Source organism: Duganella paludis (assembly GCF_054461335.1).
In genome coordinates this window covers 2,544,412-2,775,097 of the sequence record NZ_CM136922.1, presented here as the reverse complement: position 1 = coordinate 2,775,097, position 230,686 = coordinate 2,544,412, and the positions used below count along the sequence as shown (strand labels likewise).

Genomic DNA, 230,686 nt, shown 5'->3' with positions numbered 1-230,686 from the left:
CCGAGCCGCGCGGCGAAGTGCGCATCACCTGCTCGCACCACTTCGGCAGCAAGCGCATCATGCCGGCGCTGCTGGAGTTCCGCCGCCGCTATCCGGCCATCCGTTTGCACGTGGCGATGAACGATTCGAATGTCGACCTGGTGCAGCACGGCATTGAGCTGGCGGTGCGCGCCGGGCCGCTGGCCGATTCGTCGCTGGTGGCGCGACGCTTGGTGCGCGAGCCGACCATGCTGTGCGCGGCGCCGGCCTATCTGCGGCGTTACCGCGCGCCGCTGACGGCGGCCGAGCTGGAGCAGCATCGCTGGGTGCTGTACCCGCCGACGCAGCGCGCGGCCACGGTACGGGTCGACGGCAAGGAAATGCAGATCGCCGTCAAAGGCGACGTGGCGACCGACAGCGCTGCCTCGCGCCTGGCCTTCGTGCTGGCCGGCGAAGGCATCGCCCGCCTGCCCGCCTACGACGCCGGCGCGCTGCTGGCCTCCGGCGACCTGGTGCGCGTGCTGCCCGAAGTGGAAACCGCGCCGCTGGAAATTTTCCTGGTCCACTCCCAACGCATCGGCCCCAGCGCCCGCCTGCTGCGTGATTTTCTGCTGGATGAAACGATTCCAGCGAGCTGAGCCAGTGCAGCTTTACATCAATTTACGCGGTTTTAAGTGGTTCTTGGCTGGCTGCCAATGTATTTCCACACGGGAATTTGCTAGCATCTCTCATGCCTTCCCACCGCCTCCGAGAGATCGCCATGCCCTATTTTTCGCGTCGCCTGCTGGCGCTGCCGCTCACTTGCATCGCCGCGCTGTTGAGCGCTTGCGGCGCCAGCAGCGATAGCACGTCCGACACCCCAACCGCCGCTCCGCTGGCGACCGCCGCCACCATTCTGCAACTCGACGATGGCACCTTGCCGGCAGCCGATGCGCAGCAGTTCGCGCTGCCATCGTTCCACATGGCGCCGCTGCTGCTCGATGCGCCGGCCGATGCCGCCGCCGGCGATGCCGCGCCGGCCGCGGTGCACACGCAAACGGTGCCATCGGCGTTCCGCCGTCTCGATTCCCGCCGACTGACGGTGGATGCGCTGCGCCAGGTACAAGCCAACCGCAGCCCCGGCGCGGACACCGACACGTCCTCGGCCACGCCGCTGGCCACCGCCACCACGGTGGCGACCTACACCCCGGCACAGATCCGCGCCGCCTATGGCTTGCCGACGCTGCCAACCAGCTATACCGGCCTGAGCGCAACCCAAGCCGCACAACTCGGCGCCGGCCAGACCATCTACATCGTCGACGCCCAGCACAACCCCAACGTGGCGGCCGAGCTGTCGGCCTTCAACACCAAGTTCGGCCTGCCGGCCTGCACCACCAAGGCCATCGCCAGCAACGCCAGCCTGCCGCTGGCCACCGCCTCAAGCACCAGCTGCGAACTGGCTATTGTCTACAGCACCTCGACCGGCGGCATGACCAGCACCGCACCCGCCTACGATGCCGGCTGGGCCACCGAAATCGCGCTCGACGTCCAATGGGCGCACGCCACCGCACCGCTGGCGCGCATCGTGCTGATCGAAGCCAACAGCGCCAGTTACGACAATCTGCTAGGCGGCGTGCGCTTGGCCAACAACATGGGACCGGGCATCGTCTCGATGAGTTTTGGCGGCAGCGAGAGCAGCGGCACCAGTGCCGCCGACAGCGTGTTCTCGGGTGCCAACATGACCTATCTCGCCGCCACCGGCGACTCCGGCGCCGGCGTCGCCTGGCCATCGGTCTCGGCCAAGGTGTTGGCGGTGGGCGGCACCACGCTGACCTACAGCGGCGGCGCGCGCTCCGAAGTGGTGTGGTCCAGCACCGGCGGCGGCGTCAGCCAATATGTGGCGACGCCAGCCTACCAAAGCACGGCCGTTCCCGGCATGGGCACCGCCACCCGCCGCACGGTGGCGGACGTGGCCTTCAACGCCGATCCGAACAGCGGCCAGTACGTAGCGGTCATCGCGTCCGGCAGCAGCACCGTGAAATGGACCAGCGTCGGCGGCACCAGCCTGTCGACACCGCAGTGGGCCGGCCTGATCGCCATCGCCAACGCCCTGCGCACGGTCAACGGCAAGGCCTCGTTGGCCGCGCCGCACGCCGCGCTGTACACCAACGTCGCTACGGTGGCGGGCACCTACGCCAGCACCTTCGCCGACATCACCAAGGGCAGCCACGGCACCTGCGCGGCGTGCGGCGGTGAAACCGGTTACGACCAGGCCACCGGCCTCGGCACGCCGAACGCCAGTGCGTTGCTGTCGACGCTGTCCGGCATGACCGTGCAGACGGCGCCGGTGGTTACGGCCGCCACCATCAGCGGCAAGGCTGGCACGGCGCTTAGTTTCACGGCTTCGGTCACGGCCAGCAATGCGGTCACATATGCGTTGTCCGGTGCGCCGTCGGGCATGGGCATCAGCAGCGCCGGCGTGGTGAGCTGGGCCGCGCCGGTGGCCGGCACCTATAGCGTGACGGTCACCGCCAAGGACAGCGTCAACGGCTTGAGCGGGCAGGGCGTGTACAGCGTGGTGATCGCGGCGGCAGGCAGCACCAGCACGACCACCACCAAGACATCGTCGACGCCGCCGGTGATTACCGCCACCGCGTTGACCGGCGTGGCGGGCAAGGCGCTGAGCGGCACCGTTGGCATCAAGATCAGCAACAGCGGCACTGTGAACATCAGCATCACCGGCGCACCGCTGGGCATGATGTTCGCCGCCAGTGGCATGAATGTGGTGGTGTCCTGGGCCACACCGGTGGCCGGCAGCTACCAGCTGAAACTGACCGCCACCGACAGCACAGGGGCCAGCGCCAGCGCAGTGATTCCGGTGACCATCAGCAAGCGTTAGTGCAGGGAGTTGTGATCGGCATCCCCATCCATGTCGGTCGGAAAATATGGTTGGGGAAAACAGGTCATTTCAACTCGATGATGTGTTTGCCAGGCTTAAGGTCAACAATGCTTTCCATTGGCGGATTTGACTGGTCCTGTGAGCGCCAGCGTAGCCAGAATCCGCCGCCAGCACTGTTGAATTCAACAACTCGCGATTCGTGGGCAGGGACTTCGATGGTTTTCACAATGATTTTAAGATCGTCTGAGAACGCAAGCGGTCGAGTACCGTTGAAGCCTTCGGAATGAAACTGGGCGAGCTCAATCTTTGCGGGAACATCACGCGTATTTCTAACTTCGACTTCGAATGAAACGATCAACGCGAAGGCAAGTGGCACTACAAATGTGAGTAGTGCAACGAGCAAGGCGAAGCGGTTGATATTTTTTCTCATCAAATGGTTAGGGCAGGAGCACATAGACATAACCCGAAAAAAAAGCCGTAGCACAAATGGCCGCCCCACCCCACAATAAGACAAGCGCTACCGGCACACGGAGAATCGCCAGAATGCCAAGCGAACAAGACACCAGTGCGAGGACGCCAGCGGCAACGTAACTGCTGCGGTGGACGAAAAAGAGAACCCACGTGCTTGTTACGTAGCCCACCAATCCCAGTCCAACGATCAGAGATCCAAGCCAAAGCCAGGTATCCCACGAAAGTAACGAGTCGACGAAATTACTCAGGCGCTCACCAATAGTTTGCTTGTTGTTGACGTTTGATAGGGGGCCAAGTCGCATGGAAATCTAACGCGCGCGACCAGCGGCGCCGTTGGGCGTCCGCTGGATTTTATGGTTGGGCATAAAGTGAGCCATCATTTGCTACAGCCTCGATACATGCGCGCATGTATTGTTGGAAAACTGTCGTCAAAATACTTGGATCTGCTTTGGCAACTTTGCATTGATCGTACGCAAAAGTTCAGCGCCCACCGTCCCAGGCGGTGGCCAAATACCTGTATGCAAACATTCGCGACTCGCAAATCTAGCACCTATCTTCACGGTCAATCTCCCGCTAGTTCCGTCCGAGACTTTTTCACAATCAGTCATTCGGTCTTCGGCGACAGCTTTCTTCGCCAACTCATAGAGCCTTGCCGCCTCAGCAGAACTTAGTTTCACTTTTACTGTATTTGAATGCCCGTCCTTTTTAACGACAACCTTTAGCAGGGCATCTTCTTGGATCGATACTTCAAAGCTCTTTTCCCAAGGCGCTCCCCACGTCTCAAGATAAACAAGAGGATCATGACCTCGCGCAACCGCGATGCAGGACATGAGTAGCAAACATAGAGCAGTCCAAATCCTGGAAATCAATGCCGCTCCTTAGCCGCCTAACGTTCAAAGGTATCACTACCCGCAAAACACGCAAGTTTTCATGTAGCCTTCTGCGGCCCGATTTTGTGCAAGAACCGTAAGCGCAGCAATGAGTTCTGGACTGAACATGTGAATGGAAAATCCTAAGGTGTAGCTTAGCGGCTGGCCGCCGCAGGATTAAACAACACTCGCGCCGCTTCCAGTCGGTCCGTCTTGAGCGCCATGTTAGAGCGCGCCTGAATCTGCAACGACCTTCCTGACTGTAGCCGGTGACTTGCGAGTTGCCAACGGCAGGCGAATGTCTTCTTGATGGGAGAGTCAGAGGTCGGCCTTTTCAGCCCCCCTACAAGCAACACACTTCTTTTCTTTGATCGGTGGGAAGATCGCATTACCGACAAAGAGAAATGTCATTGCCAAGACGATGGAAGACCATCGCAGTGTGGCATAAAATTCGGTGGACCCACAAACCGAACATACCGCTGCGTTGAACGGGACTTGCTCAAGCAGGACCGCTTCGAACTCGCCACTGTTTCGCCGTTCGAGAACCGCGAGCGCTTCCGAAACGTACTGGATTGGAACCTGAAGCTTGACACCCCCAAGCGCTAACGAGATCGGCCAGCTTGCCCAGATGTGGTGCTCTCCGGCAAGGAATGCCGGAATGCCTTCGGACTCGACCAAGCCGCGACTTACATGCGCCTCCCACGGACTCGTGTGGACTTCAATCGTGGCTAGGTGAGAGTTATTCTGCATTGCGCGCTAACGGTTGGAATGTCTGGTTAGCCTTGGCCGCAGAACGGCACTTAGCCAGGTTGGCTTCAAATTTGGGGAAGAATGTCTTGGGTTCGCAGAGTGAGCCCGGTGGCGAAATCCGACATTGGCCCACAATCAGAAAATCGGAGACTGCTTCAGTACAGGGTGGGAACTTATCCAGATCAGCCCAATGATCATTCACGAAGATCTTCACCCGCTCGAACCCAGAGGCGAAGTAAGTACGATCCTTTGCAGCCACCGCAGCTTCCATCTTCGGTAGTTCAACGGAGAGAAATGCGTCTGAGGCGATGACAAAATCGCTCGGCGTGGCGTAAACGTTGGCACTGAACGAAGTCAAAGCAAGTAGCAATAAGCGTAATTTCATAGGCTAAAAAAAATCAAACACCCTAAATGTCGCGCATGATTGTTGTCAATAAGTCACATCAATTTAGCACACCATAAAGACGCAACGCAAATTCCTTTTCAGACTCGCCATGGATTGGACAGCTAACTCCCCTGACTTCAAGAAATCACCAGGGCCAAACCCTCGCAGCGCGATTCCTGTACGGCACCGGCATGCACATCATCATGAAAGGTCTGCGGCTGGCTCGAAAATATCCAAATTAACCCACCTGATCAGCCTTCGTCGGAAGAACAGCAAGGCAAGCGCTGTTATGCGTTTTCCACTTTTGTGAAGTTGTTTTTATTCGTTCTGTTTCGTTTTGACCAACCGTATGCTGGGGTCTATCGCCATCAATGCATAAAGGTTAGTCATGTCGGAAGCCGTTCTCGATTTGCCGGAACAACTGGCAGCAATTAAATCCCACGCTGAATCCACGGCTCTGCCGTATGCGGGCGGTGTGCCGCCGGCGCTGGCCTGGGAGCTGTTTTCCAGCGGCCAGGCGCTGCTGGTGGATGTGCGTACCGCCGAGGAGCGCAAGTTCGTCGGCCACGTGCCGGACAGCCTGCACGTGCCTTGGGCCACCGGCACCGCGCTGACCCGCAATCCGCGCTTCGCCCGCGAGCTGGAAGCCAAGATCGGCGGCAAGGAGTCGGTGGCCCTGCTGCTGTGCCGCAGCGGCAAGCGTTCCGTCCTGGCGGCGGAGGTGGCGACCAAGGCTGGCCTGGTCAATGTCTTCAATGTGCTGGAAGGCTTTGAAGGTGAGATCGACGCCGGCCAGCAGCGCGGCAAGGACGACGGCTGGCGCTTCCACGGCCTGCCTTGGATACAGGACTGACGCCATGGCCACCTTCGACATCCCCGGCGTGGTACAGGCGCTGCACGATGCGCGTCACAGCTGGCGCCTGACACAGAGCCGCAACAGCGAAGCCGGCAACCGCGAATTCCCGTCGCGCGACGCGCTCTCCTCCATTCTCGACTGCCTCAAGGGCGTGCTGTTCCCGATGCGCCTCGGTCCGCCCGACCTGCGCCAGGAAAGCGAAAACTTCCACGTCGCCCACGCGCTGGATGCTTCGCTGCACGCACTGCTGCATCAGGTCAAACGCGAGCTGGCCTATAACGCCAGCCTGCACGGCGAGACCGGCCGACCGGTCGAGGAAGAAGCGCTGGCAGCCGTGCGCAGTTTCGCCGCCGCCCTGCCCGCTATCCGCAGCCTGCTCGACAGCGATGTGCTGGCCGCCTACCAGGGCGATCCGGCCGCGCGTAGCGTCGACGAGGTGCTGCTCTGCTATCCCGGCGTGCTGGCGATGATTCATTACCGCCTGGCGCACCAGCTGTACGTGCTGGGCCTGCCGCTGCTGGCGCGCATCGTGGCCGAGCTGGCGCACAGCGCCACCGGCATCGACATCCATCCGGGCGCGCAGATCGGCGCCGGCTTCTTCATCGACCACGGCACCGGCGTGGTGATCGGCGAGACCGCCGTCATCGGCGAGCGCGTGCGCGTGTACCAGGCCGTCACGCTGGGCGCCAAGCGCTTCCCGACCGACGCCGAAGGCAATCTGCAAAAAGGCTGGCCGCGCCATCCGGTGGTGGAGGACGACGTGGTGATCTACGCCGGCGCCACCATCCTCGGCCGCATCACGCTGGGCAAGGGCGCTGTCATCGGCGGCAATGTCTGGCTCACGCACGATGTGCCGGCCGGCGGCCGCGTGGCGCAGGCCGAATCGCGCGAGGGCGCGTTCGCCAACGGCATCGGTGCCTCATGAGTCCGCTGGTGCAGAACTTCGGCCTGGGCGTGCGCCAGTTGAGGGAAGCGCAGGGCTGGTCGCAGGAGCGGCTGGCCGAGCACTCCAACCTGAACCGCTCCTACGTCGGCGAGATCGAGCGCGGCGTGGTGATCGCGTCGCTGGTGACCGTGGAGAAGCTGGCGGCCGCCTTGCAACTGACGCCATCCGAACTGCTCACGCATGGTGAAGCGCAACGGCCGCCCGCGTGATGGCGATAGCCTGTTGAACAAACGTTATGCAAACAGCAAACTAGCTTATTCGTTTTTCTTATTAACCAATCTGGATCGGAGTCACGATGTCGGCAACTGTAGGTGGTACCACGGCGCTGGGCGATAACGCCGCACGGCAATTAGCAAATGCAACCAAGACCGCTCCCCAGCTGTCGACCATCAGCCCGCGCTGGCTGACGCACCTGCTGCAATGGGTGCCGGTGGAAGCCGGTATCTACCGCCTGAACCAGGTGAAGAATCCGGAATCGATCAAGGTCACCTGCACCGCGCGCGAAGAAGAGAACCAGCTGCCGCGCACCTATGTCGACTACGAAGAAAATCCGCGCGAGTATTTCCTCAACGCGGTCTCCACCGTGCTCGACGTGCACACCCGCGTGTCCGATCTGTACAGCAGCCCGCACGACCAGATCAAGGAACAGTTGCGCCTGACCATCGAGACCATCAAGGAAAACCAGGAATCCGAGCTGATCAACAACCCGGATTACGGCCTGCTGGCGCAAGTCACCGATGAGCAACGCATTTTCCCGCTGACCGGCGCACCGACCCCGGACGATCTGGACGAGCTGCTGACCAAGGTGTGGAAAGAACCGGCCTTCTTCCTGACCCACCCGCTGGCGATTGCCGCCTTCGGCCGCGAAGCGACGCGTCGCGGCACGCCGCCGCCGACCATCAGCCTGTTCGGTTCGCAATTCATCACCTGGCGCGGCATTCCACTGATCCCGTCGGACAAGGTGCCGGTGGCTGATGGCAAATCGAAGATCATCCTGCTGCGCGTGGGTGACAAGCGCCAGGGCGTGGTCGGCCTGTTCCAGCCGGGCCTGCCGGGTGAGCAAAGCCCTGGGCTGTCGGTGCGCTTCATGGGCATCAACAACCACGCGATCTCGTCGTATCTGATTTCGCTCTACTGCTCGCTGGCGGTGCTGACCCCGGATGCGCTGGCGGTGCTCGATGATGTTGAAATCGGCAAATACCACGACTATCCAGATACTTACAAATAAGGACGCGCCGTGAGCCTTCCATCTCCCTCGCTGCCGCTGGCAGAGCCGCAGGGCGCACCGTTCGATCCGGCTGCGCTGGCGCGGCTGGCCAACGAGTTCTTCAGCGCGAAGCCCGGCGCGGGGCCGGCAACGCCTCCCGCTGCGCCGTTCAGCACGCCGCTGGGCGTACACGGCGTGCAAGCGCCCGGCAACATCGCACCGCCCGGTTCGCCGCTGGTGAGTCCTGCAGGCTTTGGTCCCGGCGTGCCGGGGACGCCGATTCCGCAAGGCCAGGTTCCAGGCACCAACCTGATTCCGGCCTCGCCGACGCAAGTGCTGTCGCTGGGTAACCGCGCGCCGGCCTTGGCGCCGGTGGTGCCGGCCGGCAACGGCGTGCCGGATAAAATCTACTCTGCCGTACCCGCCTACGAGCCGCGCAGCGGCGGCGCGGTGCTGGGCGTGCCGCAGGCGGCGGGCGCAGGATCGTCGGCGCCGTCGGCCGACGCTTCGCCTTATTATTTCTTGAGTGAACGTTACGGCCAGCCTGGCAATGGCGTACCAAGTTCGGACTTCCAGGTGCCGGAAGCCAGCTTGTTCCCGGGCGCCGCGCCGGTATCGGCAGCGCGCAGCCTGAGCGCACCGCCGCCCGCTCCCGGTTCGCCCGCAGCACCATCGACCTCCGATCGTCCGCAATACTATTTTGTAGACTCCGTGGTGCTGCCAAGCGGCTACGTCACGCCAGCCAAGCCGCAGCCGCATGGCGCGGTGCCACTGGCCGGCGGCGACCGCCATCCACCGTTTGACGTGCACGCCGTGCGGCGCGACTTCCCGATATTGCAGGAGCGCGTCAACGGCCGCCAGCTGGTATGGTTCGACAACGCCGCCACCACGCACAAGCCGCAGGCGGTGATCGACCGTATCGCCTACTTCTACGAGCACGAAAACTCCAACATCCACCGCGCCGCGCATGAACTGGCGGCGCGCGCCACCGACGCCTACGAAGGCGCGCGCGAACGCGTCAAGCGCTTCATCAACGCGCCGGACGTCAACGAAGTCATCTTCGTGCGTGGCACTACCGAGGCGATCAACCTGGTGGCGAAAAGCTGGGGCGCGCAGCACATCGGCGAGGGCGACGAAATCATCGTCTCCAACCTGGAGCATCACGCCAACATCGTGCCTTGGCAGCAGCTGGCCGCCGCCAAGGGCGCCAAGTTGCGCGTGATCCCGGTCGACGACAGCGGCCAGATCCTGCTCGACGAATACCGCAAGCTGCTCAACGACCACACCAAGCTGGTGGCCGTCACGCAGGTATCGAACGCGCTGGGCACGGTTACGCCGATCAAGGAAATCGTCGAACTGGCGCACCGCGCCGGCGCCAAGGCCTTGGTGGACGGCGCGCAATCGATCTCGCACATGCGCATCGACGTGCAGGATTTGGACGCGGATTTCTTCGTCTTCTCCGGCCACAAGGTGTTCGGGCCGACCGGCATCGGCGTCGTCTGGGGCAAGCGCGCGGTGCTGGAAGACATGCCGCCATGGCAAGGCGGCGGCAACATGATCGCCGACGTCACGTTCGAGAAAACCGTGTTCCAGCCGATCCCCAACAAGTTCGAAGCCGGCACCGGCAACATCGCGGATGCGGTGGGCCTGGGCGCGGCGATCGACTACGTCAACCGCATCGGTATCGAAAACATCGCGCGCTACGAGCACGATCTGCTGGTGTACGGCACGGCCAAGCTGAGGGAAATCAAAGGCGTGCGCCTGATCGGCACGGCGGCGGACAAAGCCAGCGTGATGTCCTTCGTACTGGACGGCTACAGCACCGAAGAAGTAGGCAAGGCGCTCAACGAAGAAGGCATCGCCGTGCGCACGGGCCACCACTGCGCGCAACCGATCCTGCGCCGCTTCGGCGTCGAAACCACGGTGCGGCCGTCACTGGCGTTCTACAACACCTACGATGAAATCGACCGCTTGATCGAAGTGGTACGTCGCCTGTCCAGCCAGCGCCGATAAATCCGGGGTCAGGTCCTCCATTGCTACACGGCCCCAGCCGTAGGCGCGCCTACGGCTGGGGCCGTGTAGCAATGGAGGACCTGACCCCGGATCTATTGCGGATGGCGGTGAGTTGCTTGAGTTCCTTGTCGCTGGCGTTGGCCAGCAGGGCTTCATGGGCTTTGCCCAGTTCGACGTAGTGGGCTTGCTCGGGCGTGAGGGCGTTGCCGCGCATCGCCCAACTGGTGAGCCAGCCGGTGAACAGGCAGCACAGCAATACCAGCACCGTGTAGACGGCGATCCAGCCGCCGGTCTTGAATTGCAGCAGGTTCAGCGACAGGCTGGTCTTGCGCGCCGCGTCGGTCGCTTCGTTGAGCTTGCCCACCATCTCGTTGACGGCGGCGGCGGTGGCCACCGTGGCCGCCGCGCTGGCTTGCGTGCCGGCGTTATCGGCGATCTGTTGCGCCTCGGCGCTGATGCGGATCGCTTCGACGATCTTGCCGTCGATCTGGCTCAGGCCTGCATTCGCCAGCCGCACCAGCTTGTCGCAGTTGGCGATCTGTCGCGTGACGTTCGCCACCTCTCCATGAAAGCGTTCGACCTCCTTGGCGTGGGCGTCGAGCTTGTCGTTGAAGAGATCGAGTTCAGCTTGATTCATGGCGCGGTCGGCAAGTGGACGATGCCTCCATCATACATCTTGCCGCCGCGCTTGCGTCCGCCTAGCCGAGGGTCAGCGTCAGCGTCGTGCCGCTATAGGTAGGCGTCACGTTGCTGAAGCCATCCACCGTGACGGTGTTGAACTTACCCTTCAAGCCGCCGGCCGTGATCACGTTTAGCACATCGCCCGCCTTCGGCTTGTAGCCGCTGGCGAACTTGATGCGCAGCGTGCCGCCGCCGATGGTGGCCAGGCCGCTTACGTTCAAGCTGCCGGCGCTACCCGCCGCCGCGCCGCCGAGGTCCAGTTCCAGCGTGGTGCTGCCGCTCAGCTGGGTGTAGCGCGCGCCGAGTTTCAGCGCCGACGGTGCGCTGGCCACCAGCGTGCCGCCGCTCACATACACGTCGCCACCGCCCAAGGCAGCCACCGAGTCGGCCTGCAGCGTGCCGGCCGTCAGCTCGGTGCCGCCGGTCCAGCTGTTGGCGCCGGCCAGGGCCAGCGTGCCCGTGCCTTGCTTGACCAGCTTGCCCGCACCGCCGATGTCGTTGCGCCAGCGGTCGAAGGCGTGGAAGCCGCCCTTGGCCGCGTCCATGACGATGGCGACGTTGCCGCTGAAGGCGCCGTAGCCGTCGGCCGCCGCGAACAGGTTGAGGCGGCCCCAGCCTTCAGGATCGTCCATCACCGGGTAGCCCGAGGCCAGCGCGGTGGTTTTCAGCACCACACGGCGCTGCGCTTCGTCCAGGTAGGGCAGGCGCGTCTCCAGCAGCACCTCGGCGCCCTTCGGCACGGCGGCCGCGACGTTGGTGGCGGCGATCGGCGCGAAGCCGTAGGTGCTGCGGCGCAGGTAGTTGGCCTTGTTGGTGGCGTAGTCGGCGAAGCGGTCGTTGGCCGCCGTGCCCGATTGGGCGTAGGCGGCGAAGTTGACGGCCGTGGTGCCGGTGGCGGCCATCAGCGCGGTGTGCGCTTGCGTGACGGCGGCGGCCTTCTTAGCGGCGTTGGCCGGATCGGCCAGGTTGGCGGCGGCGCTGGCCTGGCCGAGGATGCGGCCGCTCAGCACGTCCAGCGGCGAGTGCATGCCCGCCAGGATGCGCGATTCACCCAGTTCCAGCCCACGGCTGAGGATTTCCTGGAAGCGTTCCGGCAGGGCGTAGGCCATGGCGACGGCGTCGCGCGTGGCTTCGGCCGAGTGGCCGCTGGTGAAGCCGCCGTCGGTGGCCGGCGTGGTGCTCTTGGCCGGCACCAGTGTCGGCAGCAGCACCACGCTGCTGCTCCAACGGTAGGGACGCGCGTATTTGTAGAAGCGCTTGGCCGGTTCGGTGGAGGCGTTGTTGCCGACCAGGTTGACCAGGTCGACCACGCTGCCGAAGCTGGCGTTGGCGCTGCCACCCACGCCGGTGTTGTTGCCGCTGTCGTTGTACAGCACAGTGGTGGCGTCGGCCGCCACGCTGTTGATGCTGGTGGTCTGCTGCGCGGCGCTGCGCCAGGCGGCGGTCAGCGGACCCAGGCCTTCGGTGACGCTGTAGCCTTTGCCGCGACGGTCGTCCAGGTAGGCTTGCACGGCCTGCTCGGCGCTGCGGCCGGTGGTGGCTTTGACCACGTAGTCGATATTGGCCTGGTGCACGGCGGCGTTGACCACCTTGCCGTCCGGCGTGCCGTCGCCGGGTACGCCGGTCCAGGTCGAGGCCACCACGGCCGGGAAGCCGTCCACCGCCGGCGCGGTCACGCCGGCGTCGACGATCTCGGTCAGCGGTTTCCATACGTTGAGGAAGCCGCCCAGGATGCGCACGGCGGCATTGGTGTTCAGGGTGGCGTAGCGGGCGTCGCCGCGCTGGTTGGTGGCGACGGTGTCGACGAAGGCGGTAGCCGACGGCACGGCCACGGTTTCCGCCGCGCCCTGATCGGCCGGCGCCGCCGGGATCACCAGCGGTGCTTCGGAGTTGGAGCCGCCGCAGGCGCTCAGCGCCAGGGCGATACTCAGGGCCATCATCAGGGGGCGGGCGGGAAGAAGATGCATGTCAGGGTCCGTGGTCAGTTGGAAAAAGGCCACAGGGTAAGGAGCGCATATGACAGCCCGGTGACGCAATTTGCGTGGCAGCGCTTCCAGACGAAAATATTATGCTGCTATGCCAAATTGGTATTGCTCAACCATCGTGGAGGATTTGCAACTATCAGTTGTTTCTGTATCCCTATTGGCTAGTGTCACCTAGCGTACATATATGGCTATAGTGGCGTTTTGTCCACGGAGACCGCTCATGATCAAGCTCACCATCAATGGAAAGCCGCGCCAGTTCGAAGTGCCTGGCGATATGCCCCTGCTGTGGGTGCTGCGCGACGAGGCGCACATGACCGGCACCAAGTTCGGCTGCGGCATGGCGCTGTGCGGCGCCTGCACCGTGCACGTCGACGGCGAGGCCACCCGCTCGTGCGTGCTGCCGGTGTCGGCGGTGGCGGGCAAGAAGGTCACCACCATCGAGGGCATCGGCGCCACGCCGGCCGGCAAGGCGACCCAGGCCGCCTGGCTGAAGGTGGAGGTGGTGCAGTGCGGCTACTGTCAATCCGGCCAGATCATGTCGGCCGCCGCCCTGCTGGCCAAGAACCAGAAGCCGACCGATGCCGAGATCGACGATGCCATGGCCGGCAATATCTGCCGCTGCGGCACCTATAGCCGCATCCGCGAGGCGATCAAGGATGCCGCCGCGTCGCCAGTGCTGAAAGGAGCATGAGCATGAATACCCCTTACGCTCCGGGCGCCGTGTCGCGCCGCAGTTTCCTGAAAGTGGCCGCCGCCGCCGGCGGTGGCTTGATGGTGGGCTTCTGGCCGGGCGCGGGTGAGGCGGCTACCGCTGCTGCCGTCACCGCGCCGGCCGACCTGAACGCCTTCATCGCCATCGGCGCCGACGACAGCATCGTGCTCACCATGCCCAAGGTCGAGATGGGCCAGGGCACCTACACTTCGATCCCGATGCTGATCGCAGAAGAGCTGGAAGTGGACATGGACAAGATCCAGCTGCGCCACGCACCGGCCGACGCCAAGGTCTACGGCGCTCCCTTCGGCGACCAGTTCACCGGCGGCTCGCTGACCATCCGCACCATGTTCGAGCCGATGCGCCAGACCGGCGCCGCCGCGCGCATGGTGCTGATCCAGGCCGCCGCCAACGAATGGCAGGTGGCGCCGGACAGCTGCCGCGCCGAACACGGCGAGGTACTGCATGCGGCCAGCGGCCGTCGCCTCAAGTACGGCAAGCTGGCGGCCGCCGCATCCAAGCTGCCGGCGCCGCAGAAGGTGGCGCTCAAGGACGCGAAAGATTTCAAGTTGATCGGCAAGCCGCTCAAGCGCCTGGACGCCAAAGGAAAAACCGACGGCACGGCGCAATTCGGCATCGACGCCCAGGTCAAGGGCATGAAGGTGGCGGTGGTCGCGGCCAGCCCGGTCCTCGGCGGCAAGCTCAAATCGGTCAACGACGCTAAGGCGCGCAAGCTGCGCGGCGTGCGCCAGATCGTCAAGCTCGATAACGCGGTGGCCGTGGTGGCCGACAACTACTGGTACGCCAAGCAGGGCCTGGCCGCCCTCGAGATCAAGTGGGACGACGGCGCCAACGCCAAGCTGACCACCGACGACGTGCGCAAGACCATGGTGGCGGCGCTGCAAAAGCCCGGTCACGTCGCCCGCAACGACGGCAACGCCTTGAAGGCGCTGGCCGCCGACGGCAAGCGCGTCGAGGCGCTGTACATCAATCCCATGCTGGCCCACGCCACCATGGAGCCGATGAACTGCACCGTGCACGTGAAGGGCGACGGCACGGCCGAAATCTGGACCGGCTCGCAAGTGCCGGCACGCGCGCGCGACGATGCGGCCAAGGCGCTGGGCCTGGCGCCGGAGAAGGTCACGCTGCACAACCACCTGATCGGCGGCGGCTTCGGTCGCAGGCTGTACACGGACTACGTGGTGCAGGCGGCGCAGGTGGCCAAGCAGGTCAAGGCGCCGGTCAAGCTGGTGTGGAGCCGCGAGGAGGATATCCAGCACTGCCTGTTCCGTGGCCTGTACGCGCACACGGTATCGGCCTCGCTCGACGCGGCCGGCAAGCCGGTGGCGTTCTCGCACAAGATCGCCGGACCATCCAACCTGGCGGCGTTCGCGCCGGGCTGGCTTAAGGACGGTCTCGATATCGACAACGTCGAAGGTTCGGATATCTTCTCCTACGATATCCCCAACATGCGCAGCGAATACACGCAGGAGGACGGCCCGGTGCCGACCGCCTTCTGGCGCGGCGTCGGCCCGACCCGCAACATGACGGTGCTGGAAAGCTTCATGGACGAACTGGCGCTCAAGGCCGGGCAAGACCCGCTGGCCTATCGCCTGGCGCTGCTGGGCAAGGAGCCGCGCGCGGCCCACGTGCTGAAAGTGGCGGCGCAGAAGGCCGGCTGGGGCGAGCCGTTGCCGGCCCGCAGTGGACGCGGCATCGCCCTGATGCGCGCCTGGGGCACCTACCTGGCGCAGGTGGTCGATGTCACGGTCAGCGATGAGGGCGAAGTGGCCGTCAAGCGCGTGGTGTGCGCGGTCGATTGCGGCCAGGTGGTCAATCCGGACACGGTGGTGGCGCAGATCCAGAGCGGCATCAACTACGGCCTGACGGCTGGCCTGTTCGGCGCCATCACGGTGAAGGATGGCCGCGTGGAGCAGAGCAATTTCCACGACTACCCGATCCTGCGCATGAGCCAAGCGCCGAAGATCGATGTGGAACTGGTGCGCAGCAGCGAGGCGCCCGGCGGCATCGGCGAGCCGGGAACGGCCGGCGTCGGCGCGGCGCTGACCAATGCGGTGTTCGCCGCCACCGGCGTGCGCGTGCGCGAACTGCCGCTGCGCGCGGAACTGCTGAAGAAGGCTTAGGAGCATAGTCGGCGGCAGGCTGCTACAATAGCTTGGTGAAAAAGCTATTGCTCATCCTGCTGCTGACCATCCTGCCGATCCAGTATTCCTGGTCGATGGCGGCCGTCTATTGCCAGCACGAGGACAGCAAGGTCACCCACTTCGGCCACCACGGCCACGATCATCAGGCGCAGGCCGATGATGATGCGGGCAAGAGCAAAACCGGCAAGCCGCATGGCGACTGCGAAGTCTGTCATCACGCGGTGCAGCTCTCGGTGCCAGGCGCCGATGCTTTGCTGGCGGTGGCGCCGGCTCCCTCCTATGCGTCGCCGGGCGCGCTGCACTACTACTCCTTTATCGCCGACGGGCCGCCACGGCCCAACTGGATGCTCGTCGCCTGAGCGCGACGAGGCCTGACTTACATTCCAATTCACGTCTCGTCGAATATCCATTCATTCGGAGTATTCGATGGTCAAATTTATTTTGCCGCTATGTTTAGCGGCGTGGTCTGCGTGCGCGCAGGCCGGTATCGAGCCGTCCACGCCACTGACGCTGCCCGCAGCGCTGGCGCTGGCCGACGGCGCCAACGCCGATCTGGCGGCGGCGCGGCATGAACTGTTGGCGGAGGACGGCGCGGTGCAGCAGGCCGGCCTGCTGCCCAATCCCTCGCTGTCCATGGAGCGCGTCGGCCGGCGGCGCGACGGTGGCGATGATCGCCGCGAAACCACACTGTTATTGAGTCAACCGCTGGAGTTGGGCGGCAAGCGCGCTGCGCGCGTGCAGGCGGCGCAACGCGGACGCGAAGGCGCTGCAGCGGCGCTGGCGCAGCGTCGCGCTGAAGTGCGGGCGGAAACGGCGGCCGCATGGTTCGCCGTGCTGGCGGCACAGGAGCAGTTGCGCCTGGCGCAGCAGGCGTCCGAACTGGCGCGGCGCGTGGCGTCGGCCACCGGCAGGCGCGTGGTGGCGGGCAAGGTGTCGCCGGTGGAGGAGACGCGCGCGCAGGTGGCCGCGTCCACGGTGGGGCTGGAGTTGATCCGCGCGCAAAGCACTCTGGCGACTGCGCGTGCGCGGCTGGCGGCATTGTGGGGCAATCCTTCGCCGCGTTTCGAACAGGTTGTGGGCGAGTTCGAGGGCTTGCCCGAATTGCCGGCACTGGCGGCGCAGCGCGCCTTGCTGGCGCAGGCGCCGGCCATGCAGGTGGCGCAGGTGGAGCTGGAGCGGCGTCAGGCCCTGACGCAGGTCGAGCGCTCGCGTCGCGCGCCGGACGTGGCACTCACGGTCGGCAGCAGGCGTTCGGAGGAATTGGGACGCTCGCAGGCAGTGATTGGTTTGTCGGTGCCGTTGCCGCTGTTCGATCGCAACCAGGGCGCGCTGCTGGAGGCGGCACGTCGCACCGACAAGGCGCGCGATGGTCTGGCGGCGACGGCGGCGCTGCTGGAGACGGAGCTGGTGCAGGCGCGTGAAGACTATGCGTCGGCCCGCGCGCAGGCGCGGACATTGCGCGACGAAATCCTGCCGGGTGCGCGCAGCGCGTACGAGGCCACCAGCACGGGCTTCGACTACGGCAAGTTCGGCTTCCTCGACGTGCTCGATGCACAGCGCACGCTGCTGCAGGCGCAATCTCACTACCTCACCACGCTGGCCGAAGCGCATCGCGCGCAGGCAGCCATTTCGCGCATACTCGGAGCGGAACATGAATAAGTACTTGAACAAAAAACAGGCGATCACCATTGTGGCGATGGCGATGGCGATGGCGATGGTGGCGTTGGCGCTGCTTCTGGCGGCGCTCATCCTCAAGCCGCGCGGCGGCGACGAGCATGGCGAGGAGGGGCACGGCGAAGCCGGGCATACGGACGCTGCACCGACCGCGCCGGCAGGCAAGCTGGAGGCCATCGCGCTGACGGCGGCGCAGATCAAAGCCGCCGACATCGTGTTGGCGACAGCCGCGCCGGCGCAGATCAGCACCATCCTCACCCTGCCGGGTGAGATCCGCTTCAACGACGACCGCACCGCCCACGTGGTGCCCAAGCTGCCCGGTGTGGTCAGCGCGGTGCATGTGCAGTTGGGCCAGAGCGTGGAGCGCGGCCAACTGCTGGCGGTGTTGGCCAGCAGCGCCCTGTCCGAACAACGCAGCGAACTGCTCTCCGCGCAAAAGCGCCTGACGCTGGCCGCCACCACGCTAGAACGCGAACGCAAGCTGTGGCAAGACAAGATCTCCGCTGAACAGGACTACCTGCAAGCACGCCAGGCGCACAGCGAAGCCGAGCTGGCGCTGCTGAACGCGCGCCAGAAACTCAGCGTGTTAGGAGCCGGCGCCGCCGCCGGCGCGCAACTGAACCAGCTGGAACTGCGCGCACCATTCGCCGGCGTGGTGATGGAAAAGCACCTGGCCCTCGGTGAAGCCATCAAGGAAGACGCCAACGTCTTCACGATCTCCGACTTGTCCACCGTGTGGGCAGACTTCGCCGTGCCGCCGCAAGACCTGAACCGTGTGCGAGTGGGCGACACCGTCACCGTGCGCGCCACCGCCTTCGCCGCACAAGCCAGCGGCAAGATCACCTACGTCGGCGCGCTGCTGGGCGAACAGACCCGCACCGCCAACGCCCGCGTGGCGTTGGTTAATCCCGAACGCGCCTGGCGTCCCGGCCTGTTCGTCAATGTCGATGTGCAGTCCGGCCTGAGCGCGGCCGCCGTCACGGTGGCGGCGGAAGCCGTGCAAACCGTGGACGGCCAACCCGCTGTCTTCGTGCGCACCGCCACCGGCTTTGAAGTGCATCCGGTGACGTTGGGCCGCAGCGACGGCAAGCTCACCGAAATCCTGCAAGGCCTGCCCGCCGGCGCGCAATACGCCGCCGCCAACAGCTACGTGCTGAAGGCGGAGCTGGGCAAGGGCAGCGCAGAACATGCACATTGAAGCGGGAGACGACCATGTTTGAACGTATCATCCGCTACGCCATCGCGCAGCGCTGGCTGGTCATGCTGCTGGTGGCCGCCATGGCCGCACTGGGCGTGTACAGCTACCAGAAGCTGCCGATCGACGCCGTGCCCGACATCACCAACGTCCAGGTGCAGATCAACACCTCCGCGCCGGGCTATTCGCCGCTGGAAACCGAGCAGCGCGTCACCCTGCCGCTGGAGACCGTGCTGGCCGGCCTGCCGCGCCTTGAGCAAACACGTTCGCTGTCGCGCTACGGCCTGTCGCAGATCACCGTGGTGTTCAAGGACGGCACCGACATCTACTTCGCGCGCCAGATGGTCAGCGAACGCCTGCAGGAGGCGCGTGCGCGGCTGACGGACGGGATCACGCCGTCGATGGGGCCGATCTCCACCGGCCTCGGTGAAATCTACCTGTGGACCGTGGAAGCGCTGCCCGGCGCACTGAAAGCCGACGGCACGCCCTACACGCCGACCGACCTGCGCGAAATCCAGGACTGGATCGTCAAGCCGCAATTGCGCAATGTGGCCGGCGTCACCGAGATCAATTCCATCGGCGGCTACGCCAAGGAATATCACGTGGCGCCCCAGCCGCAACGCCTGGCCTCCTACGGCCTGACCCTGCGCGATGTTGTGGCGGCGCTGGAGCGCAACAATGGCAACGCCGGCGCCGGCTACATCGAAAGGCGCGGTGAGCAGCTGCTGGTGCGTGCGCCGGGACAAGTGCGTTCGCTGGACGACATCCGCAACATCATCCTCCGTAGCGTGGACGGCGTGCCGGTGCGGGTGCGCGACGTCGCCGACGTCGACATCGGCCGCGAACTGCGCACCGGCGCCGCCACCGAGAACGGCCGCGAAGTCGTGCTGGGCACCGTGTTCATGCTGATCGGCCAAAACAGCCGTGCCGTGGCGCAGGCGGTGGACAAGCAGATGGCCGCCATCAACCGCAGCCTGCCGAAAGGCGTGGTGGCGATCACCGTCTACGACCGCACGGCGCTGGTGGACAAGGCGATCCGCACGGTCAAGCGCAACCTGCTGGAAGGCGCGGTGCTGGTGATCGCGGTGTTGTTCCTCTTCCTCGGCAACCTGCGCGCGGCGCTGATCACGGCCATGGTGATTCCGCTGGCGATGCTCTTCACCTTCAGCGGCATGGTGGCGTACAAGGTCAGCGCCAACCTGCTCAGCCTCGGCGCGCTCGATTTCGGCATCATCGTCGATGGCGCGGTGGTGATCGTGGAAAGCTGCGTGCGGCGCCTGGCGCATGCGCAGGCCACACTGGGACGGCCGCTCACGCGCGCGGAAAAATTCGAGGAAGTCTTCGGCGCGGCCAAGGAAGCCCGCAGGCCGCTGCTGTTCGGTCAACTGATCATCATGGTGGTCTACCTGCCGATCTTCGCGCTGAGCGGCGTGGAGGGACGCATGTTCCATCCGATGGCGCTGACGGTGGTGATGGCGCTGGCCGGCGCCATGCTGCTGTCGGTCACCTTCATCCCGGCGGCGGTGGCGCTGTTTATCGGCGACAGCGTGGTGGAGAAGCACACGCCGCGTCTCAGCAACTGGTATGGCGCGCTGCTGGAACGCGCGCTGGCCAATGCGCCGGTGGTGCTGAGCTTTGCCGGCATCGCGGTGGCGCTGGCGGTGCTGCTGGCAACGCGCATGGGCAGCGAGTTCGTGCCGTCGCTGAACGAAGGCGACATCGCCATGCAAGCCTTGCGCATCCCCGGCACCAGCCTGACGCAATCAGTGGAGATGCAGAAGCAGATCGAAGTCACGCTGATGCGCAAGTTCCCCGAGATCGAGCGCGTGTTTGCACGCACCGGCACGGCGGAAATCGCTTCCGACCCGATGCCGCCGAATATCTCGGACGGCTACATCATGCTCAAGCCGGAAGCGCAGTGGCCCAAGCCGAAGAAGTCGCGCGCCGAGTTGTTGGCGGCGATACAGGAGACGGTGGCGCAGTTGCCGGGCAATGCCTACGAGTTTTCGCAGCCGATCCAGCTGCGTTTCAATGAATTGATTTCGGGCGTGCGCAGTGATGTGGCGGTCAAGCTGTTCGGCGATGATGCGGAGGTGCTCAATGCGACCTCCGCGCGCATTGCGGCGGCGCTGGAAAAAATCGACGGCGTGCAGGAGGTCAAGGTGGAGCAGACCGATGGCCTCCCGGTGCTGACGGTGGATATCGACCGCGAGAAGACGTCGCGCTATGGCCTGAATGTCGGCGACGTGCAGGATGTGATTGCGACTGCGATTGGAGGCAAGGAGGCGGGTGCCATGTTCGAAGGCGACCGCCGTTTCGGCATCGTGGTGCGTCTGCCGGAAGCGCTGCGCAGCGATCTGGATCAGATGAAGCGCCTGCCTTTGCCGCTGCCGGGCGGCGGCAACTTCATTCCGCTGGGTGAGGTGGCGACGTTCAGCATTGTGCCGGGGCCGAACCAGGTCAGCCGAGAGAACGGCAAGCGGCGCGTGGTCATCAGCGCCAATGTGCGCGGACGCGATATCGGTTCGTTCGTGGCGGAGGCGGAGCAGCGTCTGCGGGAGGTGAAGATCCCGGCCGGGTACTGGACCACGTGGGGCGGGCAGTTCGAACAGCTGCAATCGGCCACACAGCGTTTACAGATCGTGGTGCCGGCGGCGCTGGGCTTGGTGATGCTGCTGCTATTCGCCATGTTCGGTAATTTGAAGGATGGGCTGCTGGTGTTCAGCGGCATACCGTTTGCGTTGACGGGCGGACTGGCGGCACTGGCCTTGTGTGGCATACCGTTGTCGATATCGGCGGCGGTGGGCTTTATCGCCTTGTCGGGTGTGGCGGTGCTGAATGGGCTGGTGCTGATCACGGCCATCCGCAAGTTGCGAGAGGAGGGCCGCAGCGTGGATCAGGCGGTGAGGGAAGGCGCGCTGGCGCGACTGCGGCCGGTGTTGATGACGGCGCTGGTGGCGTCGCTGGGGTTCATCCCCATGGCGATCGCCACCGGCACCGGTGCCGAAGTTCAGCGCCCGCTGGCGACGGTGGTCATCGGAGGCATCCTGTCTTCGACTGCGTTGACGTTGCTGATGCTGCCGCTACTCTACCGTCTTGTCCACCGAGTCAGCCGGCAGGACTGAAACGGATCGCCTGGCCGCCGCCAGGCGCCAGCTTGAGTTGCAGGACCGTCTTGGCGGTGACGGTCTTCTTCTCGATAACGATATCGAACCGCCGCACGGTACGATAATCCGCCTTGTCGCCATCACGGTAAATCTCCGCCACATAGCGCTTGCCCGGATCGAGGAAGGTCAAGGGCAGCGCCAGCGTACGCGCGTTGCCGTCGGTGACCGAACCAAGATACCAATCATCCGACTTGCGATCCTTGCGCGCGATGGTCGCATACTCGCCCAACTCCCCATGCAGCACGCGCGTATCGCTCCAATCGGTCGGCACATCCTTGATGAACTTGAACGGACCCGGATACTTCTCATAGTTCTCGATCAAATCGGCCGCCATCACCACCGGCGAATAAATCACCACAAAGCTCGCCAGCTGCTTGGCCTGCGTCGAATTGATCGGCCGTCCCTTCACACCCTCCAGGCTCAGAATGCCCGGCGTATAGTCCATCGGCCCGCTCAACATGCGCGTGAAGACCAGGTTCACCTCATGGTCCACACTATTGATCGGCGAGCCCCACGCATTGAACTCCATGCCCCGCGCACCCTCACGCGAAATCCAGTTCGGGTAGGTGCGGCGCAAGCCCGTGTCCTTGATCGGTTCATGCGTATCGATCGCCAGTTTGTAGCGCGCCGCTTCGGTCACCGCCTTCAGGAAATGGCGCGCGCCTTCCTGCGAATCGGTATAACCAAAATGGGTTCCGCCATCCGCATCCGCAAACAACGCCGCACCCGCATCTGTCACATAACCGGACTTGATGCTGTCCACACCCACCTTGGCATACAGCTGATAACCCGCATCCATCTGCTGCTCATAGCGCGCGATATTGCCGCCGGTCTCGTGATGGCCGATCAGCCGCACACCCTTTTGCTGCGCATAGCTGCTCACCGCCGCCAGATCGAAATCCGGATACGATTTCGTAAAGCTGAAGGTCGAACCGCTGCCCGACCAGTTGCCATCCCATCCCTGGTTCCAGCCCTCCACCAGCACACCACGGAAGCCGTTGGCCGCCGCAAAATCGATATAGCGCTTGGTGTTGGCCGTGGTGGCGCCATGCTTGGCGCCCGAACCCCAGGTGCTTTTCTCCAGATGCATCTCCCACCACACGCCAACAAACTTGGATGGATGAACCCACGACACATCGCCCAGCTTATTCGGCTCGTTCAAATTCAGCACCAGGTCCGACATATACAGACCGGCCGCGTTGTCGGCGATCTGCATGGTGCGCCACGGCGTGGTGAAAGCGCCGCGCCGCTGCACCGCCGGCCCGAACGCCGACGGCGTCAAATGCGCGCGCAGCTTCTGGCCATCGACCTTGCGCAACCACATCGACGCATAATCAACCAGCGCCGCTTCGTGAAACGCGATGTGCGTACCATCCTTGGTGCGGATGGTCAGCGGCGTGTTCGCCATGCCGACTTCACTCAACGGCGACTTCTGGATTGCGTACTCCAACGCCGCCTGCTCGCCGGCCTGCTGCCACCACGCCCACGCCTGCGGCGCCACCACGAACTCGGTCAGCTCGTCGCTGATGCGCGTTTCCGGCAACTGCGCCTGCTCCGGGAATTCATAGCGGAAGCCGACGCCATCGTCGAACACGCGGAACACCAGCGCCATGCGGCGGTTGTCCAGCGCCTTCTGCACCAGCTCCAGTCGCAGTTCCTTGTAGTGATTGCGCACGTAGCGGCGTTCGCCCCACGGCTGTTCCCAGGTGTCGTCATGCTCGCTGACGGCTTGCGAGGCCAGCGAAAAGCCGTTGTCCATCTGCGGCGCATTGGCCAGCAAGAAGCCCAGCCGCGAGGCGGCGATCAGCGGCTTGCCGTTGCGCTGCACCTCGTAGTTCAGGCGACCGCCTTCGGCCAGTTGCACCGCCACGCTGATGGCGCGGTTCGGCGACGACACGGTGGCCAGCACTTCGGCCGCCGCGCTGGCGTACACGCCCAGCATCATGCAGGCGGCGGAGATCCAGCGGACTTGCAGGGAATTGATATGATGCACAGCTACTCCTTGAATACTATCTGGCCGCGCAGTTGGCCTTGATGAAGGCCTCGTGCGTCGGCATCTGATCTACACACTTGCCGATCACCGAGGCGATGTCGCCCAGGTAGTCGGTTATCTCTTGTTCGTCCATCAGGTCGGCCATCGGATGATGTCCCGCCACCGGCACGCGCTGGCCGTGCAGCACCTGCAGCCAGCCCACTTCCGCAAACAGCTCGTTGTCGACGCGGACGATGCGCCCGCGCGAACGCCACAAATCCATCTTGGCGCGCAGCGTGTCCGGTATCTCCATGGTGCGCACGTAGTCCCAGAACGGCGTGTCGTTACGTTCCGTGGCGTGGTAGTGCAGGATGATGAAGTCGCGAATGCGCTCGACCTCGAAATCGCACTGGCGATTGAACTCGGCGATATCGGGCGCGCTGAAGCCTTTGTCCGGGAAGAAGGTGATCAGGCGCGCGATGGTGGACTGGATCATGTGGATGCTAGTCGACTCCAGCGGCTCCAGGAAGCCGGAAGACAGTCCCACCGCCACCACGTTCTTGTTCCACACCTGCTTGCGCTTGCCGGCCGTGAAGCGCAGCTGCTTGGGCTCCGCCAGCGCGCGGCCATCGAGGTTGGCCATCAGGATGGACGCCGCTTCGTCGTCGCTCATGAATTTGGACGCATACACGTGGCCATTGCCGGTGCGGTGCTGCAGGCCGATGCGCCACTGCCAGCCGGCCGGACGCGCCGTGGCGCGCGTGTACGGCGTCAAACCGCCACCGAGTTCGCACGGTACCGCATAAGCGCGGTCGCACGGCAGCCAGTGCGACCAGTCCTCGAAACCGGTGTGCAGCGCCTGCTCGATCAACAGGCCACGGAAGCCGGAGCAGTCGATGAACAATTCGCCGCCGATCAAGTCGCCGTTTTCCATGCGCACAGCGTCCACATGGCCGTCGGAGGCGCGGGTCAGCACGTCGGCCACCTTGCCTTCGACGCGGCGCACGCCGCGTTCCTCGCTGTACTTGCGCAGGTAGCGCGCATACAGGCCGGCGTCGAAATGGAAGGCGTGCACGATGTCGCCCAGCGGCGAGTTGCCGTGCGAGCGGTCGGCGCGCATGAATTTGCCGGCCTTGGCGGCCATGCGGTTGATCGAATACTGCTCCAGGTCCGGCGCTTCGCCCGCCTGGTGCATGCGCAGCCAGTACTGGTAAAACGGCAGCGTCGCCAGGTCCTGGCCGAAGATGCCGAAGCCGTGCATGTACTCGTCGCCGATGCGGCCCCAGTCCTTGAACTCGATGGCCAGCTTGAAGGTGGCCTGGGTGTCGCGCACGAATTCGTTCTCGTCGATGCCCAGCACCGCGTTGAACAATTTGATCATCGGGATGGTCGATTCGCCCACGCCCACGGTGCCGATGTCTTCCGACTCCACCAGCGTGATTTTTACCTTATCGCCCAATACGCGCGCCAGCGCCGCCGCCGTCATCCAGCCGGCGGTGCCGCCGCCGACGATCACTACGTTCTTGATGGTCTCCATCTATTCTGCCTTTATCAGTATCCTGTAGCTCCACGGCGCCATCTGGAACTGCGTCGCGCTGTCCACGCGCACGGTCTCGCCGGTGCTGAAATCGCGGTAGCTGCCGACGTGCAGATCGTCGCGGAAGCCGACTTGCACCGGCTGCGCGCTCAGGTTGAACACTGCGAACACCTTGTCCTTCGCGTTCTGCCGCACAAAGCTGAATACCTGCTTCGGCGCGTTGTTCGGCACCTGTTCCATGGTGGCGCCCCATTCTCCATTCCACAGCGCGCTGTTCTGCTTTTTGAGTGCCAGCAGCTTGGTGTACAGCGCGGTGTAGGGCGACGCCTGCCACTGTATCGCATCGCGCTCGAAGAAGGCCAGCCGTTTGCGGTTGCCCGCTTCCTGGCCGTTGTAAATCATCGGCATGCCTTCGCTGACGAAGGAGAACACGATGGCCGCATCCACCGCCGGCCCGAAGATTTCGAACTCGGTGCCGTCCCACGCGTTCTTGTCATGATTGGTGGTGTACAGCATGCGGTAGGCCTGCTTGGGATAGAACTTCTGGTTCCAGGCGTAGTAGGTGTAGAGCGAGGTGGGGTCGGCCTTGCCTTCGGCCACGGCGCGCAGGCCTTCCCACCAGGTCCAGGCGTAGCTGGCGTCGAAGGCCTTGGCGTGCAGGTCGCGGCTTTCCCATTCGGCCAGCAGGAACACCGGCTTGACGGCGCGCAGCTCGGCCGCCACGTGTTCCCAGAAGTCGAGCGGCGTCAGGCCGGCGGCATCGACGCGGTAGCCGTCCACGCCGATGTCGCGCACCCAGTAGCGCATGGCGTCGGTCATGTAGCGGCGCAGGCCGGGCTGGTTGTAATCGAGGTCGATGATGTCGTCCCAGTCGTACCACGGCGTGGGATGCGGCTGGCCCTTGCGGTCCTTCTCGTACCACTCCGGGTGGCTGGTGCGCAGCACGTTGTCCCACGAGGTGTGGTTGCCGACCCAGTCGAGGATCACGTGCAGGCCTTGCGCGTGCGCGGCCTCCACGAAGTGCTTGAAATCGGCCAGCGTGCCGAATTCCGGATTGACGGCCAGGTAGTCGCGCACGGCGTAGGGGCTGCCCAAGGCGCCCTTGCGTTTGACCTGGCCGATGGGATGGATGGGCATCAGCCAGAGGATGTCGACGCCGAGCGCCTTCAGGCGCGGCAGCTCGCGTTCGGCGGCGCGGAACGTGCCCTCCGGCGTGAACTGGCGGGTGTTGATCTGGTAGATGCTGGCGTTCTTGGTCCACTCGGCGTGATGGAACTGGACATAAGGTTTCGGCTGGTAGGCGTCGGGAGCGGCGGTGGCGGGCGCCAACACCGCTCCTGACAGCAGCAATGCCATCAGGAGCGTCTTCATCAGAACTTGTAGGTCAGGCCGAAGGTGTAGGTACGGCCGTACACCACCTTGTTGGTGATCTGCTTCGGATCGCTGGTGAATTCCTGGAACGGTTCATTGGTCCAGTTATGCCCCTGCACGAACACCGAGGTGCCTTTCAGCCAACCGCTCTGGAACTCGTAGGACGCCTGCAGGTCGACGATGGTTTCACCCTTGATGAAGGTGAACTGCGAATCGCTGCGGTAGTCCAGGATCTGGCCAACGAAGTCGGAACGGCGGTGCGCGGCCCAGGCCAGTTGCAGGCCGTGGTTCTCGTAGTAGACGCGCACGCTGCTGACGTTCTTCGACAGGCCAGGCAGGCCGATCTCGGCGACGGCGTTGTTGAACACCGGGCTGTTCGACGGCGACACGAAGCCGCTGGTCGGCAGCCGCACCGAGCTGTCGGTGAACGAATAGTTGGCGGCCACGCCGAAGCCGTCCAGCCAGTCGGTGGCCAGCGCGAACGGCACGTTCACGGCCAGCTCGTAGCCATGCATATTGCCGCCCGTGCCGTTTTGCGGCATGGTCAGGAAGCCGATGGTGGAGCCGGCGTAGGGACCGGTCGTCGGCAGCGGCGTGCTGGCACTGGTGTAAGGCTTGAAGTCGAACTGCATCGGCGCGTTGATGATGTAGTTGTCCAGCTTCTTGACGAAGGCGGCGGCGCTGACGTAGCCCTTCTTGCCGAAGTACTTCTCATACGACAGGTCGAGCGAACGCGCCTGGTACGGCTTCAGCTGCGGGTTGCCGGCGAAGCCGGACAGCGCCGGGGCCAGCGATGTAGCGTTCTGCACCGAGAAGTCGAGGCCGGCCTTCATGTTGTCGAGATTGGCGCGGGAGATCTGCTTGCCGGCGCCGAGGCGCAGCTTCTGCTCGTAGCCGAGGTCGAAGGCCACGTTCAGCGACGGCAACACGTTGGTGTAGCTGGTGCCGTCGCTGCGCACTTTGTACGGGCAGGTCTCGACCGTGATGCCCTTGCAATTGGCCAGATCGACCTGGTTGCCGGTGGATTCCTGCTTGGTGTTGACGATCTGCAGGCCGAAGTTGCCGGTGTAGGGCAGCGACCACAGGTTGCCGTCGAGGTCGGCCATGGCGTAGGCGGTGGCCACCTTCTCGCCGACAGTCCAGTCGCGCGCCAGCACGGTCGAATCGACCCAGCGGTTCAGTTCATAGATCGTGCCCAGCGTGCCGGTCGGATCGAACGAAGCGACAGGGATGCCGGAGGCGCCGGCCATTTCGGTGGCCGTGCCCGGGATGGCGGCGCTGGCGTAGCCGTCGCCGCCCTTGATCGACAGGCGGCCTTCCTGGCCGACGCGCGATTTGTCGCGCTTGGTGAAGTTGAGGCCGAAATGGGCGTTGGTCAGCGGACCCCAATCCAGTTCGCGGTGCGCACTCAGGCGGGCGGCCTTGACCGTGTCGTCGATGGTCGGCAGGGCCACGTAGCCGGCCTGCGGCGTCAGCGGTCCGCCGCCCCAGCCGTCGACGTCGGTCAGCAGCGCCACTTTGCGGTCGGCGTAGCTGATGCTCGGCGTGTACTTCACATCGGAGAAGTTCTTGCCGTCGAAGCCGGTGTACGACACCGAGGCCAGCTGACTGGCCGGCGTGTTGCCCGGCTGGCCGGCCGTGGTCTCGTAGTTGGAGATGCGCTTGACACCGTGCGAGTACGACAGGTCGCCTTCCACGCGCCATTGGTCGTCGAGCTTCAGTTCGTTGTTCCAGCCGATCGAGGTCAGCTTGTCCTTGGCGCGGTACAGGTGGTTGCGCACGTCGGCCTTGTAATTGCTGATGGTGCCGCTGGTGGCGATGCCGTTGGCCACCACCGCGTTGCTCAGCACGCCGTTCGGATCGTACAGGCCGGTGCTGCCGGCCACCGCGCCTTCGATGCCGGTTTTCTTGGTGCTCTCGTCGCCACGGGAGTAGAACACGTCCAGGGTCGAGCGGAATTTCTGGTTGGGCCTGTATTGCAGGGTCAGCGCCGCGCCGTCGCGGTCGCTCTTGCGGCGCGCGGTTTCGGCCAGGAAGCCGGATGGCGCCTTGGCGGTGCCGCCGTTGTAGGCCATGTCGGTGGTGCCGCCGCCCCAGCTGTCGAATTTCAGTTCGCCGCCGTTATCCTGCTTGAACGAGGTCAGGCCGATCGACAGGCCGATCGTGCGGTTGGCGAACTGGTCCACGTAACTGAAGGTGGTGCGGTGGCCGGAACCGAGGTCGGAACCGGAATCGAAGCCGATGCGCTCCTTGCGCGCCGAGGCCGCCAGCACGCGCTGGCCGAAGTCGAGCGGACGCAGGGTGCGCAGGTCGATGGTCGAGGCCAGGCCCTGGCCCATCAGGCTGGCGTCCGGCGTCTTGTACACCAGTACCGAACCGGTCAGCTCGGACGGGAACAGGTCGAACTCGGGGCTGCGGGCGTCGCTGGTGGATGCTTGCTCGCGGCCGTTGAGCAGGGCGCCGTTGAAGCTTGGCGACAGGCCGCGCACCGACACTTCGGTGGCCTTGCCGTTGGTCTTGTTGCGCTGGGTGGTCACGCCGGACAGGCGCGAGATCGACTCGGCCACGGTGTTGTCGGGCAGCTTGCCGATGTCTTCGGCGGAGATCGCCTCGACGATGGAGCTGGCGTTCTTCTTGATCGAGATGGCTTGCTCGATGCCGCGGCGGATGCCGGCCACGGTCACGGTGGCCAGTTCGCCGTCGGCCGAGGCCGGCGTGGCCTTGGCGTCCTTCTGCTCGTCGGCGGATTGGGCGGTCTGGGCGTGGGCGGCAGCGCCCAGCAGCATCAGTGCGCAGGCGGCAGCCAGCGGGCTGAGCCGGAATGAGGTCATGGTGGTCATACGTCTCCTAAGAATTATTGTGATTGCAGGACGCATGTTGTAACAGCACTAAAACATGGTCAACGACGGCGTGGCCTCCGGCTAAAGGAAGCGTGAAGGTTGATCGCCAAGTCCCTGATTTCGCGGCAGATCCTGCCTTGTGGCGTTTTGCAGACGTCGCCGTAATTTAACTACAAAGCTTGCTACACTTTCAGCATGAAAATACTAATGATAGAAGACGACCTGGCCATCGGTCGCGCCTTGCTGGCGGTGTTCCAGGACGAGGGTCACGCGGTGGTGTGGCTGCGCCTGGCGGACGGCGTGCTGGCGCGCCTGCAAGCCGAAACTTTCGACGCCGTGCTGCTCGATCTCGGCCTGCCCGACGGCGACGGCGCGCAACTGCTGCGGCAACTGCGCGCTCTGGGCTTGAGCCTGCCGGTATTGATCATGACCGCGCGCGACAGCCTGGAAGACCGCCTCAACGGTTTTAACACGGGCGCGGACGATTACCTCATCAAACCGTTTGAAATTCCCGAACTGCTGGTGCGGCTGCGCGCGGTGGTGCGGCGCGCCAACGGCAACGCCAACGGCGGCTGGAGTTTCGGCGAACTGGTGCTGGACGAAGGCCGCATGCTGGTCACGCGCGCAGGCGCACCGGTCGCCTTGTCGCGCACCGAGTTCGCGCTGCTGCTGGCCCTGGTGAAGGAATCGGGCCGGGTGCTCACGCGCGCCGAGCTGGAGCAAGGCGTGCTGCCGCACAGCGAAGGGCAGACGCTGGACGTGCACATCTCCAACCTGCGCAAGAAAATCGGCGAGCGCTTGATCCGCACCGTGCGCGGGGTCGGCTACATGGCGCAGCGTCCGCATGAATAAGCTGCCCTCGTCGCTGTTCCGCCGGCTGATGCTGGGCTTCTCGGCCGTGATCGCCCTGGTGGCGCTGGCCGGCTTCACCTATGTGGCGGTGGAAGCCAAGATCACGCAGCGCACCCGCACCGCCAGCGAGAACGCCGCGCACACGCGCGAAGTGCTGCTGCACCTGAGCGAAATCGCCGGCGACCGCGAGCGCGTGCAGCGCGCGGCGGCCACGCTGGAAGCGGTGCGGCGCGACATGTTCCGCGAGCTGGACTACCACTCGCGCGTGCGGTTGCGCGTGTGGCAGCACGGCGCGCTGGTGTACAACTCGCTGCCGGCGCTGCCCGATGTGTTGCCGACGGCCGGCACGGCGGCGGCCGGCAGGGCCAACGCCTGGGTCAGCGCGGTCGAACGCGACGCGGTCAGCGGGCTGGTGGTCGAGCGCAGCCATGAGGTGGATGATGAATGGATGCTGAGTTTTTCCGGTGTCAGTTTTTTGCTGTCGTCGACCATATTCAGTTTGCCCTTGCTGCTGTTGCCGGCGTGGCTGATCGTCGGCATCGGGCTGCGGCCGTTGCGTTCGATCGCCGAGCAGATCGAAGCGCGCGCGGTGTCGGACCTGACGGCGCTGCCGGCTTCGCCGTACCGGGAATTGTCGCCGCTGGTGGATGCTATCAATCGCTTGATGATGCGGCTGAGCCAGCGCATCGAGCGCGAGCATGAGTTCCTGACCGACGCGGCGCATGAGTTGAAGACGCCGCTGGCGGCGATCCAGATCAATGCGCATCTGTTGTTGAGCCGCAGCGTGGCCGAGCACGCCGAGCGTCATGCCGAAGCGGGGCAGGGCTTGCGTGAGGGTGTGGCGCGGGCCACGCACATGGTGCATCAGTTGCTGGCGTATGAGCGGGCGCGGGCGGAGCCGAACGCGGAACCGCCGCCGCATACGGAGCTGGGCGGGTTTGTGCGTAGCCGGCTGGCATCGGCGGTGCCGCTGGCCATGCAGCGCGGGATCGACATCGAGTTTCAGTCGGAGGCCGAGTGCGGCATGGCCTTGCACGTGGAGAGCATGGCGGCGTTGCTGGATAATCTGATCAGCAATGCGATCAAGTATTCGCCGGAGAATGGGCGGATTGTGGTGGGCTTGCGGGCCGAGGGCGATGGATGCCGGCTGACCATTGCCGATCAGGGGCCGGGGATCGCGGCGGAATTGCAGCAAAAGGTGTTCGAGCGGTTTTACCGGGTGCCGGGGCAGGAGCAGTTGGGGAGCGGCTTGGGCTTGGCGATCGCCGAGCGTGCGGCCGAGCGCAATGGCGGGACGATCACCCTGTCCCGCGCGGAAGGCGGGATCGGCCTGCTGGTAAGCGTATTCCTCCCGCGCGCGCTTTAGGGTTGTTGGCAAATATGTCATAGAATATGGATTCCATTGCTCTAAAGAATTGCTGATGAAATCCAAACTGATGATTGCCGCCGTGGTGGCTGCGTTGGCGGCCGGCGGCGCGTATCTGGCGCTGCGCGGCACACCTTCGGCCGCGCCAGCCGCCACGGCTCCCGTCGCCGTGCCTGCCGTACAGCCCGAATTGCAGGCACTGCTGGCCAACTACCGCAAGATCATCGTGCTGCTGGCCGACGAAAAGACGCTCAGCGACACCGAACGCAAGGCGGCCAATCAGGTCGGCCAGTCGCTATTCCACGAAAACCTGGAACGGCAGTCGCGCCTGCAGCCACTGCTGGCGCAAACCCACGCCCTGCCGCCGCAACAGCGCGAGCCGGCGCTCGATGCGTTGCTGTCGTACATCGAATCGGCGCCGGACTTGTACGATGCGGACCGGCTGGCGTTCCGCGAAGTGCTGCTGGCGATGCAGAAGCTGGCTGCAGCCGATCAGACGCTGCCGGCCATCAAGCTGCACAAGCGCGTCAGCGAAGACCTGGTGGCGCTGGAAGACATCGAAAAGCAGTACGACAAGGAGATCAGCGACATCTTCTCGCGCTTCGAAGCGCGCGCCATTACGCCCAAGCGTGAAAAGTGGGACGACTATGTGGCCCATCTGCGCAAGCTGTACAGCCGCGAGCAGATACTCAAGGACTATGGCGTCATCACGCCGTATCCGCAGCCTGCGGCCAGCGCGGCCCCCGCCACGCCATCCACGCCGTCCAACAAGGAAATCTTCGGCTACGGGCTGCCGCCGAAAACCGTGGTGCTCACCTTCGACGACGGTCCGCACGGCACCTATACCGAGGAAGTCGCCGCCATCCTCAAGCAATACAATGTGCCGGGCGTGTTCTTCGAGGTCGGCCAGAACGTCGGCCGCTACAAGGCCCAGAGCAAGCGCCTGATCGATGCCGGCCATACCGTCGGCAACCACAGTTACAGCCATGCGTTGCTGTCCAAGCAGAGCGGCGACAAGCTGTACGGCGAAATCGCCAATGCCGACAGCGCGCTCAAGGCCGCCGATGAACGGCGCTCGCCGCTGTTCCGTTTCCCCTACGGCGCCCACAATGCCGAAGGCCTGGAGGTGCTGTCCAAGCTGGGCCTGCGCTCGGTGATGTGGAATGTGGACTCGATGGACTGGGCCGATCCGGTGCCGAGCTCGATCGCCAACCGCGTGCTGACCACGCTGGGCAAGGAGCAGCGCGGCATCATCTTGTTCCATGACATCCACGAGCGCAGCGTCAAGGCCTTGCCGATGGTGCTCGATAAATTGATCGCGGACGGTTACAGCTTTGCCACCTGGGACGGCCAGGACTTCAAGGTGACCAAGGGCGGGGCGCAGCCCGAGCCGGAGAAGATCGCGGTCAGCACCGGCTATGCCAACAGCTATGCGGTGGTGATCGGCATCAACGATTATCAGAAGTGGCCCAAGTTGCAGTACGCAGTGCAGGACGCCAAGGCGATCCGCGAAACGCTGGTGTCCCGCTTCGGCTTCGCCAGCGAGCGCGTGTTCACGCTGACCAATGGCGAGGCGACCCGCAACAATATTCTGGCGGTGTTCCACGACAAGTTGGCCGAGGCCAAGCTGAAGAAGGATGACCGCATCTTCGTGTTCTTCGCCGGCCACGGCGCCACGCGGCAGCTGTCCTCCGGCCGCAACCTCGGCTACATCATTCCGGCCGATTCCGATCCGCAGCAAGTGAGCGTCGATGCGATTCCGATGACCGATCTGCAGAACATCGCCGAGAGCCTCAACGCCAAGCACGTGCTGTTCGTGATGGATGCCTGCTACAGCGGCCTGGGCTTGACGCGCGGCGGCGGCAGCAACGCCTTCCTGCGCGACAACGCGCGCCGCATCGGCCGCCAGATGCTGACCGCCGGCGGCGCCGACCAGATGGTGGCCGATGGCGGCCCGGGCGGCCACTCGGTGTTCACCTGGACCTTGCTGCAGGCGTTGAACGGCAAGGCCGATCTCAACGGCGACGGCCTGATCACCGGCACCGAGCTGGCCGCGTATGTGGCGCCGGCAGTGGCCAGCGTGTCGCAGCAGACGCCGGCGTTCGGCAGTTTGCCCGGCTCCGAGGGCGGCGAGTTCGTATTCCAGTTGCCGGTCGAGGCCGAGTTCCTCAGCGCGCAATCGACGCAACTGGCGCCGGACGCGATCGCCATGAACAGCAAGCTGGACAGCGGCCGCAGCCAGCAGACCGAGGGCAACACGGTCGTCATCAAGAATTTGACCGGCGGGGAACAGACGATCGTGGCGGCCAAGCCGGTGGAAGCGTCGGCACGCCAGCTGGCGCAGCGCGCCAACGACAAGGGCCTGCAGCTGTACAAGGAGAAGCAGTACGCGCAGGCGGAAGCCGCATTCACCGAAGCGTTGAAGTACCGTCCCGACTTCGGGCTGGCGGCGAACAACCTGGGCTTCGTCTACTACAAGCAGGAAAAGTATGCGGAAGCGGCGCGCTGGTTCGAGAACACCGTGCAGATCGACGCCTCGCGCGCGATCGCCTACCTGAATCTGGGCGACGCCCGCATGCGGCAGAACGACCAGGAAAAGGCGCGCAAGGCCTACACCAGTTTCCTGGAACTCGCCCCCTCCCACCCGAGCGCGGCGTATGCCCGCGAGCAGTTGAAAAAGCTGTAGCGTCTCGCTGCACCTAGTCGCTGCCGGCCCGCTCGATCACCAGGATGCGCGCCTGGCCGCGCGGGTGGGCGCAGTGCGCGTCGCCCTCGGCCGCGAAGAAGATGTCGCCGGCTTGCAGGGGCGCCACGTGTTCGACGCCATCGACGCGATAGTGCATGTCCACCACACCATCCATCACGGCAAACACCTCATCGCCGTCGTTGATGTGCCAGCGGTAGGGCTGGTCGGTCCAGTGCAGGCGCACGGTGGCGTCGGGGATGGCGGCGATCTGTTCGGCGCCCCAGGCGCGCGTGGCCGTGAACTCCGTGCTGCGCACCAGCTTCATGCTTCGTTCCAGTCGTATTCCATCTGGCGCGCGGTGCGCACGGCCAGGTCGCGGCCGGCCAGCCGCGCCACCAGGTGCAGCGACATGTCGATGCCGGCCGAGATGCCGCCCGAGGTCACCACGCGGCCGTTGTCGACCCAGCGGCGCTCGCTGCGCACCTCGACTTGCGGCCAGCCCTGGCGCAGCTCGTCCAAGTCTTCCCAGTGGGTGGTGGCTGGCTGGCCGTCCAGCAGGCCGGCTTCGGCCAGCAGCAGGGCGCCGGTGCAGACCGAAGCCGTCAGTTCGCTGGCGCGCGCCATGCCGGCGATCCAGGCGATCACCTCCGGCCGCGCCAGCTCGGCGCCGACCACGCCGCCGGGGATGATCAGGACGTCGATGGCGCCGCAATCGCCGAAGTCGGATTCCGGCCGCAGTTCCAGCCCGGCGCGGGCGATCACCGGCGCGCGGCTGGCGCCGATGGTGCGGACGCGGAACGGCGCCTCGCCGCCCGGCGCCAGCTTGCCAGCCACGCGCGTGGCGCAGGTGAAGACTTCGTAAGGTCCGGAAAAGTCCAGAACTTCAACGTTGTCGAATATGTAAATGCCTATGGTGCGTGTCATGTGCGGCCTCCGGTTGTGAGGTCCCATGGTGCCATCGCCGTGCTTGACACAAATGACATTCATGGTTGAATATCTGCCACATGACAACCACTATCTGGCTGCTGGTCTATCCGGGCTTCGTGCTGCTGGACGCCACCGGCCCCGCCCAGGTGTTCTGCACCGCCAACGATGACGCGCGCGACGCCGGCCGTCCCGAGCCGTATCGCATCCGCATGGTGTCGCCGGCCGGCGGCGCCGTCGCCTCGACCGCCGGCGTCACCGTCCTGACCGAAGCGCTGCCGCCGGCGGACCAACTGGCCGGCGCCACCCTGCTCGTGTCCGGCGGGCGCGGCCTGGAAAACGGCGACAGCCCGGTGCTGGCCCCGGCCGTGCTGGACTGGGTGAGGGCGGGCGCCACCTGCCTCGCCCGCTGCTGTGCGGTCTGCACCGGCGCTTTCGTGCTGGCGCGCGCCGGCCTGCTGGACGGCCGCCGCGCCGTCACCCACTGGCTGGACGCCGCCGCCCTGCAGGCCCAGCATCCAGCCATCACGGTGCAGGACGACGCTATATATATGCGCGACGGCGCCTTCTACACCTCGGCCGGCATCGCCGCCGGCATGGATCTGGCGCTGGCCCTGGTGGAAGAGGACCAGGGCCGCGCCGCCGGGCTGGCGGCGGCCAAGCGGCTGGTGATCTTCTTCAAGCGTCCCGGCGGCCAGCGCCAGTTCAGCTCGGAGTTGCTGGCGCAGGCCGATCCGCAGGGCTTGCATGGCCGGCTGACCGACTGGCTGCGCGCGCGCCTGCAGCAGCAGCCGGACGTGGAACAGATGGCGGCCGCTTGCGCCCTGTCGGTGCGCACCCTGCACCGGCGCCTGCAGCAGGAGGCTGGCATTTCTCCGGCCCAGCTGCTGCAGCGGCTGCGCATGGAGGCGGCTTGCGCGCTGCTTGAACGGCCCGGCATGACGGTCAAGCGGGCCGCCCACCAGAGCGGCTTCGGCAGCGAGTACAATCTGCGGCGCGCATTTGCCGCGCAACTGGGCGTCGCGCCCAGCGACTACCAGGCCCGCTTTGGCTGAAGGGAAATATATGCGTGAATTCGAGACATGGCTGGCCCGGGTTTTACTGCTGAACAGCGCGCTGGCGCTGGGCGTGTGCCTTGGCCTGCTCGGCGCGCCGCTGGCCGACGCCGATCGCTATGTGGTGTTCGGCGCCGCTTTGCTGGGCTTCCTGGCGGCCGTGGCGTCGCTCAAGCGCTGGCGTCTGGGCGCGTGGGGCGGCGGGTTGTACTACGCCCTGCAACTGGCCAGCTATTTCCCCGCCGACGGCAGCTGGCAGTTCAGCGTCAAAGCCGGCCTCAGTATCGGGCTGGTGTTGCACCTGGCCAACGGCGTGCTGGTCTTCAACCTGGTGGCCGCCGCCCTGCTGGCCGCCACCGCCATCCTGCTGCGCTGGCGCCCGCCGGCGAGCGTCATCCGCTTGTCATAGTCGCGCGCTACAATTAAAAATTGCTAAGTGGCAATTTTATTGTGTATTTGCGCTCGAAAATTGCATGCGTGATCACACCATAATCACTGATTAATCATGTTGTTACGACAGGTTGCGTAGGTACGACATCACGCAATAAAAATTCCACTGGGCAATTACTCAATATATAATGAATGGTTGGAATTGCCTGCTCAGCGTGCGTCACCCGCGCGATTGTTCTGGAATGCGGGATGTTTCATTGCTGAAAAAAAGTTTACTTAATGAAAGTCCGAAAACCGTCGTTATATACAGAACGGAATGGAGTTTGCACTCCGCTCGGCATAAATTGCTTTTGAGAAATACCTGCTCTGGGATGCTCTGACGATGCTGGTCTGGCCCGGTGGCATAGAGATAAAAACCGATTTTTTAGATCATCGACAAACCAAAACAGGGCTTGAGTCGCGGGCTGCAGACCGCGGGTCGAGTGCGCTCTGAGTATGGCCGTACCCTCCAGGAGAAATTAGAATGAGCAGCATTTTCGTCAACTTTAGCACCGCGCAAATCGCGGCTGCCTCGACTTCTCAAATCACGTCCTTGGGGACGGAGGACATCGCGGGGCTCAATTCTGATCAATTCCAAGCGTTCACGACCAACCAAATCCAGGCCCTGACGACCACGGCCCTCGCCGGCGGCTTGACCAGCGCCCAAGCGCCGTACATGACCGCCAACCAGGCCGGCGCCCTGTTGTCGAACCAGTTGGCGGTGCTCACCACCTCCAGCGTGGCCACGCTAGCCACCGCCGGCATCGCGGCGCTATCGACCAACAGTATTGCCGGTCTGTCCGTCAACCAGACCAAAGCCCTGACCACCGACCAGATCGTCGCCTTGTCGGCCAACGTCGCCGGCGCCCTCGGCACGGCCCAGGTTGCTGCCCTGAGCTCCACCCAGGTCGCCGTGCTGGAAACTGCCGACCTCGGCGCCATCAAGACCGCGGCCATCGCCGCGCTGAGCACCAGCCAGGTCGCTGCACTGACCACCCTGCAATTGTCGACCCTGGCGACCGCCTCGCTGAGCGCTCTGAGCACCAGCGGCATCGCCGCGCTGGACACCGAACAAGTCGTGGCGCTGACCGGCGCCCAACTGGGCAGCCTGACGAACGCCCAGTTCGCAGCCCTGAGCAGCAACGCCATCGGCGCGATCGAGACCGCCGACCTGTCGGGCCTGACCACCAACGAAATCGCCGTACTGCGCACCGCCCAGCTGGCTGGCCTGACGGCCGCCCAACTGGCACTGCTGTCGACCAATCAGATCGTGGCATTGAGCACCGGTTCTGCCGCCGTTCTGAGCACCGCGCAAGTGGCCGCGCTGACCGCTGCCCAAGCCGGCGTGCTGAGCGCCGCACAAGTGGTCGCGTTGTCGACCAACGCCACCGCTGCACTGGAGACGGCCGACTTCGCCGCCCTGAGCACCGCCGCCGTCGCCGCGCTGACCGCTGCGCAAGTGAAAGCGCTGACCACCCAACAAATCGTAGCGCTGACCGCCAATCAGGCCGGCGCGCTGAGCACCGCCCAAGTGGCCGGCCTGTCGACCGACGATGTGGCTGCATTGGAAACGGCTGACCTGGGCGCGATCAAGACCGCCGCCATCGCCGCCCTGAGCACCGCCCAGGTTGCCGCGCTGAGCACCCTGCAACTGTCGACCCTGGCAACCGCCTCGCTGACGGCCCTGACCACCGGCGGCATCGCCGCGCTGGGCACCAGCCAAGTGGCAGCCCTGACCGGCGGCCAACTGGGCAGCCTGACCACCGCGCAATTTGCCGCGCTGAGCAGCAACGCCATCGGCGCGATTGAAACCGCCGACCTGGCCAGCCTGACCACCAGTGAGATCGCCGTGCTGCGCACGGCCCAGCTGGCCGGCCTGACCGCCGCCCAACTGGCGCTGCTGTCGACCAACCAGATCGTTGCCCTGAGCACTGCTGCCACCGCCGCGCTGAGCACCGCCCAAGTGGTGGCGCTCACCGCCGCCCAAGCCGGCGTGCTGAGCGCCGCGCAAGTGGTCAGCCTGTCGACCAATTCGGTCGCCGCGCTGGAAACGGCCGACTTCGCCGCATTGAGCACCAACGCGATTGCCGCGCTGACCGCCGCACAAGTCAAAGCACTGACCACCCTGCAGATCGTTGCGCTGACCGCTGGTCAAGCCGGCGCACTGAGCACCGCGCAAGTAGCCGGCCTGTCGACCGACGACGTAGCGGCACTGGAAACCGCCGACCTCGGCGCGATCAAGACCGCCGCCATCGCCATCCTGGGGACCTCGCAAGTCGCAGCCCTGAGCACCCTGCAGCTGTCGACCCTGGCGACCGCTTCGCTGACCGCCCTGAGCACCGGCGGCATCGCCGCATTGGACACCGAGCAAGTCGTCGCCCTGACCGGCGCCCAACTGGGCAGCCTGACCACCGCCCAATTTGCCGCACTGAGCAGCAACGCCATCGGCGCCATCGAAACCGCCGACCTGGCCAGCCTGACCACCAATGAAATCGCTGTGCTGCGCACGGCGCAGGTGGCCGGCCTGACCGCCGCCCAAGTGGCGCTGCTGTCGACCAACCAGATCGTTGCCCTGAGCACCGCTGCCACCGCCTCCCTGAGCACTGCCCAAGTGGTGGCACTGACCGCCGCCCAAGCCGGCGTGCTGAGCACCGCGCAAGTGGCCAGCCTGTCGACCAACGCGATCGCCGCGCTGGAAACGGCCGACTTCGCCGCCCTGAGCACTAACGCCATCATCTCGCTGACCCCGGCGCAGATGAAAGCCCTGACCACCCAGCAGATCGTTGCGCTGACCGTCGGCGAAGCTGCCGCGCTGAGCACCGCGCAAGTGGCCGGCCTGTCGACCACCAACGTGGTGGCACTGGAAACCGCCGACCTGGGCGCGATCAAGACCGCCGCCATCGCCGCCTTGGGTACCGTCCAGGTCGCCGCGCTGACGACCCTGCAACTGTCGACCCTGGCAACCGCTTCGCTGACCGCCCTGAGCACCGGCGGCATCGCCGCGCTGGACACCGAACAAGTTGTCGCCCTGACCGGCGGCCAACTGGGTAGCCTGACCACCGCGCAATTTGCCGCGCTGAGCAGCAACGCCATCGGCGCGATTGAAACCGCCGACCTGGCCAGCCTGACCACCAGCGAGATCGCCGCACTGCGCACGGCCCAGCTGGCCGGCCTGACCGCCGCCCAACTGGCGCTGCTGTCGACCAACCAGATCGTTGCCCTGAGCACCGCTGCCACTGCCGCACTGAGCACCGCCCAAGTGGTGGCGCTGACCGCCGCGCAAGCCGGCGTGCTGAGCGCCGCACAAGTGGTCAGCCTGTCGACCAACTCGATCGCCGCGCTGGAAACGGCTGACTTCGCCGCACTGAGCACCAACGCGATTGCCGCGCTGACCGCCGCGCAAGTCAAAGCACTGACCACCCTGCAGATCGTTGCGCTGACCGCTGGTCAAGCCGGCGCACTGAGCACCGCGCAAGTGGCTGGCCTGTCGACCGACGACGTGGTGGCACTGGAAACCGCCGACCTCGGCGCGATCAAGACCGCCGCCATCGCCATCCTGGGGACCTCGCAAGTCGCAGCCCTGAGCACCCTGCAGCTGTCGACCCTGGCGACCGCTTCGCTGGCCGCCCTGAGCACCGGCAGCATCGCCGTGCTGGACACCGAGCAAGTCGTAGCACTGACCGGCGCCCAGCTGGGCAGCCTGACCACGGCCCAGTTCGCAGCCTTGAGCAGCAACGCCATCGGCGCCATCGAAACCGCCGACCTGGCCAGCCTGACCACCAATGAAATCGCCGCGCTGCGCACCAGCCAGCTGGCCGGCTTGACCGCCGCCCAGGTGGCCCTGCTGTCGACCAACCAGATCGTTGCGCTGAGCACCGCTGCTACCGCCTCCCTGAGCACTGCTCAGGTAGTCGCGTTGACCGCCGCCCAAGCCGGCGTGCTGAGCACCGCGCAAGTGGCCAGCCTGTCGACCAACGCGATTGCCGCGCTGGAAACGGCCGACTTCGCCGCCCTGAGCACCAATGCCATCATCTCGCTGACCCCGGCGCAGATGAAGGCGCTGACCACCCAGCAGATCGTTGCGCTGACCGTGGGCGAAGCTGCCGCGCTGAGCACCGCGCAAGTGGCCGGCCTGTCGACCACCAACGTGGTGGCTCTGGAAACCGCCGATCTGGGCGCGATCAAGACCGCCGCCATCGCCGCCTTGGGCACCGCCCAGGTCGCCGCGCTGACGACCCTGCAACTGTCGACCCTGGCAACTGCCTCGCTGGCAGCCCTGAGCACCGGCGGTATCGCCGCGCTGGACACCGAGCAAGTCGTCGCGCTGACCGGCGCCCAGCTGGGCAGTCTGACCACGGCCCAGTTCGCAGCCTTGAGCAGCAACGCCATCGGCGCCATCGAAACCGCCGACCTGGCCAGCTTGACCACCAATGAAATCGCCGCGCTGCGCACCGCCCAACTGGCCGGCCTGACCGCCGCCCAAGTGGCCTTGCTGTCGACCAACCAGATCGTTGCCCTGAGCACCGCCGCCGCCGCCGCACTGAGCACCGCGCAAGTGGTGGCGCTGACCGCTGCCCAAGCCGGCGTGCTGAGCACCGCGCAGGTGGCCAGCCTGTCGACCAACGCGATCGCCGCGCTGGAAACGGCCGACTTCGCCGCCCTGAGCACCAATGCCATCATCTCGCTGACCCCGGCGCAGATGAAAGCGCTGACCACCCAACAGATCGTTGCACTGACCGTCGGTGAAGCTGCTGCGCTGAGCACCGCGCAAGTGGCCGGCCTGTCGACCACCAACGTGGTTGCACTGGAAACCGCCGATCTGGGCGCGATCAAGACCGCCGCCATCGCCGCCTTGGGTACCGCCCAGGTTGCGTCGCTGACGACCCTGCAACTGTCGACCCTGGCAACGGCTTCGCTGGCAGCCCTGACCACCGGCGGCATCGCAGCCTTCGGCACCGACCAGGTTGTTGCCCTGACCGGCGGCCAACTGGGTAGCCTGACCACGGCCCAATTTGCCGCGCTGAGCAGCAACGCCATCGCCGCCATCGAAACCGCCGACCTGGCCAGCCTGACTACTAATGAAATCGCTGTGCTGCGCACGGCGCAGGTAGCCGGCCTGACCGCCGCCCAAGTGGCGCTGCTGTCGACCAACCAGATCGTTGCCCTGAGCACCGCTGCCACCGCTTCCCTGAGCACCGCTCAAGTAGTTGCGTTGACCGCTGCCCAAGCTGGTGTGCTGAGCACCGCGCAAGTTGCCAGCCTGTCGACCAACGCGATCGCCGCGCTGGAAACGGCCGACTTCGCCGCCCTGAGCACCAACGCCATCATCTCGCTGACCCCGGCGCAGATGAAAGCGCTGACCACCCAACAGATCGTTGCACTGACCGTCGGTGAAGCTGCCGCGCTGAGCACCGCGCAAGTGGCCGGCCTGTCGACCACCAACGTGGTTGCGCTGGAAACCGCCGATCTGGGCGCGATCAAGACCGCCGCCATCGCCGCTCTGGGCACCGCCCAGGTTGCCGCGCTGACGACCCTGCAACTGTCGACTCTGGCGACCGCCTCGCTGGCGGCCCTGACCACCGGCGGCATCGCAGCCTTCGGCACCGAGCAGGTCGTCGCCCTGACCGGCGGCCAACTGGGCAGCCTGACCACCGCGCAATTTGCCGCGCTGAGCAGCAACGCCATCGGCGCGATTGAAACCGCCGACCTGGCCAGCCTGACCACCAATGAAATCGCCGCGCTGCGCACCAGTCAGCTGGCCGGCCTGACCGCAGCCCAATTGGCGCTGCTGTCGACCAACCAGATCGTTGCGTTGAGCACCGCTGCCACCGCTTCCCTGAGCACTGCTCAAGTAGTCGCGCTGACCGCCGCCCAAGCCGGCGTGCTGAGCACCGCGCAAGTTGCCAGCCTGTCGACCAACGCGATTGCCGCGCTGGAAACGGCTGACTTCGCCGCCCTGAGCACTAACGCCATCATCTCGCTGACCCCGGCGCAGATGAAGGCGCTGACCACCCAGCAGATCGTTGCGCTGACCGTCGGCGAAGCCGCTGCGCTGAGCACCGCGCAAGTGGCCGGCCTGTCGACCACCAACGTGGCTGCGCTGGAAACCGCCGATCTGGGCGCGATCAAGACCGCCGCCATCGCAGCACTGGGTACTGCCCAGGTTGCGTCGCTGACGACCCTGCAACTGTCGACCCTGGCGACCGCCTCGCTGGCGGCCCTGACCACCGGCGGCATCGCAGCCTTCGGCACCGAGCAAGTCGTCGCCCTGACCGGCGGCCAACTGGGCAGCCTGACCACCGCGCAATTTGCCGCGCTGAGCAGCAACGCCATCGGCGCCATCGAAACCGCCGACCTGGCCAGCCTGACCACCAGTGAGATCGCCGTGCTGCGCACGGCCCAGCTGGCCGGCCTGACCGCCGCCCAACTGGCGCTGCTGTCGACCAACCAGATCGTTGCCCTGAGCACCGCTGCCACCGCCGCACTGAGCACCGCCCAAGTGGCCGCACTGACCGCCGCGCAAGCCGGCGTGCTGAGCGCCGCACAAGTGGTCAGCCTGTCGACCACTTCGGTCGCCGCGCTGGAAACGGCTGACTTCGCCGCACTGAGCACCAACGCGATTGCCGCGCTGACCGCCGCGCAAGTCAAAGCGCTGACCACCCAACAGATCGTTGCACTGACCGCAGGTCAAGCCGGCGCGCTGAGCACTGCGCAAGTGGCCGGCCTGTCGACCGACGACGTGGTGGCACTGGAAACCGCCGACCTCGGCGCGATCAAGACCGCCGCCATCGCCATCCTGGGGACCTCGCAAGTCGCAGCCCTGAGCACTCTGCAGCTGTCGACCCTGGCGACCGCTTCGCTGGCCGCTCTGAGCACAGGCAGCATCGCCGTGCTGGACACCGAGCAAGTCGTAGCGCTGACCGGCGCACAACTGGGCAGCCTGACCACGGCTCAGTTCGCAGCCTTGAGCAGCAACGCCATCGGCGCGATCGAAACCGCCGACCTGGCCAGCCTGACCACCAATGAAATCGCTGCGCTGCGCACCAGCCAGCTGGCCGGCCTGACCGCCGCCCAAGTGGCGCTGCTGTCGACCAACCAGATCGTTGCCCTGAGCACCGCTGCCGCCGCCGCACTGAGCACCGCCCAAGTGGTGGCGCTGACCGCTGCCCAAGCCGGCGTGCTGAGCACCGCGCAAGTGGCCAGCCTGTCGACCAACGCGATTGCCGCGCTGGAAACGGCCGACTTCGCCGCCCTGAGCACCAACGCCATCATCTCGCTGACCCCGGCGCAGATGAAAGCGCTGACCACTCAACAGATCGTCGCACTGACCGTCGGTGAAGCTGCCGCGCTGAGTACCGCGCAAGTAGCCGGCCTGTCGACCACCAATGTGGTTGCACTGGAAACTGCCGATCTGGGCGCGATCAAGACCGCCGCCATCGCTGCCTTGGGCACCGCCCAGGTTGCCGCGCTGACGACCCTGCAACTGTCGACCCTGGCAACCGCTTCGTTGGCAGCCCTGACCACCGGCGGTATCGCAGCCTTCGGCACCGAGCAAGTCGTCGCCCTGACCGGCGGCCAACTGGGTAGCCTGACCACCGCGCAATTTGCCGCGCTGAGCAGCAACGCCATCGGCGCGATTGAAACCGCCGACCTGGCCAGCCTGACCACCAATGAAATCGCTGCGCTGCGCACCAGCCAGCTGGCCGGCTTGACTGCCGCCCAAGTGGCGCTGCTGTCGACCAATCAGATCGTTGCCCTGAGCACCGCTGCCACCGCCTCCCTGAGCACTGCCCAAGTGGTGGCACTGACCGCCGCCCAAGCCGGCGTGCTGAGCACCGCGCAAGTGGCGAGCCTGTCGACCAACGCGATTGCCGCGCTGGAAACGGCCGACTTCGCCGCCCTGAGCACCAACGCCATCATCTCGCTGACCCCGGCGCAGATGAAAGCGCTGACCACTCAACAGATCGTTGCACTGACCGTCGGTGAAGCTGCCGCACTGAGCACCGCGCAAGTGGCCGGCCTGTCGACCACCAACGTGGTTGCACTGGAAACCGCCGATCTGGGCGCGATCAAGACCGCCGCCATCGCCGCCTTGGGTACCGCCCAAGTCGCCGCGCTGACGACCCTGCAACTGTCGACCCTGGCAACCGCCTCGCTGGCGGCCCTGACCACCGGTGGCATCGCAGCCTTCGGTACCGACCAGGTTGTCGCGCTGACCGGCGGCCAACTGGGTAGCCTGACCACGACGCAGTTTGCCGCGCTGAGCAGCAACGCCATCGGCGCCATCGAAACCGCCGACCTGGCCAGCCTGACCACCAATGAAATCGCTGCGCTGCGCACCAGCCAGCTGGCCGGCCTGACCGCCGCTCAACTGGCGCTGCTGTCGACCAACCAGATCGTTGCCCTGAGCACCGCTGCCACCGCTTCCCTGAGCACTGCTCAAGTAGTCGCGCTGACCGCTGCCCAAGCCGGCGTGCTGAGCACCGCGCAAGTGGCCAGCCTGTCGACCAATGCGATCGCCGCGCTGGAAACGGCCGACTTCGCCGCACTGAGCACCAACGCCATCATCTCGCTGACCCCGGCGCAGATGAAAGCACTGACCACCCAGCAGATCGTTGCGCTGACCGTCGGTGAAGCTGCCGCGCTGAGCACCGCGCAAGTGGCCGGCCTGTCGACCACCAACGTGGTTGCTCTGGAAACCGCCGATCTGGGCGCGATCAAGACCGCCGCCATCGCCGCTCTGGGCACCGCCCAGGTCGCCGCGCTGACGACTCTGCAACTGTCGACCCTGGCAACTGCCTCGCTGGCGGCCCTGACCACCGGCGGTATCGCAGCCTTCAGTACTGACCAGGTTGTCGCGCTGACCGGCGGCCAATTGGGCAGCCTGACCACGGCTCAGTTCGCAGCCTTGAGCAGCAACGCCATCGGCGCCATCGAAACCGCCGACCTGGCCAGCCTGACTACCAATGAAATCGCCGTGCTGCGCACGGCCCAGCTGGCCGGCCTGAGCGCCGCTCAATTGGCGCTGCTGTCGACCAACCAGATCGTTGCCCTGAGCACCGCTGCCACCGCTTCCCTGAGCACTGCTCAAGTAGTCGCGCTGACCGCTGCCCAAGCCGGCGTGCTGAGCACCGCGCAAGTGGCCAGCCTGTCGACCAACGCGATCGCCGCGCTGGAAACGGCCGACTTCGCCGCCCTGAGCACTAACGCCATCATCTCGCTGACCCCGGCGCAGATGAAGGCGCTGACCACCCAGCAGATCGTTGCGCTGACCGTCGGCGAAGCTGCCGCGTTGAGCACCGCGCAAGTGGCCGGCCTGTCGACCACCAATGTGGTTGCACTGGAAACCGCCGATCTGGGCGCGATCAAGACCGCCGCCATCGCCGCCTTGGGCACCGCCCAGGTTGCGTCGCTGACGACCCTGCAACTGTCGACGCTGGCGACCGCCTCGCTGGCGGCCCTGACCACCGGCGGCATCGCAGCCTTCGGTACCGACCAGGTTGTTGCTCTGACCGGCGGCCAACTGGGCAGCCTGACCACGACGCAGTTTGCCGCGCTGAGCAGCAACGCCATCGGCGCCATCGAAACCGCCGACCTGGCCAGCCTGACCACCAGTGAAATTGCCGCGCTGCGCACCAGCCAGCTGGCCGGCCTGACCGCCGCTCAACTGGCGCTGCTGTCGACCAACCAGATCGTTGCCCTGAGCACCGCTGCCACTGCCGCACTGAGCACCGCCCAAGTGGTGGCGCTGACCGCCGCGCAAGCCGGAGTGCTGAGCACCGCGCAAGTGGCCAGCCTGTCGACCAACGCGATCGCCGCGCTGGAAACGGCCGACTTCGCCGCCCTGAGCACTAACGCCATCATCTCGCTGACCCCGGCGCAGATGAAGGCGCTGACCACTCAGCAGATCGTTGCACTGACCGTCGGTGAAGCCGCTGCGCTGAGCACCGCGCAAGTCGCCGGCCTGTCGACCACCAACGTGGTTGCTCTGGAAACCGCCGACCTGGGCGCGATCAAGACCGCCGCCATCGCCGCCTTGGGCACCGCCCAGGTTGCATCGCTGACGACCCTGCAACTGTCGACCCTGGCAACGGCTTCGCTGGCGGCCCTGACCACCGGCGGCATCGCAGCCTTCGGTACCGACCAGGTTGTTGCCCTGACCGGCGGCCAACTGGGCAGCCTGACCACGACGCAGTTTGCCGCGCTGAGCAGCAACGCCATCGGCGCCATCGAAACCGCCGACCTGGCCAGCCTGACCACCAGTGAAATCGCCGCGCTGCGCACCAGCCAGCTGGCCGGCCTGACCGCAGCCCAATTGGCGCTGCTGTCGACCAACCAGATCGTTGCCCTGAGCACCGCTGCCACTGCCGCACTGAGCACCGCCCAAGTGGTGGCGCTGACCGCCGCGCAAGCCGGCGTGCTGAGCACCGCGCAGGTGGCCAGCCTGTCGACCAACGCGATCGCCGCGCTGGAAACGGCCGACTTCGCCGCCCTGAGCACCAACGCCATCATCTCGCTGACCCCGGCGCAGATGAAAGCGCTGACTACCCAGCAGATCGCTGCACTGACCGTCGGTGAAGCTGCCGCGCTGAGCACCGCGCAAGTGGCCGGCCTGTCGACCACCAACGTGGTTGCTCTGGAAACCGCCGATCTGGGCGCGATCAAGACTGCCGCGATCGCCGCTCTGGGTACCGCCCAGGTTGCGTCGCTGACGACCCTGCAACTGTCGACTCTGGCAACTGCCTCGCTGGCAGCCCTGAGCACCGGCGGTATCGCAGCGTTCGGCACCGACCAGGTTGTCGCCCTGACCGGCGGCCAACTGGGCAGCCTGACCGCCGCCCAGTTCGCAGCCTTGAGCAGCAACGCCATCGGCGCCATCGAAACCGCCGACCTGGCCAGCCTGACCACCAGCGAAATCGCCGTGCTGCGCACGGCCCAGCTGGCCGGCCTGACCGCCGCCCAACTGGCGCTGCTGTCGACCAACCAGATCGTTGCCCTGAGCACCGCTGCCACCGCCACGCTGAGCACCGCTCAAGTGGCTGCGCTGACCGCCGCGCAAGCCGGTGTGCTGAGCACCGCGCAAGTGGTCAGCCTGTCGACCAACTCGATCGCCGCGCTGGAAACGGCCGACTTCGCCGCCCTGAGCAGCAACGCCATCGGTTCGCTGACGGCAGCGCAGATGAAGGCGCTGACCACCCAGCAGATCGTGGCGTTGAGCGCTGGCCAAGCCGGCGCGCTGAGCACCGCGCAAGTGGCTGGTCTGTCGACCAACAACGTGGTGGCACTGGAAACCGCCGATCTGGGCGCGATCAAGACCGCCGCCATCGCCGCCTTGGGCACCGCCCAGGTCGCCGCGCTGACGACCCTGCAACTGTCGACGTTGGCAACCGCCTCGCTGGCAGCGCTGACCACCGGCGGCATCGCCGCGCTGGACACCGAGCAGGTCGTGGCACTGACCGGCGCTCAACTGGGTAGCCTGACCACCACGCAGTTCGCCGCGCTGAGCAGCAACGCCATCGGCGCCATCGAAACCGCCGACCTGGCCAGCCTGACCACCAGTGAGATCGCCGTGCTGCGCACGGCCCAGCTGGCCGGCCTGACCGCCGCCCAACTGGCGCTGCTGTCGACCAACCAGATCGTTGCCCTGAGCACCGCTTCCACCGCCGCGCTGAGCACCGCGCAAGTGGTGGCGCTGACCGCCGCCCAAGCCGGCGTGCTGAGCGCTGCGCAAGTGGTCAGCCTGTCGACCAACGCGGTTGCCGCGCTGGAAACGGCCGACTTCGCCGCGCTGAGCACCAACGCCATCGGTTCGCTGACGGCAGCGCAGATGAAGGCGCTGACCACCCAGCAGATCGTTGCGCTGACCAACGGCGAAGCCGCCGCGCTGAGCACCGCGCAAGTGGCGAACTTGTCGACCAACAATATCGCTGCACTGGAAACCGGCGACCTGGGCGCGCTCAAAACCGCCGTGCTGGCGACCTTGTCCACCAACCAGGTCCAGGCGCTGACCACCGCGCAGGTGAACACCCTGGCCACCGCCACCCTGGCGGCACTGAGCACCGGCAGCATTGCGGCGCTGACCACCGCCCAGGTGGTGGCCTTGACCGCGGCCCAGCTTGGCAGCCTGGCCACGGCGCAAATCACCGCGCTGTCCACCAGCAGTGTGGCGGCGATTGAAACCGCTGACCTGTCGGGCCTGACCACCAACGCGATGGGCGTGCTGCGCACCGCGCAGGTCGCCGCCCTGAGCACCACCCAGGTGGCCAACCTGTCGGCCAACCAAGTGGCGGCGCTGGGTACCAGCAGCGTGGTGTCGCTGAGCACCGACCAGATTGTGGCGCTGACCACCAGCCAGGTCTCGTCGCTGGGCACCACGCAACTGAGCGTGCTGAAAACGGCGCAGTTGGCGGCGATCGAAACGGCCGACATCGGTGTCATCAGCACCGCCGGCTTGACGGTGCTGACCAGCGCCCAGCTCGGCGCGTTGAGCGCCAGCCAGGCTGCCGCGCTGACCGCCAACCAGGTTGCCGCGCTGAGCTCGCGCCAGATCGTCGGCCTGAGCACGGCGGCGATCAACGGACTGGAAACGGCCGACCTGGCGGCGATGTCGACCAACGCCGTGGCCGGCCTGACGACGCGCCAGATTGCTGCGATCTCGACCCAAGGCATCGCCGGCATGACGACCAACCAGATCCACGCGCTGTCCACGCAGCAGATCCACGCGCTGAACTCGGCCCAGTTCCACGCCATGACCCCGAGCCAGACTTCGGCGCTGATCTCGCTGACGCCGATCGTGCTGGACCTGAACGGCGACGGCATCCAGACCGTCGGCATGGAGCAGGGCGTCGAATTCGACCTGCTGGCCAATGGCAGCCAAGTCAAGACCGGCTGGGTCAGCGGTGGCGACGGCTTGCTGGTCCTCGATCGCAACCATGATGGCGTGATCAACGATGGTCGCGAGCTGTTCGGTTCGGGCACCACGCTGGCCAACGGCACCAAGGCCGCCAACGGCTACGAAGCGATGGCCGAGCTCGACACCAACGGCGATGGCGTCATCGACAGTTCGGACAGCGCCTTCAGCAGCCTGCAGGTGTGGGTGGATGGCAACGGCGACGGCATCAGCCAGGCCGCTGAACTGCAATCCCTGGCGGACCTGGGCATCACCAAGCTGAATCTGGATGTCAAACAGACGCTGGAGGCCAGCGGCAACGGCAACTTCATCGGCGCCAAGTCGACCTTCGAGACCAGCGACGGCAAGACCCACCAGGCGGCCGACGTCTGGTTCCAGGTCGGCGCCGCCTCGCAGGCCCTGACCAGCAACGTCAGCGGCATGACCCAGGCCATGGCGACGTTTGCCGCCGGCAGCGGCGCCAGCGCACCGGCGGGCGGACAGCTGGATGTACGCGGTAGCGGCGTCAACGCCAATGCCGCCCAGCTGGCCGACGCGCTGAAACGCTACGGCGCCGACGGCAAGCCAGCCAGCCTCGATAGCACCGTGGTCGACAGCGAGCTGCGCCTCAAAGCGCTGCAAGGTGGCGCCCAAGGTTACCTCGCGGTACCGCACAAATAAGGCCTGCGGCAGCGTAGCAAGCTAAAAACGGCAAGGCGCAAGCCTTGCCGTTTTCATTTGTACAACAGATGCGCTGGCCCGCTTTTTGCCTTTCCACACATAAACAAAAACAGCTTAATGCGCTGCGGAAAAAAGTCGCTTTACGCTAAGCAGGCGTCGGGACGAACGGGAAGGCATGGTTGTGGTTTTTTTGCGCCGAACTTCGTTGTCTCCTGGAAAAAATAACGCAGTGCATCCTAAAGTTGTTATGGTAGTTGACGTTAAGAACTTAAGTAGCCTACCGGCAGTAAAACCATCGCCAGCAGTCCTCGACATACGCAGTCCCCCATAAAGAATCGGAGCCCACGGAAACCCCCCGTCGGCTCCGATGTTTGTCCCCATAGAACGTGTAGTGCCCTAGGAGAATGGAAATGAGCCTCATCACCAGCATGGAAACCCATCAGATCGCCGCACTGGCGACCTCCACCGTCGCCACCATGGCGACCAGTGATATAGCTGCGCTCAATACCCGACAATTCCAGGCCTTCACGACCGACCAGATTGGCGTCATGACGGCGGCCCACATTGTGGCCATGACCACCACCACCCTGGCCTATGGCTTGACCACTGACCAGATCGTGGCGCTGACCAGCAACCAGGTCGCGGCCCTGAGCTCGCGCCAAGTCGCGGCACTGTCGACCGACTCCATCGTGGCGCTGGAAACCAACGACTTGCAGGCGCTGAAAGCCACGGCGATCGTCGGCCTCACCACCAATCAGGTCAACACCCTGTCGACCAACCAAATCGTCGCGCTGCAAAGCGCCCAGGTGGCCGCCTTGGGCAGCAACCAGGTCGCCGCGCTGGGCACGTCGGCGCTCGCCGCACTGGAAACGGCCGACCTGCTGGCCCTGAAAACCGGCAACATTGCCATCCTCAATACCGACCAGATCGGCGCCCTGACCACCGACCAGGTCGGCGTGCTGACCAGCGGCCAGATCGCCGCGTTGAGCACCAACAGCCTGGCCTACGGCCTGAGCACCGACCAGTTGGTGGCCCTGAGTTCGAGCCAGTTGGCCGGCCTGAGCACGCTGCAATTCGGCGCGCTGTCGACCAACAATGTGGCCGCCATCGAGACGGCCGACCTGATCGCCCTGAAAACCAGCGTCATTGCGACCCTGAAATCGTCCCAGCTGGCCGCCTTGACCACCGACCAGATCGGCAACCTGACCAGCGGCCAAGTGGTCGCCCTGAGCAGCGCCAGCATCGGCGCGCTGAGCACCAACCAGGTCGTGGCCCTGACCAGCAGCCAGGCCGCCGTATTGAGCTCGGCCCAGTTCGCCGCACTGAGCACCGACAGCATCGTCGCCCTGCAAACCGACGACTTGCAAGCCCTCAAGGCCAGCACCTTCGCCGCCCTGTCGACCGCGCAAGCGGCCAACCTGTCGACCGACCAGATCGTCGCTCTGACCAGCGCCCAAGTCGGCGTGCTGACCAGCAAGCACGTTGCCGCCCTCGGCACCTCGGCCATCGCCGCCATCGAGACGGCCGACCTGGCCGCCCTGAAAACCGGCGGCATCGCCGTGCTGAGCACCGACCAGGTCGGCGCCCTGACGACCGACCAGGTCGGCGTGCTGAGCAGCGCCCAGATCGCTGCCCTGAGCACCACCAGCCTGGCCTACGGCCTGACCACCAACCAGGTTGTGGCGATGAGCTCGTCCCAACTGGCGGGCCTGACCACCACCCAATTCGGCGCGTTGTCGACCGACGCGGTAGCCGCCATCGAGACGGCCGACCTGATCGCCCTCAAAACCAGCGTCATCGCGACCCTGAAGTCGTCCCAGCTGGCCGCCCTGACCACCGACCAGATCGGTAATCTGACCAACGGCCAAGTGGCCGCCCTGAGCAGCGCCAGCGTTGCCGCACTGAGCACCAACCAGGTCGTGGCGCTGACCAGCAACCAGGCCGCCGTGCTGAGCTCCGGCCAGTTCGCCGCGCTGAGCACCGACGCCATCGTCGCCCTGCAAACCGACGACCTGCAAGCCATCAAGGCCAGCACCTTCGCCGCGCTGACCACCGCCCAGGCGGCCAACCTGTCGACCGACCAGATCGTTGCCCTGAGCAGCGCCCAGGTCGGCGTCCTGACCAGCAAGCATGTCGCCGCGCTGGGCACCTCGGCCATCGCCGCGATCGAAACGGCGGATCTGGCTGCGCTGAAAACCGGCGGCATCGCGGTCCTCAGCACCGACCAGGTCGGCGCCTTGACGACCGACCAGGTCGGCGTGCTGACCAGCGCCCAGATCGGCGCGCTGAGCACCAACAGCCTGGCCTACGGCCTGACCACCAACCAGGTCGTGGCGATGAGCTCGGCCCAGCTGGCCGGCCTGACCACCACCCAGTTCGGCGCGCTGTCGACCGACGCCATTGCCGCCATCGAGACGGCCGACATCATCGGCCTGAAAACCAGCGTCATCGCGACCCTGAAATCGTCCCAGCTGGCCGCCCTGACCACCGACCAGGTCGGTAACCTGACCACCAGCCAGGTCACCGCGCTGAGCACCGCCAGCATCGGCGCGCTGAGCACCAACCAGGTCGTGGCGCTGACCAGCAGCCAGGCCGCCGTGCTGAGCTCCGGCCAGTTCGCCGCGCTGAGCACCGACGCCATCGTCGCCCTGCAAACCGACGACCTGCAAGCCCTCAAGGCCACCACCTTCGCCGCGCTGACCACCGCCCAAGCGGCCAACCTGTCGACCGACCAGATCGTCGCCCTGAGCAGCGCCCAGGTCGGCGTGCTGACCAGCAAGCATGTCGTCGCGCTGGGCACCTCGGCCATCGCCGCGATTGAAACGGCGGATCTGGCCGCGCTGAAAACCGGCGGCATCGCCGTCCTCAGCACCGACCAGGTCGGCGCCCTGACGACCGACCAGGTCGGCGTGCTGACCAGCGCCCAGATCGGCGCGCTGAGCACCAACAGCCTGGCCTACGGCCTGACCACCAACCAGGTCGTGGCGATGAGCTCGGCCCAGCTGGCCGGCCTGACCACCACCCAGTTCGGCGCGCTGTCGACCGACGCCATTGCCGCCATCGAGACGGCCGACATCATCGGCCTGAAAACCAGCGTCATCGCGACCCTGAAGTCGGCCCAGCTGGCTGCCCTGACCACCGACCAGGTCGGCAACCTGACCAGCGGCCAAGTCGCCGCGCTGAGCACCGCCAGCATCGGCGCGCTGAGCACCAATCAAGTGGTGGCGCTGACCAGCAGCCAAGCCGGCGTGCTGAGCTCCGGCCAGTTCGCCGCGCTGAGCACCGACGGCCTGGTGGCCCTGCAAACCGACGACCTGCAAGCCCTCAAGGCCAGCACCTTCGCCGCGCTGACCACCGCCCAGGCGGCCAACCTGTCGACCGACCAGATCGTTGCCCTGAGCAGCGCCCAGGTCGGCGTGCTGACCAGCAAGCATGTCGTCGCGCTCGGTACCTCGGCCATCGCCGCGATTGAAACGGCGGATCTGGCCGCGCTGAAAACCGGCGGCATCGCCGTCCTCAGCACCGACCAGGTCGGCGCCTTGACGACCGACCAGGTCGGCGTGCTGACCAGCGCCCAGATCGGCGCGCTGAGCACCAACAGCCTGGCCTACGGCTTGACCACCAACCAGGTCGTGGCGATGAGCTCGGCCCAGCTGGCCGGCCTGACCACCACCCAGTTCGGCGCGCTGTCGACCGACGCCATTGCCGCCATCGAGACGGCCGACATCATCGGCCTGAAAACCAGCGTCATTGCGACCCTGAAGTCGGCCCAGCTGGCTGCCCTGACCACCGACCAGATCGGCAACCTGACCAGCGGCCAAGTCGCCGCGCTGAGCACCGCCAGCATCGGCGCGCTGAGCACCAACCAGGTCGTGGCGCTGACCAGCAGCCAGGCCGCCGTGCTGAGCTCCGGCCAGTTCGCCGCGCTGAGCACCGACGCCATCGTCGCCCTGCAAACCGACGACCTGCAAGCCCTCAAGGCCACCACCTTCGCCGCGCTGACCACCGCCCAAGCGGCCAACCTGTCGACCGACCAGATCGTCGCCCTGAGCAGCGCCCAGGTCGGCGTGCTGACCAGCAAGCATGTCGTCGCGCTGGGCACCTCGGCCATCGCCGCGATTGAAACGGCTGATCTGGCTGCGCTGAAAACCGGCGGCATCGCCGTCCTCAGCACCGACCAGGTCGGCGCCTTGACGACCGACCAGGTCGGCGTGCTGACCAGCGCCCAGATCGGCGCGCTGAGCACCAACAGCCTGGCCTACGGCTTGACCACCAACCAGGTCGTGGCGATGAGCTCGGCCCAGCTGGCCGGCCTGACCACCACCCAGTTCGGCGCGCTGTCGACCGACGCCATTGCCGCCATCGAGACGGCCGACATCATCGGCCTGAAAACTAGCGTCATCGCGACCCTGAAGTCGTCCCAGCTGGCCGCCCTGACCACCGACCAGGTGGGCAACCTGACCAGCGGCCAGATCGCCGCGCTGAGCACCGCCAGCATCGGCGCGCTGAGCACCAACCAGGTGGTGGCGCTGACCACCAGCCAAGCCGGCGTGCTGAGCTCCGGCCAGTTCGCAGCGCTGAGCACCGACGGCTTGGTGGCCCTGCAAACCGACGACCTGCAAGCCCTCAAGGCCAGCACCTTCGCCGCGCTGACCACCGCCCAGGCGGCCAACCTGTCGACCGACCAGATCGTCGCCCTGAGCAGCGCCCAGATCGGCGTGCTGACCAGCAAGCATGTCGTCGCGCTGGGCACCTCGGCCATCGCCGCGATTGAAACGGCGGATCTGGCCGCGCTGAAAACCGGCGGCATCGCCGTCCTCAGCACCGACCAGGTCGGCGCCCTGACGACCGACCAGGTCGGCGTGCTGACCAGCGCCCAGATCGGCGCGCTGAGCACCAACAGCCTGGCCTACGGCCTGACCACCAACCAAGTCGTGGCGATGAGCTCGGCCCAGCTGGCCGGCCTGACCACCACCCAGTTCGGCGCGCTGTCGACCGACGCCATTGCCGCCATCGAGACGGCCGACATCATCGGCCTGAAAACCAGCGTCATCGCGACCCTGAAGTCGGCCCAGCTGGCTGCCCTGACCACCGACCAGGTCGGCAACCTGACCAGCGGCCAAGTCGCCGCGCTGAGCACCGCCAGCATCGGCGCGCTGAGCACCAATCAAGTGGTGGCGCTGACCAGCAGCCAAGCCGGCGTGCTGAGCTCCGGCCAGTTCGCCGCGCTGAGCACCGACGGCCTGGTGGCCCTGCAAACCGACGACCTGCAAGCCCTCAAGGCCAGCACCTTCGCCGCGCTGACCACCGCCCAGGCGGCCAACCTGTCGACCGACCAGATCGTTGCCCTGAGCAGCGCCCAGGTCGGCGTGCTGACCAGCAAGCATGTCGTCGCGCTCGGTACCTCGGCCATCGCCGCGATTGAAACGGCGGATCTGGCCGCGCTGAAAACCGGCGGCATCGCCGTCCTCAGCACCGACCAGGTCGGCGCCTTGACGACCGACCAGGTCGGCGTGCTGACCAGCGCCCAGATCGGCGCGCTGAGCACCAACAGCCTGGCCTACGGCTTGACCACCAACCAGGTCGTGGCGATGAGCTCGGCCCAGCTGGCCGGCCTGACCACCACCCAGTTCGGCGCGCTGTCGACCGACGCCATTGCCGCCATCGAGACGGCCGACATCATCGGCCTGAAAACCAGCGTCATTGCGACCCTGAAGTCGGCCCAGCTGGCTGCCCTGACCACCGACCAGATCGGCAACCTGACCAGCGGCCAAGTCGCCGCGCTGAGCACCGCCAGCATCGGCGCGCTGAGCACCAACCAGGTGGTGGCGCTGACCACCAGCCAAGCCGGCGTGCTGAGCTCCGGCCAGTTCGCCGCGCTGAGCACCGACGGCCTGGTGGCCCTGCAAACCGAAGACCTGCAAGCCCTCAAGGCCAGCACCTTCGCCGCGCTGACCACCGCCCAGGCGGCCAACCTGTCGACCGACCAGATCGTCGCCCTGAGCAGCGCCCAAGTCGGCGTGCTGACCAGCAAGCACGTCACGGCGCTCGGCACCTCGGCCATCGCCGCGATTGAAACGGCGGATCTGGCCGCGCTGAAAACCGGCGGCATCGCGGTCCTCAGCACCGACCAGGTCGGCGCCCTGACGACCGACCAGGTCGGCGTGTTGACCAGCGCCCAGATCGGCGCGCTGAGCACCACCAGCCTGGCCTACGGCCTGACCACCAACCAGGTCGTGGCGCTGAGCTCGGGCCAGTTGGCCGGCCTGACCACCACCCAGTTCGTCGCACTGTCGACCGACAGCATCGCCGCCATCGAGACGGCCGACATCGTGGGCTTGAAAACCAGCGTCATCGCCAGCCTGAAAACGGCCCAGCTGACCGCGCTGACCACCGACCAGATCGGCAACCTGACCACCAGCCAGGTCGCCGCGCTGAGCTCGTCCAGCATCGTCGCCCTGAGCACCAACCAGGTGGTGGCGCTGACCACCAGCCAGGCCGGCGCGCTGGGCTCGGGCCAAGTGGTCCTGCTGAGCACCGACAACATCGCCGCCTTGCAAACGGACGACCTGCAAGCACTGAAGACCAGCGCGGTTGCCGCCCTGACCACCAGCCAGGTGGCCAACCTGACGACCGACCAGATCGTTGCCCTGACCAGCACCCAGGTCGGCGTACTGACCAGCAAGCAAGTCACGGCGCTGGGCACCTCGGCCATCGCCGCGATCGAAACGGCCGACCTGGCCGCGCTGAAAACCGGCGGCATCGCGGTCCTCAGCTCCGACCAGCTGGGCGCCTTGACGACCGACCAGGTTGGCGTGCTGACCACCGGCCAGATCGGTGCACTGGCGACCACCACCCTGTCGGCCGGCCTGACCACCAACCAGGTGGTGGCGCTGAACTCGGCGCAATTCAATGCGCTGAGCACCACGCAATTCGGCGCGCTGTCGACCGACGGCATCGCCGCCATCGAGACGGCCGACCTGTCGGTGCTGCGCACCGGCCTGATCGCCGCGCTGAAGACCGCGCAACTGACCGCGCTGACCACCGACCAGATCGGCAACCTGAGCGCGACCCAGGTGGTGGCGCTGAGCACCGCCAGCCTGTCCTTCCTGAGCACCAACCAGGCGGTGGCGCTGACCAGCACCCAGGCAGCATTGCTGAGCTCCGGCCAAGTGGCCGCGCTGAGCAGCGATGCGGTCGGCGCGCTGGGTACCGAAGACGTGGCCGCGCTCAAGACCGGCGCCTTCGTCGGCCTGAAAACCAGCCAGGTCCAGGCCCTGACCACCGATCAGATCGTTGGCTTGGGCAGCGCCCAGGTCGCCGTCCTGAGCACCGCCCAGGTCCGCGCACTGAGCACCGACCAGCTGCGCGCGCTGGAAACGGCCGACATGGTGGCGCTGCGCACCGCTGCCATCGCGTCCTTGACCACCGACCAGATCGGCAGCCTGACGACCGACCAGATCCACTCGCTGACCAGCAGCCAGGTGTGCGCCATCACCAGCGCCCAGGTACCGGGCCTGACCAGCGACCAGATCGCCGCGCTGCCTTCGCCGCTGGGCACGCCGATCGTGCTGGACCTGGACGGTAACGGCATCGCGACGCTGAACATCTCGGCCGGCGTGCAGTTCGACCTGCAGGCGACCGGCCAGAAAGGCGCCACCGGCTGGGTCGGCGGCGGCGACGGCCTGCTGGTCCTGGATCGCAACGGCGACGGCGTGATCAACGATGGTAGCGAGCTGTTCGGTTCCGGCACCACGCTGGCCACCGGCCAGAAAGCGGCCACCGGCTACCAGGCGATGGACGAGCTCGACACCAACCGCGATGGCGTGATCGACAGCGCGGACCAGGCCTACGGCAAGCTGCAGGTGTGGATCGATGGCAACGCCGACGGCATCAGCCAGGCCGACGAGCTGAAATCGCTGGGCGACCTCGGCATCACCAAGCTGAACCTGGACGCCAAGCAGAACGCCTCGCTCAACAACGGCAACATCGTCGGCATCACCTCGACCTACGAGACCAGCGACGGCAACACCCATCAGGCGGCCGACGTGTGGTTCCAGATGGCGGCCCCGGGCGCCTCGCTGACCACCTCGGTGAGCAGCCTGACGCAAGCCCTGTCCGGTTACACCGCGGCGGCGGCGGCGGCCGGCACGGCCAAGCTGGAAGTGCCTGGCAGCGTCGGCAACAACGCCGCTGCCTTGGCCAGCGCCATCGGCCAGTACAGCGCGGCCCAGCTGGGCGCGGCCAGCACCGCCGTCGCCACCGAGGACGCGCTGCGACTGAAGGCGCTGCAAAGCGCCGCCAGCCACGGCATCCTGGCTGTCAAGTAAGCGCTGAGCGCCACGCCGGAGTCCGCTCCGGCGCCAAGGCGGCAAGACCTCGCGGTCTTGCCGCTTTTTTTTTGCTAGTCGGGAAGCCCGGAAACGGTTGTGGCGGTGCCGCGAACAGGACGGGGAAACGGCCGTTGTTCCGCAGCAGAAAATGCGCCGGGAAACAGCGCGCTAGGGTAGAATCCTCAGACGGCGTAATAGTGCGCTGTTGCAAGTTTTACCCAGGTCAACCAACAAGGTGGTCATCGATGTTGCCATGTACGACCATGCATCCGTCCCGTCACAATGCACGATAAATTTCCCCACACCGCGATCCAGTGCCTGACTGCGATCGCCCAGCACCACGGCTTGCAAATCAATCCCGAACGCCTGATTGACGACTACGCCCTGCGGGCGGAAGAACCGGGAAATGGCGAGCTGATGCGGATTGCCACCGATATCGGCCTGAAGGCCAAGATCGACAAGCTCGACTGGTCGCGCCTGATGGCGCAGGATGGCGTGTTCCCGCTGATGGCGCGCCTGAACGACGGCAATATGGTGATCGTGGTGGGCGTGCGCGCGGCCGAGGGCGAGGGCGAAGAGCAGGCCGCCGTGCTCAACCCGGCCAGCGCCAACGCCACCGTGGTGATGGTGGCGCGCAGCGAGTTCGAGCGGCGCTGGAGCGGCGACGTGGTGTTCATCAAGCGCCAACACAAGCTCAGCGACCCGAACCAGCCGTTCGGCCTGCGCTGGTTCATTCCCGAGATCCTCAAGCAAAAGGCGGCCTTCCGCGACATCTTCATCGCCGCCGTCGCCATGCAGCTGCTGGCGCTGGCCTCGCCGATCTTCTTCCAGCTGGTGATCGACAAGGTGCTGACCCACCAGAGCGTCACCACGCTGTGGGTGCTGGCGGTGGGCATCGTGCTGGCCCTGCTGTTCGACGCCAGCTTCGGCTTCCTGCGCCAGACGCTGACGCTGGCCGCCTCCAACAAGATCGACATGCGGCTGACGCGCCGCACCTTCAGCCACCTGCTGTCGTTGCCGATCGACTTTTTTGAAACCACCAGCGCCGGCGTGGTCACGCGCCACATGCAGCAGTTGGAAAAAATCCGCAGCTTCCTCACCGGCCGCCTGTTCTTCACCGCGCTGGACCTGATCTCGCTGCTGGTGTTCATCCCCATCCTGTTCACCTACTCGTTCCAGCTGACCCTGATCGTGCTGTTGTTCACGGCCCTGATCGCGATCGTGGTGGTGTCGATGATTCCGACCTTCCAGCGCCGCCTCAACGCGCTGTACGCGGCCGAAGGCCAGCGCCAGGCCATGCTGGTCGAAGCGATCCACGGCATGCGCACGGTCAAGGCGCTGGCGATCGAACCGAGCCAGCGCCGCATCTGGGACCAGCGCTCGGCCGAAGCCATCACCATGCACTTCCGGGTCGGCCAGATCTCCATCGCCGGCAACGCCATCACCGACTTCCTCGGCAAGCTGATGCCGGTGACGCTGATCGTGATCGGCGCCCAGGCGGTGTTCGACAATTCGCTCTCGGTCGGTGCGCTGATCGCCTTCCAGATGCTGGCCGGGCGCGTCACCGGGCCGCTGATCTCGATCGTCGGCCTGGTCAACGAGTACCAGGAAACCGCGCTGTCGGTGAAGATGCTGGGCGAGGTGATGAACCGCGCGCCCGAGGGCCGCGCCGGCGCCAACGGCCTGCGTCCGCAGCTGCGCGGCGATATCCATTTCGACGAGGTGACCTTCCGCTACCCGGGCGCGCAGGCGATGGCGCTGAACAAGGCCAGCTTCACCATCGAGCAGGGCACCGTGGTCGGCATCGTCGGCCGCAGCGGTTCCGGCAAGACCACCTTGACCAAGCTGATCCAGGGCCTCTACCCGGTGGTCGAAGGCATCGTCCGTTTCGACGGCATCGATGCGCGCGAGATCGAGCTGTCGCACCTGCGGCGCCAGATCGGCGTGGTGCTGCAGGAGAACTTCCTGTTCCGCGGCACGGTGCGCGAGAACCTGTCCATCACCAAGCCCGACGCCACCTTTGAAGAGCTGGTGGAAGCGGCGGCCGCCGCCGGCGCCGACGAGTTCATCGAACGCCTGCCGATGGGCTACGACACCATGCTGGAAGAAAACGCCGCCAACCTGTCGGGCGGCCAGAAGCAGCGCCTGTCGATCGCCCGCACCCTGGTGGCCAAGCCGCGCATCCTGATCCTGGACGAAGCGGCCAGCGCGCTCGACCCCGAAAGCGAAGCCATCTTTATCAACAACCTGTCGCGCATCGCGGTGGGCCGCACGGTGGTGATGATTTCGCACCGCCTGTCGACCCTGGTCAACGCCGACAAGATCATGGTCATGCAGCAGGGCCGCCTGATGGATGCCGGCCGCCATGAAGAACTGCTCACCCGTAGCGAAACTTACCTGCACTTATGGAACCAGCAAACAAGCCACCTGTGACCAAGCCCGGCAAAGACAAGACCGAGATCGCCTTCCTGCCGGACGCCGATGCCATCGAGCGCGGCCCGTTGCCGCGCTTCGTGCGTATCACCCTGCACGTGCTGCTCGGCGCGCTGGTCACCTTCATCCTGTGGGCCAGCCTGTCGAGCGTGGAAAAAGTGGTGGTGGCGCGCGGCCGGCTGGTCAACCCGCTGCCGAACATCGTGGTGCAGCCGCTGGAAACCTCGGTGATCCAGCGCATCGAAGTGCGGGTCGGCCAGGTGGTCAAGAAGGGCCAGCTGCTGGCGACGCTGGATCCGACCTTCACCCAGGCCGACGAGACCCAGCTGCGCACCCGCCTGCAAAGCATGGATACCCAGGCCGCCGGCCTGCGCGCCGAGCTGGAAGGCCGGCGCGTGCCGGAGGGCGGGCGCAAGGACGCCGACAGCCTGCTGCAATCGCAACTGTCGTCCGAGCGCCAGGCCAATTTCGAGGCGCAGAAGTCGAAGATGGACCAGAACATCGCGCGCCTGCAGGCCGGGCTGGAAACCAACCAGCGCGACCAGGTGATCCTGGCCCAGCGCGTCAAGTCGCTGCGCGAAGTGGAAGCCATGCAGGAGCAGCTGATGGCCGAGCAGTTCGGCGCCAAGATGCACCTGCTGGAAGCGCGCGACCGCCGCCTGTCGGTCGAGCGCGACATGATCATGCAGCAAAACAAATTGCTGGAAATGGGACGCGAGCTGGCCTCGGCCCAGGCCGAGCGGGCCGCCTTCGGCAAGAGCTGGCGTCAGAAGACCATGGAAGACCTGCTGTCGGCCACGCGCGAGCGCGACGGCATCAGCGAACAATTGACCAAGGCCGACATGCGCCACCGCATGGTGCACATGGTGGCGCCGGCCGACGGCGTGGTGCTGGAGATCGCCAAGCTGTCGGTGGGCTCCATCGTGCGCGAGGCCGAGCCGCTGTTCACCCTGGTGCCGCTGGGCGCCGAGCTGGAAGCGGAAGTGCAGATCGATTCGCTCGACATCGGCTACATCAAGGCCGGCGACATCGCCCACGTCAAGGTCGACGCCTTCTCGTTCCAGAAGCACGGCATGTTGGACGGCAAGGTGCGCACCATCAGCCAGGACGCCTTCAAGCGCGACGCCGCCTCGGCCGGCGAGGGCCTGGACGCCTACTACCTGAGCCGCGTGTCGCTGGGCAGCGTGAAACTGAAAAAGATGGCGCCCGGCGCCGGCCTGTTGCCGGGCATGACCTTGTCGGCCGAGATCGTCGTGGGCCACCGCACCGTCATGTCCTATCTGTTGTGGCCGTTGACCAAGGCGGTCGACGAGTCGATCCGCGAACCCTGAGCATCCCGTCCGCCCACCCCATACCAACTAGCCCTATCTGGAGACTTCCATGTTTTTGAGTATTGACAACGCCTTTATCGACCGCAAGGTCGAAGCGGACCCGCGCATCGTCGAGCGCGTCATGACGGCGTACAACAAATCCAAGGAAGTGCAGAAAGACGCTGCGGAAGAGTACCAGGTCAGCCATATGTGGTTGCCGATCTACCAGGGCTTCATGGGCGGCCTGATGGACGTGATGGCGCGCCGCGACGCCGCCGAGCTGGGCCGCATGTACGCCAACTTCTTCCGCGAGCGCTTCACGGTGGGCATCCACGGCATGCCGGTGGACATGGAGTCGAGCTACTTCGCCGGCAACATCACGCCGGAAAACGCCGGCGCCTACACCGCCGACATCATGCACCGCATGCAGATCTGGATCGACTCGATCGGCAAGACCGAGCCGCTGTCGGCGCTCAAGACGCCGGTGGTGGGCAATCCCTACGGCTTCTATGTCGATGGCGAGTTCTACCGCGCCGGCGTCGATTACCAGCACTACTACGCCAGCATCATCCACCGCCTGACGCGCAGCAAGCAGCGTCGCGTGGTGCTGGAGCTGGGCGGCGGCTTCGGCGGCCTGGGAGATTTCCTGGTGCGCGACCACGCCGACCTGACCTATATCGACGTCGACCTGCCGGAAAACATGGCGCTGACCGCGTTCTACCTGCTCAGCGCCCATCCGGACAAGAAGATCGCGCTGTTCGGCGAGGTGGACCTGAAGACGGTCGACGTGCGCGACTACGACGCCCTGGTGCTGCCGAACTTCGCGATCGCCGACCTGAAGGACAATTCGGTCGACCTGTCGTTCAATTCCTACAGCCTGGCCGAGATGTCGCTCAGCAATGTCGCCAACTACATTGCGCAGTTCAACCGCGTCACCACCAAGTTCATCTACCACATCAACCACACCCGCATCCCGCCGGTGAAGGCCGACGAGTTCGGCATCGACTACAGCAAGTTCGAACTGGTCTCGCGCGCGCCGGCGCTGTGGAACCTGGCCCGCAACAAGGATATGGACGAGTACGAATACCTGTACAAGGCCATCGACAAGTCCTTCGACTAACTTCTTCGACTAAATCCCCCGGCGCCGCCGGGGGATTCCCGCCTCAGCGCATCAGCGCGGCGATGATGGCGTCGGCGTTCTCCAGCGTGATCGGCTGGTACAGGATGTCGCGGCTGGCCAGGATGGCCTGGTCGCTGACGCGCCCGTAGTCGAGCTTGAGCATCTTCTCCACCACCGCCGCCTCGAAGCGGTGCTTCAGCAGCTTGGCCGGATTGCCGCCGACGATGGCGTAGGGCGGCACGTCCTTGGTGACCACGCTGCCGGCCGCCACCACCGCGCCCTGGCCGATCGTCACCCCCGACAGGATGGTGCTGTTGTAGCCGATCCAGACATCGTCGCCGACCGTGATCGCGCCCTTGCTGGTGGCTTCCAGCTGGCCGAAGTACTTGGTCAGGAAGGGGAAGGTCGAGACGCCCTCATGCGGGTGATTGCCGCCCAGCAGGAACTTGACGTCGTCCGCGATCGAGCAGAAGTGGCCGATGCTGAGCTTCTCGCCCGGATCGCCGAAGGTCCACAAGGTGATGCCGCCGTAGGTGCGGCGTCCGACCGACAGCTTGCCGAAATTGAACAGGCCGTAGGCCGCCTGCAGGATGGTTTCATTGTGCGGGTTGAGCGCGCGCCATTGCACGGCCAGCGCCGCGTTGTAGGCCGCCCGCTGCGCCTCCGGCGAGGGCGCCGGCTCGGGGGCAGGGACGGGCGCCGGCGCCGGCGCGCTCAGGGCGGGCGGCACGTCGGTTGGCAGGTGGGCGATGGCCTGGTAGAAATAGTCGTCGCCCACGTAGTCCTGCATGAACGGGAAGAAACCGGTCTTGGCGAAGTGGTTGGTCTGGTCGAAATAGTAGGGAATGATGTGGCGCAGCAGGATCAGTTTTTTCTCGGCCTGGAACACCTCTTCGCTCAGCTTGCCCGTCTCGCGGTACCACTTCAAAATGGTCAGGTAGTTTTGGCCGAACACCTCGGCGATGTTGTAGCCGCCCTTGCGCGGCACGGCCTGGCCGATGAAGTAGACCTCGTACAGCACGATGGCGCGCTTGCCCATGTTCAGCAGGCGGAACAGCACGTCGGTCTGCACCAGCTTGAGCGCCACGTGGCGGCCGACGTCGCCCATGGCGTGGAACTCGTCGCGCCACATGCCGAAACCGCCGATCCAGGTCGAGAAATACGACACCCGGCGCACGAAGTCGTCCATGCTGGTGAGCGCCTCGATCGGCTGGCCCTGGCTCATATTGCCGTTGGTGAAAAACACGATGGGTTTTTCGACCGCCGTGGCCTGGAACACCTTGACCATTTCCAGCAGCGTGCCTTCGCGCAGCAGCAGGTTGTCGTTGTGCAGCTTGAGGTAATTGCCGCGCCCCTTGGACAGGACGAACTCGAAATTGGCGTCCGCCTGCATGGCTTGCGCGTGGCGGAAATACTGCACCCGGTCCGGATAGCTGGCGGCCAGCTGGCGGCCCAGCGCCTCGGTGCCGTCGTCCGAGCAATTGTCGGAGATGACGATTTCGACCAGGCCGTCGGCGAAGCCGGCCTGGCTGGTGATACTGTCCAGTGTCGGGCCCAGCAGCTCGGCGCGGTTGTAGGTGGGGATGCAGATGGTGAGGGCAAAACCAGGTGGAGTCATTGCGGGAACCTATCGTGGAACGGGGCGCGGCAAGCCGGCAGAGCAGGGTGCGTGAACCTTATCATACCTCGGGCCACGCCCGGGGAAGAACTTTTATTGCGGGGCGATGACCCCGCTTTTCCATGGATAAATAGGCCAGCGGAGCGGCTTGCTTCTGGTTTAAAATATCCCATCACCATCACCGATCAAGTTAGGCCTGAGCATGAGCGAGCAGTACACCCAGCAGGAACTCCGTGAACAAATTCGCGCCCTGGTGGCGCGCTACGGTGCGTTGGCCAGTGCGCCGCGCGCCTTCGAGCCGGGCGTGACCCTGGTGCCGCCCGCCGGCAAGGTGGTCGGCGCACCGGAAATGGAGCTGATGGTCGAGGCCTCGCTGGACGCCTGGCTGACCACCGGCCGCTTCAACGACCAGTTCGAAGCCAAGCTGGCCAAGTTCATCGGCGTGCAGCACCTGATCACCGTCAACTCGGGCTCGTCGGCCAACCTGGTGGCGTTTTCGACCCTGACCTCGCCGCGCCTGGGCGCGCGCGCCATCCAGCCCGGCGATGAAGTGATCGGCGTGGCGGCCGGCTTCCCGACCACCGTCAATCCTATTTTGCAATTCGGCGCGGTGCCGGTCTTCGTCGACGTCGAGTTGGGTACTTACAACATCGACGCCAGCCTGATCGAAGCGGCCATCAGCCCGAAAACCAAGGCCATCATGCTGGCCCACACGCTGGGCAACCCGTACAACCTGGACGTGATCGTCGCCCTGTGCAAGAAGTACAACTTGTGGCTGATCGAGGATTGCTGCGACGCGCTCGGCGCCACCTACAACGGCAAGATGGTCGGCACCTTTGGCGACATCGGCACCATGAGCTTCTACCCGGCCCACCACATCACCATGGGCGAGGGCGGCGCGGTGTTCACCAACAACCCCGAGCTGAAGATGATCGCCGAGTCGTTCCGCGACTGGGGCCGCGACTGCTACTGCGGCCCGGGCAAGGACAACACCTGCGGCAAGCGCTTCTGCTGGAAGCTGGGCCAGCTGCCGGAAGGCTACGACCACAAGTACATCTACAGCCACCTCGGCTACAACCTCAAGATCACCGACATGCAAGCCGCTTGCGGCCTGGCGCAGATCGACCGCGCCGAAGGCTTCGTGCAGGCGCGCAAGGACAACTTCGCCTACCTGTCGGCCGGCCTGCAGGACTGCGCCGAATTCCTGGTGCTGCCGCACGCCACCGAGCATTCCGAGCCGTCGTGGTTCGGCTTCCCGCTGACCGTGAAGCCGGAAGCGAACGTCGGCCGCGTGGAACTGCTGACCTACCTGGACGAGCACAAGATCGGCACCCGCCTGCTGTTCGCCGGCAACCTGACCAAGCAGCCTTACATGACCGGCCGCAACTACCGTGTCTCCGGCGAACTGACCAACACCGACCGCGTCATGCACGACACCTTCTGGATCGGCCTCTACCCTGGCCTGACCAAGGAAATGCTGGACTTCACCATACAGAAAATCCGCACCTTCTTCGCACTCGACTTCTAACGAGGTAAGCACATGAGAGAGATTTCGGCCAACGCGCTCAAGATTGAAGGGCAGCCGATGTTCAAGGTGCTCGACCGTGCCCGCCGCCTGGAGGCGGCCGGCCGCAGCATCATCCACCTGGAAATCGGCGATCCCGACTTCTCCACTCCGGACAACATCGTGGCCGCCGCCAAGAAGGCGCTGGACGCCGGCGAACACCACTACACCAGCAGCTGGGGCATCCCGGAATTCCGCCAGGAGATCCGCAAGGTCACCCACCATTCGCGCGGCTTCCTGCCGGACGAGAACCAGGTGCTGGTGGTGCCGGGTGCGAACATCGGCATCTTCTACGCCATCTTCTGCCTGGCCAACGCCGGCCAGGAAGTGCTGGTGCCGGATCCGGGCTTCCCGACCTATCTGTCGTCGATCAAGATGTGCGGCGCCACGGCGGTGCCGTATCCGCTGCACGACAAGAACCAGTTCCGCATCCGCGCGGCCGACATCGAACCGTTGATCACGCCGCGCACGCGCCTGCTGATCCTGAATTCGCCGCAGAACCCGACCGGCGCCATCACCGAGCGCTGGGCGCTGGAAGAGATCTACGAACTGGCCGTCAAGCACGACCTGTACATCTATTCCGACGAAATCTACGCGCGCATGGTGTACGGCGATTCCGATTTCTTCTCGATCGCCAGCCTGGACCAGTGCCGCGAGCGCGTCATCCTGTCGAACGGCTTCAGCAAGGCGTTCGCCATGACCGGCTGGCGCCTCGGCGTGCTGGTGGCGCCGGAGGTGGTGGCCGAACGCATGATGATGCTGTTGCAGACCACCTCGTCCTGCGTGTCGCCGTTCCTGCAGCGCGCCGGCCTGGAAGCGATCACCGGCGACCAGTCGCAGGTGCGCGTGATGATGGACGAATACCGCGCCCGCCGCGACCTGCTGGTGGACGGCCTGCGCGCCATTCCCGGCCTGAAGTGCCACACGCCGGGCGGCGCGTTCTACGCCTTCCCCGACATCCGCGCCTACGGCATGAGCTCCGAGGCGTTTGCCGAATACATGCTCGACGAGGCCGGCGTGGCGCTGCTGCCCGGCTCTAACTTTGGCGACCAGGGCGAGGGCTTCGTGCGCATCTGCTACGCCTCCTCGCGCGAGAACATCAGCGAGGCGCTGCGCCGCATCGCCGCCGCTTGCGCCAAGCTGACCATTACCGCAGGAGCATGACCCCATGAATCGCGTTGCCGACTATATCGCCACTTTTGTTTCCGATCACCTGCAGGTCAAGGACGTGTTCATGTTGACCGGCGCCGGCATCATGCACCTGACCGACGCCGTGGCCTGCAACCCCAAGCTGCGCGGCGTCTGCGTGCACCACGAGCAGAGCGCCTCGATGGCGCTGGAAGCGTATGCGCGCACCAACGAAAACATGGGCGTGGGCTACTTCACCACCGGCCCCGGCGCCACCAACGCCATCACCGGCCTGGCCGGCGCCTGGCAGGATTCGGTGGCCTGCATGTTCATCTCGGGCCAGTCCAAGCGCGCCGAGGCCTCGCACACGGCCGGCGTGCCGGGCCTGCGCCAGTTCGGCGTGCAGGAACTGGACGTGCTGCCGCTGGTGTCGTCGATTTCGAAATACGCGGTGCAGATCCAAGACCCGATGCAAATCCGCTACGAGCTGGAAAAAGCCGCGTGGATCGCCAAGTCCGGCCGTCCGGGCCCGGTGTGGATCGACGTGCCGATGGATGTGCAGGCGGCCCGCATCGACGCCTCGGCCCTGGTCGGCTTCACGCCGGAGCCGGCCGACACCGTGCTGCCGACCGCCACCGACGCTGAAATCGTTGAAATCGCCGCCTGGCTGCAAAGCGCCGAGCGGCCGGTGATCATCGCCGGCCGCGGCGTGCGCCTGGCCGGCGCGCGCGACCTGCTGCAAACCCTGGCCACGCGCTGGAACATCCCGGTGGTCACGCCTTACCTGGGCATCGACAACCTGCGCCACGACCTCGACGTCTACATCGGCAAGACCGGCGTCAAGGGCGACCGGCCGGCCAACTTCGCCATGCAAAACGCCGACCTGGTGCTGGCCGTGGGCAGCAGCCTGCACGTGTCGGTGATCGGTTACGACTACGGGCAGTTCGGCCGCAGCGCGCGCAAGGTGGTGGTCGATATCGACCTGACCTCGCACCGCAAGAAGACCATCGCCATCGACCGCCTGCTGCAATCGGATGCCAAGGATTTCCTGACGCGCCTGATCGCCGCGCTGGAGCAGGCGTCCTTCGCCGGCGCCCCGGCCGCCTGGCTGGCGCGCTGCGTCGAGTGGAAGCGCCGTTATCCGGTGCTGCTGCCGGAGTATGTCGATACGCCGGGCGCGATCAATATTTATTCCTTCATCGATACGCTGTCGCGCATGTCGGGCGAGGGCGACGTGTTCGTGTCCGATGCCGGTTCGGCCTTCTACGCCACTTCGCAGGCGGTGCAGCTGACCAAGGACAACCAGCGTTACCTGCCGTCGAGCGCGATGGCGACCATGGGCTATTCGCTGCCGGCCGCCATGGGCGTGTCGGCCGCCACCAACGACGGCCGCGTGCTGGCCGTGACCGGCGACGGCTCGTTCCAGCAGAACCTGCAGGAGCTGGCGATGGTGGCGCACTACAACTTCCCGATCAAGCTGTTCGTGTTGAACAACAACGGCTACCTGTCGATCCGCGCCTCGCAGAAGAATTACTTCGAGCGCCGCTTCATCGGCGAGAGCCCGGAATCGGGCGTGCCGATTCCCGATACGCTGAAGATCTGCGGCGCCTATGGCGTGGCGTGCGAACGCGTGTCGGACCTGAGCCAGCTGGAAGCGGTGATCGCGCGCGCGCTGGCGCACGACGGCCCGTATGTGGTGGATGTGGTGACGCCGCCGGAGCAGCTGATTATTCCGACCGTGTCCTCGCGCGTGAATGCGGACGGCAGCATGTCGTCGCGTCCGCTGGAAGACATGTTCCCCTTCCTCGAACGCGAGGAGTACCTGGGCAATCTGCTGATCGACGAAGTGTAAGTATCAGGCCGGCGGCAGGGAACGCAGCAGCGCTTCCGCTTCCGCCAGCACGCCTTCCAGCGACGACCATGCGGGCGCATAGCCCAGCGCTGCGGCATCGCGCCGCAGCGAGTAGTAGTGCGGCTTGGCGCCGGTGGCGTTGACCGCCGCCGCCGCGCCGCTCAATGCCGCCACCACCTCGAACGACAGGCCGAAGCGCGCCTGCATCGCCTCCAGCAACTCCAGCTTGTCCACCGGCGCCTGCGAGTAGTAGTCCAGCACGCGGTTGCCGGGCGGCGCCGCCAGCACGCATTCGATCATCTGGTAAAAGTCCTGCGGATGCAGGTAGTCGCGCCGCATGGCGTCGGCCGTGGTGCGCAGCGTCGTGCCCTCGCGCACGGCGCGCAGGATGTCGCAGATGAAGAAGCGCGCCGACAGGTCCTGGTGGCGGCCGAAGTAGTTGAACACGCGCAGGTCGGTGATGTCGTACTGCGGCAGGGCGCGGTGGCCGCACTCGGCCACCAGCTTGGCGATGGCGTAGAAATCCTGCGGCCCCAGCGCGTTGACCGGGAAGGTGGCCGGCGTGGCGGCGGCGGCCGGCTGCTGGAAGCTGTGGCCGTAGACCGCGCCGCTGGACAGGAACAGGTAGCGCCGCTGCGGGTGCCGGCGCAGGCCGTCGAGCACCAGCTGGTCGTAGTGGCGGGTGACCTCGAAGATGCTGGCGCCCATGTCGGCCACGCGCTGCGGCGTGCCGGCGCCGACGAAGTTGATCACCGCGTCATGCGGCACGCTGCCGTACTGCTCGTAGCTGTGCAGCGCGCAGCGGTGCTGCAGGCCGTGGCGTTCCAGCCAGCGTTCGGCGCCGGCGCGGTCGCGCACATACAGTTGCAGGCTGGCGGCGCCGGTGGCGGCCAGCGACAGCGTCAGGTCGCGCGCGATGGCGCTGCTGGCGCCCAGCAGCGCCAGGCTGCCGCCGAACGCCGGACGCGGCACCGCCGGGGTGTTCATGCCGCCGCCGGCTGGCTGTGCTGGTAGGCGTCGATCTGCGCCAGCGTGAAGGCGCGCATCTCGGCGCCCTGCGCGTGGGCGCGGTGCCAGGCGACGATCTGGTCGATGGTGTGGCCCAGGTGCCAGCGCGGCTGCCATTGCAGGCGCGCGCGGGCCTTGGAGCAGTCGAGCTTCAGGTAGTGGGCCTCGTGCGGCTGCGGCGCGCTGTCGAGCTCCCAGCTGGCGCCGTCGCCCCAGCTGTCGCACAGGCGGCCGATGATCCATTCCACCGGGCGCGCATCGATGTCGTGCGGGCCGAAGTTGAAGCCCTCGGCGAACGCCGGGCCTTGCTGGTACAGCTGCTGGGCCAGCGTCAGGTAGCCCGACAGCGGCTCCAGCACGTGCTGCCACGGGCGGATCGCGTGCGGGCTGCGGATGCGCACCGGCCGGCCGGCCGCGATGGCGCGCACCATGTCGGGAATCAGGCGGTCCTCGGCCCAGTCGCCGCCGCCGATGACGTTGCCGGCGCGGCCCGAGGCCAGCGCCACGCCGTGTTCGGCGTAGGCCTCGGGATTGAAGAAGGAGGAGCGGTAGCCGGCCGTCACCAGCTCGGCGCAGGCCTTGCTGTTGCTGTACGGGTCGTAGCCGCCGAAGGCTTCGTTTTCACGATAGCCCCAGGCCCATTCCTTGTTCTCGTAGCACTTGTCGCTGGTGACGTTGAGCACGGCCTTGATGCCGGGCGTGGCGCGCACCGCCTCGAACAGGTTGACCAGGCCCATGACGTTGGTCGAATAGGTTTCCACCGGATGCGCGTAGGAGTAGCGCACCAGCGCCTGCGCCGCCATGTGGATGACGATTTCCGGTTGCGCCGCGCGCATGGCCGCCGCCAGCGCGGCGCCGTCGCGGATGTCGCCGACGATGGATGTCATGCCGCCGCCCACATCGGCGGTGGCGAACAGGCTGGGCGCGCCCGGCGGCGCCAGCGCGTAGCCGGTGACCTCGGCGCCCATCTGCTGCAGCCACAGGCTCAGCCAACTGCCCTTGAAGCCGGTGTGGCCGGTCAGGAACACCCGCTTGCCCTGCCAGAACGTGGCGTCCATTACCACGCCTTCCACGGCGCCTTGCCGCTTTGCCACAGGTCTTCCAGGTACATCTTGTCGCGCAGGGTGTCCATCGGCTGCCAGAAGCCGGGGTGGCGGAAGGCGTCGATCTGGCCTTCGGCGGCCAGCCGCTCCATCGGTTCCTTTTCCCAGGTGGTGCTGTCGTCGGTGATGTAGTCGATCACCTTGGGCGAGAGCACGAAGTAGCCGCCGTTGACCCAGGCGCCGTCGCCCTGCGGTTTTTCCTTGAAGCTGGTGATGCGCTGGCCGTCGATGTCGATGGCGCCGAAGCGGCCCGGCGGCTGCACCGCCGTCATGGTGGCCAGCTTGCCGTGCGCCTTGTGGAAGGCCAGCGTGGCGCCGATGTCGAGGTCGGAGACGCCGTCGCCGTAGGTGAAGCAGAAGGCTTCGTCGTGCTCGACGTACTGGCGCACGCGCTTGAGGCGGCCGCCGGTCAGGGTGTCGGCGCCGGTGTCGACCAGCGTGACCTTCCACGGTTCGGCGTAGCGCTGGTGCACTTCCATGCTGTTCTGCTGCAGGTCGAACGTGACGTCCGAGGTGTGCAGGAAATAGTTGGCGAAGAATTCCTTGATCACATAGCCGCGGTAGCCGCAGCAGATCACGAAGTCGTTGATGCCGTGGGCCGAGTAGCTTTTCAGGATGTGCCACAGCACGGGCTTGCCGCCCACCTCGATCATGGGCTTGGGTTTGACCGTGGTTTCCTCGCTCAAGCGCGTGCCCAGGCCACCGGCCAATATGACTGCCTTCATGCTCTCTCCGAATGTGATGTGTGACTGCATTATCAGTCGTCCGCTTGGTATTCTAAACGAAAAGCAAGACCGTTTTGACCCTTGTTTCCGGGGCGCGACGCCCCTGCCCGGCGGCAGGTCGGTTTGCTATACTCTGTTCACTTTATCTTGGGAGTAACGGTGATGGCGATTGAAAAAGTCCTGCTGATGCACGGCCCGGCAGATTTGGAGGCGCGGCCGCCGTATCCGGATGAGTTGTTCTACCCGCACGTGGCGTATGACGCCCGTCCCGGCATCCGCCTGATGGCGATCGCCTTCCGCGCGCTCGGCTTCAAGATCGCCTACAGCGGCTGGGAGGAAGACGGCCCGTGGCTGCGTGAGAACGCCGCCCTGTTCGATTTCCTGGTGGTGTCCGACCAGCACCGCCTGAATACCGACAGCAACTTCTTCGGCAAGGTCATCGGCAACAACAAGGAAAAGCTCTACTACGCCACGCTGGCCGGCATCCGCGCCGTGCGCGCCGGCCTCGGCGACGACGTCGTGGTCTACCGCGTGCGCGCCGACGTCACCGTGCACCAGGGCGTGATCGACCAGCACGTGGCGCAGATCCGCCGCCATTCGGGCGACATCATGGTCGAGTACTGCGATGTGAAGAATATGTTTTCGACGCCGGACTTCATGCTGCTGGGCGAAGTGGGCGTGCTGGACGCCATCTATACCGGGCTGTACGAACGCAGCCGCGCCGGCGAGGCCTACCATGTGTCGTCGCATATCGACCACACCATGGCCTTCTTCGCGCTGCAGGAGCAGGGCGTGGTGGGCAACATCATGTGCATGAACCGCCAGGTGCACGACACGGTGATCTGGCGCGGCCTGCCGCGCCATTTCCAGGAGATCAATCCGACCTTGCAGGCCACCCGCGCCTTCGCCACCGTGATGACCATGGGGCCGGGCCTGACGGTGGCCCAGCTGCTGGCCCAGATCGCGCCCGGCGCCTCCGGCAGGAACGAGCGCGTCAAGCCGCCGACGGCGCTCTAGACCCGCCTCAGGCCAGCGCCCGGCCCAGCGGATGGGCCAGGAAGTAGTCGAGGTCTTCCGGCACGCCCAGGCCGTACATGCCGGCGCGGTCGCTGCCGATGTTGTAGTAGCCGAGCCGGCTGCCCTGGGCGATCATGGCGTTGTAGGCCGGCGCCACGTAGAACTCGCCGTTGACGCGCTCGTTGGCGGCGATCATGGCGTCGGCGGCGGCGACGAAATCGCTGCCGCGCGCGTAGTTGTAGATGCCCACCGTGGCCTCGTCCGAGACCACCTGCTTTTCCACCACTTCCACGATGGCGCCGTCGGCGCCGAAGCGCACGTAGGACCATTTCGGATGGTCGGCGCTCATCGTCATGATCAGGCCGTCGAGCTGCTGGGCGCTCATCTGCGCCAGGTAGTCGTCGATCTTGATGTCGATGTACTGGTCGCAGTTGGCGATCATCAGCGGCGTGGCGTTGTCGATCAGCGCGCGCGTCAGCAGCACGGTGCAGGCCGCGCCCTCGGTCACCTGGGTCACCGGCACGATGGCGCAGCCGGGCGCGATGGCCTGCAGCCGCTCGCCCAGGCCGTACTGCTCCAGGTGGGCCTGCTGGCAGACGAAGATGAAGCGGTGCGGCTGGCTCGGGCGCAGGTTGTCGATCACCACTTCGATCATGGGCCGGCCGCCGATCGGGATCAGCGGCTTGGGATCGGTGTAGCCGGCGTTGGCGAAACGGCTGCCGTGGCCGGCCATCGGCACGACGATGTTGATCATGGCGCTTCCCCCAGGTATTTGTCGTCGACCGCGCCGGGCACCTTGACCACCACGGTGACGGTGTCTTCCAGCACCACGAAGTCGGTCGACTCCAGCGGGTTGATGACGATGATGTCGCCGCTGGCGTACTCGACGCCGTTCATCTGCACGCGGCCGCTCTGGATCACGGTGATTTCCTGGGCGATCTTGTGGTAGTGGCGGGCCTCGCGGTCGCCGGCGCGGTAGTGCTTGATGCCGACTTCGGCGGCGCGGGTGGCCAGCACGGTCGGCGTGAAGTCGCCGACGAACCAGCCGCGCGTCATGTCCTCCAGTTTGTAGCGTTCCATGGTCAGCCTTTGGGAATGTCGAGGTAGGCGCGCAGCGCATGCATGCGGTCGCCGCGCCATTCGATGATGTCGACCCCTTCCAGGTGGGTGGCGTCGAGGTCGAGCGTGAATTCGATCACGCTGGTGGCGCCGTCCACATAGATGTTTTTGGCGCGGAAGGACAGCGCCTTGCAGCCTTCGAACATGCCCTGCATCATGGCCAGCGCGGCGTCCTTGCCGTCGATGCGCTTGACCACCGGGTCTTCCAGCGAAAAATCGTCGGTCAGCAGGGCGCCCACGGCGTCCAGGTCGCGCGCGTCGAAGGCGCGGATATAGGCTTCGGTCAATACTTTGCTCATGGCGTGTTTCGGTGAGGTTGGCGGTGCAGCGCGGCTTCGTATTCCTCGATCTTTTTCGGCGAATAGAAGGTGTGGTAGGACGCGTTCGGCACTTGCAGCGCGGTCAGCTTGCGGTTCAGCAGGATCAGCTCGTTGAGCACGGGGGCGATGTAGAACACCTCGTCCACGCTGGTGTTCTTGCGGATCGAATGCTGGGCCGCCAGCACGAAGTCGGCGCCGCGCGCGAAGTAGTAGAAGCCGGCGATGGCGTGGCGGCTGACCGGGTGCTTCTCGGCCGTCTCGATGATGTCGTCGCCGTTTTCCAGGCGCGCGTAGGACCAGCGCGGGTGCACCGAATCGAAGGTCAGGGTGCCGGCGTCGCTGCCGCGCGCGCGGAACTGCGCCAGGTAGTCGTTCAGGTCGAGGTCGAACACCTGGTCGCCGTTGACGATCAGCAGCGGCTGGTCGGCGCCGATGTAGTCGATCGCCAGCAGCGCGCTGCAGGCGGCGCCCTGGGTCGGATGCATCAGGCGGATGATGACGGTGTCGGCGCCGGCCAGCAGGCGCACCGTGCTGTCGAGGTGGTAGCGGCTGCAGTCCTCGTCGCGCAGGATGAAGATGAAGCGCTTGTCCTCGCGGATGCCGCCGAGGTTTTCGATCAGGTACTGGATCATCGGCTTGCCGGCGATCTCGATCAGCGGTTTCGGGAACGGGAAGTCGGCGCCCTCGAAGAACATCGACGGCACGCTGAGCGGAACGATAATGTTAAGCATGCTGCGCCTCCAGGCCGGCGATGGTTTGCGTGATGTTGGCGTAGTTCACTTCACGCACGTCGTGCACGCACAGCACGTGGGCGCCCGAGTCGCGCGCGGCCTTGATGCCGTTCGGGTTGTCCTCGACGATCAGGCACTGGTCCGGGCGCAGGCCCATGCGCTCGATGGCCTTGATATACATGTCCGGCGCCGGCTTGGGCGCGACCACGTCTTCGTTGGACAGGAAGAAATCGAGGAAGGGCAGCAGCTCGGCGCGCTCGAGCATCATGGCGATGGTGTTGCGGATCGAGTTCGAGCACACCGCCATGCGGTAGCCCTCGGCCTTCAGGCGCGACAGCGCGAACTGGTGCTGGAACACCGGCTTGCACTTGGCGTAGATCACTTCCATGGTGTAGATCTGCTTCATCTCGTTGATGAAGCCGTGCAGCGCCTCGGGCAGGCCGCGTTCCATCGACAGCATGCGCAGCTTGGTCTTGGTCGGCAGGCCGTCGTAGGTGACCAGGTGGTCGTAGCGGCTGATGGCCATGCCGAACAGCGTCAAGGCGCGGTTGAGCGCCTCGAAGTGCCATTCCTTGGCGTCGATCAGCACGCCATCCATATCGAAGATGATGGCTTTAATCTGGGTCACGGAAAAAATCCTTTGCGGCTTGGGGGAAATCGGTGCACAGGCTGAGCGCCGGATGGCGCTGCAGGCCGGCGTCGCGCAGGCGCTGCCACAACGCCAGGTGCGGGCGGCGGTGCAGCTCGGGCGAAACGATGCAGACCTGCTTGCCCTGTTCCAGCCAGTGGCGGATGTGGCCGGCGTCGTACCATTCGCCGTGGAAGGCGTCGAGCCAGACGCCGGCGGCGCGCTCGATGAAGGACGGCGCGGTTTCGTATTCGCTGTGGCGGGTGTAGGCCGGCAGGCCGCGCTGCAGGTAGCCGAGGGCGTCCGGCACGGCCATGTCGAACACGAAGGCGTCGGCGGTGCCGTGCGCGGCCAGCGCCGCCGCCACCGGCGCCTGCAGGCCGTCGGCCTTGATGTTGAGCGCCAGCGGCCGCCCGGCCGGATAGCGCGCGCACAGCGCCAGGAAAGCGTCCAGCGTCATTTCGCCGCCGCCCGGCATGTCGTGCGAGATGACCACGCCGCGGCCGGCGTCGCGCAGATCGGTCTCGATGCCGAAACCGCCTTCCAGCGCGCGCTGAAACGCCGCCAGCGTGTTTTTTTCCTGATCCTGTAGCCAGTATCCCCGGTGCGCGACTATTTTCATGCTTGCGTGTTGGAGCAGAAGAAGAGCTTGTGATTGTACCCGGTTTGCTGCCCTACGGCACTACTCGAGCAGCAGGTGGTAGCCCTGGCGCAGCGCCTGCTGCAGGGCTTCGCGGCGGGCCGGCGCGGCGGCCGCCAGCGCGCCGTGGTGGGCCGTGGCCAGCGCGGCCAGGGCTTGCAAGCGCGCGGCCAGCAGCGCCTTGTAGCGGCCGTCGTCGGCCAGGTAGTGCTGGCGCGTGTGGGCCTCGTACAACAGGTAGAGCCGCTCCAGCGCCAGCTCGAGTTCGCCGTCCAGGCCGGCCGTCGCACTCTGCGTCGGCGCCGCCGCCGGCGCGTAGTCCGACAGCGGGGCGGCGATGTAGGCGCAGTCGCGGCCGTTGAGGGTGGCCAGCAGGGTGGCGATGCCGGGCAGGCTGGTGTAGCGGCGGCCCTGGTAGTGGCCGAAGCCGGCGCCGAGGTCGGCGCGCCGCAGCAGCAGCGCGGCCGGCTCGCACAGCGCGCCGCCGGTGCCCTGCTGGTCGGCCAGCAACAACGCCGCCAGCGAGGCGCCGCCCAGCGCGGTGTCGCCCGGCAGCAAGGGCAGGGCCGGCAGCGCCGCGCCGGCGGCGTCGCGCGGCTGGCGCCAGCAGGCCACCAGGCCGAGCGCGGGGTAGTCGCGGTAGTAGCCCATCATGCGGCTGAGCTTGTCGGCGCCGAGCTGTTCGCCGGGCGGGGCGACCGCGATGTACTGGCCCAGCGCCAGCGCCAGGCTGTGGTCGAGGTTGTCGGCCGGCGCCAGGCCGGGCGCGCGGTGGTAGCGCAGCTGCGGATGGCGGCGCAGCAGCGGCGCCAGGCGGCGCCGGCAGGCATCGTCGGCGCCGCTATCGCTGACGATGATTTCGTAGTGGCCGTAATCCTGTTCCAGCGCGCTGCGCACGGTGCGTGCGACCGCCGCCGCCGCCTCGGCGCCGGCGCCGTCGGCCGCCACCAGCAGGCTGATCAGCGGCAGGCCTGGATCGCGCCGGCCGCGCGGGGCCGCATCGTTGGCCGCCGCGCCGGCCGCAGGCATCAGGCCGGCCGCCGCCTGCAGGTACAGCTGTTCCAGCGCACGCACCTGGGCCGGGACGTCGAACAGGGGGGAGCTGTTGCGTTTGCGCGACAGGCGCTTGCGCAGCCGGGCCAGCTCCTTGGGCCGGGCGGCCAGGCGCACCGCCCGGTCCTCATAGCTGCGCGCGCTGTGGGCCACCAGTTCCGGCAGGCCGGCCGCGTGCAGCAGGCTGCCGGCGCCACGGCTGGCGTAGCTGCGGCCGGCGTGGGTCAGCACCGGCAGGCCGGCCCACAGCGCGTCGCTGGCGCCGACCACGCCGCTGCGCGGCGCGCTGTCGAGGTAGAGGTCGGCCAGGCGGCAACGCGCCAGCGTGACGGCGGCCGTGGCCGGCGCGGCAAACACCAGCGCGGCGCTGGAGACGCCGTGGCGCAGCGCCGCCAGGCGCAGGTTGTCGCGCACCGGTTCGCTGTCGGCGCCCAGCCACAGCACGCTGCCCGGCGCACGCTGCAGGATGCGCATCCAGCTGCCGAACTGCTGCGGCGTGATCTGGTGCTGCGGATTGAAGCAGCAGAACACCATGGCGTCCGGCGGCAGGCCGCAATCGGCGCGCGTGAGCGGCGCGACGGCGTCGGGCGCGGGGTCGAGGCGGGCGTGCAGGTGGGCGCTGTGCGGCAGGTACAGCGGGGTTTCGGTGAAGTGCGGCGCCAGCGCCGGCGGCAGCACGAAGGCGTCCGCCAGCACGTGGTCGACGGCGGCCATGGCGCTGCTGGCGGGCAGGCCCGGCCAGGCGATCTGCAGCGGCGCCGGGCGCTGGGCGACGATGCCGGGACGGCCTTCGTCGTCCAGGCCGTGCAGGTCGACCAGGATGTCGATGTCGTGCGCGCGCAGCGTTTGCGCGGCCTGCACGTCGCCCATGCCGGCCAGGTCGATGTGGTGGTCGAGGCCGGCCAACGCGTGCGGCGCCGCCTGGGGATTGGCCGGCGGCGCGCCCGGCGGCGGCGCGGCGCGCCAGCTGAAGCCGTAGACCTCGAAGCGGGCGCGGTCGTGCAGGCGGTACAGGCCGGCGCGCAGGCGCGCCATGCCGTCGGCGCCGAAGTCGGCGCACAGATAGCCGATGCGCAGGCGCCGGTGGCCGTAGCCGTGGGCGCCGGCCAGCGCGGGGGCGGGCGGCCCCTGGTTGACGCTGTGGCGGCGCGCGGCCGCCAAGTGTTGCTGCGGATCGTCGCTGGCATCCAGCGCGGCCGCCGGCGCGGCGGCGTCGGCCAGGTCGGCCTCGCGCAGGCCCGGCGGCGGCGCATACACGGGCCAGGCGCATTGCTGCTGGCGCAGGCGCACCCACTGCGCCATCACCGGCGGCTGGCGCGGATCGAGCAGCAGGCTGCGCGCCAGCGCTTCCTCCGCTTCGCCATACAGGTGGCGGGCGGCCGCCAGCCGGCCCAGGTGGTTGAGCACCTGCAGCTGTTGCGGCCGGCTGGCCGGCAATTCGGGATCGATTTGCGCCAGGGCCGCGCGCCAGGTGGCCAGCGCGGCGTCGGGCTGTTGCAGGCGTTCCTGCAGCGCGCCCAGCGCCAGGCGGGCGTCCAGGAAATCGGGTTTGATGGCCAGCGCCGCGCGCAGCGCCGGTTCGGCTTCGCGCTCGTCGCCGTTTTGCATCTGCAGCACGGCCAGGTTGTACCAGCCGGCGTACAGCAGCGGGGTGTCGGTGCAGCGCAGCCACAGGTGGTAGAGCTCGGCGGCGCGGGCCGCCGCGCCCGACTGGCCCAGCAGGCCGGCCAGGCCGAACAGTTCAAGGATGGGCAGCTCGCCGCTGCGCGCCAGCGTGAACGCCAGCGCGCTGGCGCGCGCCAGCTCGTTGGCGGCCAGGGCGCGGTTCAGTTCCTGCAGGGGCGATGGTTCGCTGGGGACGCTGTGGCTCATGCGCCTATTGTGGGCGCATTTCGCCGTGGAGACAACCGCTCAGTGCAACCTTGGTGGCAGCCTAGTAGACCTTCAGGCCGGCTTCCTTGGCGGCGGCCAGCTGGCGCTCGTTGGCGTGCGCCAGCTCGCGGCGGTAGCGCACCTCGGCCAGGCGGTTCTCGTTGGCGTAGGAACGCTGGCCCTTGCGGAACACCTCGGCCGGGAAGTCGCGCACCCACGAACGCGGGGTGCAGATCTTGAGCAGGCATTCCCAGTGCTCCGGGTAGTTCCACTGGCCGCGGAACACGTGGTCGCGGCGGTTGCACAGGTAGGCGGCGGCGCCCGGCTTGAGCACCGAGTCGAACCAGTTCAGGTAGTAGTCGACGTGGTGCTGGTCCATCTCCTGCATGCTCTGGACATTGATGCCGAGGTCGAACTGGCCGGCGCCGGCGGTCTCGAAGTGCCAGATCGGGCAGATGTAGATGTCGAACTGTTCGAGGTCGTAGGCGTCGCCCTGGTAGAAGGAGCCGATGCGCAGGTCCGGGCGGGCGCGCGTCAGGTACTCGTAGGCGAAGATCAGGCTGGCCGGGACGGCGTCGATCATGACGAACTTGAGCTGGCCGTTGTCGTAGACGTTGAACATGGCTTCGGCCAGGCGGCCGTAGCCGCCGCCCACTTCGATCACGCGCAGCGGCTGCTGGCGCGGGCCCTGCGGCAGGTAGGGGGCGATCAGGTTGATGTCGATCATGGTGCCGAGGTCGGCGATCAGCAACTCGCGCGCCGCCGGCTTGAGCTCGGTCGGGCCGGTGAAATAGGTGTCGGCGATGCCCAGCGTGTCGATGTCCTTGATGAACGGGTAGTACCAGGACAGCGATTCCGGCGAGACATGGGTCTTGCCGAAGCCCAACCACGGGAAGATCAGGCTCTTGGCATCGAATTCGCCGGCCGCCGTGCCGTCGCCGCCGCCGGCCTTGAGCCAGACGTCGGCCGGCACGTGGTTGCCGGCGTGTTTCAGCAAATCGTCCTGGACGCGGTTGAACAGGGCTTCGTCCAGGTCCAGGCTTTCCAGTTCGACGATTTGCTTACGGATGCGGGAGTCGGTCGCTTGCATAGGGTTCCATTCAGTAAAAGAGAGGGGGGCGGGGAGGACCCGGTTAGAAACGGCCGTGGGTGGCCACGAAATCATGCCAGGCCGCCAGGTAGGCGGCGTCGGCGCCGGGCGTGCCGGCCATCAGCGCCGGCAGGACGTCGCGGATGGCCTGGGTGTCGGCTTCGTCGCGGTAGTGCCACAGCACATTGCTGCCGACGGCGTTGAAGCAGAACTGCGCATGCTCTTCGTTGATCAAGCCGCGCCGCAGGCCGATCAGCGCCAGCCCGAAGTAGCTCATGATGGCGCACTTCATGGCGGACGAGGTGCCGACCGCCGAGTTCTGGTTGGCGCTCTGGCGGAAATAGCCGAGGTGTTCGTTGATGAAGCAGATCGGGTGCGCGCGCGCGCCGCAGACGAAGGCGCCCAGGTCTTCCAGGCCGTTGATGGCGATGCCGTCGACCTGGCGCTGGACGATCAGCTCGGCCACCTCGGCCCGCATCACGGTGTTCGAGACTTCGCCCAGCCAGTTGGCGGCGCGCCCGACGGTGCTGACGAACAGCGCGTTGGCGTCCAGCGACAGCAGGCGCTGCGGGTGGTGGTCGACCGCCTCCGGCAGGTTCAGGCTGTGGCGCACCGGCTGGCCGGCCTCGTTGGCGTACCAGCGGCGGCTGACGGTGGAACTGAAATGGCCGGAGATATGGGCCTGGCGGTGGCGCGCGTAGAAATGCGGGTAGATGATGTCGTCGTCGCACAGGATGTGCAGCAGCTCGGTGTCGCCGCCCCAGGCCTTGATGGCGTGCGCCCAGTTGGCGTGGGCGCCGCTGCGCGGGCCGGCGATGGTGCTGACGTTCAGGTGGGCGATCAGCGACTTGACCGGCTCCGACTCCAGGGTGGCGATGAAGGCCTGGTCCGGGCTGTCGTCCGAGAAGATGATGCGCTCGGGCGGCTCGGTCTGCTGGGCCAGCGCGGCCAGCAGCTCCATCAGGTACTTGGGCTTGTACGCGGGTATGACGGTGGTAATTTTCATCGGGGGCTGGGCTGGTTGCGTGGTTGCGCGATTATTGCACGCCGGCGGCGTCCCAACCAGCGACCACGTCGGCCGGGTAGCCGCGGTGGAAGTGGCTGGTCCATGGATAGGCCGGATTGTCGCTGCCGTCCTTGAGCCGGATCTGGTCGGCGTCGCACAGGTAGCGCGCCGGATTGCCGGCCACCACGGTGTGCGGCGCGACGTCGCGGTGGACCTTGCTGTGGGCCGCCACCAGCGCCCGTTCGCCGACCGTGACGCCGGGCAGGATCACCGACATGGCGGCGATCGCCGCGTAGTCGCCGATGGTGGCGCCGAGCAGCACGTTGCTGGGCGGGTGCGGGTCGTTGGTCAGCACCACGTAGGGCAGCAGCCAGACGAAGTTGCCGACCTTGGAGGCCTTGCCGATGAACACGTTCGACTGGCAGCGCACATAGTCGCCGATCTCGCAGTCGCCCTGGATATCGTTCATGGTGCCGATCTGGAACGCCACGCCGGCCACGGTTTTCTCGCGCACCACCACGCGGTGGCCGGTCACCAGCCGCTCGCCGAAGCGCGAGCCCTGGTAGAACACCGAATGCGAGCGGATCCGCGCGCCGGCGCCGATCACCAGCGGCAGGCCGTCGGCCAGCGGGGTCGGGTAGCCGATCTCGCAATAGCCGTCGATCACCGCGCCGGCGCCGATCTCGACCTGGTCGTGGATGATGGTGAACGGGCCGATGCTGACGTTTTCGCCCAGCCGCGCGTGCGGCGAGACGATGGCGCTCGGATGGATCATGGGCGCTCCTCAGGCGGTGCAGAACTGGCGCACGGCGGCGGCCACCTGCAGCGCCTGGGCGTCGCTCATGGTCGGTCCCATCGGCAGGCTCAGCACTTCGCGGTGGATGGCCTCGGCCAGCGGGAAGTCGCCGTCCTTGTAGCCCAGTTCGGCATACGCCGGCTGCAGGTGCGGCGGCACCGGATAGTGGACGATGGTGCCGATGCCCTGCCCGGCCAGGGCCTGGGCCAGGGCGTCGCGGCGGGCGTGGCGGACCACGTACACATGCCACACCGGCTCGGCCCAGTCCGGCACCAGCGGCAGCGCCAGGCCGGGCGTGCCGGCCAGTTCGCGCGCATAGATGGCGGCGATGGCGCGGCGGCGCGCGTTGTCGGCGTCGAGCTTGGGCAGCTTGACGTTGAGCAGCGCCGACTGCACTTCGTCGAGGCGCGAGTTGTAGCCGGGCACCTCGTTGTAGTACTTGACCTTGGAGCCGTAGTTGCGCAGCGTGCGCAGGCGTTCGGCCAGCGCGGCGTCGTTGGTGGTGACGGCGCCGCCGTCGCCCAGCGCGCCCAGGTTCTTGCCCGGGTAGAAGCTGAAGGCGGCGGCGTCGCCCAGCTGGCCGGCGACGCCGCCGCGGTAGCGCGCGCCGTGGGCCTGGGCCGCATCCTCGATCAGCTTGAGGCCGTGTTGCGCGGCCAGCGCCTTGAGCGGCGCCATGTCGGCCGGCTGGCCGTACAGGTGCACCGCCAGGATGGCCTTGGTGCGCGGCGTGATGGCGGCGGCGATGCGGGCCGGGTCGATATTGAAGCTGTCGGGCGCCGGTTCCACCGGGATCGGCGTGGCGCCGCAGTCGCTGACCGCCAGCCAGGTGGCGATGAAGGTGTTGGACGGCACGATCACTTCGTCGCCGGGGCCGATGCCGTAGGCTTTCAGGATCAGGAAGATGGCGTCCAGGCCGTTGGCCACGCCGATCGCGTGGCCGCTGTCGCAATAGGCGGCGAAATTGGCCTCGAAGGCGGCGGTCTCCGCGCCGAGGATGTACCAGCCCGAGTGCAGCACGCGCTTGAAGGCGGCCTCCAGCTCGTCGGCTTGCGACAGGTTGATGGCTTTCAGGTCGAGGAAGGGTACGCTCATGAAAAACTCACTTAGGTTGCGGATTGCGTGGCGATGTCGGTTGGTGGGCGGCCGCCACGAACTCGGCGTAGTCGTGGTAGTAGTCGTCCGGGTCGTACTTGGTCGAGGCCAGCACCAGGCACACGCCGCCGGACGAGAAGTTCTCGACCTCGCGCCACATCATGCCCGGCACGTACAGGCCGTAGTAGGAGCGGTTCAGGTGGAACTTCTTGCGCTCATAGCCGTCGTCGACGATCACGTCGAAGCTGCCGGACATGGCGATGAACAGTTGCTGCAGCTCGATGTGGCCGTGGCCGGCGCGCGAGGAGCCGCCCGGCACGTCGTACAGGTAGTAAACGCGGGCGATGTCGAACGGCACCTGCACGCCGCCCTCGATCACCGACAGGTTGCCGCGGGGGTCGTGGTGCTTGGGCAGGTCGATCAGCCGGCATTGGTCCATCATGATGCGCGCTCCCCGGGTTAGGCGGCCACGGCCGTGACGATGTATTGCCAGGGCAGCGCGTCCTCCACCGCCACCACCGGATCGACGCCGCTGGCGCCGGCCATCAGGCGGATCGCCGGCAGGTATTTCTCGCGCGCCGGCTCGTCGGTGATGCGGGCGCTGCCGCCGCTGATCTGGAAGCCGGCCTGCTGCAGCAGTTCGAGCAGGGCGCCGCGGGTGAACACGCGCTTGCGCGACTTGTCGAGCGCGCCGCCGTAGCGCAGGTCGCCGGCGTTCAGGCGGGCCTGGATGCTCCAGTGCTGGAAGTTGCGGATGGTGATCACCAGCTTGCCGCCGGGGGCGATGCTGGTGCGGATCTTGCCCAGCACGCTCCACGGGTCGTCCAGCTGCTCCAGGGCCTCGTCCAGCACCCAGCAGTCGGCGCCGCGCACGTGGTCCCACAGGTCCGGGCCGGCGTGCGCGATGTCGGCGTTGAACACGAAGTCGCAATGCGGGCGGGCGGCCTGGGCCGGCGCCGGGTCGGCTTCGACGCCGGTGTAGTTGACGATCGCGTTGCGCGCCTTGTAGGCCTTGGCGAAGGCGCCGTCGCGGCAATGGACCTCGACGATCTTGCGCGCTTCGAGCGGCACGAACTGCAGCAGGTCGGTGTTGACGGTGCTGGTGGCGCTCGGCAGGTCGTAGTGGTAGCCGCCGGTGCGGATCACCGTGCCCTGCCAGTCGTGCTTGATGTAGTTGCGCTTGGGCGGCTTGGGCGCGAAGTCTTCCTTGACCCAGTCGACGCTGTCGATCAGTTCATGGGCGCCGGCCTGGTGGATGGCCAGCATGGTGGCGATCAGCGGCGCGCCGTGCTTGATCGGCATCGGCCACTGGCGCACCACCTCGATATTGGTCAGCATGCAGGCCGGGTGCAGGTAGCGCACGGCGCCGTCGGGGCGGTCGTAGCCGGCCTCGTTGACCGGCTGGATGCTGCCGACCCCGTACATGCCCGGGCGCAGCGCGCCGTGCAGCGATTCGAGGAAGCCGCCCTGGATGATTTCGACGTCGGAATCGAGGAACAGCACCTCGCCCGACAGCCCCAGGTGGTTGATGGCCCAGGCCAGGCCGGGGCCGTGGTGGATGTTGTAGCCGAAGGGGATGAACTCGACGTTGTCGTGGCCGTCGGTGATGGCGCGGATCTGCTCGGCCACGTCCGGATTGGAGCCGTCGATCACGTACACGCGGTTGCTGTAGAACTGGCGGAAGGTGCGCAGCAGCGCCTCGATCAGGTCGGGCGAGTTGTACGACACGGTGACCACCGGGATCTGGTCGATGCGCACCGGCTCGGCCGCCGGCTGTTCCGACGGATGGACCGCGTGCGCCGGCGCCGCCAGGCGCGGCGCGGCCGGCTTGGCCACCTGCTGCAGCACGCTTTCCAGGTTGCGCACGAAGCGCGGGCTGTCGAACAGGGCGCAGGTCAGGCGGTTGGCCACCAGCTGGCGCTTCATGGCGGCGATGCGGTGCGGCTGGTTGGCCAGCTCCACGGCTTTTTCCTCGTAGGCGGCGAAATCGTCGGTGATCAGCTGCGCCAGGTCGACCGCGCGCAGCAGGCTGCCGGCCATGCGCGAGGAGAAGGTCTGGCCGGCGCAGGTCAGCAGCGGCAGGCCGGCCCACAGGGCGTCGCTGGCGGTGGTGCCGGCGTTGAACGGGTAGGTGTCGAGGAACAGGTCGGCCAGCTGGTAGCGCGCCAGGTACTCGGCCGGCACGGCGCGGGTGTTGAAGATCAGGCGCTGGCGGTCGATGCCGGCCTGCTCGGCGTGGCGCCACAGGTTCTCGCGCACTTCCGGATAGTCGGCCACCAGCCACAGCACGCTGTTGGGCACGCGGCGCAGGATGTTCATCCACACCGCGAACAGCTCGGGCGTGAACTTGAAGTTGTTGTTGAACGAGCAGAACACGAAGGCGTCGTCGGGCAGGCTGACGCTGGCGCGGGTCGGCTTGGGCGCGATGGCGCGCTGGCGGTCGTTGATCTGGAAGCAGTCGAGATACAGCGGCTTCTCGGTGAAGTGCGCGGTCATTTCCGGCGTGATCAGGAATTCGTCGGCCAGCACGTAATCGACGCCGGGCAGCGCGGTGCTGCCGGGGAAGCCGAGGTAGGTCAGCTGCACCGGGGCCGGGCGGAACGCCAGGATGTTGGGGCGCGCGCCCAGCGTCAGGCCGTGCAGGTCGACCAGGATGTCGATCTCGTGGGCGCGGATGGTGCGCGCGGCCTGCTCGTCGGTGAGGGCGTCGATGCGGATGTAGTGGTCCATGGCCTTGACCACGCGGGCGCGGATCGGCGAACCGTCCTCGCGGCTCCAGCTGAAGGCGTAGACCTCGAACTTGCTGCGGTCGTGCAGCTCGTACAGCTCGGCGGTCAGGATCGATACCGCGTGCGAGCAAAAGTCCGACGACAGGTAGCCGATGCGCAGGCGGCTGTGGCCGTAGCCGTGGGCGCCGGTCAGCGGCGCCACGGCGGCGTTGACCTTTTCATGGACGAAGCGGCGCGCGGCGGCCAGCTGCTGGGCCGGATCGGCCGAGGCGCTCAGCATGGCCAGCGCCGAGGTGCCTTCCAGCATGGTGGCCATCGAGATGTGTTCCAGGCCGCTGTACACCGGCCAGGCGCACTGCTTCTGGCGCAGGTGCACCCAGTGCGTCATCACATGCGACTGTTGCGGATCGACGTGCAGGCTGCGCGCCAGCATCGCTTCGGCCTCCGGATAGCGCTTGCGGATTTCCAGCAGGCGGCCGATGTTGTTGAGCGTTTGCACATGCAGCGCCGGGTTGGTCTTGATGTCCGGTTCGATGCCGGGGCCGAGGATGCTCTGCCACATGGCCAGCGCCTCTTCCGGGCGGCCGCCGCGTTCCAGCAGCGTGCCCAGGTTCAGGCGCGCCTCGATGAAATGCGGGTTGAGCGCGATGGCCTTGAGCAGCACCTGCTCGGCGGCGGGATCGTTGCCCGCCTGCGACAGCATCACGGCCAGGTTGAAGCAGGCCGCGTACACCAGCGGCGACGGCGTGTGCGTGATCCAGGCTTCGTACAGGGCGATGGCGGCCGGCAACTGGCCCGACTCCTGCAGCACGCCGGCGGCACTGAACAAGTCGCCGATGGAAAGCGCGCCCTGGACGGCCAGCGCCATGACGGTGCCCAAGGGGCTGTTATCGGTGGGGAGGGTGGCGGCAGATGCTTGTACGGTCATAGCGGGGCTTGGGGTGCACAAAAGGTAGGCCCTATCATACCTTTTGTTGCCCATGGCGGGGCAACTTTTGGCTCAGGAGCAAGACTGTAAATCCCCCCTTGCTCGACATTTAGCATTCGGCCGGCCGCATGGGCGGGGCGGGGCCGGATCGGCGACCCGGCCCCGCCGCCGGCTAGCGGTTGGGCACGGCGAACCAGTTGTTGCCGTGCTCCGCCGCAGGGGCCTTGCCGGTGAGGGCGGCGGTGTAGCCTTGCAGGCCTTGGGCGGCGCGGTATTGGCCGATGGCCTCGGCCAGCACGCCGGCGTGCGCGTCCGGCGGCGCGACTTGCGGCAGCGGCAGCGGCGCGGTGGTGGTTGCCGCCACGCCGGCGGCGTGCGCGTAGCCGGCGATGGCGTTGCTGAGGCCGCTCACCTGTTGTTGCAACGTAGCAACCGAACTTGCCGCCGTGGTTGCGGCTGAGCTTGCCGGGGCGCGCGGCGCCAGGAACCAGACGTCGGCGCTGTCGTGGCTGCTGCCGTCGCTGCTGGTGTAGTGCGAGGTCAGGCCGATCAGGTTGCCGTTCTGCTGCACCTGGGCGGCGCTGGCGCCGGTGCCGATGGCGGCGATCCGCAGCTGCTCCAGCGTGTTGAGCTCGCCTTCCTGGCTGATGCCGTCCGAGTTGGCGTCCACCCATACCCGCAGGGCGCAGTAGGCGCGGTCGGCGCTGCTGATCTGGCCGTCGCCGTTGTCGTCCAGCGCTTGCAGGGCGGCGTAGCCGTCGGCCGCCTTGGCGCCGCCGGCCAGCGTGGTGGCGCTGCCGAACAGCTCGCCGCCGTCGTTGATGATGCCGTCGCCGTTGCGGTCCAGGGCCAGCAGGCCGTCGTGACGATCGACCCAGCCGGTGCGCACGGCTTGGCCGTCGGCGCGGACGTCGAAGCGCACGCCGGCCTCCAGGCCCAGCGTTTGCACGCCGTTGCCGTCGAGGTCGAGGATCAGCGGCGTCGCATAGTTGCTCGAAGCGCCGTTGAACGCCATGGTCTGGGCCACCGACATCACCGCCACCTGGGCCAGGCTGAAGGCGTTGGCTTGCGCCAGCGTCAGCGCGCTCAGGCCGGCAACCGACAGGGCCGGCGTCTGGTCGGTGGTGAAGGCTTGCAGCTGGGCGTCGGTGAACACCACCAGCTGGCTGGTTTTCAGCCCGGCCACCTGGGTGGTCGTCAGGCCGGCGATCTGGTCGGTCGACAGGTAGCCGATCTGGGCGTTGGTCAGCGCGCCGAGCTGGCTGGTGCTGAGGGCGCCCAGCTGGACCGTGCTGAAGCCGTAGATCTGGGTGGCGTCCAGCGCGCCGAGCTGGGCGTTCTTCAAGGCCGCCATCTGGAGCGTGCTCAGGTAGCCCGCTTGCGGCGTGCTCAGCGCGGTCAACTGGGTGATCGACAGGGTCTGGATCTGCGCCGTGGTCAGCGCCTGCAGCTGGGCCGCGTCCAGCACGCCCATCTGGTCGACGGTGAGCGCGGTGATCTGGCTCAGCTTGATCGAGGCGATCTGGTCGGTGGTCAGCGCCTGCACCTGGGTGTTGGACAGGGCCGCCAGCTGGGTGGTGCTCAGGTAGCCGATCTGGGTGGTGCGCAGGGCGGCGATCTGGCTGGTGCTGAAGGCGTACAGCTGGTCGGCCGTCATGGCGCCGAGCTGGACGCTGGTGAGCGCCTGGACCTGGCTGGTGTTCAGGCCCGGCAGCTGGCTGACGTCCATGCTCGACAGCGGCAAGGTGCCGAGCGCGGCCACGGCGGCCGTGGTCAGCACCGTGATCTGCGCGGTCGACAGGCCCTGCACGGCGGCGACGCTGAGCGCGGCCGCCTGCTGGGTGCTGAGCGCCTGCAACTGGTCGCTGCCGAAGGCGCCGATCTGGACGCCGTCGATGGCGTTGATTTGCGCCGTCTTCAGGCCGCGCACCTGGGCCGTGGTCAGCGCCATGGTCTGGTCGGTGCTGAGGCCAATGAACTGGCCGGCCGTCAGCGCCGCCATGTCCTGGGTGTCGATGGCGGCGATCTGGGCGGTGCTCAGGGTGGCCAGCTGGTCGGCGGTCAGCACCGCCATCTGCGCCGTGTTGAGGCCGGTCATCTGGGCCACGCTCAGGGCGGCGATCTGGTCGGTGCTCAGGCCGCTGGCCTGGAGCGTGCCCAGGGCGGCGATCTGCGCCGTGCGCAGCGCCTGGACCTGGTCGCTGGTGAGGGCGTTGAGCTGGTCGACGCTGAAGCCGTAGGCCAGCTGCTGGGTGCCGAGCGCGGCGATGTGGTCGGTGTCGAGCGCCGCCACCTGCGCCGTGGCCAGGCCGTTGAGCAACTGGCTGGTGCCGAAGGCCAGCAACTGGCCGGTGCTCAGGGCGTTGAGCTGGTCGCTGCCGAGCGCGCCCACTTGCGGCGCCTGCAGGGCGGCGATCTGGCGCGTGACCAGGGCGTTGAGGTCGGCCGTTTCCAGCGCCACGATCTGGTCGACGGTCAGGGCGGCGATCTGCTGGGTCGACAGGGTGGCGGCCTGCAGCGTGCTCAGGGCCACGATCTGGTCGGTGCCGAGCGCCTGCACCTGCAGCGTGGTCAGGGCCACGGTCTGCGCGCTGCGCAGCGCGCCGATCTGGTCGGTGGTGAGGGCGCCGATGCCGGCCACGCCGACCCCGTAGGCCAGCTGGCTGGTGGTGAGCGCGGCGATGTGGATGCCGTCCAGCGCCGCCAGCTGGTCGGTGGTCAGGCCGAGGCTGATCTGGCTGGTGGTCAGCGCCGCCAGTTCGGCCGTGGTCAGGCTGTTCAGCTGGTCGCTGCCGAGGACGGCGATCTGGTCGCTGGTGAGCGCCACCAGCTGGCGCGTGGTGAAGGCCGACAGGTCGGCCGTTTCCAGCGCCACCACCTGGTCGGTGCCGAGGTTGGCCACTTGCTGGGTGCTCAAGGCGGCGGCCTGCTGGGTGCTCAGGGCCACGATCTGGTCGGTGGTCATGGCCAGCAGCTGCGCCGTGGCCAGGCTGGCCAGCTGCGCGGTGCGCAGGCTGGCCACCTGGTCGGTGGTGAGCGCGGCGATGGCGTCGCTGCCGAGGCCGTAGACCAGCTGGTTGGTGGTCAGCGCGTTGAGCTGGGCGGTGCTCAGCGCCGTCAGCTGGACGGTGCCGAGACCGCCGATCAGCTGGCTGGTGGTCAGCGCGCTCAGGCCGCTGGTGCTCAGGTGGTTCAGCTGATCGCTGCCGAGCGCGGCGATCTGGTCGCTGGTCAGCGCCACCAGCTGGCGCGTGGTGAAGGCGGCCAGGTCGGCCGTCTCCAGCGCGACGATCTGGTCGGTGGTCAGGGCGGCGACCTGGCGGGTGGCCAGGGTGGCCGCCTGCAGCGTGCTCAGGGCCACGATCTGGTCGGTGCTGAGGCCGGCGCTGATCTGGTCGGTGCTCAGGGTGCTGAGCTGCGCGGTCGATAGCGTGGCGAACTGGTCGGTCAGCAACGCCTGCAGCTGGTCGGTGTTGAACAGCGTGAACTGGGCGGTGGTGAAGGCCGCCAGGTCGCGCGTTTCCAGCGCCGTCACCTGGCCGGTGCTGAGGCCGGCCAGCTGCACGCTGTGCAGCGCGCGCACTTGCTGGGTCGACAGGGCCACGATCTGGTCGGTGGTCAGGGCGCCGAACTGGTCCGATTGCAGGCTGCGCAGGGCGTTGGTGCTGAGCACGGCGAACTGGTCGGTGGTCAGCGAGCTGAGCTGATCGGTGTTCAGCGACACGGCCTGGGCCGTGGTCAGGGCGCCGATCTGGGCCGTGCGCAGCTGCGACAGCTGGGTGGTGGTCAGCGCGCTGAGCACGGCCGTGCTCAGCGCGGTGAAGGCGCTGGTGGACAGGGCGTTCAACTGGTCGCTGGTCAGGGCCGCGAACTGGTCGCTGTTGAAGGCGGCCAGCTGGGCGCTGCGCAGGGCCAGGAAGTCTTCGGTGGCCAGGGCGCCGATCTGGTCGGTGCTGAGGGCGCCGATCTGGGCCGAATTGAGCGTCGCCACCTGGGCCGTGGTCAACGCCACGATGTGGTCGGTTTGCAGGGCGGCCACCTGGTCGCTGCCCAGGCTGGCGAACTGCGCCGTGGTCATCACGCTGACCAGGTCGGTGGTCAGGGCCGCCATGTTGGCGGTGCCGATGGCGGCGATCTGCGTGGTTTTCAGCACCACGAAGTCGGCCGTCTCCAGCGCGTCGAGCTGGTCGCTGCTGAGGGCGGCGATTTGCGCGCTGCTCAGGCCGACGGCCTGGGCGCTGCTCAGGGCCACCATCTGGTCGGTGGTGATGGCGCCGAACTGGGTGGCGTTGAGCGCGCCGATCTGGCTGCCCGACAGGGTGCCGAAGTTGGCGGTGCTGATGGCGGCGATCTGGGCGCTGTTGAGGGCGGCCAGCTGGCGCGTGCCCAGGTTGTCGACCTGGGTCAGCGTCAGCGCGGCGATCTGGTCGGTGGTCAGCGCGGACGCTTGCGCCGAGCCCAGGGCGTCGATCTGGCTGGTGCTCAGGGCTTGCAGCTGGTCCATGGTCAGGTTGACCAGCTGGTTGGTGGTCAGCGCGCCGATCTGGGTGCTGCCGAGCGCCACCAGGTTGTCGGTGCTGAGCGCCTGGAACTGGCTGGTCGACAGCGCCACCAGCTGGGCCGTGGCCAGCGCGGCGGCTTGCGCCGTGACCAGCGCGCCCACGTGGGCCAGGTCGAGCTGGCCGATTTGCACGGTGGTCAGCGCCTGGATCTGGCTGCTGGTCAGCGCGGCCAGGTCTTCCAGCTCCAGCGCGGCCAGTTGGTCCGAGCTGAGTACGGCGATCTGGGCGGTGGCCAGCTGCGACGCCTGGGCGCTGCTGAGGGCGATGATCTGGTCGCTGCCGAGGGCGCGGAACTGCGCGCTGGTGAGCCCGTTGAGCTGGCTGCTGCCCAGGCTCTGCACCTGGTCGTACAGCAGCGCGTTGAGCTGGTCGCTGCCCAGCGCCTGCAGCTGGGCGATTTTGAGCGCGGCCAGGTCGGCCGTTTCCAGCGCCTGGATCTGCGCGCTGCCCAGGGCCGCCAGCTGGACGCCGGTCAGCGCCTGCGCCTGCGCGGTGGTCAGGGCGGCGATGCGGTCCGGCGCCAGCGCCTGGATCTGGTGGGTGCCGAGGAGGGCCACTTGCGCGGTTTTCAGCGCGGCCAGGTCTTCCTGTTCTATCACGCTCAGCTGCGCGGTGGTCAGCGCCGTCACTTGCGCCGAGCCGAGCGCCGCGTATTGGCGGGTGCTCAGCGCCACGATCTGGCTGGTGCCCAGCGCCTGGACTTGCAGGCTGCCGAGGGCGTTCAGCTGGGTGCCGGACAGCGCCTGCAGCTGGGCGTCGGACAGCACGGCCAGCTGGTCGCTGCGCAGCACGCCGACCTGGGCCGCTTTCAGCGCCACCATGTCGTCGAGCGACAGCGCTTGCACCTGCGCCGTGCCGAGCGCCATCACCTGCGAGGTCAGCAGGTTGCCGAATTGCAGGGTGGTCAGGGCGGCGATCTGGTCGGTGCTCAGCAGCGCCACCTGGGCCGTGGCCAGGGCGGCGATTTGCGCGGTTTTCATCGCGGCCAGGTCTTCCAGCTCGAGCGCCAGCAACTGGTCGCTGCTCAGGATGGCGACGCCGGCGTTGCTGACGGCGCCGATCTGGCGCGTGGTCAGGGCGACGATTTGCGCGGTGTTCAGCGCGGCGATCTGGTCGGTGCTCAGGCCGGCGATCTGGGCCGTGGTGAGGGCCTGGATCTGGTCGGTGCTGAGGTTGCCCAGCGAGCCCAGCGCGCTCAGCTGCGCCACGCTGAGGGCGGCGAAGTCCTCGGTGCCGAAGGCGGCCACCTGGTCGGAGTTGAGGGCCGACAGCTGGCTGGTGCTCAGCGCCGCCACCTGGTTGCTGGTCAGGGCGAATACCTGGTCGGTGCTCAGCAGCGCCACATGCGCGGTGCGCAGCGCCTGCACTTGCGCGCTCTTCAGCGCGGCCATCTCGTCGGTGGTGAGCGCGGCCAGCTGGCCGTTGGCCAGGCTGGCGATCTGGTTGGTGGCCAAGGTGCTGAGCTGTTGCGTGGTGAGCGCGGCGATTTGCGTGCTCAGCAGCGCGCGGAATTGCGTGGTGCTCAGCGACGCGAGCTGGGCCGTGCCCATCGCCTGCAGCTGGGCGGTGGTGATGGCGTCGAGCTGGTCGCTGCCCAGCACTTGCAATTGCGCGGTGCGCAGGGCCGCCAGGTCCTGGGTTTCCAGCGCCTGGATTTGCGCCGTGCCCAGCGCCGCCACTTGATGGGTTTGCAGGAACGTCACCTGCTGGGTGCTCAGGCTGGCGATCTGGCTGCTGTTGAGCAGGGCGATCTGGTTGGTCTGCAAGCTGCTCACTTGCCAGGTCTTCATGGCCGCCAGGTCTTCGGTTTCCAGCGCCGCCAACTGGGCGGCGGTCAGCGTGCGCAACTGCTGGATGGACAGGGCGCTCGCTTGCAGCGTGGTGAGGGCGGCGATGTAGGCGGTGTCGAGCGAGAGGAAATGTTCGGTGCCCAGGGCGTTCAACTGGAGCGAACTGAGCGCGCGGAACTGCTCGGTCAGCAGGCTGTTCAGCTGGTCGGTGCTGAACGCGGTGATTTGCGCGGTGCGCAGCGCCGCGATGTCGGCGTTGTCCAAGGCTTGCAGCTGGCCGGCGCCGAGGGCCTGCAGCTGTGCATTGCTGAGGTTGCTGATCTGCAGCGTGCTCAGGGCGGCGATCTGCGTCGTGCCGAGGCCGGCGATCTGGCTGCTGGCCAGGGCCGCGATCTGGGCGGTGCGCAAGGCCCGCAGGTCCTGCGTTTCCAGCGCGTTGAGCTGGCTGGTGGACAGCGCCGCCAGCTGGTGCGAGCCGAGATTGCTGACTTGCAGGGTGCTCAGGGCCGCCAGTTGCGCCGCGTCGAGGGCGGCGATCTGGCTGGTTTTCAGGGCGGCGATCTGCTGGGTTTTCAGCACGGCCAGGGTGTCGGTGCCGAGCGCCGCCAGCTGGTCGCTGCCGAGCAGCTGGATTTGCGCGGTGCCGAGCGTGCTGGCCTGGGCGGTGCTCAGCAGCGCGACCTGCGCCGTGGCCAGCGCCTGCAGCTGCACGCTGTTGAGCGCGTTCAACTGGGCGCTGTTGAGGGCGCCGATCTGGGCGCTGCCGAGGGTATTCAGATTATCAGTGCCGAGGCCGATCATCTGGGCGCTGCCCAGCGCGGCCAGGTCGCGCGTTTCCAGCGCCACGGTCTGCGCGGTGGTCAGCGCGGCCAACTGGCGCGTGCTCAGGCTGGCGACTTGCTGGGTGGTCAGCGCCACCATCTGCGCGCTGCTCAGCAGCTGGATCTGGCTGGTGGACAGCACGGCCAGTTGCGCGGTGCGCAGCGCGGCCACGTCGGCGGCTTCCAGCGCCTGCAGCTGGTCGCTGCTCAAGGCCGCCAGGTGCATGGTGCTCAGGCTGGCCGCTTGCAGCGTGCTCAGCGCCGCGATCTGGGCGGTCTCCAGCGCGCGCAACTGGTTGGTGCCCAGTGCGGCGATCTGCGCCGTGCCCAGCGCCTGCACCTGGCTGGTGGTGAGCGTGGCCAGCAGGCCGGTGCCGAGCGCGCTCATTTGCGCCGTGCCCAGCGCGACCAGGTCGCGCGTTTCGATGACGACGATCTGGTCGCTGGTCAGGGCGTTCAACTGGCGGCTGCCGAGGGCGGCCACCTGGTGCGAGCCGAGGGCGACGATCTGATCGGTGGTGAGCAGGGCCAGCTGGTCGCTGCCGAGGGCGGCGATCTGGGCGGTCTTCAGCGCGCCGAGGTCGGCCGTTTCCAGGGCCTGCAACTGGTCGCTGGTCAGGGCGGTGATTTGCGCCGTGGTCAGGGTCGAGGCTTGCAGCGTGCTCAGGGCGGCGATTTGCGCCGTGCCCAGCGCCTGCAACTGGTCGCTGGTGAGGGCTGCGGTTTGCTGGGTTTTCAGCACCGCCAGCAGCGACAGGTCGAGCGCGGCGATGGCGGCGGTGCTCAGGCTGGCGATCTGTTGCGACGTCAGCGCGCCGAGGTCGGCCGTTTCCATGGCGTTCAGCTGGCTGGTCGAGAAGGCGGCCAGCTGGCGCGTGGCTAGCGCGGCCGCTTGTTGCGGGCTCAGCGCGACGATCTGCGCGGTGGTCACGGCGGCGATCTGGTTGCTGTTCAGCGCGTTGAGCTGGCTGGTTTTCAGCACGGCCCAGTCGGCCGTGGTCAGCATCGCCACCTGGCTGGTCAGCAGATAGCCGATCTGGGCGGTGGTCAGCGCACTGGCCTGCGCGGTGGTCAGCGCGGCCAGCTGGGCGCTGCTCAGCACCTGGATCTGGTCCGAGTTCAGCTGGCTGAGCTGGTTGGTGGTGAGCGCGGCCAGTTGCGCCGGCGACAGCGTGGCGATGCCCTTGGTGCCCAGGCCCAGCAATTGGCTGGTCTTGAGCGCGGCGAAGTCCTGGGTTTCCATCGCGGCCAGCTGCTCGGTGGAGAGGGCGTTCAGTTGCGCCAGCGTCAGCGCGGCGGCCTGGCCGGTGGTGAGGGCGACGATCAGCTCGGTGCGCAGCGCGCCGATCTGGTCCGAGTTCAGGGCCACCAGCTGGCTGGTTTTCAGGGCCGCGAAGTCGCGGCTTTCCAGCGCGTTGACCTGGTCGGTCGACAGCGCCGCCAGGTTGGCCGTGCCCAGCGCGCCGATGTGCGCGGTGCTCAGGGCGACGATCTGGTCGGTGGTCAGCGCGGCGGCCTGGCTGGTGCCGAAGGCCGCCAAGACGCCCAGGCTCAGCCCGGCCACCTGGCCGGTGGTCAGGGCGGCGATGGCGCCGGTGCCCAGCGCGGTGACGTGTTTGGTTTGCAGGGCGGCCAGGTCGGCGCCGGACATGACCACGATCTGGTCGGCGCTCAGCGCGGCCAGCTGTTGCGAGCCGAGGGCCGCGACCTGTTGCGAACTGAGCGCGGCGACCTGGTCGGTGCCGAGGGCGGCGATGTGGGCGCTGCCGAGGGCGGCGATCTGGGCGGTCTTGAGCGCGGCCAGATCCTGGGTTTCCAGCGCGGCCAACTGGTTGGTGGACAGCGCGGCGATCTGGCGCGTGGTCAGCACGCTGCTTTGGGCGCTGCCCAGGGCGACGATCTGGTCGGTGGTCAGGGCGGCGATCTGGGCGGTGGCGAACGCGGTCAGCACCGACGAGCTCAGGGCGGCGATTTGCGTGGTGGTCAGGGCGGCCACGGCGTCGCTGCCCAGGGCCAGCACCTGCACCGAGCGCAGGGCGGCCAGGTCCTGGGTTTCCAGCGCGGTCAGTTGCTCGGTGCTCAGGCTGGCCACTTGCGCGGTGCTCAGCGCGCCCACTTGCTGCGAGCGCAGGCCGGCGATGTGCGCGGTGCCGAGGGCGGCGATCTGCTTGCTGTTCAGGGCGGCGATCTGGGCCGTGCTGAAGGCGGCCAGGTCCTGGGTTTCCAGGGCGCCGAGCTGGTCGGTGGTCAGCGCGCCGACCTGGCGCGTGGTCAGGGCGGCGCTCTGCAGCGTGGTCAGCGCGACGATCTGGTCGGTGCCCAGCAGGATCACCTGGCTGGTGCTCAGCGCGCTCAGCACGGCGGTGCTGAGGGCGGCGATTTGCGCGGTGCTGAGGGCGGCGATGGCATTGCCGTTGAGCGCGACCACTTGCTGCGACTGCAGCGCGGCCAGGGCCGAGGCCTGCATCGCCAGGATCTGGTCGGTCGACAGCACGGCCACCTGGCGGGTGGTCAGGGCCGCGACCTGCTGCGAGCTCAGGCCGACGATCTGGTCGGTGCCGAGCGCCATCAGCTGGGCGGTGCCGAGGGCGGCGATCTGCGCCGTGCGCAGCGCCGCCAGGTCGGCGGTTTCCAGGGCGGCGACCTGGTCGGTCAGCAGGCCGGCGATTTGCTGGGTGGTCAGCGAGGCCGCCTGGGCCGTGGTCAGGCCGGCGATCTGGTCGCTGTTGAGCGCGACCAGCTGGCGGGTGCTGAGCGCGGCGACCTGCGCCGTGCCGAGGGCGGCCACCTGCGCGGTGGCGAGGGCGGCGATGCTGGCGGTGCCCAGGCCGCCCAACTGGTTGGTGCGCAGGGCGGCCAGGTCGCTGTTTTCCAGCGCGGCCAGCTGGTCGAGCGACAGCGCCGCCAGTTGTTGCGAGCCCAGCGCATTGGCCTGGGCCGTGCCCAGGGCCACGATCTGATCGGTGGTCAGGGCGGCCACGGCGGCGCTGCCCAGCGCGCTGATTTGCTGCGAGCCGAGGCTGGCCAGGGTGGCGGTTTTCAGCGCCTGCGCTTGCGGCGCCGTCAGCGCGGCAATCTGGCGGGTGCTCAGGCCCAGCGCCTGCGCGCTGCTGAGGACGGCGATCTGGTCGCTGCCGAGCGCGGCTTGCTGCGCCGCTTGCAGGGCGCGGATCTGGGCCGAACCCAGGGCGGCGATCTGGTCGGTGCTCAGCGCGGCGATGCCGGCGGTGGCGAGCGCCGCCACCTGCTGGGTGCGCAGGGCGGCCAGGTCCTGGGTTTCCATGGCGGCCAGTTGCGCGGTGCTGAGCGCGGCGATGTGCTGCGTGCCGAGGTTGGCCGCTTGCGCCGTGGTCAGGGCCGCGATGTGGTCGGCGTCGAGCGCGCCCAACTGGGCGCTGCTCAAGGCCAGCAACTGGGTGCTGCGCATGACGGCCAGGTCGGCCGTTTCGATGGCGGCCAGCTGGTTGGTGCTCAGGGCCTGGACTTGCGCCGTCGTCAGCGCGGCGATCTGGGCCGTGCTGAGGGCGACGATGAGGTCGGTGCTCAGCGCGCGCACCTGGGCGGTCGGCATGGCGGCGATCTGCGCGGTGCTGAGCGCGGCCAGCTGGCTGTTGCTGAGCAAGGCGGTGGCGGCGGTGCCGAGCGCCGCCAGCTGCTGGCTCTTGAGCACGCCGAAGTCCTGGGTTTCCATCGCGGCCAGCTGGGCCGCGCTCATCTGGCTCAGTTGCTGGGTGGTCAGCGCCAGCACTTGCTGGGTGCTCAGGGCCACGATCTGGTCGGTACCGAGGGTGGCGAACTGGCGGGTGGTCAGGGCGGCGATTTGCTGGGTGCCGAGGCCGGCGATCTGGTCGGTGCCGAGCGCCGCCACCTGGGCGGTGGTCAGGGCGCTGATCTGGGCGGTCTTGAGCGCGCGCAAGTCGCGGGTTTCCATGGCGGCGATCTGGTCGCTGCCGAGGCTGGCGATTTGCGCGGTGCCGAGCGCGGCCGCCTGGGCCGTGCCCAGAGCTGCGATCTGGTCGCTGTTCAGGGCCGACAGCTGGTTGCTGCCGAGCGCGGCCACTTGGGCGGTGCTCAGGGCGGCCACCTGGTCGGTAGACAGCGCGGCGATGCCGGCGCTGCCCAAGCCGTTGATCTGGCTGGTGCGCAAGGCGGCCAAGTCCTGGGTTTCCAGCGCCGCCACCTGGGCGCTGTTCAGCGCCGCCAGTTGTTGCGAGCTCAGCGCGGCCGCTTGCGCGGTTTTCAGGGCGACCAGCTGGTCGGTGCCCAGGGCGGCCACGGCGGCCGTGGTGAGGGCGGCGATCTGCTGGGTTTTCAGCGCGGCCAGGTCCTGGGTTTCCAGGGCGGCCAGCTGCGCGGTGCCGAGGGCGGCGATGTGGGCGGTGGCCAGGCTGGCGGCCTGGGCGGTGGTCAGCGCGGCGATCTGGTCGGTGCCGAGGGCGTTCAGCTGGGTGCTGCTGAGGGCGTTGAGCTGCGTGCTTTTCAGCGCGGCGACGTCGGCCGTTTCAATGGCGGCCAGCTGGCTGTTGCTCAGCGCTTGCACTTGGAGGGTGGTCAGCGCGGCCGCCTGGGCGGTGGTCAGGGCGCCGATCAGGTCGGTGCCGAGGCTGCGGATTTGCGCGGTCCCCAGGCTGGCGACCTGGGCGGTGGTCATCGAGGCCAGCTGGTCGGTGCCTAGGGCGGCGAGGGCATCGGTGCGCAGCACGCCCAGTTGATGGCTCTTGAGCACGGCCAGGTCCTGGGTTTCCATCGCGGCCAGCTGGGTCGCGCTGAGCTGGCTCAGTTGCTGCGTGGTCAGGGCCAGCGCCTGGGCCGTTTCCAGGGCGACGATCTGGTCGCTGTTGAGCGCGGCGAACTGGGTGGTGCCGAGCGCGGCGATCTGGCGCGTCTTCAGCGTGGCCAGGCCGCTGGTGCCGATGGCGGCCAGCTGCGCCGTGCTGAGGGCGTTGATCTGGGCCGTACCCAGGTTGGCGGTCTGCCAGCTTGCCAGCGCCGCGAAGTGGGCGGTGCCCAGCGCATTGAGCTGGCCGACGGCCAGCGCGTTCAGCTGCCGCGTGCCGAGCACGCTGAAATCGTCGACCTCGATGGCGGCCACCTGCGCCGTGGTCAGCGCGGCCAGCTGCGCCGTTTGCAGCGCCACGAACTGGTCCGAGGTGAGGGCCACGACCTGGCTGCTGGTCAGCGTGCGCAGCAGGGTGGTGCCGATGGCGGCCACTTGCGCGCTGCGCAGGGCGGCGATGTCGTCGGTGGTGATCAGGGCGAACTGGGTGGCCGTCAGGGCGTTCAGTTGGGCGGTGGTCAGGGCGGAGAATTGGTCGCTGGAGAGCCCGGCGGTCAGCTGGGCCGTGGTCAGGTTGCTGATCTGGGTGCTGGTCAGGGCCTGCACCTGGCGCGTGTTGAAGCCGTAGCCGAGCTGGTTGGTGCTGAGCGCCTGCAGGTTCAGCACCGACAGGGCCCGGATTTGCCGGCTGCTGAAGACGCCCAGTTGGTCCGTGGTGAATGCCGTCATCTGCGCAGTCGAGAGCAAGCCGACGTCCGTCGTCGTCATCGAGGCGATCAAGGAAGTCTGCAGGCTGGCGATTTGGTCGGTATTTAAACCGGGGATGGTAAGCGGCATGTTTAATATTCTCCTGACGGAAATATATAGTACCGCCAAACAGGCTTATCCAGAGAGAAAAGGGGCAAAAATCCCTTAAATCTTGGTCTGAAAACAATGACTTAGCGTTGATTCCAGCACCGTATTTCCACCGCATTTTTGCTTGGAAAATAAGTAATCAGGAAACACTGTAAGATATTGTTCCGCGCTAATCCTTATATTCCCCGGCCATGCTGCACACTCCCGTCACATTTACCCCGCTTATTCGTCCGCAAAACCATGACAATGCGATCACGTTCGTGTTCCATCGCGGAGAGTTGCTGCTGCGCAACACGGTTCTGGGCTTGCCGCAGGCCTCCGAGCTGGCGGCGCTGGCATTGGCGCCGGAACGCATCCATCCGCTGGGGCTGTGGGAAGGGCGCTACTACCAGGCGGCCTGGGTCGATACGCCGGTGCTGCCGGGGCCCGAGTTCGGCTATCACGGCTTGCGCGCGCTGTTCGGCACCTTGGACGAAGGCTTCCTCGGCCTGGCCGGACGCGCTTTCCAGCTGACCGAATGGGCGCGCACGCACCGTTATTGCGGCGTGTGCGCAACGGCCATGCAATTGATCGAGGGCGAGCGCTGCTACAAGTGCCCGAACTGCGGCCACAGCGCCTATCCGCGCATCTCGCCGGCGATGATGGTCCTGATCCGCAAGGGCGACCAGGTGCTGCTGGCCATGCACACCAATTCGCCGTACAAGCGTTACACCGCGCTGGCCGGTTTCGTCGAGGCCGGCGAATCGGTGGAGGAGGCCATCCATCGCGAAGTGTTCGAGGAGGTCGGCCTGCGCGTGCACAACGTGCAGTACTTCGGCAGCCAGTCGTGGCCGTTCCCGCATTCGCTGATGATCGCCTACACGGCCGACTACCTGGACGGCGAAATCCGCATCGACCCGAGTGAAATCGCCGACGCGCGCTGGTTCGGGCCGGGCGATGAATGGCCGGATTTGCCGGTCAAGGTATCGATCGCTGCGCGCCTGGTGGATGCCCACCGGCCGGCGCCATAGCGGGTCAAGTCGCGGCGTTTTCTATATACTGTCGGGCAATTCAAAACAAAGGTGTTTCATCATGTCTCAAGAATTTACGGAAAACGACTGGCGCCGCCTGATCGCCAGCATCGGCGAGGACCCGGATCGTCCTGGCCTGCTGGAAACGCCGGCGCGCGTGACCAAGGCGTGGAAGCACTGGACCTCGGGCTACGATCAGAATCCGGTCGACCTGCTGAAGGCGTTTGAAGACGGCGCCGAGCAGTACAACGAATTCATCGTGGTGCGCAACATTCCGGTGTACAGCCACTGCGAACACCATCTGGCGCCGTTCTTCGGCAAGGCCACCATCGGCTACATCCCGAACGGCAAGATCGTCGGCCTGTCCAAGCTGACGCGCCTGGTCGACTGCTTCTCCAAGCGCCTGCAAGTGCAGGAACGCATGACCATGCAAATCGCCAACGCGCTGATGGAAGTGCTGGAGCCGAAGGCCGTGGGCGTGGTGGTGAAATGCCGTCACCTGTGCATGGAAAGCCGCGGCATCCGCACGCCGGGCGAAGAAACCGTCACCTCGGCCATGCTGGGCGAGCTGCAGCCCAACCTGGCGATGCGCACCGAGTTCCTGGCGCTGGCAAGGGACTAAGCGCATGGCGGCAATGGCATGGCTGGGGGGCAGCCTGGCCGACGCGCAGGCGTTGGCGCGGGCGCAGCAGCGGCCGCTGTTCCTGTACTGGGGCGCGGTATGGTGCCCACCGTGCAACCGCGTGAAATCCGAGATCTTCGCGCGTGACGAATTCGTGGCGCGCACCGCGTCCTTGCTGTGCTACCACCTGGACGGCGACACGCCGGGCGCGCAAGCCCTGGCCGCGCAATACCAGCTGCGCAGCTACCCGACGCTGGTGCTGTTCGCGCCCGATGGCGGCGAAATCACGCGCCTGCCGTGCGAGCTCGATGGCGAACTTTTCGTCGCCGCGCTGGACGTGGCGCTGGCCGTGCATCAAGCCGGCTCATCTGCAAGCGCAGCGCTGGATGCAGCCCTGTCGGGCACGCGCGCGCTCAGCGCCGACGAATGGTCGCTGCTGAGCCACTACTCCTGGGATACCGACGAAGGCAAGCTGCTGGGTTCGCGCGCACTGGCGCCGACCCTGTCCGCATTGGCCGCAGCCAGCACCGACCGCGCCGCCGCCGCCGCACGCCTGAGCCTGCATGCCCAACTGGCAAACGGCACGGGCGAAGCAACGGCCCTGCTGGCGCTGCTGGCCGACGCGCAACAGGCGCGCGCCAACATGGACATCTTCAACAACAGCGGCATCAACCTGATCAAGATCGCCAGCCGGCGCGAAGAGCTGGCTGCGGCGCTGGGCGCCGTCGCTGCGCAATGGGCCGACGACTTCTGGCTGAGCGCGCCGGACCGGCTGATGGCGGTACGCCTGCAAATGCGCCTGGCCCGTCTGCTGGCGCCGACGCAGGGCTTGCAGGCACTGGTGCGCGAGCGTGTGGAATCGGCGCTGGCCGAATCGACCGATCCCTACGAACGGCACACCCTGGTCAACACGGCGGTGAGCGCGCTGAACGACGCCGGCCTGCCTGAGCAGGCCGAGCAAGTGCTGCTGGCCGAGCTGCCGCGTTCGCATTCACCGTACTACTTCATGCTGAGTCTGGCAGCCAGCGCCAAGCGCCGCAGCGAGGTGACCGGCGTGCTGTCGTGGTACGGCAAGGCGTGGCAGGCCTCGACGGGCCTGGCGACGCGCCTGCAATGGGGCGTCACTTATTTGAGCACTCTGATCGACCTCGCACCGCAGGACGCGGAAGCGATCGAGCAAGCGGCGCAAACGCTGCTGGCCGACATCCACAACGCCGGCGCCGACGCCCACCAACAGCGCAACCTGAGCCAGCTGCAAAAGCTGGCCGCCAAACTGGCCACCATCCTCGCCGGCCCCCAAACCGCCGCCCTCGCCGCCGCCCTCTAAAAACCAGGGTCAGCTCTGTCATTTGGACATTGCGGAACTTTTTAGCAAACCAAAAGTTCCGCAATGTCCAAATGACAGAGCTGACCCCGAAGTTAGCGGCGCTGGAACTCTGCGCCGGCTTTCCAGTTCGGATGGTCTTTGGCTTGCGCGGCCTGGTAGCCGGCCTGGAATAACAGGCTGATGTCTTCCAGCGCGCCGGCCGTGTTCCAGTTCGCTTGCACTACGTCGTTGACCGTGTGGTATTGGTGCGCCGTGTAGTTGAGCAGCTTGCCCGCGCTGCTGCGCAGGTAGATCGTCGGCACGCCGGCGCGCGCGAATTCCAGTTGGTCGCCACGGTAGTAGCTGCCGTAGCTGACGTTGCTGTCGGGCTTGACCACGCGTCCCTGCTTGGCCGCGATCCGGGCGACAAGGTCGTCCGCCGTCGATTTGCCCATGCCGCTGAGTTCCACATCCCGCGTGCGGCCCCACAGGTTGAGGCCGTCGATGTTGATGTTGAGTATGGTCTTGCCGACCGGGTAGAGCGGGTGTCGCAGGTAGTATTGCGCGCCCAGCTGTCCGCGCTCTTCCGCCGTGGTGGCGACGAAGACGATGCTGCGCTTGGGCGCCGTCGGCAGGTCGTGGTAGGCCTTGGCGATTTGCAGCAGCGCCGCTACGCCGCTGGCGTTGTCCACCGCGCCGTGGAAGATCTGCTGGGTGCGCGGCCCCGGCAGGCTTTCGTCGATGCCGAAGTGGTCCCAGTGCGCGGTGTAGACGATGACTTCGTCCTTCAGCTGTGGATCGGAGCCCGGAATGCGACCGACCACGTTGTGCGAGTCCACCTCGCGCGTGGCATTCACCGCGCTGAGCTTGAGCTTGATGCCCAACGGCAGCGGCTTGAAGTCGCGCGCGGCCGCTTTCTGCTTGAGTTCCTTGAAGTCCAGCCCGGCCGCCTTGAACAGGTCGCAGGCGCGTTCCTGTTGCAGCCAGCCCGCCATCGGCGGCAGCGTCGGTTCCGGCGTTTTGCTGCGTAGCGCGAAATTCTCGCGGCCCCAGCCGTTGACCACGACTTCGTAAGGGTAGCCGGCCGCTTTCGTCTCGTGCACGATCAGCGCCGCCGACGCGCCCAGCTTGGCCGCCATTTCCAGCTTGTAGTTCAAGCGCCCGTACCAAGTGACCGTGTTGCCGCCGAAGACGGCGGCGTCCAGCTGGCGCGGCCGCTTGGGATCGGGCACGGGCGGGTCGTTGATCAGCATGACCAGCGTTTTGCCCTTCAGGTCCGCGCCCCTGTAGTCGTCCCATTTGAATTCCGGCGCCTGCACGCCGTAGCCGACGAACACCAGTTCCGACTCGCCGATGTCCAGGTTGGGCACGGCGCGCGCGGTCCAGGCCACGTAGTCGTCGCCGAATTTGAGTTGCTTGTCGCCATAGCTCAGCGTCGGGTGGCTGGAGATGCCGACCAGCGGCACCGCCTGCAGATAGGTGCCGTCCGGGTTGCCCGGCTGTAGCCCGAGCTTTTTGAATTGCTGCTGCAGATACTCGATGGTGAGTTTTTCGCCCTGCGTGCCGGGCGCGCGTCCTTCGAACTCGTCCGAGGCGAGGGTGCCGATCTGTTCCAGCAGCGCCGCGCCGTCGAGCTTGGGCGGTGTCGCCGCATGGGCCGCGCAGGCGCAAAACGCCAGCAGCACTGTCGACAAGGGGAGTTTCATAGGGGCGAAGAATTGTTAATAATAGACCACCATTCTGACACATTTTATTGCTTATGGACACTGCCGAGCACGCACCGCCGTTGCCGAGTCCGCCGCTGTTTTGACGCGGAAACCACAGTCCCTCACTTCATGCGAGACGCTCCCGGGCTTTGCGGGTATGCTGATTTCCATAAGACAATAGGAGACTTCCAGCATGAATAAATTGTCGTTCCAGCAGAAGCTGTGGGTGCCGCTGATTTGCAGCCTGGTGTGCATCACCGCGATTTTTCTTTTCGAAACCATCCAGACGCGCAATGTGCGGATGGAAGAACGCCAGGCCGATCTGCGCAACATGGATGACATGGCGATCAGCGTGGTCAAGCAGTTCGGCGACCGCGCCGCGTCCGGCGCCCTGACCAAGGACGAGGCGCAAAAGCAGGCCATGGACCTGATCCGCGGCCTGCGCTACGGCAAGGACGGCTACTTCACCATCAGCCGCGGCACGCTGTCGGTGATGCATCCGATCAAGCCCGAGAACAACGGCAAGGACCTGGTCGACCTGAAGGATCCGAAAGGCACCTACGTCTACCGCGCCATCGCCGCAACCGGCGCCCTGCCCGAAGGCGGCGGTTTCGTCAGCTATTACTGGTCGCGCCCCGGCTCGACCGAACCGGTGCCCAAGCTCAGCCGCGTGATGCATTACGAGCCGTGGAACTGGGACTTGACCACCGGCGTGTACACCGACGATATCGACATCGCCTTCCGCGCCTCGCTGCTGAAATCGGCGGGGATGCTGGCCGTGGTGTGCGTGCTGCTGTCGGTGATCGTCAGCGTCGTCAACAAGAGCCTGCGCCACACCATCGGCGGTGATCCGGAGTATGTTGGCGAGATTACGCAGCAGATCGCTGATGGCGACCTCAGCGTTGAAGTGAAGACCCACGCCTCCGACCGCAGCAGCATCCTGCATTCGGTGAAGGCGATGCAGCAGCGCCTGGCCGAGACCATCGGCGAGATCCGCAACAGCGCCGAGACCATCGCCACCGCCTCGGGCGAGATCGCTTCCGGCAATATGGACTTGTCGGCGCGCACCGAGTCGCAGGCCAGCTCGCTGGAGGAAACGGCGGCGTCGATGGAGGAATTGACCTCGACCGTGAACCAGAACGCGGACAACGCGGTGCAGGCCAACCAGCTGGTGCAATCAGCATCGCAGGTGGCCGAGCGCGGCGGCAAGGTGGTGTCGCAGGTGGTGCAGACCATGGAGACCATCAACGCCTCGGCCACGCGGATTGTGGACATCATCAGCGTGATCGACGGCATCGCCTTCCAAACCAATATCCTGGCGCTGAACGCGGCGGTGGAAGCGGCGCGCGCGGGCGAGCAGGGACGTGGTTTCGCGGTGGTGGCGTCCGAAGTGCGCAACCTGGCGCAACGTTCGGCGGCCGCGGCCAAGGAAATCAAGGAGCTGATCAACGCCTCGGTCGACAGCATCAGCGCCGGCAGCGCGCTGGTGGCGGAGGCGGGCACGACGATGGATCAGGTGGTGACCAGCGTCTCGCGCGTGACGCAGATCATGGCCTCGATCACGGAAGCATCGAGCGAGCAGAGCACGGGCATCGGCCACGTCAACATGGCGATCACGGAGATGGATTCGGTGACGCAGCAGAATGCCGCGCTGGTGGAGCAAGCGGCGGCGGCGGCCGGCAGCATGCAGGAGCAGGCGGCGATGCTGGCTTCGCTGGTGGCGCGCTTCAAGCTGGGCCACGAACAAGGGGCGGCGCCCAAGGCCCGACCAACCGCGCGCTCGGCCAGCCGCCAAGTGGCGCTGGCGCGCTAAAACTAATCCGGGGTCAGGTCCTCCATTGCTACACGGTCTCTACCGTAGGCGTGCCTACGGTAGAGACCGTGTAGCAATGGAGGACCTGACCCCGGATTATGATCCCGGATTATTTGTCAGCGGGGACGGTTTCCACGACGGCGGCTTCGTAGACGAATTTGTCGCCGTCGGCGCGGAATACGCCCATCAGCTCGCCGCCGTCGCCCTTGACGTCCGGGTAGACCGTGCAGGTCTGCGTTTCGACCTGCCACATTTCCTGCCCCGCGCGCAAAGTCCAGACGTTGTCGCCGCCCGAGAGCAGTTCGATTTCCACCTCGTCCGCCGGCATTTCCGTCAGCTCGATGCGACGTATGCATTCGGGCAGGCGCTGCATGATGAGCTCGACCCGACTTTCCTTGCTCCAGAAGTGCTTCTGCGCCCGATGGATGGTCAGCGCGTGATTGCCTACCGGACCGTCCGCATAGTACGACGCGGAGTCGTCCACGCAGGCGGTCAGCAGCAGGGGCATCAGGGCTATCAGGATCTTGCGCATGGAGTTTCCAGTTCGTTGCTGTCGATTTGGAAACGATTATAGCGCCTCAGAAGCGGTAGCCCACCCCAACCGCCAGCATCAGCGGGTCGATCTTGACGCGGCTGGCCTTGGCGCCGCCGATCAGCACGTCGCTGCGGATCTGCGCTTTTTTCAGGTCGATGTTGAACGACCACCGCTTGTCGAGGGCGATGTCGGCGCCTGCCTGCAGCGCCAGGCCGATGCTGTCGTGCTCCAGGCTGGCCGCGCCGCCCAGCATGTGGTTCTTGGAGAAGGTGGTGTAGTTCACGCCGGCGCCCACGTAGGGACGGAAGCTCCCCTCAGGCAGGAAGTGGTACTGCACCAGCAGCGTCGGCGGCAGGTGCTTGACGGTGCCGATGTTGGCGCCGTCCAGCGCCACGTCGTGCTTTTGCGGATAGGTCAGCACCAGCTCGGCCGCGATGTTCTTGGTGAAGAAATAGGAGATGTCGAATTCGGGGATGGTCTCGTTGCTGACGCTGATACGGTCGCGCGCGCCGACGCCACCCACCGGCTCGGCTTTGTCCGCCGGGTTCAGGTGCACCGCGCGCACGCGCACCAGCCATGGGGTTTCCTGCGCAAAGGCGCCGCCGCTGATCAGGGCTGCGATGACCATCAATGCTGCTACTGGCTTACTCATTTCACTTCCTCTTTGTCGTTTAGTAATGGGAGGAAGTGTAGGGATCTCGCGATGTAAAAACCTTGATACAAGTCAAAATTTACCGACTAGTAAATGATGGTAGTATGACCAGCGGTCGGTTTTGGCAAACTACAATCAGGAGATCGCACATGGGCAAGCTGAACGTCAATGGTACCGTCAGGGAATATGAGGCGGAGGACGATACGCCGCTGCTGTGGGTGATCCGCGAGCAGCTCGGCATGACCGGCACCAAGTACGGTTGTGGCGTGGCCCAATGCGGCGCCTGCACCGTGCATATCGATGGCCAGCCTGTGCGTAGCTGCGTGTATCCGGCCGCCGCCGTCACCGCCAGTCAGAAGATCACCACCATCGAGGGCTTGTCCAAGGACGGCTCCCATCCCATCCAAAAAGCCTGGGCCGCGCTCGACGTGCCGCAGTGCGGCTTCTGCCAGTCCGGCATGATCATGGCCGCCGCCGCGCTGATTCGCGACAAGCCCAAATGTACCGACGCCGATATCGATGCGGCCATGACCAACATCTGTCGATGCGGCACCTACAACCGCGTGCGCAAAGCCATCCACGTGGCGGTGCGCGGTGGCGATCCCGCAACGGCGGGCCTGGCGATCGAGCGCATTGAAGGGAGCAAGGCATGAACTCCCGTCGCGGTTTCCTCAAGATAGCCGGCGGCCTGGTGGTCGCCTTCCACATTCCCTTCGATGCCGCAGCGGCGGGCCAAGCGCCTATCGCCAAGGGGGCTTCCGAGGCCACGCCCGAAGTCAACGCCTGGGTGGTGATCAAGCCCGATGACACGATCGTGATCCGCATCGCCCGTTCCGAGATGGGACAGGGCACGCTGACCGGCTTGGCGCAGCTGGTGGCCGAGGAACTGGATGCCGACTGGAGCAAGGTGATTACCGAGTATCCGTCGCCCGGCCAGAACCTGGCGCGCAAGCGCGTGTGGGGCAGCTTCTCCACCGGCGGTAGCCGTGGCGTGCGCGAGTCGCACGAGTATGTGCGCAAGGGTGGCGCGATTGCGCGCACCATGCTGGTCCAGGCGGCGGCCGATGCGTGGAAGGTGCCGGCCTCCGAGTGCGCGGCCGCAGCGAGCGTGATCACGCACAAGCCGTCGGGCCGCACCATCAGCTATGGCAAGGTGGCCGACGCCGCCGCCAAGCTGACGCCGCCCACCGAAGTGGCGCTGAAGGATCCGAAGGACTGGAAGCTGGCCGGCAAGCGCCTGGCGCGTCTGGATACGGTGGACAAGACCACCGGCGCGCAAATCTACGGCATGGATATCCAGATGCCCGGCCTGCTGAACGCGGCCATCAAGGATTGCCCGGTGTTCGGCGGCACGGTGAAGAGTTTCGACGCATCGGCCATCGAGAAGCGGCCCGGCATCAAGAAGGTGTTCAAGCTGGGTGACAGCGCCGTGGTGGTGGTGGCCGATACCTGGTGGCGCGCCAAGTCCGCTCTGGAGGCCATGCCCATCGAGTGGGACAAGGGGCCGAATGCCAAGCTGTCCAGCAAGGACATCGCCGCCACGCTGAAGGCCGCGCTGGATGCGCCGGATGCGGTGGTGGGCAATTCGAACGGCGACGCCAAGGCGGCTATCAAGGCCTCCGCGCGCAAGATCGAGGCGGTGTATTCGTATCCGTGGCAGAACCACGCCACCATGGAAACCATGAACGCCACCGCGATCTGGACTGCGGAGCGTTGCGAGGTCTGGACGCCGACCCAGAACGGCGAGGCCGCGCTGGCGGCGACGGCGGAAGCGGCCGGACTGCCTGCGGCCAAGTGCGATGTCTACAAGATGCACCTGGGCGGCGGCTTTGGCCGTCGCGGCGCCACGCACGATTGGGTGACGCAGGTGGTGAAGATCGCCAAGGAGATGCCTGGCACGCCGGTCAAGTTGATCTGGTCGCGCGAGGAGGATATGCAGCATGGCCGCTACCATCCGATCACGCAGTGCAAGCTGACGGCGGGTCTGGACGCCAAGGGCAATGTGACGGCGCTGCATATGCGCATTGCCGGGCAGTCCATCCTGGCGTCGCTGGGATCGACGCTGAAGGATGGCAAGGACCCGGTGGTGTTCCAGGGCTTGAACGCGCCGGGACCGGAGGCGTCCATCGGCTACAGCTTCCCGAACCTGCTGGTGGACCATGCGATGCGCAATCCGCCAGTGCCTGCGGGTTTCTGGCGTGGCGTGAATTTGAACCAGAACGCGATTTACCTGGAGTGCTTCCTGGACGAGGTGGCGCATGCGACCAAGCACGACCCGCTGGCCTTCCGCCGCAAGCTGATGGCGGAGCATCCTAAACATCTGGCGGTGCTGAACGCGGTGGCGGAGAAGGCCGGCTGGGGCAAGCCTGCGCCGAAGGGCGTGTATCGCGGCCTGGCGCAGACCATGGGCTTCGGCAGCTACGTCGCCGCCTGCGCCGAGGTGTCGGTGGACCGGAAGACCGGCAAGGTGAAGATCCATCGCATCATCGCGGCGACCGATCCGGGTTATGCGGTGAATCCGCAGCAGATCGAGGCGCAGGTAGAGGGCTCCTTCGTCTACGGCCTGTCGGCCGCGCTGTATGGCGAGTGCACGCTCAAGGATGGCGAGATCGAGCAGCGTAACTTCGATACCTATCAGGTGATGAAGCTTGATGAGATGCCGAAGGTGGAGTCGATCATCATGCCGTCCGGCGGATTCTGGGGCGGTGTGGGCGAGCCGACCATCGCGGTGGCCGCACCGGCGGTGCTGAACGCGATCTTCGCCGCTACCGGCAAACGCGTGCGCGATCTGCCGCTGAAGAATCACAGCCTGGTGAAGAAGGCCTAGCCATGGCAGGGCGCTGGCGTTGGCGCGGCAGGACGGCGGCAGCGCTGGTCTTCGCCGCGCTGCTGCCAGCCGTCGCGCCGCCAGCCATAGCCGCCGCGCCGCCGGCGATAGCTGGCGACGGCATCGCCGCGCCGCTGCCCGGCGCAGCCCCGGGCGACGCAGCGCGCGGCCGCGCCATCGTGGCCAATCGCCAGCTCAGCCTCTGCCTGTTGTGCCACACCGGCCCCATTCCTGAAGAACGCTTCCAAGGCAACCTCGCCCCCGACCTGCAAGGCGCCGGCCAACGCTGGACCGCCGCACAACTACGCCTGCGTATCGTGGACGCCAGCCACTTCAACTCAGCCACCATCATGCCCGCCTACTACAAGACCGAAGGCCTGACCCGCGTGGCTGCCGCCTACAAAGACAAAACCATCCTCACTGCGCAGCAGATCGAAGACGTGATCGCATGGCTGCAAACACTGAAGGAGCCCGCCCAGTGAAGCGCCGCGCCCTCCTCGCAGCCAGCGCGGGCATGGCGATGCTGGCGCTGGTCCGCCCCGCATCGGCCACGCCTGCCGAAATGGCCGCCGCCATCAACACCTTCACCGGCGGCGCCAAGCCGCAGCCCGGCAAAGTCAAATTCGACATCGCCCAACTGATCGACAACGGCAACGCCGTTCCCGTCACCGTATCGGTGGACGGCGCGGCGGAAAACGTGCGCGCCATCGCCATCGCCATCTTCGCCGAGCGCAATCCGCAAACCGAGGTGGCGGTGTTCACGCTCAGCCCCCGCAGCGGCAAGGCCGAAGTCTCGACCCGCATTCGCCTGGCGACATCGCAACGCCTGATCGCCGTCGCCCGCATGAGCGACGACAGCTACTGGTCGCACGGCGTGGACGTCATCGTCGCACTGGCGGCATGCATAGAAGGCGAGGCGCCCTGATGGCCCGCGCCCTGATTCACATGCCGGCCACCGCAAAGCGCGGCGAAGTGATCGAAATCCGCGCGCTGATCGGCCACCCGATGGAAACCGGCTACCGCGTCGGCGCGGACGGCAAGCTGCTGGCGCGCGACATCATCCGCAGCTTTGTTTGCCGCTACAACGGCGAGCAAATCTTCGGCGCGGAGCTGCACCAGGCAATATCCGCCAACCCCTACATCGCCTTCTTCACGCAGGCGACGGAAAGCGGCACGCTGGAATTCAAATGGGACGGCGACAACGGCTTTACCCACACCGAAACGATGAAGTTGACGGTGAGCGCATCATGAAGCGCCTGCTGCTTGGCTGCCTGTTGATTGCCGGCGTAGCGCTGGCGGCGGATGAACGCCGCTCCGGTGCGGAGTTCATGAGCCCAGCCACGCAAGCCATGCAGCGCGACGATGCGCAGAACCCGGCCATGCTGTGGACCGCCGCAGGGGAAGCGCAATGGAACGCCGTCGCAGGAAGCAGCGCCAAATCCTGCGCCAGCTGCCACGGCGATGCGCGCACCAGCATGCGCGGCGTGGCGGCGCGTTACCCGGCGTTGGATGCGGGCAGCGGGCAGGCGGTCAACCTGGGCCAGCGTATCAACATCTGCCGCGAGCGCAAGCAGCAGGCGGCTCCGTGGAAGCTGGAGAGCGAAGAGCTGCTCGCCATGGAAGCGTATGTAGCGATGCAGTCGCGCGGCATGCCGCTCACCCCACCGCAAGACGCGATCACGCAAGCGGCGGCTGCACGCGGCAAGCAGCAATACTTCCAGCGCATAGGGCAACTGAACCTATCGTGCGCGCAGTGTCATGATCAACAATGGGGAAAACGCCTGGCGGGCAGCACCATCCCGCAAGCCCACGCCAGCGCGTATCCGATCTACCGGCTGGAATGGCAAGGCATGGGATCACTGCAGCGACGCCTGCGCAACTGCATGAGCGGCGTGCGCGCCGAAGTACCCCATTTCGGCGCAAAGGAACTGGTGGAACTGGAAGCCTGGCTTGCAGTACGCGACCAAGGCATGAAGATGGAAACACCCGGTGTGAGACCATGAGGAGAGACCGATGAAGCTGATGCTGTTTTTCGTAGCGTTGATGGCGGCGAGCGCCGCGCATGCTCAAACGCCAACCATTTCCTCAAGCGCACGCCTGGCCGCCACCTGCGCCGCATGCCACGGCACCGCCGGCGCCACCAAAGGCAGCACGCTCCCACCCCTGGCCGGCCAATCGCAGCAAACCCTCTCCGCATCCCTGCACGCCTTCAAAACCGGCAAGCGCGAAGCCACCATCATGACCCAACTCGCCAAAGGCTACACCGACGAACAAATCGAACAACTGGCTGCCTACTTTGCTGCGCAGAAGGAGCCCGCCAAATGAAGCGCCGCCAGTTCATCCAAGCCAGCGCCGCCAGTGCGCTCATCGCCGGCTGCACCACCATCACCGGCCAGGCCAAGCCGCACGTGGTGGTCATCGGCGGCGGCTACGGCGGCGCCACCGCCGCCCGCTACATCCGCCTGTGGAGCGACAACGCCATCGACGTCACCCTGATCGAACCCAACGCCAGCTTCATCTCCTGTCCGCTCTCCAACCTGGTGCTGGGCGGCTCGCGCCAGATCGGCGACCTTACGCTGTCCATCAACGCGCTGAAGGACAAACACGGCGTGCGCATCGTGCGTGACACCGTCACCAGCATCAACGCCGACAAACGCACGCTGGCGCTGGCCGGCGGCCAGACGCTCAACTACGACCGCCTGATCGTCTCCCCCGGCGTGGACTTCATGTGGGACCAGCTCCCCGGCATGCTCAAACCCGGCGCGCAAGACAGCATCCTGCACGCCTGGAAGGCCGGCGCACAAACCACCGCCCTGCGCGCGCAGCTGCAAGCCATGCCGGACGGTGGCACCTTCGCCATGACCATCCCGCCCGCGCCATACCGCTGCCCGCCCGGCCCCTACGAACGCGCATCGCAAGTGGCCTTCTACTTCAGCCGCCACAAGCCGAAATCCAAAGTGCTCATCCTGGACGCCAACGACGACGTGGTCTCCAAAGGCGCGCTGTTCAAGCGCATCTGGAAGGAACGCTACGGGAACATCATCGAATACCGCCCATCCTTCCGCACCGCCGACGTGGACGCCGCCAACCGCACCGCGATTTCCGAACTGGGCGACCAAGTCCGCGCCGACGTGCTGAACGTGATCCCGCCGCAGCGCGCCGGCAGCATCGCCGTGCAAACGGGCCTGGCCAACGCCAACGCGCGCTGGTGCGGCGTGGACTTCCTCAGCTTCGAATCGACACAGGCGAAGAATATCCACGTGCTGGGCGACGCCATCGCTGTGGCGCCGCTGATGCCCAAGTCCGCCCACATGGCCAACCAGCACGCCAAGGTGTGCGCCGCCGCCGTGGTGGACCTGCTCAACGGTCGCGCGCCGAATGCCCAGCCGATGCTGACCAACACCTGCTACAGCTTCGTCTCCGACACGGACGTGATCCATGTCGCCTCCGTCCACGCCTACGACGCGGACAAGAAAACCCTAATGGTGGTGCCGGGATCGGGCGGCGTGTCGGCGGCCGCCAGCGCGCTGGAAGGGGAGTATGCGATGAACTGGGCGCGCAATATCTGGGCCGATACGCTGGGCTAGCGCAGTATCAGCGGTAGCGCGCCATGATCTGGTCGATGCTGCCATCCTTGATGAGTGTATCGATCGCCTTGCTGACGTCATCGAACGGGATGGCGGACTTCTGCGAGAACGCGCACTGCGCCTTGTACGACGAGAACAGCAGGTCCGCGCGCACCTTCAGGCCGGGATGGATGCGCTGCTGATAGTTGAGCGTGGCCTCGCTGATCATCGTGTACGGCACTTTGCCGGCCACCATCTGTTGGATGTTCTTGTCCATATTGGCCGCATCCACGCGCTTGAAGCGCTTGCCCAGCACCTGCTCCACGCGCTGGTAGCGATAGCCGACCACCGTGCCGACCGGCTTGTCCTTCAAATCCTTGAGTGAAGTCAGATGCGGCGCATCGCTGCGGGCGGCGATCATCTCGGCGTCCGGCAGCATGGGCGGGCTCCAGTTGTAGTCGCCGTCGATCCAGAAGGGCGTGACAAAGCACATGGCATCGGCGCGGCCGCTGCTCAGCGCCGGCGTGACGTCCGGCGAATCGGCGTTCAGGTAGACAGCACGGCGGCCGAGGCGCTGGGCCAACAGGTCGCCCACGTCCTTGACGATGCCGCCGCTGATGGCGCCGTTCTGGAACCGCACGATCGGCATGGCCTGGTCGAGCGGCGCCAGCATCACCAGCTCGCCCGGCCCGGCAAACGCGCAGGCGGAACTCATGCACAAAGCAAGGGTGAGAGGGCGGATGGGATAGGCCATGCCACATTATAGCCGTCGAATGTTCGGCCACGCACAGGCAGACGGACTTGCCCATGGCATCCTGATTCTGAAAACGCGCCATTGCCCCGTAGAGCTTGCTTTTCGGCAAACGGGCGCTGGCATCTTGACAGACATTTTAGACTGAGGCGACACGTCTCTCATCAGGAGTTCATCATGACCCACACACTCGCCGCCGTATTTGAAACCCGTGCCGAGGCTCACCTCGCCAAGGACGAACTGGTTCACAATGGCTACGATGCCGATAGCATCCAGATCCACGATTCGGGCAGCGTGGCCGGCACCGCGCGCATCAATGACGACGCTTCTATCCTGGGCAACGTCAAGCAACTGTTTAGTGAATTGATCGGCAAGGACCACGCCGACCGCCATGTCTACGCCGAAGCGCTCAACCGCGGCCACACCGTGCTGGCGCTGGACACCGCCACCCTGGACGCAGCCGAGCGGGCCGCCGACATCATCGAAGACTTCAACCCGATCGACATCGACGAACACGAAACCATGTGGCGTTCCAGCGGCTGGGGCGCGGACGCGCTGCAGGGCGGCGCGCGCATGCAGCAAACCAGCATCGGTGCGCAGCAAAGCGCGCCGGAACAACATGGCATCCGCCAGCGTGAAGAGGCGGTGGTGTTCGCGCGCTCGGAACAGGCGCCGCTGGTACAGGGCTCGATGCAGCGCGGTGAGGTTGTCAGCGGCATGCCGCCGGCGGCCGCCGAAGCGGTGGCCGACATCCAGAACACCGTGCAGCGCAGCGGCATGCGCATCTACCCGCGCAACGCCGGCATCAACCAGGACACTATGAACATCCTGACCGGTAACGAACAAGCCGAAGACGACTACTTCCGCTCGCACTGGGAAAAGACCTACACCGGCGGCACCTACCAGGAATACGATCCGGCCTACCGCTACGGCGAATCCATGGCCGGCAATCCCGGCTACAAGGACAAGCCGTGGGGCGAGGTGGAATCCGAGCTGCAAGTAACGTGGGAGCGCCGCCACCCGCAGTCGACCTGGGACAAGTTCAAGGATGCGGTAAAAGAGGGCTGGGAACGCATCACGCGCTGATTGACGCTGATTAGCGGTAGTTGAGTTAGCTCAAGAACTACCCAACTCATCGTGACATTATCGGGGACTTGCGCCGCCTGTTTGGCGACGCACCTTCCTGAGGGATGCCCACGATGGAAAAACTGCTGCCGTACTACGAACGCGAGTTAAGCATGCTGCGGCGCGCCGGCGCCGAGTTTGCGGGGCGCTATCCCAAGCTCGCCGGCAGCCTGCAGATACGCGACGAAACCTGCGCCGATCCGCACGTGGAACGCCTGATCCAGGCGTCCGCCTTCCTCAACGCCCGCGTCGCCAAGCAGCTCGACGACGGCAACGCCGACTTCACCGAAGCGCTGCTGGGCATGCTGTATCCGCACTACTTGCGGCCCATGCCTGCCTGCTCAATCGCGCGTATCGACTACAGCAACGCGCGCGCCAACGACGTCGGCAGCGTCTCCGTGCTGCCGCGCGGCGCGGCGCTGAAAACGCTGGGACAGGGCGCTGCGGGTTGCCGCTTCCGTACCGTCTACGACGCCACCGTGGCGCCGGTCAGCATCAGCGCGGCCTGGTTTGAAACCTATATCCAGGCGCCGTCCTCGCTGTCGTTGCCGCCGGACGCCGGTTCCGCCATCTGCATCACCATCGAAGGCGCCGCCGCGCGCTCGCTAGCCGATCTGCAGTTGCGATCCCTGCGCGTATTCATCGACGGCGAAGCCTCGCTCTGCGCCAACCTGCGCGACGCCCTGTTCATGCGCACCGCCTGCGCCTGCATCGAGGCGGAGGAACAATGGCGCATGCTGGACCGCGTGCCGCTGTCCCCGGTGGGCTTCGCAGACAACGAGGCGTTGCTGCCGGCGGCGCCGTCCGAGTTGAGCGCCTACCGCCTGCTGAGCGAATACTTCGCCTTCCCCGAAAAATTCGACTTCTTCGACATCGACCTCGCAGCCCTGATCGCGCAAGCGCCCGAAGGCTGCACGCGCCTGACCCTGCGCCTGGCATTGTCCGACGTGCTGCCGGATACATCGCTGGCCCGCATCCTGCGCAGCCTCTCGGCCGAGAACCTGGTGCTCGGCTGCACCCCCATCATCAACCTGTTCCCGCATTCGGCCACGCCGATCCGCATCACCCACACGCACAGCAGCTATCCACTGATACCGGACGAAGCAAGTGGCGGCACCTGCGAAATCTACAGCATCGACACCGTGCAGCTGGTGCGCAAATCGCGCAACGGCAGCGACGTGACCGAATTCTTCCCCTACTACTCGCTGCGCCACGGCGACGCCGGCGAACGCAAAGGCCGCTACTGGCTCTCCCATCGCGACGAACTGATGGCGGACGGCCTGGAACACTCCATCTCGCTGGTGGACCGGGACTTCTCGCCGCTGCGCATGGAAGACGGCACCGCCTCCGTTCACCTGACCTGCACGAACCGCAACCTGCCGCACGGCCTGCAATACGGCCGCGCCGGCGGCGACCTCAGTACCGAAAGCGCCATCGGCAACTTCCCGATCCGCATGCTGCGCCGGCCGACTTTAACCCACCGGCTGCCGTCGCAGCACTGGGGCCTGATCGCCCACCTGTCCCTGAACCACCGCACGCTCACGCAGGAAGGCCTGCCCGCGCTGACCACCATGCTGCGCCTGTACTCGCAGCAGGACAGCGCCGTCTCGCAGCGCATGATCGACGGCGTTACCGCGTTGTCTCATCGTCCGGCCACCGCATGGATACGGCAGGCGCAAGGCAACGCCTACCTGCGCGGCATCGAGGTGCACGTATCGCTGGACGAAGAAGCCTACGCCGGCACCGGCATCCATGCCTTCGCGCAGGTGCTGGATCACTTGTTTGGACTTCATGTGCACCTGAACAGTTTTACGCGCTTGGTTGTGCTGTCCCACGTGAGCGGAAAGGAGTTGCTGCGATGCCCACCTCGCAACGGCGCTTTGACTCTGGCCTGATCGGCACCCTGCTGAACGAACCGCAGCGCTTCGAATTCGTGCAGGCGGTGCGACTGATCGAGCACTGGCGGCCGGGCAGCGCGCGTTTCCGCAACCGGCTGTCGATGGGCTTCCCGCCCAACCAGCTGGAGAACATCAGCAGCGACGACAGCGGCGTGCGCGTGACGCCGGCCTTCATGGGCATGCTGGGCAGCCAAGGCGTGCTGCCACTGCACTACTCGGAGCGCATCGGCCGCTACGAAAGGGACAGCAACGACGGCGGCCCGCGCGCCTTCCTGGATATCTTCTCGCATCGGCCGCTGTCCCTGTTCTACCAGGCCTGGGCCAGAAACCGGCCGGACGAAAACGACGGCCTGCTGAACGCCCTGACCGCGCTGGCCGGCGTGCACCTTAAGCAGGAACTGATCGAAGGCGAAACGCTGGCCTTCTACGCAGCGGAGATCCGCAGCAGGACCGTCTCCGCGCCTATGATGGCGGGCCTGTACACGGAATACTTCGGCGTCCCCATCGCGGTGGAACAACTGGTGGGCGAATGGCAGGCCTTGCCCACCGAAGACCAGGCCTGCCTGGGACGCGCCAACGTCAGCCTCCAAGATGGCGTGATGCTGGGCCAACGCCTGTACCGCTGCGACACCCGCGCGCGCCTGCGTATCGGCCCACTAAACCGCGAAGCGTACGAACAATTCCTGTCCAATTGCGACGCCGCACGCAAGCTGGCCGCCATGCTCGACCTGCACTGCGGTGTGGGCATGACCTACGAAGTACACCTGATCCAGCGCGCCGCCGACATACAAGATACCCGCCTCGATGGCGAGAACCGGCTAGGCGTGAACGCCCGCCTGCTCAGCAAACTGGCCACGCGCGACAGCGAAGAATTGATGTACCTGCTGCACAGCTAACAGGAGACAACGTGGAAAGCGACAACGACTTCTTCGGCTTCATGAGCCTCGCCAAGGAACTGGTGACCAGCACCCGGCCGCTGCGCCTGCGCCTCGATCTGCCGGGCGGCATCAACGACGACATGCTGCTGCCGCAGCGCGTGTTCGGTTCGGAGACCATCTGCGGCGGCATCGAATACCGCGTGCTATGCGTCTCGGCCAGCGCCCACCTGGCGCTGAAGGAAATGATCGCCGTGCCGGCGGCGCTGCAGCTCGTGACCGACAAGGGTGACCTGCGCAGCGTATGCGGCATCGTCACCGAGGCCAGTTCCGGCGACAGCGACGGCGGCCTGGCCAGCTACCAGCTGGTGCTGCGCGACGCGCTGGCGATTCTGGAAAAGCGCACCAACACGCGCGTGTTCCGCAACATGGACGAAGTGGAAATCGTCCAGCGCATCCTCAACGAATGGCGGCACAAAAGCCCCATCCTCGGCATCTGCTTCAGGCACGAAACCGACGAAGCCTTCCACATCCGCGAATACCCCAAGCGCGAATTCACCATGCAGCACAACGAATCGGACGCGCACTTTATCCGGCGCCTGCTCAAGCGGCGCGGCATCGGCTGGTACTTCCGCTCCGGCGGCGAAAGCGAAGGGCCGATGCACATCATGGTGCTGTTCAACCGCGCCGACAGCCTGCGCGAAAACGCCGCCGGCACCATCCGCTACCACCGCGACGCCGCCACCGAAGAACGGGACACCATCACCTCCTGGAGCGCGGTGCGCAGCCTGCAGCCGGGCATGGTGACGCGGCACAGCTGGGACTACCGCAACGTCCAGGGCCGCGACTTCATGATGGCGGAACTCCGCAGCGATGTCGACCAAGGCCCCAGCGGCAACGAACTGGCCGCCCCGCTGGACGACTACCAGATCCTCATGCCGCACGCCGGCGACGACAACGAAGACCTGTGCCGCCTAGGGCAGGTGAGCATGCGCCGCCACGACTACGAATCCAAATGCTTCCACGGCGAAGGCAGCGTGCGCGACCTGTGCGCCGGCGAATACTTCACACTGGCCGAGCATCCGGAAGTGGACGAGCATCCGCCGGAGGACCGCGACTTCGTCGTCACCGCCTTGCAGGTAACGGCGCAGAACAACCTGCCCAAGGCGCTTGCATTGCGCGTGGAACGCCTGTTCACCCGCAGCCGATGGATGGCCGGCGCGCAGGAACTGCTGGTGCAGCGCGACGTGAACGACAAAGTAGCCAGTGGCCCGCTGCGCATGCACATCCAGTTCACGGCAGTGCGGCGCGGTATACCCATCGTCCCCGCCTACGACCCGCGCACGGACCTGCCGCAAGCGCAAATGCAAAGCGCCATCGTGGTCGGGCCGAACGGCGAAGAGGTGCACTGCGACCAAATGGGCCGCGTAAAGATCCGCTTCCCCGGCACCCGCCCCGTCGACCACGAACAAGCTGCCGGCTCCGGCGCATCGGATACCCAAACCGATTCCGCCTGGGTGCGTGTGGCCTCCAACTGGGCGGGCAATGGGCCAGGGAGTCTGGAGCAATGCGGCACCATTGGCTTGCCTCGCATTGGCACGGAAGTGCTGATCAGCTTTCTTGGTGGGGATCCAGACAAACCGGTAATCGTCGGGCAACTCTACAATCAAGATGCTCATCCGCCTGCGCTTAGCAACGCGGATTCCTTACCAAACAATCGCTATCTTTCCGGAATTAAAAGTCATGAGGTAAAAGGTCGGCGTGCAAATCAGCTACGTTTTGATGACACCTTGGGCGAAATCAGTACTCAGTTGTCGAGTGACCACGGCTGCAGCGAGCTTAATTTAGGTTTTTTAACTCAACCACGAGCGAATGGCAAAGGCAAAAGCAGAGGAGCTGGCGCGGAACTAAGAAGTGATGAAGCTGTGTCTATCCGTGGGGCAAAAGGCATCCTAATATCTGCGAATGCACAGCATGAGGCGAGTGGGCGACTTCTAGCTCATGATGAGCTGTCTCAAGTTGTCGGACTCTCACGTCAAGTCGCCAATCAGCTCGCCGAACTCGCAGAGAAGCATGCTGAAGACCCGAAGGATAGTTCAGAGCTAGCTGAGCTGGCTGAAAAAGTTGCTCGCTGGGATGCTTCGAAGGGTGCTGAGACCGATGACGATGCTATTGTCGCGGTAAATGCTCCAGGGGGGTGTTTTTTTGGCAGCCAGAAGACTTTGGCGTTAGGAGCCCAGTCGTCGGTTGATATTGCCAGCGTTTCAGATTCTCGGTTGAGTAGTGGAAGAAGTCTACTGCTAAGAGCGGCACGCGGCATTAGTCTACTTGCATTCAAATGTGGAATGAAGCTTATTGCAGCAAGTGGAAATATTCGTATCCAAGCTCATGATGGTGATATTGAGATTACTTCACTGAAGCGAATAAAGCTCATCGCAAATGAGGGAATAGAAATTCAGTCCCCGTCTGTACAGCTTACAGCGAAAGGTTGCCAGGTTAAATACGGCGATGGCCTTATCACTCAGCAAAGCAGCGGCATCCATACAATCAAATCCTCCAAGTTCAATCATGAGAGTGGCGGTCATGGCACTCCGGAAAAAGTGGCTATCACTGCAGTTGATGTCGAACACGATCAGCACGTGCTGGTGACAGATTTCGTTACCGATAGCCCAGTCCCGCTACGTCGTTATCGCATCACGGTAGAGGATGGTCAAGTCATCGAAGGTCAGACTGACGAGAATGGATTGACCGCAAAGTTCAAAACTAAAGTCGCATTCGCAACCTATCAAATTGAGCTCTTGGATTAGTGGAGGGAACATGGGTGCCCAGTTAGCAGTCAATGTCGAGGCAGGTGGCAATAGAGCAGAAGGTTGCTGCACACCACAAAGTGATAAAAGTCCTCAGAAGATGAGTGTGCTTCCCAAGCGGGTGTTGCCCATTATATTTTTACCGGGAATTATGGGAAGCAATCTGCGTATGAGCTCCGCAAGACAGCGGGAATTGGAATGCAGCAACAACATCGCCTGGCGGCCTGACAGACTAGTGGGCTCCGCAGGGCTACTATTTGTCGATGCCGCCGACAGGCAAAGCCGCTTGGATCCAGATAGCACAGAGGTGGATATCTACGACCCTGAACACAGTCCAACCGGTGATCCATCAGAAACAGCAGCGGAGCGGCATGATGTTGGTGATATCCATGTTTACTTCCAGATCGAGGGCAATACGCCGCTACTCATTGACGACCCTAGAACGATGAGTAATCGAAAAACGAAAGAACAGAAGGCGATGGAGCGAGGATGGGGAGAAGTATATTTTTCCAGCTACGGAAGGTTGTTGGAAAGTTGTGAGAAATATTTAAACAAGTTTATATTGGGGAAATTTTGGCAATCGGTTCTTGATAAATCACCAGAGGAATTTAAGGCCTTTTCTACTCCCTCCTTGACACCATTGTCAGAAGCTGAATGTAGAAAAGCACTAGCAGGATGTTTTTTTCCTGTCCATGCAATAGGCTATAACTGGCTAAAATCGAATGCTAGTTCCGCCGTGGCGGTCGCGGCAAGAGTTCGCACTCTCATGGAAAAATACCGATCCCAAGGCTATCAATGCGAGAAGGTTATTGTCATTACACACTCGATGGGGGGGCTCGTTGCTAGAGCCTTGGTTCATCCAGAGATGGGCGGTCTGGCGGAACAGGTTCTTGGTATCGTCCATGGAGCGATGCCTGCGATTGGCGCTCCCGCCGCATATAAACGTATGCGCTCTGGGTTTGAAGAAGGGTTCGCTGGCGCCTCCATTCCCCCGAAGGTTCTTGGAAATTATGGCTATGAGGTCACGGCTGTAATGGCGAATTCTCAGGGAGGACTTGAACTTCTACCTAGCAAAGCATACGGCAATGGGTGGCTTAGGGTAAGGCGGAAAGGCGGCGTTGTGCTTACGAGGCTTCCACAATATGGCGATCCTTACAAAGAAATCTATCAGCTGCAAGGAAAATGGTACGGGCTGCTTCGAGAGCAATGGATTAATCCTGCTCGTCGGCCTGGTCGTGGCTTTCAACATACCTGTAACTTGCTTGAGGAGGCCAAGCTCTTTCATGAGCGCATTACCTCTACCTATCACTCATGTAGCTACGCACATTATTCTGCAGACGTGGACAGAGCGTCTTGGGAGTTCGTCGATTGGGTTCTGAATGACCAAGCTCGCCGCCCGGATTGGTCCGCTTGGAATATAGCGTCGGACAACGGTCAAGGTCATTGTAACTTGCTTCCAACGGCAGCAAAGGCTAATGATCTCTGCGAGATTTTAGTAGGACCAAGTACCGGTGCAGGTGATCAGACCGTGCCGTTGCGATCATCTGAACATCAGCTGTTAAGTGGAAAATTCAAGGGTGTGTTTCGTCAGAGCGGTTATGAGCATCAAGGTAGTTACAAAGACGAGACTGTGTTAAAAGCGACTATGTTCAGCCTTGTCCGTATCATCCAAACAATGCAGTGGAGTAGCAATGCCTAAGGTTCTTCGGGCCAGATTTTTTCTTGGCGGCCTTGTCAGCCTTGCCTTAGTGTTCTTTTTCGCTGCATTTATTCATCCTGTCGGAGGACGTATGTCAGCTATCTCTCCTCAATTCGTTCAGATGTCTGGCAAGACGAAGACAGTCTGCGTTGGGCGATTTTTGATCGATGTTCCTACGACCGCACAAGTGGTCTATGGGCCTACGGACGCTGCATTAAATACTGAAAGACTTCCACGCAAAGGGCCTGATCTAGACCTAATTGTGGCCAGTAGGCTGCTTGAGATCGAACGGGATCGTGCTTACGCTTCAGGAGCGCTTAGTGGAAATAGCTCGTTAGTTGGTACGGTAAGGGACGGGGCTATCCCCAACCAAAAGATTTTGTTTGGCGTAAGCACATCTAGTGGAGCATTTTATCGAGTTGAGTCTTACCTCAAAGTTGGCGAGGATATTTTCATTCAAGAGGGTGAAGCATATAGTAAAAATAATGAACTAGAAGAGTTAGTTCACACGATGAACGTCGTAGCTCCGATGTTGCAATCACGAACCGCAGATGTGATACCAGTTGGGCCCGGTCTCTGTATCGACGGAGGCTTCATCCGAGGGGCAGCCAAGTTGGAGTATGAAAATTTGACCTTAGGGGTAAGACTGGCGGAGTATCCGGACGTTCATTTTTCAATGTCGACGTCCTTGAAACCTTTCATCGTTGAATCTGATGCTTTGGATACTCGCTTAGCTGAGGCCGAAAAAATGGCATATCAATCAGGTAACGGTGCCTGGTACTTGCGAATAAAAATGCTCCGTCGTGGTCGACGCCAGATTGGGAGGTGGGACGGCTTCGAAGTGTTGGCGCGAAAACCACCTCAGGTGAAAGAAGGCGAATCCCATGAGTTCGCTTTTGTCAGCCATGGCGAGCCGAACAACCCCATGCTACCTGTTCTGAAAATCTCCATGTACACAGGGGTCAAGGGCAACAGAACAGGAGGGATACAACCTAGCATCACCGACGAGGAGGCGATATCTCTTTGGGACAAACTTAGTAACTCAATTCGCGCGCGCGACTAATCCTCGTGGATCGAGTGAAGAAACATACTTGGAGGCGGAATGACAAACGTAATTCGGTTAGGTGATCCGACATCACATGGTGGCAAGGTCATAGAGTCTGGCGCTACGTATTTCACCGTCAGTGGCAAGCCGGTTGCCCTCGTGGGCGACAAGTGCATGTGCCCAATGACGGGACACCAGAACTGCACTATCGTCAGTGGAAACTCAAAACATCAAATCAACGGCAAAGCCGTGGCCTACGATGGCGACAAGACCAGTTGTGGTGCGACGCTAATCTCTACGATCAAAACCTTCTCCTCGTCTTAACAGATTCTTGTATTGTCAGCGCCACACTGTTTAGACGAGTGCTGATTCATCGCGATCACAGCAAGATGCAACCACAGCGAACGAGGATCTCGGCAGTTGCATCAAGTGGCCCAGGCGCCCTAGTATGATCTATCGCATCACCCTCTGGTACCCAAAGAATCATTCCCTCCCGCGCTCGTGTTAGCAAGACGCGATAGGAGTTCTCGGAGAACTGCTGTGCTACCGGCGTTCGCTGTTTTTGCCAGGCGTTTCCAGACAGTCGAGAATGCTGCCAAGTACTCTGGCTCGTGTCCCAGAGCAGATCGCCGCCCCAACACAAGCAGGTGAAGTCCAACTCCAATCCCTGGCATGTGTATTCATTTGCCGGCACTTCGAGCGCGTATGAGGAACGAATATCGCCAGGGTCATTCAGATACCAGTGAGCGATTTCTGCGCCAGAGGTAGCGTGTAGAAAAGTCCCTATTCCATCGGCTCTGAGTCTTCGAGCGCCGGAGCTAGCGAGCAGTCCGTACCGCCGATGGCCTTTCGCGTGCCCTTTCAGCCATTGTTTAGCTTTCGGAAGTGAGCGGGTTACGTAAAGGGGATATGCCCCCAGTTCCATTGCTGTCGCGAGTGCCGCATCTATGTCACCTGCTAGAACGTGATTGACCCACTGACTGAGCTTAGGTGAGCGGTAACTGCGCATTGGCACTGATAGCTGGAGTTCGTTCTCCTCGTAAGTGCTGATGGCTGTGGGTAGTTCCCCCAACGTAAAAGAGCCTGCTGAAACGCCGCCATGCAGTACATGAGGCGGCGCAAAGACCGTCCATTGGCCTTGGCGCTCGATCGAAAGTTTTCGTAGTGCGTCACCCCAGCCTAGAACGCCTTTCTCTCCGGAGTTGATCTCTTGGCCGCCGCCCACCAGGCAAATACAAACGCACCAATCTTTGTGGCGTTCCATTAGCTCTACAATCAATTCCGGCTCGGATGCCGTGCGATTGAATTTCTCTAGGCCTTGTTTTTCATCCCAAGCTCGTTGGGCTTCATCGAAGATGATGACGTGCTCATGCGGAGGCGTGTTCGCGTCGTGCAGAATTCCCTGCTGCAGAAAATCATTGATGTGTTGAATGCGTGCTCGTACGCTACGTCGAATGTCATCCAATTTGCTGGATCGATTGCGTTCGTATTCATTGAGCGACAACGCTTCACGTAGAACGACGACCAACGGGGTATTGCCGGACAAGTAGACGATGTCGCCTTCGTGTTCGACCCCAGTGGATATGGCGCCATGAACGACATGTAGCCCCGCCAGTGTCTTACCCGCGCCAGGCACTCCAGAAAGGAACAACATGTAGCGTTTCTTTTGCTCTTGTGCCTCTCGAATTAACGCGATGAGTCGAGCAGAGGCTACGTGCAGGTTGTCTGCATCTGCATTCGCAATGGCGCTGATGTCGTGGCCCGAGAAGATGCTGGTAGCGGCCTCGATTATGTTCGGCACAGGTCGATATGCGGAATAGTCCCATGCCTCAGCAACTATGTGGGGGACGCTGCTCGTTGCGTTGAGCGCGGCAATTCGGGCGCTTAAACCTTGGGCGCCGACATAGATCACCGGCGCGACCTGAGCACTTTGTGAAGCATATTCTGGGTAGTCACTTGGCAAGTGAATTGCGGCGGTGCTCCAAAGAATAGGAACTATACGATAGAGCCTGCTGGCCTCATGAAAATCTTGAAGATCTAGCGCATATTGTTCGACTTGCCGCCTATCTTGAGCAGGAAAGTCCGTGCTACCAACTTTGCATTCGATGACAATCACTAGTGACTCAGTAAGCACCACCACATCGATCCGCTTACGCAAGCGGTACAAGGGATACTCAAGTACGATGGTCCAGTTTGCAGCGGCAGAGCGCGCCAAAATGAGTGACCGAAATTCGTTTTGGAGGATAGGGATGGCCGTGGCCCAAGCTTGAGTCTGTTTGGAGTATTGTGAAGAGAAGCCATCTGCAGCATACGCAACTTGCAGCGACCCTATTATTCGGTCCGGCTCAGCATTGAGAAATTCTGCAATGGTCGCTCGATAGTATGCCGGCATTATTTAGCGACTTTCAAAATCTCTCCTGTTGAGCTTGCTTGATGGTGCTATTAAATCATTGGCATTTTCCTAAATCAACTAAATGTTTATATCGGCGGAGCATAAAAAAAGCCAACCGCAGCGGTTGGCTTTTCGAGTAAAGCGACGAAATAATTAAACGTCAATATTCCCCGCCCGCAGCGCATTGTTCTCAATGAACGCCCGGCGCGGTTCAACATCATCACCCATCAGCGTGGTGAAGATCTGGTCCGCTGCAATCGCGTCTTCGATCTGCACCTTCAGCAAGCGGCGCACGGTTGGGTCCATGGTGGTTTCCCACAGCTGGTCCGGGTTCATCTCGCCCAGCCCTTTGTAGCGCTGTTTGGAGACCACACGTTCCGCCTCGTCACGCAGCCACTGCATCGCCTGGTGGAAGTCGACCACGGCCGATTCCTTGGTGCGCTCGCCTTCGCCGCGGCGCACGTAGGCGCCTTCGCCGATCAGGCCGGTGAAGGTGGCGGCGGCTTCGGCCAGCACGCGGTAGTCGGCGCTTTCCACGAAGTCGGCGTCGATGGTGCTGACTTTGATGTTACCGTGGTGCATACGCTCGATGCGCAGCTGGTGTTGTTCGTTCAGCTCGTCCGAACGCACCGTGACTTTCACCGCGATGTCGTTGATGTTGGCCTGCAGCGCGCGGGCCGACGCTTCCGACGCTTCCTGCGTGCTCATGTCCAGCGTGACGCCGGTCATGATGGCGGTCAGCGCGGCGCGGTCGATCACGCGCGTCAGGCGCGTCATGATGACGTTGGACAGGTTGAACTTGCGCACCAGCTCGCCCAGCGCTTCGCCTTGGATCGGCTCGGCGCCTTCGCTTGGGGTCAGCACGGCGCTGCTCAGCGCCACGTTCATCATGTAGCCGGCTTCTTCCGCATCGTCCTTCAGGTAACGCTCGTCGCGGCCGGCCTTTACTTTGTACAGCGGCGGCTGGGCGATGTAGATGTGGCCGCGTTCGACCAGCTCAGGCATCTGGCGATAGAACAGGGTCAGCAGCAGGGTGCGGATGTGGGCGCCGTCGACGTCCGCATCGGTCATGATGATGATGCGGTGGTAGCGCAGCTTTTCGACGTTGAATTCGTCCGGGCCGATCGAGGTGCCCAGCGTGGCGATCAGGGTGGTGATCTGTTCCGACGACAGCATCTTTTCGAAGCGCGCCTTTTCCACGTTCAGCACTTTACCGCGCAACGGCAGAATCGCCTGGAACTTGCGGTCGCGGCCCTGCTTGGCGGAGCCGCCTGCGGAGTCACCCTCGACGATGTACAGTTCGCACAGCGCCGGGTCGCGTTCCTGGCAGTCGGCCAGTTTCGAGGACAGGCCCAGGCCGTCCATTACGCCTTTGCGGCGGGTCAGGTCGCGGGCCTTGCGGGCCGCTTCGCGCGCGCGCGCCGCTTCGACGATCTTGCCGCAGATGATTTTGGCGTCGTTCGGTTTTTCCTGCAGGTAGTCCGACAAGGTCTTGGCGACGATCTCTTCGACCGGGCCGCGCACTTCGGACGACACCAGCTTGTCCTTGGTCTGCGACGAGAATTTCGGCTCGGGCACTTTCACCGACAGCACGCAGGTCAGGCCTTCGCGCATGTCGTCGCCGGAGATTTCTACTTTCGCTTTTTTGGCGAAGTCGTTCTCGTCGATGTATTTGTTGATGACGCGGGTCATCGCCGCGCGCAGGCCGGTCAGGTGGGTGCCGCCGTCGCGCTGCGGGATGTTGTTGGTGAAGCACAGCACCTGTTCGTTGTAGGCGTCGTTCCATTGCATGGAGACGTCCACCGTGATGGTGGTGTTCTGGTCCGACTGGCGTTCGCCGGTGGCCTGGAACACGGTCGGGTGCAGCACGGTCTTGGCTTTGTTGATGTATTCGACGAAGCCGCGGGTGCCGCCTTCGAACGCGAACAGTTCTTCCTTGCCGGTGCGCTGGTCGGTCAGCTTGATGTTGACGCCGTTATTCAGGAACGACAGTTCGCGGATACGCTTGGCCAGGATTTCGTAGTGGAATTCCACGTGCGTGAAGATTTCTTCGTCGGCCCAGAAGTGCACGTCGGTGCCGCGCTTTTCGGTTTCGCCGATGACCTTGATCGGCGAGACCAGCACGCCGTCGCGGGTTTCGATTTCACGGTTCTGCGCGACGCCGCGCACGAATTCCATCTGGTGCACTTTGCCGTCGCGGCGGATGGTCACGCGCAGCAGTTTGGACAGTGCGTTCACGCAGGACACGCCCACGCCGTGGAGGCCGCCCGAGACCTTGTACGAGTTCTGGTCGAACTTGCCGCCGGCGTGCAGTTCGGTCAGCACGATTTCAGCCGCCGAGCGTTTCGGCTCGTGCTTGTCGTCCATCTTCAGGCCGACCGGGATGCCGCGGCCGTTGTCGGTAATCGAGATCGAGTTGTCCGAGTGGATGGTCACGTGGATTTCGGTGCAGTGGCCGGCCAGCGATTCGTCGATGGAGTTGTCCAGCACTTCGAACACCAGGTGGTGCAGGCCGGTGCCGTCCGAGGTGTCGCCGATGTACATGCCGGGACGCTTGCGGACGGCTTCCAGGCCTTCCAGGATCTGGATCGAGGAGGCGCCGTATTCTTCGTTCTTTACCACTGGAGCTGGAGCTGGGACGGGGACTGCATTCTCTTCGGACATGTGCTGCTTTCTGAATATAACGTATTACGGGACGTCATTCCCGCGCAGGCGGGAATCCATGCTGACTATGGGGCCCCGCTTGCGCGAGGACGACAAGTACTTAAATGCGCATCGGCATGACGACGTATTTGAAGTCGGTGTTTTCCGGGATCGAGATCAGCGCCGACGAATTGGAGTCGCCCAGCGCGACGTTGATCTGGTCGCATTTCAGGTTGTTCAGCACGTCCAGCAGATAGGTGACGTTAAAGCCGATGTCGACGCTGTCGCCGCCGTAGTCGATTTCCAGTTCTTCCACTGCCTCTTCCTGGTCGGCATTGGTGGAGCTGATCTTCATGCTGCCCGGGGTGATGATGCAGCGCACGCCCTTGAATTTATCGCTGGTCATGATGGCCGCGCGCTGCAGCGAACGCAGCAGTTCATCGCGGCCGATGGTGAATTCGTTCTTGTAGCCCTTCGGGATCACGCGCGTGTAGTCAGGGAACTTGCCTTCCACCAGCTTCGAAATCAGTTCGATGTCGGCGAAGGTCAGCTTGACCTGGTTGGCGGCGATGTCCAACTGCACCGGCTCGTCGTTTTCTTCCAGCAGGCGCTGCAGTTCGATGATGGTCTTGCGCGGGATGATCACTTCCTGGCGCGCGAAGGTCTGCTCGGTCTCCACCTGGCAGAACGCCAAGCGGTGGCCGTCGGTGGCCACGGCGATCACGTTGTTGCCGTCCAGGACCAGCAGCAGGCCGTTCAGGTAGTAGCGGATGTCCTGCTGGGCCATCGAGAAGTGCACCATGTTGAACAGGTGCTTCAGGGTTTTTTGCGGCAGGGTTACGGTGGCGCTGTAGCTGTCGGCCTGCTGCACGGTCGGGAATTCTTCGGCCGCCAGGGTTTGCAGCGCGAAGCGCGATTTACCGGATTGCACGGCCAGGCGCTTGTTTTGCAGGGTGATGGTGACATCGCCCGATTCCGGCAGCGCGCGCAGGATGTCCAGCAGCTTGCGCGCGGCCACGGTGGTGCCGGTCACTTCGGCGCCGGAGCCGATTTCAGCGTTGGTGGTGATCTGGACTTCCGTGTCGGTCGACAGGAAGGATACGCTCTCGCCCTCTTTGCGGATGAGGATATTGGCCAGAATCGGCATAGTGTGCCGACGCTCGACAATACCGCTCACGATCTGCAGTGGCCGGAGTAGCGTATCTCGGGTGGTTTTGACCAATTGCATAGATTATCCTCAGTAAAAATTTAACGATGTTGATTTAGTACTTTTGCCTTGTGAGCAGCTGGACAGGTTTGACTAAATGATAAAGCCAAAGCCTGCTTGCGGCTAGCCCTTGAGCGTTTGTTCGAGCACGTGCAATTCGTGGTTGCATTCCGGATTTTTGGTTCTGTCCAGGGCAATTTTGCGCACGGCGTGCAGCACGGTGGTGTGGTCGCGGCCGCCGAACAGTTCGCCGATTTCCGGCAGGCTCTTCTGCGTCAATTCCTTGGCCAGGTACATGGCGATCTGGCGCGGGCGGGCGATGTTGGCCGGCCGGCGTTTCGAGTACATGTCCGCGACTTTGATGTTGAAGAAGTCGGCCACCGTTTTCTGGATGTTTTCCACCGAAATCTGGCGGTTCTGCACCGACAGCAAATCCTTCAGCGCTTCTTTCACGATGTCGATCGTGATGTCCTTGCCGTGGAAGCGCGAGTACGCCAGGATCTTGCGCAGCGCGCCTTCCAGCTCGCGCACGTTGGAGCGCAGGTGCTTGGCCACGAAGAAGGCGACGTCGTCGGAGAAGGTCACGCCTTCCTGCTTGGCTTTCTTGAGCAGAATCGCCACGCGCATTTCCAGCTCCGGCGGCTCGATCGCCACCGTCAGGCCGGAGTCGAAGCGCGAGATCAGGCGGTCGTCCATGCCGGTGATTTCTTTCGGATAGGTATCCGAGGTGATGATGATCTGCTTCTTGGCCGCGATCAGCGCTTCGAACGCGTAGAAGAATTCTTCCTGCGTGCGGCTTTTGCCGCCGAAGAATTGAATATCATCGATCAGCAGCATGTCCAGCGAGTGGTAGTAATGCTTGAAGTCGTCGAAGCCCTTGCGCTGGTAGGCGGTCACCACGTCGCGCACGTACTGCTCGGCGTGGATGTAGCGGATCTTGGCGCCCGGCTGGTCGGCCATCACCTGGTTGCCGATGGCGTGGATCAAGTGGGTCTTACCCAGGCCCACGCCGCCGTAGAAGAACAGCGGGTTGTACGACACGCCCGGATTGTTCGCCACCTGGATGGCGGCGGCGCGCGCCAGCTGGTTGGCCTTACCGGTGACGAAGCTGTCGAAGGTCAGGTCGGTGTTGATGCGGCTTTGCTCGCGGCGCGGCGGGGCCGAGGCCGGCATTTCCGGCACCGACGGCACCGGGTCGGCCATGGCCATGCGCGCGTTGTTGCTCGGCGCGCCGCCGTTGTGGTCCGGCACCGGGGCGGTGGTGGTGGCCTTGCGCGGCGCCGACAGGCGCGGGTCGAGCACGAACTGCACTTCGGTCGGCTGTTCCCAGTACTGGCAGGCCAGCGCCGTGATGCGGCTGGCGAACTGGGTCTTCACCCAGTCCAGCTTGAAACGGTTAGGCGCGGCCACGCGCAGCTTGCCCGCCTCGTAATCGAGGGGGATCAGCGGCTTGATCCAAGCACTAAATTGTTGCGGCGTCAGCTCTAGCTCCAGCTGGGCGGAGCAGGTCTGCCAAAAATTTTCCATGAATCGCTATCTTGTTCTTTACTGCTGTATAAGGGTGTGGGCAACTTTGAAGTTTTTCACACGTAACGCGCTATTCTACTCTCGCTCGCCTTAGTTATCCACAGGCACGGCAGGATTTTTTCGTGCCCAAGGCGGGGGCGGGAAGGTAAATGGCGGCAGTCTGGTGTTGACAAGCGGGACCGAAATGCTGATAATTCAGGGTTCCCCGCCCGTATTCCTTGTTTCTTCACATGGATAGCGATATGGAGTAGCGAGGATTTAGCGGGCGATGAGATGGACCCAGCTTGTGCCGGATAGCGTTGGCATAGGTGCGCGAAGTGTCATTGGCACCAAAAACTGACGGGCCGTCTGACCCGATTTTGCATTTTTTTCTGCTTTTAGCGAGACCAACATGAAACGTACTTACCAACCTTCCGTTGTACGCCGTAAGCGTACCCACGGCTTCCGCGCACGCATGGCTACCCGTGGTGGCCGCCAAGTGCTGAACGCACGCCGCGCCAAAGGCCGCAAGCGTCTGGCTGTATAAGCCATTAGCTTGTTAGCTGATCGCGTGGACAGCTGCATCAACAGCGGCTCGACAGGCGAAGGTTCACACGACTTCGCGCGCGCTCGGCGTATCGTTAAAACGGATGAATTTTCATCCGTTTTTCGTTTGCGCCCCAGCCAAAAAAGCGCGCATTTCGTGCTGTACACCCGTCTGAACCAACTGCCGCATGCGCGGCTGGGCGTCGTGGTGGCCAAGCGCTTTGCGCCGCGCGCCGTCACCCGCAATACGATCAAGCGTGTCACGCGCGAGCTGTTCCGCACCACCGGCCTGCCCGCCATCGATTGCGTGGTGCGCCTGGCCAAGCCGGTCAACAGCAAGGACGGACCTGCCACCACTGCAAAGCTGAAAGCGGCCTTGCGGGTGGAATTGACACGTCTGTTCGCCGCGCAGGCGAAAGTGGGCCGGCCGGCCTTGCCTTCAACGTCGCCGCCTCCAGATACGTCGCCATGAAAACCGTGCTCCGCTTCCTGCTGCGCTTCTATCAACTGGCCATCAGCCCGATGATGACGCCGAGCTGCCGCTTTCACCCGAGCTGCTCGAACTATGCGCTGGAAGCGTTGCAAGTCCATGGCGCGGCCAAGGGCAGCCTGCTGGCCGTCAAGCGCGTCTGTCGTTGCCATCCGTGGCATCCGGGCGGCGTTGATCCGGTTCCCCCGAATTCCTCTACAACCGCTTGCGGTTGCAACCACTCCTGATTGAAATAATGGATATCAATAAACGTACCATCCTGTGGATCGTGTTTGCGGTGTCGCTGTTTGTTCTGTGGAACAACTGGCAGATCTCCAACGGCCATCCATCGATGTTTGCGCCGCCTCCGCCGGCGCAGACGGCCAAGGCGCCTGAGGCGAAGAAATCCGACGTGCCGGCCGCCGCCGCAGCTGGTGCGGCCGCCGCCGTGCCAGGAGCTGGCGCAACCGCCGCTGCCGATGCCGCGCCGTTCAAGGCCGAGCGCATCACCATCACCACCGACGTGGTCCGTGCCGACATCGATACCCAGGGTGGCGTGATCCGCCGTCTGGAACTGCTCAAGTACAAAGAAAACGGCCATCCGGGCTGGTTCGGCGGCTGCTTCGGCCTGTTCGAATGGTGCAAGCCGGGCGACAACAGCAAGAACATCGTGCTGTTCGACGTCGACGCCTCGACCGGCAAGACCTATCTGGCCCGTACCGGCCTGATCGGCGCGCCTGGCCTGCCTAACCACACCACCGGCTTCGTGGCCAAGCCTGGCCCGCGCATGCTGAACGACGCCAACCAGGTGCAACTGGTGCTGGAATCGGAAGCGGGCGGCGTCAAGCTGACCAAGACCTTCACCTTCAAGCGCGGCGACTACGTGGTGGACGTGCGTCACGACGTCACCAACACCGGCACCGCGCCGGTGGCGCCGCAGCTGTACCTGCAACTGGCGCACGACGGCAACAAGCCGGCCGGCGACTCCTTCTTCAACAGCAGCTACACCGGTCCTACCCTGTACACGGAAGAAAAGCGCTACGAGAAGCTGCAGTTCGAGAAGCTGGAAAAAGCCGCGCAGGAATCGGCCAAGACCGGCAAGCCTGTGGTGCAGGAGCACGCCACCAAGGCCGACAACGGCTGGATCGCGATCTCGCAGCACTTCTTCGTCTCGGCCTTCATTCCTCAGCCTAAGCTGACGCATGACATCACCACCGAAAAGATCGACACCAACGTCTACGGCATCAGCATCAAGCAGCCGCTGGGCACGCTGGCGCCGGGCGCGACGGTGAGCAACGACGCCAAGCTGTTCTCGGGTCCGCAGGAATCGAAGCTGCTGGAGCCGGTATCGCCGGGCCTGGAACTGGTCAAGGATTACGGCTGGCTGGCGATGATCGCCAAGCCGATGTTCTGGGTGATCGAGCAGATCCACTCGGTGCTGGGCAACTGGGGCTGGACGATTATCGCGTTCACCATCCTGATCAAGCTGCTGTTCTTCCCGCTGTCGGCCGCTGGTTACCGCAGCATGGCCAAGGTCAAGCTGGTCACGCCGAAGATGCAAGCCATCCGCGAGCGTTACAAAGGCGACCCGGCCAAGATGAACCAGGCCACCATGGAGCTGTACAAGTCGGAGAAGATCAACCCGCTGGGCGGCTGCCTGCCGATCCTGGTGCAGATGCCGGTCTTCATCTCGCTGTACTACGTGCTGCAGGCGGCGGTGGAAATCCGCGGCGCGCCGTGGATGGGCTGGATCACCGACCTGGCGCAGCATGATCCGTATGCGATCCTGCCGGTGCTGTACGCGATCTCGATGTTCATCACCACCAAGCTCAATCCTGCGCCGGCCGATCCGATGCAGGCCAAGATGATGCTGTTCATGCCGCTGGCGTTCTCGGTCATGTTCTTCTTCTTCCCGTCCGGCCTGGTGCTGTACTGGGTGGTGAACAACGTGCTGTCGATTGGTCAACAGTATGTGATCTCCAAGAAGTTCGGCGCGGTTGAGCCTGTAAAAGCTTAATAGCCCCAAGCTGTTGCTTAAAAGCCCGTGTTAATCGCGGGCTTTTTTTATACCTTACAATTCGTCTATGAATATTGACTCCTCCCCCATCGCCGCCATCGCCACCGCACCGGGACGCGGCGGCATCGGCGTCGTGCGCGCCTCCGGCAAAAACCTCAAACCGCTGATCGCCGCGCTGTTCGGCGACACCGCCTTGAAGCCGCGCCACGCCACCTACATCCCCTTCACGCAAGCCGACGGCGGCGTGATCGACCAGGGCATCGCCATCTGGTTCAAGGGTCCGAACTCGTACACCGGGGAAGACGTGCTGGAACTGCAAGGTCACGGCGGCCCGATCGTGTTGCAAATGCTGCTGGCGCGGGTGCTGGAAGCGGGCGCGGAGCAGGGCGTGCGGCTGGCCGAGCCGGGCGAATTCACGCGCCGTGCCTACCTCAACGACAAGCTCGATCTGGCGCAGGCCGAAGCGGTGGCCGACCTGATCGACGCCTCGACCGAAGCGGCGGCCAAATCGGCGTCGCAATCGCTGTCGGGCGCGTTCTCGAAAACGGTCAACACGCTGGTGGGCAGCGTCACCAACTTGCGCATGCTGGTGGAAGCGACGCTGGATTTCCCGGAGGAAGAGATCGACTTCCTGGAAAAATCCGACGCGCGCGGGCAATTGAAGGGCATCCTCAGCGCATTAGAGCAAGTCTTCAAACAGGCGGCGCAGGGCGCCTTGCTGCGTGAAGGCTTGAACGTGGTGCTGGTGGGGCAGCCGAACGTGGGCAAATCGTCGCTGTTGAACGCGCTGGCGGGCAACGACGTCGCCATCGTCACGCCGATCGCCGGCACCACGCGCGACAAGGTCACGGAAACCATCCAGATCGAAGGCATCCCGCTCAACATCATCGACACGGCGGGCATCCGCGCGGCGGAAGAAGCGGTGGACGTGGTGGAGCGCATCGGCATCGAGCGCACCTGGGCGGAGGTCGGCAAGGCCGACGTCATCCTGCACCTGCTGGACGCCGACCACGGGCCGTCGCGGTCGGATGAAAACATCACCGCCGCCTTCCCGGAAAGCGTGCCGGTGCTGCGCATCTGGAACAAGATTGACTTATCGGGCCACAAGCCGGCGGTGGACCAGATGGACGACGCCACTCACATCTACCTGTCGGCGCACGAGCACATCGGGATTGATTTGCTGCGCAAGGAACTGCTGCGCATCGCCGGCTGGCAGCAAACCGGCGAATCGCTCTACCTGGCGCGCGAACGCCACCTGATCGCGCTGAAGAATGCCGGCGCACACCTGCAACGCGCGGGCGAACACGCGGCGCAAAGCGACCAATCGCTGGACTTGTTCGCGGAAGAACTGCGGCTGGCGCAAGTCCAACTCTCCAGCATCACCGGCGCCTTCTCCTCCGACGACCTGCTAGGCGTCATCTTCAGCCGCTTCTGCATCGGAAAATAATCCGGGGTCAGTTCTGCCAATCGCACACGGGCTCATGTACCAATGGCAGAACTGACCCCGGATTTTTAGTACGGCGAGCCGGTGACGTCGAGTTTGAGTTGCCAGACGGCGCCGGCGCCGGTGATGTAGAGTGTTTTGCCGTCGGCGCCACCGAAGGCGGCGTTGGTGACGTTGGCGTCCACTTTGATCGTGGCGATTTTTTCGCCAGCGGGCGTGAAGACGCTCAGGCGCTTGTCCGCATGTTCCGTCACGTAGATGTTGCCGTGGCAGTCAACCGCCATGCCGTCCGGGATGCCCAGCTTGTCCACCAGCGTCTTGCCCTGCTGCGGCACGCCGTTCACGATGGCGTACGAACGCAGCACGCCGTGCTCGCCCACCATGCCGTTCACGTACAGCACATCACCCTTCGGCGACAGCGATACGCCGTTCGGATTCTTCAACGTGTCGTCCACCACCGTGACATTGCCGTCGGTCGCCACGCGGTACACGCGCGTCTTGTCCTGGCCGCCCGGCGCGGCGTCGCGCTGGAAGGCCGGGTCGCTGAAGTACAGCGTGCCGTCGGCCGCCAGCGCCATGTCGTTCGGCGAGTTGAAGACGTTGCCTTCGTATTGCTTGACCACGTCGCTGCGCTTGCCGTCCAGCGTGTAGCGCGAGACCGATTTGTATTTGTGCGTGGCGGCGATGATGTTGCCCTTGCCGTCCGTCGCCAAACCGTTGCTGCCGCTGTCTTCAATCACGGTGCTGACCTTGCCGTCCGCGTCCAGCTTGCGGATGCGCGACGGGAAGCCCGGGGCGAACGTGAAGTCCGAGAAGTACAGCGCGTCCTTGATCCATACCGGTCCCTCGTACAAGCCCGGCTCGCTGCGCGTGCTGTTGGCGGCGGCGATGCGGGTGGCCGTCAGTTCGCCGGACGGCGCCTTGCCGCTGCACGCGCCAGGCGCGGACTGGGCGTAGGGCGCGGCCAGCACGGCTGCCAGGCTGAGAACGAGGTGGCGTAGTTTCATTGTGTGGATCCTGTCGGTGAGTGGGAGTGAATAATCAGGCCGCATCGGCCTGCGGACGGTGCACGATGACGCAGTCGCGGCCGGCCTTCTTGGCCGCGTACAAACAGCCGTCGGCGGCGGCCAGCATGGCGGCGACGTCGGCCAGGTGGTCCTTGTCGAAGGAGGCCACGCCGATGCTCATGGTCACGTGCGGGCGCGTGGCCGCCGGCGCGTGCGTGATTTCCAGCGATGCGATCTTGGCGCGGATCGCTTCGGCATGCTGCGCGGCCTGCTCGGCGCTGGTGTCCGGCAGCACGGCCGCGAATTCCTCGCCGCCGTAGCGCGCCGCCAGGTCGGCCGGACGCTGCAGCATGGAGGCGAAGGCTTCCGCCACCAGCGTCAGGCAGGCGTCGCCCTGTTGGTGGCCGAAGTGGTCGTTATAGGCTTTGAACGAGTCGATGTCCATCAGCAGCAGCGACAGCTGCCCTTCATTGCGCATGGCGCGCCGCAGTTCGCGGTCCATGGCGACGTCGAAGTGGCGGCGGTTGGCGATGCCGGTCAAGCCGTCCACGTAAGATTGCGCGCGCAGCGCTTCGGCCTGGCTGCGCAGCTGGCGCTCGCGGCCGACGATGGTGCTGATGTCGCTGACTTCGATCAGGCAGTAGCGCTCCTGGCCTTCGTTGAACGGCGTCACCGCTACCGCCTGTTCCACCCGCTCGCCGCCCCAGCTGCCGGCCGGGTACAGCGGGAACGGCGAGGGATTGAGCGCCGGCGACAGCGTCTGCGGCAGGTTGCTTTGCAGAGCGCTGTGCACCGCCTGCTCCAGCCGCTGGCCGCGCAGCTCGCCGTACAGGTCGAACAGGTCTTGCCCGATCACCCGGTGCGCGGACTTGCCGGAGCGGCTGGCCATCCATTGGTTCCAGAGTACGATGTGCAGGCCGGCGTCGACCACGATCATTCCCAGGTTGGCCAGCCCCAGCACACGGGCGGAAAAGTGATGTTCTTGCATGCGATATCCAGGCACGTCAGTTGTGGTGTCTGGATTATAAGCGCTCGGACCTGACAGGGCTTGCCTATCGCCGGCGGGGTTTTCATTGAAAAATATTTCACCGTCTTTTGCCGCAGCGACCGTCGCATTTATCCTGCTATTATTGATTGTCGCAAATGGCTGTGCGGTTTCATGCAACCGTTGATAATTCTCATGCTTGCGATAATTCCGCTGAAGTAATCTTGCAACTGACCTGAGCTTGGCCTGGAAAGGAGGGGATCGTGGAACCGATACAAGAGAGCATAGCGGATGACGGCCCGCCCAGGCCGCCGTCCGCCGCCGCACCGATGACGCCGGCACGCACGCGCCAGATGCTGCCGCCCAAGGGCGCCTGCTGGTATTGCGAGAAACCGCTCGATAACGTGCGCCGCTTCTGCGACAAGGAGTGCGCCGACGCCTTCGACGAGGAAAAGGAATATACGCGCTAGGGCGGCTTGCTTCGATCGTTAATTGATCGCCGTCCGCAAGCTCGCCAGCGCCGCTTCAAAATCGAACTGGTGCGCCGCTTCCGTCACTTCTTGAAATACCGCCACGCCCAGGCTTGCCGCCAGCACTGTGGCCGATTGCTCCAGCACATCGATCGCCGATCCATCCCCTTCGTCCAGCAGGCGTGCCAGATGCTGCAACAGCATGCTGGTTTCGGGCTGGTGTGCGCTGCCGGCCGCCGGCGCCGCCAGCAGTGCCTGACCCTCGCCATCGAGCACGCCGTCGATTTCCACCACCAGGCTGCGCAGCGCCTGTTCCAGCTGCGCCAGCAGCGCCGACCAGCCGGCCGCCGGCCCGGCGCACAGCGGCTCCAGTTTCGAGGCTAGCAAATACACTTGTTGCGCGCCGATCATGCCGGCCGCGCCCTTGAGGGTGTGGATGATGCGCTGCCCGTGGCCGGGTTCGCCACCGGTCAAGGCCTTGCGCGCTTCGCAGCCGCTGTCCGGATAGCGCTGGCGGAAGCGGCGCAGGATTTGCAGATAGAGGTCGCGGTCTCCCATCAGCTGCTGCAAGCCGGTCTCTACTTGCAGTATGTGGCCCTCGGTGGATGGGGGCGTGCTGGTTGAGGTCATCGGGCGGATGGGCTGTTGGTGTTACCGCTAAGATAGCAGAGCCCTTCCCTTTCGCAGTTAAAATCCTGCAACATTCAGCGCTTTTATTTAGTGGTGAACGACCATGTGCGCGAGACGGCCGCGCCGCCGACCGTGCCGGTGAAGCTGACGTCGTGCACGGTCGCCGCCTTGAGCGGCGCCAGCGGCACGATGGCGGCCGCGCTGGCGGTCGTGCTGGTGCCGGCGCCCAAACTCAGCAGCCGGGTGGGCAGCGCGGCGCCGCCGCGCGGCGTGATGGTGAAGCTTTGCACCACCACCGTGCTGCCCTGGTCCGCATGCACGCTGACCGGATAGCCAACCTCGTTGCGGTCGGGCACCGGATCGGGCGATTCGCTGTCGCTGAAGAAATTGGCCGGCACGCCGGTCTGGTTGTTGATCGGGTAGATGGCGATCTTGCCCGCGCCCAGCCCGGTCAGGCCATTGATGGCGGCGAAGTCGGCCGTGAAGTAGGTGTAGCCGCCGGCAACCGTGGCGGCCCCCGTGCCGAGCTCCTTGAAGGTCGGCTCGAAGATGACGAAGCGGTGGTAAATCGCGGTGATCAGCTCCTCGGCCTGGAAGAAGCCGGAGCCGCTGGTGGTGGCGGAAATGACTTCGCCGGCCACAAAGTCGCCGCTCAGCACATAGCCTGCCGCCTTCAGCCGGTCCTGCAGCACGGCGCCGGTGAAGCCGCTCAGCCCGGGCGTCTGCTCATGGGTGATGGTGCGGTTCAGGCGCTGGTAGTCCGAATGCCCCTGCGCGGCAATGTCGATGCGGCTGTTGCGCGTGAGCGTGGACAGGCCGACCTGCGCGCGCCGGTAGTTGAACCAGTTGAAGCCGTCGGTCGCGGTGTTGCCGGTGAGCGTGGGCGCGCCCGGTTCCTGCATCGCCGGCGGCAGGTTGGTGGTGGGGCCGGTCACGGCCGAGCTGTCGCCGCCGCCACCGCCGCAAGCGGCCAACAAGGCTGAGCTCAGTAGCGCAGCCAGAGATAATCGCCATTTTTCCATGATGTACTCCTGTACCATGAGTCCGATTCTAGGCCGTATTTCGGATTCGCCGCTTTCGTTACACATGTTAAGCTTGGCGTTTCTTTAGGATTGCCGCCGATTTGAAGCCCACACACCACCAGCGCATGCAGCGCGCCAAGTTTGCCCTGCCCAGCATCGTGACCCTGATGTCGATCGCCTGCGGTTTCGGCAGCATCGTCATTTCGGTCGACAATGCGCGGGAAGGCGCGGCCCAGGACTATCGCCTGGCCGCCGTGCTGTTGGTCTTGGCCGGCGTGTTCGACGCGCTCGACGGCATGGTGGCGCGCGCCACCAATACCCAGTCCGACTTCGGCATGCAGCTCGATTCCATCGCCGACGTGATGAACTTCGGCTGCGCGCCGGGCCTGCTGCTGTATTGCTGGGGCTTCCAGCACATGGGACTCGATCATCCGACCCTGCTGCGCCTGGGCGGCATGGCCAGTTTCTTCTTCGTGGCGTGCGGCGCGCTGCGGCTGGCGCGCTTCAACGTCAGCGTCGGCCGTACCGATCCGCGCTACTTCGTCGGCATGCCGATCACGGCGGGGGCGGCCTGCGTGGCCTCGGTGGTGGTGGCGTGGCCGGCTCCGGCGATGACGGTGCTGCAAGGCGGCCTGATCGTGCTGCTGTTGTTCGTGGTGGGCAGCCTGATGGTGTCGACCGTGCGTTTCCCCAGCTCCAAGCAAAAGAAAAGCTGGGGCGCGCTGGTGCTGTTGCTGGTCAACCTGGGCTTGCTGGCCTGGCTGCAGGCGGCGTACTTCGTGCTGTTCTTCGCCTGCTACATTGGCTTCACGCTGCTGCTGAACGCGGCGTGGACGACCGGCTGGACGGGCATCGCCCCGCCGGTCGTCTACAACGGTGACTGATCAGGCGACTTCGTGGCCGCGCGCCGCGCGCAGGATCTCGAACCACTGGCTGCGGCTCAGGCTGAACTGGGTCGCTTGCACCGCTTCCTTGACCGCCTCGATGCGGCCCGAGCCGGTCAGCGGCAGCGGGCGGCAAGGCAGTTGCATAATCCACGCAAACACCACGCTGCCCAACGGGCGTTGCAGTTCGTCGGCCACCTTCTGGATCGCCGCGCGCACACGCACGCCGGCCGCGTCGTCGCTGCTGAACAGGCGGCCGCCGCCCAGTGGCGACCAGATCATCGGCGCCACGCCCAGGTCCTGCAGGCCGTCGAAGGTTTCATCGAACATCGGCGCCACGTTCAGCGGCGAGAACTCGATCTGGTTGGTGGCCAGCGCGATGCGGCGGTTCAGGCTTTCAAACTGGTGGCGGCTGAAGTTGGACACGCCGAAATGCTTGACCTTGCCGGCTTGCTTGAGCTGCGCGAAGGCGCCGGCGATTTCGTCGAAGTCCATCAGCGGGTCCGGACGGTGGATCAGCAGCAGGTCCAGGTGGTCGGTGCCCAGCTGGCGCAGCGAGTTCTCCGCCGAGGCGATGATGTGGCCAGCGCTGGTGTCATAGTGCTGAATGGTGTGCTCGGGACGCGCGCCGTTCACCAGCTTGATGCCGCACTTGCTGATGAGCTGCATCTTGTCGCGCAGCGAAGGCTGCAGCGCCAGCGCCTCGCCGAAGGTGGCTTCGACGCCGTAGCCGCCGTAGATGTCGGCGTGGTCGAAGCTGGTCACGCCCATGGCCAGCGCCTGTTCGATCCATGCGACGCGCTGTTGCGGCGTCAGCTTCCATTCGTTCATGCGCCACATGCCGGCGACGATGCGCGACAGCGTCAGGCCGCCTGGGTAGGTAACGACGGAAGGGCAGGTCAGGTCGGTCATGGGCATACTTTCCAAGTTAAGTGAGAGCAAGAATTATAGTATGATCGGAAGGTAAGCCAGACCGAACGGAGGCCGTAGTGGGATTTTTATCGTTTCTAAAATCGAAGCCCGAACCTGACGCAGCCCCGGTCAGCGCGCCGGCCGCAGCACCTGTCTCCGCAGCGGCCGCCGTGGCGCCGCCCGAGAGCAGGGTCATCGTCACCCGCGTTGAGATCGTCGATGATCGTCATCGCCTGTCCGGCTACCGCTTCAGCGCGCCGCCGCCGGACGCGGCCATGATCGATGCGCTGGTCGCCGCCGAGGTGCCCGGGTTCGCCCAGAATCGCATGGCGATGGTGCAGATCGGCGTCGAGGCGGTGGCTGAAAATCTGTACCTGCCGCTGGTCGCTCCCAATACCGTTTTCCTGCTGGACCGCCGCGCCGACGGATTGTCGGAGGCGACGCTGTCGGCGCTGCGCGCCACCGGCTGCAAGCTGGCCCTGCGCGGCGTGACGCTGGAGGCGGACGATGCGCCGCTGCTGGCCCTGTGCGATTTCGTGATCCTGTACCTGAACGAGCATACGCTGGCCGAATTCCAGACCCTTTCCAAGCAGCTGCGCCTGCGCTATCCGGACCTGAAGCTGGTGGTCGACGGCGTCGAGTCGTGGGACGAGCAGCGCATGTGCGCCTCGTGGGGCGCCAATTATTTCATGGGTCACTTCCTGACCACTACCGACAAGGTGGACCCGGACGCCAAGATCGACCAGAGCCGCATGACGTCGATCGAGTTGCTGAATCTGCTGCGCACCGACGCCGAGCTGCCGGCCATGATCGAGGTGGCCAAGCGCGATCCGGGCATGACCTACCAGGTGCTGCAATGGGCCAATGCGCCGGGCAGCGGCCAGACCACCAAGGTGACCAGCCTGCAGCAGGCTTTCATGGTGCTGGGACGGAACCAGCTGTATCGCGGTTTGACGGTGTCCATGTTCCGCCTGGGCGGCGGCGCCACCAGGGAGCGCGATGAGTCGCTGCTGGAAGTGGCGCTGACGCGCGCGCGTTTCCTGGAGACGTGCAGCACACTGCCGCAGGCCAAGCGCGATGAGTTGTTCCTGGTGGGATTGCTGTCGCTGTTCGATGCGCTGCTGGGTGTGCCGATGGCCAACCTGGTCGGCAAGATGCACTTGTCGGATGATATCCGCGATGTGCTGCTGGGCAGCGAGGGCGTCTACAGCCCGTATCTGATGATGGTGATGCTGCTGGAGCGCGACAAGGTCGGGCGCGCGATGGGGATTGCGGAAACGCTGGATATCGATATCAACGGCCTGCCCGCAGTGGGACAGGCCGCCTTCGAGTGGGCGCAGGAGTCAATGAAACAGACGGGCGCCGACTAGCGACGTTTATTTCAGCCAGAGGCGGATCGAATCCCAGGCGCGGCCGAAGATCGAGGCTTGGTCCACGGTCTCCAGCGCCACCACCGGCAGTTCCAGCATCGGCTTGCCGTCGACCACCATCTTCAGGGTGCCGACGCGGCTGTTCTCGGCCAGCGGCGCGACCAGCGGGTCCTTGCGTTCCAGCGCCGGCTTCATCTTGGCGTCCACACCCTTCGGCACGGTCACCATGACGTCGTTGGCGAAGCCGATCTTGACCTGGTTCTTCGAACCCTTCCAGATTTCCGGCGTGGCGATCGGCTGGCCCTTCGAGTACAGCTTGACCGTGTCGAAGTTCTGGAAGCCCCAGTTCAGCAGCTTCTGGCTTTCCTGCGTGCGGACCTGGTCCGACGAGGTGCCCAGCACCACCGAGATCAGGCGGCGCTCGCCGGCGCCGTTGGGACGGTGCGCCGAGGCGATCATGCAGTAGCCGGCCGCTTCGGTGTGGCCGGTTTTCATGCCGTCCACGGTCGGGTCCAGCCACAGCAGGCGGTTGCGGTTCTGCTGGGTGATCTTGTTGTAGGTGAAGCTCTTCACCGAATCGATCTTGTAGAACTCTGGGAAGTCCTTGATCACGTGCTGGGCCAGTTGCGACAGGTCTTGCGCGGTCGAATAGTTCTCCGGGCTCGGCAGGCCGTGCGGGTTGGCGAAGTGGGTCGAGCTCAGGCCGAGGCGCTGGGCTTCCTTGTTCATCATCACCACGAAGGCGGACTCGTCGCCGGCGACGGCTTCGGCCAGCGCCACGGCGGCGTCGTTACCCGACTGCACCATCAGGCCGTACAGCAGGTCGTTGATGCTGACCGGCGTGGCGGGATCGATGAACATCTTGGAGCTGCTCGAATCGACCTTCCAGGCGCGGGTGGAGACGTTGACCATCTGGTTCAGCGCGATCTTCTTGTCGCGCAGCGCGCCGAAGACCACGTAGGCCGTCATGATCTTGGTCAGCGAGGCCGGCTCGATGCGGGCGTTGGGATCTTGCGAGGCGATGATCTGGCCGCTGGTGGCGTCCAGCAGCAGCCAGGATTTGGCGGCGATGGTCGGGGCCGGCAGCGTTTGCGCCACGGCCGAGGTCATCAACATCACACTGGTGGCCAGTGCCGCGATAATTTTCTTCATGTGATCTGGTGGTAAAAGTTAAAAGCCCAAAGATTATAGATGCTTAATCGGCGCTTGCGGTGTCCGTTTCAGCCCCGGTTAAGCCGCCGCGCCCCCACAGCTGGATCACCCAGCTCTTGATGTGGCCGAGTTTGCGGTGGAAGAAGTGGTCCGCGCCGGGGATCACGATCACCGGGATGTCCTGCGGGCGCAGCCACTCCAGCACGTCGACCAGCGGGATGGTGTCGTCGTTTTCGCCGTGGATCAGGATGGTGTCGGCCGGGATGGCGGCCATTTCCCACTTCTTGGCGGCGGCGCCGACCAGCACCAGGCGCTCGGCCGGCTTGCCGGCGGCGGCCAGGCGCTCGGCCAGGCGGCTCTGCACATAGGTGCCGAAGGAGAAGCCGGCCAGCGCGAGCGGCAGCTCCGGATATTTTTCGCTCATCCACGCATGCAGCAGGGCCATGTCGTCGGTTTCACCCTGGCCGTGGTCGTGCACGCCTTCGGACTTGCCGACGCCGCGGAAGTTGATGCGCGCCACCACGTAGCCGAGGCTGACGAAGGTGCGCATCAGGGTCACGGCCACCTTGTTGTCCATGGTGCCGCCGTACAGCGGGTGCGGATGGGCCACCAGGGCCACGCCGCGCGGTTCCGCTTCCGGATAATCGATAACGCCTTCCATTTGGCCGGCGCCGCCGGCCAGGGTGAATTTTTCGCTCTTGTTCATGGATTAGATTTTCAGACGATCGACAACCTTGCCCTGCACCAGGTGGGTGTCGATGATTTCATCGATGTCGCTGTTGTCGACGTAGGTGTACCAGGTGCCTTCCGGGTAGACCACCAGCACCGGGCCTTCTTCGCAGCGGTCCAGACAGCCGGCCTGGTTGATGCGGACCTTGCCGGCGCCGTTCAGGTTGAGTTCCTTGCAACGTTTCTTGGCGTGCTTTTGCGCGGTTTCCGCGCCGTGGTCGCCGCAGCTGTTGCGGCCGTCGTCACGCTTGTTCATGCAGAAGAACACGTGGTGCTTGAAGTATTGGGTATCGCTCATGGCCATGCCTCTTTTAAATGGTAGCCGCTATGATACCTTGGCGGCGTTGAGCTTGTGGGACGGCAGCCACAGGAACCACAGCGCGAAGAACGGCCACAGCAGTGACAGGAACTGGGCCGCGCCGTTGAAATTGAGGAATTTTCCCTGGACCCAGGTCTGCAGGGTGGCCACGAAATACGGGTTGGCCGGCGTGGTGTTGATGATGACCAAGCCCAGCAGCAGGGTGGTCACCGCCAGCCGCCGCTGCGCCACGTGCGGGGCGTAGGCCAGGCCGGCCAGCATGATGGCGCCGATCAAGGCTGCCCTCGTGTGGTCAGACGAAGGCGTTTTTCGGCGCAAGCAGCGCCAGCCAGCGCCTTGCACCACGATGGAGGAGGCGATCATGGCCGACAGCAGCAGCCCGCGCGGCGGCATCCGGCCGGCGCATCAGGCATAGCAGCGTCAGCGGCGCCCACCATGCCACAGGCGGTGATGATGGTTTTTGCACCAGTTTCTTCATCGCTCTGTTCCGTTTCCGGGTCGGTGGCTGGTCGGTTTCCATTTCCGTGCTCTGATAGCTCCGTTCGGCCATCCGGTATGGTGGGCCGTATTGGTTTTGCCGTATAGATTTTGCGTTAGTCTCGCCCACCATGGCCAGCAACACCAGGCCCTGGCTGGCGTGCTGCGTGCAACTAGGCGCGGCGCAGGCGCTGCAGTTCGCTCTGGTCGCAGCAGGCGCCGCACGGTTAGCGCCGATCAGCCGCCGAGCGCGCAGCCGGCGGCGTTGGTGTAGAAGTCCAGGTTGGAGGAGACCGCTGTGGCAGGCTCCATTTCTTCCATCTGCCCGTGATGCCGGCACCGGCGGCCGGCGGCCGGCGGCCATGCCGGCATGCCTTGATGCTCTTGGTGCGCGTGTACGGCACTAGGCATCCGATGCTGGTGTGGCTGTATGCCGTTGATGTTGGTGTCACTGGTTCAGCTCGTCCGGTATGTGTTGGCTCATGCTGGTCGCGCTCAAGCCGGTTATGCCAGCCCTGGTTATGCCTGTTCGTAGATTGGTAGCCAGCTCGTGTAGTGTCGCGCTGGTCGCAGCGTCGCGCGCTTACGGCGCGTCTTGCTGGCTCGCGCCGGCGTGCTTGGCCGGTGCATGGCGGCATCGGGCGCCGTCGGCTGTGTCGGACGGCGGCAGGGCCGCCAGCCAGGTGATCAGGTCGGCGGCCACGGTATCGCTGGACTCGGCCAGGGCGCGCGCGCCGCCGGCGGCGTCGGCGCTCGGCGCGGCGCTGCTGGCGCTGAAGGACTTCTGGTCCACCAGCCGATGGTTGCGGAACACCGAGGCACGCAGGCGCACCACGCCCTGGCTGCCGGTGGCGCTGTCGAAGTTCTGGGCGAAGTCTTCGACCTCCATGCGCAGCACGGTGGCGCTGGCGGCGGCGTCCGTGGTCGACAGCACTTTCACACCGGCTTGCGACAGGCGCGCCTTCATGCGCTGGGTGAGCAGCTGGGCCGGCGTGCTGACCCACTGGTTATAGGCGTAAGGGCGCGACTGGCGGGCGTCTGAATACAGCAACCGGTAATGCATGCGCTCCGTCTCCAGCGCGGCCGGGCCGGTGACGTCGGCCACGATGATGGCGCCGACCGCTGCGCCGGCGTTGGCGCTGAGCGCTGGCGCCGGTGCCGGCAATGGGCCGAAGTCGTATTGCGCGGTGGTCTGGCCCTTGCTGGCGCAGGCGCCAAGCATGGCGGCCATGGCGGCGATCGTGATGGTGTTGCGAACGGTGGTCATGATCATCTCGTCATCCCTTATTTGGACTGGGCGGTGAAGCCTTCTTCACCCGGGCCGGGCGGCGTGCCGGGGGCGCCGAAGATCAGGCTTTGCGGGCGGTCGTTAATCTTGTTCATGGTCTTGCGCAGCGCGCGCATGGAGGCGCGGGTTTCGTCCGACAGCGAATTTACCTGCGGCAGCGTGTCGAGTTCCAGGCCGCCGGCCACCGCGTCCACCGAGCCGCCGATATGTTCGACAGTGGTGGTGATGCGGTCGATCGGGCCGCCCTTGGCCTGCAGGTTGGTGGTCAGCTTGTTGACGTCGGTGGCCAGCGCGGTCACGGAGTTCAGCGTTTTCTGGGTCTGGTCGGCCAGCGCCGGCAGCTTGTCGATGGTCGGCTGCAGTTTCTCCGGCAGCTCGCGGTACTTCTGCGCGGTTTCGCTGACGTCGGCAAACGCGCCCAGGATCACTTTCTGGTTTTCCGGATTGAGCAGGGTATTCAGGCGGCGCGTGACTTCCTCGGTTTGCGTCAGGATCTCCTTGCCGCGCTTTTCCAGCTGGTCGAACAGGCCGGGACGCAGCGGAATGCGCGCCGGATGCTCGGCGCTGGACGGCAGGCGCGGCGAGCCGACCGCGTCGTCGTCGAGCGCGATGAAGGCGATGCCGGTCACGCCCTGGTAACCCAGGCCGGCGAAGGTGGTGGTGGTGATCGGCGCATCGGTATCGATATTCAGGGTCACGATGATCTGGCCGGCCACCTTGGGATCGAAGTCGATATCGCCTACGCGGCCCACTTCCAGGCCACGGTAGCGGATCGGCGCCTGCGGGTTCAGGCCCGGCACCGGTTGCGCGGTGGCGATCACGTAGGGCACGCGCTCGACGCGGTCGCGGTTGAACCAAAGGCCGTACAGGATCGCCGCTATCAGCAGCGTGATCGTGAAGAAGCCGGTAGTCAGGGCGTGGGATCGGTTTTCCATCAGGGCTCCGTTGATGTTTTTTCTTCCAGCGCCTCAAGGGCGCGGCGGCCACGGTCACCGAGGAAGAATTCCTTGATGAACGGGTGGTCGACTTTCAGCACATCGCGCAGCGGGCCAACCGCGATCACGTGTTTTTCCGCCAGCACGGCGATGCGGGTGGACAAAGCGAACAGCGTGTCCAGATCATGGGTCACCATCACCACCGTCAGTCCCAGCTCGCGGTGCAGGGATTTGATCAGCGCCACGAAGGCTTCCGACAGATCGGGATCGAGGCCGGCGGTCGGTTCGTCCAGGAACAGCAGCTTGGGCTCCAGCGCCAGGGCGCGCGCCAAAGCCACGCGCTTGACCATGCCGCCCGACAGGTCGGACGGCATCTTGTTGGCGTGCTCGGGCCCCAGGCCCACCATGTTCATCTTCAGCAGCACGGCGTCGCGCACCAGGTCATCCGGCAGCACCTGCAGTTCGCGCATCGGCTGGGCGATGTTCTCGAACACCGTCAGCGCCGAATACAGCGCGCCTTGCTGGAACAGCATGCCCCAGTGATTGCGCAGCTGCTGCAACTGGTCGGAATCGATCTCGCTGATGTCTTCGCCGAACACGCGCACGCAGCCGCGCGCCGGGCGTTCGAGGCCCAGCATTTGCCGCACCAGCGTGGTCTTGCCGGTGCCGGAGCCGCCGACGATGGACATGATCTCGCCCTGCTGGATCTCCAGGTTCAGATCCTGATGCACCACGGTGCGGCCGTATTTGGTCCACAGGCCGGTGATTTCGACTACCGGCACGCTGCCGTCCAGCGTCAGTTCGCCGGTGCCTGGGCCGCAGGTGTTTTCCTGTTCGCTCATCGGCTGAACCCCACGCCGCTGAACACAATCGCGAACACCGCATCGGCCAGGATCACCGCCGTAATCGCCGTCACCACCGAGGTGGTGGTGCCGCGACCCAGGCTCTCCGTATTCGGCTTGATGCGCAGGCCGAAGTGGCAGGACACCAGCGCGATCAGCATGCCGAACACCACGCCCTTGCCGATGCCGATCATGTAGTTCGCCAGCGGCACGGCTTCAGGGAGCTTGAGCAGGAAGTATTGCGGCGACAGGTTCAGTTCCAGTTTGGCCGACAGCATGCCGCCCATCAGCGCGATGGTGTCGGTCCAGATCACCAGCAGCGGCATGGCGATCGCCAGTGCCAGCACCTTGGGCATGATCAGGCGGAAGCCGTGCGAAATGCCCATCACCAGCATGGCGTCCAGCTCCTCGGTCACGCGCATCACGCCCAGCTGCGCGGTGATGGAGGACCCGGAGCGGCCGGCCACCAGGATCGCCGCCAGCAGCGGGCCGAGTTCGCGGATGATGCTCATGCCGAGCAGGTTGACCAGATAGATATCGCCGCCGAAGTTGCGCAGCTGCTGCGCCGACAGGAAGGAAAACACCACGCCGATCAGGAAGCCCACCAGCGCCGTGATGCCCAGCGCCTGGAAGCCGGCGTGATAGATATTGGCGGAGATTTCCTTCCACGGTCCTTGCAGCGGATGGCGCAGGAAACGCCAGCAGTCCAGCACCACCTGGCCGATCAGGCGTAGCAGGCCGGTCAGGTGTTCGAAGAACAGCAGCATGGCGAAGCCCAGCTTCATCACCAGCGTCAGGCGGTTCTGGCGATGGCGCGGCAGTTCCAGCGTGCCGGTGGTTTCAAGGCGTTTGAAGAATTCTTCCATACCCGGCGCCAGCTGCAGGCTGGCGGGGCGGGTCTTGCCCCAGGCGTTCCAGAACAACTGGGCGCCGATGTGGTCCATGCTGTCGATGGCCGACAGGTCCCATTTCAGGTCGCCCTTGAGGGATTTGAGGAAAGTGGAAATGGTGGACATCGCCTTGCCCTGCGCCAGAGCGTGCACTTGCCAGGTGCCGGTAGCGGCGACGGCGCCGGCATTGAGGGTGAGAGTAGGCTCTTGGGCAGTAGGCATACCGCAAGTTTAAGGGAGTTTGGCCCCGGAGGCTACCAAAGCCTACATCCGGGGTGCGCTGTCTCGCTCTTAAGAGGGATGGGGGTCAGGCGGCCAGGCGGCGTGCCTGCCGCTTCGGCGCCGGCGTCTCGGCTGGTTTGGGCTTGGCGCCGCCGCTGTAGTCGCTGGCCAGCAGCGCCTCGGCTTCCGCTTTGTCCATGCCCTGCGCCTGCAGATAGCGCGTCACCATCGCCACCAGGCGCTCCAGCGCAATGCGGTGGGTCGCATCGGTGTTCGCATACAGCCAATCCGAAAACGCCATAAAGCGCTGGAACGGCGCGTCGCCCAGCAGCACCGGCAGCGTATGGCCGAAGCGGCCGGAGTTCGCCACCAGGTCCCAGTAGCGCGCAAACCGCACCAGGCGCTGCATGGTGCTGAAGTCGATGTCCTTGTTGGCCAGGATGGTGTACGGCGCATACGGGTCGTACACCATGCCGAATTCCTGCGTGTGGCGGATGATCGGCGTGCCGCGCAAACGCTTCAAAATCCCGAACTGGATCTCGTGCGGCTCCAGCGCCCACAGCTTGTTGAAGCCTTCGGCAAAACTCTCCACCGTCTCGCCGGGCAGGCCGGCGATCAAATCCACGTGCATGTGCGCGTGCGACTGCTTGGTGAGCCAGCGGATATTGTCGGCCGCCTTCTGGTTGTCCTGCTTGCGGCTCACCAGCGTCTGCACCGCCGGGTTGAAGCTCTGGATGCCGATCTCGAACTGCAGCGCGCCGGGCGGGAACTTGGCGATGCCTTCCTTCAGCGCATCCGGCAGATGGTCGGGCACCAGCTCGAAGTGGGCATACACAGGATCGTCCGGGTTGGCCTCCAGCTTATCGAGGAAGAACTGCATGATCTTCAAGCTGGTCTTGATATTCAGGTTGAAGGTGCGGTCGACAAACTTGAACAGGCGCGCGCCGCGCTGGTACAGCGACTCCATCTCGCCCAGGAAGCTATCGAGCGCGAACGGCCAAGCCGTCTTGTCCAGCGCCGACAGGCAGAACTCGCACTTGAACGGGCAGCCGCGCGAGGCCTCCACATATAGGGTGCGGTTCTTGATATCGTCGTCGCTATATATAGAGTAGGGCAGCTTGATCTCCGCCATCGGCGGCTGCACGCCGGCGTGCACCTTCATCAGCGGCTTGGGGCCATTCAGGATTTCGCCGCACAGCTTGGGGAAGGTCACATCGCCCCAGCCGGTAATCACATAGTCGGCCAGCTTGACGATCTCCTGCTCGTTGGTTTCGTGCGAGACTTCCGGGCCGCCCAGCACCACCACCACCTGCGGCGCAACGCGCTTGAGCATGGCCACGACCTTGGTGGTTTCGTCGACGTTCCATATATAGATGCCGAAGCCGACGATCTTCGGTGCATACGACAGGATGCGTTCAACAATCTCGGTCGCCTTGGCGCCGATGACGAATTCCTGCAGGTGCGTTTGCTCCTGCAGCTCGCCCATATTGGCGAGCAAATAGCGCAATCCCAGCGAAGCGTGGGTGTAGCGGGCGTTAAGCGTAGTAAGTAAGATAGACATTCGCGTATTTTACCCTTGCCAGACGCGCTTGCCCTTGCTATAGTTCGCCCCCTCGCAGAACAATGCATGCAAATGCAGAGTGAAGCGGGAAAAAAGAAGAGAAGTAGAGCTTGACGGAATGTACGAAACGCCTCATAATCTTGCCTCTTCGCTGATGAACAAAACGCTTCTTCAGTTAGGTGCTCCACGCAGTGGGGCACGAAACAGAATGATGATCTTTAAAAATTTACAGTCGATAAATGTGGGCGTTTGATGCTGCAACAAAAAGCATTAAATGCTCAAGCAATAAATATTCAGTAGAAATACTGTCAGTATTTTGAGTAAGAGCGAACCATCCCGGTTGGTGTTAAAACTAAGCGGGATAAAACAGAGATTAAACTAAAGAGTTTGATCCTGGCTCAGATTGAACGCTGGCGGCATGCCTTACACATGCAAGTCGAACGGCAGCGCGGGGCAACCTGGCGGCGAGTGGCGAACGGGTGAGTAATATATCGGAACGTACCCAAGAGTGGGGGATAACGTAGCGAAAGTTACGCTAATACCGCATACGATCCAAGGATGAAAGCAGGGGACCTTCGGGCCTTGTGCTCCTGGAGCGGCCGATATCTGATTAGCTAGTTGGTAGGGTAAAAGCCTACCAAGGCATCGATCAGTAGCTGGTCTGAGAGGACGACCAGCCACACTGGAACTGAGACACGGTCCAGACTCCTACGGGAGGCAGCAGTGGGGAATTTTGGACAATGGGCGCAAGCCTGATCCAGCAATGCCGCGTGAGTGAAGAAGGCCTTCGGGTTGTAAAGCTCTTTTGTCAGGGAAGAAAAGGTTACGGATAATACCCGTGGCTCATGACGGTACCTGAAGAATAAGCACCGGCTAACTACGTGCCAGCAGCCGCGGTAATACGTAGGGTGCAAGCGTTAATCGGAATTACTGGGCGTAAAGCGTGCGCAGGCGGTTTTGTAAGTCTGTTGTGAAATCCCCGGGCTCAACCTGGGAATGGCAATGGAGACTGCAAGGCTAGAGTTTGGCAGAGGGGGGTAGAATTCCACGTGTAGCAGTGAAATGCGTAGATATGTGGAGGAACACCGATGGCGAAGGCAGCCCCCTGGGTCAAAACTGACGCTCATGCACGAAAGCGTGGGGAGCAAACAGGATTAGATACCCTGGTAGTCCACGCCCTAAACGATGTCTACTAGTTGTCGGGTCTTAATTGACTTGGTAACGCAGCTAACGCGTGAAGTAGACCGCCTGGGGAGTACGGTCGCAAGATTAAAACTCAAAGGAATTGACGGGGACCCGCACAAGCGGTGGATGATGTGGATTAATTCGATGCAACGCGAAAAACCTTACCTACCCTTGACATGGATGGAATTCCGGAGAGATTTGGAAGTGCCCGAAAGGGAACCATTACACAGGTGCTGCATGGCTGTCGTCAGCTCGTGTCGTGAGATGTTGGGTTAAGTCCCGCAACGAGCGCAACCCTTGTCATTAGTTGCTACGAAAGAGCACTCTAATGAGACTGCCGGTGACAAACCGGAGGAAGGTGGGGATGACGTCAAGTCCTCATGGCCCTTATGGGTAGGGCTTCACACGTCATACAATGGTACATACAGAGGGCCGCCAACCCGCGAGGGGGAGCTAATCCCAGAAAGTGTATCGTAGTCCGGATTGTAGTCTGCAACTCGACTGCATGAAGTTGGAATCGCTAGTAATCGCGGATCAGCATGTCGCGGTGAATACGTTCCCGGGTCTTGTACACACCGCCCGTCACACCATGGGAGCGGGTTTTACCAGAAGTAGGTAGCTTAACCGCAAGGAGGGCGCTTACCACGGTAGGATTCGTGACTGGGGTGAAGTCGTAACAAGGTAGCCGTATCGGAAGGTGCGGCTGGATCACCTCCTTTCTAGAGTTTGCAGGGTTCCTCGGAATCACTTTCAAGCGCTCACACTTATCGACTGTAATGAATAGAGAACAGCAAATATTGGGGCTGTAGCTCAGCTGGTTAGAGCACCGTGTTGATAACGCGGGGGTCGTTGGTTCGAGTCCAACCAGCCCTACCAGTTGCACCAATGGGGGATTAGCTCAGCTGGGAGAGCACCTGCTTTGCAAGCAGGGGGTCGTCGGTTCGATCCCGTCATCCTCCACCACCTGTTTTTACGTAAGCACAGATGCTTAGGTAAGAGCAGTTCTCGTTCTTTAACAATCTGGAAGAAGTAAAGTAATTGTTATGACCCACACGGGGAACTGTGTGGGTGGGTAATGATTGTATGTATCAACAAACATTCAATGTAATACTTCTTATTTCTATAACTGCTCCTTTGTTTAGTCGCAAGGGGCTAACGTTATAGGGACAAGTGAATAAGTGCACATGGTGGATGCCTTGGCGATTACAGGCGATGAAGGACGTAGTAGCTTGCGATAAGCTGCGGGGAGCTAGCAAACAAGCTTTGATCCGCAGATTTCCGAATGGGGAAACCCGGCCTTTTAGGTCATCGTACACTGAATACATAGGTGTACGAAGCGAACGCGGCGAACTGAAACATCTAAGTAGCTGCAGGAAAAGAAATCAACCGAGATTCCCAAAGTAGTGGCGAGCGAAATGGGAAGAGCCTGCACGTGATAGTCGGACTGATAATGGAATGCTCTGGAAATGGCAGCCATAGCGGGTGATAGCCCCGTACATGAAATCAGACCGGTGGTACTAAGCGTGCGACAAGTAGGGCGGGACACGAGAAATCCTGTCTGAATATGGGGGGACCATCCTCCAAGGCTAAATACTCGTAATCGACCGATAGTGAACCAGTACCGTGAGGGAAAGGCGAAAAGAACCCCGGGAGGGGAGTGAAATAGATCCTGAAACCGTGTGCATACAAACAGTAGGAGCCTCTTCGTGGGGTGACTGCGTACCTTTTGTATAATGGGTCAGCGACTTACATTCAGTGGCAAGGTTAACCGAATAGGGAAGCCGTAGAGAAATCGAGTCCGAACAGGGCGATAGTCGCTGGGTGTAGACCCGAAACCAAGTGATCTACTCATGGCCAGGATGAAGGTGCGGTAACACGCACTGGAGGTCCGAACCCACTAATGTTGAAAAATTAGGGGATGAGCTGTGGGTAGGGGTGAAAGGCTAAACAAACTTGGAAATAGCTGGTTCTCTCCGAAAACTATTTAGGTAGTGCCTCAAGTATCACCATCGGGGGTAGAGCACTGTTATGGCTAGGGGGTCATCGCGACTTACCAAACCATTGCAAACTCCGAATACCGATGAGTGCGAGCTTGGGAGACAGACGTCGGGTGCTAACGTCCGGCGTCAAGAGGGAAACAACCCAGACCGCCAGCTAAGGTCCCAAAGATTGGCTAAGTGGAAAACGAAGTGGGAAGGCTAAAACAGTCAGGATGTTGGCTTAGAAGCAGCCATCATTTAAAGAAAGCGTAATAGCTCACTGATCGAGTCGTCCTGCGCGGAAGATGTAACGGGGCTAAGCCAGTCACCGAAGCTGCGGATATGCGTAAGCATATGGTAGGAGAGCGTTCTGTAAGCCTGCGAAGGTGTCTTGTAAAGGATGCTGGAGGTATCAGAAGTGCGAATGCTGACATGAGTAGCGATAATGGGGGTGAAAAGCCCCCACGCCGTAAGCCCAAGGTTTCCTGTTCAACGTTCATCGGAGCAGGGTGAGTCGGCCCCTAAGGCGAGGCAGAGATGCGTAGCTGATGGGAAGCAGGTTAATATTCCTGCACCGTCGTATGATGCGATGGGGGGACGGATCGCGGAAGGTTGTCTGACTGTTGGAATAGTCAGTTTCTGCTTCATAGAAGGTGCTTAGGCAAATCCGGGCACGTAATTCAAGGGAGTGGGACGAGTGTACTTGTACACGTAGCAATCGGAAGTGGTTCCAAGAAAAGCCTCTAAGCTTCAGTCATACGAGACCGTACCGCAAACCGACACAGGTGGGCGAGATGAGTATTCTAAGGCGCTTGAGAGAACTCGGGAGAAGGAACTCGGCAAATTGGTACCGTAACTTCGGGAAAAGGTACGCCTCGGTAGCTTGGTCACTTTACTGTGATAGGGCGAAAAGGTTGCAATAAAATGGTGGCTGCGACTGTTTAATAAAAACACAGCACTCTGCAAACACGAAAGTGGACGTATAGGGTGTGACGCCTGCCCGGTGCTGGAAGATTAAATGATGGGGTGCAAGCTCTTGATTGAAGTCCCAGTAAACGGCGGCCGTAACTATAACGGTCCTAAGGTAGCGAAATTCCTTGTCGGGTAAGTTCCGACCTGCACGAATGGCGTAACGATGGCCACACTGTCTCCTCCCGAGACTCAGCGAAGTTGAAATGTTTGTGATGATGCAATCTACCCGCGGCTAGACGGAAAGACCCCATGAACCTTTACTGTAGCTTTGCATTGGACTTTGAACCAATCTGTGTAGGATAGGTGGGAGGCTTTGAAGCGTGGACGCCAGTCTGCGTGGAGCCAACCTTGAAATACCACCCTGGTTTGTTTGAGGTTCTAACCTTGGTCCGTTATCCGGATCGGGGACAGTGCATGGTAGGCAGTTTGACTGGGGCGGTCTCCTCCTAAAGTGTAACGGAGGAGTTCGAAGGTACGCTAATTACGGTCGGACATCGTGATGATAGTGCAATGGCATAAGCGTGCTTAACTGCGAGACCGACAAGTCGAGCAGGTACGAAAGTAGGACATAGTGATCCGGTGGTTCTGTATGGAAGGGCCATCGCTCAACGGATAAAAGGTACTCTGGGGATAACAGGCTGATTCCTCCCAAGAGTTCATATCGACGGGGGAGTTTGGCACCTCGATGTCGGCTCATCACATCCTGGGGCTGTAGCCGGTCCCAAGGGTATGGCTGTTCGCCATTTAAAGTGGTACGTGAGCTGGGTTTAAAACGTCGTGAGACAGTTTGGTCCCTATCTGCCGTGGGCGTTGGAAATTTGAAGGGGGCTGCTCCTAGTACGAGAGGACCGGAGTGGACGAACCTCTGGTGTACCGGTTGTCACGCCAGTGGCATTGCCGGGTAGCTAAGTTCGGAAGAGATAACCGCTGAAAGCATCTAAGCGGGAAACTTGCCTTGAGATGAGATTTCCCAGAGCCTTGAGCTCTTTGAAGGGTCGTTCGAGACCAGGACGTTGATAGGCTGGGTGTGGAAGTGCAGTAATGCATTAAGCTAACCAGTACTAATTGCCCGTAAGGCTTGTCCCTATAACCTTAGCAGGTTATATCAAATAAGAAGTGCGTTGGACGTTCGTTGATAACATCTTCATTACCAAAAACAATTACTGCATAAACGATATAAATCGTTTATAATACTTTCTTCCAGATTCTTGGCGGCGCGGAAAAAGACGCGAAGCCTGTACAAGTCAAAGCTTGATGACCATAGTAAGTCGGTCCCACCCCTTCCCATCCCGAACAGGACCGTGAAACGACTCTACGCCGATGATAGTGCTGCAACCAGTGTGAAAGTAGGTTATCGTCAAGCTAGTTATACTAAAAAACCCGCTCAGCGTTCTGTGCGGGTTTTTTTTCGCCCATATACTTGCAAAAAAGGTATCATTGGCTTCCTTTTAATGGAGGGCACAATGAAGACTTGGCTTCCTATCGCATCCCTGTCCATATTGCTGGCCGCCTGTGGCGGCAGCGACACCGGTGCCGGCGCTGCACCTGAAGCGCGCCAGCCGCTCGGTGGGCGCAGCGCCGATCTGGTCCCAGTGGCGCCGCGCGCCGCCACCGACTATGTCGAGCTGACGCAAAACCTCTACATGGGATTCTTCGGCCGTCCGGCCGATGCCGCCGGCCTGGCCTACTGGACCGCCATCTTCAGCGAAAAATATTTGCCGCTGACTTTCCCCGAGTGGGTGGCCGGCTACGGCGTCGATCCCGACGTCACGACCATCCTCGACACCTACGTCAACAGCGTTGAAGCGCAGGATCTTTACGTCAGCAACAACGCCTCCTTCATCAATGCCGTGTATCAGAATGCCTTCAACCGTTATTCCGAGCAGGGCGGGCGCGACTACTGGGCCGGCTTGATCGATCGCGGCCAGATCACCCGCGCGCAGGCGGTGCTGAGTATTCTGAGTTCGGCGCAAGGTAGCGACGTCCCGATCCTGGCCAGGAAAGCGCAGGCGGCGGTGATCTTCACATCGCTGCTCGACGGCGGCGTCAGGACCCAGGCCTATGCTACCGGCGGCTTCAACGACGGCGCGCGCGATCTGTTCAGCGGCATTGAGGCCACCACCGACCTGGGCGCCTTCCGCGCCGAAATGGAAGCGTTCATCGCCACGCTGGAAAGCAGCACCGGCTATCTGGTTGTGCGACGCTATCTGGGTTACCACTATCAGCAGGAGAGCATGAAGACGCCCTTGTATGCGGCTGGCTATCGCTACCGCCTGGGCGACTTCCCTTCCTACTTGGCCACTTCCGGCAGCCTGACCTATGGCGCCGAACCGCAAACCATCAACTGGACGCGCGACGACGCTACCGGCTATACCTATGGCGCGCCGGTCACGGCCAGCGCGCATCTGATGTCGTCCAATGGACTGCCTTCCATGAGCATGTTGTGCAGTCCTGTGGATGCTGGATCCGGCGCCGCCACCAAGTCGACCGACGTACTGGTCGCACGCACGGCTTCGCGCCTGTCCAGCGCTGCCGAAATCGCCGGCCAGCAGTTTAGCGTCTATCGCGAGAATTGCGCCGTCGGCGGGAGCCACCTGGCGTCGTTCAAATTTGAAGCCGACGGCAGCGGCGTGTTTCCGGTGGGCTCGGGCGTGATGACGTTCGATCCGGTGAGCGTGACGGCATTGCTCAACGGCCTGGTGCTGCCGGACCTGAGTACCGGCAAACTGCTGGGGTTCGCCGCTTACCGCTACACGCGCAAGGATGGCAGCAACGGCTATTTCATCGTGCAGCACCTGGGCAAGCTGAGAGGCCCGGCGACCGAAGGCGTGGTGGCGGTCTGGGCCCAGGAATAAGGGTTATTTGAGCGGCGCCGACATCGGCAAGGTCAGCGTGAAGCGGGTGCCGCCACCCACTTCGCTGCTGACGTCGATGCGGCCGCCAAGAATTTCGGTGACGATGTTGTGCACGATGTTCAGGCCGAGACCGGAACCGCCCACGCCCATCTTGGTCGTGAAGAAGGGATCGAAGATGCGCGGCAAGTCGGCGCCCGCGATGCCGGTGCCATGGTCTTCCACGCTCAGCGTCACCCAGCCTTGCGCCGACAGTTGCGCGCTCACCGCGATCAGGCCTTCGCTGCGTCCTTCGTAGCCGTGCAGGATGGCGTTGTTGATCAGGTTGGTCACCACCTGGCCCAGCGGGCCGGGGTAGCTTTCCATCATCAAGTCCTGCGGCACCTGCTGGGTGATGACGAACGGCGTGCGCTTGATGGTCGGCTGCAGTGTCAGCAGGTTGCCGGCGATGACCTCCGCCAGCAGAAAGCTGCGTCGCTGTGAGCTGGTCTGGTCCACCGCCACTTGCTTGAAGTTGGTGACGATGTCGGCCGCGCGGTGCAGGTTGCGGCTGAGGATATCCACCGACAGTCGCGCGTTCTCGATGTAGTGTTCGAACTCCTTGCGCGTGATGCCGCCATCGCTGGCCATGTGGGCGCCGATATCGTCGGTCTGCATTTCGAAGGTGGTGGCCGCCATCAGGCTGTTGCCGATCGGCGTATTGAGTTCATGCGCGATGCCGGCCACCAGCGCACCGAGTCCGGCCAGCTTTTCATTGCGCACCAGGTCCTCGCGCGCCTTGGCCAGCGTGGCGATCATGTCCTGCAGTTCGCGGTGGGCGCGGCGCAGCGACAGGTGGGTGTTGATGCGGGCCAGCACTTCCTCGATCTGGAACGGCTTGGTGATGTAGTCGACGCCGCCGGCGTCGAAGCCGGTGACTTTCTGCTTGGGGTCGGTCAAGCCGGTCATGAAGATGACCGGGATATCCTTGGTGTTCTTGCCGGCCTTGAGGCGGCGGCAGGCTTCGAAGCCGTCGATGTCGGGCATCACCACATCGAGCAGGATCAGGTCCGGCTCGGCGAAGGCGGCGCGCATCAAGCCTTCGGCGGCGGTTTGCGCCAGCACGATCAAAAAACCGTGCCGCTCCAGCCGGTCCAGCAGCGCGGCCAGATAGGACGGCGAATCGTCGACGATCAGGATCGTCGGCATCGGAATGACTGGCACCTCGCTCTGGTTCATCGCCCACCCTGAGATTTTTTGTTATCAGGGCAGTATATAACAGGGGTCAGAACAAGCCGAGGCCTTTCAGCATCACCACCAGGATCAGCAACGGCGACACATAGCGCAGCAGGAAAAATACCGCGCCCGTCACTGTGGCGTTGGATAGCGCTCCCTGGTTGGACAGCGCGCGCTGGAAGTTGTCACGGCCCCACACCCAGCCGACAAACAACGCTAGCAAAATGCCCCCCAATGGCAGCAGCACATTGGAGGAAGCGAAGTCGAACAGGTCGAACATATTCATGCCGAACAGTTTGAAGCCGGCCAACGTGCTATTGGTCAACGCGCAAGTCGAGCCGAGCACCATCAGCAGCGCGATGGTCAGCAGCGTCGCCTTGGCGCGGCTCATGCCCATGCGCTCATGCAGGATCACTACCGGCACTTCCATCATCGACAGCATGGCGCCGGTTGCGGCCACGGAGGCGAGCACAAAGAAGGCGATCATTAGCAGGTGGCCGCCCGGGATTTGCGAGAACACGGCCGGAATGGTGATGAACACCAGCGACGGGCCGGCCGACGGTTCAAAGCCGAACGTGAACACCGCCGGGAAGATGGCGATACCGGCCAGCATGGAGACAAACAGGTCCGCCAGCATCACGCGCATCGTGGTGGCGGGGATGTTCTGGTCGTCGCGGAAGTAGGAACCGTAGGTCATCATGGTGCCCATGCCCAACGAAAGCTTGAAGAAGGCCAGGCCCATGGCGGTCAGGATCACGCCCGCAGTAATCTTGCTGAAGTCCGGCTTGAACAGGAAGGCCAGCCCTTCCGCCACCTTGGGCAAGGTCAGGCTGACCGCGCACAGCAGCAGCAACAGCAGGAACAGCACCGGCATCAGTTTTTTGGTGATGCCTTCAATGCCCTTGGTCACGCCCATCAGCAATATGCCGCCAATGAAGACCAGCACGCCCCACTGCCACAGCAGCGATTGCAGCGGATCGGCGATCAGCGCGCCGAAAGCGCTTTCGGTCACGTGACGATCGCTGCTGAGGATGCTGCCGCCGATGGCTTTGAATACATAGGCGAACACCCACGCGACAACCTCGGAATAGAAGGACAGGATCAGGAAGGCGGCCAGCATGCCTGCCGCACCAACCAGCCACCACGGCAGGCTCTTTTTCGGCGCCAGGGTTTGCAGCGTGGTGATGGGGTTGGCCTTGGCGGCGCGGCCCATGGTGATTTCCGCAATCATCACCGGCAGGCCGATCAATAAAGTCGCCAGTAGATAAATCAGCAAAAAGCCGGCGCCGCCATTGGCGCCGGTAAGCGAAGGGAACTTCCAGATATTACCCAGACCCACGGCGGAGCCTAGTGTTGCGGCCAATACGCCGAAGCTGGAACTGAAGCCGCTGCGGCCGATTGTCTTATTAGTCATAGCATTTTGCCGTGGTTTTTTGAGGTGCCGATTGTATCAGTTGAAAAAAGAGGGTTGACGGAATGAATGCCGTGCAGCATAATCTCATCTCTTCGCTGCAGGACACAACGATTCGCAGCTACGAAGAAGATCTTTAAAAATTTACAGTCGATAAATGTGGGCGTTTGATGCTGCAACAAAAAGCATTAAATGCTCAAGCAATAAATATTCAGTAGAAATACTGTCAGTATTTTGAGTAAGAGCGAACCATCCCGGTTGGTGTTAAAACTAAGCGGGATAAAACAGAGATTAAACTAAAGAGTTTGATCCTGGCTCAGATTGAACGCTGGCGGCATGCCTTACACATGCAAGTCGAACGGCAGCACGGGGCAACCTGGTGGCGAGTGGCGAACGGGTGAGTAATATATCGGAACGTACCCAAGAGTGGGGGATAACGTAGCGAAAGTTACGCTAATACCGCATACGATCCAAGGATGAAAGCAGGGGACCGCAAGGCCTTGTGCTCCTGGAGCGGCCGATATCTGATTAGCTAGTTGGTAGGGTAAAAGCCTACCAAGGCATCGATCAGTAGCTGGTCTGAGAGGACGACCAGCCACACTGGAACTGAGACACGGTCCAGACTCCTACGGGAGGCAGCAGTGGGGAATTTTGGACAATGGGCGCAAGCCTGATCCAGCAATGCCGCGTGAGTGAAGAAGGCCTTCGGGTTGTAAAGCTCTTTTGTCAGGGAAGAAAAGGTTGCGAATAATACTCGCAGCTCATGACGGTACCTGAAGAATAAGCACCGGCTAACTACGTGCCAGCAGCCGCGGTAATACGTAGGGTGCAAGCGTTAATCGGAATTACTGGGCGTAAAGCGTGCGCAGGCGGTTTTGTAAGTCTGTTGTGAAATCCCCGGGCTCAACCTGGGAATGGCAATGGAGACTGCAAGGCTAGAGTTTGGCAGAGGGGGGTAGAATTCCACGTGTAGCAGTGAAATGCGTAGATATGTGGAGGAACACCGATGGCGAAGGCAGCCCCCTGGGTCAAAACTGACGCTCATGCACGAAAGCGTGGGGAGCAAACAGGATTAGATACCCTGGTAGTCCACGCCCTAAACGATGTCTACTAGTTGTCGGGTCTTAATTGACTTGGTAACGCAGCTAACGCGTGAAGTAGACCGCCTGGGGAGTACGGTCGCAAGATTAAAACTCAAAGGAATTGACGGGGACCCGCACAAGCGGTGGATGATGTGGATTAATTCGATGCAACGCGAAAAACCTTACCTACCCTTGACATGGATGGAATTCCGGAGAGATTTGGGAGTGCCCGAAAGGGAACCATTACACAGGTGCTGCATGGCTGTCGTCAGCTCGTGTCGTGAGATGTTGGGTTAAGTCCCGCAACGAGCGCAACCCTTGTCATTAGTTGCTACGAAAGAGCACTCTAATGAGACTGCCGGTGACAAACCGGAGGAAGGTGGGGATGACGTCAAGTCCTCATGGCCCTTATGGGTAGGGCTTCACACGTCATACAATGGTACATACAGAGGGCCGCCAACCCGCGAGGGGGAGCTAATCCCAGAAAGTGTATCGTAGTCCGGATTGTAGTCTGCAACTCGACTGCATGAAGTTGGAATCGCTAGTAATCGCGGATCAGCATGTCGCGGTGAATACGTTCCCGGGTCTTGTACACACCGCCCGTCACACCATGGGAGCGGGTTTTACCAGAAGTAGGTAGCTTAACCGCAAGGAGGGCGCTTACCACGGTAGGATTCGTGACTGGGGTGAAGTCGTAACAAGGTAGCCGTATCGGAAGGTGCGGCTGGATCACCTCCTTTCTAGAGTTTGCAGGGTTCCTCGGAATCACTTTCAAGCGCTCACACTTATCGACTGTAATGAATAGAGAACAGCAAATATTGGGGCTGTAGCTCAGCTGGTTAGAGCACCGTGTTGATAACGCGGGGGTCGTTGGTTCGAGTCCAACCAGCCCTACCAGTTGCACCATATTGGGGGATTAGCTCAGCTGGGAGAGCACCTGCTTTGCAAGCAGGGGGTCGTCGGTTCGATCCCGTCATCCTCCACCAATACCTGCTTTTACGTAAGCCAGCCTGGTGCTCGGGTTTAGGTAAAAGTAGTATCGTTCTTTAACAATCTGGAAGAAGTAAAGTTTTATTAAGCGTGTATCGACAGATACATGCTTGGGTAGTAAAACTCATCATCACAAAGTAGTAAATGCTTAGACTTATAGCCGTCAAGGTTATAGGGACAAGTGAATAAGTGCACATGGTGGATGCCTTGGCGATTACAGGCGATGAAGGACGTAGTAGCTTGCGATAAGCTGCGGGGAGCTAGCAAACAAGCTTTGATCCGCAGATTTCCGAATGGGGAAACCCGGCCTTTTAGGTCATCGCATACTGAATACATAGGTATGCGAAGCGAACGCGGCGAACTGAAACATCTAAGTAGCTGCAGGAAAAGAAATCAACCGAGATTCCCAAAGTAGTGGCGAGCGAAATGGGAAGAGCCTGCACGTGATAGTCGGACTGATAATGGAATGCTCTGGAAATGGCAGCCATAGCGGGTGATAGCCCCGTACATGAAATCAGACCGGTGGTACTAAGCGTGCGACAAGTAGGGCGGGACACGAGAAATCCTGTCTGAATATGGGGGGACCATCCTCCAAGGCTAAATACTCGTAATCGACCGATAGTGAACCAGTACCGTGAGGGAAAGGCGAAAAGAACCCCGGGAGGGGAGTGAAATAGATCCTGAAACCGTGTGCATACAAACAGTAGGAGCCTCCTTGTGGGGTGACTGCGTACCTTTTGTATAATGGGTCAGCGACTTACATTCAGTGGCAAGGTTAACCGAATAGGGAAGCCGTAGAGAAATCGAGTCCGAACAGGGCGATAGTCGCTGGGTGTAGACCCGAAACCAAGTGATCTACTCATGGCCAGGATGAAGGTGCGGTAACACGCACTGGAGGTCCGAACCCACTAATGTTGAAAAATTAGGGGATGAGCTGTGGGTAGGGGTGAAAGGCTAAACAAACTTGGAAATAGCTGGTTCTCTCCGAAAACTATTTAGGTAGTGCCTCAAGTATCACCATCGGGGGTAGAGCACTGTTATGGCTAGGGGGGCATCGCGACTTACCAAACCATTGCAAACTCCGAATACCGATGAGTGCGAGCTTGGGAGACAGACGTCGGGTGCTAACGTCCGGCGTCAAGAGGGAAACAACCCAGACCGCCAGCTAAGGTCCCAAAGATTGGCTAAGTGGAAAACGAAGTGGGAAGGCTAAAACAGTCAGGATGTTGGCTTAGAAGCAGCCATCATTTAAAGAAAGCGTAATAGCTCACTGATCGAGTCGTCCTGCGCGGAAGATGTAACGGGGCTAAGCCAGTCACCGAAGCTGCGGATATGCGTAAGCATATGGTAGGAGAGCGTTCTGTAAGCCTGCGAAGGTGTCTTGTAAAGGATGCTGGAGGTATCAGAAGTGCGAATGCTGACATGAGTAGCGATAATGGGGGTGAAAAGCCCCCACGCCGTAAGCCCAAGGTTTCCTGTTCAACGTTCATCGGAGCAGGGTGAGTCGGCCCCTAAGGCGAGGCAGAGATGCGTAGCTGATGGGAAGCAGGTTAATATTCCTGCACCGTCGTATGATGCGATGGGGGGACGGATCGCGGAAGGTTGTCTGACTGTTGGAATAGTCAGTTTCTGCTTCATAGAAGGCGCTTAGGCAAATCCGGGCGCGTAATTCAAGGGAGTGGGACGAGTGTACTTGTACACGTAGCAATCGGAAGTGGTTCCAAGAAAAGCCTCTAAGCTTCAGTCATACGAGACCGTACCGCAAACCGACACAGGTGGGCGAGATGAGTATTCTAAGGCGCTTGAGAGAACTCGGGAGAAGGAACTCGGCAAATTGGTACCGTAACTTCGGGAAAAGGTACGCCTCGGTAGCTTGGTCACTTTACTGTGATAGGGCGAAAAGGTTGCAATAAAATGGTGGCTGCGACTGTTTAATAAAAACACAGCACTCTGCAAACACGAAAGTGGACGTATAGGGTGTGACGCCTGCCCGGTGCTGGAAGATTAAATGATGGGGTGCAAGCTCTTGATTGAAGTCCCAGTAAACGGCGGCCGTAACTATAACGGTCCTAAGGTAGCGAAATTCCTTGTCGGGTAAGTTCCGACCTGCACGAATGGCGTAACGATGGCCACACTGTCTCCTCCCGAGACTCAGCGAAGTTGAAATGTTTGTGATGATGCAATCTACCCGCGGCTAGACGGAAAGACCCCATGAACCTTTACTGTAGCTTTGCATTGGACTTTGAACCAATCTGTGTAGGATAGGTGGGAGGCTTTGAAGCGTGGACGCCAGTCTGCGTGGAGCCAACCTTGAAATACCACCCTGGTTTGTTTGAGGTTCTAACCTTGGTCCGTTATCCGGATCGGGGACAGTGCATGGTAGGCAGTTTGACTGGGGCGGTCTCCTCCTAAAGTGTAACGGAGGAGTTCGAAGGTACGCTAATTACGGTCGGACATCGTGATGATAGTGCAATGGCATAAGCGTGCTTAACTGCGAGACCGACAAGTCGAGCAGGTACGAAAGTAGGACATAGTGATCCGGTGGTTCTGTATGGAAGGGCCATCGCTCAACGGATAAAAGGTACTCTGGGGATAACAGGCTGATTCCTCCCAAGAGTTCATATCGACGGGGGAGTTTGGCACCTCGATGTCGGCTCATCACATCCTGGGGCTGTAGCCGGTCCCAAGGGTATGGCTGTTCGCCATTTAAAGTGGTACGTGAGCTGGGTTTAAAACGTCGTGAGACAGTTTGGTCCCTATCTGCCGTGGGCGTTGGAAATTTGAAGGGGGCTGCTCCTAGTACGAGAGGACCGGAGTGGACGAACCTCTGGTGTACCGGTTGTCACGCCAGTGGCATTGCCGGGTAGCTAAGTTCGGAAGAGATAACCGCTGAAAGCATCTAAGCGGGAAACTTGCCTTGAGATGAGATTTCCCAGAGCCTTGAGCTCTTTGAAGGGTCGTTCGAGACCAGGACGTTGATAGGCTGGGTGTGGAAGTGCAGTAATGCATTAAGCTAACCAGTACTAATTGCCCGTAAGGCTTGTCCCTATAACCTTGACGGTTATACGCATTTACTCTGATGATGAGTGTGCTACCCCAACCAAAACTTTACTTCTCCCAGATTCGCTGTGGCGCCGTCGGCGCCACAGCATACAAGTCAAAGCTTGATGACCATAGTAAGTCGGTCCCACCCCTTCCCATCCCGAACAGGACCGTGAAACGACTCTACGCCGATGATAGTGCTGCAACCAGTGTGAAAGTAGGTTATCGTCAAGCTAGTTATTAAGTGAGAAGGCCCGTTCAATGTGAACGGGCCTTTTTGCGTTTACGTCCCCGCTGATCAATGTGATGTGACAGCTGTGCCATATTTGAACAGCACAACCACTGTTTCAGGCGGAAAACCCATGGCATGGCATTTGCTGAATGGCTGTATATCTTTTAAAACAGCCAGGAGACATCCATGCATCATCCCTTCCGCATTCTCGCCGCCGCCACCGTAATCGCTGCTGCGGCCACTACCTCCCTTTACGCCTACGCCCACGGCAATGTGGTGCCGCAAGGCGTGGACACCACCGGCCTGACGCCGCTCGGCGAAAAATGGCTGGACCAGAATCCCTATCGCGGCAACAAGCTCGCGCTGAAAATCGGCTCATCGGCTTACAACCAGAACTGCGCCCGCTGCCACGGCCTGGAGGCCGTCACCGGCGGCATCGCGCCGGATCTGCGCCAGCTCGATCGCGACTGCGCCACCGTCAAGAACGAGACCAAGAAAAAGGCCTGCTACAAGGAGACCGACAACTACTACCTGGCCTCTATCCGTCATGGCAAGGTGCGCAACGGCGCGGTGTACATGCCGCCGTTCGAGGGCGTGTTCAACCAGGAAGCCATGTGGGCCATCAAGACCTACCTGGAAGCCCGCCGCGACGACGCTAAATAATCGGGAGCCGCCATGTCGAGTGCCCGCTTGCGCGCTGCCGCGCTGTTCCCGTTCGCCCTTGCGTTGCTGGGCGCCGCCGTTCCCGCCCGTGCGGACTGGGACAAAATCCGGCAATCCGGTTCACTCAAGGTGGCCGTGTACGATCAGTTTGCGCCGTTCTCCGATCGCGGCGCCGGTATCGACGTGGAAGTCGCGCAGGCACTGGCGGCCAAGCTGGGATTGAAACTCAGCCTGCTGCCTTTCCCCGCCGGCGAAAACCTGAGCGACGATCTGCGCAACATGGTGTGGAAAGGGCACTACCTCGGCTACGGTCCTGCCGACGTGATGCTGCACGTGCCGGTTGAGCCGCAGCTGGTGAACGAGAACGGCAAGGTCACCATCTTCGCGCCCTACCACGTGGAGACGGTGCGGCTGGTCCGCAGCGCAAGCAGCATGCCGGTGTTCGATGGCGTCGATGTGCTGGCCGGCAAAACCATCGGTGTCGAAAAGGTCTCGATCGCCGCCATGGTGATGCTGGGTGAAGGCAATGGCCGCTTCCGCGACAAGGTGCGCATTTTCGACACCGCTGCGGAAGCACTCGAACAACTGAAGGCCGGCCAGCTGGATGCGGTGCTGGCCAACCGTTCCGAGATCGACGCCGTGTTTCGTGACGATCCCGCTTTTCCCTTGAACGAGGTGGCGTTCCAGCGCCTGCCGCGTGCGGGATGGGCGGTCGGCATGGCGGTGCGCAAGGACGATCAGGACGTGGCGAAGCTGCTGCAGGCCGCCGTCAATGAAATGAAAGCCAGCGGTGAACTGAAAACCATCTTCGCCAAGTATGGCGTGCATGAGCAAACACCATGAAGCGCCGCGCGATGGCCGCCGGCGTGCTGCTGGCGTGGGCCGGCACGGCGCTGGCTGAAGAGGCGCCGCTGATTTATCCGTCGACCGCCATGCTGTCGGTGGAGATCATCGGCGTTGCGCCCTTGCCGGGCCTGGGTGTCGACCGCAACCAACTACCCTACCAAGTGCAGACGGCCGGCGCGCGCCTGGTGGATGCTTCCGCCGGCCAGAATCTCGGCGAGTTCATGTCGCGCCAACTCACCGGCGTGAATCTCAACGAGATTTCCGGTAGCCCGTTCCAGAACGACATCAGCTATCGCGGCTTCCGCGCCTCGCCGGTGCTCGGCTCTTCGCAGGGCCTCTCGGTGTATCTGGACGGCGTGCGTGTCAATGAGCCGTTTGGCGACGTGGTGAATTGGGACATGCTGCCGGAAGCAGCGATCAGCAGCGTGATGCTGGCGCCGGGATCGAATCCCTTGTACGGATTGAATACGCTGGGCGGCGCCCTGGTGTTGACCAGCAAATCCGGCAAGAGCCATCCGGGGCTCGATGCCAACGTATCGGCCACCGGCAACGGTCAGCGCCGCGCCGACCTGGCATACGGTTATGACAGCGGCGAACACTGGAACGCCTTCATCGCCGGCACCGCCTTTAACGACAAGGGCTGGCGGGATCAGTCCAGCGGTCACCTCGGTAACCTCTATGCAAAACTGGCCGGCAGCGCCGGCGACAATGACTGGAGCGTGGCGCTGCTGGCGGCACGCAGTCGCTTGATCGGCAACGGCTTGCTGCCGGACGGTTTGTATGAGGAGGACCGCCGGGCCGTTTATACCTCGCCCGACGAGACGCGCAACCGTCTGCGGCAGATCGTATTCAGCCTCACGCATCGCTTTGATGAGCGCACCGAGCTGACTGCCGCACTGTATGCGCGCAACAGCAAGCGCAGCACGGTCAACGGCGACATCAACGATGATTTTATTGAAGGCGAAAGTTCGCATCCGGCCTCTTACAACACCACCGAAACACGGCAGAACAGCCAGGGCTTCAGCGCGCACTTCAGCCGCAACGCCGGCGCGCACCAGCTGGCCGCCGGTGTGACCTTCGACCGCAGTAGCGTGAGCTTCGCGCAGTTCGAACAGGAGGCCGGCTTTGCACCCGATCGCTCGGTCGTCATGGATGACGACGAAGAGCGCGAGGCCGGATCGTCGGTCGATGGCAGCTCGCGCGCCGGCGGCGTCTACGTCGCCGACACCTGGACCGTGGCGCCGGAGACATGGCTCACTGTCTCGGCGCGTTACAACCATGCGCGCGTCAGCAACCAGCTGCGCCGCGACGATGAAGCGCAGGCGCGCGAGACCTTCAACTACCGCAAGCTCAATCCCGCCATCGGCATCGCGCGCGGCATGGGCAATGGCTGGAGCGTGTTTGCCAATCTATCGCAGAGCAACCGCGTGCCCACCGTGATTGAACTCGGTTGTGCCGATCCGGAGCAGCCTTGCCGTTTGCCGGTGGGGCTGCAGTCCGATCCCTACCTGAAGCAGGTGGTGTCGCGCACCGTCGAAGCCGGCGCGCGCTGGCAGGGTGGGCGCGGCGATACGGCTGCGTTATCGGTCTACCGTACCGTCAATCGCGACGACATCCTGTTCCGCAGCGCCGCGCTGGCGCAGCAGGGCTACTTCGCCAACTTCGACCGCACGCGCCATCAAGGCGTGGACCTGAGTGCCATCCGCCGTATCGGCGCTTGGTCGGCGCGCCTGAGCTACAGCTATCTGGCGGCGACGTATGACAGCGAGGGCGATTTGTTCACCGGCGTGCGCAATGTGCATGTCGTCCCCGGCACGCGTCTGGCCGGACTGCCGCGCAATACGCTCAAGCTGGGATTGGACTGGAGCGCCACGGCGGCGCTGACCGTCGGTGTCGATGTGGTGGCGCTGTCGGACATGACCACGCAGGGCAACGAGGATGGCCAGGCCGCACCAGTTGGCAGCGACTGGCGCATACGCGGCCATGCGCTGCTTGGCCTACACGCCAGCTATCAGCCGGCACCGAAGTGGGAATGGTATGCGCGCGTGACCAACCTGGCGAATCGTCGTTACGAAAGCTTCGGTGCGGTCGGAGTGAATATGTTCCCGAACGGCGCATTGCTGCAACCGGGCGCGGAGGCGGAACAGGCGCGCTTTGTGGCGCCCGGCGCACCACGTACGGTGGCGGCCGGACTGCGTTATCGCTTCTAGAATTGGTACTGGGCGCTCACGCCCAGTACCCAGTTGCGGCCAGGAGCGGCTTCGTAATAGCGCTTGTTGGTGTCGCCGACGATCAGCGAACCCACGTACTGCTTGTCCAGCAGATTATTCAAACGAGCGAACTGCTTGAAGCGCCAGCCCTGCCATTGCTGGCTGGCCGTTACCCGCGCATTCAGCACGCCATAGCCAGGCGCCGGTTGGTCGGCGTTGGCGTCTTCCGCATAGATCTTGCTGCTGCCGACAGCTTCCAACGCCGCGCCGAAGCGGCCGGCGCTTTCCTTCCACGCCAGTTCGCCGTAGGCGTTGGCATTCGGGACGCCCGGCAAACGGCTGCCTTTTAAGACCGTGCCGAAGCCCTGGTCGTAGACGGCGCGCAGGGTGGTCAAGGCCACGCGCGTGCTGAAGCCGTATTGCCATGTGCTGTCGAGCGACAGTTCCACGCCCTGGCGCAGCGTGCGGCCGGCGTTGCGGTAGCTGGTGCGGCCACCGCTGCTGCTGTCGACCACCAGTTCGTCGTGTGTGCGGACCTGGAACACGGCGGCGTTGATGCGCGTGTCGCCGCCGATGCGGGCTTTCACGCCCGCCTCCACGTGCGTGCTCTGCGCCGGTTGCAGGCGGAAGTTGAAGCCGCCGCCGGTGCCGGAATAGAACAGCTCATTCAGCGTCGGCGTTTCGAAGCCGCGCGCGGCGCTGGCGTACACATTGAGCGACGGCGCCAGCTTGTACAGCAAGCCCAGTACCGGCGTGGTGTGGCTGTAATCGAGACTGCCGCTGTCGTTGCCGTTGCCGAGGAAGCGATCGTCCACCGAGATTTTGACGCTGCTGTGGCGCAGGCCCGCGCTCAACAACCACGCGCCGGTTTCCCACTCCGCCTGGACGTAAGGATCGAGATTGGTCACCTTGTCGTTTTCGTCGCGCCGCAGCGCGCCTTTGGCGCCGAACTGCGTGCCGATGAAGTTCTCATAGCCTTTGCGGTCATCGCTGGAGCGGCCGTATTCCAGGCCTATGGTGGTACTCAGTTTGCCGCCGGCCAGTTGGCTCACGTGCAGCCAGTTCAGGTCCGTGCCGTAGAAATCGCGGTCGAAATCGACCACGCCGCCCGAGTGTGTGGCGGGCGCCTGGAAGGCCTTGGAGAAGGCCTGGTACTGGATCACGCTGCGGTTGCCGCCGTAGGCGGTGATGCGCAGGCGGTCGTCGCCGAAGCGCTGCTCCCAGTTGGCGCCGATCTGCTGATGGTCGATGCTCTTGCGGGTGTTGTAGCGGTCCGCCAGCGTGCGTTTTGGATTCTGGGTGTCGGTCGTATCGATCTCGCCGGCGCGCGGGTCGCGCTGGTAGGTGGCCCAGGTGGTGCCCAGCGCGTCCTGCGTATCGTCCTGGCGCAGCGCGTTGGCGGTGATGGTCAGCTTGGCGCTGTCCAGCGGCGCCAGTGTCAGTTTTGCGTAGGCCTGGTCGCGGGTGGCGGCGCTGTGGGCGCGGTAGCCGTCGGTTTCAAAACGCGAGGCATCGAGCACGTAGCCGATGCCGGCCTGTTTGCCTTGCGCGTTCAGGTCGGCCTTGCGGCTGCCATAGCTGCCGGCGGTGAGCGAGGTTTCAATCGACGGTGCGCCTTCGCCTTCACGCGTGAACAACTGGATTACGCCGCCGGAGTGGTTGCCGTAGATGGTGGAGAAAGGCCCGCGCAATACTTCGATGCGTTCGGCCATGTCGAGGTTGAAGGTGGCGGCTTGTCCTTGACCATCCGGCATGCTGGCCGGGATGCCGTCGGCGATCAGGCGCACGCCGCGCACGCCGAAGGCTGAACGGGCGCCGAAGCCGCGCGAGGAGATCTGCAGGTCTTGTGCGTAGTTCTGGCGGTTTTGCGCCACCAGGCCAGGCACCGCCGCCAGTGCTTCGCTGGCGTTGACGCGTGCCTGGCCTTCGCGAATGCGGTCGGCGTCGATGACGTCGATCGCGGCCGGCATGTCGAATACCGTGTGGCCGACGCGGGTGGCGCTGATCACCACCACATCGACAGGTTCGGCTGCCAGTTCGGCTGCGATGGCGCCACTGCTGATGGCAAACAGCGCGGCCACCGCATTCAGTGGGAAATGTGCGTGCTTCATGTTGTCTCCGTTTTTTGGTCAGTGTTGTACGGACCAATAAGCAATATACCTGCCATCCGGTTTTTGTGTGGCACGACGATTGCAATGGTGTTGGCATTTCCCTTAAAGGTGATGACATGAACAGCTTCCGCATTCTCGCTTCCTTGCTCGTGGCGCTGAGCACCCCGGCGCTGGCCGCGCCTCTGGCCTATGTGCCGAACGAAAAATCCGGCACCGTCAGCGTGATCGATACCGTCACCGATACGGTGCTGCGCCAGATCGCCGCCGGCAAGCGCCCGCGCGGCATCGCGGCCGATCCGGCAGGCGCACGCCTGTACGCCACCGACGCCGCCAGCAATGCCTTGCTGGTGATCGACGCCGCCAGCGGCGCGGTGGTGCGCAGTATCGCGCTGGGCAAGTCGCCCGAGGGGGTAAACGTGTCGGCGGATGGGCGCTATGCGGCGGTGGCGGTTGAGGAGAGCAACAGCGTCACACTGATCGACACGGCGAGCGGGCAGGTGGCGGCCGATATTCCGGTACGCGGCAAGAATCCCGAGCACGCGGTCTTCAGCCCGGACGGCCGCTGGCTGCTGGTCAGCGCGGAGGAGGCGGAGCAGGTCGATGTGATCGATGTCGCCGCGCGCCGCCAGAGTGGATCGATTGCCGTCGGCCTGCGCCCGCGCGGCATGGGCTTCAGCCCGGACGGCAAGCGCGCCTATGTGGCTTGCGAGCTGGCCAACGCGGTCTACGTGGTGGATATGGCGACACTGGCGGCGGTGGCGCGCATCCCGGCCGGGAAAAATGCCAACGGCATCGTGGTGCATCCGAACGGGCGTCAGGTGTATGTCTCCAACGGCATCGACGCCAGCGTGATGGTCATCGACACCACCAGCAATACGGTGGCGGCCACGATTGCAGTCGGCAAGCGGCCGTGGAATATGGCGCTGACGCCGGACGGCGCCAAGCTGTACGTGGCCAATGGCAGATCCAACAGTGTGTCCGTGATCGATACGGCCAGCGCCGCCAAGCGCGCCGAGGTGATGGTGGGCGAACTACCATGGGGCGTGGTGATCCGTTGAGTGACTGCTCCATCGGCAGACAACTGTCCCAAAGATGAACACTTGTCACACGACCGTGCCACCTCGCCCCCTGTAGTTCCCTCACAAACGGTGCTGGCACGAGGCTTGCGAAAAGAAGAACGTGCACTACCCAACGCCGCCACGCCCGACAGCGAGCGGCCTCATAAAACCACAGCAGAAAGAGGACGACATGAATCTCGCAGACATCAGCAAACTAGGCGTTGCCAACCCGTTCAAACAACGCTACGACAACTTCATCGGCGGTAAATTCGTCGCGCCGGTGAAGGGCGAATACTTCGGCAATATCACGCCGATCACCGGCCAGGTGTTCTGTGAAGTGGCGCGCTCCACCGCCGAAGACATCGAGCTGGCGCTGGATGCCGCCCACGCCGCCAAGGATGCATGGGGCAAGACCTCGCAGACCGAGCGCGCGAATATCCTCAACAAGATCGCCGACCGCATGGAAGCCAACCTGGCGTTGATCGCCACCGCCGAGACCATCGACAACGGCAAGCCGATCCGCGAAACCACCGCCGCCGATATTCCGCTGGCGATCGACCACTTCCGCTACTTCGCCGGTTGCATCCGCGCGCAGGAAGGCTCGGTCGCGCAGATCGACTCGGAGACCTACGCTTATCACTTCCATGAGCCGCTGGGCGTGGTCGGCCAGATCATTCCATGGAACTTCCCTATCCTGATGGCGGTATGGAAGCTGGCGCCGGCGCTGGCCGCCGGCAACTGCGTGGTGCTCAAGCCTGCCGAGCAAACCCCGGCCTCGATCATGGTGCTGCTGGAAGTGATTGCCGACCTGCTGCCGCCGGGCGTGCTGAATGTGGTGAACGGCTTCGGCCTGGAAGCGGGCAAGCCGCTGGCCTCCAACAAGCGCATCGCCAAGATCGCCTTCACCGGCGAAACGGGCACTGGCCGCCTGATCATGCAGTACGCCGCGCAGAACCTGATTCCGGTGACGCTGGAACTGGGTGGCAAATCGCCCAACATCTTCTTTGAAGACGTGATGGATGCCGACGACGCCTTCTTCGACAAGTGCCTGGAAGGCTTCGCCATGTTCGCGCTGAACCAGGGCGAGGTGTGCACCTGCCCATCGCGGGTGCTGATCCAGGAATCGATCTATGAAAAATTCATCGAACGCGCGTTGGTGCGCGTGGCCGCCATCAAGCAGGGCAACCCGCTCGACAGCAGCACCATGATCGGCGCGCAGGCTTCGCAGGAGCAGCTGGAGAAAATCCTGTCGTACATGGATATCGGCAAACAGGAAGGCGCCGAGCTGCTGGCCGGCGGCGAGCGCAATCAGCAAAGCGGTGACCTCAAGGACGGTTACTACGTGCGTCCGACCGTGTTCAAGGGCGACAACAAGATGCGTATCTTCCAGGAAGAGATTTTCGGACCGGTGGTCTCGGTCACCACCTTCAAGGACGAAGCGGATGCGCTGCGCATCGCCAACGACACCCTGTATGGACTGGGCGCCGGCTTGTGGACGCGCGACGGTTCGCGCGCCTTCCGCGTTGGTCGCGCGATCCAGGCCGGCCGCGTTTGGACCAATTGCTATCACCTGTATCCGGCGCACGCAGCGTTCGGTGGCTACAAGCAATCGGGCATCGGCCGCGAGAACCACAAGATGATGCTGGACCACTACCAGCAGACCAAGAACCTGCTGGTCAGCTACAGCCCCAACGCGCTGGGCTTCTTCTAACCATGAGCCACGTCATCGCCCGCGTCACGGCCACGCCGGCGGCGCTCGACATGATCGCCGTCCTGCGCCGCCGCCACGGGCCGCTGATGTTCTTTCAATCCGGCGGCTGCTGCGACGGCAGCACGCCGATGTGTTACCCGGCCGGGGAGTTCGACGTCAGCGACACCGACGTCTATCTCGGCAATCTGAACGGGACGCCGTTCTACATGGGGCGCGAGCAGTTCGAGTATTGGGAGCATACCCAGCTGATTATCGATGTGGTCGAGGGCAACGGCGGCATGTTCTCGCTCGATAACGGCACGGGCCGGCGTTTCCTGACCCGTTCGCGCCTGTTCAGCGACGAGGAGCTGGCGCTCCTGCACCACATCTAGGCAAGTCAAAACCATAATAAACGGAGAAGAACGTGCAAAAGAAAATCATCGCATCGCTGGTGGGGATTTCGATCCTGTCGCTGGCACAGGCGGCCGACGTCACCTCGGCCATGCTCAAGAACGCAGCCACCAGCACCGACAGCGTGCTGTCCTTCGGCATAGGCTCGGAAGGCCAGCGCTACTCGCCGCTGGCGCAGGTGAATACCAAAAATGTCGGCAAGCTGGTGCCGGCGTGGTCGTTTTCCTTCGGCGGCGAGAAGCAGCGCGGGCAGGAGTCGCAGCCCCTGATCTACAAGGGCAAGATGTTCGTCACCGCGTCGTACTCGCGCATCTTTGCGATCGACATGAAGACCGGCGCCAAGCTGTGGAAGTATGAGCACCGTCTGCCGGATGGCATCATGCCTTGCTGCGACGTGGTCAATCGCGGCGCGGCCTTGTTCGGCAACCTGGTCATCTTCGGCACGCTCGACGCGCAACTGGTGGCGCTGGACCAGGATACCGGCAAGATCGTCTGGAAGGAAAAGGTCGACGACTATGCGGCCGGCTATTCGATGACGGCCGCACCGCTGATCGCCGACGGCTTGCTGCTGACCGGCGTATCCGGCGGCGAATTCGGCGTGGTGGGCCGGGTGGAAGCGCGCAACCCGATGACCGGTGAACTGGTATGGTCCCGCCCCACGGTGGAAGGCCACATGGGCCACCGCTACGACAAGGACGGCAATGCAAGCGACAACGGCGTCACCGGCACGCTGAACAAGAGCTGGCCGGGCGAGTTGTGGAAAACCGGCGGCGCCTCGACCTGGATGGGCGGCACCTACGACGCCAAGACCGGCCTTGCCTACTTCGGCACCGGCAATCCGGCGCCATGGAACAGCCACCTGCGGCCCGGCGACAATCTGTACTCGTCGTCCACCGTGGCGCTGGACGTCAAGACTGGCCAGATCAAGTGGGCTTACCAGAACACGCCCAACGATTCCTGGGACTTCGACGGCGCCAATGAATTCGTCACCTTCGACATGAACGGCAAGCGTTACGGCGGCAAGGCTGACCGCAATGGTTTCTTCTACGTGATCGACGCCAGCAACGGCAAACTGCAGAATGCTTTCCCATTTGTGAAGAAGATCACCTGGGCATCCAGCATCGATTTGAAAACCGGCCGTCCCAACTTCATCGCCGCCAATCGCCCGAGCGATCCGACCAAGGGCGAGGAGGGCAAGAAGGGCAGCACGGTGTTCGCAGCGCCGGCCTTCCTCGGCGCCAAGAACCAGATGCCGATGGCGTACAGCCAGCAGACCGGCTTTTTCTACGTGCCGGCCAACGAATGGGGCATGGATATCTGGAATGAGCCGATCAGCTACAAGAAGGGCGGCGCTTATCTCGGCGCGGGCTTCACCATCCGGCCGCTGTTCGAGGACTACATCGGCGCGCTGCGCGCGGTCGATCCGAAGTCGGGCAAGATCGTCTGGGAGGTCAAGAACACGGCACCGCTGTGGGGTGGCGTGATGACCACCGCCGGTGGCCTGGTGTTCTACGGCACGCCGGAAGGCTATCTGAAAGCGCTGGACGCCAAGTCGGGCAAGGAGCTGTGGAAGTTCCAGACCGGCTCCGGCGTGGTGGCGCCGCCGGTCACCTGGCAGGATGGCGACACGCAGTATGTAGCGGTGGTTTCCGGCTGGGGCGGCGCGGTGCCGCTGTGGGGCGGCGAAGTGGCCAAGAAAGTGAACTTCCTCGAACAAGGTGGCTCGGTGTGGGTGTTTAAACTGGCCAAGTAAAAAGTGTCTCCTGTACTTTCGGGTGGCTTCGGCCACCCTTTTTTTTCGATCAAATTCTGAACAGTGCCACGGTACGATTGATCCGATCCGGCACAAGCCCTTTGCGCATAAGGCGCGCTTTCTCCTGTAGCGGTGCGTGGGCACGCAAATTGCCAATTACCCTGTACATCGCTCGATGTACATAAACAATAAAGGGAGATCAAATAATGAAAACCGTATTCATGCTGGGTGCACTGGCCGTCGCAGGAACGCAGGGCGCGCAAGCGGTCGATTTCAAGGCTGGCGATTGGAACGTGGCGCTGGGCGGCATCGTCAACGCCTACTACACGCAGGTGTCGTGCGGCGGCGATGCGGTGGGCGGGCTGGCGCTGGGCGGCAAGGGACTGGGCTGCGGCGGCGAGAACAACCGCACCACCATCGGCAACGGCTTGCTGCCCAACGGTCTGGTGACGTCCGCCACTTCGCGCCAGGGCGACTACGATGTGAAGGCGCTGATCGGCATCTACAACGCCACCGCCACCGACAGCGCGATTGCCGCCAACAGCGGCGTCGATGTGCGCCAGGCCTACTTCACCTTCGGTAACGCGGACATGGGCACCATCAAGCTTGGCCGCGACAACGGCATCTTCGGCTCCGTGATCTTCGCCGACATGACGCTGATCGGCGCCGGCGCACCGGTGCAGGCCACGCAGCGCGGCCGCGTGACGCTGGGCCACATCGGCGCCGGCTACAGCTACGTGGGCTACTACGGCCAGATCGCCTACAGCGCGCCGAAGTCGGCGTCGGGCATAGGCTTCGACGTGGCGCTGCTGAGCCCTGTCGCCGATACGCCGCTCTTGACCGCACCTGCCTACTCGTCGAAAACCAGCCCGCAGGTACAGGCGCAGGTCAGCTATGCCGCCGGCGGCTTCAAAGGCTGGCTGGGCGCCAAGTCGCAGAAGTTCAGCGCCACCGCGCCGGGTGCGCCGGACTTCACGATGTCGGGCGTGGAAGTGGGCGCTTCGTATCAGGCCGGCCCGGTGGGCGTGGTGGCCAACTTCCAGGGCGGGAAAGGACTCGGCATTTTGTCGGATGCGGACCAGGGCGACAACAAGTCCAAGGCTTACTTTGTGCAGGCGACGTACAAGGCTACCGACAAGCTCAAGGTCGGCCTGAGCTACGGCATCAGCCGCAATGACGACAACAACGTCGGCACCGGCGGCTTGAAGTCGAACGCCAACCTGACCGCCGGCGCTTACTACTCGCTCAACAGCGTTATCACGCTGGTCGGCGAAATCGGTCAGACGCGTTCCAAAGGCTTCGCCGGTGGTGAAGGCAAGATGAACGGCGTTTCGCTGGGCGGCATCATCTTCTTCTGATGACGCCTCGGATGAACATGATGCGCGCGCTCACCAGCATCCTGTGCCTGCTGGCCGGAGTGCTGGCGCTGGTGTTGGGCGCCACGCCGGCGCAGGCCGGCGTGCTGACGCCGGAGGAGATGACGCGGCGCTTCCCGGCGCCGCTGATCGTCGGCGCGCGCGACGCGGAGCTGCCGGTGTGGCCGCTGTTCCGGCAGAACGCCACGGCGACGGAGCTGGTGGGCTATGTGTTCGAGTCGATCGATCTCGCGCCCATTCCCGGCTTCTCAGGCGTGCCGCTCAACCTGATGGTGGCCATCGATCCGAAGGGGGTGTTTATCGGCGTGGAAGTCTTGTCGCATCATGAGCCGGTTTTTTTGGATGGCTTGGGCGAGGCGCCGCTATACCAGTTCGTCAAGCAGTACAAGGACTTGTCGCTGAAGCAGAACATCAGCATCGAGACGGGCGCGCGCCGCGCGCGCCATCCGGATGCGGCGCATGCGTATATCGACGGCGTGTCGAAGGCCACGGCGTCGGTGCGCATCATTAACCAAAGCGTGCTGGCGGCGGCACTCAAGGTCTCGCGCAAGAAGCTGGGTTTTGCCGGCGGCCGCGATCCCGACCAGATCGCGCGCGTGCGGCCGGATGTGTTTCGGCCGCTGGACCTGCGGCAGATGCTGAGGGATGGACTGGTACAGCGGCTGCGCGTGACCAACCGCGAAGCCGAGCAGCTGTTTGCCGGCAGCGCGGGCGCAGGGCTCGATACGGAAGCGCTGGCGCATCCAGCCGATAGTTTTATCGATCTGTATGTGGCTTGCGTCTCGGTGCCGACCATTGGCCGCAATCTGCTGACGGCCGGCAGTTGGCGCAAGCTGCAGGGGCGCCTGGAGGAGGGCGATCACGCGTTGATCGTCATGTCCTCCGGCCGCTACAGCGTGACCGGCGAGGATTTCGTGCGCGGCAGCGTGCCCGATCGGCTCCTGCTGCGACAGGACAAGCTGCCTATCGATATGCGCGACCTCGATCTGGAGCTGAAGCTTGCCGTGCCGCTGGCGGCGGAGAGTGTGACGGTGTTCCGCGTCATCAGTCAGGCCGGTTTGGACCCGGCGTCGCCGATCGAGCTGGCGCTGCCGATCACCCGCAACAAGGGCATCGTCTACCCGGAGCGCATTACGCGTGAACTGACGCTGCGCTACCAATTGCCGGCCGACCTGCTGATCGCGGCCGAGGGCAATAACAAATCGTGGACCGGCATCTGGAGCGCGCGCCGTTGGGAGCTGAGTGCGCTGGCCAGTGGCTTGCTGGTGCTGGCTGCCGCGTTGACGGCGCAGCGTCGCCTCACCGCCAACGGCCGGCACTTTGACTGGTTCCGCCGCATCTACCTGGTGTTCACGATAGGCTTCATCGGCTACTACGCGCAGGGACAACTCTCCATCGTCAATCTCACGGGCGTGATACAGGCGCTGATGGCCCGGCGCAGCCTGGAGTTCATGCTGTTCGATCCCATGACGGTGTCGCTGTGGGCGTTCGTGCTGGTGTCGCTATTTCTATGGGGACGCGGCACCTTCTGCGGCTGGCTGTGTCCTTTCGGCGCCTTGCAGGAGCTGACGGGAAAACTGGCACGCGCGCTGCACCTGCCGCAGCTGCGCCTCAAGCCGCAACTCGATGCGCGGCTCAAGCTGGCGAAGTATGTAGCGTTGGCCGGCATCGTCGCTAGTGCCTTCTTCTCCAGCGAGATCACCGACAAGCTGGTGGAGCTGGAGCCGTTCAAAACAGCGATCACGCTGAACTTTGTGCGCAGCTGGCCGTATGTGGCGTATGCCGTAGGCCTGCTGCTGGCCAGCGGCTTTGTGTATAAGTTCTTTTGCCGTTATCTGTGTCCGTTCGGCGCGTCGCTGGCGCTGCTGGGCAAAGTGCGCCTGCTGAACTGGATACCGCGCCGCGTCGAATGCGGGCAGCCGTGCCAGACCTGCCGCCATCGCTGCGACTATCAGGCGATAGCGCCGTCCGGGAAGGTCGATTACGCGGAATGCTTCCAGTGCATGGACTGCGTGGTGATTTATGCAAGCGACCAGCAATGCGCGCCGCGCATCATGGAGCTCAAGCGCCGCCGCACCATCCCCATTCAATCCGCCGGGAGCAGCGCATGAAACGTCGTACTTTTATTGTCAGCGCGGTCGGTGCCATGGCCGGCGTGGCCGGCAGCGTGCTGCCACGCGATACGCCGCTGCATCGCGGCGCGGCGCTGGCCTTCGGCACCACCATCTCAATCTCGGTGGTCCACCCGGATGCGCAACTGGCGGCGTGCGCAATTGCGGACGGCTTGCAGGCGGCGCAGCAAGTCGACCGCCTGATGAGCATCTACCAACCGGACAGCCAGGTTTATCAGCTCAATCGCGACGGCGTGCTGGCGCATCCGGACCCTCGGCTGCTGGAAGTGCTGGCGCAGGCCTCCGAGTTGTCGCGCATGACCGCCGGCGCCTTCGATGTGACGGTGCAGCCGCTGTGGCGCTTATATTCTGAAGCGGCGGCGCGCGGCCAGTTGCCGGACGATGCGGAGCGTCGCCGCGCGCAGATGCTGGTGGACTGGCGTGAGCTGGCGGTCGGCAAGGAGCAAATCAGCTTGCGCCGCGCCGGCATGTCGTTGACCTTGAACGGTCTGGCGCAGGGGTATGCCGCCGATCTCGCGTTGGCCGCCGTGCAGGCGCATGGCATACGCGATGCGCTGCTGGACACCGGGGAGTTCGTCGCGCGCGGGCAGAAGCCGGGGCGGCGTCCGTGGATACTGGGCGTGCGCGACCCGCGCGATGCCGGCGCGCTGGCCGCCACGCTGTATGCACAGGGCTGTAGCGTCGCCACCTCCGGTGATTATGAGTGCAGCTTCACACCGGACTACCGGCATCACCACATCTTCGATCCATCAAAGGGCGAGTCGCCCGACGAACTGGCCAGCGTGACGGTGCTGGCGCCGACCTCTTTGCTGGCCGACGGCCTGTCGACCGCGTTCATGGTGATGGGCTGGGAGCGCGCCAGTGCGCTGGCGGCGCAATTGCAGGCGGTGGATCTGATGGCGATCGACAAGCAGGGACGGGAGCGGCGCTCGGCCGGCTTCCCGCCCGAGGTGTGAGCCGGCATGCGCGCATCGTTATTTCAGATTCGGCACCTTGCGGTAAATCGTGTTGCGCGATACGCCCAGAGCGCGTGCGGTGGCCGATACATTGCCGCCATGCGCCTCCAACGAACGGAGAATGGCATTCTGCTCCACCTCCTCCAGATTGGCGCCGCTGGCGATCATGCGTTCCGCGCCGGGGCCGGGGATCTGATACGGAAGCTGGGCTTGTTCTATATCGTCGAGGAAGTCGTCCGGCATGTGGCGCAGGCCGATTTCATGTTCGTCGCCGGCCATGACCAGGGCGGTGCGCAGCAGGTTGGTCAACTGGCGGAAGTTGCCGGGCCAGCGATGGCGATGGAACAGAGTGAGGATTTCTTCGGATACGTGATAGCGGCCGCTATTCGATTCCGTCGCCAGGATCTTGCCGACCACGGTTTCCAGGTCGGTGCGCTCGCGCAGCGGCGGCAGCTTGACCACCAGGCCATTCAGGCGATAGTAGAGATCTTCGCGGAACAGGCCCTTGGCGATGCGCTCGCGCAGATTGTGGTTGGTCGCGCAAATCAGTTCGACGTTGACCGGTATCGACTTGTCGCTGCCCAGCGGCGTCACCATACGCTCCTGCAGAACGCGCAGCAGGCGGGCCTGCAGGCTGAATGGCATGTCGCCGATCTCGTCGAGGAACAGCGTGCCGCCGTTGGCCTGCAGGATCTTGCCGACCGCGCCTTTCTTGCGCGCGCCGGTAAAAGCACCGTCTTCATAGCCGAACAATTCGGACTCGATCAGCGTTTCGGGAATCGAGGCGCAGTTCACCGCCACAAAAGGACTCATGGCGCGCGGCGAGTCGTTGTGGATGGCTTGCGCCAGCAGTTCCTTGCCGGTGCCGGTTTCGCCCATGATCATGATGGGGATGTCGCGCCCCAGGACGCGCGTGACCTTGTCGATCACCAGTTCCAGTTGCGGGTCGCCGGTGCGCAGGTAGCGCAGGCCGGAGAGACGCCGCGCCTGCGCCGCCGCCTGGTTGGCCGCGACAGCCTGCGTCGCCGGCGAGGCCAGGGCGGGACGGTCGCTCAGCGACTGCTGGAACACGCTGTTCGATAACCGCATCTGGGCGCGGCCATATACGCGCACGCCGTTGTGCATGCACAGGTTGAGCAGGCCGGGAGCGGCGGTGCGGTAATGGTCGTATAGCGCCGACAGCGGAAGGCCGAACAGGGAACTGAAGGTGTGCGACTGCAGCGCCGTGAACGGCAGGCCAAGCTGGAACAGGCCATTGCGGTTGGCGGCCAGAAAGCGGCCGCCGGGACTGAAGGAGGCGATGCCTTCCATCAGCGTGCCGATAAATTCGGAGCGGGTGTGGAAGTGCAGCGTGATCGCATCCTCGAACGTGGCGGAGAACAGCTGGTTCTCTATCATCAGCGCGGACATGCGCACCAGCGCCATGGTGTGCTTGTGGAAGCTGCGCTGGTCGCCGGAGACGTCCAGCACGCCGATCACATTACCCAGGTGGTCGGCGATCGGCGCGGCAGAGCAGGTAAGGAAGTGGTTGGCCGCCAGGTAGTGCTGGTCGGCGTGGACCAGCGTCGGGGATCTTTCGGCGATGGCGGTGCCGATGGCGTTGGTGCCTTTGCTGGCCTCGGACCAGGCCACGCCCGGCTGCAGCGCCACGCGGTTGGCTTTCTCCAGAAAGTCGTCGTCGCCCAGCGAGTGCACGATGACGCCGGTGGCGTCGGTCAGTATCACCATATTGTGGGTGTTGACGATTTGCTGGTACAGCGTCTCCATGGCTGGCACCGCGTGGGTGTGCAGCAAACGGTTTTGTTCTATCAGTAAAGACAGCTCGCAGCGCGCCAGCGGCGAGAAGTCCGCCGGGGATTCAGGTTGCAGGCCGTAGTCGAGGGAGCGCCGGTGCGAGGTCTCGATAATCAGGGGCGAACTGTTCAGATCTGGAGCAGTCGGTGAGTGCATGATGGTCTCTTTGTCTCGGTTGGCCGCTGCTCGTGGCGCGGCTCTCTATATATATACCTGCACAGGTGTTCCATAATGTAGCACCTGTACCGGAAGTGAGCAAAAGCGATGCTGGCTGCTGTTGCTATACAGAGAGTAAGCAAACTGAGTGCCAGCCCTTGCGCAATTCCTGATGGCTTGGTATGATTCTGTCCCTCGCAAGACAGCACATGCAAATGTGTAGTTAGCGAGGAAAGAAGTAAAAAAGAAGAGCTTGACGAAATGTTCGAAACACTTCATAATCTTGCCTCTTCGCTGATGAACAAAACGCTTCTTCAGCTAGCAACACAAGATGATCTTTAAAAATATACAGTTGATAAGTGTGGGCGTTTAGTGCTGCAACAAAAAGCATTAAATGCTCAACAAAGAAATATTCAGTAGAAATACTGTCAGTATTTTGAGTGAGCGAACCATGGCCAGAAATGGTCATAAAACAGAGATTAAACTAAAGAGTTTGATCCTGGCTCAGATTGAACGCTGGCGGCATGCCTTACACATGCAAGTCGAACGGCAGCACGGGGCAACCTGGTGGCGAGTGGCGAACGGGTGAGTAATATATCGGAACGTACCCAAGAGTGGGGGATAACGTAGCGAAAGTTACGCTAATACCGCATACGATCCAAGGATGAAAGCAGGGGACCGCAAGGCCTTGTGCTCCTGGAGCGGCCGATATCTGATTAGCTAGTTGGTAGGGTAAAAGCCTACCAAGGCATCGATCAGTAGCTGGTCTGAGAGGACGACCAGCCACACTGGAACTGAGACACGGTCCAGACTCCTACGGGAGGCAGCAGTGGGGAATTTTGGACAATGGGCGCAAGCCTGATCCAGCAATGCCGCGTGAGTGAAGAAGGCCTTCGGGTTGTAAAGCTCTTTTGTCAGGGAAGAAAAGGTTACGGATAATACGCGTGGCTCATGACGGTACCTGAAGAATAAGCACCGGCTAACTACGTGCCAGCAGCCGCGGTAATACGTAGGGTGCAAGCGTTAATCGGAATTACTGGGCGTAAAGCGTGCGCAGGCGGTTTTGTAAGTCTGTTGTGAAATCCCCGGGCTCAACCTGGGAATGGCAATGGAGACTGCAAGGCTAGAGTTTGGCAGAGGGGGGTAGAATTCCACGTGTAGCAGTGAAATGCGTAGATATGTGGAGGAACACCGATGGCGAAGGCAGCCCCCTGGGTCAAAACTGACGCTCATGCACGAAAGCGTGGGGAGCAAACAGGATTAGATACCCTGGTAGTCCACGCCCTAAACGATGTCTACTAGTTGTCGGGTCTTAATTGACTTGGTAACGCAGCTAACGCGTGAAGTAGACCGCCTGGGGAGTACGGTCGCAAGATTAAAACTCAAAGGAATTGACGGGGACCCGCACAAGCGGTGGATGATGTGGATTAATTCGATGCAACGCGAAAAACCTTACCTACCCTTGACATGGATGGAATTCCGGAGAGATTTGGAAGTGCCCGAAAGGGAACCATTACACAGGTGCTGCATGGCTGTCGTCAGCTCGTGTCGTGAGATGTTGGGTTAAGTCCCGCAACGAGCGCAACCCTTGTCATTAGTTGCTACGAAAGAGCACTCTAATGAGACTGCCGGTGACAAACCGGAGGAAGGTGGGGATGACGTCAAGTCCTCATGGCCCTTATGGGTAGGGCTTCACACGTCATACAATGGTACATACAGAGGGCCGCCAACCCGCGAGGGGGAGCTAATCCCAGAAAGTGTATCGTAGTCCGGATTGTAGTCTGCAACTCGACTGCATGAAGTTGGAATCGCTAGTAATCGCGGATCAGCATGTCGCGGTGAATACGTTCCCGGGTCTTGTACACACCGCCCGTCACACCATGGGAGCGGGTTTTACCAGAAGTAGGTAGCTTAACCGCAAGGAGGGCGCTTACCACGGTAGGATTCGTGACTGGGGTGAAGTCGTAACAAGGTAGCCGTATCGGAAGGTGCGGCTGGATCACCTCCTTTCTAGAGTTTGCAGGATTCTTCGGAATCACTACTAAGCGCTCACACTTATCTGCTGTAACGTTCTTTAACAATCTGGAAGAAGTAAAGTTTTATTAAGCGTGTATCGACAGATACATGCTTGGGTAGTAAAACTCATCATCACAAAGTAGTAAATGCTTAGACTATAGCCGTCAAGGTTATAGGGACAAGTGAATAAGTGCACATGGTGGATGCCTTGGCGATTACAGGCGATGAAGGACGTAGTAGCTTGCGATAAGCTGCGGGGAGCTAGCAAACAAGCTTTGATCCGCAGATTTCCGAATGGGGAAACCCGGCCTTTTAGGTCATCGTACACTGAATACATAGGTGTACGAAGCGAACGCGGCGAACTGAAACATCTAAGTAGCTGCAGGAAAAGAAATCAACCGAGATTCCCAAAGTAGTGGCGAGCGAAATGGGAAGAGCCTGCACGTGATAGTCGGACTGATAATGGAATGCTCTGGAAATGGCAGCCATAGCGGGTGATAGCCCCGTACATGAAATCAGACCGGTGGTACTAAGCGTGCGACAAGTAGGGCGGGACACGAGAAATCCTGTCTGAATATGGGGGGACCATCCTCCAAGGCTAAATACTCGTAATCGACCGATAGTGAACCAGTACCGTGAGGGAAAGGCGAAAAGAACCCCGGGAGGGGAGTGAAATAGATCCTGAAACCGTGTGCATACAAACAGTAGGAGCCTCTTCGTGGGGTGACTGCGTACCTTTTGTATAATGGGTCAGCGACTTACATTCAGTGGCAAGGTTAACCGAATAGGGAAGCCGTAGAGAAATCGAGTCCGAACAGGGCGATAGTCGCTGGGTGTAGACCCGAAACCAAGTGATCTACTCATGGCCAGGATGAAGGTGCGGTAACACGCACTGGAGGTCCGAACCCACTAATGTTGAAAAATTAGGGGATGAGCTGTGGGTAGGGGTGAAAGGCTAAACAAACTTGGAAATAGCTGGTTCTCTCCGAAAACTATTTAGGTAGTGCCTCAAGTATCACCATCGGGGGTAGAGCACTGTTATGGCTAGGGGGTCATCGCGACTTACCAAACCATTGCAAACTCCGAATACCGATGAGTGCGAGCTTGGGAGACAGACGTCGGGTGCTAACGTCCGGCGTCAAGAGGGAAACAACCCAGACCGCCAGCTAAGGTCCCAAAGATTGGCTAAGTGGAAAACGAAGTGGGAAGGCTAAAACAGTCAGGATGTTGGCTTAGAAGCAGCCATCATTTAAAGAAAGCGTAATAGCTCACTGATCGAGTCGTCCTGCGCGGAAGATGTAACGGGGCTAAGCCAGTCACCGAAGCTGCGGATATGCGTAAGCATATGGTAGGAGAGCGTTCTGTAAGCCTGCGAAGGTGTCTTGTAAAGGATGCTGGAGGTATCAGAAGTGCGAATGCTGACATGAGTAGCGATAATGGGGGTGAAAAGCCCCCACGCCGTAAGCCCAAGGTTTCCTGTTCAACGTTCATCGGAGCAGGGTGAGTCGGCCCCTAAGGCGAGGCAGAGATGCGTAGCTGATGGGAAGCAGGTTAATATTCCTGCACCGTCGTATGATGCGATGGGGGGACGGATCGCGGAAGGTTGTCTGACTGTTGGAATAGTCAGTTTCTGCTTCATAGAAGGCGCTTAGGCAAATCCGGGCGCGTAATTCAAGGGAGTGGGACGAGTGTACTTGTACACGTAGCAATCGGAAGTGGTTCCAAGAAAAGCCTCTAAGCTTCAGTCATACGAGACCGTACCGCAAACCGACACAGGTGGGCGAGATGAGTATTCTAAGGCGCTTGAGAGAACTCGGGAGAAGGAACTCGGCAAATTGGTACCGTAACTTCGGGAAAAGGTACGCCTCGGTAGCTTGGTCACTTTACTGTGATAGGGCGAAAAGGTTGCAATAAAATGGTGGCTGCGACTGTTTAATAAAAACACAGCACTCTGCAAACACGAAAGTGGACGTATAGGGTGTGACGCCTGCCCGGTGCTGGAAGATTAAATGATGGGGTGCAAGCTCTTGATTGAAGTCCCAGTAAACGGCGGCCGTAACTATAACGGTCCTAAGGTAGCGAAATTCCTTGTCGGGTAAGTTCCGACCTGCACGAATGGCGTAACGATGGCCACACTGTCTCCTCCCGAGACTCAGCGAAGTTGAAATGTTTGTGATGATGCAATCTACCCGCGGCTAGACGGAAAGACCCCATGAACCTTTACTGTAGCTTTGCATTGGACTTTGAACCAATCTGTGTAGGATAGGTGGGAGGCTTTGAAGCGTGGACGCCAGTCTGCGTGGAGCCAACCTTGAAATACCACCCTGGTTTGTTTGAGGTTCTAACCTTGGTCCGTTATCCGGATCGGGGACAGTGCATGGTAGGCAGTTTGACTGGGGCGGTCTCCTCCTAAAGTGTAACGGAGGAGTTCGAAGGTACGCTAATTACGGTCGGACATCGTGATGATAGTGCAATGGCATAAGCGTGCTTAACTGCGAGACCGACAAGTCGAGCAGGTACGAAAGTAGGACATAGTGATCCGGTGGTTCTGTATGGAAGGGCCATCGCTCAACGGATAAAAGGTACTCTGGGGATAACAGGCTGATTCCTCCCAAGAGTTCATATCGACGGGGGAGTTTGGCACCTCGATGTCGGCTCATCACATCCTGGGGCTGTAGCCGGTCCCAAGGGTATGGCTGTTCGCCATTTAAAGTGGTACGTGAGCTGGGTTTAAAACGTCGTGAGACAGTTTGGTCCCTATCTGCCGTGGGCGTTGGAAATTTGAAGGGGGCTGCTCCTAGTACGAGAGGACCGGAGTGGACGAACCTCTGGTGTACCGGTTGTCACGCCAGTGGCATTGCCGGGTAGCTAAGTTCGGAAGAGATAACCGCTGAAAGCATCTAAGCGGGAAACTTGCCTTGAGATGAGATTTCCCAGAGCCTTGAGCTCTTTGAAGGGTCGTTCGAGACCAGGACGTTGATAGGTCAGGTGTGGAAGTGCAGTAATGCATTAAGCTAACTGATACTAATTGCCCGTACGGCTTGTCCCTATAACCTTGACGGTTATACGCATTTACTCTGATGATGAGTGTGCTACCCCAACCAAAACTTTACTTCTCCCAGATTCGCTGTGGCGCCGTCGGCGCCACAGCATACAAGTCAAAGCTTGATGACCATAGTAAGTCGGTCCCACCCCTTCCCATCCCGAACAGGACCGTGAAACGACTCTACGCCGATGATAGTGCTGCAACCAGTGTGAAAGTAGGTTATCGTCAAGCTAGTTATTAGAAAAAGCCCCTTCTGGAGAAATCCGGTTGGGGCTTTTTCGCTTTGGTCGCAACAATCATGCAACTGATACGCAACAGCGAGTTTTGATCTGGGGAAACGAAAGGTGTACCATGTGTCCTTTCGCGTCTGCTTCAAACCTCAATGAAAAATAAGACAGCCCAAACAATGCTGTACTGCGCATTGGCCCTGTCGGTCTGGGCCCCTGCCCGTGCCGACGACTATGCCGATGTCAGCAAGTTGGCCAAGGCCGGTAAAGTGGTCGAAGCGCTCAACAAGACCAATGAATACCTGAGCAAACGTCCCAACGATCCGCAAATGCGGTTCATGAAGGGGGTGTTGCTGACGGAACAGAACAAGACCGATGAGGCGATCGCCGTCTTCACCCGGCTCACCGAGGACTACAAGGATTTGCCGGAGCCGTATAACAACCTGGCCGTGCTGTATGCGTCCACCGGCCAATATGACAAGGCGCGCGTAGCGCTGGAAAAAGCGATCCGCACCAATCCGAGCTATCAGACCGCGTATGAAAACCTGGGCGATATCTACGGCAAGATGGCGAGCCAGGCCTATGACAAGGCGTTGGCGCTCGGCTCCTCGTCGGCGGTACCGGCCAAGTCCAAGCTGACCATGCTGCGCACGTTCTCGACCAGCACCGGCGGCAAGATTGTCGGCGCGGAGACTGCGGTGGCGCAAGCGTCGACGCCGGCCCCCGCACCTGTGCCGGCACCAGCCGCAGCGCGGGCCGCCAGCACGCAGCCACCTTTGATTTCGGCATTGCCGCCGCAGAATCCGGCACAGGCCAATGCGCCGCAACGCATTCCGTCCTTGTCGGTATCGCCGCCACCTGCAGCCGCGCCTAAAGTCGCGGCTGCGGTGGGACCGATTCCGGCGCCCGCGCCGGTTGCCGCCAAGCTGCCACCTTCACCGGCCCCGGCCCCGGCCCCGGTGAAGGTGGCTGCGGCGCCAGCACCAGCGCCAGTGAAGATAGCCGCGGCGCCGACCCCAGCACCTGCACTGGTACCGGTGCCAGTGAAAGCCGCGCCCGTGCCGACGCCTGTTCCCGTGCCTGCGCCGGTCAAGGTTGCTGCCGCGCCTGCTCCGGCACCGGCCGCGCCGCCGCCGGCCAAGGTCGAGCCGCCGAAGCCGGCCAAGCCTGAGCCGGAAAAAGTCGTCGCCAAGCCGGATACCTCCGAACGCGATGCGGTGATTGCGCAGGTGAACGGCTGGGCCAAGGCCTGGGGCGCGCAGAACGTCGACGCCTACCTCGGTTACTACAGCCAACAGTTCGAGCCGCCGAAGGGCGCCACGCGCAAAGTCTGGGCCGATGAGCGCCGCGCCCGGATTGAAGGCAAGGGCCGCATTCGCGTCGAGATTTCCGCACCGGAGGTGACGGTGAGCGGCAATACCGCCAAAGTCACGTTCCGCCAGACCTACGAGTCCGATCGCCTGACCGCGCGCAGCCGTAAAACGCTCACGATGGTCAAAAATGGTGGAAAATGGCAGATCAAGCAGGAAGCCTCGGGTAATTAATGTCACACTCATTTTTGCGTAAATGGCGCGCGGGCAGCGTGCTCGGGGTCGTACTTCTCAGTCTGATGGGAGGAGAGCTCAGCTACGCGGCAAAAAAGCCGGCGCGGGCACCGGTCGCCCGTAAAGCCAATCCGGAAGAGCTGCTCAACGATATTTACAAGGAACTGGCCACGCACGATCTGGGTTCGGCGCAGCGCAAGGCCGACGCCCTGGTCGAGGCCTATCCCAACTTTCGCCTCGGCCACCTGATTCGTGGCGACATCCTGCTGATGCATACCCGCATGGTGGGCCAGCTCGGCGCCGCCGTGCCGCCCGGCGCCGATGCCAAGCTGGCCGACCTGCGGCGCGAGGCGGCCGTGCGCTTGCAGGCCGAACGTCCGGGACCGGCGCTGCTGCCGCGCGCGCTGCTGCAGATGCGCAAAGACCAGAAGCACGCGCTGATCGTCGACGCCAAGCATTCGCGCCTCTACCTGTATGAAAACCGCAGCGATGGCCTGCGCCTGATGCAGGACTTCTATGTCAGCCAGGGCAAGCTGGGCATCAACAAGCTGAAGGAAGGCGATATGCGCACGCCCGTGGGTGTGTACTACCTGATTGGCCGCCTGCCCGGCGTGAAGTTACCCGATATGTATGGCAAGGGCGCGATGCCGCTCGACTATCCGAATGACTGGGACAAGATACATGGCCGTAGCGGCTCCGGCATCTGGGTGCACGGCACGCCACCGGAGACGTTCAGCCGGCCGCCGCTGTCGACCGACGGTTGCGTGGTGGTCAGCAACGACGACCTGAATTTCCTGACCCGCACGGTGGCGATCGGCACCACGCCGATTCTGATCGGCGACCAGGTGGAATTCGTCAGCAAGGAACAGCTGGACAAGGATTTGCAGCAGGCGGAGTCGCTGGTGGAGACGTGGCGGCGCGATGTCGAGAACCGCGATGACGCCAGCCTGAAGGCGCTGTATTCGGTGCGCTTCAAGTCATCGGCGGACGAGGATATCAATGCCTGGCTGGACAAGAACCGCTATCTGCCGGGAGCGAAGAAGATCAGCGTGAAGGTCAGCGATCCGAGCTACTTCCGTCAGCCGAGCCAGGAAGAAGTCATCGTCAGCAACTTCACGCAACAGATTGTGATTGGTAAATTCCGCCACGCAGTGCGCAAGAAACAGTACTGGGCCAAGGAAGGCAAGAACTGGAAGATCGTGGCGGAATCGAATGTTTAGAATCCGGGGTCAGGTCCTCCATTGCTACACGAGCCCTGCCGTAGCGATCGTTACGGCAGGGCTCGTGTAGCAATGGAGGACCTGACCCCGGATTTGTTTAGAAGTGGTAGGCTGCTTTGAGCTCGACGTAGTTCACGCCCGAGTTCGGTTTTTTGTAGCCGCCGTTCGAGAAGTGCTGCAGCTTGAGGCCCAGTTCCCAGTTGTTGTCGAACACATAACCGGTGGCGATGTGGTCGCCGAACTGGAAGTGGGTGCCCAGGCGGTTGTCGCTGTTGTTGTACAGCTTCGACAGCATGTGCACGCCGATGCCGCCTTCGTAGTACATGCCCTTCTTGTTGTCATTCTGGAAGCGGAACACCGGCGTGAAGCCGATATCCCACAGTTTCTGTTCCACGCCGACCTGGTTCTTGTAGCGGTTTTCGCGCCAGACGCCGGTGCTCAGTTCCCAGTAGCCGCTCAGGTGCGTGCCGTTCGATTGGAACCAACGCTGGTCCCAGTCCTTGGCGGCGTTGAAGCGCACCATCTGGACGTTCTCGCCAGCAGCCACTTCCACCGACACGGAGTCGATCAGCTTGTCATCGGCAAAAGCGGTTTGGGCCGCCACCAGCGCGGCGGCTGCCGCGATCATTTTTTTGTTGAACATAGTATCCTTGCAATTGGGGAGTGCTGTATCTTAAAGTTGTTATACGGCTAGCCGGTGATTGTACCGGGGTTCTGGAAATAATTCAGGAGGCGTAGTGTCCGCTCAAATTGCTTTTCTCGGCATAGGCTTGATGGGGGAGCCGATGGTGCGGCGCCTGCTCGCGGCCGGCCATCAGGTCACCGCGTGGAACCGCACGCACGCCAAGGCGCAGCCACTGGCGGGAGCCGGCGCCAAGCCGGTAGAAGACCTGGGCGAGGCGGTGCGCGGTGCGCAGATCGTGATCTCCATGCTTGAAGCCGGCCCCACGGTGGCGCAGGTGCTGCAGACGGCGCTGCCGGCGCTGGCGCCCAACACCTTGTGGATCGATATGAGTTCCACCCAGCAGGCCGAGGCGCAGGCTTTCCATGCCACGCTGACGACTGCAGGGCAACGCTTTGTCGATGCGCCGGTGTCCGGCGGCGTGGGCGGCGCGGCGGCGGGCACGCTGGCCATCATGGCCGGCGGCAGTGCCGATGATTTCGCCGAGGCCGAGCCGGTGCTGGCCGCCATGGGACGCGCCACCCTGGTCGGGCCGGCGGGCAGCGGACAGGTGGCCAAGCTGTGCAATCAGCTGATCGTTGGTGCAACAATTAATATTGTCGCGGAAGCCATGTTGCTGGCGCAGGCGGCCGGCGCCGATCCGGCGGCCATGCGCGCGGCCATACGCGGCGGCTTCGCCGAGTCGAAAATTCTGGAGGTGCACGGTCAGCGCATGCTGGACCGTAATTTTGTCGCGGGCGGCAAGGTGAGCACGCAGCTCAAGGACCAGCGCAATATCCTGGCGGCGGCGGAAGCGGCCGGCGTGGTGCTGCCGTTGACGGAGCTGGTGACGGCGCGCTACATGACGCTGGCCAAAACCATTCCGCAGGCCGACCACTCGGCGGCGCTGATCGGCCTTGAACAGCTGAATCCGGGGCAACGCGTGGGCGCCGCCCCCGACCAGTTAGGCTAAAGGCAAGCTTGCTTCCACCAGCTTGACCCAGAAGCTGGCGCCGACCGGCAGCAACTGGTCGTTGAAGTCGTAGCTGCCGTTGTGCAGCACGCAGGGACCGAGGCCGTGCCCGCCTTCGCGGTGCTCGCCCTCGCCGTTGCCGATGAAGATGTAGCAGCCCGGCTTGGCCTGCAGGAAGTAGGCGAAGTCTTCCGCCGCCATCGACGGCTCGACCTTGGCGTCCACCTTGTCGGCGCCGACCACGGCCTTCATGACCTCGACCGCGAAGCGGGTCGATTCCGGATGGTTGACCAGCGGCGGGTAGTTGCGGCGGAACTTGAATTCCGCTTCCGCGCCGAAGGCGGCGGCCGTGTTGACCGCCACTTCCTCCATTTGTTTTTCTATCATGTCCAGCACCTGCCACGACAGCGTGCGCACCGTGCCGGCCAGCTTGGCCTCGTCCGGGATGACGTTGGTGGCGGTGCCGGCGTGGAACTGCGTCAGCGACAGCACGGCCGTGTCGAGCGGGCTGGTGCGTCGGCTGATGATGGTTTGCCAGCTTTGCGCGATCTGCACGCCGATCATGACCGGGTCGATGCATTTGTGCGGCTGGGCCGCGTGGCCGCCCTTGCCCTTGACGGTGAGGTAGAACTCGTTGCTGGAGGCCATCAGCGGGCCTTCGGTCACGCTCATGTGGCCGAATGGGATGCCGGGCCAGTTGTGCATGCCGTAGATGGCGTCCATCGGGCATTGTTCGAACAGGCCGTCCTCGATCATGCGCTTGGCGCCGGCGCCGCCTTCTTCGGCCGGCTGGAAAACGAGATAAACAGTTCCGTCGAAATCGCGGTGCTCGGCCAGGTGCTTGGCCGCGCCCAGCAGCATGGCAGTGTGGCCGTCGTGGCCGCAGGCGTGCATCTTGCCGGGGTGGACCGAGGCGTGGGGGAAGGTGTTGACCTCCTGCATCGGCAGGGCGTCCATGTCGGCGCGCAGGCCGATCGAGCGCCCGGAGTCGCCGTTGCGGACGACGCCGACCACGCCGGTCAGGCCCAGGCCCCGGATCACGGGAATGCCCCATTCGGTCAGCTTGGCGGCCACCACGTCGGCGGTGCGCTGTTCTTCATAGCAGAGTTCGGGATGGGCGTGCAGGTCGCGCCGGATCTGCTGCAGTTCGGATTGAAATGCAATGATGGGATCTACCAGTTTCATGCTACTTCTCCACTATTGGGTTCGCTTGCTTTTTAAGCATCGAGAACAGCCATTGTAGCCCTTGTCCGCCGAGTTAAGCCAGCGCGCCCGCAATGGTTTACGATACTGCTTTTGCGTAGCAGCTTTTTGGATTTTCAGACATGACAAGCACACAAGTCCGCGCGGTCTGCCCGCTCGACTGCCCCGATACCTGCGCCCTGCTGGTGACGGTGGAAGATGGCGTGGCCACCGCCGTCAAGGGCGACCCCGACCATCCGACCACCGCCGGCGTGCTGTGCACCAAGGTGTCGCGCTATACCGAGCGCACCTATCACGAAGACCGCCTGTTGCACCCACGGCGCCGGGTCGGCAAAAAGGGGGAGGGCAAGTTCGAGCGCATCAGCTGGGAGGAGGCGCTGGCCACCATCGCAGCGCGCCTGAAACCGATCGCCGAGCGCGCACCGGAAGCCATTGTGCCGTACAGCTATTGCGGCACCATGGGGCTGATCCAGGGCGAGTCGATGTCGTCGCGCTTCTTCAACAAGATCGGCGCCTCGCTGCTGGACCGCACCATTTGCGCCACCGCCGGTTTTACCGGCTACACCTACACCATCGGCGCCACCATCGGCACCGACATGGAGCAGTTCCAGAACGCCAAGCTGCTGATCATCTGGGGCGGCAATCCGATCGCCTCCAACCTGCATTTCTGGATGCGCGCGCAGGAGGCCAAGCGCAACGGCGCCAAGCTGATCGCCATCGATCCCTATCGCTCGCTGACGGCGGAGAAGTGCCACCAGCACATTGCGCTGCTGCCCGGCACCGATGCCGCGCTGGCCTTGGGCCTGATGCACATCCTGATCACGGAAGACTTGCTCGATCATGACTACATCGCCAACTACACGCTGGGCTTCGAGGAACTGAAACAGCGCGCGGCCGAATGGACGCCCGAGCGCACCGCCGCAACCTGCGGCATCACCGTCGACGAAGTGGTGGAACTGGCGCGCCTGTACGGCGGCATGGCCAAGGCCGGCGAGCCGGTGGCGATCCGCACCAACTACGGCGTGCAGCGCGTGCGCGGCGGCGGCATGGCGGTACGCAATATCGCCTGCCTGCCGGCGCTGGTGGGTGCCTGGCGCCACGCGGCCGGCGGCGTGCAGCTGTCGTCCAGCGGCTCCTTCCCGACCAACAAGCCGTGGCTCCAGCGCACCGACCTGCTGAAGAAGCAGCCGCGCACCATCAACATGACCACCATCGGCGACGACCTGCTGCGGCCTGCATCACCGGAGTTCGGGCCTGCGGTGGAGGCGCTGATCGTCTACAACTCCAACCCGGTGGCGATCGCGCCCGATTCGGACAAGGTGATGCGCGGCTTCCTGCGCGAGGACTTGTTCACTGTGGTGCTGGAACACTTCCAGACCGACACCGCCGACTATGCCGACATCGTGCTGCCGGCCACCACGCAGCTGGAGCACATCGACGCCCACACCTCGTACGGCCACTTGTACATGATGGCGAACAACGCCGCCGTCGCGCCCATGGGCGAGGCCAAGGCCAACACCGAGATCTTCCGCCTGCTGGCCGCCGCCATGGGCTTCGACGACGACTGCTTCAAGGACAGCGACGACCAGCTGGCGGCGCAGGCCTTCCACGCGCAGGACGCGCGCGCTATCGGCTTCGACTGGGACGCCTTGAAGCAGAAGGGCTGGCAGCGCCTGAACATGCCGGATGCGCCGTTTGCGCAGGGCGGCTTCCCTACGCCGTCCGGCAAGTGCGAATTCTATTCCGCGCGCATGGCGGCCGATGGTCTCGATCCGCTACCGTCGTACCTGCCGCCGTATGAATCGCTGGCCAGCAATCCTGAGCTGGCGGCGCGCTATCCGCTGGCGATGATCTCGCCACCGGCGCGCAACTTCCTCAACTCCACCTTCGTCAACGTCAAGAGCCTGCGTTCGGCCGAGGGCGAGCCGCACCTGGACATCCATCCGAACGACAGCGCCACGCGCGGCATCGCCGACGGCGACATGGTGCGCATCTTCAACGACCGCGGCTCCTTTGTGGCCAAGGCGCGCGTGACCGACAAGGCGCGGGCGGGACTGGTTGTCGGTTTGTCAGTGTGGTGGAAAAAGCTCGCCACGGATGGCAAGAACGCCAACGAGGTTACCAGCCAACAGCTGACGGATATGGGCCGCGCGCCGACTTTTTACGATACACTGGTACAGGTCGAAAGAGTCGCCGTTTGAGGTGATGTATGCGCAAAATTGCACGCCGAATGCTCCGTGCCAGATACTGGCTGGTGCCGGCGTGCGCGGCTGCCATGCTGGCCGGTTGCGCGCAATTCAAGTACTACATGCAGGCCGCCCAAGGCCAGTATGCGCTGTGGTCGGACGCCCGTCCGATCGACGACTGGCTCGGCGACCCGAGCACCGATCCCCAGCTCAAGGCCCGCCTGGAAAAGGCCATGTTGATCCGCAAGTTCGCGGTCAAGGAATTGGGCCTGCCCGACAACGCCAGCTATAAAAACTACGCCGCCTTGTCGCGTCCCTTCGTGCTGTGGAATGTGGTGGCCACGCCGGAGCTGTCGCTGCGTCCGATCCAGTGGTGCTTCCCGATCGCCGGCTGCGTCAGCTATCGCGGCTACTACAGCAAGGAAGACGCCATGGCCTACGCCGAGGAACTGAAGCAGGAGCGCAACGACGTGCAAGTGGGCGGCGTGCCGGCGTATTCCACGCTGGGCTGGTTCAGCGATCCGCTGCTGTCGACCTTCATCAATTATTCCGACGCCGAGCTGGCGCGCATGGTGTTCCACGAGCTGGCGCACCAGGTGGCGTATGTGCAGGGCGATACCCAGTTCAACGAAGGTTTCGCCACGGCGGTGGAGGAGGCCGGCGTGGCGCGCTGGCTGGAGCTGTACGGCACCGATCCGATGCGCGAGGCGTACACGCGCTACAACGCCCGCCGGCAGGATTTCCTGGCGCTCCTGGTACGGCACCGCACGATGCTGGCCGACCTGTACGCCGGCAAAACCAGCACCCGCCACAAGCGCGCCGAGAAAGCGCGCATCTTCGCCCACCTCAAATCCGACTACGCCAAGTTGAAGGAAAGTTGGGGCGGTTATGCCGGTTACGACCGCTGGTTTGCCGAGCCGTTGACCAACGCTCACCTCAGCGCTGTGGGAACTTACCACGATTATTTGCCCGCCTTCCGCGCCTTGCTCAAGCAAGAGCGAACGTTCGTGCGTTTTTATGTTGCGGTGCAAAAAATAGCTATGCTTGATCTAGTTCAACGCCGACAGCAGTTGGATGTCTTGGGCCGCCCGCCGATGCTCAATGCGGAAACCGGCAAGGGAGCGCTCCCATCCGCCGAAGGCACGCATTGATGCTGCGTTGCATCATAAAAAGCTGTTAGAAGCCATGTTCTAATTGTGCTTAAATGCGCTTGCGTACGAGCGTGCTGCCCGATAGCATCGCATGATCAGTAGGCTCTACCAGTTCGCATAGACGAATGTATGCCCTGCCCCGGCACTGTGCGCCGGCCTGACAACGATAATATTCGAGACAAGAGGCACAGGATGGAAAAAATCTGGTTGAAATCATACCCGCCGGGTATGCCGACCGAAGTCGATACGACGCAGTACCGCTCGCTGGTCCAGCTGATGGAAGAATCGTTCCAGAAGTACGCGGCCCGCAATGCGTATGTTTGCATGGACAAATTCCTCACCTATGCCGAAGTGGACGCCTACTCCAAGCGTCTCGGCGCCTGGCTGCAAAGCCGTGGCCTGAAGCCGGGCGCGCGGGTGGCGATCATGATGCCGAACGTATTGCAGTATCCGATCGCGATCGCAGCCATCCTGCGCGCCGGCTACACGGTGGTCAACGTCAACCCGCTGTACACCCCGCGCGAGCTGGAACACCAGCTGAACGACTCGGGCAGCGAGGCGATCATCATCCTGGAGAACTTCGCCACCACCCTGGAGCAGGTGCTGGGCAAGACCCAGGTCAAGCATATCGTGGTGGCCAGCATGGGCGAGATGCTCGGCGGCCTGAAAGGCATGCTGGTGAATTTCGTGGTGCGCAGCGTGAAGAAGATGGTGCCGGCGTTCTCGCTGCCCAACGCGGTGCGCTTCAAGGATGCGCTGTCGCAGGGCGGCGGCATGAAGCTGACGCCGGTCGAATTGAAGGACAGCGATCCGGCCTTCCTGCAGTACACGGGCGGCACCACCGGCGTGTCGAAAGGCGCGACGCTGAGCCACAAGAACATCGTGGCCAACCTGCTGCAGACGGAGTTGTGGTCCAAGCCGGCGCTGGGTGCGTCGACCGAGCAGGTGACGATCGTGTGCGCGCTGCCGCTGTACCACATCTTCGCGCTGACGGCCTGCGCCATGTGGGGCACGCGCGTCGGTGCGTTGAACATTTTGATCCCGAATCCGCGCGACATCGGCGGCTTCATCAAGGAACTGGCGAAGTACAAGTTCAACATGCTGCCGGCGGTGAATACGCTGTACAACGCGCTGCTGAACCATGCCGAGTTTGCGCACCTGGACTTCTCGGCGCTGAAGATTTGCAATGGCGGCGGCATGGCGGTGCAGCAGGCCGTCAACGACCGCTGGCTGAAGGTGACGGGCGTGTCCATCATCGAGGGTTACGGCTTGTCCGAGACCTCGCCGGTGGCCACCTGCAACCGCGCCGACAACAAGGAGTTCACCGGCACCATCGGCTTGCCGGTGCCGTCGACCGATATCGCCATCCTGGATGACGATGGCAACGAAGTAGCGCTGGGCATGCCGGGCGAGATCGCGATTCGCGGTCCGCAGGTGATGGCCGGCTACTGGAACCGTCCGGACGAAACGGCCAAAGTCATGACCCCCGACGGCTTCTTCAAGTCGGGCGACGTCGGCGTGATGGATGCCAACGGCTTCGTCAAGATCGTCGACCGCAAGAAGGACATGATCCTGGTGTCGGGCTTCAACGTCTATCCGAACGAACTGGAAGGCGTGATCGCGGCGCATCCGGGCGTGCTGGAATGCGCGGCCATCGGCGTGCCGGACGAGCACTCGGGCGAAGCGGTCAAGGTGTTCGTGGTGCGCAAGGACGCGAACCTGACGCAGGAAGCCCTGATGGCCTACTGCAAGGAACAATTTACCGGCTATAAAAAGCCGAAATATATTGAGTTCCGCGAGGAACTACCAAAAACCAATGTCGGGAAAATTCTGCGCCGCATGCTGCGCGACGAACCTACCGGCGATAAGAAAAAGGCAGCATAAAGATGGATAAGATCTGGCTCAAGTCGTACCCCGAAGGCGTCCCTGCGGAGATTGATAACACCCAATACCGCTCGGTCACGCATTTGCTGGAAGAGGCTTTCCGCAAATACGCCGACCGCAAGGCCTTCGTGTGCATGGACAAGTCCATGACCTATGGCGAGCTGGATCAACTGTCGCAAAAGATGGGCGCCTGGCTGCAGGGCAAAGGCCTGAAGCCGGGCGCGCGCGTCGCCCTGATGATGCCGAACGTGCTGCAGTATCCGGTGGCCATGGCCGCCGTGCTGCGCGCCGGCTACACGGTGGTCAACGTCAATCCGCTGTACACCCCGCGCGAGTTGCAGCACCAGTTGGTGGACTCGGGCGCCGAAGCCATCGTGGTGCTGGAGAACTTCGCCACTACGGTGCAGCAAGTGCTGGCGCAGACGCCGGTCAAGCATGTCATCGTCGCTTCGATGGGCGACCTGCTGGGCGGCCTGAAAGGCATGATCGTCAACCTGGTGGTACGCAAGGTCAAGAAGATGGTGCCGGCGTATTCGCTGCCGGGCGCGGTGACGTTCAAGCAGGTGCTGTCCGAAGGTAACGGCATGACCTTGCAGCCGGCCAAGCTGGGGCATGACGACATCGCCTTCCTGCAATACACGGGCGGCACCACCGGCGTTTCGAAAGGCGCCATCCTGCTGCACCGTAACGTCATCTCCAACGTGTTGCAGAACGAAGCCTGGCTGCAGATGAAGGGCGAGGGCGAGCAGATGGTGTTTGTCGCCGCGCTGCCGCTGTACCACATCTATTCGCTGACCATCAGCGCGCTGATGAGCATGCGCACCGGCGGCCTGAGCCTGCTGATTCCGAATCCGCGCGACATTCCCGGCTTCGTCAAGGAGCTGGCCAAGTACAAGGTTACCGTGCTGCCGGCGGTGAACACGCTGTACAACGCGCTGCTGAACAATGCCGAATTCGCCAAGCTGGATTTCTCGTCCTACAAGCTGTGCAACGGCGGCGGCATGGCCGTGCAGAAGAGCGTGGCCGAGCGTTGGCTGAAGCTGACCGGCACGCCGATCATCGAAGGCTATGGCCTGTCCGAGACTTCTCCGGTGGCCACCGTGAACCGTCTGGACATCAAGGAATTCACCGGCACCATCGGCCTGCCGATTCCATCGACCGAAGTGGCGATCCTGGACGACGACGGCAACCCGTTGCCGATCGGCTCGACCGGCGAGATCGCCATCCGTGGTCCGCAGGTGATGGCCGGCTACTGGAACCGTCCGGACGAAACCGCCAAGTCGATGACGGCCGACGGCTTCTTCAAGACCGGCGACGTCGGCATCATGGACGAGCAGGGTTACACGCGCATTGTCGACCGCAAGAAGGACATGATCATCGTGTCCGGCTTCAACGTCTATCCGAACGAAGTGGAAGGCGTGGTGGCGGCGCATCCGGGCGTGCTGGAAGTGGCGTGCATCGGCGTGCCGGACAAGAACTCCGGCGAAGCGGTGAAGCTGTTCGTGGTGCGCAAGGACCCGAACCTGACGGCCGAGCAGCTGCTGGACTTCTGCAAGCATGAGCTGACCGCGTACAAGAAGCCGAAGTACATCGAATTCCGCGACGAACTGCCGAAGACCAACGTCGGCAAAATCCTGCGTCGCCAACTGCGCGACGAAAAAGCCGCCGCCTGAACTTCCTGAATTATTTTCGGATGCATGCGAGCCGCCTGGCTCGCATGGCGGCGGCTACGCGGCTGCGTGCCGGGTGTGTGCGGCCCTCTTTTACGCGGAGAGATTGCTCCGCCGTCATGGTTTGCAATAGCGCCTGATGCAGGTAGTGCATCAGCTCGCGCGCAAGCTGGTCATCGCTTACTTTCAACATACGCCACCTCCTCCAAGCCAGTATAGAACCTGGCCGCCGCGTTTCAAGCGCGATCCGGCCCCGGCCGCCCGTTGCGCACCACGAAGCGGGCTGCGCGCTCTATGGCGCTGGTGCTTTCGTGCACATTGTCCAGGGCAAGAAAATCGGCGCTTGCCGTGTCCGGCGTGATGGTCAGCAGCATGTAGCCGCGCTTGTCGCTGCGGCCATATTTGATGCCGTGGTTCATCGATACATACTGCTCGGTACGACTTTGCGAACGCGACGGCGAGGTGATCGAAGTGCCGCAGAATTCGCTCGCCAGCACCGGGTTGGCGGCCGCGCGCGGACGTGCCGGGTTGCGCATCAGTTCGCAGGCGAAGAAACTGTGCACGTCGCCGGAGAGCACCAGCGGATTGGCGGCGCGGCTGGTGTGCAGGGTGTCGAGCAGGCGCTGGCGGGCCATCGGGTAGCCATCCCAGCCATCGGTCCAGAAGCGGCCGTCGCCTTCCTTGTTGATAGGCAGCTGGCTGTTCTGCGCCATCAGCGTTTGCTGGGCCAGGATGTTCCAGCGCGCCGTCGAGCTGCTCAGCCCTTGCGCCAGCCATTGTTCCTGCTGCTGGCCGAGCATGCTGCGGCCGGGTTCCATCAGCGTCGGACAGGCCCGCTTGAGGACCGAGCTGGAGCCGCCGCGTCCCGCCGGCGGGCAGGCCAGGTTGGCGCGGTACTGGCGGTCGTCCAGCACGTGGAAGCGGGCGAGCCGGCCCCAGTCGTAGCGCTGGTAGATGCGCAGATGGGCGAAGTCGCGGCCTGCCGGTGACGCGCGCAGCGGCATGTGCTCGTAGAAGGCCTGGTAGGCGGCGGCCCGGCGCTGCAGGAAGCGCGGGTCGAGGCGCTCGTCGCGTTCGTTGCCGTAGTCGTTGGCGACTTCGTGGTCGTCCCAGGTGACGATCCATGGCGCGGCCTGGTGCGCAGCTTGCAGATCGCGGTCGGTTTTGTATTGGGCGTAGCGGGCGCGGTAGTCGGCCAGCGTGAAGCTCTCAGAGACCCGTACAGCCGTTTTCGGATGCTGCAGCTGGTATGGCCCCCACTCGTAGATGTAATCGCCCAGGAAGGCCACCAGGTCCGGTGCTGCGGCGGCGATGTGGCGGTGCGCGGCGTAGCTGCCGAATTCCCAGTGCTGGCAGGAGGCGACGGCCAGCTTCAGCGCTTTGGGCATGGCGGCGGCGGCCGGCGCGGTGCGCGTGCGGCCGATCGGGCTGACAGCGTCGCCCAGCATGAAGCGGTACCAGTACCAGCGCTCCGCCTGCAAGCCGGTGACGTCGACGTGGACGCTGTGCGCCAGCTCGGGCGCGGCGCTGGCCGTACCCTTGGCAACGATGCGGCGGAATTGTTCGTCCTCCGCCATTTCCCAGCGCACGCTGAAGGCCAGCGCCGGCATGGCGGCGGCGTTGAGCGGATCGAACAGGATGCGGGTCCAGATGATGACGGCGTCCGGCAGCGGCGAGCCGCTGGCGACGCCCAGGCTGAACGGATAAGCGTTGCCGCCTTCGCGCGCGGCGACGCGGTTCTGTGCAAGGGCCGCGGTGCTGGCGCTGGTCAGCGCGGTGGCCGCGCCGAGTGCGGTCAGGCGGCCGGTCGTGGCGAGGAAGATGCGGCGGTCCTGGTCCATGCGCCGCTGGAGGTCAGGATTGGATCAAGGTCTCGATCGACGGCACCTTGCGTGGCTTGCGGTCGGAGTCGGTGGCCACGTAGGTCAGGGTGGCTTCGGTGACCTTGACGGTGTCGGCCTGCAGGCGGTTGCGCTCCGCGTACACCTCGACCTGCACGGTGATGGACGTATTGCCAACCTTGACAATATCAGCATAGAACGACAGCAGGTCGCCCACGAACACCGGGTTCTTGAACACGAAGGAGTTCACCGCGATGGTGGCGACGCGGCCGTTGGCGCGGCGCGTGGCCGGCAGCGAACCGGCGATGTCGACCTGCGCCATGATCCAGCCGCCGAAGACGTCGCCGTACACATTGGCGTCGGAAGGCGCGGGCATCATGCGCAGTTCCGGCATCTTCCCGGCAGGCAGGCCGCGATTGACGGCGGTGACGGGATTGTTGGCGTTGGTGGCGGGATTTTGAGGCGTGGTCATCGTGATTTCTCTTCAGGGGCTACAATTACCGGGATTGAACCATAAAAAGCCAAGATCCGCCATGCGCCGTTACGCCGATTCCCAGCCAGCCCCAGCCAGCACAGCCGCCCAGCAACGCAGCGATGCCGCTACCCTGAAAACACTCATCCCTTATTTGTGGGTCTACAAATGGCGCGTGCTGCTGGCGCTGGGTTGCCTGGTCGGCGCCAAGCTGGCCAACGTCGGCGTGCCGGTCGTGATGAAGAAACTCATCGATTCGCTGACCATCACGCCCTCGCATCCGCAGGCCTTGCTGGTGCTGCCGCTCGGCGCGCTGGTTGCCTACGGCATCCTGCGCGTCTCGACCACGCTGTTCACCGAGCTGCGCGAATTCCTGTTTGCGCGTGTGACCCAGCGCGCGGTGCGCACCATCGCGCTGCAGGTGTTCCGCCATCTGCACGCGCTGTCGCTGCGCTTCCACCTGAACCGCCAGACCGGCGGCATGACGCGCGATATCGAACGCGGCACGCGCGCGGTGGGCTCGCTGATCTCGTACACGCTGTTCAACATCCTGCCGACGCTGGTGGAGATCACGCTGGTGCTGGGCTACCTCGTCACGCACTACGACATCTGGTTTACGGTGATCACTGCGGTGGCGCTGGTGTCGTACATCAGCTTCACCATCATCATCACCAACTGGCGCACGCACTTCCGCCGCACTATGAACGAGCTGGATTCGAAGGCCAACACCAAGGCCATCGATTCGCTTATCAACTACGAAACGGTGAAGTACTTCGGCAACGAAGAGTACGAGGCCAAGCGCTACGACGAAGGCTTGCAGCGCTATGAAAGCGCCGCTGTTAAGTCGCAAACCTCCCTGTCGCTGCTGAACACCGGGCAGTCGATGATCATCGCGATTGCGGTGACGCTGATCCTGTGGCGCGCGACGGTGGGCGTCATCGACGGCAAGATGACCCTGGGCGATCTGGTGTTGGTGAACGCGTTCATGATCCAGCTGTATATTCCGCTGAACTTCCTCGGCGTGATCTACCGCGAGATCAAGCAAAGCCTGGCCGACATGGAGAAGCTGTTCTCGCTGCTGGACCAGAACCGCGAGATCGCCGACGCCAAGGATGCGCAGCCGCTGGTCACGCACGGCGCACAGGTGCGCTTCAACCACGTGGGCTTCAGCTACGATCCGAAGCGCCAGATCCTGTTCGATGTCGACTTCACCATCGCGCCGGGCACCACCACGGCGGTGGTGGGACACAGCGGCTCGGGCAAGTCGACCTTGTCGCGACTCCTGTTCCGCTTCTACGAAGTGAACGCCGGCGGCATCACCATCGACGGCCAGGATCTGCGTTCGCTGACGCAGGACTCGGTGCGCCACGCCATCGGCATCGTGCCGCAGGATACGGTGCTGTTCAACGACACCATCGAATACAACATCGCCTACGGCAAGCCGGGCGCCACGCATGACGAAATCGTGGCCGTCGCGCGCGCCGCGTCGATCCACGATTTCATCGAGACCCTGCCGGACGGTTACCAGACCATGGTGGGCGAGCGTGGCCTGAAACTTTCGGGCGGCGAGAAGCAGCGTGTGGCGATCGCCCGCACGCTGCTGAAGAATCCCGCCATCCTGATCTTCGACGAAGCCACGTCGGCGCTGGACTCCAAGGCGGAGCAGGCGATCCAGGCGCAGTTGAAGGAAATCTCGCGCACGCGTACCACCATGGTGATCGCGCACCGTCTGTCCACCGTGGCCGACGCGCAGCAGATCCTGGTGCTCGATCACGGCCGTATCGTCGAACGCGGAACGCATCAATCCCTATTGGCAGCGGACGGACTGTATGCTCAAATGTGGGAGCGCCAGCAGGCCAAGGCTGACGAAGAAGACACTGTGAATATAGTTTAAAGTAGTTTAAGTTAGTTTACCTAAAGGGATCGACCATGAAGTCTCGTTTTGTTCTGGGTGCAGTAACCGCCATGCTGGCATGCGTGCAAAGTGCCTACGCTGCCGATCCAACTGAACAGCAGTTCCGCGCCCTCTACAAAGAGCTGGTTGAAACCAACACCACGCTGTCGTCCGGCAGCTGCACGCTGGCGGCCGAGCGCATCGCCGCGCGCCTGAAGACGGCCGGCTTCCCTGAGTCTGACCTGCACCTGTTCGCCGACCCGGCGCATCCGAAAGAGGGCGGCCTGGTGGCCGTGATGCCGGGCCGCGATCCGAAGGCGAAAGCCATCCTGCTGCTGGCGCACATCGACGTGGTGGAAGCCAAGCGTGAAGACTGGACCCGTGATCCGTTCACGCTGATCGAGGAAGACGGCAAGTTCTACGCGCGCGGCGTGGTGGACGACAAGGCGCAAGCCGCGATCTGGGCCGATTCGCTGATCCGCTTCAAGCAGGAAGGCTACCAGCCGCGCCACACGCTGAAGATGGCGCTGACTTGCGGCGAAGAGACCGCCGGCGCCTTCAACGGCGCGGAATGGCTGACTAAGAACCGTCGTGAGCTGATCGACGCCGGCTATGCGCTGAACGAAGGCGCGGGTGGCGAGTTGAATGCAACCGGCAAGCGCGTGTCGATGACCGTGCAGGCCGGCGAGAAGGTGGCGCAGAACTATCGCCTGGAAGTGGTCAATCGCGGCGGCCACAGCTCGCGTCCGATGAAGGACAACGCCATCTATCACCTGGCTGGCGCGCTGACCAAGGTGCAGGGCTATGAATTCCCGATCCAGCTGACCGACGGCAGCAAGGGTTATCTGAACGCGATGGCGAAGATTCAGCTCGACGCCGGCAACAAGCCAATCGCCGATGCGATGAAGGCCGTGGTGAAAAACCCCGCCGACGCCAAGGCCGTTTCCACCGTATCGAAGGCCGACGCCAGTTGGGCGGCCATGCTGCACACCACCTGCGTGGCGACCATGCTCGATGCCGGCCACGCCACCAATGCGCTGCCGCAGCGCGCCCGCGCCAACGTCAACTGCCGCATCTTCCCTGGTGTGACGCAGGAGACCGTGCGCCAGGCGCTGGTGAAGGCGATCAACGATCCTGCGGTGAAAGTGGAGACGCTGGAAATTCGCGGCGAGAACGCGCCGCCGCCGGTGCTGACGCGCGCCATCATGGAGCCGGTGGAGAAGCTGACCGCGAAGATGTGGCCTGGCGTGCCGGTGATGCCGATCCTGCAGTCCGGCGCCACCGACGGCCAGTTCCTCAACGCGGCCGGTATTCCGACCTACGGGATCAGCGGGATTTTCCTGACGCCGGACCTGGGCAATATCCACGGCCTGAATGAATACATCGGCGTGCAGTCGCTGATGGAAGGCCGCGTCTTCCTGCACGAGCTGGTGAAGACTTACGCCGAGCAGATCTAAGCTAAAGCGCGATATCTGAAATCGCGCAACTTCACCACGCCTGCGCCCGCGCTGTACACGCCGGGCTGCAGGCTGGCGAAACCACCGAACACGTTGTGGTGCAGGCCCGAGACTTCCATCTGCCACGAATGCTGTATCCAGTTGGCGCCGTCCAGCGAGTAATGGAAGGTCACGATGTGACGGTCGTTCCGCACACGGATATGGACGGTGGAGACATCCATCTTTTCACGCATCCAGCTTTGTTCCTGCGAGTGGGCGAAGGTTTTCATCTGCGTCGGCGTGAAGCCGATGCCGACGTAGGCGCGCTCGTTGTAGTGCAGCAGCAGGCCGCCTTCCGCATCAGGGCCGATGTCCATGGTGATGGTGGCTTCATAGGCGCGGTCACCGGTGATGAAGGTCAGCGGCGAGCAGTCCACCGGCGACGTGCCTTTGCCTTTGATGGAAAGTACGCCTGGCGTGTGCTGCACGCGTTTCATCTCGTCCGGTCCCGGATTAAAGAAGCTCCACTGCACGCCGAATTTCAGCGTTTTGAAATCATCCGACTTGGCGAAGTTGTGCTGCTGGGTTTTGCCTTTCTTCGGCATTGGCAGCGGTGCGGACAGGTCGCCACCCTTGGCTTTGAACCAGCCGTCCTTGGTCCACTCGATAGGTTCGAGCAGACATTGACGGCCCAGCGTGCGGTAGCCGTTTTCGTAGCCGTGGTAGACCATCCACCAATCGCCGGCAGGGCCTTCGACCAGCGTGGCGTGGCCGCGCGACCACCATTTCTCTTCGGCGCTGTGGGTACGTACCAGCGGATTTTGCGGGTGGTTTTCCCATGGGCCGTGGATGGAGCGCGAGCGCGCGGCGATCACCATGTGGCTGGTCGGTGGGCCGGAGGTGCCGCCGACGGCCATCACGAGATAAAACCATTCGCCGCGCTTGAGCAGCTTGGGGCCTTCGGGGGCGAACATCTCCACCACCCATTCTTTCGGATAGCGCCAGGGCTCGTAGACTTTTTCCAGCTTGCCGGCGGTGGCCAGGCCGTCGTCGGTGAGCGCGATGCGGCGCACGCCGTTGACGAACAGGTAGCGCTTGCCGTCTTCACCGACGGCGTGGCCAGGATCGATGGCTCCTTCGATTTTCAGGTCGATCGGATCGCTCCACGGGCCTTTGATGTTGTCGGCCCAGATGACGTAGATGCTGGAGCCGGCGGGGATGTAGATGAAGTAACGGCCGTTGTGCTTGACCAGGTCCATGGCCCAGATGCTGCCGAGCGGTTTGGTGAGGGCGGGACCGATGGGCTGCCAGTTCACCAGGTCTTGCGAGTGCCAGATGATGACGCCGGGGTAGGACAGGAAGGACGAAAACGTCATGTAGTAATCGTCGCCGTCCTTGAGGATGGTGGGATCGGGATGGTCGCCGGCGAGGATGGGGTTGAGGAAGGTGCCGTTGCCCAGGTCCGCCTTGCGCTGCCCCTCGACGCCACGCGCCCATTTCGGTTCCGCCGCAGCGTGCACCAACTGCGGCGCCGCCGCCGCGCCAGCCAGCAAAGTCTTCAGCGCAGTGCGCCGCGAAGCAGTCATATCGTCTCCATCCAAACAAATAGAATTATCTCCAGATGGTGCATCAGCGCCGGCGGCATCGCAATTGCGAAAAGCGCCAATCCAACTAACGATTCCGCACAACAGCCCCGCTTGCTTGATATGCGCTGCCGCAAAGCGCATCATGGCCGCGCAGACTACGCTCCGAAGACCTATTGCATAGCGGAGGACGCGATGAAAGATGGTTTGATGTTGCTGATTGCCGGCCTGTTGTGCGCGGGCGGTGCGGCGCTGTTTTTCAGGTTCTTTGGCAGCGATGCGATGAGCATCATCATGCTGCTGGCGCTGGTTGGCGCGACGGTTGATAACTTTCGTCTGCGGCGCAGCTTGCGCGAGATGGGAGCCAAGCCGGAAGGAAAGCGCACTTGGTTGTGACGAAAAAAAGGCCACCGCGAGGTGGCCTTCTGTTTGGTGGTGTTGCTTACGGCAGGGGCTTGACGGCCAGGTCGCCGTTTTGCAGCGGGTCGGTCAGTTCGCCTTCCCACTTGGCGACCACTGCGGTTGCCACGCCGTTGCCGATCACGTTTGTGGCCGAGCGCGCCATGTCCAGGAAGTGGTCGATGCCCAGCAGCAGCAGCATGCCCGCCTCAGGGATGTTGAACTGGCTCAGCGTGGCGGCAATCACCACCAGCGAGGCGCGTGGTACGCCGGCCATGCCCTTCGACGTCAGCATCAGCACCATCATCATGGTCATCTGCTGGCCCAGCGACATTTCGATGCCATACGCCTGTGCAATGAACACGGTGGCGAAGGTGCAGTACATCATCGAACCGTCCAGGTTGAACGAGTAGCCGATCGGCAGCACGAACGCGGCGATGCGGTTGCGCACGCCGAAACGTTCCAGGCCTTCCAGCGTTTTCGGATACGCCGCTTCGCTCGACGCGGTCGAGAACGCCAGCAGCGCCGGGCTGCGCATTTCCTTCATCAGCGAGAACACGCGACCTTTCAGGAACAGGAAGCCGATGAAGATCAGCAAGGCCCACAGCAGCGCGATGCCGAAGTAGAACTCGGCCATGAACACGCCGTAGGTCGACAGCACGCCCAGGCCGCTCTTGGCGATGGTGCCGGCAACCGCCGCGAACACTGCAAACGGCGCGAACTTCATCACGTAGCCGGTGACCTTGAGCATCACGTGGGCCACGCCGTCCAGCGCATCGACCAGCGGGTTGGCCTTGGCGCCCACCGCAGCAGCAGCGGAACCAAAGAACAGCGAGAAGATCACAATCTGCAGGATCTCGTTCTTGGCCATGCCGTCCACGATCGACGACGGCACCAGGTGGGTGACGAAGTCTTTCAGGGTCAGGCTGGACGTGGCCAGGTCGGCCTTGGCGGCGGTGGCGGCCATGTGGCCCAGCAGCGCGTCGCCAGGACGGAACAGGTTGACCAGGATCAGGCCCAGGCTCAGCGACATCACCGAGGCCAGGAAGAACCAGCCCAAGGTCTTGATGCCGATGCGGCCCACTTCCGACGCATCACCCATGCGGGCAATGCCGACCACCAGCGTGGAGAAGACCAGCGGCGCGATGATCATCTTGATCAGGCGCAGGAACAGCGTGGTGATCAGCGAGAGGGTGTCGGCAAAGCCGAGCGGATTCTCAAGATGATCATGGGCAAAGTAGCCGGTAATAATCCCGAGTGCCAGGCCCAGGAGGATGTAAGTGGTCAATCGGCTTTTTTTCTGCATGTTCTGTGGTTCCCGTGGTAGTGTCTCTTTTGGACGCAGGCTTTGGCAGGGTTGGCTGCGCTAGCGCAAGTTCGTATGTTAGCTTTGTAAGCTGATGAAACATTAAGCAAGTTCCGCAGTATATATGATAGCGATAAAAAATCTCAGCAAATGGTATGGCCAATTCCAAGTGTTGGCTGATTGCAGCACCAGCGTGGCTAAAGGCGACGTGATGGTGATTTGCGGCCCGTCGGGCTCCGGCAAGTCCACCCTGATCAAGACCGTCAACGGACTGGAACCGTTCCAGCAGGGCGAGATCATGGTGGATGGCGTGTCGGTCGGCGCGGCCGGCACCGATCTGCCTAAACTGCGGGCACGCATCGGCATGGTGTTCCAGAATTTCGAGTTGTTCCCGCACCTGTCCGTGCGCCAGAACCTGACGCTGGCGCAGATCAAGGTGCTGGGCCGCAGCGAGGACGAGGCCAATGCGCGCGGCTTGCAGTACCTGGACCGGGTCGGCCTGCTGACGCAGCAGGACAAGTTCCCGAACCAGCTGTCCGGCGGCCAGCAGCAACGCGTGGCGATTGCCCGCGCGCTGGCGATGGACCCGATCGCCATGTTGTTCGATGAGCCCACCTCTGCGCTGGACCCGGAAATGATCAACGAAGTGCTGGATGTGATGGTCGGCCTGGCGCAGGACGGCATGACCATGATGGTGGTCACCCACGAAATGGGCTTCGCCCGCAAGGTGGCCAACCGCGTGGTGTTCATGGACCAGGGCCGCATTCTGGAAGACAGCGGCAAGGAGGAGTTCTTCGCCACCCCGCGCTCCGAGCGCGCGCGCGATTTCCTGGCGAGGATCATCCATTAAATAAAGTGCTTACGCGCTCGGTGCATTATTTCTGCTTAGGGAGGAATCATGTCATTCATGCGGGTAATTATGTTTATCGCGGCCTGCCTCACGGGGCAGGCCGCAGCACAAGATGCCGGCGGCACGCTGGCCAAAATCAAGCGCACCGGCAGCATCACGCTCGGCGTGCGCGACGGCTCGATTCCCTTCTCCTACCTGGACGACCAGCAGCAGTATCGCGGTTACGCGGTCGACCTGTGCATGAGGGTGGTGACGGCTTTGCAGCAGCACCTTGGCGTTCCGCTCAAGGTCGCGCTCAATCCGGTCACCTCGGCCAATCGCATACCGCTCATGGCCAACGGCACCATCGACCTTGAATGCGGCTCCACCACCAACAACGCCGAGCGCCAGCAGCAGGTGGCGTTCGCGCCGACCATGTTCGTGATCGGCAACCGACTGCTGTCGAAGAAATCCTCCAACATCCGCATGCTGGATGACATGAAGGGCAAGACCCTGGTGGCCACCGCCGGCACCACCACCCTCAAGCAGATGACCATGCTGAACGCCGAGCGCAAGCTGGGCATGAACATCGTGGTCGGCAAGGACCATCCCGAGTCCTTCCTGATGCTGGAAACCGGGCGCGCGGCGGCCGAGGCCAACGACGATATCCTGCTGGCCAGCCAGATCGCCAGCGCGCGCAATCCCGGCGACTACGTCATCAGTCAGCAGGCCTTGTCGGTTGAGCCTTACGGCATCATGATGCGGCGCGGCGATCCGGCGTTTAAAGCGGTGGTGGATGCGGCGCTGGTGTGGGTCTACCAGTCGGACGAATTCGCGGCGATCTACCGCAAGTGGTTCCAGAGTCCGATACCTCCCAAGGGCATCAACCTCAACTTCCCGATGTCGGCGCAGCTGAAGGCGGTGATCGCCAAGCCGACCGACTCGCCCGATCCCGCCGCCTACGCAGTGCGATGAACTATCACTGGAACTGGCGCATCTTCGGCGAGCTGTCGCCGGACGGCGTGCATACCTATGCGGACACGCTGTGGGCCGGCCTAGGCTGGACATTGGCGACCTCGCTGGCCGGCTGGGTGATGGCGCTGCTGCTCGGCTTTACGGTGGGCGCGCTGCGCACGCTGCCGCAACGCTGGCTGGCGCTGGCCTGCACCGCCTACGTTGAACTGTTCCGCAACGTGCCGCTGCTGGTGCAGATGTTCCTGTGGTTCTTCGTGGCGCCGGAGCTGCTGCCGCAAACGGCGGGCGATTGGCTGAAGGCGCTGCCGAATGCGCCCTTTGTGACAGCGGTGGTGTGTCTCGGCTTCTTCACCTCGGCGCGAGTAGCTGTGCAGGTGACGGCCGGCATACAGGCCTTGGCCGGCGGCCATCGGTTGGCTGCGCAAGCGTTGGGTTTGAGCCTGCCGCAGACCTATCGGCTGGTGCTGCTGCCGCTGGCGCTGCGCATCATCCTGCCGCCGCTGACCAGCGAATTCCTCAACATCATCAAGAACAGTTCCGTCGCGCTGACCATCGGCTTGATGGAGCTGACCGCCAGCGCGCGGGCGATCCAGGAGTTTTCCTTCCAGGTGTTCGAGGCGTTTTCCGCAGCCACCTTGATCTATGTGCTGGTCAACCTGGTGGTGATCGGCGCCATGCGCTTGCTGGAGCGGCGGCTGGCGCTGCCCGGTACCTTGGGAGCACGGTGATGTTCACGCACTTTGACTTCGACGTGATCGGTCGTTCGTGGGTCTATCTTTTCCAGGTCGGCATGGCGTTCACGCTGGAACTGACCGTGCTGGCCATGCTGGGCGGCGTGGCCTTGGGCACCTTGCTGGCGCTGGGTCGCATGTCGTCCTTCAAGCCGCTGGCGCTGGCCGCCGCTGGCTACGTCAACCTGATCCGCGCGGTGCCGCTGGTGCTGGTGATCTTCTGGTTTTATTTTCTGGTGCCGTATGTGGCGGCGTGGATGATCGGCGCGGCGGAGCCGGTGAAGGTCGGCACCTTCTGGTCGGCGCTGATCACCTTCACCTTGTTTCAGGCGGCGTACTACTGCGAGATCATGCGCGGCGGCATACAGGCGATTCCGCGCGGGCAGGTGCTGGCGGCGCAGGCATTGGGGCTGCGTTACTGGCAGGTGATGGCGCGCGTGGTGCTGCCACAGGCCTTTCGCAACATGCTGCCGGTGCTGCTGACGCAGACCATTGTGCTGTTCCAGGATGTGTCGCTGGTGTATGTGCTGTCGGTGCCCGATTTTGTCGGCGCGGCCAGCAAGGTGGCGCAGCGCGATGGCCGGCTTGTGGAAATGTACACCTTTGTGGCACTGGTTTACTTTGTTTTGTGCTGCCTGCTTTCATGGATGGCAAGGCAGCTGCAGAAGCGGGTGGCCATCGTGCGCTAGACTCTGATAGTATCCTCGCCAAGTTCAAATTAACGGGGGGGAGATCATGAGAAAAATAGCAGGCACCATGTTGACGCTGGGGCTCATCGCCAGCGCGCACGCCGCCGACAAAATCGCCGCAGACCTGGTTCTGACCAAGGCGACTCTGATCGACGTCGCAGGCGGCAAAACGGTTACTGGCAAATCGGTGGTGCTCAAGGGCGACTCGATTCTGGCCGTGGTGGACGACAAGCAGTTGTCGCAGTACGCAGCCAAGAAGACCATCAGCCTGCCGGGCAAATACCTGATGCCGGGCCTGTGGGACACCCACGTGCACTTCGGCGGCGGTCCGGCCCTGATTGAAGAGAACAAGCATTTGCTGCAGCTGTATCTGGCCTACGGCATTACCGCCGTGCGCGATTGCTCGGGCGATCTGCCGGACACCGTGCTGCAATGGCGCGACCAGGTCAATGCGCGTCAGCTGGAAGGTCCCACCATCTTCACCTCGGCCGCCAAGCTGGAAGGCTACAAGCCGCTGTGGAAAGGCACGATCGAAGTCGGTACGCCGGAAGAGGTGAGCAAGGCGCTGGACAAGCTGCAAGGGCAGAAGGTGGACTTCGTCAAGATCACCGAGAACACCTTGAAGCCGGAGATCTATCTGGAAGCGCTGCGCCAGGCCAAGGAGCGCGGCATGCGCACCTCCGGCCACATTCCGGTGCAGTTGACGCTGGCGACGATGTTCGACGCGGGTCTGGGCACGGTGGAGCATCAATCGTATCTGCTGCGCGCCGCGACGCCGAAGGAAAAAGAACTGACCGAGCAGGTTGCCGCCGGCAAGCTGACCGGCAAGGAAGCCGTCAAGCAAAGCCTAGCCACGTATGATGAAGCGACTGCGCGCAGCTCGTTCCGCTACATGGCATCGAAAGGCACGGCGATAGTGCCGACGTTGTCGGTATCGCGCGTGGTGGCCTATCTAGACCACGACGACCACTCGCATGACGAAGCCTTGCAGTACATCGGCAAAGGCCTACGCGCTACTTACGACTGGCGCGTGCAGCGTGCGGCGCAGGACGATGCGGCGGCGATTGCGCAGCGCAAGGCGGTGTTCGAGAAATCCGCTTCGCTGCTGCCGATCCTGCAGCAGGAAGGCGTGAGCATCATCGCCGGCACGGATGCGGGATTCCTCAATTCCTACGACTATCCGGGCCAGGCGCTGCACGATGAAATCGGCCTGTACGTGAACTACGGCCTGACGCCGGTGCAGGCTTTGCAAAGCGCCGTCATCAACGGCCCGCGCTTCCTCGGCAAGCTGGATCGCTACGGCAGCCTGGAGGCAGGCAAGTCAGCGGACGTGCTGGTGCTGGATGCGAATCCATTGAAAGACATCAGCGCCACGCGCAAGATCCGCACCGTCATCAGCCACGGCACCGTCTACGACCGCGCACGCCTGGACAAAATCCTGGCCGACACCAAAGCCTGGGCCGCGCAGACTACCGCGCCGTGACAAAGCGGTGAGTGATATTGATGCTATGTGAGTAAATGCTGGCGAGCGAATACATCAGTTTTTAGCTCACCAGCAGAGCTCCCGGCTGCTCTCTGCCAGAGGTTCCGCGCGCGCGGCATTGATCGATTCCCGCATGCCGGACAAGGAGAGCAGATGCAGCGTTTCCTGGACCGCGACGTCTTCATTGATCAAGTTGTAGAGCCGGGCGCGGGCCTCGCTGGCGGAGATAATGTCCATGGCGGCTCCTATGAATAGATCAAGCAAACGTACGCCTTTGTGTACGCACTGTCAAGCGACTGCCGCAACGAGGTAAAATGTCGGCTATTCGCATTTTGAGAGCCCGCCGCCATGTCCGACCTCGAACACACCCCAGACTCCATCACCATCACCCGTCCAGACGACTGGCACCTGCATTTGCGCGATGGCGCGACCATGGCCAGCGTGCTGCCGCACACCGCCCGCCAGTTCGGCCGCGCGATTGTGATGCCGAATTTGAAACCGCCGGTGACTACCACCGCTGCCGCCATCGCCTACCGCGAGCGCATCGTCGCGGCGCTGCCTCAGGGGATGGATTTTGGGCCGCTGATGACGCTCTACCTCACCAATAACACCCCGCCGGACGAAATCGTGCGCGCCATGGAGAGCGGCATCGTGCACGCGGTCAAACTGTACCCGGCCGGCGCCACCACCAATTCGGACGCCGGCGTGACCGACCTGTCCAACTGCTACAAGACGCTGGAAAAGATGCAGGAAGTCGGCATGCCCTTCCTGGTCCACGGCGAAGTCACCGACCAGGACATCGACCTGTTCGACCGCGAAGCCGTCTTCATCGAGCGCGTGATGCGCCCGCTGCGCCGCGATTTCCCGGCGCTGAACATCGTCTTCGAACACATCACCACCAAGCACGCCGCGCAATACGTGGCGGAAGCCGAAGGCCCGATCGCTGCGACCATCACAGCGCATCACCTGCTGTACAACCGTAACGACATCTTCAAGGGCGGCATTCGCCCTCACTACTACTGCCTGCCGGTGCTGAAGCGCGAAGAACATCGCCTGGCGCTGGTTACCGCAGCGACCAGCGGCGACGAACGCTTCTTCCTCGGCACCGACTCGGCGCCGCACGCAAAGGGCGCCAAGGAAGCCGCCTGCGGTTGCGCCGGTTGCTACACCGCGCTGCACGCGATGGAACTGTACGCCGAAGCCTTCGAACGCGCCGGCGCGCTGGATAAGCTGGAAGCCTTCGCCAGCTTCAACGGCCCGGCCTTCTACGGCCTGCCGCGCAACGAGGGCACCATCACCCTCAAGCGTGAGCAATGGACCATGCCGGAAACCCTGCCGCTGGCGGAGCAAGAGGTAGTGCCTCTCAACGCCGGCGAAACCATCAGCTGGAAAATGGTGTAAGCAAAGTGCTGGAGGCAATCGACTGGTCGCGTCCATGGTACGAATCCGTGCGCGATGTGGCCGGCCTCCTGGCGCCATCGGCGCAGGCGCACTTCCGCGATGAATTCAGCAAGCAGGCCGCCGCACTGGGCCTGCGCAATCATCTCGGCTTGCCGCTGTCCTTCGTCCAGCAGGAGGATCTGCCGGACGGCACGGCCTACGAACAGCACATCGGCGCCACCGGCTGTGTGCCGACGCGCGACAACCTGCACGACTTCTTCAACGGCCTGGTATGGCTGTCCTTCCCGCGCATCAAAGTCCAGCTGAACGCCTTGCAGGCGGCGCAGATCGCGCTCGACGGCGTCGGCAAATCGCGCGGTCCCGCGCGTGACGGAGCCACCATCTTCGATGAAAACGCCGCCTTGCTGGTGGTGCGCGACAACGCCGACGGCCACGCGCTGGTCGAAGCGCTGCGCGGACACCGCTGGCGCGAGGCTTTCGTCGAACGGCGCGGCATGTGGGGAGCGGACGCGCAGGTCTGGCTATTCGGCCACGCGCTGATGGAAAAGCTGGTGGCGCCGCGCAAAGCCATCACCGCGCACACACGCGTGCTGCTTGCGCCGGATGACTTCTTTTCGCTGGACCACGCAGGTCGCCGCGCATGGATAGACGCGACGGTGGCGCAGCAGCTGGCCGAGGATGGCCTGAGCACCGCCGGCTTCACGCCTATGCAGGCGCTGGGCGTACCGGGCTGGTGGCCGCAGCAGGACGACGCCTTCTACGCCGACACCACCGTGTTCCGGCCGAAGCGTGCCGACGCCGCCGGGCAAGCCGCAGTAAAATAAACGCTTCGACATCAACCAACACGCCGCCACGCGGCAGAAAGTGCACGCCATGACGCAGCCGATTCGCTGGGGTATTCTGGGCACGGGCAAAATCGCCAAAGCCTTCGCCACCGCATTGAAAGACACGCCCGACGCAACCCTGGCAGCGGTTGCTTCACGCTCCGTCGATAGCGCTACCAAGTTCGGCCAGGAATACGGCGCCGAGCGTTTCCACGGCAGCTACCAGGCGCTGGCCGACGATCCGGCGGTGGACGTGATCTATATCGCCACGCCGCACCCCATGCACCACGAGAACGCGCTGATGTGCCTCAACGGCGGCAAGGCCGTGTTGGTGGAGAAGTCGTTCACCATGAATCGCCGCCAGGCCGAGGACATCATCAACCTGGCGCGCGCGAAAAACCTGTTTGTGATGGAAGCCATGTGGACGCGCTTCATGCCGTCCGTGGTGGAAGCTAAGCGCATTGTCGACAGCGGCGAGATCGGCAAGCCGGCCAACGTCACCGCCGATTTCGGCTTCACCTCGGACGCCGGCCCTGAGCACCGCCTGTTCGCGCCGGAGCTGGGTGGCGGCGCGCTGCTGGACCTGGGCATCTATCCGTTGTCGATGGCGTCGTTCTTCCTCGGCGGCGTCACCGGCGTCAAGGCGCAGGCGGAGATGACCGCCACCGGCGTCGACATGCAGACCGCGTTCACGCTGTCGCACGAAGGCGGCGGCGTATCGTCCTGCGCCTGCAGCCTGCGTTCGCGCACGCCGACCGAGCTGACCATCTCCGGCACCAAGGGCTTTGTGCGCCTGCACGACCGCTTCCACAACACCGACACCATTACCGTCACGGTGGTGGACGGCGCCTCGCGCAACGAACGTACGCTGTCGCTGCCTAAGAGCGGCAACGGCTACACGCATGAAGCGCAGGAAGTCGGCCGCTGCTTGCGCGCCGGCCTGATCGAAAGCCCGGTGATGCCGCACGCCGAAACGCTGGCCATCATGGGTACGCTGGATGAGATCCGCGCGCAGATCGGCCTGCGCTACCCATCCGACGCAGCCAACGCTTAAGCAAGGCCGGCGCGAACTGGTTACAATCTCCGGATACGAAATGAATAACCGGGGATAGACCATGTTCACAGCCGACCGCGCACCCTCACTCAAAACCGTGCTGCTTGCCACCGGCGTCGTCCTGACGCTGGCGATGGGCGTGCGCCACGGCTTCGGCTTCTGGATGCAGCCCATCTCCCAGGCCAACGGCTGGACACGCGAAACCTACTCGCTGGCGCAAGCCATGCAGAACCTGATGTGGGGCGCGGTTGGCCCGTTCGCCGGCATGGCGGCGGACCGCTTCGGCACCATGCGCGTGGTGCTGGTGGGCGCGGTGGCCTACATGCTTGGGCTGGTGTGGATGGCGACCGTCACGCAACCGACCTTGTTCGTGCTGGGCTCGGGCCTGTTGATCGGCATCGGCCTTGCGTGCACCGCGTTTGGCGCGGTGAGCGGCATCATCGGCCGCGTGGCGCCGGCGGAGAAGCGCTCATGGGCGTTCGGTATCTCGGGTGCGGCCAGCTCCTTCGGCCAGTTCATGATGATGCCGGTCGAGCAGCAGTTGATCTCCGCCGTGGGCTGGCAGAACGCCTTCTACATACTGGGCGCGCTGATCGTGGTGTTGATGGTGCCGATGGCGTTTTATCTGCGCGAGCCGGTGGTGACGCACGGGCATGGCCCGCAGCAAAGCATCCGCGAGGCGGCCAGCGAAGCGCTGGGCAATCGTTCCTTCCTGTTCCTGGTGGCGGGCTATTTCGTGTGCGGCTTCCAGGTGGTGTTCATCGGCGTGCACTTGCCGGCGTATCTGAAGGACCAAGGCATCGGCAATCCGAACGTGGCGGTGCTGGCGCTGGCGCTGATTGGATTGTTCAACATCTTCGGCTCCTACTATGCGGGCAAGCTTGGCGGACGCCTGCCCAAGCGCTATCTGCTGTCGGGTATCTACTTCTCGCGGTCGGTGGTGATATCGCTGTTCCTGCTGGCGCCCTTGATGCCGCTGTCGGTGTACCTGTTCGCGGCGGCGATGGGCGTGTTGTGGTTGTCGACCGTGCCGCTCACCAACGGCATTATCGCCGGCGTATTCGGCGTCAAGCACATGTCGATGCTGGCGGGGATCGTGTTCTTCTCGCACCAGTTGGGCAGCTTCCTGGGCGTATGGCTGGGCGGCTACCTGTACGCGGCGCAGGGCAACTACAACATCGTGTGGGGCATCGCGATTGCGCTGGGCGTGATGGCCGGGCTGGTGAACTTGCCGATCAATGAGCGCGCGCTGGCGCGTGTGCAAGCGGCGTGATCATGAAAACCTGGCTGCTACGCGCCGCCTTCGCCGCCGTGCTGGCGCTGTGCTTCGCGGCGTACCTGCAGCCGGACTTCGTAGTCGATATCGCCAACCGCATCTATCTGTGCTTCTAGACTTTCAAAAACTCTTCGCGGCCGCCTAGCCAGCGGGCCAGGTGGGCTTCGACGGTGGCGGCTTTTTCTGGGGTGTTGGCGTGGAGTAGGTCGTGGGCGACGTCGCGCGCCTGGTCCACCAGCCAGCCGTCCGTTTCCAGGTCGGCGAAGCGCAGCATGGCTTGGCCGGATTGGCGCGAACCGAGGAATTCGCCGGGACCGCGTATCTCCAGGTCGCGGCGGGCGATTTCGAAGCCGTCCGTGGTTTCGCGCATCGTCATCAGGCGCTGCTTGGCGATCTGGCCCAGCGGGCTTTGATACAGCAACAGGCAGACCGACGCCGCCGAGCCTCGTCCCACGCGTCCCCGTAGCTGGTGCAGCTGCGACAGCCCGAATCGCTCCGCATGTTCGATCACCATCAGTGATGCATTCGGTACGTCCACGCCCACCTCGATCACCGTGGTGGCGACCAGCACCTGCATCTCGTTGGCGGTGAAGGCGTCCATCACCACCTGCTTTTCCGCCGGCTTCATGCGGCCGTGTACCAGGCCGACATTCAGGTCGGGCAGGGCTTCGGCCAGCAGGAGATGCGTTTCCGTGGCGGTTTGCAGTTGCAGCGCTTCCGATTCCTCGATCAGCGGGCAGACCCAATACACTTGCCGGCCTTCCTGCGCGGCCGCGTGCACGCGTTCGATCACTTCATCGCGCCGGTTCTGGTCGATGGCGCGCGTGACGATGGGGCTGCGCCCCGGCGGCAGTTCGTCGATCACCGAAACTTCCAGATCGGCGTAGTAGGTCATCGCCAGCGTGCGCGGGATCGGCGTGGCCGACATCATCAGCTGGTGCGGCACCGCGCCCTCATTGCCCTTGTTGCGCAACGTGAGGCGCTGGCCGACGCCGAAGCGGTGCTGCTCATCGACGATGGACAGGCCCAGGTTCTCGAACATCACCACGTCCTGCAGCAGCGCGTGCGTGCCCACCACCAAGCGCGCTTCGCCCGATTCGATCATGTCGTAGGCGGCCTGCTTGTCCTTTTTTTTCAAGCTGCCGGTCAGCCACGCGACCTTGACGCCCAAAGGCTCCATCCACGCGGCGATCTTGCGGAAGTGCTGCTCGGCCAGGATCTCGGTCGGCGCCATCAGCGCGGCCTGGTAACCGCTGTCGATGGCCTGCGCGGCCGCCAACGCTGACACTACCGTCTTGCCGCTGCCGACATCGCCCTGCAACAGGCGTTGCATCGGATATGGCTGGCGCAGGTCGGCGCTGATTTCGGTCAGCACGCGCTGCTGCGCCTTGGTCAGTTTGAACGGCAGCACAGACTGCAGGCTTTTCGATAGCTTGCCCACCACCGTCAGCGGCGGCGAGCCCTTGGCGCGGCGTGCGCGCTGGGCGCGTTTCAGGGACAGCTGCTGCGCCAGCAGTTCGTCGAACTTCACCCGCGTCCAGGCGGGATGGGAGCGGTCGGCCAGCGCGTGTTCGTCCACTTGCTGCGGCGGGTAGTGCAGCAGCTTCACCGCCGGTTCAAGGTCCGACAGCTGCAACTGTGCGCGCAGCGACGCCGGCAGGGTGTCGGTCCAGTCGACCCGCTTCATGGCTTCGCCGATGGCCTTGCGCAGCACCGGCTGCGACAAGCCCTCGCCGGACGGATAGACCGGCGTGAGGGAAGTCGGCAGCGGTGCGCCTTCGTTCACCACCTTGTAGGCCGGGTGCACCATCTCGGCGCCGAAGAAGCCGTGCTTCAGTTCTCCGCGCACCCGCACGCGCGTGCCTTCGGCCAGTTGCTTGACCTGGCTGCCGTAGAAATTCATGAAACGCAGCTGCAAATCGCCCGTGCCGTCGCTGATATGCACTAATAATTGACGCCGGGGCTTGTAGGCGATCTCGTTTTTTACAACTATGCCCTCAACTTGGGAGGTGTCGCCGCCGTGCAGACGCGCTTCTTCAATGGTGATGACCTGCGTCTCGTCCTCATAGCGCATGGGCAGGTGCAGCACCAGGTCCATGTCCGTGTGCAGGCCCAGTTTGGCCAGTTTGGCCTCCGGGCTGACGGTTTTTTTGGCAGTTTTCGACGGTGAAACAGGCATATGGCGTAAAATAGAGGGTTGGCCGCCGGTATTGTAAGGCTGGCGCCGTCGTTGGGACTACCGTATTTTTAACTGAGTTCGCAAATGTATTCGCTTTCCGATTTCGATTTTAACTTGCCGCAAGAGCGTATTGCGCAATTCCCGCTGCCGGACCGCAGCGCTTCCCGCCTCCTGCACCTGGACGGCGCGCAGATTATCGACCGCCAGTTCGCCGACATCGTCGGCCTGCTGCAGCCCGGCGATCTGCTGGTGATGAATGACACCCGCGTGCTGAAAGCCCGCTTCTTCGGCACCAAGGAGAGCGGCGGCAAGGTGGAGGCGCTGGTCGAGCGCGTGCTGGACAACCGCACCGTGCTGGCACAGGTGCGCGCTTCGCGTTCGCCGCTGGCCGGCACCAAAATGCGCCTGGCCGACGCTTTCGACGTCACCGTCGGCGAGCGCGCCGGCGAGTTCTTCACGCTGCACTTTGACGCCGACGTGTTCGACCTGATCGAAGCGCACGGCCGCCTGCCGCTGCCGCCCTACATCGAGCACGATGCCGATTCCTTCGACGAGACCCGTTACCAGACCGTCTTCAACAAGGTGCCGGGCGCGGTGGCCGCGCCGACCGCCGGCCTGCATTTCGACGAGAAGCTGCTGGCCGAGCTGAAAGCCAAGGGCGTCAACTTCGCCTACGTCACGCTGCACGTGGGCGCCGGCACCTTCCAGCCGGTGCGCACCGAGGTGCTGTCCGAGCACCAGATGCACACCGAGTGGTACACCATGCCGCAGGAAACCGTGGACGCGGTGCGCGCCACGCGTGCGGCCGGCCGCGATGTGGTGGCGGTCGGCACCACCAGCCTGCGCGCGCTGGAGTCGGCCTCGCAGTCCGGACAGCTGGAAGCGGGCAGCGCCGATACCGCGCTGTTCATCACGCCCGGCTACAAGTTCAAGACCGTGACGCGCCTGATCACCAATTTCCACCTGCCGAAGTCGACCCTGCTGATGCTGGTGTCGGCCTTCGCCGGGTTTGAAGAGATCCGCAAGGCCTACGCCCACGCGATCGACAATGAATACCGCTTCTTCAGCTATGGCGACGCCATGCTGCTGACGACGCAGAACAAGGAACAATAATGCTCGAATTTACCCTGCACAAGACCGACACCACCGGCGTCACCCGCGCCCGTCGTGGCGAAGTGAAGCTGAACCACGGCGTGGTCCAGACCCCGATCTTCATGCCGGTCGGCACCTACGGCTCGGTCAAGGCGATGTCGCCGCTGGAGCTGAAGGAAATCAACGCGCAGATCATCCTGGGCAATACCTTCCACCTGTGGCTGCGTCCGGGTAATGACGTGATGGCCAAGTTCGGCGGCCTGCACGACTTCATGGGCTGGGACAAGCCCATCCTGACCGATTCCGGCGGTTTCCAGGTGTTTTCGCTGGGCGCCATGCGCAAGATCACGGAAGAGGGTGTGCACTTCAATTCGCCGATCAATGGCGACAAGCTGTTCCTGTCGCCGGAAATCTCGATGCAGATCCAGCGCGTGCTGAATTCCGATATCGTGATGCAGTTCGACGAATGCACCCCCTACGAAATCGACAAGCGTCCGGCAACTCTTGATGAGGCGGCAAAGTCCATGCGCATGTCCTTGCGCTGGGCGCAACGTTCGCACGACGAATTCCATCGCGGCGAGAACCCGAACGCGCTGTTCGGCATCGTCCAGGGCGGCATGTTCGAAAACCTGCGCGACGAATCGCTGGCCGGTTTGGAAGAAATCGACTTCCCGGGCCTGGCCATCGGCGGCCTGTCGGTCGGCGAGCCGAAGGAAGACATGATGCGTATTTTGCAACACGTCGGCCCGAAACTGCCGGCCAACAAGCCGCACTACCTGATGGGCGTGGGCACGCCGGAAGACCTGGTGGCCGGCGTTTCGGCCGGCGTCGACATGTTCGACTGCGTGATGCCAACCCGTAACGCCCGCAACGGCTGGATCTTCACCCGCTTCGGCGACGTGAAAATCAAGAACGCCCGTTACAAGGAAGACAAGGAACCGCTGGACAGCACCTGCTCCTGCTACGCCTGCAAGAACTTCTCGCGCGCCTACCTGCACCACCTGAACCGCACCCAGGAAATCCTCGGCGCGCGCCTGAATACCATCCACAATCTGCACTACTACCTGGACATCATGCAGCAGATGCGCGATGCCCTGGATGCGGACCGTTTCCCGGCGTGGGTGCAGCAATTCCACGCCGATCGCGCGCGCGGGGTGTAAAAGTCCTAACGCCTTCCGGCCAGTGCTAGAATACAGCGCTGTTTTTTCAAACTATAGATATCGGAGTCACTGTGTTCTTTATTTCCAACGCGTATGCCCAATCCAATCCACTGGAAGCCATCGGTTCCTCCAGTTTCCTGGGTCAATATGGTTTCCTGATCCTGATGTTCGTGGCAATGTACTTCCTGATGATCCGTCCTCAGCAGAAGCGCGCCAAGGAACAAAAGGCCATGATGGAAGCCCTGGCCAAGGGCAATGAAGTGGTCACCGCCGGCGGCGTGCTGGGCAAGGTCACCAAGATCTCCGACCTGTACGTGACCCTGGAAATCTCCAGCGGCGCGGAACTGGTGGTTCAAAAGAACTCGATCACGATGGTGCTGCCGAACGGCACGCTGAAGAGCCTGTAATTCCCATGGCCCGCGCCCGCGCGGGCCTTTTGACGTCACCATTGAACGTTAGAGCCATATGAATCGTTATCCAGTCTGGAAATATATCCTTATTGCCGTCGCCATTCTGCTGGGCGCGCTGTACACCGTGCCTAACTACTTCGGCGAATCGCCGGCAGTGCAGGTCACGAGCGGCAAGTCGACCGTCAAGATGACATCCGACATGAGCACCAAAGTGGCCGACGTGCTGTCCCGCGCCGGCATCGCCAACAACGGCATCGCCTTCGACGGCAGCGGCACCTATGCCTCAGTGCGCGTGCGCTTCGCCACCCCGGACATCCAGTTCCACGCCAAATCGGTGCTGGAACAGGGCCTGAACGCCGATCCCGCCGACCCGACCTATCTTGTGGCGCTGAACCTGCAAGCCGATACGCCGAAATGGATGCAAAAACTGCACGCGCTGCCGATGTACCTCGGCCTCGACTTGCGCGGCGGCGTGCACTTCCTGATGCAGGTGGACACCAAGGCCGTGCTGACCAAGCGCGTGCAAGGCATCCAGGCCGCCGCCCGCAGCACGCTGCGCGACAAGAACGTGCGCCACGCCGGCATCGACCTGGTCGGCGACAGCATCGAAATCAAATTCCGCGACGACGCCACCCGCCAGAAGGCCAAGGACGTGTTGTCGGGCCAGGTGTCCGACCTGCTGTACGTGGACTCCGGCACCGGTGACGAGCTCAAAACCACGGTCACCCTGAAGCCGACCGCGCTCAAGCAAACCATCGATGATGGCGTGAAGCAGAACATCGCCACCCTGTCCAAGCGCGTCAACGAGCTGGGCGTGGCTGAACCGATCATTCAGCAGCAGGGCCCGGACCGCATCGTGGTCCAGCTGCCAGGCGTGCAGGACGTGGCGCGCGCGCGCGCCGTGATCGGCCGCACCGCCACCCTGGAAGTGCGCATGGTCGACGAATCGATCACGCCTGGCACCGAAATGTCGGCGGCGATTCCGTTCAACTCGGAACTGTTCACCGTTGGTAAAGGCGTTCCGGTCGTGCTGACCAAGGACGTGGTGCTGACCGGCGACTACATCTCCAGCGCCACTGCCAACCCGGACCAGAACGGCCAGCCGGCCGTCAGCATCGACCTGAACGGCGACGGCGGCCGCCGCATCCGCGACGCCACCCGCGACCGCATCGGCAAGAAGATGGCCATCGTGCTGAAAGAAAAGGGCAAGCCGGAAGTGCTGTCGGTCGCCACCATCCAGGCTGAATTGGGCAGCCGCTTCCAGATCACCGGCATGGGCAACGCCGAGAACTCGGCCGAGCTGGCGCTGCTGCTGCGCTCCGGCGCGCTGGCCGCACCGATGGAAGTGATCGAAGAACGCACCATCGGTCCTGCACTGGGCGCCGAGAACATCAACAAGGGCATGCACTCGACCCTGTACGGCTTTGCCGCGATCGCGATCTTCATGATTGCCTACTACATGATGTTCGGCTTCTTCAGCGTGCTGGCGCTGGCCTGCAACCTGTTGTTCCTGCTGGCGATCCTGTCGCTGATGCAAGTGACCCTGACCCTGCCGGGCATGGCCGCTATCGCGCTGGCGCTGGGTATGGCGATTGACTCCAACGTGCTGATCAACGAGCGCGTGCGCGAGGAACTGCGTGCGGGCGCGTCGCCGCAGCAGGCCATCGCCGCCGGCTTCGATCGTGCATGGGCCACCATCATCGACTCCAACGTGACCACCCTGATCGTGGGCGTGGCGCTGTGGGTGTTCGGTTCCGGCCCGATTCGCGGCTTCGCCGTGGTGCACACGCTGGGTATCCTGACCTCGATGTTCTCCGCCGTGTTTGTGTCGCGTGGCGTGGTCAACCTCTGGTACGGCCGCAAGAAAAAGCTGCAATCGATCGCCATCGGTACCGTCTGGGTACCAGGTCAGAAATAGTCGGATATAACTCGGGGCACGAAACATGGAATTTTTCCGCATCAAAAAAGACATACCGTTCATGCGCCATGCGCTGGTGTTCAACGTCGTTTCGGCGTTGACCTTCGTCGCAGCCGTGTTCTTCCTGTTCCACAAGGGCCTGCATTTCTCGGTGGAGTTCACCGGCGGCACCGTGATGGAGCTGAAGTACCAGCAGCCGGCCAACCTGGAACGGATCCGCTCGACGCTGCAAAGCATCGGTTACGAGCATCCTGAAGCGGCCGGCTTCGGCACCGCGCACGACGTCATGCTGCGCCTGCCGGTGGTGAAGGGCATCACGCCCAACGCCGCCTCGGCGCAAGTGTTCGAAGCGCTGTGCAAGGCCGAAACCGGCGCCATGAAGCAGATCGACACCGTGACCGCCAAGGGCGAGCACGTGGTCAAGCAATCCTGCGCCAACCCTGCCGGCGCCGAGCTGGTGGCCATGCAGAAGGTGGAATTCGTCGGTCCGCAGGTGGGCGACGAGCTGACGCAGAACGGTTTGAACGCACTGGTGATGGTGATCATCGGCGTGATGATCTACCTGGCGGTTCGCTTCGAGTGGAAGTTCGCAGTGGCGGCGATTATCGCCAACCTGCACGACGTGATTATCATCCTGGGCTTCTTCGCGTTCTTCCAGTGGGAGTTCTCGCTGACGGTGCTGGCCGGCGTGCTGGCGGTGCTGGGTTACTCGGTGAATGAATCGGTGGTTATCTTCGACCGTATCCGCGAAAACTTCCGCAAGCAGCGCAAGGCGTCGGTGCACGAAGTGATCGACAACGCGATCACCTCGACCATCTCGCGTACCATCATCACCCACGGCTGTACGCAGATGATGGTGCTGTCCATGCTGTTCCTGGGCGGTCCTACGCTGCACTACTTCGCCATGGCGCTGACCATCGGTATTTGCTTCGGTATCTACTCCTCGGTGTTCGTGGCCGCCGCAGTCGCCATGTGGCTGGGCGTGAAGCGCGAAGACCTGATCAAGCCGATCAAGGAAAAAGACGAAACGGACGGCGCAGTCGTCTAAGTCTCGAATCCCTCCCTTCGCGGAGGGATTTTTTTTTGCGCCGCTTTGGTGCGGGGCGCTTGGCATGAGGATTGCATGTTTCATCATCTCTTAGGGAGGCGACCATGCAAGCTACGTTACAGAAGACGCTGGGCACGTTTCAACTGTGGGGCATCGCCGTCGGGCTGGTGATCTCGGGCGAGTATTTCGGCTGGAGCTACGGTTGGGCTTCCGCAGGCACCTTGGGCTTCACCATCACCGCGCTGTTTGTCGCGGCGATGTACACGGCCTTTATCTTCAGCTTTACCGAGCTGACGACTTCCATGCCGCATGCCGGCGGTCCGTTCGCCTACAGCAAGCGCGCCTTCGGACCTCTGGGCGGCTACCTGGCCGGTGCGGCGACCTTGATCGAATTCGTGTTCGCGCCGCCCGCCATTGCGCTGGCCATCGGCGCCTATCTCAACGTGCAGTTCCCTGCGGTGGACCCGAAGACGGCGGCGGTGTGCGCCTATCTGGTCTTCATGACGCTGAATATCGCCGGCGTGCAGATCGCCGCCAGCTTCGAGCTGGCCGTGACGTTGCTGGCGATCTTCGAGCTGCTGGTGTTCATGGGCGTGGTGTCGCCCGGCTTCTCGGCGGCCAACTTCGTCAAGGGCGGCTGGGCGGGGCAGGATAGCTTCAGCCTTGCCGCCATTCCCGGCATCTTCGCGGCGATTCCGTTTGCGATCTGGTTCTTCCTGGCGATTGAGGGCGTGGCGATGGCGGCGGAGGAAACGCGCGATGCCAAGCGCTCGGTGCCGATCGCCTACATCGCCGGCATCCTCACGCTGGTGCTGCTGGCGCTGGGTGTGATGGTGTTTGCCGGCGGAGCCGGCGACTGGACCAAGCTGGCCAACATCAACGACCCGCTGCCGCAGGCGATGAAACTTATCGTCGGCGAGAACAGCGGCTGGCTGCACATGCTGGTGTGGCTGGGGCTATTCGGCTTGATCGCGTCCTTCCATGGCATCATCCTCGGCTACTCGCGGCAGATTTATGCGCTGGCGCGCGAGGCCTACCTGCCTTCGTATTTTGCGAAGATCCATCCGCGTTTCAAAACGCCGCATCGCGCCATATGGGCCGGCGGTGTGGTGGGCATTGCCGCCATCTACAGCGATCAGCTGATTACGCTGGGTGGGCAGACCTTGACCGCGAATATCGTCACCATGTCGGTATTCGGCGCCATCACCATGTACATCATCAGCATGCTGGCGCTGTTCAAGCTGCGGCGCGCGGAGCCGGAGATGGTGCGGCCGTTCCGCGCGCCGCTTTATCCGCTGTTGCCGGCTGTCGCACTGGTGGGCGCGGTGGTCTGCATGGCGACCATGATCTATTACAATTGGCTGATCTTCTGCGTATTTGTGGTGTTCCTGGTGCTGGGCTATGGCTGCTTCCTCGCGACCGCGCCGCAACGTAACCGAAAGGGCAGCGATGGGCAGTTATTTGCACCGGGTGGGCAGTAAGACTTACCAGTTCCGCGACCTGAAGGATTTGATGGCCAAGGCCACGCCCGCGCGCTCGGGCGATTACCTGGCCGGTGTGGCTGCGTCCAGTGCCGAGGAGCGGGGGGCGGCGCAGATGGCGCTGGCCGAGTTGCCGTTGTCCGTGTTCCTCAGCGAGGCTTTGGTTCCCTATGAAGACGATGAGGTCACGCGGCTGATCGTCGATACGCATGATGCGGCGGCGTTCGAGCGCGTGGCGCATTTGACGGTTGGCGACTTCCGCAACTGGCTGCTGGGCGATGCGGCGGATGGCGCTGCGCTGGCCGCGCTGGCGCCGGGCATCACGCCGGAGATGGCGGCGGCGGTGTCCAAGATCATGCGCGTGCAGGATCTGGTGCTGGTGGCGAAGAAGTGCAGTGTAGTTACCCGCTTCCGTAGCACCATCGGCCTGTCCGGGCGCATGTCCACGCGGCTGCAGCCGAATCACCCAACCGATGACGCCACCGGCATCGCGGCCAGCATTCTCGACGGCCTGCTGTATGGCAGCGGCGATGCGGTGATCGGCATCAATCCCGCCACCGACAATGTGCCGCAGGTGATCAATCTTGTCTCCAT

General features: G+C 63.6%; 158 protein-coding genes, 4 tRNA genes and 9 rRNA genes (2 of these 171 running past the window's edge). 104 read left to right on the top strand and 67 right to left on the bottom strand.

Annotated elements, in window-relative coordinates:
• Both ACXZ1M_RS12365 and ACXZ1M_RS12360 read left to right on the top strand, forming a co-directional pair.
• Positions 1-617 carry the 3' portion of a LysR family transcriptional regulator gene (locus ACXZ1M_RS12365; protein ID WP_459053447.1) on the top strand. Its footprint begins 283 nt before the window's first position, so only the last 617 of its 900 coding nucleotides appear in the window; its start codon lies beyond the left edge, outside the window; it ends in the stop codon at positions 615-617.
• Positions 618-739: 122 nt separating this feature from the next.
• Positions 740-2,857 (top strand): S53 family peptidase, encoded by a 2,118-nt coding sequence (locus tag ACXZ1M_RS12360; RefSeq protein WP_459053446.1) that lies wholly within the window; start codon positions 740-742, stop codon positions 2,855-2,857.
• Between the two features lie 64 nt (positions 2,858-2,921).
• Here the strand turns inward: ACXZ1M_RS12360 and ACXZ1M_RS12355 are convergent, their stop codons facing one another.
• The 4 genes from ACXZ1M_RS12355 to ACXZ1M_RS12340 all read right to left on the bottom strand — a co-directional run bounded on the left by ACXZ1M_RS12355 (position 2,922) and on the right by ACXZ1M_RS12340 (position 5,332).
• Entirely contained in the window at positions 2,922-3,287 is a 366-nt protein-coding gene (locus ACXZ1M_RS12355; RefSeq protein ID WP_459053445.1) for a hypothetical protein, read from the bottom strand.
• 469 nt (positions 3,288-3,756) lie between these two features.
• Entirely contained in the window at positions 3,757-4,197 is a 441-nt protein-coding gene (locus ACXZ1M_RS12350; RefSeq protein WP_459053444.1) for a hypothetical protein, read from the bottom strand.
• 318 nt (positions 4,198-4,515) lie between these two features.
• Positions 4,516-4,875 carry a hypothetical protein gene (locus ACXZ1M_RS12345; RefSeq protein WP_459053443.1) on the bottom strand — a complete coding sequence of 120 codons (360 nt, stop codon included), beginning with the start codon at positions 4,873-4,875 and terminating at the stop codon, positions 4,516-4,518.
• A gap of 61 nt (positions 4,876-4,936) precedes the next feature.
• Positions 4,937-5,332, bottom strand: coding sequence for a hypothetical protein (locus ACXZ1M_RS12340; protein ID WP_459053442.1), 396 nt, complete (start codon positions 5,330-5,332; stop codon positions 4,937-4,939).
• 388 nt (positions 5,333-5,720) lie between these two features.
• On the opposite strand from ACXZ1M_RS12340, the gene ACXZ1M_RS12335 reads away from it, so the two are divergent.
• The 5 genes from ACXZ1M_RS12335 (at position 5,721) to ACXZ1M_RS12315 (ending at position 10,354) form a co-directional block, all read left to right on the top strand.
• On the top strand, positions 5,721-6,185 hold the full coding sequence (locus tag ACXZ1M_RS12335; protein WP_459053441.1) for a rhodanese-like domain-containing protein: 465 nt from the start codon (positions 5,721-5,723) through the stop codon (positions 6,183-6,185).
• 4 nt (positions 6,186-6,189) lie between these two features.
• Positions 6,190-7,113 carry a serine O-acetyltransferase EpsC gene (gene epsC / locus ACXZ1M_RS12330; protein WP_459053440.1) on the top strand — a complete coding sequence of 308 codons (924 nt, stop codon included), beginning with the start codon at positions 6,190-6,192 and terminating at the stop codon, positions 7,111-7,113.
• On the top strand, positions 7,110-7,343 hold the full coding sequence (locus tag ACXZ1M_RS12325) for a helix-turn-helix domain-containing protein (RefSeq protein ID WP_459053439.1): 234 nt from the start codon (positions 7,110-7,112) through the stop codon (positions 7,341-7,343). Before epsC ends, ACXZ1M_RS12325 begins: the two co-directional genes overlap by 4 nt.
• 86 nt (positions 7,344-7,429) lie before the next feature.
• Positions 7,430-8,362 (top strand): family 2A encapsulin nanocompartment shell protein, encoded by a 933-nt coding sequence (locus ACXZ1M_RS12320; protein WP_459053438.1) that lies wholly within the window; start codon positions 7,430-7,432, stop codon positions 8,360-8,362.
• Positions 8,363-8,371: 9 nt separating this feature from the next.
• Positions 8,372-10,354, top strand: coding sequence for a family 2A encapsulin nanocompartment cargo protein cysteine desulfurase (locus ACXZ1M_RS12315; RefSeq protein ID WP_459053437.1), 1,983 nt, complete (start codon positions 8,372-8,374; stop codon positions 10,352-10,354).
• 49 nt (positions 10,355-10,403) lie between these two features.
• On the opposite strand, the gene ACXZ1M_RS12310 is transcribed toward ACXZ1M_RS12315, so the two are convergent.
• A complete protein-coding gene (locus ACXZ1M_RS12310; protein ID WP_459053436.1) occupies positions 10,404-10,991 on the bottom strand; it encodes a hypothetical protein in 588 nt (195 codons plus the stop codon).
• Positions 10,992-11,052: 61 nt separating this feature from the next.
• Positions 11,053-13,002: a phosphatase PAP2 family protein gene (locus ACXZ1M_RS12305; protein WP_459053435.1), complete on the bottom strand. Its 1,950-nt coding sequence runs from the start codon at positions 13,000-13,002 to the stop codon at positions 11,053-11,055.
• Between the two features lie 238 nt (positions 13,003-13,240).
• Here ACXZ1M_RS12305 and ACXZ1M_RS12300 point away from each other — a divergent pair, with 238 nt between their 5' ends.
• The 6 genes from ACXZ1M_RS12300 to ACXZ1M_RS12275 all read left to right on the top strand — a co-directional run bounded on the left by ACXZ1M_RS12300 (position 13,241) and on the right by ACXZ1M_RS12275 (position 21,891).
• Positions 13,241-13,711 (top strand): (2Fe-2S)-binding protein, encoded by a 471-nt coding sequence (locus tag ACXZ1M_RS12300; protein WP_459053434.1) that lies wholly within the window; start codon positions 13,241-13,243, stop codon positions 13,709-13,711.
• Positions 13,712-13,713: 2 nt separating this feature from the next.
• Positions 13,714-15,876 (top strand): xanthine dehydrogenase family protein molybdopterin-binding subunit, encoded by a 2,163-nt coding sequence (locus ACXZ1M_RS12295; RefSeq protein ID WP_459053433.1) that lies wholly within the window; start codon positions 13,714-13,716, stop codon positions 15,874-15,876.
• Positions 15,877-15,911: 35 nt separating this feature from the next.
• On the top strand, positions 15,912-16,256 hold the full coding sequence (locus tag ACXZ1M_RS12290) for a hypothetical protein (protein WP_459053432.1): 345 nt from the start codon (positions 15,912-15,914) through the stop codon (positions 16,254-16,256).
• Positions 16,257-16,323: 67 nt separating this feature from the next.
• The gene (locus ACXZ1M_RS12285) at positions 16,324-17,556 is read left to right on the top strand and encodes a TolC family protein (RefSeq protein ID WP_459053431.1); all 1,233 of its coding nucleotides are present in this window, start codon (positions 16,324-16,326) and stop codon (positions 17,554-17,556) included.
• Positions 17,549-18,769, top strand: a complete 1,221-nt coding sequence (locus tag ACXZ1M_RS12280; RefSeq protein ID WP_459053430.1) for an efflux RND transporter periplasmic adaptor subunit — start codon at positions 17,549-17,551, stop codon at positions 18,767-18,769. Before ACXZ1M_RS12285 ends, ACXZ1M_RS12280 begins: the two co-directional genes overlap by 8 nt.
• Before the next feature lie 14 nt (positions 18,770-18,783).
• Positions 18,784-21,891: an efflux RND transporter permease subunit gene (locus tag ACXZ1M_RS12275; RefSeq protein ID WP_459053429.1), complete on the top strand. Its 3,108-nt coding sequence runs from the start codon at positions 18,784-18,786 to the stop codon at positions 21,889-21,891.
• Here ACXZ1M_RS12275 and ACXZ1M_RS12270 read toward each other — a convergent pair.
• The 4 genes from ACXZ1M_RS12270 to ACXZ1M_RS12255 are packed head-to-tail and all read right to left on the bottom strand — an operon-like array spanning position 21,875 to position 29,653.
• A complete protein-coding gene (locus ACXZ1M_RS12270) occupies positions 21,875-23,926 on the bottom strand; it encodes a glycoside hydrolase family 97 protein (RefSeq protein ID WP_459053428.1) in 2,052 nt (683 codons plus the stop codon). The two genes, ACXZ1M_RS12275 and ACXZ1M_RS12270, sit on opposite strands and share 17 nt — an antisense overlap.
• Positions 23,927-23,942: 16 nt before the next feature.
• Positions 23,943-25,442 (bottom strand): tryptophan halogenase family protein, encoded by a 1,500-nt coding sequence (locus tag ACXZ1M_RS12265; protein ID WP_459053427.1) that lies wholly within the window; start codon positions 25,440-25,442, stop codon positions 23,943-23,945.
• Complete coding sequence (locus ACXZ1M_RS12260) at positions 25,443-26,813, bottom strand: alpha-amylase family glycosyl hydrolase (protein ID WP_459053426.1); 1,371 nt, start codon at positions 26,811-26,813, stop codon at positions 25,443-25,445.
• Complete coding sequence (locus ACXZ1M_RS12255) at positions 26,813-29,653, bottom strand: TonB-dependent receptor (protein WP_459053425.1); 2,841 nt, start codon at positions 29,651-29,653, stop codon at positions 26,813-26,815. Before ACXZ1M_RS12255 ends, ACXZ1M_RS12260 begins: the two co-directional genes overlap by 1 nt.
• A gap of 207 nt (positions 29,654-29,860) precedes the next feature.
• Here ACXZ1M_RS12255 and ACXZ1M_RS12250 point away from each other — a divergent pair, with 207 nt between their 5' ends.
• From ACXZ1M_RS12250 to ACXZ1M_RS12240, 3 genes are read left to right on the top strand one after another with little or no spacing between them, the layout of a single operon-like run.
• Positions 29,861-30,505 carry a response regulator transcription factor gene (locus ACXZ1M_RS12250; RefSeq protein ID WP_373989544.1) on the top strand — a complete coding sequence of 215 codons (645 nt, stop codon included), beginning with the start codon at positions 29,861-29,863 and terminating at the stop codon, positions 30,503-30,505.
• Positions 30,498-31,871, top strand: coding sequence for a sensor histidine kinase (locus ACXZ1M_RS12245; protein WP_459053424.1), 1,374 nt, complete (start codon positions 30,498-30,500; stop codon positions 31,869-31,871). Before ACXZ1M_RS12250 ends, ACXZ1M_RS12245 begins: the two co-directional genes overlap by 8 nt.
• A gap of 55 nt (positions 31,872-31,926) precedes the next feature.
• Positions 31,927-34,557: a polysaccharide deacetylase family protein gene (locus tag ACXZ1M_RS12240; RefSeq protein WP_459053423.1), complete on the top strand. Its 2,631-nt coding sequence runs from the start codon at positions 31,927-31,929 to the stop codon at positions 34,555-34,557.
• Positions 34,558-34,570: 13 nt separating this feature from the next.
• On the opposite strand, the gene ACXZ1M_RS12235 is transcribed toward ACXZ1M_RS12240, so the two are convergent.
• Together ACXZ1M_RS12235 and ACXZ1M_RS12230 are read right to left on the bottom strand one after the other, a co-directional pair.
• Positions 34,571-34,882 (bottom strand): cupin domain-containing protein, encoded by a 312-nt coding sequence (locus tag ACXZ1M_RS12235; protein WP_459053422.1) that lies wholly within the window; start codon positions 34,880-34,882, stop codon positions 34,571-34,573.
• Positions 34,879-35,481: a DJ-1/PfpI family protein gene (locus ACXZ1M_RS12230; protein ID WP_459053421.1), complete on the bottom strand. Its 603-nt coding sequence runs from the start codon at positions 35,479-35,481 to the stop codon at positions 34,879-34,881. The genes ACXZ1M_RS12235 and ACXZ1M_RS12230 overlap by 4 nt, the downstream gene beginning before the upstream one ends.
• A gap of 80 nt (positions 35,482-35,561) precedes the next feature.
• On the opposite strand from ACXZ1M_RS12230, the gene ACXZ1M_RS12225 reads away from it, so the two are divergent.
• The 7 genes from ACXZ1M_RS12225 (at position 35,562) to ACXZ1M_RS12195 (ending at position 63,731) form a co-directional block, all read left to right on the top strand.
• Positions 35,562-36,536 carry a GlxA family transcriptional regulator gene (locus ACXZ1M_RS12225; RefSeq protein WP_459053420.1) on the top strand — a complete coding sequence of 325 codons (975 nt, stop codon included), beginning with the start codon at positions 35,562-35,564 and terminating at the stop codon, positions 36,534-36,536.
• A gap of 10 nt (positions 36,537-36,546) precedes the next feature.
• Entirely contained in the window at positions 36,547-36,945 is a 399-nt protein-coding gene (locus tag ACXZ1M_RS12220) for a hypothetical protein (RefSeq protein WP_459053419.1), read from the top strand.
• A 504-nt stretch (positions 36,946-37,449) separates the two neighbouring features.
• Complete coding sequence (locus ACXZ1M_RS12215) at positions 37,450-50,535, top strand: beta strand repeat-containing protein (RefSeq protein WP_459053418.1); 13,086 nt, start codon at positions 37,450-37,452, stop codon at positions 50,533-50,535.
• Between the two features lie 410 nt (positions 50,536-50,945).
• Positions 50,946-58,865, top strand: a complete 7,920-nt coding sequence (locus ACXZ1M_RS12210; RefSeq protein WP_459053417.1) for a heme utilization protein — start codon at positions 50,946-50,948, stop codon at positions 58,863-58,865.
• Between the two features lie 285 nt (positions 58,866-59,150).
• Positions 59,151-61,301 carry a peptidase domain-containing ABC transporter gene (locus ACXZ1M_RS12205; protein ID WP_459053416.1) on the top strand — a complete coding sequence of 717 codons (2,151 nt, stop codon included), beginning with the start codon at positions 59,151-59,153 and terminating at the stop codon, positions 61,299-61,301.
• Positions 61,274-62,632, top strand: a complete 1,359-nt coding sequence (locus ACXZ1M_RS12200; RefSeq protein WP_459053415.1) for an HlyD family type I secretion periplasmic adaptor subunit — start codon at positions 61,274-61,276, stop codon at positions 62,630-62,632. The genes ACXZ1M_RS12205 and ACXZ1M_RS12200 overlap by 28 nt, the downstream gene beginning before the upstream one ends.
• Before the next feature lie 49 nt (positions 62,633-62,681).
• Complete coding sequence (locus ACXZ1M_RS12195) at positions 62,682-63,731, top strand: putative sugar O-methyltransferase (protein WP_459053414.1); 1,050 nt, start codon at positions 62,682-62,684, stop codon at positions 63,729-63,731.
• A gap of 43 nt (positions 63,732-63,774) precedes the next feature.
• Here ACXZ1M_RS12195 and ACXZ1M_RS12190 read toward each other — a convergent pair whose 3' ends face one another.
• Entirely contained in the window at positions 63,775-65,349 is a 1,575-nt protein-coding gene (locus tag ACXZ1M_RS12190; protein WP_459053413.1) for a glycosyltransferase, read from the bottom strand.
• A gap of 202 nt (positions 65,350-65,551) precedes the next feature.
• Here ACXZ1M_RS12190 and rfbH point away from each other — a divergent pair, with 202 nt between their 5' ends.
• Genes rfbH through ACXZ1M_RS12175 form a run of 3 tightly spaced genes read left to right on the top strand, consistent with a single transcriptional unit; the run spans position 65,552 to position 69,893 of the window.
• Entirely contained in the window at positions 65,552-66,877 is a 1,326-nt protein-coding gene (rfbH, locus tag ACXZ1M_RS12185; RefSeq protein ID WP_459053412.1) for a lipopolysaccharide biosynthesis protein RfbH, read from the top strand.
• 12 nt (positions 66,878-66,889) lie between these two features.
• A complete protein-coding gene (locus tag ACXZ1M_RS12180) occupies positions 66,890-68,077 on the top strand; it encodes a pyridoxal phosphate-dependent aminotransferase (protein ID WP_459053411.1) in 1,188 nt (395 codons plus the stop codon).
• Between the two features lie 4 nt (positions 68,078-68,081).
• Positions 68,082-69,893 carry a thiamine pyrophosphate-binding protein gene (locus ACXZ1M_RS12175; protein ID WP_459053410.1) on the top strand — a complete coding sequence of 604 codons (1,812 nt, stop codon included), beginning with the start codon at positions 68,082-68,084 and terminating at the stop codon, positions 69,891-69,893.
• A 3-nt stretch (positions 69,894-69,896) separates the two neighbouring features.
• On the opposite strand, the gene ACXZ1M_RS12170 is transcribed toward ACXZ1M_RS12175, so the two are convergent.
• Genes ACXZ1M_RS12170 through rfbF form a run of 3 tightly spaced genes read right to left on the bottom strand, consistent with a single transcriptional unit; the run spans position 69,897 to position 72,729 of the window.
• Positions 69,897-70,880: an NAD-dependent epimerase/dehydratase family protein gene (locus ACXZ1M_RS12170; protein WP_459053409.1), complete on the bottom strand. Its 984-nt coding sequence runs from the start codon at positions 70,878-70,880 to the stop codon at positions 69,897-69,899.
• Positions 70,877-71,959, bottom strand: coding sequence for a CDP-glucose 4,6-dehydratase (rfbG, locus tag ACXZ1M_RS12165; RefSeq protein WP_459054004.1), 1,083 nt, complete (start codon positions 71,957-71,959; stop codon positions 70,877-70,879). Before rfbG ends, ACXZ1M_RS12170 begins: the two co-directional genes overlap by 4 nt.
• Complete coding sequence (gene rfbF / locus ACXZ1M_RS12160; RefSeq protein WP_459053408.1) at positions 71,959-72,729, bottom strand: glucose-1-phosphate cytidylyltransferase; 771 nt, start codon at positions 72,727-72,729, stop codon at positions 71,959-71,961. The genes rfbG and rfbF overlap by 1 nt, the downstream gene beginning before the upstream one ends.
• A gap of 162 nt (positions 72,730-72,891) precedes the next feature.
• Between rfbF and ACXZ1M_RS12155 the strand changes: the two genes are divergently transcribed.
• Complete coding sequence (locus tag ACXZ1M_RS12155; RefSeq protein WP_459053407.1) at positions 72,892-73,746, top strand: hypothetical protein; 855 nt, start codon at positions 72,892-72,894, stop codon at positions 73,744-73,746.
• Between the two features lie 7 nt (positions 73,747-73,753).
• Here the strand turns inward: ACXZ1M_RS12155 and ACXZ1M_RS12150 are convergent, their stop codons facing one another.
• The 14 genes from ACXZ1M_RS12150 to ACXZ1M_RS12085 form a co-directional block, all read right to left on the bottom strand.
• The gene (locus ACXZ1M_RS12150; RefSeq protein WP_459053406.1) at positions 73,754-74,500 is read right to left on the bottom strand and encodes a glycosyltransferase family 2 protein; all 747 of its coding nucleotides are present in this window, start codon (positions 74,498-74,500) and stop codon (positions 73,754-73,756) included.
• Entirely contained in the window at positions 74,497-74,826 is a 330-nt protein-coding gene (locus tag ACXZ1M_RS12145) for a hypothetical protein (protein ID WP_459053405.1), read from the bottom strand. Before ACXZ1M_RS12145 ends, ACXZ1M_RS12150 begins: the two co-directional genes overlap by 4 nt.
• Before the next feature lie 2 nt (positions 74,827-74,828).
• The gene (locus tag ACXZ1M_RS12140) at positions 74,829-75,164 is read right to left on the bottom strand and encodes a nuclear transport factor 2 family protein (protein ID WP_459053404.1); all 336 of its coding nucleotides are present in this window, start codon (positions 75,162-75,164) and stop codon (positions 74,829-74,831) included.
• Positions 75,161-75,916 carry a glycosyltransferase family 2 protein gene (locus ACXZ1M_RS12135; protein WP_459053403.1) on the bottom strand — a complete coding sequence of 252 codons (756 nt, stop codon included), beginning with the start codon at positions 75,914-75,916 and terminating at the stop codon, positions 75,161-75,163. The genes ACXZ1M_RS12140 and ACXZ1M_RS12135 overlap by 4 nt, the downstream gene beginning before the upstream one ends.
• Positions 75,909-76,544, bottom strand: coding sequence for an HAD family hydrolase (locus tag ACXZ1M_RS12130; protein ID WP_459053402.1), 636 nt, complete (start codon positions 76,542-76,544; stop codon positions 75,909-75,911). The genes ACXZ1M_RS12135 and ACXZ1M_RS12130 overlap by 8 nt, the downstream gene beginning before the upstream one ends.
• A complete protein-coding gene (locus ACXZ1M_RS12125) occupies positions 76,531-77,166 on the bottom strand; it encodes a PI-PLC domain-containing protein (RefSeq protein WP_459053401.1) in 636 nt (211 codons plus the stop codon). Before ACXZ1M_RS12125 ends, ACXZ1M_RS12130 begins: the two co-directional genes overlap by 14 nt.
• A gap of 60 nt (positions 77,167-77,226) precedes the next feature.
• A complete protein-coding gene (locus tag ACXZ1M_RS12120) occupies positions 77,227-80,109 on the bottom strand; it encodes an O-linked N-acetylglucosamine transferase family protein (protein WP_459053400.1) in 2,883 nt (960 codons plus the stop codon).
• Positions 80,110-80,170: 61 nt separating this feature from the next.
• Positions 80,171-81,199, bottom strand: a complete 1,029-nt coding sequence (locus ACXZ1M_RS12115) for a putative sugar O-methyltransferase (RefSeq protein ID WP_459053399.1) — start codon at positions 81,197-81,199, stop codon at positions 80,171-80,173.
• A 43-nt stretch (positions 81,200-81,242) separates the two neighbouring features.
• On the bottom strand, positions 81,243-82,205 hold the full coding sequence (locus ACXZ1M_RS12110) for a glycosyltransferase family 2 protein (protein WP_459053398.1): 963 nt from the start codon (positions 82,203-82,205) through the stop codon (positions 81,243-81,245).
• Positions 82,206-82,236: 31 nt separating this feature from the next.
• Positions 82,237-82,980: an acyltransferase gene (locus ACXZ1M_RS12105; protein WP_459053397.1), complete on the bottom strand. Its 744-nt coding sequence runs from the start codon at positions 82,978-82,980 to the stop codon at positions 82,237-82,239.
• A 9-nt stretch (positions 82,981-82,989) separates the two neighbouring features.
• A complete protein-coding gene (locus ACXZ1M_RS12100; RefSeq protein ID WP_459053396.1) occupies positions 82,990-84,096 on the bottom strand; it encodes a DegT/DnrJ/EryC1/StrS family aminotransferase in 1,107 nt (368 codons plus the stop codon).
• Between the two features lie 7 nt (positions 84,097-84,103).
• The gene (locus ACXZ1M_RS12095; protein WP_459053395.1) at positions 84,104-84,538 is read right to left on the bottom strand and encodes a sugar 3,4-ketoisomerase; all 435 of its coding nucleotides are present in this window, start codon (positions 84,536-84,538) and stop codon (positions 84,104-84,106) included.
• Between the two features lie 17 nt (positions 84,539-84,555).
• Positions 84,556-87,753, bottom strand: coding sequence for an O-linked N-acetylglucosamine transferase family protein (locus ACXZ1M_RS12090; protein WP_459053394.1), 3,198 nt, complete (start codon positions 87,751-87,753; stop codon positions 84,556-84,558).
• Between the two features lie 172 nt (positions 87,754-87,925).
• On the bottom strand, positions 87,926-100,540 hold the full coding sequence (locus ACXZ1M_RS12085) for a hypothetical protein (protein ID WP_459053393.1): 12,615 nt from the start codon (positions 100,538-100,540) through the stop codon (positions 87,926-87,928).
• A 209-nt stretch (positions 100,541-100,749) separates the two neighbouring features.
• Here ACXZ1M_RS12085 and nudC point away from each other — a divergent pair, with 209 nt between their 5' ends.
• From nudC to ACXZ1M_RS12070, 3 genes are all read left to right on the top strand, one after another.
• On the top strand, positions 100,750-101,568 hold the full coding sequence (gene nudC, locus ACXZ1M_RS12080) for an NAD(+) diphosphatase (protein ID WP_459053392.1): 819 nt from the start codon (positions 100,750-100,752) through the stop codon (positions 101,566-101,568).
• A gap of 61 nt (positions 101,569-101,629) precedes the next feature.
• Positions 101,630-102,190 (top strand): GTP cyclohydrolase I FolE, encoded by a 561-nt coding sequence (gene folE, locus ACXZ1M_RS12075; protein ID WP_459053391.1) that lies wholly within the window; start codon positions 101,630-101,632, stop codon positions 102,188-102,190.
• Between the two features lie 4 nt (positions 102,191-102,194).
• Positions 102,195-103,517 carry a thioredoxin family protein gene (locus ACXZ1M_RS12070; RefSeq protein WP_459053390.1) on the top strand — a complete coding sequence of 441 codons (1,323 nt, stop codon included), beginning with the start codon at positions 102,195-102,197 and terminating at the stop codon, positions 103,515-103,517.
• A 92-nt stretch (positions 103,518-103,609) separates the two neighbouring features.
• Here the strand turns inward: ACXZ1M_RS12070 and ACXZ1M_RS12065 are convergent, their stop codons facing one another.
• Positions 103,610-105,181, bottom strand: coding sequence for a M20/M25/M40 family metallo-hydrolase (locus tag ACXZ1M_RS12065; RefSeq protein WP_459054003.1), 1,572 nt, complete (start codon positions 105,179-105,181; stop codon positions 103,610-103,612).
• 214 nt (positions 105,182-105,395) lie between these two features.
• Between ACXZ1M_RS12065 and ACXZ1M_RS12060 the strand changes: the two genes are divergently transcribed.
• Positions 105,396-107,015: a methyl-accepting chemotaxis protein gene (locus ACXZ1M_RS12060; protein ID WP_459053389.1), complete on the top strand. Its 1,620-nt coding sequence runs from the start codon at positions 105,396-105,398 to the stop codon at positions 107,013-107,015.
• A 109-nt stretch (positions 107,016-107,124) separates the two neighbouring features.
• Here the strand turns inward: ACXZ1M_RS12060 and ACXZ1M_RS12055 are convergent, their stop codons facing one another.
• Together ACXZ1M_RS12055 and ACXZ1M_RS12050 are read right to left on the bottom strand one after the other, a co-directional pair.
• Positions 107,125-107,547: a hypothetical protein gene (locus tag ACXZ1M_RS12055; protein WP_459053388.1), complete on the bottom strand. Its 423-nt coding sequence runs from the start codon at positions 107,545-107,547 to the stop codon at positions 107,125-107,127.
• 46 nt (positions 107,548-107,593) lie between these two features.
• A complete protein-coding gene (locus tag ACXZ1M_RS12050; protein WP_459053387.1) occupies positions 107,594-108,202 on the bottom strand; it encodes an OmpW/AlkL family protein in 609 nt (202 codons plus the stop codon).
• Positions 108,203-108,351: 149 nt separating this feature from the next.
• Here ACXZ1M_RS12050 and ACXZ1M_RS12045 point away from each other — a divergent pair, with 149 nt between their 5' ends.
• Genes ACXZ1M_RS12045 through ACXZ1M_RS12010 form a run of 8 tightly spaced genes read left to right on the top strand, consistent with a single transcriptional unit; the run spans position 108,352 to position 114,616 of the window.
• On the top strand, positions 108,352-108,855 hold the full coding sequence (locus tag ACXZ1M_RS12045) for a (2Fe-2S)-binding protein (RefSeq protein ID WP_459053386.1): 504 nt from the start codon (positions 108,352-108,354) through the stop codon (positions 108,853-108,855).
• Positions 108,852-111,029, top strand: coding sequence for a xanthine dehydrogenase family protein molybdopterin-binding subunit (locus tag ACXZ1M_RS12040; protein WP_459053385.1), 2,178 nt, complete (start codon positions 108,852-108,854; stop codon positions 111,027-111,029). Before ACXZ1M_RS12045 ends, ACXZ1M_RS12040 begins: the two co-directional genes overlap by 4 nt.
• 2 nt (positions 111,030-111,031) lie before the next feature.
• On the top strand, positions 111,032-111,511 hold the full coding sequence (soxX, locus tag ACXZ1M_RS12035) for a sulfur oxidation c-type cytochrome SoxX (protein WP_459053384.1): 480 nt from the start codon (positions 111,032-111,034) through the stop codon (positions 111,509-111,511).
• Positions 111,508-111,954 (top strand): SoxY-related AACIE arm protein, encoded by a 447-nt coding sequence (locus ACXZ1M_RS12030; protein WP_459053383.1) that lies wholly within the window; start codon positions 111,508-111,510, stop codon positions 111,952-111,954. The genes soxX and ACXZ1M_RS12030 overlap by 4 nt, the downstream gene beginning before the upstream one ends.
• Positions 111,954-112,280, top strand: a complete 327-nt coding sequence (soxZ, locus tag ACXZ1M_RS12025; protein ID WP_459053382.1) for a thiosulfate oxidation carrier complex protein SoxZ — start codon at positions 111,954-111,956, stop codon at positions 112,278-112,280. Before ACXZ1M_RS12030 ends, soxZ begins: the two co-directional genes overlap by 1 nt.
• Positions 112,277-113,032: a sulfur oxidation c-type cytochrome SoxA gene (gene soxA, locus ACXZ1M_RS12020; RefSeq protein WP_459053381.1), complete on the top strand. Its 756-nt coding sequence runs from the start codon at positions 112,277-112,279 to the stop codon at positions 113,030-113,032. The genes soxZ and soxA overlap by 4 nt, the downstream gene beginning before the upstream one ends.
• 10 nt (positions 113,033-113,042) lie before the next feature.
• The gene (locus tag ACXZ1M_RS12015) at positions 113,043-113,354 is read left to right on the top strand and encodes a c-type cytochrome (protein WP_459053380.1); all 312 of its coding nucleotides are present in this window, start codon (positions 113,043-113,045) and stop codon (positions 113,352-113,354) included.
• Positions 113,351-114,616 (top strand): NAD(P)/FAD-dependent oxidoreductase, encoded by a 1,266-nt coding sequence (locus ACXZ1M_RS12010; protein WP_459053379.1) that lies wholly within the window; start codon positions 113,351-113,353, stop codon positions 114,614-114,616. Before ACXZ1M_RS12015 ends, ACXZ1M_RS12010 begins: the two co-directional genes overlap by 4 nt.
• Before the next feature lie 7 nt (positions 114,617-114,623).
• Here the strand turns inward: ACXZ1M_RS12010 and ACXZ1M_RS12005 are convergent, their stop codons facing one another.
• Positions 114,624-115,310: a substrate-binding periplasmic protein gene (locus ACXZ1M_RS12005; RefSeq protein WP_459053378.1), complete on the bottom strand. Its 687-nt coding sequence runs from the start codon at positions 115,308-115,310 to the stop codon at positions 114,624-114,626.
• A gap of 213 nt (positions 115,311-115,523) precedes the next feature.
• Here ACXZ1M_RS12005 and ACXZ1M_RS12000 point away from each other — a divergent pair, with 213 nt between their 5' ends.
• The 7 genes from ACXZ1M_RS12000 (at position 115,524) to ACXZ1M_RS11970 (ending at position 125,119) form a co-directional block, all read left to right on the top strand.
• A complete protein-coding gene (locus tag ACXZ1M_RS12000) occupies positions 115,524-116,432 on the top strand; it encodes a hypothetical protein (protein ID WP_459053377.1) in 909 nt (302 codons plus the stop codon).
• A gap of 113 nt (positions 116,433-116,545) precedes the next feature.
• Entirely contained in the window at positions 116,546-118,366 is a 1,821-nt protein-coding gene (gene tssF, locus ACXZ1M_RS11995; protein ID WP_459053376.1) for a type VI secretion system baseplate subunit TssF, read from the top strand.
• On the top strand, positions 118,330-119,265 hold the full coding sequence (gene tssG, locus ACXZ1M_RS11990; RefSeq protein WP_459053375.1) for a type VI secretion system baseplate subunit TssG: 936 nt from the start codon (positions 118,330-118,332) through the stop codon (positions 119,263-119,265). Before tssF ends, tssG begins: the two co-directional genes overlap by 37 nt.
• A gap of 11 nt (positions 119,266-119,276) precedes the next feature.
• Positions 119,277-122,051 carry a type VI secretion system Vgr family protein gene (locus ACXZ1M_RS11985; RefSeq protein ID WP_459053374.1) on the top strand — a complete coding sequence of 925 codons (2,775 nt, stop codon included), beginning with the start codon at positions 119,277-119,279 and terminating at the stop codon, positions 122,049-122,051.
• A 10-nt stretch (positions 122,052-122,061) separates the two neighbouring features.
• Positions 122,062-123,750, top strand: a complete 1,689-nt coding sequence (locus ACXZ1M_RS11980) for a PGAP1-like alpha/beta domain-containing protein (protein WP_459053373.1) — start codon at positions 122,062-122,064, stop codon at positions 123,748-123,750.
• Entirely contained in the window at positions 123,743-124,813 is a 1,071-nt protein-coding gene (locus ACXZ1M_RS11975; RefSeq protein ID WP_459053372.1) for a T6SS immunity protein Tli4 family protein, read from the top strand. Before ACXZ1M_RS11980 ends, ACXZ1M_RS11975 begins: the two co-directional genes overlap by 8 nt.
• Before the next feature lie 39 nt (positions 124,814-124,852).
• Positions 124,853-125,119 (top strand): PAAR domain-containing protein, encoded by a 267-nt coding sequence (locus ACXZ1M_RS11970; RefSeq protein WP_459053371.1) that lies wholly within the window; start codon positions 124,853-124,855, stop codon positions 125,117-125,119.
• A gap of 55 nt (positions 125,120-125,174) precedes the next feature.
• Here ACXZ1M_RS11970 and ACXZ1M_RS11965 read toward each other — a convergent pair whose 3' ends face one another.
• The 4 genes from ACXZ1M_RS11965 to dnaA all read right to left on the bottom strand — a co-directional run bounded on the left by ACXZ1M_RS11965 (position 125,175) and on the right by dnaA (position 132,564).
• Positions 125,175-127,187 carry a DUF2075 domain-containing protein gene (locus ACXZ1M_RS11965; RefSeq protein ID WP_459053370.1) on the bottom strand — a complete coding sequence of 671 codons (2,013 nt, stop codon included), beginning with the start codon at positions 127,185-127,187 and terminating at the stop codon, positions 125,175-125,177.
• A 153-nt stretch (positions 127,188-127,340) separates the two neighbouring features.
• Positions 127,341-129,851: a DNA topoisomerase (ATP-hydrolyzing) subunit B gene (gene gyrB, locus ACXZ1M_RS11960; protein ID WP_459053369.1), complete on the bottom strand. Its 2,511-nt coding sequence runs from the start codon at positions 129,849-129,851 to the stop codon at positions 127,341-127,343.
• Between the two features lie 100 nt (positions 129,852-129,951).
• Positions 129,952-131,058 (bottom strand): DNA polymerase III subunit beta, encoded by a 1,107-nt coding sequence (gene dnaN / locus ACXZ1M_RS11955; RefSeq protein WP_459053368.1) that lies wholly within the window; start codon positions 131,056-131,058, stop codon positions 129,952-129,954.
• A gap of 102 nt (positions 131,059-131,160) precedes the next feature.
• Complete coding sequence (gene dnaA, locus ACXZ1M_RS11950; RefSeq protein ID WP_459053367.1) at positions 131,161-132,564, bottom strand: chromosomal replication initiator protein DnaA; 1,404 nt, start codon at positions 132,562-132,564, stop codon at positions 131,161-131,163.
• A gap of 391 nt (positions 132,565-132,955) precedes the next feature.
• Between dnaA and rpmH the strand changes: the two genes are divergently transcribed.
• The 5 genes from rpmH (at position 132,956) to mnmE (ending at position 137,022) form a co-directional block, all read left to right on the top strand.
• The gene (rpmH, locus tag ACXZ1M_RS11945; RefSeq protein ID WP_040378179.1) at positions 132,956-133,090 is read left to right on the top strand and encodes a 50S ribosomal protein L34; all 135 of its coding nucleotides are present in this window, start codon (positions 132,956-132,958) and stop codon (positions 133,088-133,090) included.
• 36 nt (positions 133,091-133,126) lie between these two features.
• Positions 133,127-133,561: a ribonuclease P protein component gene (gene rnpA / locus ACXZ1M_RS11940; protein ID WP_459054002.1), complete on the top strand. Its 435-nt coding sequence runs from the start codon at positions 133,127-133,129 to the stop codon at positions 133,559-133,561.
• Complete coding sequence (yidD, locus tag ACXZ1M_RS11935) at positions 133,558-133,806, top strand: membrane protein insertion efficiency factor YidD (RefSeq protein ID WP_459053366.1); 249 nt, start codon at positions 133,558-133,560, stop codon at positions 133,804-133,806. The genes rnpA and yidD overlap by 4 nt, the downstream gene beginning before the upstream one ends.
• A gap of 8 nt (positions 133,807-133,814) precedes the next feature.
• The gene (gene yidC / locus ACXZ1M_RS11930; protein WP_459053365.1) at positions 133,815-135,575 is read left to right on the top strand and encodes a membrane protein insertase YidC; all 1,761 of its coding nucleotides are present in this window, start codon (positions 133,815-133,817) and stop codon (positions 135,573-135,575) included.
• 67 nt (positions 135,576-135,642) lie between these two features.
• Complete coding sequence (mnmE, locus tag ACXZ1M_RS11925) at positions 135,643-137,022, top strand: tRNA uridine-5-carboxymethylaminomethyl(34) synthesis GTPase MnmE (protein WP_459053364.1); 1,380 nt, start codon at positions 135,643-135,645, stop codon at positions 137,020-137,022.
• Between the two features lie 65 nt (positions 137,023-137,087).
• On the opposite strand, the gene ACXZ1M_RS11920 is transcribed toward mnmE, so the two are convergent.
• Positions 137,088-138,026: an SMP-30/gluconolactonase/LRE family protein gene (locus ACXZ1M_RS11920; RefSeq protein ID WP_459053363.1), complete on the bottom strand. Its 939-nt coding sequence runs from the start codon at positions 138,024-138,026 to the stop codon at positions 137,088-137,090.
• Positions 138,027-138,060: 34 nt separating this feature from the next.
• Complete coding sequence (locus ACXZ1M_RS11915; RefSeq protein ID WP_459053362.1) at positions 138,061-139,014, bottom strand: diguanylate cyclase domain-containing protein; 954 nt, start codon at positions 139,012-139,014, stop codon at positions 138,061-138,063.
• 260 nt (positions 139,015-139,274) lie between these two features.
• On the opposite strand from ACXZ1M_RS11915, the gene ACXZ1M_RS11910 reads away from it, so the two are divergent.
• Positions 139,275-139,481 carry a hypothetical protein gene (locus ACXZ1M_RS11910; RefSeq protein WP_459053361.1) on the top strand — a complete coding sequence of 69 codons (207 nt, stop codon included), beginning with the start codon at positions 139,275-139,277 and terminating at the stop codon, positions 139,479-139,481.
• A gap of 18 nt (positions 139,482-139,499) precedes the next feature.
• Here the strand turns inward: ACXZ1M_RS11910 and ACXZ1M_RS11905 are convergent, their stop codons facing one another.
• Positions 139,500-140,111, bottom strand: coding sequence for an Hpt domain-containing protein (locus ACXZ1M_RS11905; RefSeq protein ID WP_459053360.1), 612 nt, complete (start codon positions 140,109-140,111; stop codon positions 139,500-139,502).
• Between the two features lie 83 nt (positions 140,112-140,194).
• A complete protein-coding gene (locus tag ACXZ1M_RS11900; RefSeq protein WP_459053359.1) occupies positions 140,195-141,133 on the bottom strand; it encodes a CAP domain-containing protein in 939 nt (312 codons plus the stop codon).
• A 125-nt stretch (positions 141,134-141,258) separates the two neighbouring features.
• On the opposite strand from ACXZ1M_RS11900, the gene pssA reads away from it, so the two are divergent.
• Positions 141,259-142,017: a CDP-diacylglycerol--serine O-phosphatidyltransferase gene (pssA, locus tag ACXZ1M_RS11895; RefSeq protein ID WP_459054001.1), complete on the top strand. Its 759-nt coding sequence runs from the start codon at positions 141,259-141,261 to the stop codon at positions 142,015-142,017.
• Here the strand turns inward: pssA and ACXZ1M_RS11890 are convergent, their stop codons facing one another.
• Positions 142,018-142,935: an aldo/keto reductase gene (locus ACXZ1M_RS11890; RefSeq protein WP_459053358.1), complete on the bottom strand. Its 918-nt coding sequence runs from the start codon at positions 142,933-142,935 to the stop codon at positions 142,018-142,020.
• Positions 142,936-143,006: 71 nt separating this feature from the next.
• On the opposite strand from ACXZ1M_RS11890, the gene ACXZ1M_RS11885 reads away from it, so the two are divergent.
• Positions 143,007-144,299, top strand: a complete 1,293-nt coding sequence (locus tag ACXZ1M_RS11885; RefSeq protein WP_459053357.1) for an EAL and HDOD domain-containing protein — start codon at positions 143,007-143,009, stop codon at positions 144,297-144,299.
• A 6-nt stretch (positions 144,300-144,305) separates the two neighbouring features.
• Here ACXZ1M_RS11885 and ACXZ1M_RS11880 read toward each other — a convergent pair whose 3' ends face one another.
• The 11 genes from ACXZ1M_RS11880 to ACXZ1M_RS11830 all read right to left on the bottom strand — a co-directional run bounded on the left by ACXZ1M_RS11880 (position 144,306) and on the right by ACXZ1M_RS11830 (position 152,714).
• Positions 144,306-145,451: a D-alanyl-D-alanine carboxypeptidase family protein gene (locus ACXZ1M_RS11880; protein WP_459053356.1), complete on the bottom strand. Its 1,146-nt coding sequence runs from the start codon at positions 145,449-145,451 to the stop codon at positions 144,306-144,308.
• Positions 145,452-145,494: 43 nt separating this feature from the next.
• Positions 145,495-146,157, bottom strand: coding sequence for an alpha/beta hydrolase (locus tag ACXZ1M_RS11875; protein ID WP_459053355.1), 663 nt, complete (start codon positions 146,155-146,157; stop codon positions 145,495-145,497).
• 3 nt (positions 146,158-146,160) lie between these two features.
• Complete coding sequence (locus ACXZ1M_RS11870) at positions 146,161-146,478, bottom strand: (2Fe-2S) ferredoxin domain-containing protein (protein WP_459053354.1); 318 nt, start codon at positions 146,476-146,478, stop codon at positions 146,161-146,163.
• A gap of 27 nt (positions 146,479-146,505) precedes the next feature.
• Entirely contained in the window at positions 146,506-146,775 is a 270-nt protein-coding gene (locus tag ACXZ1M_RS11865; RefSeq protein ID WP_459053353.1) for a hypothetical protein, read from the bottom strand.
• A gap of 16 nt (positions 146,776-146,791) precedes the next feature.
• Positions 146,792-146,977, bottom strand: coding sequence for a hypothetical protein (locus ACXZ1M_RS11860; protein WP_459053352.1), 186 nt, complete (start codon positions 146,975-146,977; stop codon positions 146,792-146,794).
• Positions 146,978-147,213: 236 nt separating this feature from the next.
• Positions 147,214-147,387 carry a hypothetical protein gene (locus tag ACXZ1M_RS11855; protein WP_459053351.1) on the bottom strand — a complete coding sequence of 58 codons (174 nt, stop codon included), beginning with the start codon at positions 147,385-147,387 and terminating at the stop codon, positions 147,214-147,216.
• Between the two features lie 172 nt (positions 147,388-147,559).
• Positions 147,560-148,243: an ABC-type transport auxiliary lipoprotein family protein gene (locus ACXZ1M_RS11850; RefSeq protein ID WP_459053350.1), complete on the bottom strand. Its 684-nt coding sequence runs from the start codon at positions 148,241-148,243 to the stop codon at positions 147,560-147,562.
• A gap of 17 nt (positions 148,244-148,260) precedes the next feature.
• Complete coding sequence (locus ACXZ1M_RS11845; protein WP_459053349.1) at positions 148,261-149,199, bottom strand: MlaD family protein; 939 nt, start codon at positions 149,197-149,199, stop codon at positions 148,261-148,263.
• Positions 149,199-150,041, bottom strand: a complete 843-nt coding sequence (locus tag ACXZ1M_RS11840; protein ID WP_459053348.1) for an ABC transporter ATP-binding protein — start codon at positions 150,039-150,041, stop codon at positions 149,199-149,201. The genes ACXZ1M_RS11845 and ACXZ1M_RS11840 overlap by 1 nt, the downstream gene beginning before the upstream one ends.
• Positions 150,038-151,153, bottom strand: a complete 1,116-nt coding sequence (locus ACXZ1M_RS11835) for an MlaE family ABC transporter permease (RefSeq protein WP_459053347.1) — start codon at positions 151,151-151,153, stop codon at positions 150,038-150,040. The genes ACXZ1M_RS11840 and ACXZ1M_RS11835 overlap by 4 nt, the downstream gene beginning before the upstream one ends.
• An 85-nt stretch (positions 151,154-151,238) precedes the next feature.
• Entirely contained in the window at positions 151,239-152,714 is a 1,476-nt protein-coding gene (locus ACXZ1M_RS11830; RefSeq protein WP_459053346.1) for a B12-binding domain-containing radical SAM protein, read from the bottom strand.
• Positions 152,715-153,089: 375 nt separating this feature from the next.
• Between ACXZ1M_RS11830 and ACXZ1M_RS11825 the strand changes: the two genes are divergently transcribed.
• The 6 genes from ACXZ1M_RS11825 to ACXZ1M_RS11800 all read left to right on the top strand — a co-directional run bounded on the left by ACXZ1M_RS11825 (position 153,090) and on the right by ACXZ1M_RS11800 (position 159,705).
• Positions 153,090-154,618, top strand: a 16S ribosomal RNA gene (locus tag ACXZ1M_RS11825).
• An 80-nt stretch (positions 154,619-154,698) separates the two neighbouring features.
• Positions 154,699-154,775 (top strand) — tRNA-Ile (locus ACXZ1M_RS11820).
• 11 nt (positions 154,776-154,786) lie between these two features.
• Positions 154,787-154,862 (top strand) — tRNA-Ala (locus ACXZ1M_RS11815).
• Between the two features lie 201 nt (positions 154,863-155,063).
• Positions 155,064-157,936: ribosomal RNA gene (locus ACXZ1M_RS11810) — 23S ribosomal RNA — on the top strand.
• Between the two features lie 164 nt (positions 157,937-158,100).
• A 5S ribosomal RNA gene (rrf, locus tag ACXZ1M_RS11805) occupies positions 158,101-158,213 on the top strand.
• The 16S, 23S and 5S rRNA genes sit together here with 2 tRNA genes alongside, the layout of an rRNA operon.
• Before the next feature lie 100 nt (positions 158,214-158,313).
• Positions 158,314-159,705, top strand: coding sequence for a DUF4214 domain-containing protein (locus ACXZ1M_RS11800; protein WP_459053345.1), 1,392 nt, complete (start codon positions 158,314-158,316; stop codon positions 159,703-159,705).
• A 3-nt stretch (positions 159,706-159,708) separates the two neighbouring features.
• On the opposite strand, the gene ACXZ1M_RS11795 is transcribed toward ACXZ1M_RS11800, so the two are convergent.
• Together ACXZ1M_RS11795 and ACXZ1M_RS11790 are read right to left on the bottom strand one after the other, a co-directional pair.
• Complete coding sequence (locus ACXZ1M_RS11795) at positions 159,709-160,920, bottom strand: sensor histidine kinase (protein ID WP_459053344.1); 1,212 nt, start codon at positions 160,918-160,920, stop codon at positions 159,709-159,711.
• Positions 160,921-160,966: 46 nt separating this feature from the next.
• Complete coding sequence (locus ACXZ1M_RS11790; protein WP_459053343.1) at positions 160,967-162,331, bottom strand: sodium-dependent transporter; 1,365 nt, start codon at positions 162,329-162,331, stop codon at positions 160,967-160,969.
• 290 nt (positions 162,332-162,621) lie between these two features.
• On the opposite strand from ACXZ1M_RS11790, the gene ACXZ1M_RS11785 reads away from it, so the two are divergent.
• The 8 genes from ACXZ1M_RS11785 to ACXZ1M_RS11750 all read left to right on the top strand — a co-directional run bounded on the left by ACXZ1M_RS11785 (position 162,622) and on the right by ACXZ1M_RS11750 (position 171,393).
• Positions 162,622-164,150: ribosomal RNA gene (locus ACXZ1M_RS11785) — 16S ribosomal RNA — on the top strand.
• A gap of 80 nt (positions 164,151-164,230) precedes the next feature.
• Positions 164,231-164,307: transfer RNA gene (locus ACXZ1M_RS11780), tRNA-Ile, on the top strand.
• Positions 164,308-164,320: 13 nt separating this feature from the next.
• Positions 164,321-164,396 (top strand) — tRNA-Ala (locus ACXZ1M_RS11775).
• Positions 164,397-164,575: 179 nt separating this feature from the next.
• Positions 164,576-167,448: ribosomal RNA gene (locus ACXZ1M_RS11770) — 23S ribosomal RNA — on the top strand.
• 115 nt (positions 167,449-167,563) lie between these two features.
• Positions 167,564-167,676: ribosomal RNA gene (gene rrf, locus ACXZ1M_RS11765) — 5S ribosomal RNA — on the top strand.
• Between the two features lie 184 nt (positions 167,677-167,860).
• Positions 167,861-168,337: a cytochrome c-550 PedF gene (gene pedF / locus ACXZ1M_RS11760; protein WP_459053342.1), complete on the top strand. Its 477-nt coding sequence runs from the start codon at positions 167,861-167,863 to the stop codon at positions 168,335-168,337.
• Positions 168,338-168,349: 12 nt separating this feature from the next.
• Complete coding sequence (locus ACXZ1M_RS11755; protein WP_459053341.1) at positions 168,350-169,180, top strand: substrate-binding periplasmic protein; 831 nt, start codon at positions 168,350-168,352, stop codon at positions 169,178-169,180.
• Positions 169,177-171,393 carry a TonB-dependent receptor gene (locus ACXZ1M_RS11750; RefSeq protein ID WP_459053340.1) on the top strand — a complete coding sequence of 739 codons (2,217 nt, stop codon included), beginning with the start codon at positions 169,177-169,179 and terminating at the stop codon, positions 171,391-171,393. The genes ACXZ1M_RS11755 and ACXZ1M_RS11750 overlap by 4 nt, the downstream gene beginning before the upstream one ends.
• Here ACXZ1M_RS11750 and ACXZ1M_RS11745 read toward each other — a convergent pair.
• Positions 171,390-173,504, bottom strand: a complete 2,115-nt coding sequence (locus ACXZ1M_RS11745; RefSeq protein ID WP_459053339.1) for a TonB-dependent receptor family protein — start codon at positions 173,502-173,504, stop codon at positions 171,390-171,392. The two genes, ACXZ1M_RS11750 and ACXZ1M_RS11745, sit on opposite strands and share 4 nt — an antisense overlap.
• Before the next feature lie 116 nt (positions 173,505-173,620).
• Here ACXZ1M_RS11745 and ACXZ1M_RS11740 point away from each other — a divergent pair, with 116 nt between their 5' ends.
• From ACXZ1M_RS11740 to ACXZ1M_RS11710, 7 genes are all read left to right on the top strand, one after another.
• Positions 173,621-174,562 carry a beta-propeller fold lactonase family protein gene (locus ACXZ1M_RS11740; RefSeq protein WP_459053338.1) on the top strand — a complete coding sequence of 314 codons (942 nt, stop codon included), beginning with the start codon at positions 173,621-173,623 and terminating at the stop codon, positions 174,560-174,562.
• A 190-nt stretch (positions 174,563-174,752) separates the two neighbouring features.
• A complete protein-coding gene (gene adh / locus ACXZ1M_RS11735) occupies positions 174,753-176,273 on the top strand; it encodes an aldehyde dehydrogenase (RefSeq protein WP_459053337.1) in 1,521 nt (506 codons plus the stop codon).
• A gap of 2 nt (positions 176,274-176,275) precedes the next feature.
• Positions 176,276-176,644, top strand: coding sequence for a DUF779 domain-containing protein (locus tag ACXZ1M_RS11730; protein WP_459053336.1), 369 nt, complete (start codon positions 176,276-176,278; stop codon positions 176,642-176,644).
• A gap of 32 nt (positions 176,645-176,676) precedes the next feature.
• The gene (locus ACXZ1M_RS11725) at positions 176,677-178,416 is read left to right on the top strand and encodes a methanol/ethanol family PQQ-dependent dehydrogenase (RefSeq protein ID WP_459053335.1); all 1,740 of its coding nucleotides are present in this window, start codon (positions 176,677-176,679) and stop codon (positions 178,414-178,416) included.
• A gap of 206 nt (positions 178,417-178,622) precedes the next feature.
• Complete coding sequence (locus ACXZ1M_RS11720; RefSeq protein ID WP_459053334.1) at positions 178,623-179,774, top strand: porin; 1,152 nt, start codon at positions 178,623-178,625, stop codon at positions 179,772-179,774.
• A gap of 17 nt (positions 179,775-179,791) precedes the next feature.
• Entirely contained in the window at positions 179,792-181,903 is a 2,112-nt protein-coding gene (locus ACXZ1M_RS11715) for a 4Fe-4S binding protein (RefSeq protein WP_459053333.1), read from the top strand.
• On the top strand, positions 181,900-182,880 hold the full coding sequence (locus tag ACXZ1M_RS11710; RefSeq protein WP_459053332.1) for an FAD:protein FMN transferase: 981 nt from the start codon (positions 181,900-181,902) through the stop codon (positions 182,878-182,880). The genes ACXZ1M_RS11715 and ACXZ1M_RS11710 overlap by 4 nt, the downstream gene beginning before the upstream one ends.
• 18 nt (positions 182,881-182,898) lie before the next feature.
• On the opposite strand, the gene ACXZ1M_RS11705 is transcribed toward ACXZ1M_RS11710, so the two are convergent.
• On the bottom strand, positions 182,899-184,830 hold the full coding sequence (locus ACXZ1M_RS11705; protein ID WP_459053331.1) for a sigma-54-dependent Fis family transcriptional regulator: 1,932 nt from the start codon (positions 184,828-184,830) through the stop codon (positions 182,899-182,901).
• A gap of 481 nt (positions 184,831-185,311) precedes the next feature.
• On the opposite strand from ACXZ1M_RS11705, the gene ACXZ1M_RS11700 reads away from it, so the two are divergent.
• The 5 genes from ACXZ1M_RS11700 (at position 185,312) to ACXZ1M_RS11680 (ending at position 192,883) form a co-directional block, all read left to right on the top strand.
• A 16S ribosomal RNA gene (locus ACXZ1M_RS11700) occupies positions 185,312-186,840 on the top strand.
• A 182-nt stretch (positions 186,841-187,022) separates the two neighbouring features.
• Positions 187,023-189,895: ribosomal RNA gene (locus ACXZ1M_RS11695) — 23S ribosomal RNA — on the top strand.
• Between the two features lie 115 nt (positions 189,896-190,010).
• A 5S ribosomal RNA gene (rrf, locus tag ACXZ1M_RS11690) occupies positions 190,011-190,123 on the top strand.
• A 151-nt stretch (positions 190,124-190,274) separates the two neighbouring features.
• Entirely contained in the window at positions 190,275-191,663 is a 1,389-nt protein-coding gene (locus ACXZ1M_RS11685; RefSeq protein ID WP_459053330.1) for a L,D-transpeptidase Cds6 family protein, read from the top strand.
• A gap of 65 nt (positions 191,664-191,728) precedes the next feature.
• On the top strand, positions 191,729-192,883 hold the full coding sequence (locus ACXZ1M_RS11680) for a L,D-transpeptidase family protein (RefSeq protein ID WP_459053329.1): 1,155 nt from the start codon (positions 191,729-191,731) through the stop codon (positions 192,881-192,883).
• Between the two features lie 97 nt (positions 192,884-192,980).
• On the opposite strand, the gene ACXZ1M_RS11675 is transcribed toward ACXZ1M_RS11680, so the two are convergent.
• Positions 192,981-193,526, bottom strand: coding sequence for an acyloxyacyl hydrolase (locus ACXZ1M_RS11675; protein ID WP_459053328.1), 546 nt, complete (start codon positions 193,524-193,526; stop codon positions 192,981-192,983).
• A 94-nt stretch (positions 193,527-193,620) separates the two neighbouring features.
• On the opposite strand from ACXZ1M_RS11675, the gene ACXZ1M_RS11670 reads away from it, so the two are divergent.
• Positions 193,621-194,517 (top strand): NAD(P)-dependent oxidoreductase, encoded by an 897-nt coding sequence (locus ACXZ1M_RS11670; RefSeq protein ID WP_459053327.1) that lies wholly within the window; start codon positions 193,621-193,623, stop codon positions 194,515-194,517.
• Here ACXZ1M_RS11670 and ACXZ1M_RS11665 read toward each other — a convergent pair.
• Complete coding sequence (locus ACXZ1M_RS11665) at positions 194,509-195,702, bottom strand: M20 aminoacylase family protein (RefSeq protein ID WP_459053326.1); 1,194 nt, start codon at positions 195,700-195,702, stop codon at positions 194,509-194,511. The genes ACXZ1M_RS11670 and ACXZ1M_RS11665 overlap by 9 nt on opposite strands.
• Before the next feature lie 140 nt (positions 195,703-195,842).
• Here ACXZ1M_RS11665 and ACXZ1M_RS11660 point away from each other — a divergent pair, with 140 nt between their 5' ends.
• The 4 genes from ACXZ1M_RS11660 (at position 195,843) to ACXZ1M_RS11645 (ending at position 202,614) form a co-directional block, all read left to right on the top strand.
• The gene (locus ACXZ1M_RS11660) at positions 195,843-197,921 is read left to right on the top strand and encodes a molybdopterin-containing oxidoreductase family protein (RefSeq protein ID WP_459053325.1); all 2,079 of its coding nucleotides are present in this window, start codon (positions 195,843-195,845) and stop codon (positions 197,919-197,921) included.
• A gap of 29 nt (positions 197,922-197,950) precedes the next feature.
• Positions 197,951-199,057, top strand: a complete 1,107-nt coding sequence (locus ACXZ1M_RS11655; RefSeq protein WP_459053324.1) for an aminopeptidase — start codon at positions 197,951-197,953, stop codon at positions 199,055-199,057.
• A gap of 192 nt (positions 199,058-199,249) precedes the next feature.
• Entirely contained in the window at positions 199,250-200,941 is a 1,692-nt protein-coding gene (locus ACXZ1M_RS11650) for a long-chain-fatty-acid--CoA ligase (RefSeq protein WP_459053323.1), read from the top strand.
• Positions 200,942-200,943: 2 nt separating this feature from the next.
• Entirely contained in the window at positions 200,944-202,614 is a 1,671-nt protein-coding gene (locus ACXZ1M_RS11645; RefSeq protein WP_459053322.1) for a long-chain-fatty-acid--CoA ligase, read from the top strand.
• Positions 202,615-202,624: 10 nt separating this feature from the next.
• On the opposite strand, the gene ACXZ1M_RS11640 is transcribed toward ACXZ1M_RS11645, so the two are convergent.
• The 3 genes from ACXZ1M_RS11640 to ACXZ1M_RS11630 are packed head-to-tail and all read right to left on the bottom strand — an operon-like array spanning position 202,625 to position 204,924.
• Positions 202,625-202,804, bottom strand: coding sequence for a hypothetical protein (locus ACXZ1M_RS11640; RefSeq protein ID WP_459053321.1), 180 nt, complete (start codon positions 202,802-202,804; stop codon positions 202,625-202,627).
• A 43-nt stretch (positions 202,805-202,847) separates the two neighbouring features.
• Positions 202,848-204,452 (bottom strand): alkaline phosphatase D family protein, encoded by a 1,605-nt coding sequence (locus ACXZ1M_RS11635; protein ID WP_459053320.1) that lies wholly within the window; start codon positions 204,450-204,452, stop codon positions 202,848-202,850.
• Between the two features lie 13 nt (positions 204,453-204,465).
• Positions 204,466-204,924, bottom strand: coding sequence for an acyl-CoA thioesterase (locus ACXZ1M_RS11630; RefSeq protein ID WP_459053319.1), 459 nt, complete (start codon positions 204,922-204,924; stop codon positions 204,466-204,468).
• Between the two features lie 61 nt (positions 204,925-204,985).
• On the opposite strand from ACXZ1M_RS11630, the gene ACXZ1M_RS11625 reads away from it, so the two are divergent.
• The gene (locus tag ACXZ1M_RS11625; protein ID WP_459053318.1) at positions 204,986-206,818 is read left to right on the top strand and encodes an ABCB family ABC transporter ATP-binding protein/permease; all 1,833 of its coding nucleotides are present in this window, start codon (positions 204,986-204,988) and stop codon (positions 206,816-206,818) included.
• A 35-nt stretch (positions 206,819-206,853) separates the two neighbouring features.
• Positions 206,854-208,275 carry a M20/M25/M40 family metallo-hydrolase gene (locus tag ACXZ1M_RS11620; protein WP_459053317.1) on the top strand — a complete coding sequence of 474 codons (1,422 nt, stop codon included), beginning with the start codon at positions 206,854-206,856 and terminating at the stop codon, positions 208,273-208,275.
• Here the strand turns inward: ACXZ1M_RS11620 and ACXZ1M_RS11615 are convergent.
• Entirely contained in the window at positions 208,272-209,840 is a 1,569-nt protein-coding gene (locus ACXZ1M_RS11615) for a family 43 glycosylhydrolase (protein WP_459053316.1), read from the bottom strand. The two genes, ACXZ1M_RS11620 and ACXZ1M_RS11615, sit on opposite strands and share 4 nt — an antisense overlap.
• 192 nt (positions 209,841-210,032) lie before the next feature.
• Here ACXZ1M_RS11615 and ACXZ1M_RS11610 point away from each other — a divergent pair, with 192 nt between their 5' ends.
• On the top strand, positions 210,033-210,233 hold the full coding sequence (locus tag ACXZ1M_RS11610; RefSeq protein WP_459053315.1) for a hypothetical protein: 201 nt from the start codon (positions 210,033-210,035) through the stop codon (positions 210,231-210,233).
• A 46-nt stretch (positions 210,234-210,279) separates the two neighbouring features.
• On the opposite strand, the gene ACXZ1M_RS11605 is transcribed toward ACXZ1M_RS11610, so the two are convergent.
• Positions 210,280-211,542 (bottom strand): dicarboxylate/amino acid:cation symporter, encoded by a 1,263-nt coding sequence (locus ACXZ1M_RS11605; RefSeq protein WP_459053314.1) that lies wholly within the window; start codon positions 211,540-211,542, stop codon positions 210,280-210,282.
• A 124-nt stretch (positions 211,543-211,666) separates the two neighbouring features.
• On the opposite strand from ACXZ1M_RS11605, the gene ACXZ1M_RS11600 reads away from it, so the two are divergent.
• From ACXZ1M_RS11600 to ACXZ1M_RS11580, 5 genes are read left to right on the top strand one after another with little or no spacing between them, the layout of a single operon-like run.
• Positions 211,667-212,392 (top strand): amino acid ABC transporter ATP-binding protein, encoded by a 726-nt coding sequence (locus ACXZ1M_RS11600; RefSeq protein WP_459053313.1) that lies wholly within the window; start codon positions 211,667-211,669, stop codon positions 212,390-212,392.
• A gap of 57 nt (positions 212,393-212,449) precedes the next feature.
• Positions 212,450-213,346: an amino acid ABC transporter substrate-binding protein gene (locus ACXZ1M_RS11595; protein ID WP_459053312.1), complete on the top strand. Its 897-nt coding sequence runs from the start codon at positions 212,450-212,452 to the stop codon at positions 213,344-213,346.
• Positions 213,343-214,074: an amino acid ABC transporter permease gene (locus tag ACXZ1M_RS11590; protein WP_459053311.1), complete on the top strand. Its 732-nt coding sequence runs from the start codon at positions 213,343-213,345 to the stop codon at positions 214,072-214,074. Before ACXZ1M_RS11595 ends, ACXZ1M_RS11590 begins: the two co-directional genes overlap by 4 nt.
• Positions 214,074-214,766, top strand: coding sequence for an amino acid ABC transporter permease (locus ACXZ1M_RS11585; RefSeq protein WP_459053310.1), 693 nt, complete (start codon positions 214,074-214,076; stop codon positions 214,764-214,766). Before ACXZ1M_RS11590 ends, ACXZ1M_RS11585 begins: the two co-directional genes overlap by 1 nt.
• 46 nt (positions 214,767-214,812) lie before the next feature.
• A complete protein-coding gene (locus tag ACXZ1M_RS11580; RefSeq protein ID WP_459053309.1) occupies positions 214,813-216,249 on the top strand; it encodes an amidohydrolase family protein in 1,437 nt (478 codons plus the stop codon).
• Between the two features lie 66 nt (positions 216,250-216,315).
• Here ACXZ1M_RS11580 and ACXZ1M_RS11575 read toward each other — a convergent pair whose 3' ends face one another.
• Positions 216,316-216,486 carry a type II toxin-antitoxin system prevent-host-death family antitoxin gene (locus ACXZ1M_RS11575; RefSeq protein ID WP_459053308.1) on the bottom strand — a complete coding sequence of 57 codons (171 nt, stop codon included), beginning with the start codon at positions 216,484-216,486 and terminating at the stop codon, positions 216,316-216,318.
• A 111-nt stretch (positions 216,487-216,597) separates the two neighbouring features.
• Between ACXZ1M_RS11575 and pyrC the strand changes: the two genes are divergently transcribed.
• From pyrC to ACXZ1M_RS11555, 4 genes are all read left to right on the top strand, one after another.
• Positions 216,598-217,650 carry a dihydroorotase gene (gene pyrC, locus ACXZ1M_RS11570; protein ID WP_459053307.1) on the top strand — a complete coding sequence of 351 codons (1,053 nt, stop codon included), beginning with the start codon at positions 216,598-216,600 and terminating at the stop codon, positions 217,648-217,650.
• A gap of 5 nt (positions 217,651-217,655) precedes the next feature.
• Entirely contained in the window at positions 217,656-218,474 is an 819-nt protein-coding gene (locus ACXZ1M_RS11565) for a DUF3025 domain-containing protein (protein ID WP_459053306.1), read from the top strand.
• 49 nt (positions 218,475-218,523) lie between these two features.
• On the top strand, positions 218,524-219,528 hold the full coding sequence (locus ACXZ1M_RS11560; protein WP_459053305.1) for a Gfo/Idh/MocA family protein: 1,005 nt from the start codon (positions 218,524-218,526) through the stop codon (positions 219,526-219,528).
• 61 nt (positions 219,529-219,589) lie between these two features.
• A complete protein-coding gene (locus ACXZ1M_RS11555) occupies positions 219,590-220,801 on the top strand; it encodes an MFS transporter (RefSeq protein WP_459053304.1) in 1,212 nt (403 codons plus the stop codon).
• 115 nt (positions 220,802-220,916) lie between these two features.
• On the opposite strand, the gene recG is transcribed toward ACXZ1M_RS11555, so the two are convergent.
• Positions 220,917-222,983, bottom strand: coding sequence for an ATP-dependent DNA helicase RecG (gene recG / locus ACXZ1M_RS11550; protein ID WP_459053303.1), 2,067 nt, complete (start codon positions 222,981-222,983; stop codon positions 220,917-220,919).
• 84 nt (positions 222,984-223,067) lie between these two features.
• Between recG and queA the strand changes: the two genes are divergently transcribed.
• From queA to ACXZ1M_RS11515, 7 genes are all read left to right on the top strand, one after another.
• Positions 223,068-224,096, top strand: coding sequence for a tRNA preQ1(34) S-adenosylmethionine ribosyltransferase-isomerase QueA (gene queA / locus ACXZ1M_RS11545; protein WP_459053302.1), 1,029 nt, complete (start codon positions 223,068-223,070; stop codon positions 224,094-224,096).
• The gene (gene tgt, locus ACXZ1M_RS11540; RefSeq protein WP_459053301.1) at positions 224,096-225,235 is read left to right on the top strand and encodes a tRNA guanosine(34) transglycosylase Tgt; all 1,140 of its coding nucleotides are present in this window, start codon (positions 224,096-224,098) and stop codon (positions 225,233-225,235) included. Before queA ends, tgt begins: the two co-directional genes overlap by 1 nt.
• Positions 225,236-225,306: 71 nt before the next feature.
• A complete protein-coding gene (gene yajC, locus ACXZ1M_RS11535) occupies positions 225,307-225,642 on the top strand; it encodes a preprotein translocase subunit YajC (protein WP_459053300.1) in 336 nt (111 codons plus the stop codon).
• Positions 225,643-225,700: 58 nt separating this feature from the next.
• Positions 225,701-227,563 (top strand): protein translocase subunit SecD, encoded by a 1,863-nt coding sequence (secD, locus tag ACXZ1M_RS11530; protein ID WP_459053299.1) that lies wholly within the window; start codon positions 225,701-225,703, stop codon positions 227,561-227,563.
• A gap of 25 nt (positions 227,564-227,588) precedes the next feature.
• Entirely contained in the window at positions 227,589-228,611 is a 1,023-nt protein-coding gene (secF, locus tag ACXZ1M_RS11525) for a protein translocase subunit SecF (protein ID WP_373989376.1), read from the top strand.
• A 104-nt stretch (positions 228,612-228,715) separates the two neighbouring features.
• Positions 228,716-230,092 (top strand): ethanolamine permease, encoded by a 1,377-nt coding sequence (eat, locus tag ACXZ1M_RS11520; RefSeq protein WP_459053298.1) that lies wholly within the window; start codon positions 228,716-228,718, stop codon positions 230,090-230,092.
• Positions 230,061-230,686, top strand: partial view of an ethanolamine ammonia-lyase subunit EutB gene (locus ACXZ1M_RS11515; protein ID WP_459053297.1) — the 5' end (the start) only. Its footprint extends 763 nt past the window's final position; 626 of the gene's 1,389 nt are visible here — the first part of the coding sequence; it begins with the start codon at positions 230,061-230,063; its stop codon lies off the right edge, out of view. The genes eat and ACXZ1M_RS11515 overlap by 32 nt, the downstream gene beginning before the upstream one ends.

Coding starts and splice junctions, on each gene's coding strand:
- ACXZ1M_RS12110 (WP_459053398.1), bottom strand. CDS start 82,205: ATGAAAATTACCACCGTCATACCCGCGTACAAGCCCAAGTACCTGATG.
- ACXZ1M_RS11720 (WP_459053334.1), top strand. CDS start 178,623: ATGAAAACCGTATTCATGCTGGGTGCACTGGCCGTCGCAGGAACGCAG.
- ACXZ1M_RS12000 (WP_459053377.1), top strand. CDS start 115,524: ATGACCCACACACTCGCCGCCGTATTTGAAACCCGTGCCGAGGCTCAC.
- ACXZ1M_RS11680 (WP_459053329.1), top strand. CDS start 191,729: ATGGGAGGAGAGCTCAGCTACGCGGCAAAAAAGCCGGCGCGGGCACCG.
- dnaA (WP_459053367.1), bottom strand. CDS start 132,564: ATGGAAAATTTTTGGCAGACCTGCTCCGCCCAGCTGGAGCTAGAGCTG.
- ACXZ1M_RS11730 (WP_459053336.1), top strand. CDS start 176,276: ATGAGCCACGTCATCGCCCGCGTCACGGCCACGCCGGCGGCGCTCGAC.
- ACXZ1M_RS12360 (WP_459053446.1), top strand. CDS start 740: ATGCCCTATTTTTCGCGTCGCCTGCTGGCGCTGCCGCTCACTTGCATC.
- ACXZ1M_RS11625 (WP_459053318.1), top strand. CDS start 204,986: ATGCGCCGTTACGCCGATTCCCAGCCAGCCCCAGCCAGCACAGCCGCC.
- ACXZ1M_RS11850 (WP_459053350.1), bottom strand. CDS start 148,243: ATGACCACCGTTCGCAACACCATCACGATCGCCGCCATGGCCGCCATG.
- ACXZ1M_RS12060 (WP_459053389.1), top strand. CDS start 105,396: ATGAATAAATTGTCGTTCCAGCAGAAGCTGTGGGTGCCGCTGATTTGC.
- ACXZ1M_RS11630 (WP_459053319.1), bottom strand. CDS start 204,924: ATGACCACGCCTCAAAATCCCGCCACCAACGCCAACAATCCCGTCACC.
- ACXZ1M_RS11580 (WP_459053309.1), top strand. CDS start 214,813: ATGAGAAAAATAGCAGGCACCATGTTGACGCTGGGGCTCATCGCCAGC.
- ACXZ1M_RS12045 (WP_459053386.1), top strand. CDS start 108,352: ATGGGCAAGCTGAACGTCAATGGTACCGTCAGGGAATATGAGGCGGAG.
- ACXZ1M_RS12155 (WP_459053407.1), top strand. CDS start 72,892: ATGGCGATTGAAAAAGTCCTGCTGATGCACGGCCCGGCAGATTTGGAG.
- ACXZ1M_RS12210 (WP_459053417.1), top strand. CDS start 50,946: ATGAGCCTCATCACCAGCATGGAAACCCATCAGATCGCCGCACTGGCG.
- ACXZ1M_RS12055 (WP_459053388.1), bottom strand. CDS start 107,547: ATGCGCAAGATCCTGATAGCCCTGATGCCCCTGCTGCTGACCGCCTGC.
- ACXZ1M_RS12010 (WP_459053379.1), top strand. CDS start 113,351: ATGAAGCGCCGCCAGTTCATCCAAGCCAGCGCCGCCAGTGCGCTCATC.
- ACXZ1M_RS11610 (WP_459053315.1), top strand. CDS start 210,033: ATGAAAGATGGTTTGATGTTGCTGATTGCCGGCCTGTTGTGCGCGGGC.
- rfbG (WP_459054004.1), bottom strand. CDS start 71,959: ATGGACGCCACGTTCTGGCAGGGCAAGCGGGTGTTCCTGACCGGCCAC.
- recG (WP_459053303.1), bottom strand. CDS start 222,983: ATGCCTGTTTCACCGTCGAAAACTGCCAAAAAAACCGTCAGCCCGGAG.
- tgt (WP_459053301.1), top strand. CDS start 224,096: ATGCTCGAATTTACCCTGCACAAGACCGACACCACCGGCGTCACCCGC.
- ACXZ1M_RS11790 (WP_459053343.1), bottom strand. CDS start 162,331: ATGACTAATAAGACAATCGGCCGCAGCGGCTTCAGTTCCAGCTTCGGC.
- ACXZ1M_RS12140 (WP_459053404.1), bottom strand. CDS start 75,164: ATGAGCAAAGTATTGACCGAAGCCTATATCCGCGCCTTCGACGCGCGC.
- ACXZ1M_RS12125 (WP_459053401.1), bottom strand. CDS start 77,166: ATGAAAATAGTCGCGCACCGGGGATACTGGCTACAGGATCAGGAAAAA.
- ACXZ1M_RS11575 (WP_459053308.1), bottom strand. CDS start 216,486: ATGGACATTATCTCCGCCAGCGAGGCCCGCGCCCGGCTCTACAACTTG.
- ACXZ1M_RS11965 (WP_459053370.1), bottom strand. CDS start 127,187: ATGCCGGCATACTATCGAGCGACCATTGCAGAATTTCTCAATGCTGAG.
- ACXZ1M_RS11705 (WP_459053331.1), bottom strand. CDS start 184,830: ATGCACTCACCGACTGCTCCAGATCTGAACAGTTCGCCCCTGATTATC.
- nudC (WP_459053392.1), top strand. CDS start 100,750: ATGCTGCACACTCCCGTCACATTTACCCCGCTTATTCGTCCGCAAAAC.
- ACXZ1M_RS11715 (WP_459053333.1), top strand. CDS start 179,792: ATGATGCGCGCGCTCACCAGCATCCTGTGCCTGCTGGCCGGAGTGCTG.
- ACXZ1M_RS12305 (WP_459053435.1), bottom strand. CDS start 13,002: ATGCATCTTCTTCCCGCCCGCCCCCTGATGATGGCCCTGAGTATCGCC.
- ACXZ1M_RS11615 (WP_459053316.1), bottom strand. CDS start 209,840: ATGACTGCTTCGCGGCGCACTGCGCTGAAGACTTTGCTGGCTGGCGCG.
- tssG (WP_459053375.1), top strand. CDS start 118,330: ATGCCCACCTCGCAACGGCGCTTTGACTCTGGCCTGATCGGCACCCTG.
- mnmE (WP_459053364.1), top strand. CDS start 135,643: ATGAATATTGACTCCTCCCCCATCGCCGCCATCGCCACCGCACCGGGA.
- ACXZ1M_RS12050 (WP_459053387.1), bottom strand. CDS start 108,202: ATGAGTAAGCCAGTAGCAGCATTGATGGTCATCGCAGCCCTGATCAGC.
- ACXZ1M_RS11640 (WP_459053321.1), bottom strand. CDS start 202,804: ATGTTGAAAGTAAGCGATGACCAGCTTGCGCGCGAGCTGATGCACTAC.
- ACXZ1M_RS12325 (WP_459053439.1), top strand. CDS start 7,110: ATGAGTCCGCTGGTGCAGAACTTCGGCCTGGGCGTGCGCCAGTTGAGG.
- ACXZ1M_RS11920 (WP_459053363.1), bottom strand. CDS start 138,026: ATGAAACTACGCCACCTCGTTCTCAGCCTGGCAGCCGTGCTGGCCGCG.
- pedF (WP_459053342.1), top strand. CDS start 167,861: ATGCATCATCCCTTCCGCATTCTCGCCGCCGCCACCGTAATCGCTGCT.
- ACXZ1M_RS12260 (WP_459053426.1), bottom strand. CDS start 26,813: ATGAAGACGCTCCTGATGGCATTGCTGCTGTCAGGAGCGGTGTTGGCG.
- ACXZ1M_RS11600 (WP_459053313.1), top strand. CDS start 211,667: ATGATAGCGATAAAAAATCTCAGCAAATGGTATGGCCAATTCCAAGTG.
- ACXZ1M_RS11645 (WP_459053322.1), top strand. CDS start 200,944: ATGGATAAGATCTGGCTCAAGTCGTACCCCGAAGGCGTCCCTGCGGAG.
- ACXZ1M_RS11710 (WP_459053332.1), top strand. CDS start 181,900: ATGAAACGTCGTACTTTTATTGTCAGCGCGGTCGGTGCCATGGCCGGC.
- ACXZ1M_RS11655 (WP_459053324.1), top strand. CDS start 197,951: ATGCTCCGTGCCAGATACTGGCTGGTGCCGGCGTGCGCGGCTGCCATG.
- ACXZ1M_RS11620 (WP_459053317.1), top strand. CDS start 206,854: ATGAAGTCTCGTTTTGTTCTGGGTGCAGTAACCGCCATGCTGGCATGC.
- ACXZ1M_RS11750 (WP_459053340.1), top strand. CDS start 169,177: ATGAAGCGCCGCGCGATGGCCGCCGGCGTGCTGCTGGCGTGGGCCGGC.
- ACXZ1M_RS12100 (WP_459053396.1), bottom strand. CDS start 84,096: ATGAGCGTACCCTTCCTCGACCTGAAAGCCATCAACCTGTCGCAAGCC.
- ACXZ1M_RS12180 (WP_459053411.1), top strand. CDS start 66,890: ATGAGAGAGATTTCGGCCAACGCGCTCAAGATTGAAGGGCAGCCGATG.
- ACXZ1M_RS11970 (WP_459053371.1), top strand. CDS start 124,853: ATGACAAACGTAATTCGGTTAGGTGATCCGACATCACATGGTGGCAAG.
- ACXZ1M_RS12255 (WP_459053425.1), bottom strand. CDS start 29,653: ATGACCACCATGACCTCATTCCGGCTCAGCCCGCTGGCTGCCGCCTGC.
- ACXZ1M_RS11605 (WP_459053314.1), bottom strand. CDS start 211,542: ATGCAGAAAAAAAGCCGATTGACCACTTACATCCTCCTGGGCCTGGCA.
- ACXZ1M_RS12275 (WP_459053429.1), top strand. CDS start 18,784: ATGTTTGAACGTATCATCCGCTACGCCATCGCGCAGCGCTGGCTGGTC.
- ACXZ1M_RS11685 (WP_459053330.1), top strand. CDS start 190,275: ATGAAAAATAAGACAGCCCAAACAATGCTGTACTGCGCATTGGCCCTG.
- ACXZ1M_RS12220 (WP_459053419.1), top strand. CDS start 36,547: ATGCGTGAATTCGAGACATGGCTGGCCCGGGTTTTACTGCTGAACAGC.
- ACXZ1M_RS11745 (WP_459053339.1), bottom strand. CDS start 173,504: ATGAAGCACGCACATTTCCCACTGAATGCGGTGGCCGCGCTGTTTGCC.
- ACXZ1M_RS12085 (WP_459053393.1), bottom strand. CDS start 100,540: ATGCCGCTTACCATCCCCGGTTTAAATACCGACCAAATCGCCAGCCTG.
- ACXZ1M_RS12040 (WP_459053385.1), top strand. CDS start 108,852: ATGAACTCCCGTCGCGGTTTCCTCAAGATAGCCGGCGGCCTGGTGGTC.
- ACXZ1M_RS11800 (WP_459053345.1), top strand. CDS start 158,314: ATGAAGACTTGGCTTCCTATCGCATCCCTGTCCATATTGCTGGCCGCC.
- ACXZ1M_RS12195 (WP_459053414.1), top strand. CDS start 62,682: ATGTTTTTGAGTATTGACAACGCCTTTATCGACCGCAAGGTCGAAGCG.
- ACXZ1M_RS11855 (WP_459053351.1), bottom strand. CDS start 147,387: ATGCCTAGTGCCGTACACGCGCACCAAGAGCATCAAGGCATGCCGGCA.
- ACXZ1M_RS11845 (WP_459053349.1), bottom strand. CDS start 149,199: ATGGAAAACCGATCCCACGCCCTGACTACCGGCTTCTTCACGATCACG.
- gyrB (WP_459053369.1), bottom strand. CDS start 129,851: ATGTCCGAAGAGAATGCAGTCCCCGTCCCAGCTCCAGCTCCAGTGGTA.
- yidC (WP_459053365.1), top strand. CDS start 133,815: ATGGATATCAATAAACGTACCATCCTGTGGATCGTGTTTGCGGTGTCG.
- soxZ (WP_459053382.1), top strand. CDS start 111,954: ATGGCCCGCGCCCTGATTCACATGCCGGCCACCGCAAAGCGCGGCGAA.
- epsC (WP_459053440.1), top strand. CDS start 6,190: ATGGCCACCTTCGACATCCCCGGCGTGGTACAGGCGCTGCACGATGCG.
- ACXZ1M_RS12190 (WP_459053413.1), bottom strand. CDS start 65,349: ATGACTCCACCTGGTTTTGCCCTCACCATCTGCATCCCCACCTACAAC.
- ACXZ1M_RS11890 (WP_459053358.1), bottom strand. CDS start 142,935: ATGCCCATGACCGACCTGACCTGCCCTTCCGTCGTTACCTACCCAGGC.
- ACXZ1M_RS11665 (WP_459053326.1), bottom strand. CDS start 195,702: ATGAAACTGGTAGATCCCATCATTGCATTTCAATCCGAACTGCAGCAG.
- ACXZ1M_RS12320 (WP_459053438.1), top strand. CDS start 7,430: ATGTCGGCAACTGTAGGTGGTACCACGGCGCTGGGCGATAACGCCGCA.
- ACXZ1M_RS12280 (WP_459053430.1), top strand. CDS start 17,549: ATGAATAAGTACTTGAACAAAAAACAGGCGATCACCATTGTGGCGATG.
- ACXZ1M_RS11740 (WP_459053338.1), top strand. CDS start 173,621: ATGAACAGCTTCCGCATTCTCGCTTCCTTGCTCGTGGCGCTGAGCACC.
- ACXZ1M_RS12215 (WP_459053418.1), top strand. CDS start 37,450: ATGAGCAGCATTTTCGTCAACTTTAGCACCGCGCAAATCGCGGCTGCC.
- ACXZ1M_RS12225 (WP_459053420.1), top strand. CDS start 35,562: ATGACAACCACTATCTGGCTGCTGGTCTATCCGGGCTTCGTGCTGCTG.
- ACXZ1M_RS12355 (WP_459053445.1), bottom strand. CDS start 3,287: ATGAGAAAAAATATCAACCGCTTCGCCTTGCTCGTTGCACTACTCACA.
- tssF (WP_459053376.1), top strand. CDS start 116,546: ATGGAAAAACTGCTGCCGTACTACGAACGCGAGTTAAGCATGCTGCGG.
- ACXZ1M_RS12205 (WP_459053416.1), top strand. CDS start 59,151: ATGCACGATAAATTTCCCCACACCGCGATCCAGTGCCTGACTGCGATC.
- ACXZ1M_RS12235 (WP_459053422.1), bottom strand. CDS start 34,882: ATGAAGCTGGTGCGCAGCACGGAGTTCACGGCCACGCGCGCCTGGGGC.
- ACXZ1M_RS12285 (WP_459053431.1), top strand. CDS start 16,324: ATGGTCAAATTTATTTTGCCGCTATGTTTAGCGGCGTGGTCTGCGTGC.
- ACXZ1M_RS11595 (WP_459053312.1), top strand. CDS start 212,450: ATGCGGGTAATTATGTTTATCGCGGCCTGCCTCACGGGGCAGGCCGCA.
- ACXZ1M_RS12335 (WP_459053441.1), top strand. CDS start 5,721: ATGTCGGAAGCCGTTCTCGATTTGCCGGAACAACTGGCAGCAATTAAA.
- secD (WP_459053299.1), top strand. CDS start 225,701: ATGAATCGTTATCCAGTCTGGAAATATATCCTTATTGCCGTCGCCATT.
- ACXZ1M_RS12135 (WP_459053403.1), bottom strand. CDS start 75,916: ATGCTTAACATTATCGTTCCGCTCAGCGTGCCGTCGATGTTCTTCGAG.
- ACXZ1M_RS12095 (WP_459053395.1), bottom strand. CDS start 84,538: ATGATGGACCAATGCCGGCTGATCGACCTGCCCAAGCACCACGACCCC.
- ACXZ1M_RS12240 (WP_459053423.1), top strand. CDS start 31,927: ATGAAATCCAAACTGATGATTGCCGCCGTGGTGGCTGCGTTGGCGGCC.
- ACXZ1M_RS12300 (WP_459053434.1), top strand. CDS start 13,241: ATGATCAAGCTCACCATCAATGGAAAGCCGCGCCAGTTCGAAGTGCCT.
- ACXZ1M_RS12295 (WP_459053433.1), top strand. CDS start 13,714: ATGAATACCCCTTACGCTCCGGGCGCCGTGTCGCGCCGCAGTTTCCTG.
- ACXZ1M_RS12230 (WP_459053421.1), bottom strand. CDS start 35,481: ATGACACGCACCATAGGCATTTACATATTCGACAACGTTGAAGTTCTG.
- ACXZ1M_RS11900 (WP_459053359.1), bottom strand. CDS start 141,133: ATGGAAAAATGGCGATTATCTCTGGCTGCGCTACTGAGCTCAGCCTTG.
- ACXZ1M_RS11585 (WP_459053310.1), top strand. CDS start 214,074: ATGTTCACGCACTTTGACTTCGACGTGATCGGTCGTTCGTGGGTCTAT.
- secF (WP_373989376.1), top strand. CDS start 227,589: ATGGAATTTTTCCGCATCAAAAAAGACATACCGTTCATGCGCCATGCG.
- ACXZ1M_RS11755 (WP_459053341.1), top strand. CDS start 168,350: ATGTCGAGTGCCCGCTTGCGCGCTGCCGCGCTGTTCCCGTTCGCCCTT.
- pyrC (WP_459053307.1), top strand. CDS start 216,598: ATGTCCGACCTCGAACACACCCCAGACTCCATCACCATCACCCGTCCA.
- ACXZ1M_RS12150 (WP_459053406.1), bottom strand. CDS start 74,500: ATGATCAACATCGTCGTGCCGATGGCCGGCCACGGCAGCCGTTTCGCC.
- ACXZ1M_RS11635 (WP_459053320.1), bottom strand. CDS start 204,452: ATGGACCAGGACCGCCGCATCTTCCTCGCCACGACCGGCCGCCTGACC.
- ACXZ1M_RS11795 (WP_459053344.1), bottom strand. CDS start 160,920: ATGAACCAGAGCGAGGTGCCAGTCATTCCGATGCCGACGATCCTGATC.
- dnaN (WP_459053368.1), bottom strand. CDS start 131,058: ATGCAATTGGTCAAAACCACCCGAGATACGCTACTCCGGCCACTGCAG.
- ACXZ1M_RS12245 (WP_459053424.1), top strand. CDS start 30,498: ATGAATAAGCTGCCCTCGTCGCTGTTCCGCCGGCTGATGCTGGGCTTC.
- ACXZ1M_RS11875 (WP_459053355.1), bottom strand. CDS start 146,157: ATGAACAAGAGCGAAAAATTCACCCTGGCCGGCGGCGCCGGCCAAATG.
- ACXZ1M_RS12070 (WP_459053390.1), top strand. CDS start 102,195: ATGGCGGCAATGGCATGGCTGGGGGGCAGCCTGGCCGACGCGCAGGCG.
- pssA (WP_459054001.1), top strand. CDS start 141,259: ATGCAGCGCGCCAAGTTTGCCCTGCCCAGCATCGTGACCCTGATGTCG.
- ACXZ1M_RS12340 (WP_459053442.1), bottom strand. CDS start 5,332: ATGAAATTACGCTTATTGCTACTTGCTTTGACTTCGTTCAGTGCCAAC.
- ACXZ1M_RS12200 (WP_459053415.1), top strand. CDS start 61,274: ATGGAACCAGCAAACAAGCCACCTGTGACCAAGCCCGGCAAAGACAAG.
- ACXZ1M_RS11650 (WP_459053323.1), top strand. CDS start 199,250: ATGGAAAAAATCTGGTTGAAATCATACCCGCCGGGTATGCCGACCGAA.
- ACXZ1M_RS11590 (WP_459053311.1), top strand. CDS start 213,343: ATGAACTATCACTGGAACTGGCGCATCTTCGGCGAGCTGTCGCCGGAC.
- rpmH (WP_040378179.1), top strand. CDS start 132,956: ATGAAACGTACTTACCAACCTTCCGTTGTACGCCGTAAGCGTACCCAC.
- ACXZ1M_RS12145 (WP_459053405.1), bottom strand. CDS start 74,826: ATGGAACGCTACAAACTGGAGGACATGACGCGCGGCTGGTTCGTCGGC.
- yidD (WP_459053366.1), top strand. CDS start 133,558: ATGAAAACCGTGCTCCGCTTCCTGCTGCGCTTCTATCAACTGGCCATC.
- eat (WP_459053298.1), top strand. CDS start 228,716: ATGCAAGCTACGTTACAGAAGACGCTGGGCACGTTTCAACTGTGGGGC.
- ACXZ1M_RS11835 (WP_459053347.1), bottom strand. CDS start 151,153: ATGCCTACTGCCCAAGAGCCTACTCTCACCCTCAATGCCGGCGCCGTC.
- ACXZ1M_RS12005 (WP_459053378.1), bottom strand. CDS start 115,310: ATGAGTTCCGCCTGCGCGTTTGCCGGGCCGGGCGAGCTGGTGATGCTG.
- folE (WP_459053391.1), top strand. CDS start 101,630: ATGTCTCAAGAATTTACGGAAAACGACTGGCGCCGCCTGATCGCCAGC.
- ACXZ1M_RS11870 (WP_459053354.1), bottom strand. CDS start 146,478: ATGAGCGATACCCAATACTTCAAGCACCACGTGTTCTTCTGCATGAAC.
- ACXZ1M_RS12250 (WP_373989544.1), top strand. CDS start 29,861: ATGATAGAAGACGACCTGGCCATCGGTCGCGCCTTGCTGGCGGTGTTC.
- ACXZ1M_RS11560 (WP_459053305.1), top strand. CDS start 218,524: ATGACGCAGCCGATTCGCTGGGGTATTCTGGGCACGGGCAAAATCGCC.
- ACXZ1M_RS12170 (WP_459053409.1), bottom strand. CDS start 70,880: ATGAACACCCCGGCGGTGCCGCGTCCGGCGTTCGGCGGCAGCCTGGCG.
- ACXZ1M_RS12090 (WP_459053394.1), bottom strand. CDS start 87,753: ATGACCGTACAAGCATCTGCCGCCACCCTCCCCACCGATAACAGCCCC.
- rfbH (WP_459053412.1), top strand. CDS start 65,552: ATGAGCGAGCAGTACACCCAGCAGGAACTCCGTGAACAAATTCGCGCC.
- ACXZ1M_RS12015 (WP_459053380.1), top strand. CDS start 113,043: ATGAAGCTGATGCTGTTTTTCGTAGCGTTGATGGCGGCGAGCGCCGCG.
- ACXZ1M_RS11915 (WP_459053362.1), bottom strand. CDS start 139,014: ATGCAAGAACATCACTTTTCCGCCCGTGTGCTGGGGCTGGCCAACCTG.
- ACXZ1M_RS11660 (WP_459053325.1), top strand. CDS start 195,843: ATGACAAGCACACAAGTCCGCGCGGTCTGCCCGCTCGACTGCCCCGAT.
- ACXZ1M_RS12265 (WP_459053427.1), bottom strand. CDS start 25,442: ATGGAGACCATCAAGAACGTAGTGATCGTCGGCGGCGGCACCGCCGGC.
- ACXZ1M_RS12175 (WP_459053410.1), top strand. CDS start 68,082: ATGAATCGCGTTGCCGACTATATCGCCACTTTTGTTTCCGATCACCTG.
- ACXZ1M_RS12115 (WP_459053399.1), bottom strand. CDS start 81,199: ATGCAAGCGACCGACTCCCGCATCCGTAAGCAAATCGTCGAACTGGAA.
- ACXZ1M_RS11555 (WP_459053304.1), top strand. CDS start 219,590: ATGTTCACAGCCGACCGCGCACCCTCACTCAAAACCGTGCTGCTTGCC.
- ACXZ1M_RS12105 (WP_459053397.1), bottom strand. CDS start 82,980: ATGATCCATCCGAGCGCCATCGTCTCGCCGCACGCGCGGCTGGGCGAA.
- ACXZ1M_RS11975 (WP_459053372.1), top strand. CDS start 123,743: ATGCCTAAGGTTCTTCGGGCCAGATTTTTTCTTGGCGGCCTTGTCAGC.
- ACXZ1M_RS11860 (WP_459053352.1), bottom strand. CDS start 146,977: ATGAAGAAACTGGTGCAAAAACCATCATCACCGCCTGTGGCATGGTGG.
- ACXZ1M_RS11980 (WP_459053373.1), top strand. CDS start 122,062: ATGGGTGCCCAGTTAGCAGTCAATGTCGAGGCAGGTGGCAATAGAGCA.
- rfbF (WP_459053408.1), bottom strand. CDS start 72,729: ATGAAGGCAGTCATATTGGCCGGTGGCCTGGGCACGCGCTTGAGCGAG.
- ACXZ1M_RS11830 (WP_459053346.1), bottom strand. CDS start 152,714: ATGTCTATCTTACTTACTACGCTTAACGCCCGCTACACCCACGCTTCG.
- soxX (WP_459053384.1), top strand. CDS start 111,032: ATGGCAGGGCGCTGGCGTTGGCGCGGCAGGACGGCGGCAGCGCTGGTC.
- ACXZ1M_RS11840 (WP_459053348.1), bottom strand. CDS start 150,041: ATGAGCGAACAGGAAAACACCTGCGGCCCAGGCACCGGCGAACTGACG.
- ACXZ1M_RS11880 (WP_459053356.1), bottom strand. CDS start 145,451: ATGAAGAAAATTATCGCGGCACTGGCCACCAGTGTGATGTTGATGACC.
- queA (WP_459053302.1), top strand. CDS start 223,068: ATGTATTCGCTTTCCGATTTCGATTTTAACTTGCCGCAAGAGCGTATT.
- soxA (WP_459053381.1), top strand. CDS start 112,277: ATGAAGCGCCTGCTGCTTGGCTGCCTGTTGATTGCCGGCGTAGCGCTG.
- adh (WP_459053337.1), top strand. CDS start 174,753: ATGAATCTCGCAGACATCAGCAAACTAGGCGTTGCCAACCCGTTCAAA.
- ACXZ1M_RS12310 (WP_459053436.1), bottom strand. CDS start 10,991: ATGAATCAAGCTGAACTCGATCTCTTCAACGACAAGCTCGACGCCCAC.
- ACXZ1M_RS11905 (WP_459053360.1), bottom strand. CDS start 140,111: ATGACCTCAACCAGCACGCCCCCATCCACCGAGGGCCACATACTGCAA.
- ACXZ1M_RS11675 (WP_459053328.1), bottom strand. CDS start 193,526: ATGTTCAACAAAAAAATGATCGCGGCAGCCGCCGCGCTGGTGGCGGCC.
- ACXZ1M_RS12120 (WP_459053400.1), bottom strand. CDS start 80,109: ATGAGCCACAGCGTCCCCAGCGAACCATCGCCCCTGCAGGAACTGAAC.